Origin of the sequence: Clostridium folliculivorans (assembly GCF_024341905.1) — a bacterium.
GTDB lineage: Bacteria > Bacillota > Clostridia > Clostridiales > Clostridiaceae > Clostridium_AR > Clostridium_AR folliculivorans.
On the sequence record NZ_BQXY01000001.1, the window covers coordinates 1,252,770 to 1,431,126 of the forward strand.

The window sequence follows — 178,357 nt, forward strand, 5'->3', positions numbered from 1 at the left end:
TAAATCTTTGGGTGCTATCATAAATCTTTTTTAAAGACTTCATAGTAATAAGCATCTCTTCCTCAGATAATTCTTCAGACGCTAAATTCACCAAAGCTTGAATTTCTTTATGGATATTTGGCATAATCTCTTTAGCTTTATCTGTTAAATATAATTTATAAGCTCTACTGTTTTTTTCGTGCTGCTCTTTATATACATAGCCTTGTTCTATTAGTTTTGTAATAGTCCTTGCAGACATTGCCTTGTCATTACCTATTTCTTCGCTCAATTTATTTTGACTTATACCTTCATTTTTTTCTAAAACAAATAAATATGAACAAGAGCCATTAGTTAATCCAAACTCTTTTAAAACCTTATCTAAATATATTTGTGTGTTTCTAAAAATCTTACTAATATACATTATGAAATGCATGCTTTCTTTTTTCATGATTATAACCACCTTAATTTTAATTGACTAGTCAACACTTATTTTATTACTTTGATGTTGACTAGTCAACAACTGATTGAAATAAATTTAGTGCGTGGTAAAGAATAGGAAAACAATGAGAATTTGCAGCTAGATAATTTTATTAAGTAGATACTTAAGTTTTTTCTAATTAGGGTACATTATCTAAATATTTTGCAATGTAATATCCGCTAGTTAACTTGCTTCATTAGGAATCTAAACAATAAATGATGGTAAGGTAAATAATATTAGTAAAGCTGTTTTCTTGAGAAAGAGGTTAATTTATAAATACGTATACTAATTACAGTACTTTCATCACTCATAAGAAAATCATCACTAGCATTAAAAATATTATCTGAATTTTTTTAACTTCATAGCTTGAGCTCTTCTTTAATTAGTGGAGTTGCAGAAGCCGTGAGAGTTTCAAAAATATATTTAAGATCGAAGTTGTATATCCCCATATTTGCAACTAATCTATCTATAAATTTTTATATATCCTAGCTGTATAAATTTAAGTGTAAAAATGAGTTTAGAAGGAGTGGGAATGGCTCAAACCCGCATGGTTACTATATATTTATATAATTTTTTAATTTTATAATTAAATGATTTTATGATTATATAAATATTTAAATAAGCCCTAAAAATTTTTTAAAAACGGTTCAAAATAAATTGGGGATCTAATAGATTTTCATTATTTGTACTCCGGAGAAACCGGAGTGCAAATAATTTCCAAGGATTTCTTAATAGATTATTTAATAAACAGCAAGTATAAATTTAATGAATAATAGGAAGTACATTCAATTTAGCATTAGGAAAACCGCAAGAGATAAGACTAAATAGTTGAAAAGCTTTCTTATATAAACAACTTGGGGTGTGAAATGAAAGACAAAAGGAATATGCAAACTCTATATTCTATTTTAAATAAGCTGTAGGGTACTCTTTAATTGTGAAGCTTTATGAGTTTTATGATATAAATATGATAAAAATTAAGTTGATTTCATCCGAGGACTCAAGTGATAATGAGAAAATTATAGAATTAGTTAGAAATAAGATACATTATAATCAAATATCGAGCGACTTAGAGAATAATGAAGAAATAGAGAATGAAAAAATCAAAGATGCTTATATTAAATCACTAGAAAAAAAGAGTGAGAAGGTTAATTTTTATTAATGGAACTTAATATGAGCTTAGCAGAATTGGAAATAGCAGTTGATAAATTGAATTGTGATTATTTTAAAAGGTTTTAGGTAAAAAATCTGAAACAAAAGAAGAAAGGTACTTAAAGAATATAATTTAATAGTTTTTTAGAAATACAATAAACAAATTGTTTATTTTTTAAGAAATTTTGATATAATATAATTAAGAAAAGCTTAGTGCGACAACACTAAGCCAATCCTTAGAACATTTATTTTGTTTTAGGGCTATTGGATGAATTTAAATTAGCATTTAATTCTAGAGAAAAGCACTAATCTTTGGCGGATGGGTGCTTTTTCTCTTTGCTATCAATTTCTATGTGTATACCAAGAAATTTAACCTTGATAACTAACTTAGAAACAAAAAGATTATTCTTTAAAACTAATCTAATTATATAAAGAATAGTAACACTTTTTATAATTAATTCTAGTATATCCAATACCACCCACTAACTATGGTAAAGTAAAATACCAATAGTCCTAGGGAGATAAAATGAACAAAACCTCCGTAGCCATCCTACTACGGAATGTATATATTTAACTTGGCTATTATGCCATATTTATCTAGGAATGATATAGGGGTAGATATTGGAAAACATACTAGAATCAAATAAAATAGCATGATCAATCACTGGTAAATAAAAGCCAGTGATTTTTTTATTATTAAGGACAGGAAATACTATTGCACTATCTGCAAGATAATATAAGACTTTAAATATCTATACTTCGCTTTATAAGTTTAAATATAAAGGTATCTAGGCTATAATAAAGAAATAGACTTTGAAAATGTAAATTTTATCATGAAGCGTTACTTATAGATAAACCAGTTCCAAATAAAGATTTCGATGCTTATACGAATCTTTATTTGGATAAATTCTAATATGAAGTAGTTTATCTATAGATAAGTTTCCAACTTCGTATAAAATGAATTTCCAGTAGGAACTGGTTCCATAGGATTAACTTAAGAGTTTCATGGAGGATTGATTTTGAGAATAACAGAAGCGTTAATAAAACAATGGACAGATGATATAACGTTTAGAAGAGCTAAGCAGTATTATGAAAGAGATTATATTGAACCTTTGGAAATAAATCAGAGTGACATAAAAGGCATTATAAAAGGTAAGCAATTAGATATTTCTGCTAATGTAATTTCTTTTAATGGGTTTAATACCAATGCTGTAAATATAAAATGGGACAGCATATCAAATCAGATACAGGGAAAATGCAATTGTCTGGAATATGAAGAGGCTGAAGACTACGAAGGTGCTCTACTTTGTAAACATATTGCAGCAGTGCTTTTAAAATATAGTAAAGAGTACCAAAGTAATTTAAATGGAGCATCAAAGAAATCTGATATAGATTCTTTAATTGAAGCCTTTAATGAAGTTTCTGAAATAGGTGAAGATTATAAAAGAGAAATGAATTTGGAAATCAAGTTATTTGAAGCTTTTGCTAATGAGAGGCCTTATATTGAACTTAAATTGGGATTGGAAAAAAATTATGTTGTAAAAGGAATGAAGAAGTTCATAAGTTCATTAATAGCTGGTGAAGTTATAGAGTTTGGAAAGGGATTTACCTACGAGCCTAATTTACATAAATTTAATCCAGTAGACGAAAAAATAATTGAAATGTTTATGGAAATAAGAGATATTGAGGGAGAACGTTCTGGCTACTATGATTATTATAACTCCAATAACTACTCAATGTTTTCTGGAAAAAAGCTTATATTAACAGATAGAATTTTATATAAATTTTTTAGATTAGCAAAAGAAAGAGCCGTTGATTTGACGGTGAATGGAACAGAATACAAGAATGTCAAGATAATAGAAGGTACCATGCCTTTAAAATTTAAAATGGGTATGAAAAAAGAAAGCATAGAGTTAGAGCAGGACGGGAATATACCAAAACCTTTAGATAAGGAATATAGAGTATTCTGGTATGAAGGCAGCGTCTATATTCCACCGAAGGAGCAGTGTTCCTTGTATGTGCCTATCTATAAATTAATGGCAAGTAAAAACAATAAAAAAGCAGTTTTCAGTAAGACGGAAGGGGAAAAGATAGCTTCTTATCTACTACCTAAGCTTAAAACTGTGGCTAAGGAAGTTGTTTTTGACAAAAATATTAAAGAGAATTTTTATGAAGCACCTCTTGTTAGTAAAATTTATCTAGATAAAAAAGGTGATATTGTAACCGCCACCTTAAAGTTTAATTATGATGAAATAGATATTAACCCACTAGAAAAAGGTGAGGCTAAAAGCACTGATAAGATATTGATTCGTGACATTAAAAGCGAAGAAAACTGTGAAGGTATACTGAAAAGCTTTGGCTTCCAGGAAGAGCAAAGTGATTACGTTATGAAGGCTGAAAAAAATATTGTAAGCTTTATTACAGATGGAATATATAAGCTTCAAGACCTTGGTGAAGTATATTATTCGGAAAGCTTTAAAAACACTAAGGTTTATGGCAAATCAAGCTTAAAAGGTGGAATAAGGCTTAATGAGGATGATCTATTGGAATTTTCCTTTGAGCTTGAAGGGGTAAGTAGGGAAGAACTTAAAAATATATTCAGTGCCTTGAGAGAAAAGAAAAAGTATTACAAGCTTAAAGAGGGCGGTTTTGTATCCCTTGAAGATAAAGCCATAGAAGCTCTTGGTGAGATGATTAGCTTCTTGGATATAAAAGATAAGGATTTAAGCAAGGAAAAGATACTACTTTCAAAATATAATGCATTGTATCTTGATGAAAAAATCAAAGATAAAGAAATGGATTACGTAAAAAGAAGTAAGAACTTTAGAGAACTTACCAATAATATACGTGACGTAAGAGATATGGAATATAACTTGCCTGAGTCACTAGACAGCATTATGCGTAACTATCAGAAAGTAGGCTTTAAATGGTTTAAGACCTTAGCAGAATATGGTTTTGGAGGTATACTTGCAGACGAAATGGGACTTGGAAAAACCCTTCAAACTATAGCCTTTTTGCTCTCTGAAAAGGGAAATAAGCAGTCTATTGTCATAGCGCCAACTTCCTTGGTATACAATTGGCAAAGTGAGATAGAGAAGTTTGCACCAGAACTTAAGGTACTAGTAGTGACTGGTTCTAAAAAGCAGCGTGAGGAAATGATAAGCGAGATAAATAATTGTGATGTTGTGATTACCTCCTACCCACTGATAAGAAGGGATATAGAAGAGTACAAAGAGATTAGCTTTAATTACTGTATTTTAGATGAAGCACAACAAATAAAAAACCCATTTTCAGTTAATGCTACTTCTGTAAAAGAGCTTAAGGCAAAGGGGTATTTTGCACTTACTGGAACACCAATAGAAAATTCATTAATGGAACTTTGGTCTATTTTTGATTTTATTATGCCTGGCTATTTACTGACCCATGATAAATTTACAAAACGATATGAAACACCTATAGTAAAAAATAGCGATGTAACTGCATTAAAGGAATTAAATAAGCACATAAATCCTTTTATTTTAAGAAGACTTAAAAAGGATGTTATTAAAGAACTGCCTCCTAAAATAGAACATAAACTAGTGGTAGAAATGACAGAGGAGCAGAAAAAGCTTTATGCTGCCTACCTTGATAAAGCTAAAAATGAAATTGATGAAGAAATAAGAGAAAATGGTTTTAATAAGAGTAAGATAAAGATACTTTCTATCTTAACAAGACTTAGACAAATATGCTGCGATCCTTCTGTATTCATAGAAGACTATGAAGGTGATAATGGTAAAATGGAAGCTCTGCAAGGAATTTTAGAAGACAGCATAGGTCAAGGACACAGGATACTTTTATTCTCACAATTTACTTCTGTACTTAAAAATATTAGAACTAGACTCGATAAAAATAATATGAAATATATGTATTTAGATGGAAGCACCAAAAGTAAAGTTAGAATGGATATGGTTAATGAATTTAATGAAGGCGATGCAGAGGTATTTTTAATTTCTTTGAAAGCTGGAGGAGCAGGGCTTAACTTAACTGGAGCAGATATTGTAATACACTTCGATCCATGGTGGAATCCAGCTGTAGAAGAACAAGCTACAGATAGAGCCCATAGAATTGGTCAGCAAAAAACTGTAGAAGTTATAAAGCTTCTGACAAAGGGCACAATTGAAGAAAAAATATATACTCTGCAGGAAAAAAAGAAAGAAATGATTAAAAACGTAATGAACGAGGATATGAATGAAGATAATGTAATAACCCAAATGACACAAGAGGATTTGGAAAGTCTGTTTGCATAAAGAAACAGCAGGTGATAGAAGTAAATTTAAAACCTAAAGTAAAATTGTTGACGCACTGCGTCACATATATTGTGAATCACTGGTAAATTAAAGCCAGTGATTTTTTTATTTTGATAGAATTAAAATTGTTGCCTTATATAGTTGAAGAATTCGGTAGATCATAAAAGAATTGATAAAGGTTGGTATAAATCAGTAAAAAACCGAAAGTTCAGTTATAGAAAAGGATATTTTTAGTTCTTTAGATTAAGGGATAAAGAGAATTTTGCAGTAGAGAGAAAGGAACATCTTAAGCATAGATATTGATATTTTTAACGAATCAAAAAAGATAATAGAAAAATATAAACTGCTATGATACTAAGATGTATAGTTGTTGTAACATATATATTGGTATATGGACATTTACGGATATTAATATGTAATAAAAGTAGTTTATATTTAACATTACTTAATAAGTTGTATAATTATTGAATAAATTAACCAAAAACTCTTTTATTGTATACAAAAAGTAGTATAATCATATGTAATTGTATTAAAATGTAAACTTTAAGTGAAAGAGGGGGTTGCTTTGGAGTTTTATAGTCCAAGTAAAAAGATAAAACTAATGCGAAAAAAATTTAGGGTAAACCAAGCTGATTTAGAATCAGTAAATATGACAAGAGCATTTATTAGCATGATGGAAAGCGGAAAAAGAAATGTTAGTAGAGCAAGTTCGCAAAAATTGGTGTCAAAGTTTAAGGAACTTGCAATGAAAATTTCTGTAACTCTTGATATAGATGATGAATATTTTTCAAGACAGCCAGAAGAAGATGCAAGACAGTACATTGAAGAGACAATGAACATAAACAATAGTAATAAAGAACTTGAAGAGCTTATTACTATAGCTACAGATTTTAATATAGATGATTTGTTAGCTAAAATATACGAAGTATATGGGGAAAAGCTTTTAGCAGAAAAGGATTATCTTAATGCATTTATGAAATTCAGACTAGCTTTAGGAAAGTATCAGGAAATAGGATATTTTAATAAACAAGCTTTACTATATAAAAGATTAGGATTTTGTCAGGAAAGACGCGGCGACTATGAAGAGTCATTATATTATTTTAAACAAGCAATAACTCATTCTTTGGAAGAAAGTAATTTTGAGATTTATTTTAAGTCAAATCTAAATGTTGCTATTGTATATGCAAAATCTAAACAATATATTAAGTGTATAGAAGTACTTGATGAAACAATATTAAATTCTGGGGCTAAAGTAGATAATACAGTATTTATAAATGCAAAGATGACTAGAGCAACTGCTCTAAAGCAATTAGCTGATCCAAGAGCGTTAAAAGAATATCTTGACTTAATGGATGAAATTGGTGATACAAATGATCTAATACTATCAGCTCTATATAATAATATTGCAGAGTTTTATTATAAGATAGGTGACTTTAATAATGGTTTGAAATATATAAATAAAGCTCAAGCGCTAAAGATAAAAGTGAATAAAATGACTTTGCCTACTACTCTCAATACAAAAGCAAAGTTGTTGCTTAAACTAGGTTTATTTGAAGAAAGTACAATGCTTTTCAACTTAGCCATAGACATGGCTGAAGAATATAAAGCATTTGATATGCTTTTTGAGAGTTATAAAGATTTAGCTGAAGTATACGAATCAAAGAAAGAGTTTGAAAAAGTTTCGGATACATTAAACAAATATATAGAAACAATAGACTACTATAATATTGAATATGGTAAAGGATATGCTCTTTGTAAACTAGCTCAAGTATCTGCAATAGAAGAAAATTGTGAAGTTTGTATGGATATGTTAAGCAAAATAGAAAAATATGTGTTATAAAGTATTTGTAATTGTATTCATAATTAATAAAAAATTGTATAATATATAATATAATTACAATGTGTGTTGTAATATATTATTTTAAGAGGTGATGTTCTATGAAAAAAAATACTAAAGTTCTCTTTTTATGTGTAGTCGTGGCTATAACACTTATTATTCCAATTTTAGGTGGTGGACATGCTAATTTAGGTTCTGGGGTAGTTACTACTATGGGGGATGAATATCCATCAGCAGATTAGAAAGTATGAATAAGCTAGACTGATTTAAATGAAATCAGCTAGCTTATTTTTATTTTTGTGTAGATTTAAGGATATCGCCTTCTTAAATAAATTATGAAAGCGTATAAGAAAACAGTATTATAGCTGTTTATGGAAGATTGCAGGTTAGTAAAATTAATTGCATTTATAAATAAAATAGATTTAACATTATTCAATAAATTGTATAATTATTGAATAAATTCACTAATAATTATTTTATTATTAACAAATAATGATATAATTATATGTAATTATATTAAAATGTAAACTGTAATTGAAAGAGATGGTTGCTTTGAAGTTTTATAGTCCAAGTGAAAAGATAAAATTAATGCGAAAAAAATTTAGTATAAACCAAGCTGACTTAGAGTCTGTAAATATGACTAGAGCATTTATTAGCATGATGGAGAGCGGTAAAAGAAATGTTAGCAAGGCAGGTTTACAGAAATTGGTATCAAAGTTTAAGGAACTTGCAATGAAAAATTCTATAACACTTGATATAGATGACGAATATTTTTCAAGACAGCCAAAAGAAGATGCAAGGCTTTATATTGAAAAGGAACTTATAAGGAACAATGAACATATGGAACTTGATAAACTAACAAAGATAGCTATAGATTTTGAAATATATGACCTCTTATCTAAAATATATGAAATGAACGCAGAAAAGTTTTTAGCTGAGAATGAGTTCATTAATGCTTTTATTAACTTTAATTTAGCTTTAGAAAAACTGCAACAAACAAGTGTAAATAGCGGACAAGCTCTCTTATCTAAACAGCTTGGAGTTTGTAAGGAAAGACTAGGTGAATACATAGAGGCTATATATTATTTTAAACAAGCTATAGAATATTCTTTAAAAGAAAGTAATACGATAATTTATTTTAAATCAAGTCGTAATCTTGCCATTGCATATGCAAAATCTGCACAATATAGTAGCTGCATACAAACAGTTGATGAAAACATATTAAACTCAACAATTAAGGCTAGTAAGGAAATTTTAATTGATGCCAGAATTACTAAAGCAACTGCTTTAGCGAATTTAAATGATGATAATGGATTGAAAGAATATCTTTCACTAGTGGATGAAGTTGGGGATACCAATGATTTAGCACTGTCATTTTTATATAATAACATATCAGAATTTTACTACAGAAAAGATGATTATAAAAAAAGTTTAGAATATGCAAATAAAGCTCATGTTTTAAAAAGTAAAGTAAATAGAGTTGCTCTACCTAATACATTAAATGTAAAGGGAAAAGTGTTTCTTAAGTTAGGATTAGTTCAGGAAGGTACTATGATGTTTGATTTAGCTGCAAGTATTGCTGAAGAAAATAAAACCTTTGATATGCTACTTGACAATTATAAAGCTTTAATCTCAATATATGAGTCTAAAGAAGATTTAAAAGAAGTGATGAAGCGATTTGAAAATTTATTGTTATATAAAAAAAGCATCTTATAGGGTATGCATTAAAAATATAATTATTAGAGTTAATATAAAAGTGTGGACACAAAATAATTTAAAATATTAAACTATAATTATTAGGTTAGGAGAGTGTTTACATGGGAAAAACATCAAATAGATATACCGATGATTTTAAAAAAATGATAGTTGAAGTCTATGAGACTGGAAAACCAATAAAAGAGATTTGTGAAGAATATGGCGTTACTTATTCATCTGCTAGCACTTGGATTCAAAAGGTGTATCCAAAAGAAAAAATATCATCAAAGCCTTTGATAAAAGAATCCAAGAAACAAAAAAACTCGTCTAAAGAAGAAAAAGATGAGATTATGCGTTTAAAGAAAGAAAATGAAAGAATAGCATTGGAGAATGAAATATTAAAAAAAGCTATCGCCATATTCTCAAAGGACCAAAATATATAATTAACTTTATTGATAAAAATAGAAATACTTATCCCGTAAGAACCATGTGTAGAATTCTTGGGATACCAAGAAGTACCTACTATGAGTCGCACAAACAAAAAACGTCCCGTAGGACAGAAGAAAATAAAAAATTAGAATCTAAAATCCTTGAGATTTATACTGAAAGTGACAGTTTTTACGGCGCTCCTAAAATACATAAATGCCTTATAGCTGACGGTTATAAAGTAAGTATAAAAAGAGTACAAAGACTAATGAAAAAATTAAACATAAGATCTATTGTAATAAAGAAGTTTAAGCCATTTTCAAGTAATATAAAGATTGAAGGACGTACTAATATCCTTAATCAATATTTTTCTACTACTAGACTAAATGAAAAATGGGTTGGAGATATAACTTATATTCATACTGTTAAAGATGGCTGGTGCTATTTAGCATCAGTTATGGATCTTCATTCTAGAAAAATAATAGGATACTCTTTTTCAAAAACAATGGATGCGGCTGTAGCGATAGCTGCCTTAAACAATGCTTATTATATTCAAAAGCCTATCGGTTCGGTTATATTTCACTCTGATCTTGGAACTCAATATACTAGTTCAGAGTTTATTAATACTGCTCAAAAGTATAAAATTCAGCTCTCAAATAGTAGAAAAGGTTGTCCGTACGATAATGCATGCATTGAGTCTTTTCATTCAATACTTAAAAAAGAACGAGTTAATCGTGTAAAATATTATGATTATGAAAGTGCTAAGCTAGATTTATTTATTTTCATTGAGTCTTGGTATAACAGAAAAAGAATCCATGGCTCTATAGGTTATATAACACCACAAATGAAAGAAAACTTAGCTAGAAAATCTAGCTAAGAAAAATGTGTCCAAAATATTGACATAGGTTCAATTCATTCGAATAAACAAAGTTGAATGTTCCAATGTGAAATATGAATGGTATAATGGCATTGATTTTATTCGTCCCGTAGAATATAATAGACTAGAAAGGGTAGGAAAAATGATGGAATATTTAAGTGCAAGCCAAGCAGCAGAAAAATGGAACATCTCTCAACGGAGAGTGCAAATATTATGTTCAGAAAATCGTATTGAAGGTGCCTTCAAGGTGGGGGAAGTATGGGTTATTCCGTATGATGCACCAAAACCTACGGATTTAAGAAAAAAATCGAATAAAAATGAAGAAAATTGTAAATAGAGAGGAATTTAATAATGAGCAAGAAATTTACTTGTGTGGATTTATTTTCAGGAGCAGGAGGACTATCTCGTGGTTTTTATGATGCAGGATATGACGTTGTATTAGGTGTGGATTTTGATGAGGCAGCATTAAAAACTTTTAAGGAAAACCACGGTAATGCAGAAGCTCTACTTCTAGATTTATTTGATCACAGTAATATTGATAAAATAGTTAATTTTCTTGAAGAAAAAGAAGTGAAATTAGATGTGCTTGTGGGCGGACCACCTTGTCAGGGATTTTCTATAGCTGGACCACGTGATATGAATGATAAAAGAAATTCCTTATATTTAGCAATGGTTAAATTGGCAGATTGTTTAAAACCACAGGCTGTTGTTTTGGAAAATGTTCCTGGAATGTTACAGACTAATGGTGGAATTGGTGCAAAAAGAATAATTCAGGATTTTAAAAATATTGGATATACTATGGTGCCTCAATTATTATACGCACCAGATTATGGAATTCCACAAATTAGAAAAAGGGTATTTTTTGTTGGATTGAAAGATGGAGTTACCGATTTTAAATTTCCAGAAGCATTATTTGATAAAAATCATTATGTTACATGCGAAGATGCAATAGGAGATTTACCAGCACTTCAAACAGCAAATGGTGAAATTATTTATGGAGAAGAAATTCAGGATTACGCAACTCCTGCATTAACAGAATACCAAAAGAAGATGCGTAAGAATTCCAACAAGGTTCATAATCATATTGGAAGCATACCAATTGAAAAAACAAAGAAAATGATTTCATTGGTTCCGGAAGGTAAAAATTATAAGTCATTACCAGAAGAGTATAGCGGTCTATATAAGTATCACGAAGCATTAACAAGATACAATAGTAAGAAACCGTCATTAACGATTAACACCGGACACAGATCGCATTTTCATTATAAATATAATAGAATTCCTACGGTAAGAGAGAGTGCAAGATTACAAAGCTTTCCTGATGATTTTATATTCTATGGAAATAAATCGCAACAATATAAACAAGTTGGGAATGCAGTGCCTCCTATGTTAGGGCAAGTACTTGCTACAAAACTAAAAGAATACTTAAAGGATTGATACAATGAAAAAATTTAAAATGATTGATTTATTTGCAGGATGCGGAGGACTAGAAGATGGTTTTCTACAGAGTGGTAGATATGAAGATGTAGCAGCAGTGGAATGGCTAAAACCACAAGTGGATACTTTGATACACCGACTGGAAACAAGATGGCATATATCAGATGCATCAGAAAGAGTAATGCACTTTGACATTCAGAGGGAAGATGAATTGTTCAATGGATGGGAGGATTCTAAATTTGGTCAGGGAAAAGGACTTGATTATTTTGTAAATAAAGAAGGTGGTATTGATATAATAATTGGTGGACCACCTTGCCAGGCATATTCAGTAGCTGGAAGAGTACGTGATGAAAATGGTATGAAAGATGACTATAGAAATTATCTTTTCGAACATTATCTGAAGGTTGTTGACAGGTATAGACCTAAAGTATTTGTTTTTGAAAATGTACCTGGAATATTGAGTGCAGCTCCAGATGGTACGCCTATAACAGATCTTATAAGAAAAGGTTTTGATGAAATAGGATATGAAATCGCTGAAGATATCAGAATTGCAAAAGTGAATGCAAGCGATTATGGAGTTCCACAAAATCGTGAACGTATGATAATTGTAGGTGTTGACCGAAGAAAATATGAAAATGTACAAGAGAGATTGAAAAAATTCTATTCTGAAATACTTCCAAAATACAAAAGCAAAAAAAAATATACGGTTAGAGAAGCTATAGGAGACTTACCAAAATGTATTCCGTTTTTTGATGAAGAAAGCCATAAGAAACGTAAATCGCATTCAGAACCTACTACAAAAATTACATGGCATCAACCTAGATATCATAATTTACGAGATATGGATACATTCAGGATATTAGCTGAAGATATTGAAACAGGTCGAAGAGAATATGATAGTAAGAAAATTAGTGAATTATATGAAAAAAAAATCGGTTCAAAATCACCCATACATAGATATCATGTTTTAGAACCTGACTTACCGAGTACAACTATAATTGCACATCTATATAAGGATGGAAACAGATTTATTCATTATGACTCAACTCAATGCAGATCAATAACAGTAAGAGAAGCAGCCCGATTACAATCATTTGATGATGATTTTGAGTTTGTAAGTTCAAGAGGAAATGCATACCAGATGATTGGAAACGCTGTACCTCCAAGATTGGCAAAAAATGTGGCTTTAGCAGTTAGTGAACTTATTGACCAATATTTATAAGGTGGGATTTTATGAACAGTAAATCTAATGCATTAGTAAATGAATTAACAGATGCGTTATTTGAGAGAAAGTCTATTTTATTATCTGGAAGTAGTGGTGTTGGAAAAACATATATTGCCAAACAAATAACGAATCTATTGCAAAACAGTAAATATAATTTATTTGATCCCAGCATAGAATCAGAAGTGGAAAGCTGTGTTATTTCTTGCCATAATAGCGTGACATATGAAGATGTTGTTGGAGGGATTGAAGTATCTACAGATAATGGAAAGTTAGCATTTGAATATAAAGATAAAATTTTGTTAGAAACGATAAGAGCAGCGAGTGAGGACTATCGCAACAAAAGAGAAATCAGACATATCGTTATATTTGATGATGTTCAGAGAAATGATATGTCAAATTTATTGGGAGAAACAATTAATGCTATTGGTGCAGAAAGTAATGTGAAAAAACTAATCCTGAATTATAATTCAAACATTGAAGTCACACCAAATTTGTATATCATATGCACTTACAATGGAACGGAAGTAGGAGCAATCACCATAAATAAAGGTTTATTAGCAAAATTCTATACCAGAGAGATATTATCAGATATAAGTTATATTACAGAGGATTGTGATAATGATATTGTGATTTGGTATGATAAAATTCATACTTTGATTTATAATTACCTTGATATGCAGTACAGAGTCAGTACATATGATCAAAACAGATACATGTTAGGACATGGATACTTTGCTAGTGATAATATCTATATAAGTTTGAAACATCAGATTATTCCATTACTGAAACAATATGTTGCGGAAGGGATATTAGATAAAAAAGTAGAAAATGAAATTAAACTTTTGGAAGATGCATGTGATGAATCTATAGAGAAGACTGATATAGTTGAAGAAGAAATTTTAATTACAGATTATGATGTGAAAGACGTAAAACGTGTTCAAGTTGAAAAACGAGGTTCCAGATACATTCCTACATTGCCAATGAATCAGTTGTTAGGAAGACTAATCGAGCAAAAATTACTCCCACAAGAAAAAATCGTAAACAAAATTCTTTTAAATAGACAGTTCTGTTATAAGGATCAGGAATCAGGTGGAATAACTTATCAAGCTGCTTTCGTAGCAAATGAAGATGCATATAATCATATAGGTAGAATGGATGGCAAACGACATAGAAAATTCTATAGAGGTGGAACTGTTGAAATTAGAAAACAAAAATATTATTTATGGGGTGAATATCTGGTTAAGGATTATACCATTGGGCTTGATTATGAAAAGTTTCCAACGATAGCTTTTGGAACTACAATAGGAATGAATACATTGTTTATTGGTGTTTTGAAAAATTATTATGATTCTCTGATTGGTCTTTACGAAGATTATTTATTGTCTAATCCACAAGATATAAATAGGCAAAAAATATGTGAATATTTAAAAAAAGAGTGGAATGATTTTATACTTGCTAATAAAGAAATTTACCCAAATATTAAGAAGAATAACCCAGAAGCAGAAAGTAATGAAGTATTAGAAAAGTCTAATATAAAACTACACGAAATGATAAATGAATTACAAATTTTGTGGAAAAATGTTGGAGATAAGTTGGTTCTTGACGATGGTACAGAGATAAACATTGAAGGGGTTGGAAAGATAATGGGAAAAAAACAGTATAAAGAATATCGTGATGTAATGGAAGAATTAGAAATTAAACAGATGATTTTGCAAGGACCTCCAGGAACATCAAAAACGTATTCGGCTAAAGAATTTTTGAAGTATGTAGCTGATGATTGTACAGATAAAGAACTTGCAGATATGCAGATAGTAGATTATTCATCAGATGACAAGTATTGTGCTAAATTATTAGAAGATAAAGGAATTCCTAAAATTGCATGGGATATAGTGCAATTTCATCCGTCGTATGGTTATGAGGATTTTATTAGAGGAATCAAAGTGTCGACCGAAGAAGGCACAGATAGAATAGTGTATCAGACTGTAAATAAAGTTTTGGGAAATATTGCGAATCTCGCAAAAAAACATGAAAAAACTACAAAGTTCTATTTGATTATAGATGAAATAAACAGAGCAAATTTAGCAACGGTATTTGGAGAGTTGATATATGGTCTCGAGTATAGAACAGAGAAGATTGCTACTCCGTATGAAGTGAATAAAGATAGTAGAATTAGTTTGCCAGATAACTTATATATCATAGGAACAATGAATACTGCAGATAAATCTATCGGTAGCATAGACTATGCGATTAGAAGAAGATTCCTGTTTTTCGAACAATTACCTGACAAGGCCATAATTGCTGATTATAAAAAAGAGAATGGAGCAGCTCAAATTGCTTTAAATGAAAAAGCGAGCAAATTATTTGATCAGGTTAAAAATGTTTTTGACGAAGATTATTTGAATCCTGAATATCGTAAAGAAGATGTTCAGATAGGACATACTTACTTTTTAGTTGATGACATAAATAAATTACAAATGCGTTTTGAATACCAAATAATACCTATTTTAAAAGAATACTATAAAGATGGAATTATATCATTTGATGTTGAGTTAAGTTACACAGGATTTGAAGGCTTTTTAAACTGCATTAAAGGTAAAATTAATTTGTCATCAGAAAAAGAAAAAGTAGACAAGATATTTGAAGAACTGATTTCCTAATAAGGGTGGAATGAAAAATGTATGGATGGCAAGAAGCGCGTGATGGTAAAAGAATGTATCTGGTTAAAGATAATTCTGAAATGGCTGGGTTCGGAGAATACATTCAGGAAAAAGACAGAGAAAGTTTATTTAAAGGAAATGAAGACTCGAAGCGAAACCTGGGTGTACATTTTTTTCAGCGAAAGCTATATTCATCTAATTATGTTGGTATATGTAGAATTAAAGATATTAACAATGATGATTTATATGATGTCGAAGGAAATGAACTTATTCTAAAGGTCGTTCCAAGATTTAATGTAGGCATTGTAGAATTACTAAATTACATACGAGAAGATGATGAGTTTGATCGATATCTAGCGCCTCAAACAACAAGTAATTCCCAGAAGGATAAGGAAATAGAAGCTGTTGATAAAAATGAAATTTTTTATTTCTTTGAAAATGAAAAGCTACTAAAAGTAGAAGATGGTATTTCAAAAGAAAATAGCATTATAACAGTAACTGTATTTTTGTCTTTATTAAAGTCATTATGTAAGAAGCCACTAATGGGTAGGATGATAAAAGATGAGGCTAATCTAACAGGTAAGGTTAAGGGGAAAATTGTTATTGAAAAAAATATCAGAAGTAATACCATGCGTGGACGAAATGATAGATTCTATTGCAGATATTTACAATATACAGATAACATTTTGGAGAATCAGGTTTTAAAAGCAGCGTTGAAAAAATCAAAAAAATATATTCTTGATTGTTTTGGAGTGAAAGGAAGGTCTGACAATAATTATGCAAGTATGATTTCATATTGTTCAAAAATGTTCAGGGGAGTAGATGATATTAAGTGTTCACCTTCAGATTGCAAAGAATTAAGATTTACTGGATGCTATACATATTATAAACCAGTAATTACGTTAGCACAGATGATCTTGAAAGATATTTCTATTGAGTCAAATGGAGAGGTAACTACATCAGGATACATTGTACCGTATGCAATTTCTATGGAAAAGTTGTTTGAAGTATATGTAAGAGCATATTTGAAAAAGAATGGTGTCAAGTCGTATAAAGAGAAAGCAATAGAAGGAATTCAGATTGAAAAATTTGATTCAAAAACAGATGTGCTTGTTGAGGAATCTGATTTGAGTAATCCAGGTAAATATATAAACGGACCAATAAAGCCAGATATTATTTTAACAGATATATCGACTGAAAAGACAGCTGTATTTGATGTTAAATACAAAAACTATAAAAAAGGTGATTCAAGAAATGACAGATTACAATTACTGGCTTATAGCATGATGATGAATGCAGACAATGTGGGATTGATTTTACCAACATTAGATGAGGAGGTTCCGGTGATTTTTGATGCTCGCAAGATTAACTCATCTGAGAAGCGATTAGTTAAATACCATCAGCTTTTACTTAATATGAAAAAAGCAGATAATACAGTTGCTGAGTATATTAAAAATAATTCATTTACGTGATGTTAGCAAGGAATTAGCTTCCAGTCACCTCCTAATTTCTTAAAGGTGATTCTAATTTTGGACAACCTTTTGTTTTATGGAAAATTACTTATATTAAGGATGTGAATGTATTTTCATATAATAGCAAATAAAACACCCTATTGTTATAGCGTATTCATAGTAGCATACATGCAATAATTAATTAGGTATATATTTAGTTGTTCGTATATTAGTAGGAGGTAAAATGTATGAATCCAAATAAGTTTGGTAAGTTCATAGTAGAAAAGCCAAAATAAAAAGAAATAAGTTTGAGAAGAACGGCAGAGTTAGTATAACTTTCACCAGCTTATTGGAGTGATATTCAAAAAGGAAGAAGGAATCCTCTCAATATTAATAAACTTGAAGAAATAGGTTTATCATATGAAGATACAGATAGGATGATAGATATTGCATCGGAAGATAGAGATGAAATACCAATGGACTTGCCTGAATATATAAAAGAAAGTTACCTTGCTAGGGCAGCTCTTAGGAGATCACGTAAGATGGAGGAGATTGAAAGAAAAAGTGAAGTTATTAGCAAGCTCAACAAGTCTTGCTAGTAACTTAGAGGTGTAGATTCTTTCATATTTGTATTAGAAGTATGGATTTGCAAACATTAATATTATTGAAAAGTAATTAGGTTTATAACTAAAAAGATATGTCAATACTCTTAAATGGTGGTGTTGACATGTCTTTTTAGGTTACATGGAAACTACATATATTATGATTTTTAATTGGCTTTATAATTTGTGTGATTCATCAAAAATACATTTGTGATTTATTTTCAAATCTATTATTAGAAAGTAATGTAAGCGTAAAAAATTAAGTACCTAGATAACATGTCCTCCCATTGATAAAATCAAGGAAAAAGATTATCAATGAGAGGACACCTATGTCTAGAAAATGACCTTACTAAAAGTCAATTTTATTATCATAAAAAGAGATTAGAAAAAGCCAATTCTAAATAACTACATTTCATGAAGTTGCATTAAAAACTGAGAAAGTTAATATAGAGCAAGAGCCAAAAGTTTCAAAAGAAATAAAAATTACTATCGGGAATGCTAATATAGTTATTCCTGCTAGTGAAACTGCTTTAATATATTCAATAGTCAACGAATTAGCTGAAAAATGTTAAATATAGATAAAGTAGAAAAAGTCTATCTTGCCTGCGGCTACACGGATTTAAGAAAAAGTGTTGATGGATTGGTTATGATAGTTAAGAATCAATTTAAGCTGGATCCTTTTGATAAAGCATTGTTTGTCTTTTGCAATAAGCAGATGGATAAATTAAAGATTCTTCACTTTGATGAGGGATTTTGGCTATATTATCATCGTTTAGAAGCGAATCGCTTCAAATGGCCTGCAACAGCAGAAGAAGCATTAAAAGTAAATATAGACGAATTACGATGGCTTTTGAAAGGATATGAAGTAAGAACAAAATAAAGTTCAAGCCTATAAAACAAAGCAATTATTATTAAATCACATCGTGACAAACCCTTGGGAAACCTTTATTTTCAAGGGTTTTCGTGGTATAATTAATATATAAAATACATGCTAAAGAGGTAATTATGAATCACGAAATTTTGACAAATGAACTTGATGAAACTACAAAATCATTAATTGAACAAGTTGAAAAGATGGAAAATGAAATTAATGAAAAAGATAAAGAATTAAGCTCAAAAGATGAAGAAATACGAAAACTAAAAAATGAGCTAGAATTCCTAAATGGTGTTATATCAAATAAAAACAGAAAAATATTTGGAGTATCTAGCGAACAACTAGATACAAACCAACTATCTCTTTTTAACGAAGCTGAAAAATTTAGTGATTCAAAAATGAACGAACCTACTTTAGAAGAAGTAACACATAAAAGAGCTAAGAAAAATACCTATACAGGCAAGAAAGATAATTTAACAAACTTAGAAAGAGTTATTATAGAGCATAAACTTGACGGAGATGATCTTAGATGTAAGGAATGTGGAGAACTATTAGTTGAAATAGGTGTGAAATCAAGAAAAGAAATAATTAAATATGTTCCAGCTAAACTTATAGTAGAAGAACACGTAATTTACAGCTACGCTTGTAAAGCATGCGAAAAAGAAACCGGTGAAAGCAACATAGTTGCAGCACTAGCTCCACAAACTATATTTTATAATAGTATGGCTTCTAATGAGTTAATTGCTCATACTCTTATACTTAAATATCAGCATGCTATGCCGTTATATAGACAAGAAAGTTACTTTGATATGATGGGGGCTACTCTTCAAGGCAAACTCTTTGTAACTGGACTATGTCCGCAGCGGAAGCTCTAGAGCCAATATATAGCCATATGAAAAACGAATTACTTAATAGAAATTATATACACGCAGATGAAACAACTCTAAAAGTAATCAATGACAACTGCAAGGATTCTAAATCTAAAAAATACATGTGGATATATATGAGTAATACTGATTCAAAGACTGTAATTTTGTATGATTATCAGAGCACTAGAGCTAGCTCTTGTCCTAAGAATTTCTTGGAGAATTTAGTGGATTCCTTCAAACTGATGGATATAATGGATATAACTCCGTTAGCAACGCTACGCGGATATATTGCTTAGCGCACATAAGAAGATATTTTCATAATATAATAGTTGATTTGGATGAAGATGCCTTAAAAAATTCTAGAGCAATATTAGGATTTAATTATTGCGAGCAAATTTATAAACTTGAAAAAGAACTTAGAGAAGTTTATTCAAGTGATGAAAATTATTATGATATCAAATTTAAGTTGAGATCTGAAAATCTAGATAAAATTCTAGATAACTTTATTGAATATGTTGAAAGAGAAATTAAAGACGCTCTTCCAAGAAGTCCGTTAGGTAAGGCGCTTGATTATGCTAAAAAGCACTTGCAAGGATTAAAAAATGTGTTATTAGATGGTTCTTTGGAAGTTGACAATAATGCTGCTGAAAGAGCAATTAAGCCTTTCGTTATAGGTCGTAAAAACTTCCTTTTTGCAAATACTGCTAAAGGTGCCACTTATAGTGCTAATATTTATAGCATTGTTGAAACTGCCAAAGCTAATAAACTAGTTGTGGAGAGATATTTAGTTTATTTATTTGATAATCTATCAAAGATAAATGTATCCGATAGCGAAAGCTTAGAAGCTCTTATGCCTTGGTCAGAAAAGGTTGCTGAAAATATAAAAATTAAAGATAGGAAATAAATCAATCCCAGTGAAGCTTAATAAATTGCCTTACTGGGATATTTTAATGCTATTTTTGAAATTGTTAAAGGTGCTAAAGTTTTGACAATTACATTATATTTAAGTAATAGCAGGCTTTCTTTTTACGCTTACATTATATTTTTGTGTGATATACATATAATTGAAGTCATATATTAAATTATATTAATATTTTGGAGAAAGTGATGAGCAAATTAGCTATTTATTATAGAGTTAAGCCCGGGGATTGTTATGAAACTCCTAAGTGGGCAGTAGATTGTTTATTAAGGCGAGAAGCATTTGAAGGTGTAATACTTGAACCTTGCTGTGGACAAGGTGCTATAAGCAAAGTATTGAAAGATTACGGATATGGTGTAATATCATCAGATATAAGGGATAGTGAACAAATTGATGGAGAAAAAGGAAAAGATATTTTTAGTATAAATAAAGTTTTTAATAATATTATCACAAACCCACCATATTCTAATATTAATGATGTGATAAAACATTTTTCTAGAATTTATAATAAAAAAATGGCGTTATTATTAAGGCTAAGTTTTTTAGAAAGCATGAGTAGATATGAATTTTTCACGTCTTTTCCGTTAAAAGTAGTATATGTATTTTGTGCTAGAGTAACAATGTATCCAGAGGGGGAAGAAAGACCTAAGAACTCAGGAAGTGTAGCGTATGCATGGTTTGTATGGGATAAGGATTATATAGGTAACCCTATGATTCGGTGGATACCAGAAAAAGAAAAGTAGTTTATATTCTTAATCAATAGAATAAAATCCGAAAATTAGGAAATATTTTAAGTAATATCTAATATTTCGGAGGAATAAAATGGGCTCATACTATAAGAAGATAGATAAATCAGTATTAGAAAGTGGGAAGATAACTATACCCGATGATGAAATAAATTTATTATTAGATGTTTCTAAAATGAATGTAGGTGAATCAATAGATTTGATACTTCAGTTTAATAATAGGAAATATAAAGGGAAGATAGCATATAAAAATAGAAATTCTAAGAAAAATAAAGGTAAGCCGTATTATCAGTTAACATATGAGTTAGGTCTAACAAAAGAATTAAAAAAGGAATTTATTCAAACTTTTTTAGCAATTGAGACAGAAAAAATATCATGTAATGAATCTGAAAAGTATCATATTACAAGTGATAATATAAATAGAGAAGTAGTTAAGTTTCAGGCTAAACATGAAAATTTAATAACAGTATCTCCATTTCTTAAAATTGGTACAGAATATGACAGATTGTTTCAGAAGATTATTGAGATGAATTTATTAGATTTAGATAAAAATGATAAAGAAAAAGATATAATATCCTATTCTTCTACATGGATTCCAATATCTGACCTCAATAAACATAAAGAAGTTAAGAATGTAGTTTATTATTTAGTTGATACTATTAACAAGGAAGTTTACATAGGAAGTGCGCATAATTTGGGAAAAAGGGTTAAGCCTAATAGAGAAGAAATTCCAGGATGGAATATATTCAAGTATGAGGTTATAAATCCAAAGTATACTGGATTACTGGTAAAGATTGAGTATCATTCAATTAGAGCTTTTGCAAGCTTCTTAGATAATGTTGGTGGAGAGAGTTCGTTAGGAATATCGGAATATAAACTTAATAACAAAGTTTGGTCAAAGTGCAAGTAGGGATTTTACTTTGGTAAATATAACGAAGTTATATTTTTTATGTTATTAAACTAATTTAAATTTAATACCAGGAGTTATTATACACTGGCGAAAAGCCAATGTTTTTTATATGCCACACCTTACATACACTAATTGTAAAATTATATATAAATATGTTATAATTTAATAAAATTTCTAAATTTGGAGGGCGTCATGGGGATTCTTGATTCGCTTAAAAAGGGATTATTTGGTGAAACTTCAGAAGATAAACTTATGAAGAGTATAAGTTTGCCAATATTTCTTAAGGATTTTGATATAGAAAGCAATGAAATTAAAGAGCTTAATAGGCTTTTAGATAATACAAGTAACGAAAATAGTAGAAAAAAGCTTGAAAATGAGCTTAATCTTCAAAAGTATGTTCATGATGGCTTAAGCAAGGTTTATTATGAACTTAAGAATTCATCAGTGCCTTTTTATGGATTATATGATTTGAAGCTTAAGGTACAGGATCAAGGAACTAATATAGATTTTTTATGTTTAACAAATAGATTTTTATGTGTAGTTAAAGTTAAGAGTATGCAAGGTAATATTGAGATAGACAAACAAGGAAGTTTTTCTAGGTGGATGAAAAAAGATGACAAGTGGCATAAGGAAGGTATTTATAGTCCTTTAGAGCAGAATAGAAAGTCTGAGACTTTCATAAAAAGTGTTCTTAAAGATGAATTTAATATAGTTAATATGCCTATATATTCAATGGTTGTATTTACTAATCCTAAGGCTACCTTGAATTTTAAAGAATGTAGTGAGGACATATTAGATAAGGTATTTAAGTTTGATTTAATAAATACAAAGCTTAAGGGAATTATTGGAGAGACAACTTATCAAGGAATAGATGAAAAGTTAACTTTAGTTATAGCTGAAAGATTTAAACAGCTTAATATTGCCCAAGAAACTGATTATGCTTCAAAGTTTAATATAACTAAAACAGAAAAGGCAGAAGAAGCTAAAAGCGAAGTAGCAGCTAGTTTAAAAACAGTGCCAGTTGATGAACCTTCAAATAAGGTTGATATAGAATATATCTCAAATGCATTAAAGACTTATAGAACTGCAATTGCTACAAGCAGTAAGATCCCTCCATATTACGTGTTTAACAATGAGGAATTAGATAGAATATTAAAGGCAATGCCTAGAACTAAGGAAGAACTTTTAAAGGTTAAGGGGTTTGGTACAGTTAAGGTGGACAAGTACGGCGAAGATATATTAAAGATAATTAATGATTAGTGAGGAGTATTAATTATGCAGCTTAATGTTGAACAAAAGAAACTTGTGCAAAGTAAGCCAGCAGGACATTCATTAATAAGAGGTGTAGCTGGTTCTGGAAAGACTACAGTGGCAGTTAATAAAATACCTTTTTTGATGGAGCATTATTGTATAGATGATAATGATAAGGTTCTTATGGTTACTTACAATAAGAGCCTTATAAGCTATATAAAATATGTATATGAAAAGGTTCAAAAGGATAGGGAAGAAGAGCAGTTATCTCTTTTCCAGTCAGATAATAAAAAGGTTGATATAAAGAATATCGACTCTTTGATGTATGCTTATTTTAAGGAGTATTGTAAGGCAAATAAGTTAAACTTTGAAGTTGAAGGTAAAAGAAATAACATAGTTAATCATATAATTAAAGCCATGGCAGAAGTGAAAAAAGAGGCTGTTGAGGTTAAGTTTTTAGAACATAATTATCTTCCTTTTATAATGGAGGAGATTGGCTGGATTAAGGCTTGCAAGTATTTACATATAGAAGAATATCAAGAAGCAGATAGACTTGGAAGAATGTCTACTCAAAAGGCAGATGGTCCTCAGAAGCTTCAGAAGAATTCTAAATCAAGAGCTGCAATCTTTAAGGTTATGGAAGCCTACAACAAATCCTTAAGATCGGAAAATAAAGTTGATTTTCATGACATGTCTCTTTTTGCTTTGGAGCAATCTAAGAAATCCTTATACAAAAAATATGCCCATATAATCGTAGATGAGAGTCAGGATCTTACTAGAGTTCAGTTAGAGTTTTTAAACAATATAATAAGCAACAAGGAATATTCTTCAATAACCTTTGTGGCAGATACTGCACAGAGTATATATCCTCAATCCTGGCTTGTAAAGGGAAGAAGCTTTGCATCTGTTGGTTTTGATGTAAAAGGAAGAAGTAACTCTCTTTCAAAGAATTATAGAACCACAACACAGATAGCTGAAGCAGCTTATTCATTACTAGAAAAGGATACTCAGATAATTGAAGATGAAAACTTTGTTAAACCTTCTCTGCTTGATAAACAGGGACATTACCCAGTGTTTAGAGTTTTTGAAGATAAAAAACAGGAAGAAAACTATGTAGTAAAGCTACTTACAGATCTTAAGGATAAATATAATTATGGCGATATTGCCATAGTAGCAAGGACAAATGAGCAAATAAGTGAGTTTAAGAATTTCTTAGAAGATAAGAAAATACCTAATAAACTTATGTCAAAATCTGATGGTTATGAATTTGGAGATGACAAAATAAAGCTATTAACCATGCATTCAATTAAGGGGTTAGAGTTTAAGGTTGTCATTATAATCGGACTTAATTCAAAGTATATGCCACTAAGAAGTGTAACAATAGATGATGAAGAACTTCTTGAATCCAGGGAAAGAAAGCTCATGTATGTTGGTATGACTAGAGCCACAGAAAGGCTATACTTAACATGCGATGGGACACCTTCAAAGTTCATATTAGATATTGACCCGAGATTTTTAAAGTATTCAGATAACACTTTAATGAGAAGTTTTTATCATATAAGACAGGAAAACTACAACTTTAAGGAAAAGGTTAAAGATGTATATTCTTATGAAGAAAAGATAAGACAATGGGTTATAAATGAGCTAAAGGAAAGCTATAAATACCCTCTGAATTTAATAAGTATAGAGCAGCAGGTGAATTTATTTTCCAAGGTAGGTTTTGTTGATGTAGCTGTGACCATATATAAAAACAACGTTAAAACTCCATACATATTTGTTGAAGTAAAAAGAAAAGGTTTTGGACTTGTAAACTGCCTAGAGCAGCTTAAGAGCTATATAAGTGCATCACCAACATGTCAATATGGTATAGCAACTGATGGAGTTGATTTAATTATCATCAATAGAAATCTTGAGATAGTAGAAGACATAGAAGGTTTCCAAACCTCAATGCTTCCATCATCCTTAGAAGAATATTCTTATGTAGATTTAAAGAACAATCAGGTTTCAAAGTTCACAAGAGACTGCAATAGTATCAAAGAAATCATAATAGATAACTCCTATATATTCCCTGAAAACGAGATAAAAAGAATAAATGTTTTCAGCTCCATAGCAGCAGGCAATCCAATACTTATAAACTCCTCTGTAGAAGAAGAATTCTACCTTCCACAAAAGTGGGTAGGAGGTTCTAATAATACCTATATGGTTAAGGTAAAGGGTGACAGCATGATAAATGCTAATATATGTAATGGTGATATAGTGGTTATAAGGCAGCAAAACACTGCAAATAATTATGAGATTGCTGCAGTGGACTTAGACGGAAACACTACTTTGAAAAGATTTGTTAAGATGGGAGATACCATACTCTTAATGCCGGAAAATCCTAGTTATGAGCCTATACAGGTTAGTGAAGGGCAGATGAATATATTGGGAGTGGCTGTGGGAGTGTTGAAGAGAGAGTAAGATAGAAATATACAAAACTTTTGTAACGATTAAATAATCATTAATAATTTAAGTGTAAATAACAAACTTATAAACATCTTTAACATAATGATAGAAAATTTAAAAGTTATAAAGAGAGATAACATACTATCGAGGAGGAGAAAAATTGGCCTATCTGGATTATGAGAAGTATAAAACTTTAGAGAAAGGTTCTAAAATTAAAGAATTAAATCAACTTTGGAAAACAGAGCAGATTTTAAAAGGATGGATAAAAAATATTAGCCCTGAAAGAGGTTTCATTACTATTGACGATATAACTAATTTAGATAATGAGGGAATTAGAAATCCCTTTAATGAAAAAATTATTGAAAGAATTATATGTTTCCCAGGTAAAAACTCTATACTTTATGAAAAAATACACAAATATGATCAAATAGTTTTTAAGTTTGATATTAATAGAAATAATCGTGAAGTTGATGATAAGGATAGTGAAAAGAATAGTCCTATAATTGCAGATGCGAAAACCATTAGGATAATAGATGAATTGGAAGAAATATATAATAAATTGATTGAGGAAGATATTGAATTAACCTTTGCTGAAATAGTTAAAAAAGAATATGCAAATAAAAGCGTTGTTTTTTGTGAAGATATAATAAATTTATTCAAAGATAAAAATGATAGTGTAATTAATGATATATCGAAAAGGCAAAATGAGTTATCGAAGTTAGATAATGAAATCATGCAAAAGCAAAATGAAATATTAAAATTTACTTCATTACTAAGTGAGGAAAAAGTTAAACTAGAAAAACAATTAAATGAAATACGTGAAAATAAACTAATAGAGATTAATAAAGAATTAGAAGATAAGAAAAACTCAATTGTTCAGATAGAAACAATAGCAAAGAAATATGAAAAAATTGGTTTTAATTTATACTGGGACAGTGACAAATATACGAATGAGACAGAAGGCAGAGTAGATATTAAGGAAAAGTTAGAACAAATTGAATATATTCAAAAGTATCTAGGCATAAGGGAAGATAAAAAATTATATTATGATAGGCATATTATTGAAATGCTTTTTTCGGCTTTATGTTCAAATCAGATTATAGTTTTATGTGGAGAACCTGGAACAGGAAAAACTAGTTTGGTTGAAGGCTTTGCTGAGGCAATATCTGCTGAGTACAGGTTGGTATCTGTACAGCCCAATTGGACAGATAATCAGGATTTACTAGGTTTCTATAATCCAGTAGAGAAGACCTATGTGGCAACACCATTTTTAGATGCAATACTTGAAGCGAACAAATACCCAGAACGATTATTCCTTATATGTCTTGATGAAATGAATTTGGCTCATGTAGAATATTACTTTTCTGAATTTTTAAGTAAGCTTCAATCGAAAGTAAGAACTTTAAATTTGTATAGTGATTATATTTATAAACAGATAGGACTAGAACTACATGGCAAGATAAAAAAATACATAAGTGGTGATATAGATATTGAAAAGGCTTTAAGCAGTGATTTGCCTCTTTTACAGCTTAGTTCAAATGAAATTGATGAATACTTTAAATTAAAATGGCAATGGAATATGTTTAGAAGATATACCTCAAATGTGAAAATTCCTAATAATATAAGGTTCATTGGAACTATTAATAAAGATGAAACAACAAAAGGTTTAAGTCCAAAAGTAGTAGACAGAAGTTTTGTTATAGAACTTGGGAAATTTAGCGAGCATACTAAAATTGATATAATTGAAAATGAAGAAGAGTACAAAAAATTATATAATAAAAATTTGTATCTTAGTGCTAATTATTTTGGGATCAATAGATATAAGGTAGATGAGGAATTTTTACAAAGAATAAATAGTATTAAGGAAATTCTTAAAAAGTTAAAGATATACTTAAATAATAGATTTGATGATCAAATTGAACAAATTATTGGAAGCGGTATTATAAATGATTATGATAGGTTATTCGATTATGTAGTTTCGTGTATGGTATTACCTAAAATTAATATAAGTATTGATGATGATCAAGATAAACAAATTGTTTTATTGCAAAAACAATTAAAAGATACTAAAATATCAAAATCAATATTTGCGAAAATGAAAGAATATTGTGATCAAGAGCATATTCTTACCTTTTGGCGGTGATTAGTTTGAGACTTAAGGCTCACATGATTAATGTTAACTATTCAAAGGCAACAAAAAGTGATTTTCTGGTTGAGAATATTACATTTTTGAGCGAAGAGCATTACAAGGAAGGAACTAAGTTAGGTAATGATGACAAGGAATGTTGGTATACATATACACATTACAGGGATAAAAATAACTTGAAAAATATTTATCAGTTAGGATTTGAGCTTATTGACCTCGATGAAAGTGAGGAAATGGCTGAATACAATTTATTCATTACATGTACTGATGATAAGGATATAGCTTACCCATTAAAATATGATAAAACAGCTAAAATTTATTTTGATTCTCCTAAAGGAAAAATTAAAAAAGGAAAAATTCAATTTGATAAAAGCACTGAATATATGCCAGTTGGTGTAGATACATCAGGGATATTTTATGTAGATATTTTTGACAGCACAGGAACCGAAATTTATACTTCACCACCTATATGTGTATTACCTTCTTCTATGATGTATAAAGATTATATATCTATGGTAAATGATTTACTTCAGATAAAAGATGATTTAATAATTAACAAAAAAGCAAAAGTAGCTTTAAAAGGAAATTGGGAGTATAGAAAAGATAGCATAATAAATTGTTTGAATATGATTAGTAATCCATTGAAAAGAATAGATAGGAATCCAGCTGTTAATTTAACACCAGAATGGAAAAAGGTTAATTATAAGTCAATCAAACATATTAAATCAAAAACCTTAATTGAAAGAGCAATATTACCGTCTAAGAATAAATATACTACTCAGACTCATTCTGAAAATGTAGATATATACGAAAATCGGATAATAAAATACGCACTATCTAGACTAAGAGATAAAATTGTATATTATACGAAAGCTTACGAGAATGAAGCAATTCAACGGGAAAAAGAAATTAATCAAATTAAAAAAGTAATTGAGAGTAAATACAATAGAAATATCGAAGATATATTACAAGAATTAAAAGTGAGAACATCACTGCATGAAACCGAAATAAATAGGCGTGAAAATATTTATTTAAACCAAATTAACTCTATTATGCATAACAATGTAAATACGGTAGGAAATATTAATATTTATTTTGATATTTATAAGGAAGCAGTTATTAACAACAACAATATTAATCTTGAAATTGGCAGTAATACCTGTAAATTAATTATTAACAGCATTAAAAATAGCGATAAAATTTATCCTTTAAATCTACATAGGGGAAGTTATAAGTATATGACTTCTAATATGTGGAGGGATGCACAATTTCATGCAAGAGTTGCTACTATTGAATTAGAAACAAGTAGTTTAAATGAGATCATTTATCTTATAGAGAAAATTTGTGAATCTGATTATGAACTTATGCAAAATAAAATTACAATATTAGCTCAGGCACAAAGCGTTTCAAATGACAGTGATGACCCACTTGGAGGAAATATTCTTACGGGATATAAATTTTCTGATGGTGGTATTGTTAAAAAATACAATATTAAAATAACAAAACTATATAGTATTAATGGAGAAAAGGTTCCTAAATATGAAAAAGATGATGTAATAAGTAAATTACTTCAATATGTTAATGACCCCATTTTACATAAGTTAAAAAATGATTATAGTAACTTAAGTGAAAATAAATCATTTATTGAATCTATCATTAAAAAATATGAAATATGTTGTAATAAGAGAAATATTTTTTTAAATCAGAATGATGATTGGAAAAGTGTTCATAATAGTATAGAGTCACTTCTATCATTAGATATTTTTCATAGAGTTAAAGATATACATTCTACATGGAAACCAACACAAATTTTTGTAAATGATTCGGATTATGGGGTTTTATGGAGATACCTAAAAGAGTTAGATTTAAAGATAGATTTTATCAGTGACTTTAATAAAAAAAGTTTTGCTATCAAAGCTACTCATAATCTTTATGAACTTTGGTGCTTCTTTAAAATGGTACAAGTTCTTATGAATGAGCAAAAATGGGAAATAGAAAATTGTAATGAAATCTACAGTATAATAAATCAATATTTATATATGAATGAAGAGAAATTTAGCGATGATTTAAAGGCAGTTCTAAGCCATAAAATAGATGAGGAAAGAAAAATAACACTAACAATTTTGTATAATAAAAAGATATATTATAACGTAGAAGATGGTAAATATAAGCAACCTGACTATATGTTTAGCTTCAATATTAATAACGAGTCTAAAATTGTTTATATTGATGCAAAGTATAAGAATTATAATGAACAAACAAAAGCAGAGTGGATTAATGACGTAAAAGGAGTTGCTATAGATAAATATATTAGAACATTTGAGAATACAGTATATTTGCCTATTGCTTCTTTTATTGTACATCCTGATTTAGAAGAAAAATGGACTTTTTTTGGAGGTTATTTGAATGAGGATCAAAGAAAAGAATTAGGATGGAGAGCTGAAACGCCAAGTCATAGATTTGGAGCTTTTGCTTTTGTTCCTAGTCAAATTATAAACTTCCAGACTTTTATTAAAATGATTTTAGAATATCATCTGAAATTATACGATTATTGTTGGAATTGTGGGGAGATAGTCCATTCAGAAGACAAAATAAATAAAGTAATGAAAAAAACGCAGGGTGGTTTTGATAAGTATCATTATACCTGTAACACATGCGGAGAGTTTTGGGTAAAGACCCACTGTGAAAAGCCAGAACATCATAATATTATTAAACATCTATATAATTATCATTCACAAAAAGAAAAAAGTAAATATCCTTGGTTTGTTGAATGCCCAAAATGCGATAATAGTAGTGATGCTGATGAGCGATTAGATTCTCATTATGGGGTTCATATTCTAAATGAAGATATTATTTTTTAGTGTAGTTAGAATAATTTGATATAAATTCAAGAGGCTAATTCTTATGGAAAACCATAGTTTTTGAAAAAATACGCCACCTTATTTTAGGGGGCGTATTTTTACACATTATCAAAACTAATAGATATAAAAGTTATTCGAGAAGTGAACCTACTTTTAATCTAGAAATGAAAACTTTTTTAAATCAATTGATTTAAATGTGATTAAAGATATATAAAAAAATCAAATTTTAGTACATAACAATTACATACACTATCTGTAAATTTATATATAAATATGTTATAATTCAATAAAATTTCTAAATTTGTAGTATATACTGGAGAATTTTGATTAGGGAAAAGAATATTATTTGTTTAGAGGAGGATGTGAAAAATATAGCTATCCTTTTTCGTGGGCCGCTCGTGGCACTCCCCGCGTGGTGTAGCGAAACCTATAGAATAGCTTTTTTCACAGCCTCCTATGGTTGAAGTGTATATAGAACCTCATATTGAATAAGTTTAGATTATAATTAGACAAGCTATGTTTAGGAGAGTAAAGATGAGATATAATAACTGTTTTGAATTATGGATTGATGAAAGTGGAGATTTTTTAAGTGATATTTCAAATAAAAGATTAAATCCTTCACTTGTAGGAGGAGTTCTTATTGAACAAGGAATAGTAGATGAAACTATAGCAGGAAAGATATTAAATAGAGATTTTGTTCACTTCAATGAGGAAAATGGGCAGTTAAATATTGAAGTATTGAGGAAAGTAGCTGAATACAAGGCAGAATTTGTGGTGTTTGAAAACAAAGAAAGACTTCTTGTGATAGATAGTGACACCACTTATCTTAATATCCTGTCAGAAGGTATCATTCAGCTACTTTTGTTTTTGTCAGCAAAATACGGAGACTTTGAGCTTAATGTATTGGTTGCTACCAGAAAAAATACAACTGCTGGCAAAGGCATATTAAGCGAAGAAGAATACGAAAAAAGACTAAAAGAAAAGGTTGTATTGGGGATAGCGAGAAATGCATTAACTAAGAAAACTAGATGGAAGTATAAGATTAGTTTCGGAGATGCTAGGATAGATAAAAGACTAATGCTATCGGACTGTGTTTGCAATACATATTTAACTAGGACTTCTAGAAAATTTACTGATGAAGATAGAATTATTATAAACGAGTTGTACAAAAAAGAGCTAAACTTTTCAATTTTTGAAAGCTCAGTAGATATTGAAATTAAAAGAGCTATTGCTGAAGGAAGGTTTGGAGATGTCATTTTCGAATTGTATTTCAACAGTGAACTAGCTGAAGGTAAGAAAAAATATTTGGATTTAGCTTTAGACAGATTACAGCAATTTAATGATTTTGCTATTAACAATCAGCTTATGAGCATTACTTCTAAGATAGACACACTAATAAGAATGCATTTAGATTATTCAGTGTTAAAGGTTATACTTACAGAGCTCCAAAGTGAATTGGTTCCGCTATTAAAGCAGAGGAATATGGCAGTTCCAGAGTTTATTTTAGATATAATACTATATTTATATACTATATACACTCATGAGGGAAGTGCTCAAGCAGAGGAACAAGACGAATTTTTTATGATAGAACTTGAAAATTTAACTGATTTATTTATTAAGTTTCAATACTTCATTATGTATAAAACAAGACAAGCAATTCATCAAAAGAACATGTTGGATGTTGAAGCTAGTATTGATAATATGACAAAGGTTATTAAGATAATGGAACAGATGAAGGAATTAATGTCAATTATTGATGGAGCAGAAGATAATATGCTTGGAGATAAAAACATAATGCTTGCAAAAGCTTACGGTACAAGGCTTCAAGCCTGGGCAATGACTATGCATAAGGAAAAAGATGATTTAGAAAAAGCTAGAGTAGATTATGAAAATGCTCTTAAACAGTTTGCAAACGAAAATGATAAGGTAAGACAGCATCTTTATTTAAGCCAAGCAGAATGCGAAGCAGGAAATATAGAAAATGCTCTTAAGCTAATATTAAAAACTGAGAATATGAATTATATGGAAGAGGATAGCGTAGAGAAATTTATAGATAAGATTAATGGACAAAGATTATATGATGTTATTTATAAATACTTAGCATATGTTCGAATCATGTCTTATGCAAAGAGGCTTAAGGAAGATTCTATAGCATCTTATATGTACAAGGCAATGACAAAAAATAATGTAAACTTAGAAACTTTTAAAGCAAGTTTCAGTGGTATTCATCCACTTGAAATGATCTATTGGCATATGGGAGACTATTTCGCATATTCTGAAGAGATAAAAAAGGCAAATAGATATTATGATATGGCAATAGAACTGTGTGAACAAAGTCAAAGGGATATTACAATTAAAGTAATACAACTAGGAGTTCTATCAAGTAAGGTCTTAGCATATTTGCACAAAAAAAGAATTAACGAGGCAAAAGATGTAGTTGACAGGTTGATTAATGAATATTCTACTTTGATTGCAGGAGGAATTCCAAGTACTGTATTAGACTATGTAGGTATACTTAAAAATGTAAGTAAAGAAAATATAAATACAGAAGCCTTAGAAGAGTTTACTGTGAAAGCTAGAGCTATAAATTAAAGTATATTTATAATATGCTTATTGACATTTGAAGGGAGAAGCTAGTTTGGAGCAAAGGTGGACAAAACATATACATATTAATGCAATGATAAGTTTGTTTGAAGCTGAGCAGCAGCCATTTAGGAAGATACATAGGCTGATTGATCTTTTTGAGACAGTTATAAAAACTCATACAGCAATGATAATCGCAAATTATTTTTCAGTAAAGGATATTTCAGAACAAGTAAAAGCATTATTGTCAGAAGGTTTAAAGGTACCATCTCTCGGATTATGGCAGCTTTTTAGTAAGGTTATAATGGATGAGATGGTTATCCAAAGAAAATTATCTAAAGCAGAATTTTATACTATGCTTAATGCTTTGCAGGGGCGAAACGTAGATTTATTTAAGTCAGCTTATGATGAAGCAGGGGATTCTTTTTGCTTGAAGCTTGAAGCTGCATCAGCAAAAAAGCAATTAAGGGAGTTATTTTTAAACCACTATTCTGGGTTTAATAAAATATTCTTTATTGAAGATTTTCATAATTATTTTTATAAGTGGAACAAAAAAGTTGAAAGAGTAATCACCTTGAGAAATGAATATGCCCATGGGGCAACACCTTGTGACGAAAAGTGCATGGAAGATATTGAAATGCTAATGCCTCTGATTGAAGAGATTTTATCGGCAAAATGGCTTCAAGACACTAAGATAATAGCCTTTAAAAATCATAGACTTTTGGAGCTTTTAGTTTTGGAAAGCTCAATTGATGTTTCTCTTAACGAAGAAATTTTAAGGGCAGTAACAAATAATTGTAGTGATTTAGTAAATTACCATCCTTACTTAGTTGATAGTAAAGGAAGGGTACTGGATTTATTTCCTATTTTGAGTTGTAAGGTAACTGACTTAAGTAATCCTAATACTTATTCAATTGTATTTTTTAATGATTTGAAAAGGAAAAAGGAGATATCCTTGCTTAATTATCCTAAATCTCTTCACTTTAGGGATAAGCAAATGTATGAAGAGTTCCTTAGCGTAATTAATATTGAAAAATGGAAGTATCATGTTACAAGTGAATTCAGAGAAAGAATACTTGAACTTACAGAACTTTTTAAAGGAAGAGTGAAAGAGAAGAAAAATATAAGAGAATTTATAGATAGTAGAGATAGAGGCGTTTTAGCTATCTTTGGAAGTCCAGGTATAGGCAAGTCAGCGTTGATTGCTAAAATTATTAGAGAAGAAAATCTAAATAAATCTTCAGAAGAAAAAAGGATTTATCAATTAGAGTATTTTATAAGAAGAGGCACTATCCATGCGAGGCCGGATTTTATGCTGGATTATTTAAATAGAGGAGTTGAAAACTTTTACAAAACAGATATACCTATGGGAAATTCTCTTGAAGAAAAGAGAGTGAATCTTCATTTACGTTTAAGAACGATTTCAGAGCAACTGGTAGATAAAAAACTTGTCATATTTGTTGATGGACTAGATGAAGGAATTGAGGGAGGTATATTAAACCATTTAATTACTGAAAGCTATAAAAACATAATTGTTGTGTACTCCTCAAGGCCTGTAAGGGAAAGTGAGATTTTTTATCGTAACATACCTTATGATTACAAGGATAGGTTTGATATAGATGGACTTAACAAAGAGGATATAAGAGCTATTCTTTATGAGGTTGTAAATAAATATGACCTAAAAGAAGCTCTGATAAATCTTATTTGTCAAAAATCCCAGGGGAATCCTCTATACATTAAACTCTTATGTTCTAAACTGGAAACACTAGGAATCCAAAATTTCGATGAATCCAAGTTAGTTGATTATATTGAGGACTTTTATTATGAGATACTTTGCCGTTTAAAAGAAACAGAAAACTTAGTACTTGAAGGCTTGTATGTGATAGCTTCTGCTTCTGACTATATATCTGAAAAGCAACTAGAATTTATATTAAATATAAGCGAAAAACAGTCAGCCTATATTATCAGTTTGCTTCAAGAGGTGCTATTTGAAAATCCACATATGGAAAACAGTTATCAGCTCTTCCATGAGAGTTTTAGAGAATATCTATTTAAGTCAAATGATATAAGCTTTACTCAAGCAAGGCTAAAGCTTATTGATTATTGCAGAAGATGGAAGGAGTTTTTGATTTATAAAAATTATATTAGTAGTTATACATTAAAGCATTTTTCAAAGCATCTGGTGGAGCTTGAGTTATATGATGAATTATACTCATTAACTGAGAATAGTGAATACATAGAGGCACAATTGAAAGTGACAGGTCAATATGAATCAACCTTTGAACTTTATATGAATGCTTATAGAATTGCTAAGAAAAACAAAGAGTATGAGAGGGCGTTGAAGATTGGTACGTCGATAGGGCAACTTCATATTGGTATTTCAAACAGTATAAAGACTGTTATGTCAGAAATAAAGTTAAAGGATAAGGATATTGCTGGGACAATTGAAAAAATCAATGATTTTACAGGATGGGAGAAATTTGTTCTATATATAAATTTAATACATTCTAAATTATTTGGTGAATTAAGTATTTTTAATAGAAAAGAGCTTCTAGAAAAAATCCTTGAAAGTTTTCACACAGAGTGGCTTGATAGTTTTAAGAATGTTAACTGGTATGAGTATTTATCTATAAGTTATATTATTAGAATGTTGAGAAAAGTTGATTCCTTAGAAATTGATATAAAGCCGCTTATAAATGTTTTTTCATACAATGAAAATATGGAGCTCTCTCTTTTCTCAGACAAAATTGACTTTAAGGATTATAAGGATTATGAGATTTATAAACTAATAATACTGCAGTCAGACAAAATTTATAGAGAAAAAATGATACCTTCCATAGCAAAGGAGCTTATTAAAATTGGGTATCCCCATGAGGTATTGAATCTTATTGATTTTGTCAGCGATGAATATCTAAAATTTGATTTAATGTACCAAGCTGCTTTATATTTAGTAGACAAAAACAGTTTAGAGGAAGCCTGTGAAATTATAAAAAATATAGAAGATCAATATTATTATTCTAAGGCCCAAATTGAAGTCATTAAGAAATTTGTTAAAGAAGGAAATAGTGAAAAAGCCAGAGAAATGGCGGTTAAGCTTCCCGAATATTTTGTACAAGAAGGTCTTGAGGCTATTGATGAAGAAATAAATGGAGTTCAAGGCTTAAGTTTATCAGTGCAAGAAAGGGTTATAGAGTATGCGGAGAATAATGAAATTGACCAAGCGTTAGAGTTGTATAAGAATATAGTAAGCTATGAAATTAAGGTTGAGACAGCTAAAAGCTTATGTAAATACATTCCCCTAGGCAATAGGTCCTATGTGGATGTACTTTTAGCACCAATAAATACGGTTTATGCTCAAGCTGAAGTTAGAGGCATGTTGGCATCTGAAGCAGCTAAACAAGGTGAAGTAGAATATGCATTAGAGATGATAAATCTAATCGAGGTTGAAACTGAAAAAAATGATTTTAAAAAGGTCGTTTCTGGGTTACTGCTTGAAGCGGGATGCTATGACAAATCAATTGAGTTAATTAATTCAGTTTCAAAAATAGTAGAACGACAAGATTACTTGCCATATGCAAGCTATCTAAAAAGTAAGGCAAAGTCTGAAAGCAATAATGAGATAAATGATGCTAGTTGGCTTGAGAAAGAAGCAGAAACTAACTACAGTTTAGAAGATAAGTGTAATGTTGAAGAGCTTGAAAAGCTTATAAAAGAAGGGTCACAGGAGAAGTTATTTTCATTTCTAGAAAGCTTAGAAGAAAGCAGAGAAAGTTCAAAGCTTTTGTTTGATTTTAAAGATCCTATAACTAGAGAAGAGTTTGAAGGCAGCTTAAACAAAGATAATCTTATCTTAAAATTTGAAAATGTATTTGCATTTCAAGCAAATATTTTGAATTTAATAAGATGTGGTGAGATTGAATTTGCTTTAAGTTTATGTAAAGCTTGCTACTATATAGAACTTGAGTCTAAAATAGAAAAGATATTGATAAGAGAAGCCTTAAAAGCTGGTAAAACCAATGAAATAATGCAATATACTAACCTAAAAAGCGACTTTTCAGCACGGGCTAAAGCTAAAGTGGATATTGCAAATTATCTTAGCGAATTAGGTAAAATAGATCAAGCTAATTCAATTATGAATGATGTAATAGGGTTAGCTAAAATAGACCAAAAGTATGATGTAATACTTTATGCAGTAATACCTATTTTAGAACATAGCATAAAAAAAGGTGATAGAGATAAAATACAGAATTTATTGAATGAAGCTAAGCAATGCATATTTAAGAGCAAAAAATCATTTGACATCAAAGAATGTATTAAAAGAATTGTTGAGCTTTTAAAGCAAAATAGTTATGGTTCTTTGGCAGATAATTTTATTTTTAACATTGCTAACAACATTTATGATAAAAAAATGATAACTTTTTTGATGTGCTTGTTTGAGAAAAAAGAGCTGTATACTACTCAATTTGATAGGTTTTTGAATCTTATGGAGCCAAGATTACAGCTGATTGCAGGTAAGGATAATTTCTATTCTGAGGCTGCTGGGTTTCTCTTTGAATATGATGAATATAATAAAGCTAATGAAATAATTGACAAGATTAGAAGTAAGTTTGTCCGCTCTTTAACAAATATTAATATATCAGCAATAATTTTTGATAAAGGAAATAAGGTTAAGGCATTTGAAGTTCTAAACTCAGAAATAATTAATACCTGTTCCTTTGAGCAGTGCGAAGGAAAAACTAAGGTTCTAAAGCGTGTATTTAGAGTTTTGATTAAATTTGACATGAAAAATAGAATTTACGAAATTCTTGATAATATCAATAACGATGAATATAGAAAAGAAGTTATAATCAATGCTTTATTGCCAGAAGGAAAGGGGGGGTTACTGGAAATTATAAATTACGTTTCAAATAAAGCTTGGTCTGATAGTTACAAGAACGAAATTTACATGGAAATAGTAAAGCTAGCTAAGGATACTGAAGAAGATTCACTGCAGATTTTAACTGAGTTATTTACTGAGATATATTCTGATAAGAAACTAGTGTGGCAATGGTTATATTCTAGTGCTTATTGTTTGAAGAACTGTAGTAAGTTGGTTGAAGATGAGGATGTACTTCTACAAGAGATTAATAAGATCATTAATTATAGTTTTTAAAATGAGCATAGAGGTTAGCAGAAAAAATGAGAGGGAGGCAGCAGCCCATGAAATGTCCAAAGTGTAGTACCGAAATGATAAAGGGTAAAAAGTACTGGATTTGTGAAGAATGTGAGGAAAGAGTTCCTATAATTGAAGATTTAGGTTCCGGTGAGTTTAATATCAATGCAATGAATGAATTTCCAACTATTATCGCACATGAATATCATAGGTTGAAGGAGTTAAGTACAGCAGGTGAAGCCTATGGTACTTTTATGCAGATTAAGGATATGTATGAAGTGATCCTTAAGTTTCCAGTTTTGATAATGATGGAAGGCTTGATATATAGCTTGAAAAATGAAGGGGAAAATGAGTGCAGAAACAGCATATTGAGAGCTTTCATTGAAAAGCCTCTTAGTCTTGGAGATTGGGAGGTTACAGCTAGTAGGATTTCAAGGCTTACTGATGAAGAGCTTCCACAAAGGAATTTAATGATTTATGGAGAGACTAGAACTTACCTGAAAAATATTATCAAGCTTTTTAAGGTTAAAATCAATGGAACAGAGAAATATATATCAAGCTGGCGTAATGATGAAATTGCCCATGGTGCTTTGGCTTTTGATGATGTTGATTTCAGAAATGAAATAGGGTATATGTTGAGCAACATACATGAGATTATGAGAAAGTCTGAAAAGTATTATTCACAGATAGAGATAATAAATGATAAAGGTATAGTTTTAAAAGGTCATAATATTGAAAGCATGGACGAGCAAAATGAAATCTACATAAGCTTCAGCATGGATTCTAAGGAAGATAATATAACCCTTATGCCCCTTGTCTACAGTTCAGAAATTTATATATACTTGTTTGATAGTTTTTCTCATTATAGCAATATTGCATATAGATTGAACTATTCTCATGGTAAAAAGGACAAGTGTTACAAATCTGTTGATACTTTTCTGGAGATAAAGAAAATACTGAATGTTGAAGAATTGACAAGTGAAACAATAAAAAGGGAAAATCATCTTGTAACTCAGCTAAAGAAAATTGATGAGATATTAAAGACTAAGAAAATAATAAAACCTACATATTTGAATGATTATCTTATGAAAATACTGGGGTTTGAAAAGGATACGAAGCAATATACCAGTGGTGTTTTTATGATTAGAACCGAAAGAGGTATGGGAAAGACAGTTTTTACAAAAGTACTCGATGATCTCGATAATATATCCTCCCAGGAGGAGAAACCATCTTTTTATAATAAGGTAATTAAGAGGGTTTACCACATAAATAGTACATATGGTTCAGAGCTAAGCACCTTTAAACATATGCTCCAAAATGACCTTTGTTCAACCCTGCAAAAAGCCAACGTATATGTAGGTGAAATAAGAGATGAGTTCACTAGACTGGATATGTGTCAAAGCACTGATTCTATAAAAAAACAGTTTGCAGTGATCCTAAATAAAGCTTTCTATGAACTGAACAGAGCCTATGTGAACGAAACAGGTGTAAAACGAGAAAAATTTTTAATGGTAATAGATGGCCTTGATGAGTTCAATTATAAATACAAGGACAATATAAGGACAATTTTTGATTATATTCCAACTCCAGATATGCTTGCAGAGGGTATATATATTCTGTTAACCTGCAGAACTGATGGAGAGTTAATAAATTCTGAAAGAATACGAAAAGAAATCAATAATATAAAACTAACCTTGCCTGAAATATCAATAATAAGGACATCAGGTGAATATGTATCATTGCTTAAAAAGCATCTTATAAAAAATCTTTCGATTTCTGAAGCAAAAGAGCAGGATGAATTATTGAAGTTATTGGATTATAGGTTCTCTTATTTAGGTGCTTATGAAAAGCTATACTCTTCTAACCTATATAATAAAAACGAACTCAATCCAAAAAACATTATCAAGACCTATATGAACTATTTGCAAAGTGCTAATAAAAGACATTATGAAAGCATAAAAAAGCTTTTACTCATACTTGCAATTGCACCAAGTGGAATCAGAGTGGATGAGCTTTGTTATCTTATGAATGAGCAAGAAATAACTTATAGACTGCTAGGCTCAATAGCTGACATAAGCAATTTTGTGGAAACTAAAAGAGAAAATGGTGCAACTGTAATGTCTATAACGCATGTGGATTGGAAGGAAAATCTGCTTCAAAATTACAAGGAAGAAATAGGAGAGCTGCTTGAGGAATTAAAGGAATCAGTGTATTCATTGTTTAGAGAATTATGGTCTGATCCAATTGCACAGGGGTATAAAAAATATCAAAAGGATTTTGCAAAATACAGAGGAATGTTTTATTTGTTCTCTAATTATCTTGATATGAGTCAATACTTTAGGGAAATCAATAACATAACTATATCAGATGATGAATTAAGAGAAAACAGCGAAGCCTTTTATAGTATTGAACCTCTTATGAAGGTGCCTAGTAATGAATATGAACGAATGCAGATACGTATTAACTATCTTTCTGGAATAATTATAGAAAGCTTAAACATAAATGAGAAGACCTTAGGGGACTATTTGATATTGTCAGATGTATTTATAAAAAGATGCGCGACCTTCGAGGATTTGAATCTCCTGCAGGAAGCTAAAAGGGATTGTGAGTGTGCTATTCAAATCAGAGAAGATCTATACAAAAATGGATTTTTAGAGGAAAGCGATCTCTTAGCAGAAGCTTACACGAAAAGGGGAAATCTGAATTTAAAATTTAATTTATATAACGAAGGGCTTGAAGATCTTCAAAGTGCAATAGAGATAAGGGAAAGTCTGGATAAAGAAGGGACGCTACCAGACAGATATGATTTAGCAATGGCCTATATGGATAAGGGCGTGGGTCTTAATAGATTGTATCACCTAGAAGAAGGATTAGAGGAGTTTGAAAGAGCTATAGAAATCATTGAAAGCCTTGATAGAGAAGGAAAGCTATTCGACAAAAGTGTACTTGCATCATTACATATAAATAAGGGAGCATCATTTGTAGAGTTAAATAGTTTAGAGCAAGCACTAAAAGAGTATGAAAGTGCAATTAAAATATTAGGAGGCTTGACTAATGAGGAAGAAGTATATAATGTAATCAATCTGGCAAAAGCTCATATGAACAGAGGACAATTATTTAGAGTTATGAATCGTTTGGAAGAAGCACTTGAAGATAATAAAATTGCGGTAGAAATAATGGAAAGTTTGCATAAATCAGAAAGACTTCCTAATGTTGGTGATCTTGCAGAGGTGTACGATAATAGAGGAAATGTACTTTTGGATCTAAATAAATCGGAAGAGGCTCTCTGTGATTATGAAATTGAAGTGGAAATTTACAAAGCTTTGGAAAGTGTAGGAAGGCTAACTGATGAAAACAAGCTGGCACATGCATTAAACAGCAGAGGGGTAGCTCTTAAGAATCTTGGCAATTTTGAAGAAGCTTTAAGTGACTTCAATAGCGTTATACAAATCCGAGAAGAACTAGCTGGGAAAGGGAAACTTGATGATAGAAACACTTTAATAACAGCATATAATAACAGAATTGACGTGTTTAAAAGATTAAATAGAATCGATGAGTTAGTAAGTGACTATGAAAAAATCATAACTAATATAAAAGAACTAGAAAAGAATGAACAGCTTACTAATAAGGATCATCTAGCAAAGGTTTATGCTGACAGAGGTATGACATTATGCAATTTTAATATGTTTAAAGAAGCTTTGGCTGATCTTGAAAGAGCTAAAGATCTTTGGGAGAGTTTAAGTGAAGAAGGAGGACAAGATTATAAAAACCAATTGGCAAAGCTATATGTAAATACTGGAGGTATATTCTATAATTTAAATCTCGTAGGAGATGGTTTGGTGAATTTCAAAAGGGCCATAGAGATCATGGAAGAGCTCTACGAAGGTGGCATGTTAAAGGATATAGACAACCTAGCTATAGTTTGTATGAATAGTGGATTGGCACTTAATTCCTTAAATCAACTTGAAGAAGCTTTAAAGTATTATAACAAAGCCTATAATGTGATGGGAGGGATGGATAAGCACATAAAAATTACGAATAAGGACCTCCTAGCTGCCATCTGTATGAATAGAGGAGCGACGCTATGTAAACTAAATCTTCTTACTGAAGCCTTGAATGATTTTAATAAGGTAATTGAAATCACAGGACATTGGGAAAAACAGATAACCATAGAGGAAATAGGACAACTACAGGATGTTTACAGCAACAGAGCGTTGGTATTGACTGAGTTAAAGCTTTTTTCAGAAGCATATAAGGACTTTTCAAAGGTTTTGGAGTATAATAAAATTCTTGTTAATGAAAACTATGAAACTGTGGAAGAGTACCTTCAATTAATTTTATACATTGCAGAAATGCTGAAAAATAATGTAGATGACTTGGAATTGCAAAAGTTATTTAAATTGTATTATGAACCAATTTGTAAGCTTTCAAGCAGTAAAGAGGCAAAACAGTATATCAGAAAGATAGAAAAGATAGTGGACAGCATATTGTAAAATTGTTAATGCAGAAAACAGATTAAGATTAATAAGTTCATTATCCCGATATGAATTGTGGAGGATTTTACAAATGCTAGTATATATCAATGAAGAGCATAATATAAAAATATATTCTTTAGACCATACAAGATGGGAGGATTTTGAACTTTTATTTGGTGAAAGAGGAGCATGTGGTGGATGTTGGTGTATGTCTTGGAGACTTAAGAAATCGGAATTTGAGCGAGGAAAGGGCGAATTTAACAAAAACTCCATGAAGGATATTGTATTTAGGGGTAAGCCTGTAGGAGTGTTGGCATATGTAGATGATAAGCCAATTGGATGGTGCGCTATTGCTCCAAGAGAAGTTTATAAGCGTCTTGAAAGTTCCAGAGTCCTTAAAAGAATAGATGATAAACCAGTTTGGTCTATTTCTTGTCTTTTTATAGCTAAAGCTTTTAGACGAAAAGGAATTTCAACAGAGTTAATTAAAGGGGCAATTGAATACGCTAGATTAAATGAAGTAAATATAGTTGAGGCATATCCAGTGGTTCCCTATGGTAATAATGTGCCAGATGCTTTTCTCTGGACTGGTGTTCCCGTAGCATTTGAAGAAGTTGGCTTCATTGAGGTAGTGAGAAGATCAAAATGGAAGCCTATGCTAAGGTACTATATTTAGAATATGAGAAATATAGTGTATTATAAAAAAAATAAATAACCAATGTATAAACCTATGCTAAAGCAACAATTTGGCATAGGTTTTTGTTTTACAATAGGATGTAAATTTAAAGATTTTTATTTATTGAATATATAGTTTAAAATACAAAAAAATATCGTAATGATTCTGATTTAAATTCAAGTTAAAATTGATAAGAAAACGTTTTTTGTAGAAAATAAGAGGAATTTACTGAATGGAGGAGATAATTATTACATTTAGTGAACAGCTATGGTAATTCATCAAAAATAAGGGGATTATTATGAAATTTATAGTATAATGTAGATACGTGTTTACACTAAGCTAGGAATAGCAAGTTTTATTTAAAGATGTACCACTTCTATCTATCAAAATAAAAGTTCGTAAAATAATCGAAATTTCTATTTTGAGCCTAAGGATTGAAGTGCTTTTGTGTTCAGAGAAATAGATATTTTATTTCTATAAATATAGATTCAATTGTATGTAATTAACTATAGAAGGTAAATTTTTAATAGATTTGAATCTTATTTGGAATTTGTATATCCATAGAAAGAAAGGATGAAACTAATGAAAGACGTAAAATCACTAATACCTTTAATGAATGAAGCAATTATTAATTTAGATCAAAATGAAAAAGAACTTAACAAATCACTAAAAAAATTAGGCATTTCTCCGGTAAGGTTCAATGACTGCATAAGGGTGATTGAGCAGCAGGTGAAAACTGCAAATAATAAATTTACAATTGCTTTTGTAGGAGAATTTAAAGCAGGTAAGTCTACAATTATCAATTCTTTATTGCAATTAAGTGGTGATGAAAGATTAAGTACTGAATATGAACCGGATACTGCCAAATGTATAAGAATAATGTACAAATCTGATGATATTGACTATGATGCCGAGATTCTTTATGAAGAAAATACCTATGAAAATGAAAAAGTAGACTGGTTGACAGCTAAAAAGTATACAAGTCAGGTTTCATTAGATGAGAATGAAAACTTGAAGGCTAGAGCAGAGAAAATATCAGAAGTAAGATATTTTCTGAAGCAGGATATTTTATCTGTTTGTAACATACTGGATTTACCAGGCACTGGAACAGCACATGTGGAAGACCATACTGCTACAACCGACAGAAAAATACTTGAGGCAGATGCAATATTTTGGATTGTGTCTACGTCAGAGGAACCAGGAAAAGAGGCTATTGCCAATTTAGAAAAGTTTAAGAATAAGATAATACCTATTATAAATGTATGGCAGTATGAAAGAAAAGGTATTTCAAGTGAACTTACTTATGATGATATAATAAAGTTTCTTAATGATAGATATGCAAGCTATTTTGTAGATACTGAAACACCTATTCGTTATTATGGAAAAGAAATAGATGAAGCTCAGATTAACGGAGAGGAAATTAAAGAGGAATGGGGAAAGACAGCTTTTGCTGAGTGCCTTAATAGGTTAGTATTTTCTGAAAATGTAAATCTTGATCTTGATAAAATGAATAGAATAACTAAGAATTTAAAAGTATCTTTTGAAAAACTTAGTTCTGCTCTTACAGAAATAGAGGCTCCCTTAGATGAAATTAAAACAGAAATAGATCACATTACAATGGATAACGATCTGCTTAAGTCACAACTTTATGCAGTGTTTAAAAATGCAGAAGGAAAGCTCGCCGATATGGCTTCAAATGCAGCAAATGATATAATCACGCACCTTGTAGGGCTTACTGAAAGCTTTATAGAGGATGAAATGCAGAACGCAAATATGTCTATGCTTATAAAGTCAATCGGTAGGAACAGAAAAGAAAGACTTAAAAGAGAGCTTAAAGAGCGATATGAATATGAGTATTTAAAATTGGATGAAAAGCCTTGCTGGTATGATGAAATACTAAAGGAATATATTGAGAATATTGAGATCCTTTTAAACAGTGAATATGCCAAGTTTCAGATTGAAGCAAATAAAAATTTAACTAATTTGGAAAGAAGTCCTCTAGATAGTAACTTTATTTCAGCTGTTATCAAGCAGACTGTCAATAGTTTTCTTGAAAAGTTAGGCGGGATACTTATAACTGTTATAGGGGCATTGATTGCAGTTCTAATACCAGGTGGAGAGATAATTGATGCAATTTCTGTTGCTTTATTAGGTAATACAAACCTTAATGCGGACACCATGACTAAGAAAAAAGAAAATGTAAAGAACAGAGCGAGACTATCAATATCAATGCAGAAGTATTCAGTTGCTAACACTTTAAAAGGTGAAGCTAGAAAGATTAATAACGATTGTAAAGAAGAATTTGTTAAAAAAGTAAACACCACAACTGGTATGAATGAGTCAAAGAAGGAAATATATGAATCTGCTAAAAGCGCTATAATATCAATAAAGGATGATATAGATACATATATTGAGCAGATATTCAAATTTAACTAGGGTTAAAGTTTTTATATATTAGAAGGCAGGGTGTATGCATGGATGCAATAAGAATTACAAGATTATTTTCAAATAATGAAAAGCTATCAGAAAAGCTTCTATTTGAATTGAATAAATATAAGTTTTTTACTGAAAGTGCTGTTCCAAATATTGCAGTACTTTGTTCAGATGATTCACTGAAAAATGAAATATCAAATATCTATGATAAAGCTCAATCGAACTATATTATAGACAACTTTAGCATAGCGCAGGAAAACGGAGATTTGCTTGAAAAAATAATGAACACAGATGCGGTAATAATTTATACAAATGCTCTGAAAATAGCTCCAAAAGATCTTTATGATATAGTTAGTGCAGTTTCTGTAACTAACAAAAAAGTATTTGTGCTTCTTGGAGGATGGAATGCACTGCCTAGAGAAACTGTCCTCATAAAACGCAGGCTTTCACAGGTTGCAAAAGAATTTCAAAGAAATGATATTGTTATGGTAAAGGGTGCATATGGAGGAGAAACTGTTGAAGGACTTGAGTGCCTTTCAGATGCCTTTAAGGCAGCATTTGATTCTATTAAAAGTAATTTTAAGGAATACAGGTACAAGCAGGAAGAAGCGCTATATTTATTACATAAAAAAGCAGTAAATGCAGAAATAAATGAAATTCATAAGAGCATTATAAATACAAATGAAAAGGTGCTAAGCTACCTTGATTTTATTTATAAGAAGCAGCTAGGCTTAGGACTTGCATTTAAAAATGCTAATATAGGGCTAATAGATGTTGTTGGTGACTTAAAAGATAAGATGGATGGACTGAATTCAGGTGAGTTTGTTGACTATTTGAAGGACAGCTTAGATGAGGAAGGATTAAATGATATAAATAGAATAGTTGAAAAATTTAAAGAAAAAATGGTTGAAAAAGTCACGCAGTTTTTGGAGGCAATTAATGATTCTCCTAAAACTGATGTGAATATTAAGTTTGACGGACTGATTCAGGAATGTATTAACGAAATGCAGTATGTGGTTTCGGAGCTTGGTAGATTAAACTATGTGAATGGCGTTTTACTAAAGGAACTTGCGGATTTTACACAGGAAATATCTTCACTGGCAAATCTTCAAGGGAAGGTAAAAGGTGAATTCAAAGAAAGCATGGAAAAGGTAATTAATAAACTTAAAGGCCAGATCAATTCGATCCAAGTAAATACTAAGAAATTTGTATATTTGGATACTGCAGATAAAACCGTTGATAGATTGGAAACTGTTATAGAAATGATTAAAAATGAAAAGGGCTCAGAGGATGAAGACAAAGAGGAAGCTGATAGGTCAAAGGAAGAATCTGAGAAAACAACGAAAACTTCTGAAGAAAGTAATGAAAGCTCTGAGGAGAGAAAGGAAACTTCAGAGGAAGATAATGAAATTTTTGAAAAAATAAAAGAAGTTGCAGGGATTGGAAGAAAAATCACTGATGCAAAAGCCGCTGCAATTGAAGATATTACAAGAGAACTTATAGAAAGTGCAAAGGTTACGGTACTGGCACAGATGGATGCTATCATGCAGACTACGAAAAACGGTATACAATCCCAAGCCAAATACTACGTAGACCTATACTTTCAAAGCATTATATCAGGAATAAATAAAATTAGTGATGATTTGGTAATACAAAAGAAAATTCTAAAGAGCATCGATTAGTGGAGAGTTCCTATGATAAATGAATTAAAGAACTATATAGACAAGATAGTGATGATTGCAGAAAAGTTAGGGATGGAAGACATAAATAGGCATTTTTATGACGAAGTAGCCAACATTAAGGTTTATTTTCATGGTGGCTATGACTATGGTAAGAAGTCAACTTCTCCTCAGAGATTGATATTTTCAAATAAGGAATTTAAGGGGTTTGTAAGTCAGCATCGAATTCGGTTTGAAGAATTGAACGTAGCGTTACCGTATAATGGTGAACAAGACTTGTTGCTTACGGTGTTTGGAGATGAAGAAATTGAGGGACGTGATAAGAAAAATCTAAATGAAAGAAGGTATAATAATTATCCTACTCTCCCCTTGATAATTTTCACTGAAGATTTTTTTCGTATTCCATATGGAGAAGTTTTAGCCTATGCTTCAATAATTGAGACACTGGAAAGCTGCTGTGAATATAGGGTGGTTGCTTTTAACGAGAGAGATGTAAGAAGCTATGAGAGTATATTTTCTAGATATTTATATTGTGTTTCATTCCTGAAACGTACTATTGATATTGTTAAAATAGCTGATGAGACAAGAGATAATTTGCATAATTTGATTTTTGAAATATATGATGAAAATGATTCACATATTGATCTTGTGCTTAAAGGTGGCTGGATAAAGCAGATTTCTGAAAAATTGAAGGAGATTGAAAGCCTCAATGTAGCTTGTAATTCTTTAAAAGACTTTATTTTTCAGCAACTTTTTAGTATACAGGAGGAAAACAAAAATAACGTTCTGAGACGGTTAAGGTATTTCAAAGCAAATTCTTATGCTTCTACTTTTGCAAAGGATATTTTGTTAAAATATGGCACTGTTATAGAGGAAATAGATCAGTTCACTGATGAGGTTTCTAAAAATCAGCATATAAACTCTGATTATCAGATTGTGAGGAGAATGGAGGCTACAAGACATTATCTTGAAGATGCATGTGAATTTGCAACAATCGGCACCTTCAGTTCAGGAAAAACTACCTTTATAAATACCCTTCTAGCAAGCAACCATAAATTAAGGACCTCTGCAGCACACAACACTGCTGTGCTGCTAAAAATACATAAGGATGATGAAGTTAAGGGTGAGTACAGCAAAATAACTTTTAAAGACAAGATAGAACTTGATTTAATTGAACCAGCTTCAACAAATGAGCTGGCACAGTTATACAGAGGACAAGAAAATGGCAGAGTTATAAGTGTAGACAGAATAAATGCAAGAATAAAAATAAGATACGGTAATAGGACTTCGGTAATTCTCATTGAAAATGAAAAAACAATAATTGTTACCGAAGGACAAATCCTGAAACCTAATGACAAACTAACAGAGGGATTTTCAGATGTACATAACTGCAGGAAAGTAAAATGTGTCAGCCGAGATGAGCTTCTAGTGCTTATAGATGAGCTTAATGCAAAGCGATTGTCATCAATAAGTGTTACCCTTGAAAGTGAAAATAAGTCGGATTTTGAAAAGGGAAGCAGGGCCATTGGCGTAATTAAAGCACTTCTTAAGATTGCAAATAATACGGAATCTACTATAGATATTGAGAGCCTTAAAGAAGTTGGACTTGAAAACTGTCACCATATAAAACTCACTGCAGAATACAATAAGGGTCCTATTGAGATTAAGCTGGACAACAACGGCTGGAGGTATTTCAGTGATAATGTTGAAGAAGACGTGTATATAGAAAGACCTGAATGCTATATATTTGCAAAAGAAATTGATGTTTTTATGAAAAGCTCTTTTCTTCAATATTGCACCATTATAGATACCCCAGGTTTTGGTTCAGTAACTGAAAAGCATGATGCTATCTCTGAACGATATCTTATGGAACATAATGGAATACTTCTTATTATGATAAAGATAAGCAACGCCACGGAGAAACTGTCAATGAGGGTTTTATTGAATAAGGTTGAGGCAATTTATAATAATAACAGCAATCTTAATAAAAAGAATGTTACCTTTATCCTGAATTGTTTTGCCAATTCTACTACAGAGGAGCATTTGATCAGTGCTTGCAGAAATGTAAGTAAAATGATAGTTGATAAAGGCTTTTCAAAAGATAAGATATTTGTATGTAATTTGAAGCGTTCAATTGAAAATAATGAATATTTAGATAGAATGTTTGATGAATTTCCATCTTATAAGATGTTCGCTTCTAGCATAAAAAGAGAAATTGAAGAGAAGGGTATGCTTCAGAAATTTATAGGGGTTAAGGATATTTGGGATGGTTTCTTTGAAAGCAAAATCAATGAGCTTACAAGAGAAAATAGTGAGCTTAAAAATGACAAACGAAACAGAGAGAGGATTGTATCGGATAATGAGTTTGCACTAGGGCAGACTAAAAATATTCAAATGCTTGACTTCTATGAGTTGAAAAAGAAATATATGGATGAAGTAAATCCTCTGTTGCGAATGGTGGATGGATTGAGTTCAAAAAAAGAATGGAAGCAATCAAAGGATGATATTTTTGTTTTTCTAGATACAGTCTCAGGAATTGATGATTATATAGAGCGTGATTATAACAAGGTTTACGATATTGCCAGTAAGGCAGGTATAAGAGATATTGAAATACCTCAGATATCAAATAGAAAGAAATTCATAGTACCATCTGAGACCTTTAAGGATTTATATAATGATATATTATATAGGAGGAGCTGGGGGCTTTTTTGGCACAATAAGCACAGATTCCAAAAGGAACTATATGATTTTTTAACTGATGAAATAGATAAGTCCTTCGAGATAATGGAAAAAGAATATTATAAGATATGCAGTGAACAATTTGCTAAATTTAAAAAGTACTGCATTGCAGTTATAATGAAGCGTATTGAAGTAAACAAGGACGACGGAACAAATAAGTATATTATAGAAAGTAATGAAATTCTCAATAAAGAGTATAGAAAATTCTATAAATCATGGAGTGTGCTGTCTAGTCTGATAAGTAAGATGGATGATATGAGAAATAATTATTAGGAGAATTATTATGGCTGGAAATGAACAGGTAAAAAAGATATTGGATAGCATAAGCAAAAAGTCGAAGGAAGCACAGGACGAGCTAGTTGTGACTATTATTGATGATTTCGAAGATGCAGTAAAATCGATGAATGATCCTCTTAAAAGAGCTAAACTAAGCCTCGACAAGGCTAGAGAAACCTTGGATGCTTCCAAGGGGAATATGGAATTATTTGAAACTAGGTTCAATGAAACTCTCACTAAATTTGAAGAATCATTTGTCCAGATGAAAAATGATATAGTTAATGACACTAATCGCAGCCTTGCAGAGCTCAAGCATGAGTTTGAAGATGGAATGGAGAACACAAGGAAACTTATAGAAAATAACTCCACATTGGAAACTAAAATAGCAGAAATAAGCAGCAAGTTTGATGAGATTAGTGAAGAAAATAAAGTGGCTATAAAGGATTACCTAGGTGAAATCAATTCAAGCTTCTTGAAAGTATCAGAAATACTTGAAACAAATAAGGTTGAGATAAGTAATGAAAATGGAAATTTATTAGATAAACTAAGTTCTGTTGCTGTAAATATTGGGCAGAATAATGATGAAATTATACAGCTTAGAAAAGAAACTGAACAATATAAAGATTTATTGATTGATTTCCAAATGAAATATGAACAGAGTATTTTAGAAGCTTCAGAGTTTAAGAATAAAGATAGAAAGTTAATATATATGATTGTGGCTTTGGGAGTGCTAAGTTTTGGGCTAATCATAGTGGTTTTGATTTTTTTTAGGTGAATTATATGGACAATCTAAATAGAAGATTTTTTAAAGTTGAGATGGATTTGGACAGTGAACAGGATAAAGTTAACTTTTTGTCAAGAAAATAGATAAATCTAACTTAACTAGTGTAATTCCTTTTTAATGCTTACACAACTTCATAGAACTTCTATGAGTATTGCTGTAGTGAAATCAAATAAGTATAAAAGAAGATCTCAAATTTTTGAGGTCTTTTTTTACAAAAATTTTTTTGAGGGAAGTTTTCTTTCCCTGTTGTTGCTTATAATGAAATTAGTAATTGGCTCTTTGATAATAAAAAACGCTTAATAACTTTACTACTGCAATTTATGAAAGCTATATGCCAGATAGCTAAATTCACTTATGATGAAAGAAGAGAAGACTTCAAAATAGATAAATTCTAAAACATCAATACCGACCAGTATGTTGAATATTTAAAGTTTATGACAATAAATGAAAAGTTAGAAACTGATAAATATGATTAAAGAATGGTAATGAATATAAAAGTAACTATTATATAGGATGGATTTGATGTCTACATATAATTGAAACAAAGTTTGGTATAAAAGTATGTGTTTACAATTAAAAGAGGAATTCATCATAATATGTAGAAGTGTATGTTGTTATATATTTTTAAATCGTAAAGATATGTGTTAGACCATGAAAGGGAAGTTTATATGACAGCATATTCTGATAGATACAGTAAAGCAAGATTACTATTTGAAACATACAGGTTGATAAAATCAGGACAGGCAACAACAAGAAAAGAAATTGCCCAAATTATTGGAAAAGATGCAAAAACTATAACCAATTATATCCATGAATTAAATTCTGAGTTTGGTGCTTACATAGAAGTTGGTAAAAATAAAAGCTATGAAATAAAAGAAGAGGGACTGATGGGGCTTTTGAAATCAAATAACCCGCTTACAGCAGACGATGCAACCATTATACTATATGCTTTGGTTAATTCCCAAGATTTCATAGAAACAAAGCTCAATATAGTTAAGAACACTTTGCTTGACATATTGCCAGAAAAAGAAGCAAAAAAACTTAAGGAAATGTTTTATTTTGAAAAAAGTAATGATCTTAAAGACCGTATTACTGAGGGCAATATTATAACACTACGCAAGGCCATTGCTGAAGAGAAGAAGGTAACATTCTTTTATTCAAGTGCTTCCGGAAAACATAAGATGCATAAGGTTATACCATATAGCTTTGCCTGTGATAACGGAAAATTCTATCTTATTTCTATGCCTGAAGATAAAGAAATGTTGGTACATTATCGAGTTGATAGGATGTCAACACTTAATATATTAGATGAAGTTGGAAAGAAATTAGAAAAATTCAATATAAATGACTATATGAGCAAAACCTGGTACATGTACGGTGGTGACGAAACAAAGGTAGTGGTTAAGTTCAGCAAAGCTAGCAAAACTGTTGTAACTGAAAGAAATATGACAGTAGGAAGAATCTTAGAAGAAAACGAAGAGTACTTTATATATGAATTTACATGTAATGGGGTATCTGGCATCAAGCTTTGGTTAATGGGTTTTGGTGCTGATGCTGAGGTATTGGAACCTTATGAACTTAGAGAAGAGATAAGAGAAACAGTAGAAAATATGATGAAAATATATTCTGAATAAGAAAAGACTTGAATTAAATGGAGGAATACTATGAAACTTAAGACCATTGATGATTTATTTAACAAACGAATATACAGAATACCTTCATATCAAAGAGGATATGCTTGGGCAAATGATAGCAAAAACTTTTTGGGACAATTAAGTGATATCTGGGATGATATTCTAAACATAATGGATGGGTGGCATTATACTGGGCTTATAACTTTGATGTCTTCCCCTTTAAGTGATATAGCCTTAGATGATAGATGGCTTTTAGATTATAATTTTGAGCAATATTATATAGTAGATGGACAACAAAGATTAACAACACTTTTAATATTAATACAAGTTTTATTAGAAAGGGCAGAAGAAGAGAATATATCACTTAGTTTGATGAGATCGAATGAAGAGATTAAAGAAAAGTATTTGATAAATAGCAAAAATACTACTCCAACCTTTATATTCGGCTATTCTAATGATAATCCAAGCGATAAATATTTTAAGAGAAATATCTTAAAGGTAAGAGGACTGATAGTAGACGATTCTGAAGAAAGCTATTATACTGAAAACTTACGAAAAGCAAAAGAGTACTTTAATAATGTTGTTGGAAAGTACATTGAGGAAAAGGCAGATAAGTCAACTTCAATACAGAAACTACTAAGTGATATTTTTAATAAAGTCACGAATAGGCTTAGGTTCAATGAATATATTCTTGATGAAGAGCTAAATGAATATGTAGTCTTTGAAACAATGAATAACAGAGGAAAACAACTTTCAGAGCTAGAAAAGCTTAAAAATAGGCTAATGTTCCTTTCAACAAAATTACGAAATTGTAGTGAAAATGAAAAAGAAATTCTAAGACGAGACATTAATACAGTTTGGATTACTATATATAAAGAATTAGGGAAAAATAAGAGCAAACCACTGGATGATGAAGATTTTATTAGAAACCATTGGATCATGTATTTTGGGTATGACAGAAAAGAGTCTAATTCATATTCAAGATATTTGTTTGATGAGATGTTTACTATAAATAATGTATATAATGATAAACTTAAGCTTGAAGATATGCGAAAATATATTTCATCGCTTCAAGAAAGTGCTGTTGTTTGGAGTGTAGTTAATAATCCTCAATATTATAAGACTAATAATTTCTCTGACCTTGAAGTGAAACTTGGTCTTGAGAAGCTTCATAGAGTAGGAATTAAGGCTTCATTTAAACCAGCTATTATGGCAGCTTTAAATTACTGTGATAATGAGTTTATAATAAAGCTATTAAATTTACTTGAAGATTTTGCATTTAAGATATTTGATGTTTCAAATAGGCAGTCAAATACAGGAGATAGCAAAATATACAGACATGCATTTAGAATTCATTCAGATCATAATTCTAAAGAGAACCTTGACGAAGCGAAAGAAAGTATATTAAGAGATATACAAGAACATATAGATTATTATTTTAACATTGATCACTTCAAACTCAAAATTAAAGAGCTTTTTGAAAAACAATCAAATGGATACTATGATTGGAGTGGAATTAGATACTTTTTATATGAATACGATGAATATCTAAGGAATGCTAATAATGTTACAGAAAGATCAATGAAACTTGACTGGAGAGTGTTTTTAGAGGAAAGAAGTAGTATTGAACATATATTTCCTCAAAGCGGTAAAGAGAAATCTCTTGGTAAATGGATGCAGTTCAACCACTTAACTGATGAACAAAAAGCTCGTTGCTGTGGCAGTTTAGGTAATCTATTAGGAATTTCTAACCCTAAAAATTCAGCTTTAAATAATGACAGCTTTGAAGAGAAAAAGGATCAAGGAATAAAAGGTGAAGCCTACATGAACAGGGGGTATAAGTTTGGCTCATATAGTGAGAGAATTGTCGCTGAGTATGATAATTGGACACCAGAGACAATATTTCAGCGCGGAATTGATATGTTAGATTTTCTGTGGAAGAAGCTTGGAATAGATCAAGTTGAACCACTGACAATAGAGGATAAGAAGATACTTCTAGGACTAGAGTTTTTAAATTCAAAGGATATAATTAGTGAGTTTATGTTTGATGAGTCATTATTAGAGGATAGCAATAGTAAAGAAGTTAACAATATTAAAAGTAAAGGTTTGGAAGAGACTGATGACTTAGAAAATAAGCTGAGAGAGATATTAATGACTCAGCTTACTGATGGAATGTATGACAATATGAATGAGCTCGCAGAGTATAGTGAAATACAGCGATTTGCTATGCTTAAGGATATAACGCCAGAAGAACTTTTAAAAGAATGGGGATACAAGAAAAGAACAAATTATAAATATTGTTTTGATAAAGCTGCAGCTAAAAAGCTTATTGAGGAATATAATATAAGCTATGCAGAACTTGGAAGATGGCTTGGATATGATGAAAAATCAAATAGTAGAGCCCTTGTTAGAGCAAAAATAAATGGAAAAAGAAGTGAAAGTGGAGCTTGGACCAATCATGTTTTAACTGCAGAAGAAAATACATTGCTTCACTCAATGATTATAAAACATGAAACAGAATATGAAGGGGATAATTTTTCATTAAAAATTATAAGCAACGGAAATGATATTTGTATTTTGTTCTTATGTGAAGATACAATAAAATGTTTCTTTGAACTTCCTGAGGATTTAAAAGCTGCTCTTAAAGAAAAAGATTACTATAAATTCACGAGTTTTGATATAGATGTTTTAAGAACTGGGAAAGTAGAAACCTATCTTGGTAAGAGACTCTTTAGAGCAGAGAAAAACGTAGGTAGCAGAATGAAGGAACTAGGTATAGATAAGGCTGAAGAATATTTTAGATATTTGGGCTTTGATGGTGCCCTTAATGGAAATCAAGAAACGGATTCTATCATAAGAGAGACTTTAAGCAAATATTTAGATACTGAGAATATAATATACCTACCAGTTAATAGCGAAGATTATCAAAGATTAAATATAAGAGCAAATAGAGAAGGATATACTCTCGATGAATTTGCAGCTTATTATGGATTTATAAGAAGAGGAAGAGACTCTGACAATGCTAAGGAAAAACTGATTGAAAAATACAAATTAGAATTAAATGAGAATATAGTTGAAGGAAATAAAGTATATATACCAACTGCCAGCAGACTATTTTACAAATTGAATGGCTTTTGTAATAATAATAATCTCAAATTTAACGAGTTTATTAAGTCTTTAGGGTTTGAAAGAATATATGTGTAGAATACTTAATATTCCTGCTATAGCTTTAAAACTAGAGATTACAAGAGATTGAGATCTTACTAATGCCACAAAGCTTTGGAATAAGATAATTCTTTCAAAAAATATAACAGACATATATACAGGAGAGAAGTTTACAGTAACTAATTATGAGAGATTAGGAAGCTTAAGCATAGATCACTTTATCCCTTGGAGTTTTGTGATGCACGATCAGCTATGGAATTTAACCCCTACCTTTAAGAATATCAACAGTAAAAAGAGCGATAAGCTTTTACCGTATAACAAGTATATGGAGAAGTTCTGTAATTTTCAATATGAAGCCTTTGATTATGTATGCGATAATAGGATTAATAGTTTTGTTGAGGAATACATAGATGCCTTAAGAGTTGAAGAAATATATAATTTTCACAAACATGCTTCTAAAGAGAGATTTTCAGAGGAAATGTATAATGCCATTATATCAAATAGCTGAAAATCAGGGGTTTGTGGTTATGGATAGCTTTAATCTTAATGATAAAATGGTTAATCTATAACTGTATAGTTATAAATAATAATTAAAAACCAATCTTGTGGTTTAAATGTCGCAAGGTTGGTTTTTAAGTTACAGATGAACCACTTAGTAATAAAAATTGCATTTTTAATTTTCTCACCAGGACTTCTAAGAGTCTTATAAATATGTTTTGAATAGAAGCCGTTCATCTTTAGTACCATTTACTATTTCAAAATAAACTCTACTATTTTACCGATGGTTGTTCCACATATTTTTTTGCTGAATTCTGCAATTCATTTTTATAATTATTTATATCAACAATAGAATCGATATAATGTCTTACTCCATATTTGTTTTCATCTGGGATAACTATAGATTTTTTGTTCCCATTAAAGAATAATCTGCAGATCCACTTTCTAGTATTGTTTTTGTATAAAATCCCACAATATCTCTCAACATCTTTAATGGTTATATCGTTAGAATCCATAACCTCGCTTAATAGGCTTCTAATTAGATTAAAAGCTTCTAACTCCTCTTCAGTAGTGGTTATATTACAAATTTCATCACTATCTACTGTATCAGTTTCGCTATCTTTACTTGTATCATCTGTATATTCTTGTTCGGCATCATTATTATTTAGTATAGACTTTAGTTTTTCGTTCATAAAGTCACTGATAAACTGCTGAAATGATTTTTTTACAATAGGTCTGAATTTTTCAATAACATTTTGAGTCTTCATTCCCTGATAAAAGCTGTTAATTATAAACCTAACAAAGTCGTCAGTAGGATTATTCAATTGTATGTTAAGCTGAGCTTTTATTAGACTACTGTACTTCAATTCTGATGCAGTATTAAATATTGTATCTATATCAAAAGCATCTTTTGAGAATTTCTTTAATTCTTGAATCTGGTTATCACTAATATCTTGTATATTAATTTCTAAAAATGGAGTATCATCCATTTTATTTGATTGCTCTAAGTCAGTGAAAAATTTATACACTAATCCGTTAGTCAAAATTGCGAATCTTGATTCTGTAACTGAAAAATATCTGAATAATTGAGCATCATGTTTTGTGAGAGAATCGTTTACACCTTTACATTCAACTAAAATTATTGGTTTCCCATCCTTCATTATTGCATAATCTACTTTTTCACCTTTTTTTATACCGAAGTCGGCTGTAAATTCTGGAACAAACTCCGTAGGGTTAAAAATATCATAACCTAGCAATGAAAAGAAAGGCATAATTAAGGCAGTTTTAGTAGATTCTTCAGTTAGTAATGTATCCTTTATCATACCAGCTCGTTTAGAAAATTGTTTTATTTGGTCAGAAAAATCCATTTTAAATCCTCCATCTTTTAAAAATATATCAAATTAAATTTATGTATGTACTATTTAGGAATTAGAAGCAAACATAATATATACAAAATCAAATTTTTTCTACATTATAAATTTTATTAAGCATAGTTAATAGTTATAACTAGTATAAAAATTTAAAGTATATGTGGAAGTGCTATAGAGGCTACTTATATAGATGGAGAAACTTGCTGTTGATAAAATCTGTTTTAGAGAGATTAAGATGAAAGGGATAAAATAGAAAGTTTACTGAACTTTAATTTGAAATAATGTAATAATACTTGTACTAGAACAGTAGCAGAGTATAAATTTGCAATGAATATATTAACCCACACTGATTTTTTGATTTTTAGAAAGATAGACAAAATGCCAGTGCTTGTGGTTGAAGTAGATGGATACTATTATCATTCAAATAATCCTAAGCAATTAGAAAGAGACAGGATGAAGGATAAAATCTTAGAAAAGTATAATATTCCTATATTGAGGATAAGAACAAATGAAAGCGGAGAAGAGAAGAGGATTTATGATAAACTTTTAGATGAATTAGGAGTAAGATAATTTTGCCTTCTTAAAAAATTTGCATTTAGCAAATAAATATTAATAAATAATTAAACGATACGTATTCAAGCTAGGGTTATTATCACTAGTATAAAAAGGAGTTAGTAAAAGATAATATACAATATACTTTTTACAAGGGTCTAAGCTTTAAGGTGAAATCTAAAGTTAGGCTCTTATTTTTAGACCTTTAAGAATACGGCGATAGCTTTTTTTATATTTTATTTTCCATTGCACTTCTTTCGTTTTTTAATCTTGTTATCTCATATTTATTATTTTTAGGTGAACACTTTTCCTTTACAGTCACTTTTATCACAGACCATAAGACATTTTTTCTTTGGGTGTAGTCTTAGAATCTAGTTGTTAGTAGATAAATAAGTTGCGGTATGTTCTTCACAAATTTCTTTTATTGTTTTTGTAAGATCATTGATTTTAACTATCATTTTTTGAAAATCGCCGATATAAGCAGTTTATGTCTTTCTAATGCGAACACGCTCTCATCTTAATAAGTATAGTTTGATATCTTTAGTAATTTTTGTTCACAATTATATAATAACTTCAAAATTTATTACTTCTTGTCGAAAAACAATTATTTTTGTAGAAAATATATTTGTCAGCACATATCTATGTATAATAATTATGCAATTAATGTTTTCTATAAAAATGTAGATTACATGGATGATATGTGTATGTAAGTGTTTTTAATAAAGAAAGATGGTGGTGATAACATAGAGTGAAGAAAGAGATATATAGGACAATCGTGTGTTAACAATATGCTCGAAACTAGCTTCTTTTTCTATACATGGTATTTAAATAGATTCTATGATATAAATATACGTTTATAAAGGGGAATAAAAAGTGATTAATGACAACAAAGAGTCGAATACATTAAAGATTATTACTGGCATAATTAAGGAAATCTTAGATATACTATCTTGGATTTGGATAGCATTTTGGGTGCTGTTTATGTTTGTAATTATTGTGGCATCAAATAATAAAGGTGGTCAAATTATAGGGTTATTTGTATTTTCAGCAATAGCCTCATCACCAGCTATTATATATATTTTTAAAAGACGTAAAATCAAGAATAACATCGTTAAAGATAATCTTCTTACAGAGGAAAATATGAGTCATATGGTACAAGCCAATGCAGTAGATAACTCGGAGGATACTTTAGAAATACATAATAAAAATATATTAAAAGATAAAAGATTTATTAATAAAAGGGGAGTTGTTATTGCTATTGTTTCAATAATTATAATAGTAGCAATGGCCAATAGTATCTTTAATAAATTAAATCCGAGGACTAGCAGTATTTTTGGAACATCAAGTGATTCAAATAATATGATTTCTTTGGAAAAGGTAAGAGATGATTTGAAACTTAATGAAAAACTTGAAAAATTGTTTTATAGCAATGAGAAATTACCTACAAATAATCTGATTATAGATATAAAAGTGGGATTGAAAAAATATAAGTTAAAAAATGAAAAATACAATGAATATTTAAATAAGATGATTTCAGAAATTAGCTTTGTTGATTATAAGAGACAGCAAAGAATTGATTATGAGGAAAATAAATATAAAGACTGCGGAAAGTTATATTTAATACAAAAAAATATTACAGCTGAGCAGTACAAAAATTCTGGAATGTATTATAAGACAGGAAGTGGTAGCTCATATGAAGTTACAGATGTTTCCATAACAAGTGAAAGTTATTCTTTTATTAATGAATATTTGAAGAAACAATTTTTAGAAAATCAATCTGCGTTTATTAATCAAGCAGACGAAAGGTACTCCTTTATGAAAGGCGAAGATCCCAAGGGTATATATTATCAGGATAGAATAAATTATTCTCAGGATATTATCGATTCAATAAGAAAACTTAGTGATAAATCTGGTGTACAAATATCTCAAGATACAGACACTAAGCTAAAAAGATTAAGTGATTATCTAGAGGTTTGTAAAAATCAAATTAAAAACGTACAAGAAGCCGCTACCACTAATAAGAAGATATATGATGCTAACTCTGAAAAAGAATATGTAGCAAAAGTAAAAGATTCTCTACTTCAAATTGGTAAAGAAAATATTATAATTAGTCAAGAATTAAGCAATTTCTCAAGCAGTGACAGACTTCCAAAGGCTATGAAAAATCTTCAAAGTGCATGCAAAGAACTTAAGGAATTATCTTCACCAAGTGATAGGTTTGCTGAAATTGATGGATTAATAGATCAGGGATGTTCTGAATATATAGATTCTGCTGCTTCTATAGGTAGAGCTGTCACTCAATTTGACTCAAGTTATATTGATGAAAGTGTGAATCAATCTAAGGAAGCAGGTAATTACTTTAAACAAGCATTATCAAAAATGAATGAATATGGATATAAAATCCAGTAGTAAAGCTAATAAGAGCAATTTTAAGCTGTATAAAGAAAATTAAAGATTAGTTTGAGTATATAACTATAAAAGTATGAGGTTGAAAAACAGACTTTTTAAAGTATATGGACAGGAAATTATTACAATAGAAAATGGATGTTGAATAAAAAAATCGCTAATAAAGCTAATTAGCGATTTTTTTGTTTAACTAAAGAATAATAAATAACTAAGGTAACTTATATATATCACTTAAATCCTTAGACTAAAATAATGCTTTCGATGTGATTACTAAGCTTTATTTTGATAGATTTAAATATGAAGTAGGATATCTATATTTCTCTTAATATGAAATGGTATAATAAGTTTAATAGAAAAATTTAGAAGATAAAGTTACAAAAAACACTACGGACATATGGACCTAATAATTATGCAATTTTCGAGGTGATAAAGTTGAAAGTAAAAGATGTAATGAATAAAGATCTTGAGCGTTTAGGAAATAAGATTCCTTTGAACTTTGATAATATACCTGTGCTTTTTAGCGAAGAGGAGCTTATTAGCTGTAAGGATGTTATAGATGATGAATATTTAAATAATAACTACTATGTCTATGTTCTAAACCAAAAGAAGAAGTTAGTGGGATTTATCACCTGTGATTATATAAGACTTTTCTTGAAGGAAAAGGTTTTATTTATGTTTTTAAGTGCAATAGATCACATACATGATGGTGTGGTTTTGGTAGACAAGCATTCTAAAATTATTTACTTAAACAAAGCGTATTCTGAAATACTTAATATTGATAAAGAAAAAGTACTTAACAAATATGTTAGTGAAATAGAGCCTGGAGCTGCTATACTGAGTACTTTGAGGCAAGGAACCCCAATTCTAAATAAAAAAATCAAAGTTAAAAGTATTGAAAAGCAGATAGTTGCTAGTATAAATCCAATCATTATTGATAATGAGGTGCTTGGTGCAATTTCTATTTTTAAAGATGTTACGGAGATACATGTATTGAATGAAGAACTAGCCAATGTAAGAAAATTGAGCGGGTATTTTTATGAAGGAATAGCAAAGCCTCATAATGAACTTCCAAAGAATTTTTCCTGTATTGTTGGTAGCAATGAAAAATTTTTGAATTGTCTAAAGCTTGCTGCAATAGTGGCACCAACTGACGCAACGGTTCTGGTTCAAGGGGAGAGTGGTGTTGGTAAGGAAGTAGTTGTAAAGGCTATCTACGAAGCAAGTAAAAGAAGCGAAAAACCATATGTAGAGCTAAATTGTTCTGCTATCCCTGAAAGCTTGTTTGAAAGCGAACTCTTTGGTTATACAGACGGTGCGTTTACAGGAGCTCATAAAAGCGGGAAAATAGGTAAATTTGAGGCAGCAAATACAGGAACAATTTTTTTAGATGAAATAGGAGATATGCCTATGCTTATGCAGGCAAAGCTGTTAAGGGTACTTCAATCAGGACAAATCCAAAAAATAGGATCTAATACCATTAATAAAGTTGATGTAAGAGTTATTGCTGCTACAAACAGAGATTTGAAAGCAATGATAAAAGAAGGAACCTTCAGAGAAGATTTATATTTTAGGTTAAACACTTTTAATATTAATATCCCGTCTTTACGTGAAAGAGTAGAGGATATAATTAATCTGGCAGAATATTTCCTTGATATATATTGCAAAAAATACAATAAGACTTTAATGTTATCTGAAAATGTTATAAATGTACTTTCATCATATAAATGGACAGGTAATGTCAGGGAGCTACAGAGTTGTATGGAGTATGCAGTGATAATATGTCAAGATGACATTATTGATGTAGAACATTTACCAGAAGAAATAAAAAATTCTTCAATTATAAATCTAAATAGAGAAGATAAAACAGAATCAAAAAAATTAAAGCATGAAATATTGGATATAGAAAGAGAGAGAATTATAGAAGCTCTTGAAAAGTTTAATGGGAACAAGACACGCGCGATGGAGATGCTTGGGATGAGCAGACGAACCTTTTATAAAAAACTCAAGCTTTATAATATTGATAATGATTAAGATACACTATGGTATTGTATACAAAGTATATGATGTATATAAAGTATACACTAGATGTTTCACTTAACTAATAAAAGTATACATAAAAATATGATTTTATAATGCTTTTGAAGCATTATTTTTTTGGCATGAATATTGCTTGATAAAGGTTAGGGATATATATTCCTAATCTTTATTAAGAAGGTGGACAAATGAAAACAATTAGAATTGGCGGTGCTCAGGGTTTTTGGGGAGATTTAAATGAGGCACCAGTAAATATGGCAAAAAATGATCAAGTTGATTATATAGCTTGTGATTATCTTGCAGAGCTTACTCTGTCTATTATGCAGAGGCAAAAGGAACATAATCCGCAAAGAGGATATGCTAGAGATTTTATAACAGCTTTAAAAGATATGCTTCCTATGATAAAAGAAAAATCCATAAAGGTTTTAACCAATGCAGGTGGAATGAATGTGAAGTGTGCAGTGGAAGCAGTGAAGCAAGCGATTAAAGAATCAGGACTTAATTTAAAGGTAGGTTATGTTCTTGGTGATGATGTTATGAGTATAATTCCCCAGCTTAGAAAACAGGGGATTACAATGAATAACATGGATACAAATGAACCAATCGATGCTATCTTGAATCATATGGTAAATGCAAATGTTTATTACGGAGCTGAACCTATTATAGAATGTCTTCAAGGTGGAGCTGATATTGTTATAGTAGGACGTTCTACAGACTCAAGCCTTTTCTTAGCACCACTTGCATATGAGTTTGGTTGGAAGAAGGATGATTGGGATGGTTTAGCTACAGGAATACTAAGCGGGCATCTTTTAGAATGTGGAGCTCAGGTAAGTGGAGGAAATTATGATTATGACTGGAGAAATGTGCCACATCCAGAAAACTTGGGATATCCTATAGCTGAGGTAAGTGGAACAGGAAGTCTAATAATGACAAAGACAAAAAATATGGGTGGACTGATGACCACTCAATCAGTAAAGGAGCAGCTATTATACGAAATACACGATCCTAAAAAATATTTAACTCCTGATGTAATTGCAGATTTTAGTAATGTCACTGTAAAGCAAATAGGACAAGACAGAGTTTTGGTTGAGGGAGTGAAAGGGCATAAGAGACCAGATACATTAAAACTTTGTGTGGGATATAGCGAAGGGTATAGAAATGTTGGGTACTTACCCTTTAGCTGGCCTGATGCCTTGGATAAAGCTCAGAGAGCTGCAGAAATACTAAAATTGAGATTGAAAAATAAGGGTCTTGATGCAATGGAAATACGAGAAGAGTTCCTTGGACTTAATACACTTCACGGTCCATTGGCAGAGGAGATGAAAGAAGATTTAAATGAGGTAATACTTAGATTTGCTATAAAAACTAAGAATTTAGAAGAGGCAAATAAGTTAACTCCTGAAATTGCGCCTTTTATTTTAAATGGACCACCAGCATCCTGTTTCTTTGGGGGAAGAACAAAACCATCTGAAGTATTTGCATTATGGCCTACACTAATACCTAGAGATGCAGTCAAATTCGAGGTTCATGTTGAGGAGGTAAAGTAGAATGGTAAAGCTTAAGGATATAGCTCATGGAAGATCTGGAGATAAGGGTGACGTATCAAATATATGTATTTATGCAAGAGAACCTAAGTACTATGAAATAATAAAAGCTCAAGTTACACCAGAAGCAGTAAAAAAGCACTTTAAAGGTATGGTTCAGGGAGAAATCGAAAGGTATGAGGTTCCACAGCTTGATGGCTTCAACTTTGTATTACATCATGCATTGGATGGAGGGGCAACTCGTTCTTTAAGGCTTGATGCATTAGGAAAGAGTATGGAGGCCGCACTATTAAGGATGGACATTGAACTTAGTAAGTAATCTATATTGAAGGGAGATTTTATAAATGTCAAAGCAACTTGATGGCATTCGCATTTTAGATTTAACTAGAGTATTATCTGGCCCATATTGCACTATGCTCTTAGCAGATATGGGAGCAGAGGTGATAAAGATTGAAGAGCCATTAAAAGGGGATGACAGCAGGGGCTACCCTCCTTTTGATAGAGGAATAAGTGCGTATTTTGCCAACCTTAACAGAAATAAAAAGAGTATTGCATTGAATCTTAAGGATCCAAAGGCTAAGCAAGTATTGATTGACTTAATAAAAATATCAGATGTTATCGTAGAAAATTTTAAGCCTGGAACTATGGACAAATTAGGTTTTTCTTATGAAGAAGTAAAGGAAATAAATCCTAAAATTATTTATGCTTCCATATCAGGTTTTGGTCAAACAGGAGCATATAGCAAACTGCCTGGGTATGATGTAATTGCACAAGCTATGAGCGGAATCATGAGTGTCACTGGTTGGACAGATTCTGCGCCTACAAGAACTGGAACTGCTATAGAAGATATTTTAGCAGGGCTTAATTGTTGCATAGGAATATTAGCAGCATTGCAAGGGAGAAGTAGAACTGGTCATGGTGAAAGAATTGATATATCCCTTGTAGATTGTTCAGTAAGTGCAATGGAAACTCTGATTGAAATATTTTTGGTTGAAAAGAGAGTACCAGAGAGAATTGGAAATAGATACGAGTTTATTTATCCATACGATTCTTTTCAAGCAAAAGACGGATGGGTAGTTATTGCAGTAGGTAATGATAATATTTGGGCAAAATTCTGCGAGGCTATTGATAAAAAGAATTTGTTAGAAATAGATGAGTTTAAGTTAAATAAGGATAGAGTAAGTGAACATGATAGGTTAAAAGCAATTGTCAGTGACTGGACCAAGGAGCACAATGTAGAGGAAATAATTAAAATACTTTTAGCAAAAGGGGTTCCTTGTGCACCAATTAATGATGTGGCTCAGGTAGTTAATGATAAGAATATTGTTGATACTAGAAAAATGATAGAGGAGATAGAACATCCTATTTCAGGAAAAATGAAAATAGTAGGCTCACCTATAAAATTTACTGAAAGCGATGAGTATTCATATGATAAGGCTCCAATCTTAGGCTTGGATACTGAATCAGTTATGAAGGAACTACTTGGATTGTCCAGTGAAGAGGTAGATTACTTTAAGAACAGAAAATAGAAGAGTATTAGTATATTCAGCATTATTATAAGTATTTATGTAATGCTGAATGTGCTAGATAAAATCAATTTTTAGTTTTGGAGGCATATATGAAATTAATTATTAATGCTGATGATTTTGGATTTACCAAAGGAAATACTGAAGGCATAATTGAAGGACACAAAAAAGGGATAATAACCTCAACTACTGCGTTATGTAATATGCCTTATTTAGAATATGGAGCAAAAATTTCTAAAGAAACTACAGATCTTGGGATAGGTGTTCATTTAAATCTAACTATAGGGAATTCACTTACTGGAGGAAAAACTATTACTAAGGAATGTAGTAAGTCCTTTTTCACTTTACAATGGATTAGAAAATTGTTATATAAAAATATCAGCAATTCATAATATAGAAGATAGAAATAAAGAATGATTTTACATAAAATCAGGTTATTTACCATAAGAAGTAATAAATATATGATAAAATTATCCTATAAGAATATTTATATTTATGTATAAAAGTTTAATAATGAAAAGCACAAGGTGATAATAAATGGATAAATTATATAGTATTACCCAAGAATCGATCCTAGCCAAAGAAATACAAAACAGTCTACCATCAAGTAACTTCGTAGATTCAAGAACCTTTTCGAGATTATTAAATGATGACAAGGTAGTGGCTAGTTATAAGATGTATTGGTTTTTGGCAATTTTGAAGGAAGTTAGCATAGGAAATAGAGATATAAAGTTCAGAACCTTAATAGCAAGAATGATAGTGAGTGCTTGGTATCCAATAATGCAATATAAGCTGAGCTTTGGTGCTTTTGACAATCTGAAAAAGCTAGTGTCTTATATTGCTGATAACTATGAAGTTTCAGCAAACTGCGATGAAGAAAAACTTTTCAATACTATAAATACTGTTCAGGATAAAGAGCTTGAAAAGATGATTAGAGAGCTTACATATCTTGTGCCTTATAGACTGCTTTCACCTTTCTTTGAAGAGGAATTGAAAGGAATGCCAAAGGGTGAAAAGAAAAGACTTATAGTTGAATTATCTCAAGGTAACGAAAATTCTCTATACAAAATTGTTGAAGATAGAATAATCGTAAGTGAAAACTGGTCAAGATATCTGAACGATAATTACAGGATAATAAAAGCGTGGATATACTTTAAGATAGTTGTATTTTTACAGAAAAGAAATCTTAATGTTCCAGCTATAGCTTTAAAACTAGAGCCTCCAAGGTCGAGAAATCTTACTAAATCCACAAAGCTTTGGAATAAGATAATTCTTTCAAAAAATATAACAGACATATATACCGGAGAAAAGTTTACAGTAACTAATTATGAGAGATTAGGAAGCTTAAGCGTAGATCACTTTATTCCCTGGAGCTTTGTGATGCACGATCAACTATGGAATTTAACCCCTACCTTTAAGAACATCAACAGTAAAAAGAGCGACAAGCTATTACCGTATAACAAGTATATGGAGAAGTTCTGTAATATTCAATATGAAGCCTTTGATTATGTATGTGAAAATAAGATTAATAGTTTTGTTGAGGAATACATAGATGCCTTAAGAGTTGAAGAAATATATGATTTTCATAAACATGCTTCAAGAGAAAAGTTTTCTGAGGAAATGAGAAAATGTATAATGCCACTTTATCAAATAGCTGAAAATCAGGGGTTTGTGGTTATGGATAAATTTGATTTTAACCAAGAGTAGGATAAATATAATTATGGTGTTATTATCATATTATCGATTGATAGGGTTTAATGTTACTAGATGGCGCTAAGTGAGCACACATAGATTTGTATTAAATTACAAAACTACAGTGAATAGCATATTGTTACTAAATATGTATGTTGCAATGTTTTGGAAACATATATAAGGCGGTGAACTCTTTTGAAAAAGAAGGTATTAATTCTGCTAGCAATAATAATAGTTTGCTGTGGAATAGTGACTATGTTTTTTAATAAAAAAGAAAAGCACTATGTATCTCCAATAGAGAATCCTGAAAAAATAGCTGTTTATAATAAAGGAACAGTTACAAATATATCTAGTAGTGATGACAAGTACAAAAAACTAGTAGATATAGCTAACGACAGGATTAAATCAATTACTGGTGAAACATTATGTGCTTTTATGAAAGAGGATCTTAAAAAGAAATCCATCTTACTAGAATTTGATTATTCAAATGAAAATAAATTAAGTTATTGGGATCCATATTCTAAAAAAGAAAAGTCAATTACTTATTCTAAACTTTACTTTTGCTTAGATAAAAATGATTCAGTTGGTAAGGTTATGGATTTCGAGGGGAAAGGATATGGACCTTTAGGATTTTTATCTTCACCAGATGAGATGATAGCTGTATTAAATAACTAAATAGTATATTAGTGCAAAAGTTATTTAATAAACCAGGTTAATACATATGTAATACAGTCAAAACTAAAGTAGAAACACAATTAATCAAATATATTAGTATATATAGTAGTTAAAGAACTTCTCTTTAACTACTTTTTTATAGATAAGTAACATCATATTGAATAATGTGGTAGAATATTATCATATTCCAAGTTAAAACAGGAAACACAAAAAGTTGAACATAGAAAGAAATAATTTGAAAGGAGAAAAGTTAACTGTGAGTACTCTTAAGTGTAAGAATTGTTCTAGACAATTTAAATGGATTGATGTTGTTAAATCAATCGGTTTTGGAAATAAGCTTGAATGTGATAATTGCAAGACTAGATATTACATGAATAATAGTTCGCGTATAGTTATCTTTGTATTAATACTTATACCGTTACCATTTCAAGTGTTTTTAACTAGTGTATTTCATTCATATTCAATTCTAATTTATTTAGTATGGTGTATTGCAATATTATGTGTTTCACCGTTTCTCGTAAAAATCCACTCGAATAGCAAAAGCTATAATAATTTAGAGAACTGAACCTCTAAAAATGACTATTTGGTTTATTGGTTATAGCAAATAACATCTATAAATAATAAGAAGTGAAATTCTAAAAGGAAGCTTCACTTCTTAATTATTTGTTAATTGATACTAAAGTTAAGTATTCTTGAAGTCTGATTTAAGTTTGGTTCTAGCAGCTTCAATAAAAGCTATTCTATTAGTTCGATCTGTAATATATTTCTTTATAGAAAATAATTCATTCTCATCTACTTTATCATCAACTTTATTACTCAGAATTTCTTGTAAAGTTATCTTAGCATTTTCTAGACTACTATATTGATTAGCTAGCTTTTGTTCTATTAGTAATAAGATTTGTTGAAAAAAATAATGATCATTTGAATTAATTGCTTTAGGGAAAGTACCAAATCCAAACTCTAGAGAAAGTGGGTCGTCATCAATAAAAACTGCATACTTAACAATATCATTTGTTTTTGAATAGAGCACTTCTTTAACACTAAATGGATCGTAACGTTTTACTGTATTACCTAGAATTAATGAAATCATTGTCTACACCCTATCTATAATTATAATAGTAACGAGCCTAATACAAAGTCTCTAATAACTGAGGCACCACCAGAAGCTTGTTCTGATGTGTTCACTAAAACTTAATTGTTATTCGTATCTTGTTAAGTAAATGTATAACCACGAATACAACTACCATTATAAGAAAAAGCACAGCTTCCCAGGTAATTGAGTGTAGATCTTTTGTTATTGCAAATTTAACTAACATTTCAACTAAAAAAATTACTACCCCGATGATAAGGGTTATAAGGGAAGAACTTCCTACTACGTCTATAGTTCTTTCATCACTACCATTTGCATAATTCTTTAACTTCTTATTAAAATTCATAATAACCTCCTAATCATCTAGATTATCATTCCATTTGTTGTATTTTTTAATTTTTCTCTCTTTTAATAAAGTATCTAAAATAAAGAAAGGAATAAAGTATAGTATAATTTTAAGAAATTGACTTACGAAGAATTCTAGGTTAAAGGTTATATCCTGTTTTTTTGTTAGGTAATCCATTACTACAGAAAACGCTGTAAAGCTAATAGAATATACAAAAGAGTCTTTTGCATAGATTAACAGCCTTTTGTGCTTTGCTTGTTTTGTATTTTCGGCACTTAGCAGTTCACCATTATTTTTTCTTGGTAGCGTTGGTGAGTAGCTTCTGTGAAATCTTTGCACTATAAGAAAAGTGAAGATGACAGAAAGAAAAATTATAAACTCGCCTAGTATACTTGAGATATCTTTGGTTACAAAAAACTTTATTATCATCTCAAAGGCACATATCACGTAAAATAGTCCTAATACCCCTGTAGCTGTTTCTTCTAATCTTCTTTTACTTCTTTCATCAATACTTAGCATCATCATTCCTCCCAAAAAAGATCATTTAAGGTCTTGCCAAGAGATTTGCATATTGCTACAGCAAGTTTTAGTGTAGGATTGTAGTTACCAGACTCAATCATACTAATGGTTTGTCTTGTGGCTCCTACAGCCTTGGCCAATTCTTCCTGAGACATATCACTCTCAACTCTTGCCATTTTCATTTTTACATTTTTCATGTAAACTACAACCTTTCGTTCCATATTATGTATATATAGTACAATATGTTTTGCAATATGTCAAATATATATTACATAATGCCAAGTAAATGGGACAAGAAGTTTGATTGAGGTGAGTTTATGGGAGAACTGAGTGGGAATTGAAGCATGAGATGCCACTTTATAAATTGAAAAGCAATATTTGAACCTTACAATTGAATATTTGTAAACGAAATGCCACTTTTGTATTTGAAATGCAGGTTTTGTAAATGTAATGCAGCTTTTTGTAAATTAAAAGGAGAAAGATTTTTAGGGATATGGTTTTAAGAATGTTGTTTAAATGATTTATGGTAAAATAACTTATTATTAAACATGATAAACTTTCATAGACAGATTTAGATTACAGTACATCTAAAGTAATGGAAGATAAGCAGAATTAAAAGTATAATTAAAGATGTAATGCTTCAATCTGAAAACTATTTTTAAAATGTATTTGGTTTTTGATATGCAGATTTGAAGATATAAATTTTATGATGAAGTGGTACATCCATAAATCATCAGTTTCAAAACTGATTTAGTTGATTAATGATAAGATTGGGAATAAAGCTAAGGAGAAATTTATAATGACTGAAATAGGAAGAATGATTTGGGAAGAAGGCAGAAGGCTAGGCAAACGTGAAATTCTTAATTACCAGTTAATAAAAAAGTTTAAAAAGCTTTCACCTTATTATGAAGAAAAGATAAATAGTTTGTCAGAAACAGTAATAGAAGTGATTGCACTAGAAATATTCGATATAGAAACTGTAGAAGATTTAGAAAAGTATTTCTGAAAATTTATATCCAATTTTTGTAAGAGTACTTCAAGTTGTTTTTGAAAAGCCATTGAGGTAAATGTCATCATATTTGTACTAATAAGGTGATTTAAATTACATAAATAATTAAGTAAATTAAATGGTCAAAGCTTAATTTGACTCATCAAAAAGAAGATAAAGTGAGGATTATACATGGATACAATACTAATTACTGGAGCAGAGGGCTTTTTTGCGTCCAGATTTGTTCAATATTATAGAGATAAATATAACATAATTGCACTAAACCATAAGGATTTAGATATATGTGATCAAGAAAAAACTATAGAAAAGATTATTGATATTAAGCCAAAATATCTTATTCATTCTGCAGCAATATCTGATACAGGCAAATGCGAAAGTAATCCTGAATTATCTTATGATGTAAATGTTAAGGGTACAATTAATATTGCTAAGGGCTGCGCTAAAGCTAAGACAAAGTTAATATATTTAAGTTCGGATCAAATATATAATGGCAATGTTGAAGCAGGTCCATATGAGGAAGACTGTGTAGCAGTGCCAAATACGGTTTATGGTAGGCACAAGCTTGAAGCTGAAAATGCTATATGTGGCATTGTGGATGACCCAGTAATATTAAGACTTACCTGGTTATTTAGTTTACCGGAAAGAAATGTTAAGATAAATTCTAATATAATTTGGAACCTTGTAAAAGCTGTATTAAAGAATGAGCAAATAACCCTTCCTGCCAACGAATATAGAGGAATAACCTATGTTTATGATCTAATAAGCAATTTTGATAAGATACTTAATCTGCCAAAGGGAGTATACAATACTGGAAGCGAAAGTAACCTAAATACCTATGAAGTTGGTAAAATAATTTTAGAAAATATGGGGCTAGGTCATAGGGTAGAGGAACTTTTAATAAAGGATACAGAAAGATATAAGGAAAATAATAGATATCTTAGAATATGTAATAATAAGCTTATAGAGCAGAATATATACTTCACAAATACTGAAGAAGCAGTTAGTAGATGTATTAGTGATTTTTTACTGTATATGAAAGTATAAAATAGTGAATAAAGATAAAATCATGTTCAATATTGAAGCTTCTTCAAAGGTTTTAGTACCTGAAGATGGTGAAGAATATAAATTTTAAGATTTATTAGATAACCTTTATGAATATAATAAATATTTTACGATAGGAGAAGGCAGTATGAATAACAGTGATATTTCAATACAAAAGGCTCGAGAGGAAGAGTACGATAGGCTAAGAGATATATTTCTAAAATCAAGACAAGAAAATTTTAGATGGATGGATTTTGACAACATAAAATTAGAGGACTTTGATCATAGTACTGAAGGCGAGCTTATATTAACTGCAAAGGTGAATAATGATATTGCAGGTTTCGTTTCAATCTGGGAGGAAGATAAATTTATTCATAACTTATTTATTTCATCAGAATTTAAAGGGTGTGGACTTGGAAAGGAATTAATTAAAGAAGCTGTAAAAGCAGTTGGACTGCCACTAACCTTAAAATGCGTAAAAGAAAATACTAATGCTTTGAAATTCTACTTGTCTCAAGGGTGGAAGACAGAAGAAGAAACAGAAGGTGAAGAGCCTTATTATTTAATGAAATATAATGGGTAAAAGGCAATATCTTCATCAAAAAGTAAAAAGATTTTTTGAATACAGAGTATATATGGCAGAAATCCTTTGCTTATAGGGTTTCTGCCTTTTTAATTAAATAATTTTATAATTATTTAATTATGCTCAGAACTTTTCAAGGCTACATTTAATTTTGCTACAGCGTCTTCAATAAATGCAATTCGCTTTAAACCTTCCGACTTGTATTTCTGTATGCCAAATAGTTAATTATCTTCTATTTCACCATTAACTTTATTATCTTAAATATCTTGCAAAGATTAAAAATCTTTACTAAATACTACATATGTGGAGCATCTTTGAAAAATATGTTACAATATGTATATTATAGTCTAAAGTTGTGATTTTAATAGAAATTATAATTTAGACCAAAAATTAGTTAGAAATAATGGAAATTTATTAGAGAATTGAAGGGGGAAAATTTTATGCCTGCAATAGGAATTGACTTAGGAACAACAAATAGTCTTGTAGCTTATTGGACTGAGGATGGGCCTAGAATAATACCAAATATACATGGGTCAAACCTTACGCCATCTGTGGTTGGGGTTGATGATAATAATGAAATAGTTATAGGGGCAGTTGCAAAGGAAAGGCTTATAACTCATCCGCATATGACTGCATCTGTATTTAAACGCTATATGGGAACAAATAAAGAGTACAAGCTTGGTAAATACTCATTTACATCAGTGGAATTATCCTCATTTATATTAAGAGCTTTAAAAGAGGATGCAGAAGTTTTCTTAGGAGAAGAAGTGAAAGAAGCAGTTATAAGTATACCTGCTTATTTTAATGATACCCAAAGAAAGGCAACAAAACAGGCAGCAGAGCTTGCGGGCCTCAAGGTGGAGAGGCTTATTAGTGAACCTACTGCAGCAGCTATAGCATATGGGCTTCATCAAGAAGAGGAGGAAACTCAATTTATAGTTTTTGACTTAGGTGGAGGAACCTTTGATGTATCAATCCTAGAATTATTTGAAGGTGTAATGGAAGTTAGATCTATATCAGGGGATAACTTTTTAGGGGGAGAGGATTTCACAAATCTTTTGGTGTCTTATTTTATAGATAGTGAAAAGATTGAAGTGGAATCCTTAAGTTCTAAGGAAAAATCCGCGCTTTACAAACAGGCGGAGATTTGCAAGAGAGCAATTGGTGAAAGTAATTCGGGAACTATGAGTTTTACTTTGGGTGATAAAACCTATGAAAAAGCTATAAATAAAGATGAATTTGATAAATTAGCAACTCAGCTACTATTTAGATTTAGAAATCCTATTGAACGTGCTTTAAGGGATGCTGAACTTAGTCCAAGTGATATGGATGCGGTAATTCTTATAGGTGGAGCAACTAGGATGCCTATAATAAAATCTGTGGTTAGTAAGATGTTTGGAAAGCTGCCATATACAAATATAAATCCTGATGAAGCGGTTGCTTTGGGTGCTGCAATTCAGGTTGCCTTAATGGAGAGAAATGAAGCTTTAAAAGAAATGGTATTAACTGATGTTTGTCCATACACTCTTGGAGTAGAAACTAGTACTAGGCATAATGATGGAACTATAGAATCAGGATATTTTCTACCAATCATTGATAGAAACACAACTATCCCTGTTAGCCGAGTAAAATCTCTTGTTACCATAACGGATAATCAATCCATAATGAGGATATCTGTTTATCAAGGTGAAGGCCGTAAGACTAACGAAAATCTATGGCTTGGAGAATTTGAGATAAAGCTTCCAAAAGGCCCAGCAGGAAAAGAAGAGGTTGATTTAAGATATACCTATGATATCAATGGACTTCTAGAAGTAGAAGCAAAGGTATTGTCCAGTGGTGAAGTTAAAAGCGTAGTTATTGAGAAAAATAAAGGAAGCATGACAAAGAAAGAAATTGAAGAAAGATTAAAAGCCTTGAAGGACATAAAAATTCACCCTAGAGACAAAATGGAGAATAAACTGCTGCTTGCAAAAGGGGAGAGGTTATATCAAGAATCTTTAGGAGATAAACGTCAATATATAGCAAGCTTGCTTCAATACTTTGATGGAATTTTAGCAAGTCAGGATGATAAAGCTATAAAGAAAGCATCAAAGGAATTAGAAGAAAAATTAAACCAACTGGAAGGGTGGTTTGATTATTAATGAACATATGGCAGGTGCTTGAAATAGAACCTACTGGGGAAGTCAAGGAAATTAAAAGGGCTTATGCAAAGAAATTAAAAAAAACTAATCCAGAAGATGATCCGGAAGGATTTCAGGTCCTTAAAGAAGCCTATGATAGTTGCTTAAGATATGCTAAAAATTATAAGAAGAATATAGAATATAACGATTTATCCGTAAGAAATGAAGAGTTAGACATCGTTCATTCTGAAGAAGAATTCAATGAAAATGACAATGGTGATATCTATAAAGAAAGCGATAATCAAAGATTCATTGATTTAAAAATTACAAATAATGAGGACAGCTTAGACGACTATAACTATAAGACACCTCCTCGTATCAATATAAAAGAAGAGGAAGTTAATCTTGAAGTTAATTTTACTGAGCAAATTGAATTATTCTTTGAAAAGGTACAAGCTTTATATGACGATTTCTTTAAGCGTATTGATTTAAAGTATTGGGAAGAACTTTTAAATGATGAAGTAATGTGGAAATTCGAACTTAAGAATCAAATTGGTACGAGAATGGCAGATTTTTTAATAGAGAATTACTGTCTGCCAAGAGACGTATTTAAGTTAGTTAGTCAAAGTTTTCAAATCAATGAAGAAAAATGGCATACTCATTATGATTATCCAAGGGAGATAGTAAACTACATATTTTTGCAGTTAAGTAATGAGGACAGAATTACGAGATATAACTATTTGGATGAGAATGCAAATGTTGATTTTGGTAAGTATGTGAAATATAGAGAAGATGCTTTTATCGAATTAATGAACAATGAACTAGGCAATGCAAGGAAGTTCATTGTGCTTGCAGAAGAGATATATGATAAAGACCCATATTTAAAATGCATGAATAGTGAATATTATATTAGAATTAATGATGATATCACCGGTGATGATAACTTTAATGTAGCCATAGAATTATCAAAAGATGACATAGCAATATATTTATATCAGGCAAAAACCTTTACTTATGCTAATAAAATCGATAAAGCTACTGCAGTTTATAAATTCTTAGTGAGTCGCAATCCAAAGGATTTAGGCTTAAGGGAACTATTAGGAAAAAGGTATATTGACAATTCAGACTTTGTTAATGCAAGTAAAGTCTTTAGAGAGTCTTTAAAAATAGAACCAGAAGATAGAGTTGCTAGAGATTATCTAACTAGAATACTTCATTTTGTGAAAGATGAAAAAAATTCTAAAATTATAAGATCTGATTTAAAGAAAGAATGCAAAAATATAGTGAAAGACTTAAAGGCAAAAAGCACTAAGGTTAAATCAGGAAAAAAATCTAAATTTGTACTATTTTTACAGCGCAACTTTGGATATTTTGCTTTACTAGCTGGAATTATAAATGCTATATCCGTTATTGGAAAAAATGCATCATCTTCTAGTAGTGGAGATATAGCATTATTACTAATATTAGCAGGTGTTATGTATCTTTGCTTTAAGTATTTCAAAAAGGCAGGATCTAGAGATATACAAGGAAAAAAAAGATTCTTTTATATATTTTTAGATATAGTTGTAGCTATAGTGGCATTAATAGATTTCTTGTTTTTAATAGTTGGCGTGTTAGAATTAGCTGGCTTAATTGGAAAAAGTGAGTCATCTTTTAGTAGCGGAGATATAATAGTATTACTAATATTAGCAGGGGGTATGTATCTTTGCTTTAAGTATTTCAAAAAGGCAAGATCCAGAAATATACAAGGTAAAAAAAGATTCTTTTATATATTTTTAAATATAGTAGTAGCAATAGTGGCGTTAATAGATTTCTTGTTTTTAATAGTTTGTGTGTTTGATTTAATGGGCTTAAATGTAAAAGATGGATCATCTTCTAGTGGAGGCGTTATAATAATATTACTAGTATCAGCAGGTATTATGTATCTTTGCTTTAAGTATTTCAAAAAGGCAAGATCCAGAAATATACAAGGAAAAAAAGATTCTTTTATATATTTTTAAATATAGTTGTAGCAATAGTGGCATTAATGGGTTTGTTGTTTTTTATAGTTGGTGTGTTAGATTTAATGGGTCTAGCTTAAATATATAATACTTGAAGCTTCGGAAAGTAAATGATTAAAAAGCCAATCTGGTGATTTTTTTCTGTAATAAAAATAGTAAAAAACTTAAGCTATAAAAAGTAGATATAAATTAGAAAATAGCTTAATATAGATATACGAACTTTTGTTCGTATATCTTTCTTTCTACTGGAAATAATATCATATATAAAGCAGTGGAAAGGAAGGCATAGAATGGATTATAATAAAATTGAAGATGCAGTCTTCAAAAAGGCTATGGAATTCTTTAAAGATAATGCAGTGGAATTCTTTGGCATTGATACAAAAATAGTTGCTCCTGCAGAAACAGAGATAAAAAACGTAGATATTAAAACTAATTACACAGACTATCTATTTTACACGGAAGATGATAATTATCTTCATTTTGAATTTCAAACTACAGACAAAAAGGAAGATATAAAGCGGTTTTTGTATTACGATGCTTCGTTATTTTATAAGGATAGGCGCAAGATAAGAACAGTAGTTATATATTCAGCAGACATTGAAGATGCTGAAATACATATTGATGCAGGAAGTATTAATTATAACATTGAAGCTTTTTACATGAAAAATTTAAATGGTGATGAAAAGCTTGAAATGCTAAAAAATAAAATTAGAAATAATGAAAAGTTAACGAGTGACGATATATTGACACTGAGTTTTATTCCATTAATGAGTAGTAGGATTAGTAAAAGTGAAAGAACTCTAGAAGGAATAGAACTAGCAAACTCAATTGAAGATAGTGAAGTTAAACTGAAATGCTTAACTTTATTGTATGCATTGTTTGATAAATTTGGAGATCAAATATCTAAAAAGAGATTTAAGGAGGTGTTCAGTGTGACTGAAATAGGAAAGATGATAAGAGATGAAGGAAAGGCTGAAATTCTCATAAAGTTATTAAACAAGAAGTTTAAGAAGCTTCCTCAAGAATATGAGGAAAAGATAAAAAATTTATCTTCAGAAAAAATAGAATTAATAGCCACTGATATATTTGATTTAGAAAGAGTAGAGGATTTAGAAAATTATTTTTAAAAAGCACAAGTGTGATTTTATAAGAGTCTATAATATAGGCTCTTATTTTTACTATTTAGGAATCGGGACCATGTAAAGGAGAAAATATATGATAGAAACTAAAAGAGAATGGAAGACCTTTGAATCCGTAGAGAAAGAGCTTGAAAAATTGAAAGAATGGCATTTAATCTCTCCAAAAGCTACAGAAGTAAAAGCCTTTTATTATAAAGGTGCTTATACAGACAAGCATATTGAGTGTAAGGTTGCTGGATATGTTGATGATAATGAAATAGTGCTTTATGTTGATGGAGAGCTTCATAGTATTCATCCAGATTATTTTTTGGATATGCAGAAAAAAGACTTTTCGCTATATGGTTCAATTGAAGAAACAGGATTAGATGAAGCTAAAAAATTAGATGAAAATAAAAAAGATAAAAAAACAGATGAAAGTAAGAGCATTAATAAAAAAGCGGAGAAAAAAGAGCGATTTATAATAGTTGATATAGAAACTCCTCATAGCTTTTATCCAAAAGACGGAATAAGGGAAGTAGCAGCTACAGTTGTTGAGGATTATGAAATTATAGATAAGTTACATTTAGCTATTATTAACGAAGTAGAAGAATATAAAAAAGGTTATGGTGCAGGTCTTGAGAATATTGAAGAAAATGAAGCTTTAAGAGAAGAATTTAAAAACTTCCTTCTTAAATATAAGTATCCACTAGTAGCTCATAATGCTAGCTTTGATAAAAGCTTTCTTGATTTCTGGAACTGGATAGATAAAGATCAAGTATTTTATTGTAGTATGAATACAATAAAAAAGATGGAAAAGCTGGATAGCTATAAGTTAAGGGATTTATTAGAACATTACAATATAAAAGATAATCAAGAACATACTGCAATGCAAGATGTATTAGATTTATTAGAACTGTTGAAAAAGTTAAAGCCTAAGAAGTGGAGCAAATTAGGTGGGAACACAAGTGTTAGTGAAACTAAACCTAAGAGAAGTTACATGTTTGATAAGGAAGAAAGAGAAGAGAATAAAGCAAGGTTAGAACGAGCTAAGGAAAACATCATAGAAGATATATTACAAAGTAAAAACATAGTATTTACTGGTGAAACCGTGAAAGATAGGGTAGAGCTTTCAGAACTTGCTATTATGTATGGTGGAAATGTAAAAAGCGGTGTAAGCAAAAAGACAAATATTTTAGTTGTAGGTGAAAATCCAGGAAGTAAACTAAGTAAAGCACAGGAGCTTGGAATTGAAGTACTGTCTGAGGAAGAGTTTCTAAATCTAATATACAAGAAGTAATCACGGCTTGTTTTAGGGCTATTGGATGAACTTTTGATTCAAGAAAAAAGCACTAATCTTTGGTGGATTGAGTGCTTTTTTATTTTCACTAAAATAACTTCATATAAGTCTTTGGTTATGCTAAAATCAATATAAACACAAATGCATTAAGGGAGATGATAGCGTGAAATGGGAAGAAATAAGAAAGCAATATCCTAATACTTTTATTAAGTTCGAGATAGTAGACTCTCATATGGAAGAGGATAAGGAAATAGTAGATGAGATAGCTCTTATAAAAACTATTAAGGACGGAAAAGAAGCTATGTTAGAACATTTAAAATGCAAAACAGGACAGTACATATATAATACAGCTAAAGATAGAGTAGAAATACAGATGATTAAATATATTGGCATAAGAGGTAAAATATAAATGGTTAAATTGACTTATAAGAATGGGCTTTTATATACAAACTTGCTTCTTTGTCATGATGGTAAAGAAGTATTGGTAGAAGATATTATAATAGATACTGGTGCATTTCATACTATATTATCTCCAGTTTTTCTTGAAGAATTAGATACAGAAGTAGCATTAGACGATGAAATTGTAAATGCTTATGGCTTAGGTGGAGGCATATGTAGTTCCTTAAGAAAAAGAATAGACAAAATTAGCTTTGGAAATATTTCTATAGATAATGTGAGGGTTGATTTTGGTGAAATAGACCCAAAGGATAGAATAAATGGGCTATTAGGCTTAGATTTACTAAAAGCTTCTAAAGTTATTATTGATGTAGTTGAAGATAAAATAGTTTTGAAAAATGATATATAATCCATGAAAATTTTAAAATACACAGAAACTTAATTTAAGAGTTATATTCGATCTTTACAACAGTCATGAAAATAAATCGTGGCTTATTTTTTGCAGAAAATTATATTTTATATAAAGATTCAGATAGGTGTATAATATTATTTTGAATGATATGGCAAGATATCGATATATTCCAAATTAAAAGAGAATACTAACAAGGTTGATTATAGGTAAAATAGGGAAGAAGGAGACGCATATGTTCAATATTGAAGCTATAGTAGAATATTTATTACCATTCGCTTTAAAGATTGAAAAATTGTTTAATTGGGATACTCCAAAGGATAAGGATGTTAACTTCTTAAAAGAAAATGGAATAATTAGCTCCGAAGAGTGTCAGCAGCTGCAGCAGATAGAAAGTAGTTATGAGAAAAATGTTGCAGTAAAATTAATACTATCTTCTGTTTTAGATAAGCTTGATTCAATTCAAGATAGAAAACTAGTTTATAAATGGATCGTATCTAACTGGGGTGGAATAAACTCAATTAATGTTGAGAAGCTAAACTCTTCCGTAGAGCAGTTTCTAAAGCAAAGAGCAGAGGGAAGTAAATATGCAAAAATAGAAAGCAGAGCAAGTGTAACAAAGGTTTTAAGCTTTATTGATCCTGAAAAATACATTATTTACGATACAAGAGTAGCCTATTCTATTAACTGGATATTACTAAAAACTAATTCCTCAAAGATGTTCTTTCCTATGTCAGAGGGTAGAAACTCAAAGCTTAGAGGAGTAAATATTGAAACTTTAATAAGGCTGTCTAGAGCTAGCGAATATTTAGATAACTTAAATGATAAAAAAGTTATGAGTAAAGTAGATAAGAAAATATTTATAGACGATACATTGGCATACCCAATGCTTTGTGATTTGATAGCTGCTATTAATCATAAGCTCTGGAGTGATGAAAGAACGAAGTATCCTTTCTATACAGAAATGTTGTTGTTTGCGATAGCTGACAATATTATATTTGAAGATGTTTTGAAAACTTGTAGTATGAAATTTTAGAGGAGCTGAATTAATGTTTTCAGCTCCAATTTATATTTTATAAAACTTCATCCATTGATTTTATATAGTGACATATAGTTAGGGTTTTCCATCTAGGGGCATAATTGATTTTCACTTTTCCGCTGAGCATTCTCTCAATTAATGTGCATCCATAACAGGAGTTCTTATGTTTTTTAGGAATGCTCGACCAATAAGATGAAAAAGTGTATTTGGGCAATACCATGGTTTCAAAGGACCTAACTTTTCTGTACAATCCCTTAAATCCAATGTAATTATTTGATAATGCACAGTAGTGAATATATGCAGGACTTGATACAGGAATGTTTTCTAAATTAGAAACCTTTATACCTGCGAAATCACCAAAAGCATCAAATTTATATTTTTGACTATTATATGAAGTTATAAGATTAGTACTTGCATCCTGTATAATCTTATTATCTTGTAGTTTAGTGTTTGGTAATTTATCTGGAAGTGCTGAATGTAATATTACAGTGGTACATCCGAAGGTATTTTTTAATGTATTAATTTCAGGATATATGCGGAGTAACGATGTACTATTATGCTTTTGCTGAAAAATATCAAGTAAAATAATATCTTGAGGCTTCAATACTGTCTTTAATTCATCAATTATTGAGTTATTGTAAGGTGCAAAGATTCTAAATGCAAGCTTCTTATAATTAGCTCTTAATAATTTCACTTGATCTACAATAAGTTTTTTTGTATAAGGAATATTAGGATTATAAGATATTACAGGTACTAATCTTCCAGGGCAAATATTTGATAACAAATTTAAATAGTTACATCTCTTAATTTGATTTTGATAAATTGGATCAAGAAATTCAGTAACGGAAGATTTTGTTCTTTTAGATAGTTTAATATACATAGGAATGTCCACAAAAAAGGGAGTGGATATATCATTAAATAACTGCTTACTAAAGGTTTTAAAATCTAGTTTTGAATTTTCTCTAGGCTTATCTGATACTAACTCTATAAGTGGCATTATTTTAGCTGATGTTTTTTGATATTTCAGTGCCTCTCTCTCTGCTGTTAAATTTCTTAGAATAGGTACATATTTGAAAGTCATAGCATTTCCTTACATAATTATTTTCTTAATGTAATATGCTGCTTAAATTGCAAATATGCTAGTTTCAATATGTTTTTAATTTCATCGTTACCTATTGCACATAAAATGACATTTTTGTTAATCAATACTTTTATTTTTGAATATTCTGATAAATTATTGCATATATTGCCAATCTTATTATAAAATAAAAGAGTAAAGTCAAAAATATGAATTGAAAGGATTGATATTATGGTTCAAGAAATGTTCTGTTATCAATGTGAACAAACTGCCGGTGGTAAAGGATGCACTAAAATTGGTGTATGTGGTAAGACACCTGATATTGCAGCTATGCAAGATTTATTGATTTATCAGTTAAAAGGAATTAGTATATATGCTAATGAACTTTTAAAAAATGGTGAAGTAATAGATAAAAGCGTAGTTTCTTTTGTAGAGGATTCATTATTTATGACCTTGACTAATGTTAATTTTGATCCTGCTGATCATATGGCTAAATTAAAGAAATCTCAAGAAATTAAAGAATCTTTGCGTAAAAAAGTACAAGCTGAAAATGTACACGCTCCTGAAGCATTATATGATTTAAGCGATTCTACTGAAGTTATGTTTGAAGATGCTAAAAAAGCTGGAATTATGTATGATCAAAATTTAGATCCTGACATTCGTTCTGTTAGAGAGACTATAAAATATGGTCTAAAAGGAATTGCTGCTTACGCACATCAAGCAAGATTTGTGAAATACAATAATGATGAAGTGGACAATTTTTATTTTAAAGCTTTAGCTGCTTTAACTGATAACACTTTAACATTAGATGACTTAATTAAAGTATTAATTGAAACTGGAGAAGCCAGTGTTAAAATAATGGAGCTTCTAGATACTGCTAATAACAGTCTTTATAGCGCACCAACACCTACAAAAGTTAATGTGAATAGAAAGAAAGGTCCATTTATAGTAATTTCAGGACATGACTTAAAGGATTTAGAAATGCTGTTAAAGCAAACTGAAGGTAAAGGTATAAATATTTATACCCATGGTGAAATGTTACCTTCTCATGGATATCCTGAATTAAATAAATACCCTCACTTAGTAGGTAACTTCGGAAGTGCATGGCAAAATCAACAAAAAGAATTTGATAATATTCCTGGTTGCATCTTAATGACAACTAACTGTTTAATGAAACCAAGAGATTCTTATAAAGATAGAATTTTCTCTACAAGTGTTGTTGGATGGGATGGAGTTAAACATATAGATAAAGATGAAAACGGAAATAAGGATTTTTCTGAAATAATAAATAAAGCCTTAGAATTAGGCGGCTTCAAAGAAGATGAGGAAGTAAAAGAAATTTTAGTTGGCTTTGGACATAAAGCAACTTTAAGTCATGCTGATACAATAATAAATGCAGTTAAAGATGGTAAAGTTAAGCACTTCTTCTTGATCGGAGGTTGTGATGGAGCTAAACCTGGAAGAAACTACTACACAGAATTTGCTGAAAAAGTTCCAAAGGATTCTATTATTCTTACATTAGCATGTGGAAAATATCGTTTTAATAAACTACAATTTGGCGAAGTTGCTGGACTTCCACGTTTGTTGGATGTTGGACAATGTAACGATGCTTATTCAGCAGTTAGAATTGCTTTAGCTTTAGCTGATGCATTTAAATGTGGTGTTAATGATTTACCTTTATCAATAATACTTTCTTGGTATGAACAAAAAGCTGTTGCCGATCTTTTAGCATTGCTTTCTTTAGGGGTAAAAGGAATGTATATCGGGCCAAGCTTACCTGCATTCTTATCACCAAATGTATTACAATTCTTAATTGACAATTTTGATATAAAGCCAATCAGCACACCTGATGCTGACTTGAAACAAATATTAGGATAAATAATAGTTTTTAAGATACATAGCAGCCAAGAATAGAGATACTCTTTCTATTTTTGGCTGCTTGTTTAAATGAGATTAAATTACAATGCTTAAGTTTATTGTATGCATTATGTGATAAAATTAAATACTAAGTTGGATATCTATATATCTAAAATGAGATTTAAGTAGGTATTTAATGTGACTGAAATATGAAAAATGATAAGAGATGAAGGAAAAGCTGAAGTTTTCATAAAGCAATTAAATAAGAAGTTTAAGAAACTTACTAAATAATATAACGGAAAGATAAAGAAATCTACATTCAGAAACAATGGAACTAATAGCTATTGATATAGTGGATTTGGAAAAGGTATAGATGTTAGAAAAGTACTTTTAATATAAATGGTTGCAGATAAGAATGCAGGAAGAAAATTGAGCAAAATTTGGTAACTATGTAAAAACAAAGATTTAAAGAGGGTAAATTATGAATAATATGAAGTGTAACAATATGGGAGATGTAAGAAATACTATAGCTACAGGTCACCGTCATACTGTTGGTATTAAATCAGATGGAACAGTAATGACTGTAGGTGATAATAAATGTGGTCAATGTGATGTAAGTAGCTGGAGCGATATTGTTTCGGTGGATGCTGGTAATGTTCATATGGCGACTAACACAGGAAACTCTCATACAGTGGGGCTTAAGGCTGACGGTACTGTGTTAGCTGTAGGTTGGAATAAGCATGACCAATGCGATGTTGATGGTTGGCATGATATTATAGCCATTGCAGCTGGTTGGCGCCGTACAGTTGGTCTTAAACAAAACGGCACAGTGGTTGCTGCAGGTCGAAATACTGAAGGTCAATGCGAGATAAGTGAGTGGCGTGGTATTGTTGCGATTACAGCAGGAGACTGGCATACCGTGGGTCTTAAATCAGACGGAACAGTTATGGCTGTAGGTAATAATAGATATGGCCAATGCAATGTTGGTGAATGGAGTGACATAATAGCAGTAGCTGCAGGTTATCTTCATACAGTGGGCCTTAGATCCGATGGTACTGTGGTTGTTACAGGTAAAAATAATGAAGGACAATGTAATGTTAGTGATTGGAACGGTATTGTAGCTATAGCTGCAGGCAGTAGTCATACAATAGGTCTTAAAGCTGACGGAACAGTTGTGGCTGTCGGGTGGAATGAGTATGGTCAATGCAATGCTAGTGACTGGTGTGATATAGTAGCAGTTGCAGCTGGTTGTGCTCATACTGTTGGTCTTAAATCAGATGGTACTTTTGTAGCTGCAGGTGACAATGAATATGGTCAATGCGATGTAAATAGCTGGAACTAAGGAGTTATAGCAATCTAGCCTTTTTCTATATTTTTTAATCTTTGTTTATGCTTTTAAAAGTTGTGTGTTATAAACGAAAAATATTAGGAAATCTCTGTGGTTGTCTAACTTGCCATATTTTATAATGTTCTTGAATAACGACACAAAAACACTGCAAAATCCATTTTGAATAATGCGGTGTTTTAATTAATTATTCGGTTTTTATTTACGTGACGTTAAATAAGAATATTGCTAATAATATAACCACATTCTCAAATCTAAAAATTAAGCATCTCTCTTAATTCATTAGAGATACCTTGTGAAACTTTATGATTTGTGTCAGGAATTGTCCATCCAAAGCCATCACCCTTATATCTTGGAAATACATGCATATGGTAATGTCCGATATCATTAAATTCTCCTCCGTTTTGCATTATGCTATATCCATCTGGAGAATACTTTTCTTTAATAATTTTCACTATTTTTTTAGACAAAGACATCATTGCTAACAATGTTTCATTAGGAATTTCATCTGTATCTAAATAGTGAGTCTTTGGGATAATTAACACATGTCCTTCATTAAAAGGGTAGATATCTAAAAAACACATTATCAATTCATCCTGATATACTAAATTACACGGAATTTCACCTTCAACAATCTTACAAAAAATACAGTCCATAATTACCTCCATTACTTATTCTTATTTCTTCGCAATATTTTACCATTGTATGTTAATTATTATTAATTATACCATTTCATACCAATTAATTCTAAGAAAACTGTAGACCTAAGAGTGTTTTAAAATAATTTTTTCACTGCATTATTCAGTTTTCAAAGAGCATTGTTTATATCGTAAATTTCACAAGTTACGTCGTCTTTTTTTCACATTCTAACTTAATTATTTTAAATTATATAAGTAACTATAAATAACTCTAGGTGAATATAGATGCCAAGATATTGTTGTATTATTTCAACCCTTAAATTCAATATACTCAAATTAGTATAAGTGATATCAAATATAATTACTTAAATGCTGATATCTCACGGGTTTTAACATGTGGGTAAATATTTTTACCCTATTAGCCTATGTATTAAATAAATGTTGGTATTATATAGCTTGTCCTTATACACAAAAGTACCAACATTTATTTAATACATAATACAAGGCTTTTTTATTATTTAGGATTTATAGTTCAATTAGATTTATGGATAAGTATATGTAACAGGTTTAAAATGAGCTGCTGATAGCATTATCCACAGGATGTTCCTAAATCAATTAATTCAATAGTATGCACCGTAATTTTAGTGGACATTGCACAATCTACCTTTATAAGCTTACCAAAAGAACATAAAATTTAATTACAAAGAAACTTCATAGATTATGAAATAAGCCCATATCAGATTTGCTGCTCTGATATGAGCGTATTGTTTAATTTCTTAAAATAATCCATAGTTGTAATCAGCAACAGCACCGTTATAATTTATAACCTCGCCATTATGATTTTTGCCATCAAGGATTATGTCTGTTATTAACTTACCAGCTTCCGACGCTGTCTTCATGTGTGGTCCTGTCGCATTGCCATTTAAATCAGTTGTTGTTCCGCCAGGCATGATACCAAAAATCTCAAGCGATTTTCCAGCTTGTTGGAAATTCAAACCAAGGGTTTGTGTCATGGCATTTAGTGCCGCCTTGCTCGATTTATAGGAAAATGGATTAAAGTGAGGTGTCATGCCGATAGGAATTGTTATATTTACAATGCGCCCGCTGTTTTTTTCAAGAACAGGTATTAACTGACGAATGAGTTCGAAAGGAGCAAATACATTTGTTTCCATGACATTTCTTAATTCATCCAACGTAAATTCATAGCCTGGTTTTCTCATGTCGCCAGGAATAGCTGCATTATTGATTAATATGTCAAGATCAGAATGCTGTGATTTAATTGTGCTTACAGCTTCTACAATAGTTTCTTGATTCTGCAAATCAATATTTATATAGGTTGCTTTAATGCCTTCACTAAGAAGTTCATTAACCGCTTCAAGTCCGCGTTTTTCATCTCGTGATCCTATTAACACAGTCCACCCACTTTTCCCCATTTCATATGCTATTTGTTTACCAATTCCTTTGTTCGCTCCTGTGATAAAAACTTTCTTTGCCATATGTTAGTCTCCTTATCTTTTCTTTGTTCTATTTACATTTCTATTAGTTACTTGGATATGAACTTTTATGTATTATATACTGATGTTATCACTTAGAGTTATGTATAAGTCAAGTGGTTTTATAAAATTATAATGAGATTTTTGAATGACTATTCTTTTATAGAACCTTTATTAAAAGAGCTAGTGATGGAAAACTATTGATTAAGTGGATGAAACTCACTTTGATTTTGCATTCAAATTCCCTTATATCCCCCTTGAAAACAAAGCCCCATAGAACTATAATTTCCCCATATTAAATTTAAAGGGAGGTTTTTATATGGAGCAACAATATCTAGAAAAGCTTAAGCCTATGGAATATGCAAATATGCAGGGCGAACAAGTTAGCCGCTTGAGAGAACTAGAACTAAAATTTAATGAAGAATTTGGAACTGACTTCTATTTCATGGTTATGGAAAAGGAAGAGAAGTTTAAAAGCTAAAAGACACTTAGGTGTCTTTTTTTACTGTACGAGAAAATATAAATTTTAATGCTAGATAAGCCTAGCAATTTCAGATGTAAAAAATGAATTTTTAGGACGTGCAGTAAAAAATAAGATTTATTCGCCTGCCAAAGTTTCCTCATTACATTCGGAAAGGCAGATGCTTTAAAAAAGCTCACTGAAGAAGGTCGCTTCAGCAACTTTTTCATACCCAAAAATGACATTTGTCATATTCGAAAGTAATATAACTCACTATTTTCATTACCTCTATTAACGTATTATAAGATTAGAAAAGACGGTTGGAGGTATTAAAAAGATGATTGTTGAGATCAAAAATCTTGTTAAAAGATACAAGGATTTTATAGCAGTAGATAATTTAAGTTTATCAATAAAAGAAGGAGAAATCTTTGGACTTCTTGGACCAAATGGCGCAGGTAAGACTACAACTATAAACACTATCTTGGGACTAAGCAAAATAGATAGCGGAGAGGTAAAAGTTTTTGGGAAAAGTTTAGATAAGGATGAGATGGAGATTAAGAGGAATATTGGTATAGTTCCTCAGAATATTGCTCTTTTTAATGATCTTAAAGCTTATGAGAATATAGAGTTTTTTGGCAGGCTTTATGGACTTAGAGGTAGTGTATTAAAGTCAAGAGTAGAGGAAGCTTTAGAATTCACAGGACTTTCAGATAGGAAGAAGGATTATCCTAGCAAATACTCTGGGGGCATGCAAAGAAGGTTGAATATAGCTTGTGCTATTGTTCATAGACCAAAGCTTATAATAATGGATGAACCTACTGTAGGGATTGATCCACAATCAAGAAATCATATACTAGATTCAGTGAGAAAGCTTAATGAAAGCGGATCTACAGTGATTTATACTTCACACTACATGGAAGAGATAGAGGAGTTGTGCTCTGATATAACTATCATGGATCATGGAAAGGTCATAGCAAAAGGCACCAAGGACGAGTTAAAGTCACTTATAGATGTAGAAGAAAAGGTGACTGTTACTCTTTCAAATGTCAATTATACAATGATTGAGCAGATTAAAAGAATATCAGGTGTTATAGATTGCGTACTTGAGGATAGGAAGCTTACTGTTATATCACAAAAGGGCAGCAAAAACTTAAGCAGGATAATTGATTCCATTAATAATTCAAGTAGTGAAATAGTAGGTATAGATGTCGATAAGCCAAGCCTTGAAGGGGTATTCTTAACCCTTACTGGAAGAAAGTTAAGAGATTAGGAGGGAAAAATGAATATATTCTATATAGCCTTAAATACTATTAAACGAAATTTAAGGGACAAGAAAGCCTTACTTAGTTCTATTTTGATGCCTATTCTTATGATTATAATACTTGGAACTGCTCTCAATAGTCGTTTTCAGAGTACAGAGTTAGATAAGCTTGATATATGTTATCTTAATCTTGATAGTGGCACTTTAGGAAAAGAGTTTGAAAGATTTCTTGAAGATGATGAGATTAAGGAAATACTTAATGTTAAAGTGGTAACTTCAATAAAAGAAGGAGAAAAATTAGTTAATGACAAAAAAGCAGTTTCTCTCTTACTTGTACCACAGGATTATTCGGAAAAACTAGAAGCTGGAAAAGAATCTGCTATTAAAATTTACAATACAAAATATGCTGATTTTAAAAATACAATTGTTGAAAATATAGTAGATGCCTATAATTCTGCTGGAAATACAATCATGGCAATAGCTAAACTTAATTCAAGTAACAGCCTTAATTATATCAGGTACAAGGCAGTGGATGAAAATATACTTTCTACTGAAGGAAATTCTCCAAGAGGCATAGATTATTACGCAGTAGCCATGCTTGTTTTAGCAATAATGAGTTCTGCAGGCTTTGCTGGTGATGTGATTTCAGAGGATTATTTTTATGATGTGTCGGTGAGAATCAAGTCAACTCCTATAAAGTCTTATGAAAGGCTTTTAGGAAAGATCATAGGCTGTGTGTTTGATATATTTATCAAGGCAGTAATTATCATAGTCTTCAGTAAACTTGTTTATAAAGTAAACTGGGGAAACAACTTTGGAATGATAGCAATTATTGTAATAAGTGCTGCAGTGTTTTCTACTGTATTTGGGATGTTTGTTGCAATGGTTGTGGGTAATGGAAACAAAGCCTCTGGGATATTAAATATCTTAAATAATGTTTTTACTTTTGGTGCAGGTGGATATGCGGTACTTTTGACTAGAGAGTTAGGTGAATCTGTGATGATGCATCTTTCACCAAACTTTTATCCTCAAGCAGCTTTATTCAACGTAATATATTCAAATAACTACAGTGTAAATATTCATTTCTTTAGCACTTTTGGATATATTTCAATGCTTTGGGCCGCTGCAGTACTGTTATTTATAGGTTTTATAACAGTTGAAAGGAGGAGAGTAAGATGACAATCTTCATTACAAATTTAAAAAGGATATTTAAGAGAAGATTAAATAGAGTGATAATATTTGGTGCACCAATAGTTTTTGTAATTATTGCTTTTTATTTAGGTACTAATGGAATCAGTGTAAATGTAGGAATTGTAGATAAGGAAAATACAGAGTTTACTCAGAGTTTTATAAAAGGACTTCAGGGAAAAAGTGATGTAGAGATTATGAATGAAGATATTATGAAAACATCTATTATGAATAAATCTCTAGCCTATGGAATTGTGATAGATAAAGGTTTTACGGAAGATATGTTAAACGGTAAGGATGTGAAGCTTAAAACCTACAGAGCTGACGAGGTAAATATAGCTTCTTCCGTTAAATTATATATAGAAGATTATATTAGTGCAGCCAAGAATATTTCTAATAATACAAAAGGAAATAAAGAACTATTTTACTCTTCAATGAAGGATTATGAGAAAGGTAAGTTTAATACTGAGAAGATTATTATTGGAGATAATGGTGGAGATGGTCAAAAAGAAAAGATTGCTTTAGGACTATTAGGTTATACTATGCTTTTACTTGCAACCTTCTCAACTAATCTTATTCTTGAAGACAAGAAAAATAATACCTATATCCGAATGTTTGCTTCGCCTATGAAAAATCTAAGCTATATGCTGCAAAATATTTTAAGCTTTTTATTTGTATTACTTGTACAAATAAGTGTGACTTTTCAGTTCATGACAAGGGTATATAAGGTTCAGCTTGGAGCATCTGAAATAAATATGTATCTTATTTTTGCACTTTATGCTGCTACCTGCGTTGCATTGTCCCTTGCAATAGGAAGTGTTTCAAGAAATGTTAAACAAGCTGCAACTTTAGGAATGGTTGCTACAACTCTAATAGGTATGCTTGGTGGTCTTTTCTGGCCAAAGGAATACATGCCTGATGTGCTCCTTACAATAGGTAAGTTTACACCAGCATATTGGCTTACAGATGGTATAGATAAACTACTTACTTCTTCCTCAATAACATCTGTAGCTATGGAATTTGGAGTGCTTTTATTATTCACAATAGTATTTTTCATGATTTCTTCATGGGGAAAGGTATACTCGGAAAATGTTTAATGAAAATTTTTTCCAGAACCTGTATAATATGATTATGCAGGTTGTTTTTTGTTTTTATAAAGACGACTTAACTTTGGAAGATTCGGCAATATAAATTTTATTTGTAAATTATAAGTTTGTACAATTAAAAAATGAGCTTATAAAAAGGTGAGGAATATGGAGTACTTAATTAGAATATTAATTTTTGCAGCAGTAATAGGTAAGTTTATAATTCAAGGAAATGCATCGGCACTTGAGGTTTCACTGCTTCTTTCAATAGCTGCTGTTAATATATTTAAGCATAAATACAAGGTAACTTGGCAGATTCTAATAATAGAAGCCATAGTAATAACCTTTGGCTGTTCCTACAGTTCTAATTTTACTTTTCTATATGCCCTCATTGCATATGATGCAGGAAGTAAAGACTTTAGGTACCTTGCTTTGCCTATAGCATTGCTCGCTATTTATTTTTCAGGACTTAATAATAGTATTGAAGTTTTAGTTCTGATTTTTATGGCTTTCATAATTGGAAATCTCACTTTAAAGTTTAGTAATAATATAAGTTCTTTTAAAGAAACTTATGATAATGAAAGAAGATATAGGTATGAGCTTGAAGCTGCAAAGCAGAAACTTTTAAACTCAGCTAAAGAGGCTGCTTATATCGCAGAAATTAGAGAGAGAAATAGAATTGCAAGAGAGATTCATGACACCGTGGGACACAGCCTTGCAGGTATTTTACTTCAGCTTCAAGTAGTACAAAAACTTAAGAATAGGGATGAGGAAAAGTCCGATAGGCTTCTTGAGGACTCAATTGTAAGGTTGTCTGATTCCTTAGAGGTTATGAGAAATACAGTTCATAACATTAGGCCAAGCAATCCACTGGGACTGGAGTATATAGAAAGCATTATTAATAATTTTAATTACTGTACAGTGAACTTTAAGCCCTCAGGAGATTTTAAAAGTCTTCCGGCAAATGTTCTTGAAACTATAAGTTCAGATGTTAAGGAAGCACTAACAAATGCTTATAAGTATTCTAAGGCAACCTCAATAGATATTAAAATAGATGTTATGGATAAGTCAGTAAGAGTATATATAAAAGATAATGGAGAAGGGTGTGCAAGCCTTAAAGAGGGATTTGGTCTAATGGGCATAAGAGAAAGGATCAAAAATCTTGGAGGAACTGTATCCTTCAGCGGGGAAAATGGTTTTATAATACTTTATGTAATTCCACTTGAAAAAGATAAGGGGGAAGAATTGAATGAAGGTAATAATAGTTGATGATGACGGCTTAATTAGAGACAGCTTAAAGCTGATTATAGATCTTGAAACAGACATGGAGGTAGTAGGTACAGCAAAAAATGGTATGGAAGCTTTTGAACTTTGTAAGGCTGAGCAGCCAGATATCGTACTTATGGACATACGTATGCCTGTAATGGATGGAGTCCTTGGCACTAAACTTATAAAAGAGAGCTTTCAAGCTATAAAAGTAGTAATGCTGACTACCTTTAAAGATGATGAATATATAAGAGAGGCAATACTTAATGGAGCAGAAGGATACATTCTAAAAAATCAATCTTCAGATAGCATTATTGATAGCCTTAGAACCGTATTTAAAGGAAATGCAGTGTTCGAAAAAGATATAATCAACTCAATCACAGGCATGCTAAAAGAAGAAAAGAAAAATAAACCTTCAAGCTTTGGTCTGTCTGAAAGAGAGTTTGAGACCTTAGCTTTAATTGCTGAAGGCATGTCAAATAAAGAGATAGCAGAAAAACTTTTCTTAGGCGAGGGAACAGTGAGAAACTATATAACAAATATTTTAGAAAAACTAAGTCTTAGAGATAGGACTCAATTGGCTATATTTTATTTGAAGAATTTTTAGGAGAAATGAGATCTATTTAAAGACAGGTTTGGAAGTGACATATATATAAAAGATAATTATGAGGGGGAAAGGGAATGGAAAAGAGAATTGCAATTGTTACTGGAGCTAGTGGTGGTATAGGAAAAGAATTTACTAAGCTACTAATTCAAGAAGAAGTAGACGAAGTCTGGGCTATAGCTCGAAATCAAGAAAAGCTTGCAGCTTTAAAAGGTGAATTAGGAGATAAAGTAATTACTATCTCAAAGGATTTATCTAAAACAGAAGAGTTGATTTCCATAGGTAAAATGTTAGAAGAACAAAAACCAGTCATAGCATTTTTAATCAATAATGCTGGAATTGCGAAAATGGGAACTTATGATGATTTTACCATAAAAGAAATTGAAGATACCATTAAAATAAATTGCAGTGCACTTGCCATCCTTTGTAACTTGTGTATCCCATATATGAAAAGGGAAAGCAGAATACTAAATATATCTTCTGCATCATCTTTTCAGCCCTTACCATATCTAAATTTATATGCTTCAACTAAAGTATTTGAAAAAGCTTATTCTAGAGCATTGAATATAGAATTGAAAAAGAAAGGTATTACAGTAACTGCGGTGTGTCCGAGCTGGGTTGATACAGATTTATTAAAGAAAGAAATAAACGGTAAAAAAGTTAAGTTTGATGGTATTGTTTCAGCAGAAATGGTTGCAATAAAAGCGATGAAAGATGCAAAGAGAGGAAAGGACATTTCAGTTTGTACTTTGTATGTAAAACACCTGCATTTTCTATCTAAAGTACTTCCTCAAAAGTTGCTTATGGGTATTTGGGTTAAGAGAGTTGATAAGTATATTTAGGCATAGTGAAAATTAGTTAACTAAATTTAAATTTGAAAGATGAGGACTAAATTAATGATTAATTATAAGGAAATAGATTCATCCATGCTTGAATCTATAAAAGATATCTACAAAAAAGAATCTTGGAATGCATATTTGAAAGATGATGAAAAACTAATAAGAGCATTTGATAATTCATTATATATCCTTGGGGCCTTTGATGAGCATAAGCTAATTGCCTTTATTAGATGTGTAGGAGATGGAGAGCATATTTTGGTAGTGCAAGATTTAATTGTTGATCCAGAGTATCAAAAGCAGGGTATTGGGACATACCTATTCAAAACAATAATGGAAAAGTACTCAAAGGTAAGAATGTTTATGGTTGTAACAGATATAGAAGACATAGTAGATAATAAGTTTTATCAATCATTCAAGCTTAAAAAGTTAGAGGCTATGAACATGGTAGGATACATTAGATAATTGATTTAGGAAGGTGTTTAAATGAGAAAAAAAGTGAGCGAGAGTTTTAAAGATAAGTTAAGAAAGCTACATTTGATGTCCATGGCATTTGCATTAGTTGCTATCACAGTTGTGTTGTATACTTTTGCTGTTCGCTCGGCTGAGCAATTAAAATATGTTATTGTGTTTTGTATGGTTATAGCAGTATTTTTCTTTATATGCGATGTAATATACAACTACGTAATAAAGTTTCTTGAAGAAGGGATTTCTAAGGGATTAATAATTAATATAATAAGAGAGATATTAGTTTTATTGATTATTATCCATCTTATATAGTCGAATTTATGTTTTAGAGAGAAGGGTGAACCTTGATAAAGTTAAGAAATACTGCCAAAGCCATAATAGTTGAAGACAATAAAATATTATTTGTAAAATATCTTTCAAAGAGAACTGGAATTGTATATTATGTTTTGCCTGGAGGGGGACAAGTAGCCGGGGAAACATATGCAGAGGCACTAAAAAGAGAATGCCTGGAGGAACTTGGAGCTGAAGTAGAAGTAAAGGACGTTGCACTTGTTAGCGAGTATATTGGGAAAAATCATAAATTTTCTGATTTACATTCTGAAATACATAGAATTGAATGCATGTTCTTTTGTGTATTAAAAACACCACTTGATTTATCAAAAGCTACTAATATTGACCCTGACCAAATAGGATTTCAGTGGTTAAAGTTCCAAGAGCTTAAGGAGAAGACAGTGTATCCTGAGGCATTAAAAAGAGTTTTTGATGAACATGGCAATGTTATATCTCCGTTATATTTAGGGGATGTGTTTTAAGATGCAGAAACTAAACTAGTTTTTTGGGGGAGGGAAAATGGACATAGCAGTTTTATCTGATATTCATGGCAATTACATAGCATTGGAGCGCTGCCTTGAATATGCATTTTCAAGAAATATTGATACGTTTATATTTCTGGGTGATTATATTGGAGAATTAGCTTACCCAGAAAGGACAATGAAGATAATATATGAGATTAATGAACGGTATAAATGTTATTTTATAAAGGGAAACAAGGAAGATTATTGGCTTAAATATCATGCTAATGGTGAAAAAGGCTGGAATGATAAAAATTCTGCCAGCGGTTCATTACTGTATGCATACAAATCTCTTATAGCCAGAGACTTGGAGTTTTTTGCTAAACTAAGGCCAGTAGGGGAAATAAAGTTTGGTGAGATGCCAGAAATCACTATTTGCCATGGCTCTCCTGAAAAGATAAATGAGAAAATGTTACCGGATGATCATAGAACTTTGGAAGTGATTAATAGTGTGAATACATCAATCATTTTATGTGGACATACCCATGTACAAAGGAAGATAGTGCATAATGATAAATGTGTCCTAAATCCTGGGGCTGTAGGGGTACCTCTTTATTGTGAAGGAAAGACACAGTTCTTGATATTGCATGGAAATGATGAAATGTGGTCAGAGGAATTTATAAGTCTAGAGTATGACACTTCGAAAGTAATCAAAGAAATGCAGGAAGCTAAGCTTTACGAATATGCGCCTTTCTGGAGTAGGGTAACTGAAGATATACTTCAAGGAGGAAATATATCTCATAGTAGAGTTTTATCAAGAGCAATGGAGATATGCAGAGAAGAAACTGGTAAATGTGTTTGGCCTGATATACCTGAAAAGTGCTGGGAGAAGGCCGTAAGGGAATTAATACTATGAGTGCTGATAGTGATTATAAAAATAATCAACCATTAAATAATTGGGTTATTACATAAATATGTATAGTATAACACCAGAATAAAACATGAAAAGTTCTTACCTTAACTTTAAGGGTAAGGGCTTTTTTACTTTATATGTTACAAAATACAATTGACAAATATATTTAAAGGTGTTATTGTGTCTATGAAATTAATAGACAGGAGAAAAGAAATGCTGGAGCTTATTCGAAATGCAACTATAGAAGACTATAAAAGAGGCTATCTGTGGGACGGTAAAAAAGCGGAATTCTTTTGCTTGATATGTGAAAAGTACATCAATCAAGAGGATGATAATATAAATGTTCATATTGACAGCCATGGATCACCTATAGAAAGGCTTTTGATGTTGGATAAAAAGTATACTGGGCTTACAGAAATTCAAAAAGAGTTTTTAGATATGGTATCAAATAAATATACTGATAAGGAAATAGCAATGAAGCTTGCTTGTGCCGAATCAACAGTAAGAAATATGAGATTTGCCTTAAGAGAAAGAGCAAGGCAAGCAAGAGCCTTTTTGGCAGTTATGGAATTAGCTGAAGAGGATATGCCTAAAATAGCTCTTCCAAGACTGCGAGTTTTTCCAGTTAGAGAAGAGAAGAGGAAGGCATTACTGCCAAGATTTGCAGATTTGTTTGAGCCAGATAAAAATTATACAGAAGCTGAAGTTAAAAAAATCATTCAAGCTATCTATGAAGATGATGCAACAATACGCAGATACCTAGTAGACTATGGATACCTAACTAGGTCAAATGATGGAAGTAAATATTATAAAAGTAGTAAGGAGAATATTATGAGCGATATAAATAAAAAAGAAGCTAAAGATAATTATAAGCTACAGGAAGTAGAGATGGGAATAATTCAGATATACAATACAGTTAACGGATATTCATTTGTTGATACATGTACAAATCTCTATAAGCCCTTTGAATCAATAAAGTTTCAACTAAACTTAGGGAAAACTAAAAGTAAAGAACTAAAAAAGGATTGGAAAGAATACGGAGAAGATGCCTTTGAATTTAAGGTCGTAGAAAAACTTAAACCAAAGGAAGGTTCTTCAGAAAAAGAGAAGATTGAGGAACTAAAAGAACTTTTAAAGATGTGGATTGAAAGTGAAGGAGAGAATTTAAAGTTATATAAATAAATATAAATATAAATTCAATTATAGAGTTGTTCATCTAAAGAGCGTCGGATGATTAACCAATCAATTTCAACACGGTGCTTTAACAACACTTATATTTTCTATACAGTAAAAAAATAGCCTTAGGTATGGGATATTACTTACCTAAGGCTATTTGCGCACATAGAGATGAATTACTTCAATTCTTAGACTTAAAATAATGTTTAGATGAAGTTACGAAGTTTTACTTTCATAGATTTCAAATAGCCATATAGATTTTTAAAGTTCATCTTAAATAGGAGTAGTTGGTTATATACACCAAATAAGTTATAATATAGAATTAACAATATATAGGCAAATATAATATATAAAAATAATTTATATATGATTATAAGGCAAATGAGGAGATTAGAATTAAAATGAATTTTGAAATTACTGATGAAATTAAAGAGCAAGACAAAAAAATTATATTTCAGAGTTTATTGGAATATAATTTAGCGAGAATTGAAGATAAGAATCCAAAGGATTTAGGAATTTATTTAAATGATGAAGCAGGAAGAAAACTTGCAGGACTAATTGGAGATACACATGGTAATTGGCTGTTTGTGAAATTTTTGTGGGTAAGCGAAGAACTACGAGGGCAGAAGATTGGTAGCAAAATTTTAAAGCAGGCAGAAAGAACAGCAAAACAAAGAGGCTGTAAGTATGCATTTTTAGATACCTTCAGTTTTCAAGCACCTTTGTTCTATATTAAACATGGATATAAGGAAGTGTTCACATTAGAACAATATCCTGTAACAGGAAAACGCTATTATTTTACAAAAACTCTTTAAATAAACTAAGCACATCTATATCATGCTAAGACAATAATTAATATAAAAAAGAAGGTAAAGTGAATGAAATATGAAATTATACATTTACCAAAAGAGAAATGGAAGGGAACTTTAATTCCAATAAAGTATACGACAGATAAATATTATGATGTTATGGTAAATAAAACAGACAAAGGATTTGTTATTGACATAGAAAAGAAAGCTTTTAATGAGCCAGTAACTCATTCACCAGAAGAATGTGATTTTCCGGATAAGTTATATCAAGACCACTGTGAGAATGCTTACGCCTGGGGAGTAGTAATTGACGATGAATTAGTTGCTGCAATTGAAACAGATGAAGAGCTATGGTCTAATCGCTTAAGAATAACAGAACTTTGGGTAGCAGAGAAATATCAAAAGCAAGGAATAGGCCATGCTTTAATAGAGATGGCAAAAGAGCAAGCAAGAAGAGAACGCAGACGAGCTATTATATTAGAAACTCAATCTTGCAATGTTAATGCAGTGGATTTTTATCAACATGAAGGCTTTACTTTGATTGGTATGGATACATGCTGCTACAGGAATAATGATCTACAAAGAAAAGAAGTAAGGCTAGAATTTGGATGGTTTCCAGAAAGAAAGAAAAGATTAAACCGTGAAGAAGTAGAAATTAGAATCGAAACTAAAGATGATTGGTACGATGTAGAGCTCATGACACAGCATGCATTTTGGAACAAACATCATCTTGGATGTGATGAACATTATCTAGTGCATAAATTAAGACAAGATAAAGACTACATTCCAGAGCTTAGCAGAATAGCAGTTAAGGATGGGGAAGTGATAGGGTGTATAATGTATTCAAAGGCAAAAGTTATTGATGGTGAAAATACACATGAAATCATAACCTTTGGACCACTTTGTGTAGCACCTAAATGGCAGGGCTGTGGAGTTGGTGAGCTACTACTTCGGGAAACAACGAAAATAGCTGCTGATAAAGGATACAAAGGAATCGTAATTTTCGGTGAACCAGAATATTATCCTAGGATAGGGTTTAAAACCTGTGACAATTTTAATATTACAACTGCTGATGGTAAAAATTTTGATGCATTTATGGGATTTGAACTAGCAAAAGATAGCATGAAAGATATTAAAGGAAAATTCTACGAATCAGAAGTTTTTGTAGATCTCCCAAAGGAAGAAGTAGAAGGATACAATAAAAAATTCCCTAAGCTGCAAAAACTAAGATTTCCAGGACAATGGGATTAATAGAGGAGAGGAGAGATATAAGAGAATATGGTTGGGCAATTGGTGGATTGGTTATGGCAGGACTATTTGGGTTGCTTGGAATGATATTTTTGATTTTTAAAGAAAAAGCATGTGTTCTTATATCTGGTTATAATTTAAAGAGTAAAAAAGAGAGAGAAGAATATGATGAGGTTAGTCTATGCAAAGATGAACGTAACTTTTTCTTTATATGTGCAATTATTTTTTTAATTGGAGCAGTAATATCAATATTTTTTGGTCCATTATCATTTTGGATTAGCTTTGTGGCTTGGCTTATATACTTTTTCAAAAATGTTCATTTTGATACAGAAAAGGCATTTGCTAAGTACAAGAGAAAAAAATAATTCATTAGTTGTAGAACTAAATTGGATTAAATCTAAAGAAACTAATATACTTTATTATAAATGGTAATAGACTTATGGATTATGGTTTGTCAGATAAAGTTATGAATAAATCTAAAAAGAATTTTTGTAATAAAGCTAAGAGGTGAATAAATGATTAAAATAAAACCCCATCATTTTATGGATATAATAAAATTATATGGATTTGGAATCGAAAAATTTATCCCAGATAGGAAATATAATCACAATTTTTATCTTATAGCAAATGAAATATTAAAAGACAAAAATGTAAAAATAGAAATAACAATAGGAAAAGATGATATTTGCATGCCGTGTAAGTATATTAAAAATGATATATGCCAAGATTTTATAACACATATACAATATATAAAATCGAAGGATGAGTGGAATAAAATTATTGATAAAAGGATTCTAGAATATGCAGAGCTGCAAGTAAATCAGATATTATCTGCATATGAATTATGTAATAAATTATATTTGATAAAAGAAAAAATAAATGATATTTGGAAAGAAGAGTGTGAGGAAAATAATTTTAAAAGATATACAAACTTCTGTTTAGGGGCACAAAAGTATCTAGAATTCTAAATAGAATAAAAACATTTACGTTAAATTCTTTATAAATTTAAGGTCTTCTAAAAAATGGTCAGTAGATTTAAAATAAAATTATCTACTGACCGTTTTGGTCTAAAGAGTTCCTATGTCGAAACTTAATTTATACTTGTTTGAAAATCCCGGCTTCTGGGGATTTTCAGGCATGTATAAATTAATAGTTGAGCTAGGAACTCTATAAAGGATTCCTATATTAAGGAGAATATTATGAATCAAGCATATTTTCAATTATCATCAGATAAACAAAAAAGGTTACTTAATTCTGGATATAAGCTATTTGCATCATATCCCTATAAGAAAGCTTCGATGATTGCAATTGCTAATGAAGCTGATATCTCAAAATCGTTATTGTTTTATTATTTTAAAAATAAAAAAGAATACTATTTATTTTTATTTGATGCTGCGCTTGATTTCGTTGATGAACTTAAGGAAAAAAGTATTAATAAGGAAATTAAGGACTTTTTTCAGCTAATAAATAAAACTATGGAACGTAGAATGGAAATCATTCATGACTATCCGTATTTGTATAAGTTTATTACAATTAAAAAGATTGCTGAGCCGTGGGCAAAAAGTAATAGCAATTGTACACTTCGTTTTATCGACCATGCAGCACATAACTCCAATCAGGATAATCCAGAGATGGTAAATAAATTGATCATTGACTTTATAAACGTAAGTTTCATTACGAAGTGATACATCCATAACAGATGAAATTAGGAAAGGTATTAATTTTCAGTTTTAAGTTAGATTATAAGCATATATATCTGGGACGATTTAAGCGTAAACAGTATTAATTCGTGGAACTTTTACTATAATCCAGCATAATAATGTTAATATACAATAGTAAATTGTTGTAAAAATTGAGATTGATGAGGATGGAAATAGTAAATGAAAAACAAATGTGTGTTCATAATAAGTTTAATTATAATGATAATTTCCATATTATTCATGTGTGTCAATCGGTTTGTGGCTCCACTTCAAGATCTAACTTTAAGAATTTTAGGTTCCGTAATGCTCGTTAATATATTTGTTTTAAGTTATAGTGCAGTAAAATTAAAGAGTAAAAATTAATATGGTGTACTTATTAAAAGCTTAATGTAGAAAAATGCACCATAATTGATTTTTTAGTAAAAGTATAGAAACTCCTCTATAATATAAACCCACGACGATATAGTCTTGTATTGTCGTGGGTTTTATTGCATCTATTCAACAAGCAATCCAGCTAGTATTACCTCTAAACCATATAAAAACTGCTGCCGGAAGTCTAAATTAAATTCATATTGATCTCCAAAAAATGTTCCAAAAAGAATAGCTTCTTCTGGAGAGAAATTCATACCACGAATTTCATCAGCTACAAAAGATAAAATGTAGTTATTTAGAAGATTAGCAGCTGTTAGACAGTTTTTATTAGAAACTCCATATTCACTTAAAGTCTGTAGAATAAATTTTATAGATTGTATTCTACTTGGTGTACTTGGAAAAGACTGTGACAGCACATCTACCGCATCTCTGGTTTTTAATAGAACTCTTCTAATCTCTAAAGAAAGATTTATCAATGTTTCTTTTGGATCCTTCAATCCTTCTGGTAATACTATTTCTTGATTAATATGTTCTGAGAGCAAATCATATAAAGCTTGCTTATCTTTAATATGCCAATATAAGGAGGCAGCTTTAATATTTAATTCCTTTGCCAAAGTACGCATTGTTAAATTGCTTATTCCATCACGATTCAGTATGTTAAGTGATGCATTTATAATAGATTCCTTTGATATAGCCATAAAATCACTCCAAAAAAGATATTGACACTAACACTGTTAGATGATACACTAACGGTGTTAGATGACTAACGATGTTAGTCTTAATTATTATAAATTTTTATTTTTATAAAATCAATGTATTTTAAGGAGAAGTTTATTTATGATGAAAAATTTTAGAAAAAATAAAGATGTTGGCATCTATGGCTTCACTGCAAAATGGTATGACAAAAATACTCGTAAAAGTAGAATTACTGAAATGAAACAATATGCTGACGAAGTTGCATCACATGTTAGTGAAAATGCAAATATATTGGAAGTTGCGCCTGGACCAGGATATTTGTCTATTGAATTAGCTAAGAAAGGCTTTAATTTAACTGGTGTAGAGATAAGTCCTGATTTTGTAGAAATCGAGAAAAATAATGCAAAGCAAGCAAATGTTTCTGTAGATTTTAAAGAAGGGAATGCCTCCAATTTACCTTGTGAAGATAACTTTTTCGATTTTATTGTATGTAGTGCTGCTTTTAAGAATTTCAAAGATCCAGTAGAGGCAATATCTGAAATGCATAGGGTGTTAAAACAAGGTGGAACTTCTCTAATAATAGATATGAATTTCAAAGCAACAACTGAAGATATAGAGAATGAAGTTATAAAAACTGGCATGAAAGGCTTTGACAAGTATTTTGTAAAATTTGCTTTTAAAACTTTCTTGAAACAAAGTGCTTATACGAAAGAAGATTTTGAGGAATTTATAAAAGAAACTCAATTTAAAAACTATGAAATTAAAAGGGATGGAATTAGTTTATATGTTTATCTTCATAAATAAATGATATATTTGGGTTGCTTAGAGTCTTTTCATTAGATAAATGATGAAATGAAAAGATTATTTTCTAATATTACCTAAAGTATTGGCAATGCTATCATAATTAAAACCTCGGCAGAAATACCGAGGTTTTTGCCTATCATATTATTAGATACGTGATAATTCAATCCAAAATAAAAAGTAGGTTTTTAATATATTATTATAATAACACTATCTTTTAGAAGATAACATCTCAATACTAGGCATTACATAAGGTAATATATTATGCGAAAGTTCTTTGGCTGAAACATGTTTCCCTTGGCTATACCAGTAGCTAGTAGCTCCATATATTGAATTACTTATCATTATGGATAGTAAATCTAAATTTTCTTGCTCAATTACACCAAAGCTAGTAGTGTTAGTTAACATAAGAGCAATAAGTTCTTTAAGTTTAAGCTGTGTTTTATTATCCATATAAGAAGAAATTGATTTATAAACCATATTACAGTGATTGCTTATATTCTCATGATAATTGCACATAGCCACTATTAAAGTTTTTAAAGTATCTTCATTTAACTGTACATCAGATTGAAATTTACTAGATATGCCAGAGGAGAAGGCTTCTGAAAGTAACTGATCTAGAAGAATATACTTATCCTCAAAATGAGCATAAAAGGTGGATCTATTTATATTAGCTTTTTCTACTATATCTTTTACGGTTATTGCCTCGAAAACTTTTTCTCTTGTTAAGGAAAGAAAGGCATCCTGTATCAAAATACGAGTTCTAGCAGCTCTTGGATCTATTTTCTTAGTTTCAGGTTTCATTTGTCATACCTCTTAATAAAATGTTTCTCCATCATTTTTAATACTCTGATGGGTTAACCGACAGAACTTAAGTTTTGTTGGTTGAACTAGCTTCTTATCGATATTATCATAATAACATGCAGAGCTTACTTTGACAACACGTGTTGGAGATGTGGCATTGACATTAAAAGCTATAAGTTTAAATGGATATCCGGTTCAATTATCTTAAAATTATGTAAAAGGAGCTAGAATAACATGAAATTATTATTTGATAAAACTAATATAGGAAAGTTAGAATTAAAGAACAGATTTATTAGATCTGCAACTGGTGATGGCTTTATTAAGGATGGTCACCCAACAGAGGAAATGTTTGCAGCATATGAAGAGTTAGCTAGAGGTGGTGTTGGAACCATAATAACAGGCAATGCTAAGATAACTGATTATAAGATTCCGTTCTTTGATATGCTTAGTATAGAGGATGATTCTTTTATACCTGAACTAAAAAAATTCACAGATAAAGTCCATGCTTTTGAAGCCAACATCATACTACAAATTGCATATTTTGGTTCACTAATTGGGTCAGAACAAGGCGATATTTTAGGACCAAGTGCTGTACCGAATCTTATATCAAATATCGTACCTAAGGAAATGTCAAAGGAAGATATTAAATATATACAAAAGACATTTGCATCAGCGGCGCTAAGAAGTAAAGAGGCAGGTTTTGATGGTGTACAGCTTCACGCAGCACATGGTTTTCTTTTGAGTCAGTTTTTAACTCCATATTATAATCATAGAACAGATGAGTATGGTGGAACAATCGAAAATAGAGCTAGAATGCTTATAGAGACATGTAAGGCAGTAAGAGAAATGGTAGGTGAAGACTATCCAATTCTAATAAAGATAAACAGTAGTGATGCTATGGAGCAGGGCATGACTTTTGAAGAATGCAAATATGTTTGTAAAAAGTTGCAAGAGGTTGGAGTAAATGCAGTAGAGATAAGCGGCAGTTCCCATACTTTCAAGCCACAACAAGAAGCATACTTTAAGGATTATGCTGCGGAAATTGCGAAAGAAGTTGATATCCCAGTTATCGTAGTTGGAGGAAACAGGGATTATGCAGCTATGGAAGCCATATTAAATGAAACTTCCATTGAGTATTTCTCATTCTCAAGACCATTTATTGCTGAAAGTGATTTTATTAAACGCTGGGAAAATGGAGATACAAGTAGAGTAAAGTGTGTTTCTTGTAATGGTTGTAACAGACCAGAAAGTATGGGAAGATGTGTATTTAAAAAGTAGAATCGTTTTATAAATATATGAAAAACTTCATTTTAATAAGTTTTAAGTTTAGAAGTTGTTAGAGCACCGTGTTGAAATTAAGTGGATGTACCACTTCGTTATAAAATTCATTATTTTTAAATTACCTCACGAGAAGCCGTCAGAATTTTAAAAATAAATTTTGGTTCGAAGTGATACATCTTTAATTAAGCAAGTTTATTGTAATGTAATTTGTACCACAAGTATGCATGGATAAGAAAATATTATTCAGATTTCTCATCACTTTTTTGCAAATAATCTGTACCCCAAACATGCATTGCGTCAAAAATAGGCCTTAGACTATTACCAAGCTCGGTCACAGAGTATTCAACCCTCGGTGGAATTTCTGAATACACTTTCCTAGAAATCAATCCATTTTGTTCTAAGTCACGCAGCTGTTGGGTTAACATCTTTTCGCTAATACCAGTAATCCCTTTCTTAAGTTCTCCAAATCTATGTGTACCTCTAAGTAATAAATCCCTCATAATAAGTACCTTCCACTTATCACCAATAAGATTAACCGTTGTTTCTATGGGACAAACCATAATTTTACACCTCCAACAAAAAATATTATCCCCTTAGTTTTACAATAGATGTAGTACTTTCATCTTTTATGCAAAGTAAGCATAAAATTCATATTAACAAAAATGAGTGTTTCAAAACTAATAGCTTAGTTATGAAACACCACTTTTGCCAGTTTATAAAGAAAACTGTTTAGGGAACATGTAATTAGGTACTATAATATGATTTATAATTAATAACCAAAGGGAGGTTCATTAACCACTGAATTTATAATATTTTTAGCAGTATATAGTTGCTCATCGGTTCCAGTGATTGCTAGCCAAGAGCCACCTTCTCCTCCAAATATTCCTCCGCCTGCAACTAGTTCTGCTGACGCTCCCGTTAGAATTTCAATAGATTCTAGCTCTGTAATAATTGTTCCACTTACCGGAATCATCTTCATTCCGTTTGTAGTGGAAGGTGAGTTAACCTTTGAAACAACTTGTCCAATATTACCAAAGATTCTTTTTTCTAATCCAACAGGAATGATAAGCTCGCTTCGCTTGCCTATTATAGCTTGCATCATAGGACCACTTGGTCCAAGGCTTGGCGTTCTAACTTGTATTGCTGCTAGCATTCTTTCTGAATCAATGGCATTTGCACCTTTTATTATAATATCTCTTTTACCAAGACTTTCAGCTACATCAAAAATAGTTTTTCCTTTAGACCATTTGCCCTTCTCAATCACCACATCTGTATTAAAATAGGTACCAGTAGTATCTATTTTTTTGCCTGGTCCTGGAGTAATTCCACGGAAAAATGTGTTTCTAGAGAAATCTTCAATTTGCTCAATGTGCAGCAACAATTCCTCAGCAACATAACCGTTGGTGCTTCCCGCAATTATAACAATGGTATTATTCTCCAATGCAGTCTTTATCTGTTCCAGAGAAATAACAGCTTTAGCTATTAGCCTCTTGCCTGCTGGAACTGTAATGTGAAATTGATTTGTTTTTATATTATTTTTTATCATTTTAATCCTTCTTTCTCTCTCTTCTTTATCAAAAATAATTACCTCGATTAATTCAAATCTTCTCATCGGATTGGCATAATTGAACCGTAATCTCATATTAAATGGATTTTGACGCATGGACAAGTAGCCACTTTTTTGTTTGATACTTACCTGTATGTAAGTATCAAACAAAAAAGTGGCTACTTGATGATAACGTATGAAATAGTTATTATATTATTCATAACGTGTAGCTTAAAGCTAAAAAAAACAGTTAGTTCTATTTATATACAAAAAGGACGGTAATTGTTATGGATAAACTTTTATTTGGAATATCGGGATTACCCATTGGAAATGGCTCTGATAAATTTAACTATGCATCTGGAATATCTTACATAAAATCTATAGGTTTAGATGCAATGGAATTACTATTTGTGAGATCTGTTAATGTAACAGATACAAACAAAGATATTATATTAAAAAGTAAATTTGATAATGATATTTATCTTTCTGCACATGGGTCACATTATATAAATCTTAATGCAGATGAATTAGAAAAACAGATACAATCAATGAATAGAATAATAAATGCCACGGAGGCACTTTCTAAAGTTGAAGGTAGAAGTCTTATATTCCATCCTGGTTTTTATTTAAAAGATTCAAAAGAAGATACTTATAAAACTATAAGAGATAATTTACTAAAGCTTCCATATAGAGGCGTAGACTATAGAGTTGAAACTACAGGGAAAGGTACTCAATTTGGAACGTTAGAGGAGCTAGTTTCTCTATGTAAAGAAGTTTCTTCATGCAAATTATGTATTGACTTTTCTCATATACATGCCAGAGAAAATGGCAGCTTAAAAAGATATGATAATTTTGTAAGAATACTTGAATATGTGTTAGATGAATTGGGGCGAGAGGCATTAGATGACATGCATATTCATATGGGCGGTATAAATTACGGAGAAAAAGGGGAGAAAAATCATCTTCCTTTATTAGAAAGTGATTTCAATTATAGAGATTGCTTAAGGGCACTAAAAGATTTTAATGTGAAGGGATGTGTAATTTTAGAGGGGCCATTTGTGGAAAAGGATGCTTTATTGCTTAAAAATACTTATGTGAAGCTTTAAAAAAGAATTTTAATGAAGTATGACATACTTTCTGAACGGGACTTTATCATAGTTATTTTGTTTTTAAGCATAACATATTCAATAATTACTTAATACAAGAGAAATTAAAGTATAATGAAAATTGAATTAGTAAAAGATTATTTAAATTTATTCTATTTATAAAGGAGAGTTTAACAAATGTATAATATTTATGAAGATTTACATCAATTTAGTTCATATGTACCACCTATAGATTTGACATTTCATCAATACCTTTTATTAGCTGACGAACCCGTATTATTTCATACTGGAAGCGTACAGCAGACAGAAAGTTTATTGCCTTTATTGAAGGAGGTTCTTGGTAGCAACATATTAAAATATATCTTTATTTCACACTTTGAATCCGATGAATGTGGAGGTCTGTCACTAATATTAAAGCATTTTCCAGATGCAAAGCCTGTGTGCTCAGAAATTACAGCAAGACAGCTAAGTGGCTTTGGTATAACTAATAATATAATAATTAAAAAACCAGGAGAAAAGCTAATTTCTAATGACTATGAGCTAGAATTTATAAGTTATCCATCTGAAATGCATCTTTGGGAAGGGTTACTTGTGATGGAAAACAAACGTGGAATATTTTTCAGCAGTGATCTAGTGTTCCGTTTCGGAAATGCCAACGGTGCAGTAATAGAAGGTGATTGGCAGAAGGAAATAGAAAATATTACACCTCAGCAAGTGCCTGATCCTCAACAAAAAGAAAAGCTGCAAAACACTTTAAAGAAATTAAGTCCTAAATTTGTGGCTACTGGCCATGGAGCTTGTTTAAAATTATAGGTAAGAACCATAATTCTTTACTGGATTTATATCACAAATAATTCAACATGAAATATTTGATGACACCAACTAATATATTGTTAGTTGGTGTCATTGTTACTTAAATAACAACCTATGTTATTTTGAAGAGTATTATAAGAAACGTAAGTTTTTTTGTATTTTGATAACCTATAATTAAATTCTTCATTTGAAAGTAGAGTCATAACATATTTATTAGAATTATTACTACAAGACGGTTTAATTTATGAATACTTAATCAATACTTAATGAATAGTAAATCTCTCTTCAATCGACCTACTTATTAAAATACATTCCTGTATGTATATCCTCATTTCCAGCTTCAATAGTTTCTTTACAATAAGAACATTTAGCATTAATTAAATCTAAAGATTTTTGGAGTTCCACCATTTCTTCTTCAACAGCCTTTTTTCTTTCAAGTAACATTTCATATATTTCAGTTAATGAACCATCGCCATTTTTTATCAAATTACAAAAAGTTCGTATTTCCTTAATTGGCATTCCTGTCTGCTTAAATTTTTCTATTGACGCTAACATAACTAAATCTGAATCTGAAAAAATACGATATCCAGCTTCGCTTCTTTCGACAAAAGGCAAAAGCCCTTCTTTATCATAATATCTTATTGTAGAAATAGATAAATTCATCTTTTCAGCTACTTCTTTAATTGTATATTTCATAACTTCACCTCATCATTGCTAGTTGCTACAAATCTAATCTTCTTCTAATTATTAGTTTAAATATGGGTTATGTCAAAGTACTGAGTTGAAATTGAGATGTAACTCTTTCTAGAGATGTACCAGTTCGAACTGAAAACTATTTTTAAAACTCTCACGGGTTCTGGTGAGAAGATTTAAAAATAATAAGTTTTATTACGAAGGGGTACATCTATAATACTTAAGTGCCATCGTAATTTAATGAGTATTATTAAATAATGAACAACTATTATAGTTAACTTGATATTTCAAAAAATTATATAGATATGGTATTGACTCTAAAGTTAACTTTAGGGTTATAGTCATAGTAAGCAAAACATTATTTAAAAATAATAAAGCAAAGGAGAGTACTATGTCAAATATATTAAACAAAATAGATTCGCCAAAGGATTTAAAAGAACTTTCAATAGAGGAATTAAGCGTCTTAGCAAGTGAAATCAGAGAAGCATTGCTTAAGAAAGTAAATGTAATTGGGGGACATGTAGGTCCAAACTTAGGAATGGTTGAAGCAACAATAGCCTTGCATTATGTTTTTAACTCACCAATAGATAAGATGGTTTATGACGTTTCGCATCAAAGTTATGTCCATAAGATTTTAACTGGACGTAAGGAAGCTTTTACAAATCCAGAAAAGTATCACACAGTTTCTGGATATACAAATCCTGATGAAAGTGAACATGATTATTTTAAAGTTGGACATACTTCAACCTCTATAAGTCTTGCAACAGGACTTGCAAAAGCAAGAGATTTAAAAGGTGATAAGGAAAATATAATAGCTATTATAGGTGATGGTGCTTTAAGCGGAGGACAAGCTTATGAAGGGCTTAACAATGCCTCAGTATTAAATAGCAATATTATAATATTAGTAAATGATAATGAGATGTCTATAGCAGAAAACCATGGCGGAGTTTATGAAAATTTTGCTCTTTTAAGAGAGACAAAAGGAAAGGCAGAAAAGAATTTTTTTAAGACCATAGGCTTTGATTATTACTACAGTGAAGAAGGTCATAATATAGAACAATTAATAGAAGTCTTTGAAAAAGTTAAAGATATTGATCATCCGGTAGTAGTACATATGCACACAATTAAAGGAAAAGGCTTAGAAGTAGCTGAAAAGAATAAGGAACAATGGCACTCAGCATTTCCAGGTGCACTTAATATAAAGCCTGACCAAAAGATACAAATGCCAGAAAGCTATCCAAGCATCACCAAAGATTTTATAGTTGATAAATATGAGAAAGGTGAAAATGTAATTGCAATTACAGCAGCTACACCAGTATTTACTGGATTTACTCCTGATCTTAGAGTACAGGCTGGAATTCATTACACTGATGTGGGAATAGCAGAAGAACATGCAGTTGCTTTTGCCTCAGGACTAGCAAGAAATGGAGCAAAGCCAATTTTATCAATAGCAAGTTCCTTTGTACAACGTACTTACGACCAATTATCACATGATTTATCCTTAAATAATAATGCTGCAACTATTCTTGTGTATGCTGCTGGAATTTCAGCAATGGATTCAACTCATTTGGGTACCTTTGATATACCATTAATAAGTAATATACCAAATATGGTTTATTTAGCGCCAACCTGTAAAGAAGAATATTTAGCTATGTTAAACTGGGCAGTAGACCAAAATAGCCATCCTGTAGCTATAAGAATACCAGATTGGAATCTTATCTCTACAGGGATAGAAGATACAACTGATTATTCTATATTGAATAAATATAAGGTAATGGAAAAGGGCAGTGAAGTGGCTATTATAGGTCTAGGAGGTTTCTTTAAATTAGGTAAAAAAGTAAAAACTATGTTAAAGGACAAACTGGGTATTGATGCAACTCTTATAAATCCTCACTTCATAACAGGCTTAGATGAAGATTTATTAAAGTCACTAGAAAGCAATCATAAATTAGTTATTACTTTAGAAGATGGTATACTTGATGGTGGCTTTGGAGAGAAAATAGCTCGTTTCTATGGAGCATCAGATGTAAAAGTCTTAAACTTCGGAAGCAAGAAAGAATTTACTGATAGTGTACCGCTAAACGAATTATATGAAAAATATCATCTAACTGATGAGCTTATAGTAGCTGATATAGAGAAATGTCTTAAGTAGAAATGTAGGTGTTTATATATTTTTTTCCTTAGTAAGCATGGTACATAGGATAAATAACAGTATATTGATTTTTTCGTATTAAATAATCAATAATAATTGAAGGAAACTTGTAATCTCCTCACTGCCTTTTAAGTGAGGAGATAAAGTTTATAATGTGATATTTCGTTCTTGAAACACTTTTTTGGCTGTAAAGATAGCATTTAGTACTTTTGGAAATCCAGTATAAGGTATACATTGTAAGAAGGTTTCTACCACTTTAACTGGTTCAATTCCTGTGTTTAAGGCTCCGTTAATATGAACTTCTAATTGTGGTTCGCATCCACCAGCTGTAAGTAGGCTAACGATAGTAATCATTTCTCGCTCCTGTAGTGATAAGACAGGTCTAGAATAAATATCACCAAAAGCAAATTCAATGATGTATTTTCCGAGGTCTGGTGATATATCTTGTAGAGATTGAATCACTGCATCGCCACCTTTTCCATCCACAGCTTTTAAATTTTCCATTCCTTTTATAAATCTTGTATTATCCATAATAAAACCTCCCTATGTAGTTGATATTTGAAGAATATCACTTCAAGTATGGTTTAAGTCAATGAACAAATTATGAATTATAGATAGACATACTACTTCAAATTGAAACTTATCAAAATAATGCTTCGTAAAACCATCGAAAGTATTATCAAATATATTTTATTTGTAACTGGTTTATCTATAGAAAAATCCCAATGAAGTGTAAATTGATGATATAATTACAAATAATGGTTAATGACATTTTGATATGTTATGAAAGAATTTATATAGGCGAGGTGTGAGATGACAATTGGTGAATTCTCTGAGTTAACCGGTATAAGCTGTTCGGCATTAAGATATTATGAGGACAAAGGTTTAATCCAAGTTGAAAGAGATGCCGGAAATAGAAGAATTTATTCTGATAAAGATGTTGAATGGGTGAAGTTTCTACAACGGCTTAAGGATACAGGTATGTCCCTAAAAGATATGAAGAGATATTCTGACTTGAGATATGAGGGTGATTCCACAATTTCAGAAAGACTTGAGATATTACAAAAGCATGAGATTTATGTAGAAGAACAAAGAAAACTTTGGGAAGAGTACTCTGAAAATCTAAAGTCTAAAATTCAATGGTATAAAAAGCAACTTTGATTTTATTGATTGTAAAGGAGATTGAGATGGAAAACATAATTACAGATAGGGTAATTATTAGAAAGTTTGAACAAAATGACTGGCAGGATTTATATGAATACTTGTCAGATAAAGAGGTTGTCAAATTTGAACCCTATGATATTTATTCAGAAAATCAGGCTAAAGAAGAAGCAGTTAGAAGATCGAAAGATGAAGCTTTCTATGCAGTTTGCTTAAGGGAAGATGGGAAGTTAATAGGAAACTTGTATTTAGGTAAAGGAGATTTTGATACATGGGAATTAGGCTATGTATTTAATAGTAATTATCAAGGCCAAGGTTATGCCACAGAGGGGGCGAAGGCATTACTTGACTATGCCTTTACACATTTAGGAGCAAGGCGTGTTATAGCTATGTGTAATCCAAAGAATGAGCATTCTTGGAAGCTACTTGAACGATTGTCTATGAGGCGTGAGGGATTGCTTTTACAGAATATCTATTTTAAAACAAATAGAAATGGTGAGCCTATATGGCTTGATACTTATGAATATGCCATATTAAAGAAAGAATGGTGTAAGTAGTATAGCTAAGTGTAAGTGAGCTGTATAAATACTATTTAATATAGTGTTTATACAGCTTTTTCATTTAAACAGTATTTTTGTTCATGCATCTATAGATATACAATTTTTCTATATATTTGAATATTTGTGGGTGAGTAGTATATAATTAAAGAAATGTATAATTGAAAATTACCACTAAATAATGCTTACTTAAATAATTTGAAGACAAATAGTAATTTGTAGGTTTGATTTGACTTCAGGTTATTTATACTATGGGAACAGGAGGAAGGTGAATGGATGCAAACTATTTTTAGAAAAGATTTTCAAGGAGTTTTCTATCCCTCAAAAACAAATGAAAAGGCTATGATTATTGTAAGCGGTAGCGATGGGGGGATTAAATGGGCTAATAAAATTGCCTCTGTATATTCTGCTCATGGTATTTCATCGCTTGCTGTTGCATATTGGAAAACAAAATACACGTCGAAAACTCTTGCACTAATTCCCATAGAAATTATTCAATCCGCTGTACTTTGGCTTAAGAACAATGGTTATTCAAAGGTTGGCATATATGGTGTTTCAAAAGGTGCAGAGCTTGCTTTAATTTCAGGAAGCTTAATCACCAAAATTGAATTTGTTATTGCAGTTTCACCTTCCTGTTGTGTTTTTGAAGGAATTGCAATGCCACACTATGCTAATGCTTCTAGTTGGACATGGAGTGGTAAACCATTGATGTATGCTTCTTTTCATAATATTTCAGTAAGCATAATAAAGAATATTTTAAAAAAACATGAATTTGGCTTTGTAGAACAATACCTTGATGTCCTTGAAAAAAATAGAAATGAAGAAAACACAATCAAAGTTGAAAATATAAACGGCCCAATACTCTTGTTATCAGCAAAAGAAGATGCCCAATGGCCTTCTGCTGAAATGGGAAAAATGATTTGTGATAGACTAAACAACAAGAAATTTGCATTTTCATTTCACCATGAAATCTTTTATCCTGCCAGCCATATATTATGTCCTGTAAAAACTAAAATGGTGCTTGCATATCGTATGGAAAGACAGTACAAAAAAGAATGTGAAGTGGCAAGGAGGCAAGCATTGAAGATTTCGTTAGATTGGATAGAGAGGTTATAAGTATAAAAAAAAGCCTGTTAAATTCTAATATGAAGTGGTACATCCATATACAGTGTAGGTTAAATGGTAAGAAAAAGAATTATACAGAAGCTCTAAAAATTATCAAAATCCTCTCAAACCCTGATTCTATGAGTAAATAGTTAAATAGTTATAAAGTTAACTTTTTAAAAAGTTATAATTTTAAGAAGTTAAAAAGTTATGTTGTATAGAAATATTAAGAGACGAGGAACAGCAAAATGAAAGAAAGAAATATAATTATGGAAACAAAGAAGCCTAATACAGTAAAAACTTTATATGAGGATTTTTTAAATCTTGGGATAAATAGAGATGATATATTGTTAGTTCATTCCTCTATGTCCAGCATGGGATGGATCTGTGGTGGAGCTCAGGCTGTGATAACTGCCTTGAAGGAAGCGATAGGCAGCGATGGAACAATAGTAATGCCAGCTCAAAGTGGAGATTGGACAGATCCTGCAGGTTGGGAAAAACCACCTGTACCAAAAGAATGGATACAAATAATTTATGATAATATGCCAGCTTTTGATCCACAGGTTACTCCAACAAGAGGGATGGGACGTATAGCGGAATTATTTAGAACTGTACCAAACACAATACGCTCAAACCATCCTCAACGATCCTTTAGTGCAAATGGCAAGGCTGCAGCCTATATTACCAAAGATCATCCCCTTACTCCTCATTTTGGAATAGAATCTCCTCTAGGCAAAATGTATAACCTTAAAACAAAGGTTCTTTTATTAGGAGTTGACTATGATTCTTGCACAAGTTTTCATCTTGCAGAAACTCTTATAGATGAAATGCCAAAAGAGAGACTTGGTGCTGCAATAATGGAAAATGGTGAGAGATGCTGGAAGTGGTTCGAGGATTATGCTTATGATATAGAGGGCTTTGAACTAATCGGTAAGGAATTTGAAGAAAAATGCAGTGTACAAGTAGGTAAGATTGGTAATGCTGATTGCAGACTTTTTGATATGAAGGAAGCAGTTGATTTCGCTAAGGATTGGCTAATTAAGAATAGATTTAATAAGTAAAATATTTAAATTGGGGGAACTAATTTTGAATTTAGAAGAATTACGATTAAATTGTGCAATTAAGCAAAAGAAAGGGTTACACTTTATACTAGCCTCTATTATTATCTGGTGTGCTGTACTAATCATTCATTTAACATCATTGCCTATTATGACAAAGAACTTACTTACATTTTGTTTTACAGCACCACTAATGCCTTTAGCGTTCTGCATATCCAAAATAATCAAAGTTGATTTTCAAGACAAAGAAAATCCGCTTAATAATTTAGGAGTTCTTTTTTCAGTAAATCAAATACTATATTTACTGATTGCAATGTGGGTATATCCAACAATACCTGAAAAAATGTTAATGGTAATAGCAATGATTTTCGGAGCACATTTATTACCGTATGGTTGGCTATATAAATCAAAGTCCTATATGGTGGTTGCTATTTTAGTACCAATTTTGGCACTTATAGTTGGTATAAGCTTTAAACCTTATATTCTTGCAAGTATGATGGTTCTAATAGAAATTATATTTAGTGTTTGTTTGATATTAGAGAATAAAAGAATGTCTCAAATTTAAACCATCAATTTTAATTTACAGGTGGAAATATGAAAGCAAAGAAATATAGTTTGGTATTATTGAGCATATGTTTTCTAATTTAAGGTTTATTAATAAATAGTAATTTGTAAGGAAGTGATCTTTTGATAGAATGGTTATTCATGGATATCGGTTCTACATTTGTTGATGAAGAGCACTGTGATAACTGCAGAATAATGGAAACCTTACATCAGGAAAAGGCTCCTTCTAAAGATGAGTTTTTGCAGAGAATGAAATTTTATGCTAAACAAAATAAAGATGCATATAAGTGTACTTTAAAAGAATTTGGATTAAATAAAATGCAGTGGCATAGTGAGTATGAGAAGTTATATAAAGGTACACATGGAGTGCTAGAGGAGCTTCACCGAAAATATAAATTAGGTATAATAGCTAATCAGATATTAGGGACAGAACAAAGGCTTGCCAATTTTGGCATAAGACATTTTTTTGATGTAATAGTAGCTTCTGCAGAAGAAAATATTTGGAAACCAGACTCAAGACTCTTTAGTATTGCATTAGAAAGAGCTAAGTGTTCTCCTATTAATGCATACATGGTTGGAGATAGATTAGATAATGATATTATACCTGCAATAGCATTAGGAATGAAAACTATATGGGTAAAACAAGGATGGGGAGGAATTGGAAGTATAGATATATTAGAAAAACAACCTGATATTATAATTTCAAATTTTACAGATATAATTAATTATATATAGATAAATTCCAATTTAAGTTTGAATAGTTTTATTTTTTACCAAAGCACTTAACCAAAAAGCTTGGTATCAATATAAATACAGTTATAAGAATACTTGCAAGTATAAAAACATTAAAAAGAAATTGTGGTAAAGACAGTACAGACATATGTAATCCCCCTTTTCACTCTTATATAAATAATAATATTGCTGTTACGCTATAATAATTACACTAGTTTGTAAAGATTTCTTTTTTTTATTATGCAATTCATACGAGACGTTACGTATGAATTACACAGAAGTTATGAAAACAAATAGTAATTTGAATGGGGGAATATTATGATATGTACTATTAATGATAGAGAATAGAAAGAGCAAAAGGCAAAGCTGCAACTTATATTACTCAAGATAATAAGATTGTCTCGACTTAGTCTGTAATCATAGGAAATATGTAGTAGAACTGCGTACAATAAGTATTGTGGCTTAGTATACACTTGTAAGATAAGCAATTTAGATTAAGGAGGAAATGTTTTGAGTAGATCAATCCGTTATGCAAGTCTTAAAGATTCAGATGTTCTAGGTAAGGTTCACTCAGAATCATCACATGCAGCATTCAAGAGTATTATTCCAGAAGATGTTTTAAATGAGGTTTTTTCTATTGAAAGAAGAACAAAACGTTTTGTCAGTGAATTAACAGAGGGATCCCCAAGAACTGCTATCGTCTTTGAGGATAATGAACCAGCTGGACTACTTTCATTTGGGAAATGTAGATATGGTAATAATGATAATTCGTGGGTAGAGATTTGGAGGGTTTACTTAACTCCAACATATTGGGGAAGCGGTGCGGCAAAAGAGTTGATAGAATGGGGCATCGACGAAATCCAAAAAGATAACTTTATGAATATAGAACTTTGGGTACTAAAAGAAAATATACGAGCCAGAAATTTCTATGAGAAAATGGGTTTTAAACATGATAATACCATTCAAATAACTAATGTTGGTAAAGAACTAAGTGAACTACGTTACATAAAAGTATGATTTTATTAAGATCGATTATTTAGGATAATTAGGAGAATAAGAGTGATATGAGAATAGAAACCAATGGAATAGTAATTAGAGCCTTTGAAAGAAAAGATGCTGAAAATCTTTATAGGATTGTTAGACAAAATAATATCTTAAGATTTATGCCTGATTGGTCTGAGGGCAAAGATTCACCACAATCATACTTTAATTATATAGATTGGCATCAAGCTAAAAAAGACTCAACAGATATTTATGAAAATAAAAGATATGTGATAGCACTAAATGATACAGATGAGATGATTGGTATGGTGGGCATGGGACTTGAAGATACATTGAATGAAGTTGAAGTAGCGTACTTTATGTCAGAAGAATATCAAAGAAAAGGTTATACAGTAGAAGCTGTAAATAAATTAGTAGAGTGGTGCTTTAAGGTATCAAATATAAAATATCTTATTTTAACTATTGATTGTGCAAATGTAGCATCCTGTAAACTTGCTGAAAAGTGTGGCTTTGAATTATTTGAAAGAAGAACACCTATAGGACATAAGCAGCCTAACATGGAAAGTGACAGTTATTTTTACTATCGTAAGTATAGATAAGTTTCCAACTTAAGCTTTATTAATAAATAGTAATTTGTCTATGAGAATATTTAAAGTGAGAAATAGTTGAATTATTTAATGCAAAAATTAATGATTAAGATAGAAAAGTAGGGGATTTTATGAGAGCACCGTATCAAGTTTTAGTGTTTCCTTATCATATTGATGATGAAGGTATAGAATATGCCATATTCCATCGTAGTGACTATGATTGTTGGCAGGCTATATCCGGTGGAGGTGAAGATGGAGAAACCATAATCGAATCTGCTAAAAGAGAAGCATGGGAAGAAGCAGGAATTCCTATGGATTCGCTTTATATTAAGTTAGATACAGTTAATTCAATACCTGCTGACGAGTTTGCAGCCAGTATACATTGGGGGAAAAATGTATATGTTATACCAGAAAATTGTTATGGAGTTGAAGTTATAGATAAACAATTTAAGCTTTCACACGAACATACAGAATACACGTGGATGAGCTATTCTGATGCTATTTCATGTTTAAAATATGATGGAAATAAAATAGCACTTGGAGAACTTAATAAAAGGCTAAATAAGAAAATTTAAAAGGTTGTGAGTTGAATATGGACAAGGTTTATTTAGTGTCTCCTGCAATGGAACATAAAGATGCGTACAATGAGATGATGGTAGAATGGGAAGAAGAAAAAGGGCATATATATCCAGGTGTAATTAGAAGAAAAGGGACGGACTATAGCAGCTGGTTAGAAACTTTAGAATTATATAGAAAAAGGGAAACCTGTCCACCTCACCTCTCACCTTCAGATACTTTCTTTTTGGTAAATGAGAATAATAGCTTACTGGGTGCAATTAGCATAAGACATTACTTAAGTGAGCAACTTCTCAAACTGGGTGGACATATAGGTTATGGAATAAGACCTACAGAAAGAAGAAAAGGTTACGCAACCGAAATGTTAAAATTGGCTCTTGAAAAGTGTAGATATATGGGAATAGAGCAAGTTTTAATAACCTGTGATAAAGATAACATAGGTTCATCAAAAACTATAATTGCAAATAATGGTGTACTTGAAAACGAGATAGTTGAGGACAATGGAAATATAGTTCAAAGGTATTGGATATCAATAAAATAATAGTTAGTTAAATAAATGTATGATGGTAAATAACAGAAAAGTATAATTTGTAGACCAAAAGAAATTTGTATGACAGATTTTAATACAATTTATAGGAGGTAATGGCATGGTATTAGAAACTCAAAGGTTAATTTTAAGAGAAATGACACAAGCAGACTTTTCGGCTCTTTGTAAAATTATGCAGGATGATGATGTAATGTATGCTTATGAGGGGGCATTTAGTACTGATGAGATTCAAGGATGGCTTGACAGACAATTTGAACGTTATAAAGAATATGGATTTGGTCTATGGGCGGTTGTTCTGAAAGAAACTGGTACTATGATAGGACAATGTGGGGTGACAATGCAAGATTATAACAGAGATAAGATAATGGAAGTGGGTTATCTTTTTCAAAAAGATTACTGGCACCACGGATATGCAAGTGAGGCCGCAATTGCCTGTAAAGAATACGCCTTTGATAAGCTAAATGCAAAAGAAGTATATTCTATTATTCGAGATACAAATATACCATCACAAAACGTAGCAGTACGTAATGGAATGACTTGTATAGATAAGTTTGTAAAGCATTACCGAGGTGTTGATATGCCACATTTTCTATTTTCTGTAAAGAGGATTGTATGATATAAGCTCTGCAAATTTCAATTTTAAAATCAAGATAGAACACATGAGAATTTAAGAAGAGCAATTGCAATGGGAAAAGTTTTATAGCAGGTTTTACTGATAAAGGAGAATATAGCAATGAAAATTGAGACAAATGATTTAATTATTCGTAATTTTAAGTTAAGTGATGAAAATGATTTATGTGAATATATGTTGCAACGAGTTAATGCTGAATTTGAGCAATATTCAGATTTCACTTGCCAAAAAGCGAAAGAAGAAGTTGAATTCAGAGCACAAAGCGAAGAATTTTATGCAATTGAGTTAAAAAAAGAACATAAGGTTATTGGAAATATTTATTTGGGAAAGAGAAATTTTAATACAAGAGAACTTGGATACGTGTTGAATGAAAACTATCAACATAAGGGCCATGGAAGTGATGCCAGTAAAGCAGCGATAGAGTATATGTTTAATCAAGGAGTCCATCGAATTTATGCAGAATGTGCTCCTCAAAACACACCTTCATGGAAGTTGATGGAGAAGATTGGAATGATACGTGAAGCACATTTTAGAAAAAATGTTTCTTTCCATCAAGATGAGAATGGATGCCCTATATATTGGGACACCTATGTATATGCAATATTAAATCCATATAAGTAAGTTTATTCTGACTGACAAATAGGAATTTACCATAAAAATTAAATGGAGGTTTGATTATGTATTATGAACAAGCTAGGAATTTTATTTATAAGAATGCTAGGCCGCTTGATATAGCAAGGTGGAAGTATCTGTTTGAAAACGGAAGCAAGGAAGATATTCTGATAGCATTAACTGCGTATCAAAATGATGATGGAGGTTTTGGAAATGCACTTGAGCCAGATTGTTGGAATCCTAATTCATCTCCAGTTCAAACGTGGGTTGCCACGAAGATAATTAAAGAGATAAATTTGGAGGATAAAAATCACCCTATTATACAAGGAATATTGAATTACTTGTCCTCGGGAAAGGACTTTGATGGACATACATGGTCAAATACAGTGGCTACTAACAATGATTATCCACATGCACCTTGGTGGAATTTTGAAATTTCTCAGGAAACATCATATAATCCTACAGCATGCTTTATTGGTTTTATATTAAAATTTGCAGATAAAAACAGTAAACTCTTTGAATTGGCTTGTAGTCTTGCTAAAGAAGCATACAGTTATTTCAAAATACATTTTCCTATGGACTCTATGCACACTGTTTCTTGCTTTGTTGAATTGTATGAGTATATAAAAGAAAGCTCAATGAATGAGCTTTTGGATATAGAGGAATTTAATACTTTACTACACCAACAGATCCAACATGTTATAACATACGACACATCAAAGTGGACAGTTGATTACGTATGTAAACCATCCTTATTCATAGGCACTAAAACAAGTGATTTCTATATGCAGAATAAAGAAATATGCGATTATGAATGCGAGTTTATCTTAAATACTCAAGAATCAGATGGTACATGGGGTATCACATGGTCATGGGCAGATTATCCTGAACAATGGAACATCAGCAAAAATTGGTGGAAATCAGACTTGATTATAAGAAATGTTCGATATATTAAAGAAATCCGTGGCTAAACTACAATTTTTAAATAAGAATAGGTAAAACGTGAGAATTTATGGAGGGTAATATGGAACAAATATGGGAAAAGCTTTATAGAGAAGCTATGAATGTTATAAATCCACATGAAGTTTCAAGTACTATGTGGGTTGGAAGCGTTGCTTCAGCTGTATTAACAAAAAAGGGCAATATATATACTGGTATCTGCATTGATACGAATGGTTCATTAGGAATGTGCGCAGAGAGAAATGCTTTATCGACAATGCTCACTCACGGTGAAAACGAAGTGGATAAAGTAGTTTCTGTTTATAAGGACGGAAAAGTTATACCTTCTTGTGGTGCTTGCCGAGAATTTATGATGCACCTTGGAAAGGATGCAGAGAATATTGAAATGCTACTTGATAATGAAGGGAAGACAATCAAACTAATCGATTTACTTCCGGAGTATCCAAGATATAAATAGCTGCGAGGTAAGGATAGACATATAATCTGAAGATAATTATTAATTTAAATTGCTGATTATCTCAGTTTTAGGAAGTGATATTAGTGGATATGTTTATATACAATCGCATAATGATTGTTGGTAATAATGGTAGTGGGAAAAGCTTTTTATCTAAAGAATTGGCTGCTATTACAGGTTTGCCACTGGTTCATCTTGATGTTGAGTATTGGCGTCCTAATTGGGAAAACCCAGCGAGAGAAGAATGGGTAAAGAAAGTAATAGAGATTACATCAAAAGAAAAATGGATAATAGATGGCAATCATACCAGCACAATGGAGTTAAGATTTAAAGCAGCGGACTTAGTTATATTTCTTGATATAAATCGTTTTGTGTGTTTGGCCCGTGTATTATTAAGAAACGGTAAAAAGCGTTCTGACACACCGGAATATCTTGAAGAAAAATTTGATAAGGCTTTTTTACGTTTTTGTAAAGGTTTATGGAGTTTCTCTAAAACTCGTAGACATGTAATAACGGATTTACATAAAAAATATCCCGATAAGCCATTATTTGTTATTCATACAAGACGAGAAAAGAAAAGGTTGTTAAATCAATGGAGAGATGAAAAAGCTAAATATATAAATCAGGTATTATAAGAATAACACGAGGCTGACAAATAGTAATTTGATGAGGAAGTGATTTTTTGATAGAATGGATATTCATGGATATAGGTTCTACATTTGTTGATGAAGAGCAATGTGACAACTATAGAATAATGTACAGCAGGAAAAAGCCCCTTCTAAAGATGAATTCTTGCAGAGAATGAATTTTTATGCCAAGCAAAATAAAGATGCATATAAATGTACTTTAAAAGAATTTGGAATAAATAAAATGCAGTGGCATAGTGAGTATGAGAAGTTATATAAAGGTACCTATGAAATACTAGATGTGTTGCACCGAAAATATAAGTTAGGAATAATAGCCAATCAGGTATTAGGTACAGAACAAAGGCTTTCTAATTTTGGTATAAGGCATTTTTTTGATGTAATAGCAACTTCAGCAGAAGAAAATGTTTCAAAACCAGATTTAAGAATCTTTGACATAGCATTAGTAAAAGCAAATTGTTCTCCTTCTAATGCTTACATGATTGGCGATAGATTAGATAATGATATTATACCTGCAATAAAATTAGGAATGAAAACTATATGGGTAAAACAAGGATGGGGAGGACTGGGAAATATAGATATATTAGAAAAAAAGCCTGATATTATAATTTCAGATTTTATAGATATTATTAATTATATATAAATTCAAACTTACAGGGGGACAATGTGAAAGCAAAGAAATATAGTTTGTTATTATTGATTGTATAAATATAAGAAATAGTTCAGTTTTTCCAAAGAAAAAAACTTCATAAAAGGAGTGTTATATTTGAATTCTATAGAAATTTTAAAGGATAAAATAAAGAAGAAAGCAACCTTAATGCAAATTGGAGGATTTAGACCAGATAATGACTTGTTAGCTTCATGGTTTGGGAGGGTTAATTTTTGTTTACCAGGTGAAGATTGGCCTACTTGTAATGGAATGCCTATGTATGCATTGTGTCAGATAAATTTGACACAGCTTCCATATGTACCAGAATCACTTAATGACTTAGAGTTTTTAGTTGTTTTCATTAGTCCAAATGAGTACCCAAACAATGATACTAACGGTGTTAATTGGTGTCTTAGAGCATATAAGAAAATTGAGGATTTGGTTCCACTTAAACAGATAGTCACAAGTTCAACAATAAAGGAATTCCAAATGAGAGGAATTGTAATTGATGAAGACTATCCTTGTTGGGAGGATTTTTCCGATATTACACTTCAAGACAATCTTTTAGAATTGACTGACGAACTTGAGGAATATTATTGGGATAACTTAGAAAATGTATCAGGTTTTAAGATTGGAGGTTGGCCTACTCTAATTCAGTCTGAAATTTACTGGGCACCATACAACCAACATCCAGCAAAACCAGAGTATATTTTCCAAATTGATTCTACTGGGAAAGGAAATTGGATGTGGGGTGACAATGGAGTTGGGTATTTTGGCAGGGGAACCAAAGAAGGTCATGAGGATGAATGGACTATTGAGTGGCAATGTTATTAATTCCACAAAATTAATAATAGAGAAAGATATTGAGAAAAAGAGGTATACCATATGCAAAACATAGTCTTGTCAATAATTATATTTCTTCTAATAATTATATTGATATTGGCGTTAGTTAAGTATTTAAAAAACAAGTACAATCCTAAACCATTTACTATAAATATTTTAATAGTATCAGTAGTATCGATTTTAGGTGGTTTAATAATATTAGGCTTGTGGAGCTCAGGGCTAAGAGTGACTCCACTTCAGGCTTCAAGAGCTAATAAACTTATAGAGGCCGATGGCAAATTTTTTAAGGAAATAAAGGTAGATGATAAATTCCTTCACATCTATTATAATCCCAAGGAAAAGCTATACAGAACTACTTTAACTAATCATGTTGGATTTCTTTACACAAGTAAATCTTCAACCTATTACTATCCACATGAAGAAGATAAGGTAGTAACCTTAGGTGGTAGTGATATTCAAACGGAAGACGGTCATGAGTCGGTGTTATATATTGCAAATAAAGACCCAGAAGTAACGGAATTCGCAGTGCTAGATTCGGATGGAAATTATGTAAGCAGGCAACCGGCTAAATCAGAAGAGCCTATCATTGTTCAATATAAATATCCCAATGGGGAGAATGTATTAAACTATAAAATTTTAGCTTTGAATAAAGATCTAGATGCTGTTTACTACTATGGTTATCCAACAAATTCTAATAATATAAGCATTAATGATTATAGATGGTATGTAATGAAAAACGAGAAATTAGATAGTAAATTTGCAGCAAAAATTAAATCTGGTAACTTAGTCACTAACTATAAAATTGATACAGTTCTTAAAGATATAGATGCCTTAGGACTTAATACCTTAAATATTCCTGTTGTTATAGCTATAAGCGACCTTTCATCAAGTGATATGTCAATTGATAAAAATAGCGAAGAACAGGCCATAAAACTTATTAAGAAATTACAAGGTAAAAATATAAATATAATACTTGAGCCATATCCATGGATATCTAATGGTAGTAAAACTGAGACAGAGTGGAATCCTAAGGATATAGATGCTTTCTTTAACAATTGGAAAACCAAAGTACTAAAGCCTCTAATTGACGATATTGCAGTGCCTTACCATGTTGAGTGCTTTAATATAGGTTCGAGCTTCACCAAAATTGAAAATTATGAAGATCAGTTCTGTGAAATGATAGATTTTGTAAAGAGCCAGTACAAAGGCTTAGTTACTTATAGAACAAGCTGGTGGATAACGACTAATTGGAATGATCCTTCAACAAAAAAGATCGAAGATAACTTAAAAACAGCCTATAACAAGAAACTTAATAATAAGTTGTTTTCAAAGCTAGACTTCATTTCTATTGCTTCTTACTTTGAACTTACTGAAAATGATAAAAATACTGTGGACAACCTAGTTAGTGCTCTCCAAAGTACTCAAAGATACAATAGAAAACAAAATGTAAAGCAAGAGATTAAAAACTTTAATACCAAGTGGAATAAACCAATATTCTTTGGTGAATTAGGCTTCCCACCAAAAGATAAGGCATCAATTGAGCCATGGAATCCATATCTAACCTACAAATGGAATGATAAAGAACAAGCTAATTGTTTTCAGGCCTACAAAACTGTATTTGAAAACGAGCCATGGAATTTAGGTTTTTCAATTTTTGCAATTGGAAGTAAGGAATCTGATAATAACTACTATCCAAGTGATGATACTATGGAAATCATAAAAGGATGGTATTCGAAATAGGAAAAGACTATGGTCAAAGTGACGAGGATGGCGTTCTGCAAATTATAATTTGAAAGGTTAATACAGGGTGACAAAAATGTATGATAGCAGTGAACTTATTTTAAACTTAGATAAGCTACATACAACTGATTTAGGAGTTGTTAGAATTAAGAGAAATCTTTCCTTAGACGTGGATGATGTTGTTATATGGTGTAGAAATAAAATTCAAAATCCAGATGCTTTGATAATCAGAAGGGGCAAAAACTGGTATGTAGATATAGATGATTGTGAAATAACGGTAAATGCTTATAGTTATACAATTATTACGGCACATAAGATAAAGAAGTAAATTATATTTCAATTCAAAAATAATTAAACTTCAATTTAAGGTTGAGTAATGTAAATGGTAATTTGAAAGGATGGTGTATATGGCAAGAGAAATTTGGGATGCTTATGATAAAGAGGGTAATAAATTAGGATTTGACCAATTTAGAGATGAACCTATTGCCGAAGGTGTTTATCATATTGTTGTTGAAATCTATGCTGTAACAGAAAATAATGAGGTGTTAATAACTCAAAGACATAAAAATAAGCCATGGGCGTTAAAATGGGAAGTAACTAGTGGCTCAATATTGAAAGGTGAAACACCAGAGCAAGGGGCTATCAGAGAACTAAAGGAAGAAACAGGAATAGAAGTAAGAGATTCCGACTTGAATTTTGTATATTCTTATATTTATAAGAATGTTCCTTCAATTTATAAATGTTTTGTAGTATTCATAAATAAAGAAAAAACAAAAATTCAATTACAAGAAGAAGAAACTATTGATTATCGTTATCTACCATATAATGAGTTTAAACAATTCATTAAAACAGATGAATATGTCGATTGGGTAAGAGAACGTTTTTGTGTTCACGAAAAGATATTTGATACCATTATTCATCAACGATGAATTCCAATTTGTGAAGCACTTGAGATATGGAAATAATTAATATCATAGGAAGGAGTACATTATATGGACAGGGATGAAATACTAAAAACCAACAAAACATATTGGGACTCAAATGCAGATTTATGGTTTGGCACTACAGCACTTCCTGAATACGGAGTTAAATTTGTGACAGAAGATGACTTACATTTGTTTGGAGATATTTCGGGTAAAAAGCTATTGGAAATATGTTGTGGCAGTGGTCACTCTTTAAAATATCACGCAGATAGAAATGCAGCTGAATTGTGGGGAGTAGATATATCCCACAAACAATTAGAAAATGCTGATGCTTATTTAAAAGAGCATGGATATACAGCAAAATTTATTTGTTCACCTATGGAAGCGGATATGGACATACCTACAAGTTATTTTGATTTCGTTTATTCCATATACGGAATAGGTTGGACAACAGATCTACAAGGTGTATTCAATAAGATAGCATCATATCTGAAAAAAGATGGCATATTTATATTCAGTTGGCATCATACCTTGAATTACTGCGTGGCTTGGTCAACTAGCCAACGCAAAGACATTATAGAAAATGACACCTTGATTTTTAACAAAAGCTATTTTGATGAATCATACTTTACCATGCCAGTTGATGGAAGTGAAATAATATTATGTAATCGAAAAATATCAACATATATCAACGCTTTAGCAAAAGCAGGATTTGTTGTTGAACAAATGGTTGAGCAATCTGATAAAGAATCGATAGAGGCAGTTGGAGAGGTTAGCGACAAAACCAAAAAAGCCAAGATGCTGCCGATTTCTTTTTGCATTAAGGCGAGAAAATTGTAATATGAATTTCATACATTTATCTTTTTGTTTATGCCTTGCAAAATGGTGCAGATCTTGACTATGGAAATGGCAGGTCAAAACAGTTTGATGAAAGGTGTCCGGATGGTGGAAGGGTATCTATTCATGGTGAATATATAGAAAAATAAACTGAAAGTAAGGGGTTATATCTGAAGACAAATATTAATTTGTACGGAGGAATATTATGGTATGTATTATTAGTGATAGAAAACAGAAAGAGCAAATAGCAAGAGAGATATTATTTAACCTGCCAGATTGGTTTGGAATCCCTGTCAGATTTATGTGATGTCTCTTTAGTAAATAGTAATTTATTAGTGATTTGAGTGGTTTGTTTAACAAATGCGAACTGAAGGTTATTATATAAGGGGTGAGTTAAGATATGGAAAAACATATTGAAAAAATTCAAAAGTATTTACATAATGGAAGTACTGAAGTTATGGATAATCGCATTGAAAAACTTCGAAAGCATATTGATGAAATTCTGATAAATATGAAAGACGCTCAAGAAAGAAGATGTGGTTACCTCCATCTATATGGAGTTTCGCAGGCATGTGCAATGATTGCTCTCAAAAGAAATCAAGATGTTGAGTTGGCAACCATGGTTGGTATGTTACATGATTTACATTCATATAAGGCTATGAATACTAAAAATCATGCTGAACACGGAGCAGTTTTGGCACGTCAAATTCTTGAGGAGTTGTCATTGACAACTGATAAAGAAACAGATTTGATATGCTCAGCTATTCGCAACCACAGTTCAAAGGAGACTACTCATTCTGCATTTGATGAAGTATTAAAAGATGCAGATGTTTTGCAACATTGTTTATATAATCCTCTTTTTCCTGTGATGGAACATGAAGAATATAGGTTTCAGAATTTACTAACTGAATTTGGTATTTTGCGAACATTATAAGCATAATGTGGAGTTCAACAAACTCCAATTTATCAAATAACAGTTGATGAAATCATTGAGAATTTTCAGTTGACAGAAATTTGATGCTATACTTATAGTAGAAAGTTTGAGTAATATAGTGTAGTTATTAAAGTAGTATTTTTAGTAATATAGATTACATTTCTATATATAAAAATAACTATATATGTAGAAATAAGATGAAAAAGTGTAGTTAATATAATTTTTTTATAGTTAGGGGTGGAAGTGATTCGATGTACTGGGATAAATTAAAAATTGTATTCTTATCAGAATTGGTCAGTAGCAATGATGGATCAACAAATTGTCAAATAGCGAATTATATTTTAAGCCATATAGAAGAAGTTAAGCAATGTACCATCAGTGAACTATCAAATAAGTGTCATGTGGCCAATAGTTCCATTAGCAGATTTTGCAAAGAAATGGGATTGAGTGATTTTACGGAGCTTAAAGATTTAATTAACACAACATCCTTTCATTTTGATTTGTACTCGAATCATCAAAGTATCAATACACGTTCGTTGGACTTTGTTACAAGAGTAAAAGAGAGTTTGGATTTGGTTTCCGAATCCCTTAATTATGAGGTCCTTAATCAACTAGCAAAAGATATAGATTATTACGAAAAAATAGGAATCTTTGGTCTATTAAAAGCTGAAACAGCAGCGATGAATTTACAAAGTGACTTATTAGTACTTGGAAAGGCAGCCTTGACCAAGGTATCTTTTAAGCAGCAGCTTGAGTATATAAAAAATGCAAATGATAAAGATTTGATTATTATTTTCAGCTATACCGGTATTTATTTTGAGCATACTTTCCCGCGCAGAATACCAAAGCAGCAAACTAAGCCAAAGGTTTATTTTATTACAAGTGATTATAATTCAATGTCAAATAAATATTTTGATGAAGTGATTCGTTTTAAATCCTTGCAAGATTATGCATCCCATCCATTTCAACTTCAGTTAGTGAGTAGTTTAATTGCTCAAAATTATGCACATTATTTAACAAAAAAAAAGTTTTAAAAGGCAACCAGCAGATTACCGATATCAGCTGGTTGTTTTTTTATTTAAATCAATAAAAATTGAATTTCCTAAATTGGGAAATCTATAGGGTGGAGAAACTGAAGTAAGTATAATCAAGGTATAAACAAAACAAATAAAAGAAAGGAAGATCAAAATGAAAAAAATTGCAGTATTTTTAGCTGAAGGATTTGAAGAAGGAGAATCTCTATTTGTAGTTGATATTTTAAGAAGAGCAGGTTTTCAATGTGATTCTGTAAGCATTGTTGGAGAAATGGTAAAAGGGTCTCATGATATAGTTGTAAAAGCTGATAAAATCATCAGTGATGAAATTAAAGAGTATGACATGATAGTTTTACCTGGTGGAATGCCTGGTGCAGCAAATTTAAGAGATGATGAAAGGGTAATCGAACTGGTTAGATATTTTGACAAAGCTCCGGAAAAATTTGTTGCAGCTATATGTGCGGCACCAATGGTTCTTGAAAGAGCAGGAATTATTAAGGGACGAACTATTACCTCATATGTAGGAGAAAAATATACTACTCTTTTAAAAGAAGCAAATTATGTAGAAGATATTGTTGCAATAGATGATCATTTAATCACCAGCAGAGGACCTGCCACCACATTACCTTTTGCTTATGCATTAGTAGATGCATTAGGGGGAGACAGTAACGTTTTAAAACAAGGTATGCTTTACAACATGGTAAGAGAGCGCGGTTTTTAATGGATAAGATGATGGGGGAAAATGGCTTAATTAAGAGAGTTTTGATGCTGGTTTTTGGAATACTAATTTCCTCCTTTGGTATGGCGCTGCTCATAAAAGCTAGCTTAGGACAAAGTACAGTATCTGGAATCAGTTATAATATCTCATTAATTACAAAAATGAAAACTGGTACAGTTGTGGGGATTATTAACTACATATGCTTTGTTGGACAGATTATTTTATTAAAGAAGGAATTTAAACCTATACAAGCAGTACAGTTAGTTGCTACAACATTTTTCAGCAGTGTCTTAAATATTTATTTATACAACATACCTTTTATTGCGAATATCACTATTGGCAATTATGGATTAAAAGTTGTTGTATTGTTGTCTGGTATAGTGTGCATGGCTTATGGAGTAAGCTTAATGATGGTAGCAAATTTGACCTTTTTACCTTTTGAAGGCTTTTGTAAGGCAATTTCAACAAAATTAAATAAACCCTTTGGAACAGTAAGGGTCTATGTAGATGTAGCTTTTGTAATTATTTCACTTTGTATAATATCTATATATAAAATACCTAATATCTCTGTTCGTGAAGGAACAATTGTTTATACGTTTTTATTTGGAAACTTAACAAATATTTTTATGAAATCAATGAAAAAGAAAGTAGTGGAGGGATAATAATGGTTACTTGTTATATGAAATTTGCAATTGACCCATACAAGCTAAATGAGTTTGAAATTTATGCTAAAAGATGGATGTCCATCATCAAGCGTATGGGAGGAGAACATCATGGATTTTTCATGCCATATGAAGGCGGCAGCAATAATATAGCATATTCATTATTTACTTTTCCAAGTTTAGGTATATATGAAGAATATCGTAACAAACTTCGTACAGATGAGGAAAGTCAGGCAAATCTAGCATATGCAAGGGAAACAAGATGTCTTATCAGTTATGAAAGAAGCTTCATGCGTCCGGTTTTTGAATAGAAAAGGGAAGAATGATATGTTGATTTTACCTGGAGGGTTACCTGGAGCTGCAAATCTAGCCGCAGATGAAAGAGTAATAGATTTAGTAAAATATTTTAATAAACAAAATAAATTTATTGTAGCAATCTGTGCCGCCCCTACAGTTTTAGCAAAAGCAGGCATTATTGATGGCAGGATTATTACAGCTTATTCTGGATACGAGACAAAATTATTGGGCTGCCATTTTGTAGAAAACAATGTTGTGATAGACAATAATATTATTACCAGCAGGGGGCTTGCAACCCCATATCCCTTTGCCTATAAAATTGCTGAAATATTAAGAAAAGATACCACAGAGTTAAGAGAACGGATGCTTATAATTTGGCTAGAGGAAAATAAAGGTACTAATGAGAGGATGAGTGAAAATGAGTCTAATTAATTCCATGCAAAGTGTATTATGCATTCTGTTAATGATATCAGTAGGTTACTTTTTTAGCCGCATAGGGTGGTTTAATGATGGAACAGCAAAGCTCTTTTCTAAAATTGTAGTCAATATAGCAGTACCTGGCTATATGATTTCAAATTTAATGGCCACCTATGATAGGTCAAAACTTATTTGTTTAGCCGGGGGAGTATTAATACCTTACACTCAATGATTATATGCTATGTATTAGGTACATTAATAGCCAAAGCTATTAAACTTCCTTCAAACAGAAGAGGAATATTTGCAGCTACCATATCAATTTCCAATACTCTTTTTGTTGGGTTGCCTGTTAATGTGGCACTTTTTGGAGACAGTAGTATTCCCTTTGTATTCATTTACTTTATAGCTAATATGAGCTTGTTCTGGACTATAGGAGCTTATGGAATAAGCAGAGATGGTGGAAGAAAAGGTAATATTTTTTCAAAAGAAAACCTTAAAAAGATGGTTTCTCCGCCTTTATGTACATTTATTATTGCTGTTATATTGATTTTTCTTGAAGCCAACTTACCAAAATTTCTTATGGATACCTTTAAGTATATGGGGAATATGCTGACGCCGTTATCAATGTTGTATATTGGTATCACTATATACAATATTGATTTTAAGGAAATGAAATGGGACAAGTCAATGTCACTTATAGTGATTGGACGATTTGTAATTTCTCCGCTGCTGGTATTTTTTTTATGCTCTTCTGTAGTAATGCCAGTGTTAATGAAAAAAGTATTTATCATTCAATCTGCAATGCCGGCCATGTCTGTAACCTCAGTACTTGCTGAAGCTGGCGGAGGAGACCATAAATATGCTGCTATAGTTACAACAATGACCACCATTGCCACCCTACTTTTTTTACCTATATATATAATATTGTTGAGTAAAGTTTAATTGGAAATTAAAATGAAATCCTCCTAAGTGGCTACTTTTGAAATCGGGAGGTTTTATTATTTAAGGTTTATGTTTTTATTTTCTAATTTTTTATTTATAATTATAGATGTACCACTTCGTAATAAAACTTATTATTTTTAAATTCTCTCACCAAAACCCGTGAGAGTTTTAAAAATAGGTTTCGATTCGAACTGGTACATCTTTATAAGTAAAAGGAAGAGTTACAAGTTTTCTGAAAATATGAGAGTAGTATCAATAAGTAAATTTGACAATTGATTACGTTAAAAAGAATCTATATATATTTAAGACACAATGTTCTTTTATGATGAATTGGCAACAAAGTAATTAACGGATTATGCACAGTTGCAATAAATCATAGATCACATAGATTATATGTAGTCTATGTATAAAATGAATAAAAATTCAGTGTATAGGAATGTACACTAGATACTTTGAGGAGGTATAATTTTATGGAAAAGTATACAAGAGAAGAACTGGAAGAGGCATTACAAGTTGTAGTTTCAACTATTAGTAACTGTGAAAAGATGCAGCCCAAATTTGCAGAAGGAACCTCACAGCACACACTACTCAAGAATAGAATAAAAGCACTTTATATATCAAAAGCATTGGTAACAGATGAAGATATAACTGACAAATATACAAAAGAAGAATTGCTAAAAGCACAACCCCCAGTAGCTTCAGTTATCAGCAAATGTGAAAAAGCACAGTTAAAGGCTAAAGAGGGTACCGCTCAGCACACTCGCCTTAAAAAGATAATAAAAGCAATGTATATTTCGAAAGAATTATTAGCTGATGAAATTAGTAGAAGAGGATAATTCGCATTGTGTTTCGTTGACGTGCTGGTTATTTTTTGTTAGCATTATATCACCAAAACAGAAGAGTTAATATTAAAATGCGGTGCAAAAATGTAACAATATATCCAAGTAAGGATTCATATAAAAGGTGAATATATGACAAATGTTATGAATGAAGAATTAATTTATGAAATACTTTCAGTTGTTGAAGAAATCCCGGAAGGGAAAGTAGCTACATATGGACAAATTGCCAGACTTATTGGTAGAGACAAAAATGCGCGACTTGTTGGAAAGGTCCTTAGCCATGCAGAACTTTATGGTGGATACCCATGTCATCGTGTAGTAAATCATGCTGGAAGACTAGCACCAGGGTGGCAGGAACAACGATTTCTGCTATTAGAAGAAGGTGTATCCTTTAAAGATGAGAATCATGTTGATATGAAGAAAAATCAATGGGACTGTTAGGACTGTTATTATATTTCTTATTCATTAATTTATCTCCAGATAATCTTTAGCAAGCTATACTTAGCTTGCTTTTTTTTATTTTAATACGATTTACAATGGTGCCTACGCTTAAATGTTTTAAAATATAGTATTATTATTTTTTTCTTGTAACAAAATAATAATACTAATAAATATGTAATCGCTTTCTTAACATTTTGATAGAAATATATTAAGAATAATTAATAACAGTTAACATAATGTACAAGGAAAATAGTGGTAAAATGTGTTATTATGAATTTTGGAAGTATATTCCAAATATAATAGAGTAGGATGTCCACTAATTGGATATTCAGAAACTAGGAAAAGTAGGGGGAGAAAATGTTAAATTCTATCAGGAAAGTTAAGGGATTTATTACTCTAGCACTGTCTACAGTGATGACATTTAGTATGATTGGTCCGATAAATGTCATGGCAGACACCACTAACAAAAGTGAAAAAGCTATAAGTACAAATGCAAATAGTCAGCTTTTAGCAGTAGGTAACGATAAACTAACACTACAAATTCTTGCCACATCAGATAGTCATGGAAGATTTTTACCTTATGATTATGCGATAAATGCAGCGGATACTACAGGTAGTTTAGCTCAAGTTTACACTGCAGTGAAGGAGCTTAGAAGCAAAAATCCTAACAATACTATTCTTATAGACAATGGAGACACAATACAGGACAATTCAGAAAGCTTATTTGTAAATGGTAAATCCAATCCTATGATAGCCGCTATGAATATTATGGGCTATGATACTTTAACCTATGGAAATCATGAATTTAACTATGGCATTCCAGCATTAAAAAATGTTATGAGTCAGTTCAAAGGAAAAACACTTTGTGGTAATGTTTACAATCAAGATGGTTCAAGACTTGCAGCACCTTATACAATAGTTGAAAGAAGTGGAGTTAAGGTCGGAATAATAGGTATGGTAACTCCAAACATAAAGAGATGGGATTCTGTAAATCTTGAAGGCTACAAGGTTACAAATCCAATAGATGAAACAAAAAAAGCAATAGAAGAGCTTAAAAAGCAAAATGTTGATGTAATAGTTGCTGCAGAGCATATGGGAGAGACAGGAGAATATAATGAGCCAGGATCAGGGGCAATAGATGTTCTTTCTCAGTGTCCTGAAATAGATGCTTTTATAGCTGGACATTATCACTCAAGAATAGCAGGAGATTATTATTACAACAACGCAATATATACTTTAAATAGTAATGGTACAGTTACAGCAACATTACAAGATGGAAGCACAAAGAATTCAAATATGGAAGCTTACACTGAAGCTAAACAAAAAGGAACTGTAATAGTAGAACCTAATAAGTGGGATAAGAGTCTTTCACAGATAAATATTAGTGTTACAAAAAATGATAAAGAAAAGTATGTTATTGAAAATAGAGAAACTGATATAACTACTAAAGTATATGACATGGCTACAAAGACTGCAGTAAATTATCAGCCTGATGCAGAATTAACTGAAGCACTTCAATCTTATCATAAGATAGCAATTGATGATGCTAACACACCAATAGGAACTTTAAAAGGTGGAGATTTAGCTCCAAAGGATGAAATCAAGGGTATTAGCGATTCTAAGCTTAAGCCAACAGCTATGATTGATTTAATAAATAAAGTTCAAATGTATTACGGTGAGAAGATTGCAGGACACAAAATAGATGTATCTGCAGCAGCTATGTTTAAAGATACTCAGAATATAGCAGAAGGACAAATAAAGAAATGTGATACAGCAAATATATATCAGTTTGACAATACTTTATATGTATTAAAGATAACTGGTGAACAGCTTAAAAAGTATATGGAATGGTCAGCAAACTACTATAATACCTTTAAGCCAGGGGATTTAACTGTTTCTTTTAATGCTGCAATACCAGGTTATAACTATGATATGTTCTATGGAGTTAAGTATAAAGTAGATATATCAAAGGAGCCAGGCAGCAGAATAGTTAATTTAACTAAAGCTGATGGTGCTGCAATAGGAGACTCAGAAGTATTGTACATGACTGTAAATAACTATAGAGCAACTACTCAGCTTACAAAACCAGGTATTAAACCAGCTGCTGTTTACTCAGCAAGTGATAGCTTGCCTGTAATCATCGGTCAATCAGAAAAGACAAATGGTCTTGGTGACGGAAGAATAAGAGATCTTATTGGAAGTTATATTCAAAATGTTAAAGGCGGAACAATTACTCCAGAATGTGATAATAACTGGAGCTTAACAGGTTACTATTTTAACACTTATGAAAGAGGCTTAGCGGTTAAATATATAAATAGCGGTGCTATAGCTCTTGCACAATACAATGGTAAAGCAATCACTATGGATGATGTAAATAAGGCTATGAATCCAAATGGTGATAAGGTTATAGATGTAGTTTCCTTCAACGACTTCCATGGAAACTTAGCAGAAGATACAAGTGCTAGTGGAAAGAACCTTGGAATGTCTAAGTTTGTAGCTGCTATAAATGAATATAAAGCTGTAAATCCAAACACAGTAGTTGTTTCAGCAGGAGATAACTATCAAGGAAGCGCTATGTCTAACCTTACTTATGGGGCACCAGTTTCTGAAATGTTTAAACAACTTGGAGTTGTAGCTTCAGCAGTAGGTAACCATGAATTTGATTGGGGTATCGATAAGATAGCTCCTTGGGCTAAAGATGGAAACTTTGATTTCCTAGCTTCAAACATTTATGATAAAAAGACTGGTGAGCCAGTAGCATGGGCAAAACCATATAAAATGGTTACAGTTGATGGAGTAAAGATAGGCTTTGTAGGAATAACAACACAAGAAACTGCATTTAAAACTAAGCCTGAAATCGTAGCAGGACTTGAATTTAGAGATCCAGCTACATCAGCAAAAGTATGGGCTGACAAGTTAAAGAGCGGAAGCCTTCCAGAAGGAAAAGCAGATGTTGTTATTGCTCTTACTCATATAGGAGCTGCACAAGATGCAAAGGGAAATATTACTGGAGAAGTTGTAGACACTGGTTTATGCAATGTTGAAAGCTTAGATGCTGTAATAACATCACATACTCATAATCCAGTAAGCGGCTATGTAAATAATAAGCCAGTAGTTCAAGCTTATTATGCAGGAAGATCCTTAGCTGATCTTTCAATAGTTATAGATAAGAATACAGGAAAGCTAAAGAGTATAACACCAAATCTAGACAGTGTATATAAGAGAAAAGCACAGATAACTCCAGATACCACTGCACAAGCTACTTACAATAAGTATTATACAGAGCTTCAACCAAAGCTTGAAAAGGTAGAAGGCTATACAGATACAGAATTAACCCATGATAGATACGCAGAAGGAACTTCTTTACTTGGTCAATGGGTAACTGATGTTATGAGAAAAGCAGTAGGAGTTCAAATAGGTATAACAAACGGTGGAGGCCTAAGAACTTCTATAGCAGCAGGAAAGATAACAATGGGTAATCTATACGAAGTAATGCCATTTGACAACACTCTAGTTAAGATGAACCTAAAAGGATCAGATCTAAAGAGAGTAATTGAAAATGGTATAATGAACACTAGTGTAGGCTGGGTTCAAGTATCAGGAATAAAAGTATACTACGACAAAGACGCAAAAGCAGGAAGCAGAATAACTGCAATGTTCTTAGAAGACGGAACTCCAGTAGACATGAACAAATCCTACTCTGTAGTTACAAATGATTTCATGGCAACAGGCGGAGATCAATACGACTTCACAGGAGCACAAAACGTTTATGACACAGGAATTCCAATAAGAGACAGCCTAGCAAGTGCCCTAGAAGCATTAGGCTCAAAACATTTAGTTGTAACTGATGCAAAGCCACTAGTAGCTGGAATAGCACCTGCAAACAACGGTGGCTCAAATAATGGAAATAACTCTAACGGAAATACAAACACAGGAAGCGGCACAACAGCACCAACATCCGGAACTTCAATATCAAATCTTCCTAAGACAGGATCAACAATAGATTCAAATGTACTTTTAGGAGTTGGCGGAGTTGTAGTAGTACTAGGAGCTGCAATGTTTGTGGTTAGTAAGAGAAAGAAAAGAGAAGATGAAGCAGCTTAAGAATTAAAGAAGAACTGCAGCACATTGATGGGAGATTGATGTGCTGTGTTTTTTTTGTGTGTATAGGTGGATTTTAAAGGTTTAGCGTTATAAATTAATTAAATTTGTAGTGCTTTTTAGAGGATTTAAAAAAGAAGAGTCTTATATCAAAGGCTTTGAAGATTTTTAAGTAAATATTGAAGTGTGCTTTATGTTCCCTCAGACCAAATAAGTTTGAGGGAATTTTGCTTTATGGTATATAAATAATACCCAGAACTAAGGATATTTACATAAAACTTTGGAATTCTACAGATGAGAAATAAAGATTGAATTCTTTATTGCCGTAATTATTTATAAAAGTTTTCAAAAATAGTGGCATCAGGGAGTGTTTGGTAGCTCAGCTGAATGATTCGCTCAATGGAAACACCATTATTATCACAAAACCATTTCTGGTACATTGAAATTAAGCCAGAAATGTAATATTCCATGAGAAAATCAACCTCAGCGGCAGTATACTGATTGGTTCTAAAAAAGTATTTTATCCAAATAGGTTTAAGGTTTTCTACAATCTTGCGTATGAATTCTGTGTCACCGTGTGGGCCTAATAGCACGATGATGTATTTATTTAGACGGGCAAAAGTCCCCAAAATTGCTTGAAGGGCCTGTGACGCATCAAAGTTATTGGCTTGCTCCACAAGGTGTACCACGAATTCGTCCACTTCATCCAAAATTTGATTTTCAAGTTCGTGCAGTATATCATAGACATCCGCATAATATCGGTAAAAAGTACTGCGATCATATCCCGCCAAACTGCAGATATCTTTTACTGTAATTTTATCAATACTATTTTTTTCATATAATAACCAAAAGGCATCTTGAAAATTTCTCTGAGTCATTTCCGTTTGCCCTGTTTTTTTCTTCATGGTGAAGCTCCTATTCTTACTTTTTTACCCATTTTAACACAAGAAGTATAGCAAGACAACATTGTGTTAGATGAATCCAACACATAGCTATCCAGTGTTGCTTGATTGGATGTAGATTATTTTTTATAATAAACCTATCAGGGGGGATATTTGATGGCATTTATTTCATTTGAAAATGTGTATAAAGAATACGGAACAGATGACAGTCTTGTACGGGCTCTAGATGATGCGAATTTTTCTGTGGAGCAGGGAGAATTGGCAGTAATACTTGGTTCATCTGGTGCAGGTAAAACTACAGCACTAAATATTCTGGGGGGCATGGATACTGTAACACGGGGCAGGGTTATATTTGATGGCAAGGATATAGCCAACTGGAATGAAGAACAGCTATGTAATTATCGCCGCACTGATGTTGGGTTTGTGTTCCAGTTTTATAATCTAGTACCTAATCTGACGGCACTTGAAAATGTAGAGTTAGCAGCGCAGATTTGTACAGACAGCTTAGACGCCGCCGAAACTCTTCAAAAAGTTGGTCTTGAAAATCGAATAGGAAATTTCCCGGCTCAGCTTTCAGGTGGAGAACAGCAGAGAGTTTCAATAGCTCGTGCACTGGCAAAAAGGCCAAAACTGTTGCTTTGTGATGAGCCAACAGGTGCGCTGGACTATGTGACTGGTAAGCAGATTTTACAGCTTTTGCAGGATACCTGCCGCAGAGATGGGATAACTGTTATTATAATCACTCACAACAGCGCAATTGCTCCAATGGCAGATAAGGTAATTAGGTTCAAGAGTGGTAAAATTGTTGATATGAAAGTCAATGCTGAACCTATGAATATTGCAGAGATTGAGTGGTGAGGCAGTGAAGAAAAGTGCATTTTATAAGGATATTAGAAGAACTTTAAAAAAGAATTTGTCCAGATTCATTGCAATCACTGTGATGGCGGCACTTGGCATCGGCGTATTTTCCGGATTTCCAGTGGGGTGTCTGGATGCCCTAAAATCTGCTGATAATTTCTTTCATAAACAAAACACTTATGACATTAAAATTGTATCTACCCTTGGATTAACTAGGGATGATGTTTTAGCCATATCCAAAGTGGAGGGTGTGAGTTCAGTATTTGGCAGTCCTAGTATGGATGTGAAGGTTCAGCAAAGCAGTGGAAGCTTACTGTTGGCAAATCTAAGTACCTTGGATACAAAAGGCATGAACAAACCTTATGAAATTGAAGGTGCGCTGCCAACTAAATCAGGGCAAATTGCTGTGAACTCTAAATTTATGGAGGATACCGGCTTGAAGCTCGGAGACAGTATTACCCTTACAGAAGATGATACAGATAAGACTGCGGTAAAGGATTCAGGGGCAGGTGGCAGTGAGAAGGATGACAAAGCTGATTTGGGAATTAATATAGAAAGTGATTCTTCAGCTCCGTCACTAGAAGTGAAAAATTACAAAATTACTGCAATTATTCTAAGCCCTTTGGACATTTCCAACACTAAAAAAGGCATTTCATCTGTGTCCTTCTCCTCAAGCAGCAGTAATTACATGATGTATGCTACGGCAGACTGCATTAAAAGTGATATTTATAGTTCTATTTATGTTACTTTAGATGGTGCTTCAAAGCTAGATGGATATTCTAAGGAATACGAAACACTGGTAGACAATATGACCTCAAAAATCAAATCTACTATTCAGGGAAAACGACAGCAGGCTAGATACGATGAAGTTGTGGGTAATGCTAATGCTAAATTTATCAAAGCTGAAGGGCTGCTTAGGGACAAAATGACAGTGGCAGAGCAAAAGCTATCTGATGCTCAGAAAAAGATTGATGAGGGCTTGATGGAGGTTAATTATGGCCAGGCGGAGCTTAAAGCCAACGAGTCAAAACTTTTACAGGGCGAACAGACACTCTCAGCTGCAGAAAAATCTGCAAATGAAAAGTTCAACTCTTCCCAAAAAGACATTGATAAGGGATGGACAGAATTGAAGGCCGGTGAACAAAAGTTAAGCAGTGAGGAAAAAGCTGCATTGGAACAGTTTTCAATCAATGAACAGAAGCTTGAGGAAAGTAGAAACACACTTAATAAACAAAAGGCTGATGCAGATGCACAGTTAAAGGGAGTCGTTTCTGTACTGCCAAAAGACGCGCAGGAGATCTGGAACAGTGTAGAAGTTAAAAAAGTATGGGCAGATATGGTTGCAGATGGTGTTAAGGCAGCTCCATATTTATTAGCAGCTAAACAGGTGGACACACCAACAAAGGATCAAACCGATGCCTATAATACTGCAATGGCAGGGCTTAAAGCTGATACTCAAGCTTTTGCCTCAGATTTTATTATGGGAGGAGCTTCACTTACAGAGGAGCAAATCTCTGGTTTTTCAAGTCTTGCTGTTGCTCAGGGTACCTTGAATTACAGCCAAACTTTGCTTAATGAAAATTCATCGGTACTGGCAACTCAAAAGGCTGCTGCATTGAAGCAGATTTCTGATGCCCGTCAGAAAATTGAGGATAGTAAAGCACAGCTTACAAGCGGACAGCAGAAACTAAATGACAGCAAGGCTGAGGCTAAGATACAATTTGCTGAAAAGTATGCAGAAATGAATGAGGGCAAGCAAAAGCTTGTGGACGCTAAAAGAAAACTTAATGAGGCTAAGTCTAAACTTGTTGATGGTCAGGACGAGCTTAATAAAAACAAGTTTGACTACCAGAATTCTATTTCAGATGCTAGACAGAAGCTTTCGGATGCCAAGAACAAGGTTGCAGACAAATGGTATGTCTGGGATCGGAGCTTTAACGAAAGTATTGCAGGACTTAAAAATGATATAAGCTTCATTCAGGCAGTCACCAAGGCCTTTCCAGTTATTTTCTTTCTCGTGTCTGTACTAATTAGCCTTACCACCATGACTCGCATGGTGGAGGAGGACCGTGGATTAATCGGTACGTATAAATCTCTAGGTTATTCCAATTTCCAGATTAGCATAAAATATATTCTGTATGCAGTGCTAGCCTGCATAATTGGAGGTATCTTGGGAAGCATCATTGGATTTGTTGCACTTCCTAAAGTAATTGAAGTTGTCACCAGTACTCTGTATGCATTACCAAAGTTTCAGCTGTTCTTTAATCCTTATTATGGTATTGGGGGCTTTGGGATGTTCCTATTGGGTATTGCAGGTGCAACAGCTATCTCCTGTGCTGAGATGCTGCACCATCGTCCTGCTGAGCTGATGCGTCCAAAAGCACCTAAAACAGGAAGTCGTATTTTACTGGAACGCATTCCATTCATTTGGAAACGACTAAATTTCCTGAATAAAGTAACCTGCCGTAACCTGTTCAGATATAAGAAGCGTGCTATCATGACCATTGTAGGTATCTTAGGCTGCACTATGCTTATCGTGCTAGGCTTTGGTGTGAGGGATAGCGTAGTTAGTCTGACAACTGACCAGTTCAATAAGGTAACTGTGTATGATGCTATTGTAATGACAGATAATTTGAATACAGCTAAAATGAACACACTTGCCAATGAGTGGAAGGCATCTGGAAAGGTGAAGGATACACTGCAACTTCAGATTAAATCCTTGACACTGCGAAACAAGAGGGATAGTTTGGATATTACCGTTATGGTGATTCCAGAGGGTTCGGATTTGGGACACTTTGTTAATTTAAATGATTCTAAAACTCATAAAGCAATGACATTGCCGAAAAATGGTATTGTGGTTACTCAAAATGCTGCGAAAAAGCTTGCTTTAACTAGTGGAGACACCGTTTCTATGCAAAATGAGAATAATTTGGAGCGTGATTTTCAGGTATCTTACGTAGCTACAAATTATACAGGTAATTACGTGTATGTCAGTGAAAGTTCTTACCAGGCAGCATTTGGCGACTATAACGGAACCTCTTTCCTGTTGAACCTAACAAACAAGAAAGAGGGGCAGAAGTGGCTGGATGCTTTAAGTGATGATGAGAGAATCCTCAAAGTCAACAGCAGTCAATCAATGATTGATGCCTTTAGTGAAGTAAATAATGTTATTAACATGGTTGTTTATCTCTTAATAGGAATGTCAGCAGTATTGGCTTTGACAGTTTTGTTTACCCTGTCTAATATCAATATAAGCGAGCGTGAGAGGGAGCTTGCAACCATCAAAGTGCTTGGCTTTCAGCGTGAAGAGGTATATTCCTACGTAAACAGGGAGACTTTTATTCTTACACTATTAGGTATAATTTGCGGCCTGCCAGCAGGGTTTGGGATCACCTATGGTATTTTGAGTAATGTAAGCATTGCGAATATCGCTTTTAAGGTTCGTGTTTCCATAATCTCTTATATTATTGCGGCGGTTATTACGCTGATTTTTGCCTTATTGGTAAACAAAGTCACAAATAAGGGATTGCGAAAAATTAACATGGTGGAAGCATTAAAGAGCGTGGAGTAAAAAATAGATTCCATTATAATTTTTAGATGTTTAAAGAGGTTTAAGTAAATATTGAAGTGTGTTTTATGTTCCCTCAGACTGATAGTTTGAGGGAATAGTTATTTCTTATTACCAATTTAATAAATCAATGGACTTAAAGGCCGTTGATTCATTAGAATTATGTAGAAAATAAACACAAGAATAAGTGGAAAAATCTCATTTGAGGTAGTCACGGAGAACTGTACCATAAGTAAATGAGGCGTTTTGGGGTATTTACACATATAGCTCATGTTTAGAGTGTTGTCTCGATTTCACTAAATGGTGGCTAAAAGACTTGATTTCCCAGTATTTATAAGAATATAGTAAAGCGGCAAGATTGGTTATAAAACTGATCTTGCCGCTTTTTTCGTTGCATAGAAACATACCCACTGGTAGGAAGTATGGCTGATTTTGAGTTTAGTAGTTAGCTGAAACATATTAAAAGTAAAACTTGTTCACTTCGGCAACTCCAAGGAATATATACATCACTTTTTAGAATATGGTGTTATCCCATTTGTATAAAGGCTATCTACTAACTTGAACAATTCTTCTGTCGATAAATCCTTTCCTTGGCGTATCCAAAGGCGAAATAATGAAAGTGATGTTGATATGTAAAACTCAATCAAGTAGGGTGTTAAAGAATTATATTCAGGAAAGTTTAAGCCTAATTTATCAAAGGGAATTTCTCTTTTCAACCGTTCTAAAAAACGAACACTTCCATAATCACCTAACAGGGCCTTGAGAGTTAAGATATGCTCGCTACTTTCCAAACAATTAAGTGCATTTTGGATAGGATCCGTAGCTGCTTCTTTATTCGTCAATGACTCTTTCATAGAATTCAATAAATCAGTTTCAACAAAGTCTAACAATTCGTAAATATCAGCAAAGTATTGATAAAATGTGCTGCGGTTATATCCAGCTTTGCTTGTAATATCTTTAATCGAGATTTTTTCAATGGGCTTTTCACTATATAATTCACAAAAAACATCTATAAACGCTTGCCTTGTTTTTTCTGTAATTTCAGGTTGCTTTTTCATTTTATTCTCCTTTTATGAACAAAAATATCATCCAACAAATAATGAAAAATTGATGGTTGATAAAGCTATAATAAAGATTTACAATCCTATTATACAACGCGTTGTCTTATAATCAAGAGAAAATATTATCAATATTAATAGGAGTGTTTTTTATGTCAGTAAGACAAAATAGAATTTTAATTTTTGGTGCAGGTGTTATAGGAAGCATATACGCAATGAAATTCATTGAAGCAGGTATAGATGTTACTATGTTTGCACGTTCTAATAAATTTAAAGCATTGAAAGAAAATGGACTACAATATAGTGAAAAAGGTGTAGTTAAATCTATAAAAGTAAATGTCATTGATAAGATTGAAAATGATGATGTATATGACTTTATTTTCGTTACAGTCCGTTACGATCAATCCGAATCAGCGTTGTTAGCAATAAAAGACAATCAAAGCAAAAATATAGTTACGATGACAAACAGTTCAATTGGGTTTTCGACCTGGTTAGATATTATTGGAGATAGACTTTTGCCAGCCTTCCCTGGTTTTGGCGGGCAGATAAAAGATGGAATATTATATGCTCGAATTCCACCAAAGGCTTTAGTGGCTACTATGTTTGGAGAAAATAATGGTTTAGTGACAGAACGCATAGAAAACCTCGCAAAATTATTTAAAACAGCAAAACTTCCCTACACAATTAATAAGGATATGAAAGCATTTTTAATAACACATTCAATATCGGATATTGCACTTTTGGGCGGTTTATATTTTGAAAATAAGATAAGTGATGAAAAAACAGCAAGAACCAGAAAAACCGCACATAAAATAACAATCACCTTAAAAGCGTATTTAAGGGCAATACAAAAAGCTGGAGTATCTATTAATCCATCTGCATTTAAAATTGTACTTAAACTTCCAAATTTTATTCTGGAAACTTTCTTTATGATGTGGCTACGGACTAAAATGGTAAAGGATATGATGCTACAGGATTATGCGAATAATGCAAACAACGAAGTTGTGAAACTTAATAACGATTTATTGAAGTTTTTAAGTCAAAATGGTATCACACCATAAAAACGAAAATAGATATAAGGTGGTTAAGAATATTCAATATCAATATTACTTCAAAACTAACTATTTAATTACAGGAGGAATATAGATATTTAAAAATACCCAAACGGATAAATTTAATAGATCAACGAGAAAATGCGCAAGAATACACCATCTCAAACTCTTTGTTTTATGATAAACATATCCCCAAATTAATCCCATAGTTAGCAACGGTAATACCATTATATAACTTCTAATAGTTATTGAGAAAACTCCCCACATTAAAGGATGACTCAAACTGAATAAAATAGTAGTGTATATAACTTTAATTGATGGTTTCCATGTAAGGTTGTCTATTAAATAACCTCTCCAAAAAATTTCTTCTGTAAAAGAATTTATGACAGCAAATATAATCCACATAATAATTAACGAGGGAGTTTCAATATATTTTATCCCCCATATAAATGAAAAACTGCAAAGCAAGACAGGTATAAGAGATACTATACTTATTTTAAAATTATAAGCAGGTTTCTTAAGATAGGATTTAAGCATGTTTTTTGTAGGCTTTACAACTACAATTATTGATGCCCAATAAACAATGGCAAGTGGAATGAATGCCCATGCATTTATATACTTTGAAGCAATCATTGCAGTTAAAGAACCTACTAGAATAATTATTAAAGGAATTAGGGCTGTTTTTATATTAGTCTTCATCATAAATTACCTCTATTTAAACAATATTAATGATTTTTTTCTATAATAGTTCTAAATTTAATAGTCAGGTCAATTTTTTAAAGTCTTGTATAATTAATAAAACCATTATACCATATAATGGTAACGTGTGTAGGATATAAAGTTCTTCTTTTATAAATTATAAGGCGGTTATTGTTATATATCTATTTGCAATGATTAGATTTTCCAATGTAAAGGAATATTCTTACTTTAAAGAAGGTGGTATAGAAATGGATTTTAAATTTAAAAGCTTCTTAAGAAAATTTTTAGTAACCTTTGTAATATTAAATTTAGCCATTTGTGTTAGTGTACAGGCTGAGGTTAATAATAATGACTTGAAGAATTTTAAGACTAAACTAGATGACAGTGTACGTAAACTTCTTAAAAAGTATGATATAGCGGGAACTTCAATAGGACTTATAAGTGGTGGTAAACTCACATATGTTCTAAACTATGGATATAGTGATAAAAGCGAAAATAAACTAATAACTAATGATACAGTGTTTCAGGTAGGTTCTATATCTAAAAGTGTTGCAGCCGTATCAGTAATGCACTTAGTTCAACAAGGAAAACTTGATTTGGATGCTCCAGCTGAAAAGTACTTAACTCGCTGGCACATACCTGATTCAAAATACAATAAAAGTGATGTCACTATAAGGAGACTCTTAAGCCACACGGCAGGTATTTCAATTCGTGGCTATCGTGGAATTGATCCAGATAAAAAGCTTCAAAGCTTAGAAGAATCTCTTTCAGATGGAGTTAAAATTGCAGTTAAGCCTGGAAGTCAGTACAGATACTCAGGAGGTGGATATACAATACTTCAGCTTATTATGGAAGAGGTTACAAAGACGCCTTTTTATCAATATGCTAATGAAGAAATCTTAAATCCATTAGGCATGAAAAATAGCTCTTATGATGCGGAGTATTTTCCTAAATCTATGTCAAAGGCCTATAGCTTTTTTGGAGAGAAGATTCCAACATATAAATATACTGAAGCAACTGCGGCAGGATTAAAGACTACAGTTAGTGACTTTTCAAAATTCATGTTAGCATGCATAGATGGTGGAGATGGAATTATAAGCAAAAAAAATCTTGATACCATGTTTACTCCAGTTAAATCAGATTACGGATTTGGATTTGCAAAAGAGATTTTATCTGATGGAACTACAGCTATATCTCATGGTGGCGCAAATAGAGGATGGGAAGCTCAATTCGAGATGATACCTGAAAAAAAGGACGGAATAATTATTTTTACCAACAGCGATAACGGAGTTGATATTATAAATGATGTGCTTAATCAGTGGAAGGGATATGAAACAGGGAAAATTCAGCCAGTGTTAGATACTTATAAAAATATTCAACTTGTTGCCTTTGTTGCACTTATAGCAGTCATAATACTTTCAGTAATTTTAATGGTAGCATTATATGGAAGTGTAAGGCATGGTAAGAGAGGCTTTGCAAAAATTAAAGCTAAGTTTATGATAAGGCTTGGTACTGAAATGGTTATCCTGCTTGCATGGATTTTAATTTTTTATGCCTTTAGAGCAGCACTTTTAGCACCATATGCAGTAAGAATGTTCACGTATGCAGTTTTTATACTTATAGTTATAAATCTGATTTATGGACTGTTTCCAAAAACTAAGCTAATTACGTGATTGAGCTTATATAGTGAGAAATATTAAAAATCAGCTTCACAGTGAGAAACGGAAGGCTGATTTTTTTATAATACGTAATGTACGCCATTGATTATAAGCGTTTGTAAATTAATTTATAGATGGACACTTCATAATTAAAGTTATATTTTCAAATTCTCCTCTCAGAACCCAGAGGAGTTTTAAAAATAGAGTGCTGTTCGAAGTGGTACATCTTTATAATTCATGGCTTCAATTTGGGGAGTATCTGCCTAAAAACATAAGAAGTTAGAAGGCTGCCTCTTATCTCCACGACTTTAGAAGATACTTGATTGGCTATTTCAAGACTTTTTATATTTGAATAGCCTAATTTTCTAGAAGCCATGAAGGCTCCAATGTGAGAATCTCCAGCACCGATTGTGTCAACAACATCAGCTTTGATACCCATGTCGTGCTGTAGGTGTTCACCATCATATAGATAGGATCCATTTTCACCATCAGTTATGATAATCAAATTATTTGTTAAAGAATAAAGTATCTTAACAGCTTGTTCTAAAGTTGCTGTTTTTGTAAAGGTTAGAATTTCATCCATGTTTAGATGAACAATTGGTGAAAGTTTGAAAATTTCATCAATCTTATTTTTATCTATTAACGAGAATCTTGGCCCAGGGGCAAAGAAAACTTGTAGATGTTTGTTTTTATTAAGAAAAGATATTATTTTATTACCGGTGGATTCCTCAATTTCTAGGCCACAGATGTAAACCTGGTCAAAATCATCCATATTAATTCCATCAAGCCACATAGGATCAAAAGTGTATTCTGCACCGTGATATGATAGAAAAGTTCGTTCTCCATGAGCTTCAACATAACAATAACAACACCCGTTATCTTGATCTGCAACTCGTACACATGGTGATAATCCTATTTTTTTCAGCTGTGAAGCCACATAATCTCCATAGATCCCAGTACCGATAGGTGAACAAAACACATAAGGGACATCAAAAAGATTTATTATGTTCTGAACATTAAAAGCACAACCACCTATAGACATAGTTTGACCATTTATGTGACAGTCTTCAGTGGTAGTTGGGAGTCTTTCTATATTGATTATTATGTCGAGGACAGTAGATCCGATAATTAGTGATTTTTTCATTGTTACCTCCTGGCTTCTGTGAAATAGTTTGTTGGATAATTATAGTATAGCATCTTTTGATGCAGTTTGTATTAAAACTAAAACGCCTGGCTCAATTCAATTGACCTTAACCATATCCTTGTGGTTACAATTAACGTAACTTGAAACCTAAAACTAACAGTGATATAATTGAAAAATCAAATATAGATATACCAGTTCCAAATGAAATGTATTACTTAAATTAATTGACAACAATCGTTAAAAACACTAGTAGTATGTCTATAAGAAAGAACATTTTATGAGAGGTAATGACTTTGGATAAGATTTCGTTAGATAAAGAAATAATACTCAATGCAGCAGAAGAAGTTATTCGCCGTTTCGGGCCAGAAAAAGCGAATATTACTGACGTTGCAAAATCATTAAAAGTTAGCCATGCTGCACTTTATAGATATTATAATGGAAAAACTGACCTTTGGAATGCTGTTACAGAGCGCTGGCTTTCAAACTTGCATGTTTATTCAAAGGACATTTTAAAAGAAGATACTCCTGCTGATATTAAACTTTTTCGTTTACTTGAGGACTTTGCGGAAGCGAAGCGTCGCAGTTCCATCAATGATCCAGAAATGTTTGCTAATTATCTTAAACTCGCCCAAAGCTCAATGGATGTAATAGAAAAAAGTATACAAGATGGGATAAATAGTATTAAAGAGGTTATAGTGCAAGGAATTGAAGAGGGGATATTTTTTGAAGAATTTCCTCAGCAAGCAGCGGTAGCTGTATATCTTGCAACCAGCGCTTTTATTCATCCAAACTCATTTGAAGTTGATGATCGAAAACAAAATATAGAATCTGTTGTAAATCTTCTGATAAGAGGGCTTAAAAACCCTAATAAATAATTGAGTAAGAGATGGAAGTAAGCCCAGCCAATATTATCTCACTGCATCAAGTATAATAGACATGGAAGTACCACTTCTTAATAAAATTTATTATTTTTAAAAACTCTCACCAGAAGCCATGAGAGTTTTAAAAATAGATTTCGGTTCGAAGTGTTACATCTATAGCACTAGAATTTTCATTATAGTTTACAAAACTTCAAATATGATGAGCTAAATTTCAATATGAAGTAGTTTATCTATATTAAGGCAAAGCTAAACAAAGCATATGAAGAAGCGTTCTTTTTTTGCGTAATTAATTATAAAATTTATGACTGGTTATAAATTTTATATATTGTAACTTGTAATACGATATGATATTATTAAAACAATAAGTTACAAATAATAATATATGTAACTCGTAATATTAATTCGGAAATTTTAAGGAGGATTTTTTATGCGTGTTTTTGTAACAGGAGCAACAGGTTATATCGGTTCTGAGGTTGTTAGGGAACTCATTGACGCTGGACATGAAGTTATTGGGTTAACACGCTCAGATAAGGGAGCATTAAAATTAAAGGAAGCTGGAGCTGAAGTGCACCTAGGTTCACTTGATGATCTAGATAGCCTTCGTAGTGGCGCTGCTATTGCAGATGGTGTTATTCATCTGGCATTTAAGCATGATTTTTCGGATTTTGCAGGTTCACTTGCAACAGATTTACAAGCAATTAAGGCTATAGGAGAAGTGCTTGAGGGCACTGGAAAGCCATTTTTGACTACAGCTCACGCAAATGGTACCGCATCAGATAACGCCACTTTGGAGCTTGCAAAGCGTGGAGTTCGGGCGTCTGTAGTGTCGCTTTCAACCTCTGTACATGGGGATGGCGATAAGGGATTTGTTCCACGATTAATCAATATAGCACGTGAAAAAGGTTTCTCCGCATACATCGGCGATGGGGCAAATCGCTGGCCAGCTGTACATCGTCTAGATGCGGCAAGACTTTTCCGCTTGGCATTGGAAGCTGCTCCTGCAGGATCAAGGTTGGACGGTGTTGGAGATGAGGGCATACCGTTCAGTGATATCGCAAATGCAATTGGTCGTCATCTGAACTTACCGGTGGTTAGTATTACACCTGAAGAGGCAACGGCTCACTTAGGTTTTTTAGGTGCTATTGCAGCTCTTGATCTATCAAGATCCAGTGTACAGACTCAAGAGCTCTTAGGTTGGAAACCAGAGCATCCTACCCTTATGGAGGATCTTGAACAGGGACACTACTTTGAAAAATGATTAAGGACAATATTAACTATATAAAATAGTTATACGATGATATTGCTTGTAATAAATAAGGGGGAACGGAAGTTGAAAAGTGTCGTTTATTATTTTACAGGAACAGGAAATAACTTGCAGGTAGGTAAAAAAATAGCTGAGGCATTGCCGGATTGTAAGCTGGTATCGATGGGTAAAGGGAGCCATGACAGCAATGAAGTGTACGATTATATCGGTTTTGTGTATCCCACATACGCCTTCAATTTGCCACGAAGAGTAACACAATTTATAAACGAAATGTCCCTTGAAAAAAGTAAAAACGCATATTTTTTTGCTGTGACTGGATGCGGTAATATGAGTGGTGTTGCGTTAACTGTCCCTGCCAAAATTTTAGCAAAAAAGGGTGTGACACTTAATTTTGCAGAGGAAATTATTATGGTTGGGAATTATGTTGCAATGTATAAAATGAACGAAAAAAACCCGGAGAAATATGAAATTGCTACTGATAATATACCTGCATTGGTACAAAAGATAGTAGCTAAAACACAGCAGCCAGTAGGTAAGGTGAACGAGCCTCTTAATATATCAACTGCTATTGGTCAAAAATTAATATACGCCAGAAAAGACAAAGGTTTTAATGTTTCTGATGCTTGCATAGGTTGTAGAACTTGTGAGGCAGTTTGTCCTGTTTCAAATATAGTAATGAAAAACAAAAAACCAAGTTTTCAGCACAATTGCGAACAATGTATGGCCTGTGTGCAATGGTGCCCAAAGCATGCTATTAACTATAAGAATAAAACACAAAGTAGAGGACGCTATACTAATCCTAGTATTAGTTTGAAAGAATTAATAGAAGGCAATAAGTAGAAAAATTAAAAGTTTTTCACAGAATTGGTCACGAGGATTGAACATAGTTGAGAACTTAATATATTAAGCACGTACAACTGATATACGTATAAAAAGCAGGCTATATTATGGAGATAAACTCCAAAATATAGTCTGCTTTTGTTTTTCTATTTTTCAAACAATTAATAGGACTAAATTAAAAACTAATAACCGTTTCTGGTACGGTTAACTTAATAGATAAATGTTAAATTTTTATATATTATTTTTCAACTTCTTTATGATTTATATAATCTTCCCACCAAATAGTTAATTCATAAAGTAATGGCAACAGACCTTTTCCTTTTTCAGTTAAAGCGTATTCTACTCTTAGGGGCATTTCATTATATTGATTTCTAGTAATTAATTCATCATTCTCAAGTTCACGTAATGAATTTGTGAGCATTGTATTTGTTATCCCTGATATGTCTCTTTTTAATTCATTAAACCTCATCACTTCCTTTCTTAGTAAGTGACCTAATATATTCAGTTTCCACTTACCTCCAATTACTTCTAATGCATTTTTTATAGGGCAGTTTTCGTTAAAATCTGATTGTTTTATTAAATTCCAGTATTGTTCTAATTCTTGTTTGCTCGCCATATATATCCTTCCCAGGTACGAAAAATAGTACCTAATCACAAAATTCTGCGTAATTGTTAATATAAATTTTCTTAAGTATAATAATTATACCTAGTATATTTATTAGAGTAAACATTATATTTATTTAAAAAACTATATATTTAAGAGGAGAGATATAAAATGTCAAAAGTAGTTATTTTTAATGCTAGTCCAAGAAAGAATGGATATAATTCGAAGTTATTAGAACAAGTAGCAAAAGGTGCTGAATCTAAAGGTGCTGAGATTATAGAATTTAATTTAAATGATAAGGGGATTCGTCCATGTCAGAGTTGCTTCTACTGCCGTACCCATGATGGTTGTGCTGTTAATGATTACCTTCAACCAATGTATAAGGCTATTAATGAAGCAGATGCTATTGTATTTGGTTCTCCAATCTTCTACTATCAAATTACAGGACAAGCGAAAGTTTGGTTAGACCGTACATTTCCAATGCTTGGAGATATGATTGAAGATAAATTTGAACCAAGACATCCTGGCAAAAAGTTAATAACAATATTTACTCAAGCTAATTCAAATCCTGAAATAAGTGCAGAGGGCATTAAATATATTACTGATATTTTCAACAAATATGGTTGGAAGCTAGAGGAAAATATTCACGTTTGTGGAATTTCTCTTGTTCCTGATTTAAAAGTGTTAGAGGAGTTATCTTTAAGAGCATTTAGGGCTGGGGAAAATCTAGTTGGATAGAATCCTAGAAAAATATTAAAAACTATTTTGAGATTATGTAATTGATATTGATTTGTATAAAATGTCATTGATATATAATTTAGTATCGATAAAATAGATTAAAGCCATATGTTGGATACTTTACTGACATATGGCTTATTTTTATACTTAGCTTGGCTGTACCAATTAATGCCGCAGATTGCAGGAAGTTTCTATGAACGCATTTCAGTTTTCATCCCATTCATAATAAAGCTAAGTGTTTTTTCAATAATGTATTCTTTATCATCTTTATTATAATAACAATGTTGAGCACAACTATATATTGAAGAGGTAATTAATTTAACTAATATATTTGTGTCATTGCAATCTAGCTCATCTCTGTCTGCCATACTTTTCAATATTTTTTCAATAAGATTTTCTATTTTATCTTTTAATAGATTATCTACACTAGATGCAATTGAAGTAGCATCAATCTTACAGATTTGATAAAAGTAGATATTGTACTCATAAAGGAATAAAATAAGCTCCTTTATAATATCTTCATTCAAATCTATAGCGCTTGAAAGTTTTATTGGTAACATTTCTTCAAAGCACTCCACAATGAGTTCTTCTAGTAAAATATACTTATCAATATAATGAGCATAAAAAGTCGCTCTATTTATAGTTGCCTCTGTTGTAATATCTTTAATTGTAATGTATTTAAAGTCTTTTTCCTCAAGTAACTTAGCAAATGAGGCTTTAATCAAATTTTTGGTTCTCAATGCTCTCGGATCTTTTTCATTCATAATTTATCATGAAACTCCTTTTATAAAACAACAGATTTAATAAGATGTTGCCTATACAACATGGCTGAAAATCTATTGGTTGTAGTTGTATGAATAATTCAATAGTATATTAACATACAGTTGTATCTTATACAACACATGTTTGTTAGGGGGTAATATAATGAAAATATTAATGATAGGTAGAGGGGTAATTTCAACACAATATGGCTGGGCTTTAGAACAAGCAGGGAATGATATAACATTTTATGTTCGTCCAGGAAGAATTAAGCAGTATGGCGATGTAGTTAATATGAAAATATTAGATGGTAGGAAGAATAGGAAAGGTGATCTAGTAAAAAAAGCATGGAAGATTAAAATGATAGAAAAAATTTCATCTAATCATGATTTTGATTTAATTATGATTAGCGTAAATCATAATCAATTAAGTAACATAATAAATTTGGTAGAATCACTTGTTAATAATTCAACTGTTTTAATATTTAATAATATTATTGATGAACCTTTAAATTCAATTGGATCAATTCCAAAAGAACAAGTTGTTTGGGGATTTCCTGGAGCAGGTGGATCTTTTATAAATCAAAACACATTAGATGGTGGTTTTATGAAAAATATCTTCATGGGCTCCATTGATAACACTACTAATAAGAATAGATATGATAAAGTAGCTAACTTGTTTAAGAATGCAGGCTTTGGTATATCTGAAAATAAAGATATGCGTAACTGGCTATGGTTTCACTTTATCACAAACGTAAGCTTAATGGCTGCGGCCTCAAAGGTAGGTTCCCTTAATGCTTTGTTCGATTCTACAAGCGCACTTAAGGAGTTTGCTTTAATATTAAGAGAACTAATTCCGCTTATGGATGCTAAAGGTTCAAAGCTTAGTTCAATAATAAAACTTGGAATAAAATTACCTGCAGGACTTATAGCTTTTGTAATGAAGTTAGCATTAGCTGAAGGGCAGCTACCTAGAGAAATAATGAGAAGCGCTAGTGGAAGTGAAAGCCTAAAAGCCGAGAACAATGCAATATTTGTACGAGATGCCCTTGCTGAAGCACGTAGACTAGGGATATCCATTCCTAGGCTTGAAGCTTTAGATTCATATGTTTATAAACAATTTAAGTAATTTAAAAAAACAAATAACTAAATAGTTCTTTATAGAAATTTAATTAAAAGGGAAGCACTATTCTTTGTGGGATGGGTGCTTTTTCTATTTGTCATCAAGATATTTCCGTTAGGCATTTACTATGAATTTCAAAAGATTGCTTCACAATATATGCACGTGTTAAGAAATTATATTTACCAGCAGTTTGAATTTAATAATTAGGTTATGTTTAAAAAACTGTTGATTACAGACGAAATATATTAAGCAATTTATATGATTGCCTGTAGAATTTCTAACTTTGTTAAATTCCAACATGTCTGCTACAACAGATTGATTGCTACCATTGACAAATCTCAATGTTGTAACAGTATATATTTTTAAAAACATCATAATGTTAAAGTTAAACTAATGTGAACATCTTGCATTGGATTGCCTATAATAATTTAAAGACATAATATGTAAATATGCAAGGAGGCTAAAAGTGAGGATTTTTCAAGGAACAAGGGAGTTTAAAGATAAAGATGACCTATTAAAGAACATTGCAAAAGAAGAAATAGGAGGAGAAATATATATAGAAAGTGGTACTACTGTTGTTATTATGCATCCTGGAGAGATACTTAATAGGCAAGAGTATTCCGAGGAACAATGGTTCCAATATGCTATCAATATGGGACGAGACTTTCCTTCTGATCAATGGTATTCTCAAATGAAGAATAAAGCAAAAGTGGAATCAAAAGACAACAAATTAAATGATGATTCGGCGAAAACAATGAATTGCAGTATCTATGAAAAAGAAGCGTTTTTCGAAATTTACCCAAAAGCAAACGAAGATGATTACTATAAAGTTTCTAACCCAGATTCAGATGTACTAGCTTATATGGAAAACCTAGAGAAGAAGTTCAACATTAAAATTAATGAAATGAATTTTGTATGCATCGACGAGGAATACTTTGAATGGCTCAAAGCAAATAATCTTGAAGAAAATAAGAAAAATAGGCTCAACTATATAACATTAATGGAAGATGATAATATTGAAAGGCTATGGAACAAAAATCATAGGAATCAATATATACTCATGATATTTTTACCTGTGATTTTATATAATGAAGATTCGTTCAAATCTCCAGAAGATACAATAGAACTAGATAAACAGTGCGTAGAATTCTTAACAGATAGACTTAGCAGTAATCTTAATATACCTAAAGATAGCCTACTTATTTTAGATAGAATGATTAGGCCTGATGTGGCTATAGTAAACGAAGATAACTTCTATGAATTGTATTATAGCTGGTTTCTTAACAATCTAAAAGTTGAGAAATCTTTTCTTGAGGCGAAAAGTAATGACAAACTTAACAGATTTAACGTATTCATGAGAGTAATCCCAATTGGTATTTTAGGAAAAAAAACTTTTAAATATACAAAAGAACAGGCTATTATAAAAAGTAAAACCGATATCTATAAAGAGTTTAGCAAAAGTCTAAATGAGAGCATTTCTAGTAAATTGCAAGAGAAGAACAACTATAAAGTAATATCTACTTTTGGAGCCTTAATCCCATCCGAAGCAATCGAGGATAGGTATAATGAATTTGTCGATACCTTAAAATAGGCTATTAGATTATGTATTAAATAAATGTTGATATATTATAGATTGTCCTTTTGTGTAGCAGTAACAACATTTATTTAATACAAAATGGGAGTGTTTTTATAGTAATACCTAGCATACACCTTCCGCATAATTTCATACAAACTTCTACTAAGTAGAAATACCATGCAATAATCAAGATTAATTTACATCATATGTTATAATTGAAGAAATCAGTAATTGATTGTTATAAGGAAGATTGGAATTTGTGGAATAGATAATATGTCATTAAATAAATACAAAAATGAAGTTGAAAAAATTTTGCTTAGACTGGGATCATTAGTTCAACGTTAAGTATTATAAACTGGTGATTTGCAGGAGGTGTATAAAGTGAAAATAGGAGTAATAACCGATATACATAGTAATATTGATGCAATAAATGCGGTATTAGATGAATTTACTTCACTCGGTATAGAAAAAATTATATGTAGTGGAGATATTATTGGAATTGGACCCAAACCAGAAGAAACTGTAAAAAGGATAATGCTACTTGAAGATGATATAGAATGCGTAAGAGGAAATCATGAAAATTATCTTATTAATGGAATACCTATGATAGTTCCTAATGATGAAAAAATGGGTTATGGGGAAATGGAACATCATAAATGGGAGCACGGAAAACTCAGTGAAGAATCTATTGAGTTTATAAAGGCACTGCCGTATACAAAAGTATTAAAAATATGCGGAAAGACAATCTATATAGCACATTATGCTATAAACGAAGATAATAAATATGTAAATTATACTCCCAATCCATCATTGGATGATTTAGAAATGATGTTTCAAGATGTGGAAGCAGACATTATAGTATATGGTCATAACCATGCTCCATTAATTAATCACGAATTAAATAAGTGGTATATAAATACTGGTTCTTTGGGATGTCCATCAAATAACATAAACATTGCAAGAGCAGGTATTATTATTGTTAATGAAGAGAGCATTAAATATGAAGAATTGAAGGTGAGTTATGAAGTGAAAAAGGTTATAGAAGATATTAAAAATATAGGATATCCTGATTTTAAAAATATTTTGAAGTATTTTTATGGCATATCATAATTGCAGATCTTAACTTATACATCAGTAAAGTATAACAGAAAAAGGAGAATAACTATGCTTCAATCAATTGTGCATATTGCTTTGGTTGTAAGAGATTATGATGAAGCAATCGAATTCTACACACAAAAACTTAAATTTGAATTAGTAGAAGATACATATCAACCTAAGCAAAATAAAAGATGGGTAGTAGTATCTCCACCAGGTTCAAATGGAACAACAATATTACTTGCAAGAGCATCTAAGTTAGAGCAAGAAGATTTTATAGGAAATCAAGCTGGAGGAAGAGTTTTTCTTTTCTTAGGAACTGATGATTTTTGGCGTGATTATAATGAAATGATTAAGGCAGGGATAGAATTTGTTAGAGAGCCTAAAGAACAAGATTATGGAACTGTGGCAGTATTTAAAGATTTGTATGGTAACTTATGGGATTTAGTTCGGTTTAGTAAAGGACATCCTATGTCTAAAAGAGTGAAGTAAATTAAGAATTTGAAATCGTATGGGGGAACAGAAAATGTTTATAATCAATTTAACTTACATTAAACCACTTGAGGAAGTTGAAAAGTATTTGACAGAGCATATTGGATTCTTAAATAAATACTATTCTAGCAACAATTTTATTTGTTCTGGGCGAAAAAATCCTAGAATTGGCGGAATTATTTTATGTAATGCGAAAGACATGAAAGTAGTTGAAGACATTATTAATGAAGATCCTTTTAAGAAAAATGCAATCGCAGATTATGATATAGTAGAATTTCAACCAACAAAGTATGCTGAAGACTTCAAGGTATTTGTTGAATAAATTCCAATCTGTAAGGAAGAGAAATCTTGTAAAATTCATAATTAAGGATATGAACTTTATATTTTATACATAAAAAAATTACTACAGGGAAACTTTCTCTGTAGTAATTTTTTAAAAAATATCAAATATTAAAGATTTGTTTTTTACAATTACTTACTTATATAATGAGCCTTATTCATATTTATTTGACCAGGTTTTAATAAGGGCATATGCATCAGCATTCAGGACTTTCTTAGCATTTTCTCCTGTGCATTTTTTCAAGGCATGGTTGTTAAGGTGTTTTTTGAAGTCCTGCATGTGTTCTATTGCATTGTCTTTTCTTCCCTTATCAAGCTGATGCTGTGCTTGATCAAGACTGTTGGTAAGTTGAGGTATTATTGGTCCGATGAGTTCACCGGTTTTAATATAACCATCTATGAGACTTCTCATGGAAGCAATACTTGTTGTAACTGTAAATGAGAAGTTATCCTTAAGGACATTGCCTGCATTATCCTTAGCTGTTATGACAGCAGTATAGCTACCAGTTTTCCCTGCGAAGTCTAGTGTTAATTTGGATTGTGTATTAGGATCAATGGTATAGTTCTTATCTCCTATGACAAGCTCTGCTGAAGCAATACCTGAGAGATCATCCCAAATACTGAAGGTCAGAGGAAGATTATCGTCAAACACTGTAGCTTTATTTATTACCTTTCCATTTAAGGTAAAGCTGTATGCTGGAGGAGTTTTATCAACCATAACGCTGACGAAACTGTTTTTAGTTACTCCACGGAGGGTTACAGATACAGTAATGTTTGTTTTTCCTTCTCCTATTCCTGTAATAACTCCATTTTTATCAGCTGCGGCTATATTTTCATTATCACTGTGGTATATTATTGTACCGTGGCTTAAGTCCGCCTTACTGACATCAGTTAAAAATCCCTTTACGGACAGTTGTGCTGTGTCTCCAGGTTTTAAAACAGATTTATCAGCACTGAGCGTGATTTTATCAAGTGGTGGTACATATTTTACAGTGACTTTTGCAGTTACAATTAATTCAATTGGAGTAGCTGGCTGCTCTACATCTTCTGGTAGAGTGAAGGTTCCTGTTGCAGTTAACTGTCCTGCCTTGCTGCTGTCAAAGTTTGCAATGGTCCAGTTTAGAGGTACTTCATAAACTTTTCCCCAGTTGTCAGTAATGGTAGTGGTTTTAGCAAAGGCTGCAAGTGCTTCTTCTATACTGGTACCACTTTCTATTTCTATATCAGTAGCCGGCTGGATTTTTTTAAGTAAATTTTTTATCGGTGATAGAGTGGCTCCTTGAATAGAAGTATTTCCGCCATCCATATCATTTGTATATCTTACTGTTACGGTCTGAGCTTTAAAACCGCTGCCTGGTATGAAATCTACTGTCCAGCAAGTATAGCCATTGCCATTTGGAGAACTGAAATATTCAACAACTGGCTTTGATTTGCCGTCTTCAGAAATAACTTCAAATTTTCCGTCATTCTTCCAAGTGGTTGTATAAACCTTTAATCTGCTTGGTTTGTCAACTTTTACTTTGATTTCGGAACCTTTATTTGCTCCCCACACATATACTGCCTGAGTGGCATTATCGGCATTCTGTACAGGGGCTCCATCATTCCAAGACATATTTATCTGTGAATCTCCTAGACGATTCTTGCTGGCAGAGCTCACAAGGTCCCCGATAAGCTGAGCTCCGCTCTTATAATTATAGGAATTTGCATCATCTAAGCCATAATGAGCCCAAGAGGATGTTCCTTCCTGTGATAAATTCACTTTTCCAGTAAAGGCTTCTCCATACCCTGTAATATAATCCTTCTGATTAGGGTCTATAGCTGAAAGAGTTACTCCTTGTATAGAGGTGTTTCCTCCGTTTACGTAGGTACTATCAGTAGTATACCTAATATATAATCTCTGCTTTCCTATCTTGCTACTATCTGGCTTTAAATCCAATGACCACATAATATATTCATTGCCAGCAGGGGAGTCATAATATGCAACTGCAGGCTTTGCTAATCCATCCTTATCAACATATTCAACAGGTTGTTTAAGGCCGTTTTCATCCTCTTTCAGTATCTCGAGTTTACCTTTTGCTTTCCAAGTTGTAGTATAAACCTTCAATCTCTGTGTTTCTTGAGAGGTGAGATCTACTGAAAACTCTGAAGAATTACCAGGATAGCGGATAAAGGATGAGTTTATTACTCCGTCAGCCTTCTGCACCGGAGCTCCATCACTCCATGACATGGTGATTCTCGAATCTAATACCTGTTCAAGCCCTGAGTTTCCAATGACCTTTAGCTCACTGATTTGTTCATTTCCGTTTTTATGGTTGAAACCAGTTGCGTTTCCAAGGCCGTATTGTGCCCATGCAATTTTTCCTTCTTCAGTTAAGTTAACAGCTTCTTTGAATATTTTTCCTTTAAAATCTTTAACGTCAATCTTTGGATTTACAAGGGTAAGCTTATCTATAGCGGCTTTCAATACATTTACTGCTGCATCTACCTCTATCTGTGATGGATCAGAAGTATCCTTTACTGATATTGCGGCTTTATGGGCATTCATAAATGCATTCCAGGAATCTTTTGTATAATCTGCTTCTGAAGATGACTGAAATATTTTTTCTGCTTGACTAAGTTCTGATACTAAGCTTGATCTATCAACATTATTGGCTTCAACTGAATAGGTTACTTCTATTACTCTTTTACCTGATACTGAAGCCTTTGGCACTACTACTTCAACTATATCGCCATCCCGTGAGCCGCCATTGTTTACAAAAGGCATTGCGCTTTCAGCTTTGTTTTTAATTGAAAATTCAGCGTTTACACCATCCACTGTAACGGATTTTGGAACAGGATTTTTCCATTCTGCAGTTTTATGCAGTCTAACTACCCAGGAACGTTCGCTTATGGCACCATCGAAGGTTCCTTTTGCTGGGTCTATATTTACAGTGATTTTCTTGCTTGTATCGTCAACATTTGCGTTCATTTCAGTAGTTCTGAAGGCGCCATTCTTATAGTTATTGCTCTGAGTGTCGTCTTCATATAGATGTGATTTTGCTTCATTAACAACACTTGGATATAGGTCTAAAGTAACAGAATCCCATGGCTTTTCTCCGGTATATGACATCTCTGGAGCAAGAGGTACCATGGTTCCAGCCTTTATATATATTGGCATTTTATCAATAGATACGTTAGTAGTGATAGTCTTAGGACCGGTTATTACGTTTCCACTCCAGGCATCAATCCAGTTTCCTTCAGGAATCCATAAGGTTCTGGAAGCGTCTGTACTTGGTGCTGCAGATTTCCACTTCAGACTGATCAGTGCATCTCTAGCACCTTCATTATATTCAAGCTTTATCGAATGAGTTGTACCTTTAGCTAATGTAATATTTGCGTCTAGTGTTGAGGAATCATGAGGTCCCCACGCATCTATTACAAGCTTGTCATCTATATACATACGGATTCCATCGTCAATAGTGGTAGCCAATATTGCATCCTGGTCTCCTACAGTAATACTTCCTGTCCATCTTGCACTAAAGTTATCTGCTGGCACACCACTAGCAGGGCTGTTGGTTCCCCAGTTAAAATTCACTGAACTGTCAGTTCGAGTCAAAACAGGGCTGCCTGACAAATTGTTATTTGAATAATATTCACCTTTTAGTCCTGTAGAGCCATCGCTAGTTTTTAACCAATCTGATGGTACAACTTTATAACCGCTGGTTTCTTCTAGTACTGGTGCTACAAGTATTCCATCTCCCAAAAGGTATTGAGTATTGCTGCTTGCTTCTTTATAATTTGGGTAATAAAAATCGCAGCGCCTCAGCATAGGTGTTCCGGTGTCATAGCTTTCTCTTGACAATGAGTAGAATAGAGGTAGTAAGCGATATCTCATCTTAACAAAATCTCGTGTTATGTTTTCCGCAGTTTCACCAAAGGTCCAAGGCATTCTTGTGTAATTTAAAGTACAGTGAGGTCTTGTTATAGGAGATAACGCACCATACTGAAGCCACCTAATATAACCTTCAGTGGTTGGATTGGAGGTATGTCCTCCCAAATCAGCACTGGTGTATGGATAGGTTGCATACATACCGTTGTAAACAGCATTATCAACCTCTCTCTGAAGAGATGAAAAGTCTGGTTGGATATCGCCTGTCCACTGAATTGGGTAACGATGAGATGCAATTGATGGAGCGCTGTTGCGGTATCCATTGTCTATTCCATCTACATTGGCCATAATCATAGGACGTTTGTTTTTATCAGCATCCGCAGTAATCCAATTATACATGTACATGCCCCAGGTTTCTTTTATAAGACCAGCTGGTGGAGTTAATGCAACACTCCAGTTCCTGTCATACCACCAGGTGTCTAGTCCTTTATCTAAAAGTCCACGAAGTCCGTTATTACGGAATGAAACCTCCTTAGAGTCCAATGCACCAGCAACTGGCTCAGGATGATCATTGAACATAACTTTCACATTTTTATCATGTGCAGAACTTAAAAATTGGGTCATATCAGGAAAACAATCTTTGGCTATATCATATCCAGTTGAACCGTTTACACGCCAATCAGTGTCAACAACCAGATTATCAAGTGGAATGTCATGAGCCCTGTAGTCATCTATTTGCTTTAGCGCAGAAGTATCAGTATATTTGTACCAACGGCTGTCCCAGTATCCTAATGCGCTAAGTGGAACCATATCTGTATGTCCTGTAAGGTCTAAAAAATCCTTTCGAAGTTTTTGTCCATCTCCATTTGGCAAAAATACATACATATCAGGAGCGTTGTTGTCTAGATCCCAGCCATTGTTAGCTGTTTCTGTGGGAGCTGGATTATAGCCCCATTCTGCAGGTACCATTCTAGGGTTGTCCGCAATTGCCCATGCCAAAGTCTTTTCACTTGTAGCAGGTAGCCAAACTTTTTCGCTTGGCAGTGAAGTGTAGGTCCAAATCTTAGTTCCATCTGGCTTTGTGATGTCGATACCACTTAGAGAAGTTGCTCCCTGTGGTACTTTTACAGTAAATTGAGAGGTGTTTATATAATCGTAACCGTTAGCTGTTGCCCGTGTACACTCAGTTCCAGACCAAGAACGGTTCACAACAAAATAGGTCTTACGGTCTTCAAACCCCTTTGATCCCTTTACCTCCAGCCTTACAAGGGTAGAAGATAGAACCTGTACTCTGACATTTCCAATGATGATGCCTGTTTTCGCTTCTTCAGAAGATACTTTAGTCCCGACATTCAAATTCGGCTGTTCTGATGCGAATGCTTTGGATACGTATACATTACTCAGGACGAAGAAAAGCATAATTAGAAATGCAATGTATCGTTTTAGTTTTGCTTTCAGTTTCATTTTACTTATTTCCTCCTTTTAAAGGTATAGATTTATCTAGGATATTGTTACTATATATTTCCATTATAACGATATATTTTACTACCTTCAAGTGGGATTTAAAGATGAAACACTTCAATCCAAAATCTATTTTCAAAACTCCTCTAGTTTCTGAGAGGAGAATTTGAAAATATAAATTTAATTATGAAGTGGTTCATCTATATGTGTTCTTAAAAGACTTTATTATGACTCATAGAAGAGAGAAAGGGATGAGCTTTATGTCCCATAATTTCAATAACCGTTAAAGAGTACTTCGGCGGGGAAATTCAGAAATTACGTAATAGTTTTTAAGTTGATACATAGCATGCGAGAATTCCAGAGTGTAATAAATGAATTGGAATATAAATTTTTTTGCTAATAATACAGAAGAAACATAGATAAATTTAGAATATGGTGCTATAAAAGGCATCATAAGCAGATGTGATTTTAGTTTTAACTCTTGGAATAATTTGAATATAGTTGGTTTTATAAGCAATGTTGTACTTACAAAATATGTTATAATTAATAGGATAAGTAATAATTTATAATACTGTGAATAGCAATTTTCGAGGTGAATTTATATGGATTTTAGATTGGCTGATATTAACGACTTACCAAAACTCAAAGCTGTGTATAGAAACATAATTGATAATATGAACAGAAATAACATACAAATTTGGGATGAAATCTATCCCTGCGAGTTTTTTAGAGATGATATTGAAAATAATCGCCTTTATATATTGGTGGAGGACAATGATGATATAGTTGCAGCATTTGCGCTATGTGAATCAAATGCTGGAGAAAGTTATGTGAAATGGGGAAATACCCATGAAAAGGCATTATATATTGATCTTTTTGGAGTCAACGTTGATTATTCAAGAAGAGGAATTGGCAGTATAATGCTTAATCATGCTATTACACTCACTAAGCAGAAGAAAGCTAAATATTTAAGGCTTTTTGTTGTGGATATAAATAAACCAGCTATTAATGTATATCTGAAAAACGGATTTAAGCGGGTATATGGAATCTATGAAGAAAAAATTGATGATAACATTATATTACGTGAATATGGATTTGAAATAGAAGTATAAAGGTAACACAAATTCTAATTTGCAATGGAGGAAGATATGGATAAAAGTGTAATTCACATATATGGAGCATCAGGTTCAGGAACCTCTACATTAGGTAAATTTATATCAGAGCAGCTTGGATATACTTTTATGGATACAGATGATTACTTTTGGCTGCCAACAGATCCGAAGTACATAGAAAAAAGAGATAAGGCTGAATGGCTTCAAATGATGAAAAAAGACATTTTACATTCAGATAAGGTTGCTATTTCTGGTTCGCTTGTGGATTGGGGAGATGAGTTAATTCCATATTTCACTTTGGCAGTTCGTGTGGTAACAGATAAAAATGTTCGTATTGAACGTCTAAAGAAAAGAGAAAAGAAAAATTTTGGTTCACGTATTGAGCTAGGTGGAGACATGTACAAAAATCATATGGAATTTATTGAATGGGCGGCTGCCTATGATACTGGAGACACTAATATGAGAAGTAAGGCAGAGCATGATCAGTGGGAACAGCTGCTAAAGTGTAAACAAATTACTGTAAATGGTGAAGAGGATTTGAAATGTAATTTAGAACTTATAAAAAATGCACTTATGGCAGAGTAAATCTCAGCAGTATAAATAACAATTAAAAAACTACTACTCCCTTAATAATAGTAGATTTTGTATAAAGAATGATATAGAAATGTCTATTACCTTTATTCCAGCATTTAGAAATATTAAAATTATATCAGACATAAAACTTATTTAAAGCAGATTTAAAGATGAAACACTCCAATCCGAAATCTATTTTCAAAACTCCTCTGGGCTCTGAGAGTAGAATTTGAAAATATAAATTTGATTATGAAGTGGTTCATCTTATGGCATTTTATGCATTAAAATACTATATATTAGATCTGGAATTAAATAAGCTGTGATAATTAAAGGTGGTGGATATTTGATGGAAAATATAATTAAAAGACCATATAGAAGACTTTCTGACTTTATGAAGGTGTATCAATTTATGATTGAAAACTACTCTGTTGACTGGGAAAATGGTGCTCCTGCAACATTTTTTGAATATGCACAAATGTTATTTTGGACTGACAATTCGCAAAGTCATAGAAATGCTATTTGGGAAGATAATGGTTAGATAGTTGGATTTTGTTTTTATGAATCTCAGATTGGTAAGGCATTTTTCAATTTGAAAGAAGGATATGAAAAGCTTATACCGGAAATGATAGAGCATGCAGAGCAACGTTTAAGTAAAGATGATGGAAGTTTAGAGCTTAATCTCTTTATGAGTCAAAAAAATGTGATAGAAGTTGCTAAAAATATGGGATATGAAAAAACAAATGAATGGCGATATGGTATTTATGATTTTTCTAAAGGACCTTTGAAATATCAATTGCCAGAAGGTTTTTCCTTCGAGGAACCTGGAAGACATGATATGAAGAAAAAGATAGAGGCATTTTGGAGAGGTTTTGACCATGATACAGAACCAGAAGGTGGAGTAGAACGCGGATATAATTTGATGTCGGCTCCACATGCAACCCCTGAATTAGATGTTGTTATTAACAACTCCAAAGGCGAGTATGTTTGTTGTGCAGGGATGTGGATGGTTCCTGAAAATAATCTGGCATATTTAGAGCCATTAGCTACAGTTCCAGAATACAGAAAAATGGGACTTGCTTCTGCTGCATTATCAGAGTTATATAAAAGAACTGTTGCTTTAGGAGCAACACATATGACAGGCGGAGGAAATGGATTTTATTTTGCAATTGGCTATGAGCCCTTGGTGAAATGGTCAGTATGGAGGAAAGGGTAGGAGGGTTTTACTTATGAGATTTGAAGATATAGTAGACAATGATTTTAATGGCTGTATTTCTATAGTTAAAAACGGAAACGACATATTTCAAAAAAGCTATGGTTATGCTGATTTACCAAATAAAATTCCAAATAGTATTAATACAAAATTTGCTACAGCTTCGGCAGGTAAGGCTTTTGTTGCAGTTGGGATTTTGCAATTAATAGAAGCTGGAAAACTAAGTTTTGACGATAATATAGGAAATTTACTTGATTTTGATTTAAAGGGCATTGATGAGAAAATTACAGTGAAACAGCTGCTGTGTCATACCTCTGGAATCCCAGATTATTTTGATGAAAGTATAATGAGTGAATATGATGAGTTGTGGAAGGATTTCCCTAATTATAAAATTAGGAAGTCATCTGATCTAATACCACTTTTCATTAACAAACCTATGATGTATCCACCAGGAGAAAAATTTCAATATAATAATACTAGTTTCGTTGTACTGGGGCTTATAATTGAGAAATTGACAGGTCAGTTATTTGATGAATATTTAAAAGAGAATGTTTTTGAACCTTCTGGTATGTATGATACAGGTTACTATGAATTAGATAGATTACCTGGAAATTGTGCTAATTCATATATATATGATGAGAAACGTGAAGAATATTATACTAATATTTATAGCGTAGATGTGAAAGGAACTGGTGCAGGTGGAGCATTTACTACTGTTTTAGATATAAATAAGTTTTGGCTAAATCTATTAAGCGGGAAGCTTATTTCTAAAGAGATGCTTGAGCAGATGTTAAGTGTACAAAGCAGCAGTAATTCACAATACTATGGGTATGGCCTTTGGCTTAATAAGGTAGGAGATCATACTTATACACCATATTTTCAAGGCTGCGACCCTGGAGTAAGTTTTATATCCAGTTATGATACTGCTACTGATATCTGCATTACTGCAGTAAGTAATTTTGGCTGTAACGTGTGGAAACTAAGAAGGAATATGACTGATTTTATTAAATCGGAGGAAAGTTATGAAAAAGATAGATAAAATCAATGGAATAGCTCTTTGTGTGATAGGTCTAATTGTAGTAATTGGAGCCATAGCTCTAATGATCAGCCAGTCAAATAAAACCAAAGAAGATGTTAAAGTTAAGATAACTGGCAGTAAGATTGCAATAGAAGGGCAGTTCGGTACAACCATTGATGCTAAAGATATCTCCGAGATAAAGCTCCTTGACACCTTACCTACTATTGGAACAAGAGTTAATGGTGCAGAAAGTGGAGAATACAAAAGAGGAGATTTTAAGGTAGATGATCTTGGTACTTGTAAGCTATTTATAAATTTAAAGAATGGCCCATTTATCTATATTGAAGCTAATGATAAATATATAATCAATTTTAATGATAAGACAAAAACTTTAGATGTATATGATAAGTTAAAGGAAGCTATTAAGTAATAAGATAAAAAGCACTTTAATATAAAGTAGATATGAAAGAGGAGAGGGCTAATAGTAGATGATTTAGTGTTAAGGAACCTTTTAAATATAGATAAGATAGTAATTGAATAAATACAGAAGGGTATATATACATGGATAAAATGGTAAAGTTAATAATCTTAAGAGGTAATTCAGGAAGTGGCAAAACAACGACAGCCAAGGCTCTGCAAAAGAAATCTGGACATGGTACAATGCTAATTTCACAAGATGTGGTTAGAAGAGAGATGCTATTTGTGAAGGATGGACCAGATGCAGTAGCAAGTGAGCTGTTAAGCGAATTAGCCCTATATGGAAAGAAACATTGTAATATTGTGATTTTAGAAGGAATTTTAAACTCAAAGTGGTATGAAGGACTTTTCAAAAATTTACTTAATGAATTTAATGATCAAATCTTTGCTTATTACTTTGACATACCTTTTGAAGAAACTCTAAATCGTCATAAACAAAAACCTAATGCTCATGAGTTTGGAGAAAAAGATATGAGAAGCTGGTGGAAGGAAAGAGATTTAATAGGGTTTATTCCTGAGGTATGTATAAATAAAGAATTAGACCTAAATGAAGTTGTGGAAATGATTTATCAGGATACTATAAGATAAGAATTTAGACAAATAAGGTTTCAGAATTTTTCCGTAAGTTTTGAAACCCTATTATCATATGTTTTTAAAACTACCTTTTATGGAGTTACCCTCTGCTATCTAAAAATGAGGTGTATACTTGGCTAAATAAAGTAGGTGACTTATATATTTACATGCGTCCCTTATACAAAACAGGTATTGCAGCTGCTATAAGGATCATGCCCATAAAAGCAGGTGCGGCATGACCTAGTGATACATAGATTTGACCTCCAATGATAGGGCCAATCATTCTTGCTAAAGCTTGAATAGATTGGCTACCTCCTTGAATCCTTCCTTGTTCACTAGAATCCACAGACTTTGAGAGCATCCCATTGAAGGAAGGCCCGAAGATCGAATCACCAAAACCATATATAAACATTCCAACGATTAAAAGAGGATAGAAGGAGAACAAGGCTGATGCAGCAATAAGACCGTAGCCTATAATCTCAGAAGTCATTCCGAGAATCGCTATCTGCTTATCACTAAGTTTCTTCAAAAGCCTTGGCATTATGAGGCCTTGGGAAACAATGTCTTGGAAGCCCATAATTGAAAACATAAGTCCGATTACTGCAGGCTTCCAACTGAAAGTATCCATGGTAAATTGTGAAAATACTGCTTGTAAAGATCCATTGGGTATCCAAAGTAAGAATGCTGAAACAAGTAGTCTTTTTAAAGTTTTCATGGAAAGTATACTTGCGAGCTGTGTAAATGGATTAAGTCTTACAAGGGTAATCTCTTTAAGTCTATTATTCTTATCTAGGCTTTCAGGCATAAAAAAGAATCCATAAACAACATTTAGTAAAGTAATTAGTGCTCCGAAAAACATTGGTACAGAATAACCAAACTTAGCAAGTAATCCGCCTAGAGTTGGCCCGATGATTGTGCCCATACCTACAACCGCACTCATCCATCCAAAGTATTTAGTTCTCTGTGATGGAGGAATGATGTCTGCAAAATATGCGAAGATAGTACTTATGCTGCCGCCAGTTATACCTTCAATTATACGTCCTAAAAATAGTACCCATAGTGCTCCGCCTATACCAAAAACTAAGTATCCTATTGATGAACCTAGTAGGCATATCAAGAGTAGTGGACGACGTCCATACTTGTCACTCAAAGCTCCAAGTGCTGGTGCTGCAAAAAACACGCAGACTGCATAAACAGATGTCAGCATAGTAACGACTATTGCTTGCTCTCCAGGACTGCTTGTATAAGGCTCAACTAAAAATGGCACAACAGGTGCTATGATGCTAAAGCCTATACCGCAAAGAAATACAGATATAAGACCGAATATTAAAGCATGTTTGTCTACTGTTTGTTCTGGGCTATGTTCATTGTATGATATAAATTTAGACATTTAAAATCTCTCCTTTAAAGTTACTGTTTTGATTCCTTGGAAACAAATTTATCATATCAAGATTTTGTTTCCTTGTCAACAAAAAAGAAAAAATAAAAAAATCACTAAAGATACCTTCCTTAGTGAATTTTTTGTGTATTTGCCTATGGTTTCCTTTTCAATATTCAAATTTATTCCGACTTAGTATCTACACCCTGTTTTTTTATTTCTTCATCCAAGTGCCTATTATACTTTTTCACGAATTTAAGCATACTATCAAATTGTTCCTCAGTTACTTGCTCAAAAACAGCCTTATCACGTTCTTGAAACTCTTTGTGCAGTTCATCATGGACTTTATAAAGTGCTTTTCCTTGTTCAGTAAGCCTAAAATAGACTTCTTTCTTATTATCTGGTTTCTGATAGCTTTCAATAAGCCCCTTTTGTATGAGCTTTTTAGTTAATTTGCTTATAGCTCCCCTAGTCATATAAAAGGCTTCACCGAGTTTTGTCACGTTGGAATCTACATTTCTTCCAATGTATTCTATACAGTGTACTTCAGAAGACTTATAATCCTTAAGAATGTCTTCCATCTTAAGCTTATTAAGCCAAGCCATTTTGTTAAATACTTCCCTGAACCCAGTCATGACCTGTTCTTGTTTGTCCATTATGTGTCCTCCCGCCCGTTGTTACATTAACAATATTATAGTGAATTTTTGTTTCTATTTCAACAATATTGAAAAAATTATTTAAAGCAGAAGTGAGTCAGTTCCTTGGTATAGTTTAATTGATAGGATAAAAAACTGTATGAAGAAAGCTAGATAAATATTTAGGATAATGAATGGTGAACCTTATATTGTTATGGAAGTTTATGAAATACATTTTAATGAAGCTGATGTTATGATAAGCTATGGTAATGTGGGTAATGTAACTTTATAATACAATTAAAGGTCTTTATAATCTTGTAAAGTGATTAAAATGTGGATTATAAGACATAATTAATACAAAAGTTAAAATCATATAAAGGGGATGATGAAATGAATCCGATAATTGAAGTTAAGAATTTCACTAAGAAATATGGTGATTTTACAGCTGTAGATGATATTTCTTTTACAGTTGAGGAAGGAAGTATTTTTGCTTTTTTAGGGCCGAATGGCGCTGGAAAGAGTACTACGATAAATACTCTATGTACAATATTTGATAAGACATCAGGTACACTTATAATAGATGGAAAAGATGTTGCTACACAAAAAAGTCAAGTTAGATCAACAATTGGAGTGGTATTTCAGGATTCAACGTTAGATTCAAAAATGACAATTGATGAAAACCTTAAAATGCATTGTGTCTTTTATAATGTCCCTAAAAAAGAAGTTGAAGAACGTATCCAGTTTGTTTTAAAGTTAGTTGATTTATTGGACGAAAGAAAGAAATTAGTAGGTGCTTTGTCAGGTGGAATGAAACGTCGAGTAGAAATTGCTCGTGGGTTAATTCACTATCCAAAGGTTTTATTTCTTGATGAGCCCACAACAGGACTTGATCCACAAACACGATCTCATATTTGGGAGTATATTGTGAAACTTCAAAAAGAGAGAAATATAACTATTTTTCTTACGACTCATTATATGGAAGAAGCAGAAATATGCAATAAGATTGCAATTATAGATGGTGGAAAGATAGTGGCCCATGATACACCATATGCTTTAAAAAAAATGTACACTAAAGATAAGGCATATATCACTACAAAAAATGAACCTGAACTTGAAAAGTTGCTCACAGAATTTGAAATAAATTATGAGAAAAAGGATGGCTACTATAAGGTTGGTGCTGAAAACACTAATACTTTATTAGAAGTTTTAAGTTTGCAAAAAGATGTAATTACTGACATTGAAATAAAAAAAGGTACCTTTAATGACGTTTTCTTAGAAATAACCGGAAGAAAAATTAGGGAGGAAGCATAATATGAATACCGTATTTGCATTGTGGAAAAGAGGATTGAAAGCTTTTATAAGAAATAAAACAGGTTTAATTTTTTCACTTGTGTTCCCTTTTTTCTTTGTTTATGTATTTGGTGCTATTTTTAAAATTAACTCAATAGAAAATCCTATTGCATATATGCTATCAGGAGTTATTATAACAACAGTGTTTGAAGGTTCACTTAATCTAGCATCATCTACCGTTGATGATATGGTAAGCGGCTTTATGAAAGAAGTTTTAGTTTCTCCTGCTAAAAGGATAACTGTTGCGCTGGGCCAATTATTATCAGCAGCAACCGTCTCCACTATACAAGGGATTATGATATTAATTCTTGGATTATTTATAGGTATCAAGTTTACTTCATGGGTAACGCCGCTTTGGGTGCTTTTAGCTATGATCAGTGTTGGACTTGTTTTTTCAGGTGTTGGGTTATATTTAGCAACCATTGTACGTAATGGTCAAACATTTCAAATAGTTAAAACCGCTGTAACCATGCCATTAACATTTATATCTGGAGCGTATATTCCCTTATCAATGTTACCTGATACCCTCAGATATGTTGCTTATATTAATCCAATGACCTATGCAACTGCTTTTTTCCGTATGGTTGTTTTGGAAAAAACAAATTTATCCTCTGAAGAGCTTGTGAAACAGGGATTGGCCATTGAAATTCACGGATTTATTGTTACTCCTATTATTTCTTTTACTATAATTATGGGCATAGGCGTTTTATTCCTTATATTATCAACTTATTCATTTGTTAAAACAGATTTTTCACGACTTAACAGAAGTTCAAGTGATGCTAGCGCATTATGGGGATAATAAAAATCAGTTGATGACCACAATATTTACAACTGCCTAAGATCTTCATATATTCTATAATGTTCTGTGTTGAAACTGATCAGTTAATAACATGAAAAGTCTGAGCTATAATTGTTACAGTGAACCTTACACCCAGTAGAAGACGATTTGTCTACTACTGGGTTTGTTATATAGTTAATAATCGAAAAAATTCCAGTCCTTGTAATCAATCTGGTAGTGCTTTCTGGTTAATGCCATTGATTTCTTATTTTGAAAGGATTTTAATTATAAAGATTGCATAAGAGCACTAGAAGATTTTAGGGTAAAAGAGTTTGTAATTTCAGAGGGACCAATGGTGGAAAATGATGCTTTATTGCTTAAAAATACTTATGAAAAACTTATAAGGATATCAAGTTGAAACGCATAGAAGTTCATCTGTAACATAAATTCAACTTGATTAAGAAAAGTAAGAATATGCTATAATTAATAAGATAAGTAATTATTTATTGTAAGGTAGATAGTAGTTTGTAGTTGAGGAAAATATGTATAAAAGTGTAATTCACATATATGGAGAATCAAGTTCAGGAACTTTACATTAGGTAGATTTATATCATAGCGGCTTGGATATACTTTTATGGATACAGATGATTACTTTTGGCTGCCAACAAATCAGAAGTACATAGAAAAAAGATAAAAGAAACATTTTGGTCCACGTATTGAGATAGGTGGAGACATGTACAAAAATAATGTGGACTTTATTGAATAGGCGGCTGCTTATGATACATGAGGCACTGATATTGGAAGTAAGGCAGAGCATAATCAGTGGAAGTGGTTGTTAAAATGCACACAAATTACTGTAAATGGTGAATACGATTTGAAATATAATTTAGAACTTAAAAATATAAGTTTAATTACGAAGTAGTAGCTGGAGGAGTACTTGTGGTAAGTGAATTTGAAAGATTATTAGGTGGTAATTCAACAAGTGTGTATAAGCAGAATGAAACAGTTTTGAGGGAACAGAAGACTTGGAGTTCAACAATACATAGAGTATTGATGCATCTAGAAAAAGTCGGATATACTAATAGTCCACGATTTATAGGAATCGATGATAGTGGAATGGAGGTATTATCCTTTGTCCCTGGAGAATGCAAGGATAACTATCCTTTTACTAATGATAAAAACAAGCAGTTATCAATTATAAAAAAGGTAGCTGAAATGATGCGTAAATACCATGATGCAATGCTATCATTTAAGGAAAAAGAAAAAGATAAGTGGATGTTTTCTTATAATGGGGATTTGGAAAAAGAAGTTATATGTCACAATGATATTGCACCGTATAATATAACATTTGTTAATGATATGCCATATGGAATGATTGATTTTGATACATGTTGTCCAGCCCCTAGAATATGGGATATTGTATATGCACTTTACAGGTTTGTTCCATTTAGTGAGAAAATTTACGATGCTGAAAAACAGAAATATAGGAGCTATGATGTTGATATAGACAAGGAGTTTAGAAAAAATAGTATTGGTGTGTTTTTTGACACATATGGAATGAAATGTCCTAAGGATTTATTTGAGCAAATGATCGCTAGACTACAGGTGCTTGCTGATTTAATTTATAGTGAAGCTAAAAGTGGAAATAGTGCTTTTCAGAAAATGTTGGAAGAGGGACATAGGGATTTGTATTTAGCAGAAATCGGTTTTATTAAAGAACATGCCAAAGAATGGTTGTAATAAAGATGAACTGCTTAAAGCAGTAAGATTCAAATAAAATATATTTATAAAATTAATTAACAAAAGTAGTTAAACGATCAATAGTATGGTTTTTTAATAAGGGAAATAGGATATTTGTATAAATAAGAAGTGATGAAGTGTAACTTGAATGGGGGAGAACTATGGAAAATAAACTTATATTGGTGGAAGGTATACCAGGATCAGGTAAGACCACTACAGCAAGAAAAATAAAAGAAAAATTGATAGCAGAGGGTAAAAAGGTAGTGCTTTATGAAGAAGGAATGTCTCATCCAGCAGATATGTCATGGAACGCATATCTAAGTGAAGAAGAATATAATAACTTCTTATCAAAGTGTTTGAAAATGTGGGAAACTTCAGAAAAGACTATTAGCAAAGAGGAACTGAAGCATAGAATTGAAATACAAATTCGAAGGGAACACAACCATGTTATCTTAGCTTATACAAAAATAGACTTTCCAGAGGGGAATTATTGGGGACTCGTAGGTGAAGTTGCAGCAAAAGAAATATGTGATGGCAGACGTAGTTTAAAAGAGTTTACAGAAATACATTTAAGGCGATGGGAGAGCTTTGGTGAGAAAGCACTATTAGATGACAATATTTATATATTTGAATGCGCCTTTCTTCAAAATCATATATTTGAGTTGTTAGGTGTATATGAAAAAAGCGATGAAGCGATTTTAACCTATCTTACTAATTTATTAAATAAGGTAAAATGCCTAAATCCATGTATTGTATATATTGAGCCTGTTGATGTTGAAAAAGTAATAATGAAAGCAGCAGATGAAAGAAAAGCACCAAATGAATCAAGAAAAGACTGGATTGATGAAATTGCTAATTGGGTTAGCAATACGAATTATGGTACAAACCATAGACTAGCAGGAAGAGAAGGTGTATTTTCTTTTTGCAAAGAAAGATTAAGAATAGACAAGGCGATGATTAGAAATTTAGACATTCCAGTAACTTTAATTAATAGAGATTAGGATTATATAGTATTTTTAGGAGAATGTTTATGGAATTTAATTCATTAATACCAGAATTATCAGTAACTAATATTGAAAGTACAAAGCAATTTTATATATCTATGTTAGGTTTTAAATTGGAATATGAAAGAGCTAATGAAAAATTTATATTTTTATCTTATGGCAAAAGTCAGTTTATGTTTGAAGAAATTCATCCAGGTGGGTGGAATATAGATGTTTTAGAATATCCACTAGGCAGAGGAATAAATTTTTCTATAGCCTGTACGGATATTGAACTGTTATACGAAGTTGTTAAGAATAGCAAAATTAAAATTTATAGAGACTTAAAAGAAACAATATATTTATGTGATGAGAAACAAAAAAGTCAGAAGGAATTCCTTATACAAGATCCAGATGGATATTTGTTGAGATTTACAGATTAACAACAAACAAAGATATAATGGATTTTAATGATAAAACGAAAGCTTTAAATACATATAATAAGTTAAAAAATTATTAAGTAATAAACTAGTCTAAATAAGTAATAGTTATGAAAGATGCTATAGCTAATATTAGATGAGATTGTGTAAAAGTACGTAAATCAGTAAGTTAATAAATTAAGAAGAATATTTATAGGTGGACAAGGCGGTTAAGCTAATAATTTTAAGAGGAAATTCAGGAAGTGGTAAAACTACAACTGGTAAAGCAATACAAAAAAAATTGGACATGGCGCGATGCTGATTTCACAAGATATGGTTTAGAAGGGATTTTTAACTCAAAGTGGTATGAAGGGATATTTCAAAGTTCACTTCATGAATTTAATAATCAAATCTTTGAATACTACTTTGATATACCTTTTGAAGAAACTTTAAATCGACATAAACAAAAGTCTAATGCTCATGATTTTGGAGAAAAAGAAATGATAGACTGGTGGAATGAAAGAGATTTACTAAGTATTATTGCTGAGGTATTTATAAATAAAGAATTAGGATTAAATGAAGTTGTAGAGATGATTTATCAAGATGTTATAAAATAAAAAATATAGATAAGCAGTAATTTTACTTAATAGTACATTAAATAGAACAAGTTTATATGTGTATAAGATATTATTTAGAAAACAGTGCCAAGTGTATCAATTGGTGAAATGTGTCGAATTATGAAGATATACTTAAAAATAGATATGTATCTTAATGTCACGGGATTTTATCCAATTAATAGCTTTAAGCTATATGTTATTATAACTTATGTCGCTGCAACACAGAGCGATAAAGACACGAAAATTTAAAGTTTGTTTTTAGAAAATAAGTTTTAAAAAAGAGTGTTGACAAAGAAATCTTACGGTGGTAAGATGAGTAAGCTGTCACAAAGACGGCGATAAAAACTTGGTCTTTGAAAATTAAACAGAGAAGATAACATAAAGTCTAAAATTAGACTTAAACTAAACCAGCAATTCTTTTGAAAAAAGACTTACTAAGTAAGTAAGCTATGATTAAACTTTAAATTGAGAGTTTGATCCTGGCTCAGGACGA

The 178,357-nt window shown here is 31.6% G+C and carries 157 protein-coding genes and 1 pseudogene (1 of these 158 running past the window's edge); 134 read left to right on the top strand and 24 right to left on the bottom strand.

Annotation, left to right across the window (positions count from 1 at the left end):
* Nucleotides 1–427: the 5' portion of a MarR family winged helix-turn-helix transcriptional regulator gene (locus tag OCU55_RS05675; RefSeq protein ID WP_261851333.1), read on the bottom strand. Its footprint begins 8 nt before the window's first position; the window shows 427 of its 435 coding nt (coding positions 1–427); its start codon is at nt 425–427; its stop codon lies beyond the left edge, outside the window.
* A 994-nt stretch (nt 428–1,421) separates the two neighbouring features.
* Between OCU55_RS05675 and OCU55_RS05680 the strand changes: the two genes are divergently transcribed.
* From OCU55_RS05680 to OCU55_RS05830, 31 genes and pseudogenes are all read left to right on the top strand, one after another.
* Nucleotides 1,422–1,616, top strand: coding sequence for a hypothetical protein (locus OCU55_RS05680; RefSeq protein WP_261851334.1), 195 nt, complete (start codon nt 1,422–1,424; stop codon nt 1,614–1,616).
* 1,006 nt (nt 1,617–2,622) lie between these two features.
* Nucleotides 2,623–5,892, top strand: coding sequence for an SNF2 helicase associated domain-containing protein (locus OCU55_RS05685; protein ID WP_427847036.1), 3,270 nt, complete (start codon nt 2,623–2,625; stop codon nt 5,890–5,892).
* Nucleotides 5,893–6,457: 565 nt separating this feature from the next.
* Nucleotides 6,458–7,732 (top strand): helix-turn-helix transcriptional regulator, encoded by a 1,275-nt coding sequence (locus tag OCU55_RS05690; RefSeq protein ID WP_261851336.1) that lies wholly within the window; start codon nt 6,458–6,460, stop codon nt 7,730–7,732.
* 98 nt (nt 7,733–7,830) lie between these two features.
* Nucleotides 7,831–7,971 carry a hypothetical protein gene (locus OCU55_RS05695; protein WP_261851337.1) on the top strand — a complete coding sequence of 47 codons (141 nt, stop codon included), beginning with the start codon at nt 7,831–7,833 and terminating at the stop codon, nt 7,969–7,971.
* A 310-nt stretch (nt 7,972–8,281) separates the two neighbouring features.
* Nucleotides 8,282–9,445 carry a helix-turn-helix domain-containing protein gene (locus tag OCU55_RS05700; RefSeq protein WP_261851338.1) on the top strand — a complete coding sequence of 388 codons (1,164 nt, stop codon included), beginning with the start codon at nt 8,282–8,284 and terminating at the stop codon, nt 9,443–9,445.
* 101 nt (nt 9,446–9,546) lie between these two features.
* Nucleotides 9,547–10,727 (top strand): IS3 family transposase gene (locus OCU55_RS05705; RefSeq protein ID WP_261851339.1). Its coding sequence is split into 2 segments (ribosomal slippage): nt 9,547–9,823 and nt 9,823–10,727, totalling 1,182 coding nucleotides; the frame shifts between segments, so codons are not numbered across the junction.
* A gap of 67 nt (nt 10,728–10,794) precedes the next feature.
* Nucleotides 10,795–11,064: a MerR family transcriptional regulator gene (locus OCU55_RS05710; RefSeq protein WP_261851340.1), complete on the top strand. Its 270-nt coding sequence runs from the start codon at nt 10,795–10,797 to the stop codon at nt 11,062–11,064.
* Nucleotides 11,065–11,078: 14 nt separating this feature from the next.
* Nucleotides 11,079–12,164, top strand: coding sequence for a DNA cytosine methyltransferase (locus OCU55_RS05715; RefSeq protein WP_261851341.1), 1,086 nt, complete (start codon nt 11,079–11,081; stop codon nt 12,162–12,164).
* Nucleotides 12,165–12,168: 4 nt separating this feature from the next.
* Nucleotides 12,169–13,386 (top strand): DNA cytosine methyltransferase, encoded by a 1,218-nt coding sequence (locus OCU55_RS05720; RefSeq protein ID WP_261851342.1) that lies wholly within the window; start codon nt 12,169–12,171, stop codon nt 13,384–13,386.
* 11 nt (nt 13,387–13,397) lie between these two features.
* The gene (locus OCU55_RS05725) at nt 13,398–16,046 is read left to right on the top strand and encodes an AAA family ATPase (protein WP_261851343.1); all 2,649 of its coding nucleotides are present in this window, start codon (nt 13,398–13,400) and stop codon (nt 16,044–16,046) included.
* A gap of 17 nt (nt 16,047–16,063) precedes the next feature.
* Entirely contained in the window at nt 16,064–17,518 is a 1,455-nt protein-coding gene (locus tag OCU55_RS05730) for a 5-methylcytosine restriction system specificity protein McrC (RefSeq protein WP_261851344.1), read from the top strand.
* Between the two features lie 1,146 nt (nt 17,519–18,664).
* Nucleotides 18,665–18,979, top strand: a complete 315-nt coding sequence (gene tnpB / locus OCU55_RS05735; protein WP_261851345.1) for an IS66 family insertion sequence element accessory protein TnpB — start codon at nt 18,665–18,667, stop codon at nt 18,977–18,979.
* 194 nt (nt 18,980–19,173) lie between these two features.
* Nucleotides 19,174–20,500 (top strand): annotated as a pseudogene (gene tnpC, locus OCU55_RS05740) (IS66 family transposase); the annotation flags it as partial.
* Nucleotides 20,501–20,581: 81 nt separating this feature from the next.
* Entirely contained in the window at nt 20,582–20,746 is a 165-nt protein-coding gene (locus OCU55_RS05745; protein WP_261851511.1) for a transposase domain-containing protein, read from the top strand.
* Between the two features lie 203 nt (nt 20,747–20,949).
* On the top strand, nt 20,950–21,504 hold the full coding sequence (locus OCU55_RS05750) for a TRM11 family methyltransferase (protein WP_261851346.1): 555 nt from the start codon (nt 20,950–20,952) through the stop codon (nt 21,502–21,504).
* Nucleotides 21,505–21,583: 79 nt separating this feature from the next.
* Complete coding sequence (locus tag OCU55_RS05755; RefSeq protein WP_261851347.1) at nt 21,584–22,417, top strand: hypothetical protein; 834 nt, start codon at nt 21,584–21,586, stop codon at nt 22,415–22,417.
* Nucleotides 22,418–22,609: 192 nt separating this feature from the next.
* The gene (locus tag OCU55_RS05760) at nt 22,610–23,677 is read left to right on the top strand and encodes an HRDC domain-containing protein (RefSeq protein ID WP_261851348.1); all 1,068 of its coding nucleotides are present in this window, start codon (nt 22,610–22,612) and stop codon (nt 23,675–23,677) included.
* Between the two features lie 15 nt (nt 23,678–23,692).
* Nucleotides 23,693–26,128 (top strand): transcriptional repressor LexA, encoded by a 2,436-nt coding sequence (gene lexA, locus OCU55_RS05765; RefSeq protein ID WP_261851349.1) that lies wholly within the window; start codon nt 23,693–23,695, stop codon nt 26,126–26,128.
* Between the two features lie 145 nt (nt 26,129–26,273).
* Nucleotides 26,274–28,256, top strand: coding sequence for an McrB family protein (locus OCU55_RS05770; protein ID WP_261851350.1), 1,983 nt, complete (start codon nt 26,274–26,276; stop codon nt 28,254–28,256).
* Between the two features lie 5 nt (nt 28,257–28,261).
* Complete coding sequence (locus OCU55_RS05775) at nt 28,262–31,120, top strand: nuclease domain-containing protein (RefSeq protein WP_261851351.1); 2,859 nt, start codon at nt 28,262–28,264, stop codon at nt 31,118–31,120.
* Between the two features lie 534 nt (nt 31,121–31,654).
* Complete coding sequence (locus tag OCU55_RS05780) at nt 31,655–33,712, top strand: hypothetical protein (protein WP_261851352.1); 2,058 nt, start codon at nt 31,655–31,657, stop codon at nt 33,710–33,712.
* Between the two features lie 46 nt (nt 33,713–33,758).
* Nucleotides 33,759–38,855, top strand: coding sequence for an NACHT domain-containing protein (locus OCU55_RS05785; protein WP_261851353.1), 5,097 nt, complete (start codon nt 33,759–33,761; stop codon nt 38,853–38,855).
* 47 nt (nt 38,856–38,902) lie between these two features.
* On the top strand, nt 38,903–43,348 hold the full coding sequence (locus tag OCU55_RS05790) for a tetratricopeptide repeat protein (protein ID WP_261851354.1): 4,446 nt from the start codon (nt 38,903–38,905) through the stop codon (nt 43,346–43,348).
* A gap of 73 nt (nt 43,349–43,421) precedes the next feature.
* The gene (locus OCU55_RS05795) at nt 43,422–44,006 is read left to right on the top strand and encodes a GNAT family N-acetyltransferase (protein WP_261851355.1); all 585 of its coding nucleotides are present in this window, start codon (nt 43,422–43,424) and stop codon (nt 44,004–44,006) included.
* A gap of 582 nt (nt 44,007–44,588) precedes the next feature.
* Nucleotides 44,589–46,442 (top strand): dynamin family protein, encoded by a 1,854-nt coding sequence (locus OCU55_RS05800; protein ID WP_261851356.1) that lies wholly within the window; start codon nt 44,589–44,591, stop codon nt 46,440–46,442.
* A gap of 38 nt (nt 46,443–46,480) precedes the next feature.
* Nucleotides 46,481–48,121 (top strand): hypothetical protein, encoded by a 1,641-nt coding sequence (locus OCU55_RS05805; protein WP_261851357.1) that lies wholly within the window; start codon nt 46,481–46,483, stop codon nt 48,119–48,121.
* A 12-nt stretch (nt 48,122–48,133) separates the two neighbouring features.
* Nucleotides 48,134–51,130, top strand: coding sequence for a dynamin family protein (locus OCU55_RS05810; RefSeq protein WP_261851358.1), 2,997 nt, complete (start codon nt 48,134–48,136; stop codon nt 51,128–51,130).
* Between the two features lie 10 nt (nt 51,131–51,140).
* Entirely contained in the window at nt 51,141–51,908 is a 768-nt protein-coding gene (locus tag OCU55_RS05815; RefSeq protein WP_261851359.1) for a hypothetical protein, read from the top strand.
* A gap of 677 nt (nt 51,909–52,585) precedes the next feature.
* Nucleotides 52,586–53,551, top strand: a complete 966-nt coding sequence (locus tag OCU55_RS05820; RefSeq protein ID WP_261851360.1) for a helix-turn-helix transcriptional regulator — start codon at nt 52,586–52,588, stop codon at nt 53,549–53,551.
* Between the two features lie 30 nt (nt 53,552–53,581).
* Nucleotides 53,582–56,755 (top strand): DUF262 domain-containing protein, encoded by a 3,174-nt coding sequence (locus OCU55_RS05825; RefSeq protein ID WP_261851361.1) that lies wholly within the window; start codon nt 53,582–53,584, stop codon nt 56,753–56,755.
* A gap of 169 nt (nt 56,756–56,924) precedes the next feature.
* Entirely contained in the window at nt 56,925–57,224 is a 300-nt protein-coding gene (locus OCU55_RS05830) for an HNH endonuclease domain-containing protein (protein WP_261851512.1), read from the top strand.
* Between the two features lie 262 nt (nt 57,225–57,486).
* Here the strand turns inward: OCU55_RS05830 and OCU55_RS05835 are convergent, their stop codons facing one another.
* Nucleotides 57,487–58,581, bottom strand: a complete 1,095-nt coding sequence (locus OCU55_RS05835; protein ID WP_261851362.1) for a type I restriction endonuclease — start codon at nt 58,579–58,581, stop codon at nt 57,487–57,489.
* A gap of 330 nt (nt 58,582–58,911) precedes the next feature.
* On the opposite strand from OCU55_RS05835, the gene OCU55_RS05840 reads away from it, so the two are divergent.
* The 10 genes from OCU55_RS05840 (at nt 58,912) to OCU55_RS24035 (ending at nt 69,578) form a co-directional block, all read left to right on the top strand.
* Nucleotides 58,912–59,154 carry a DUF2726 domain-containing protein gene (locus OCU55_RS05840; protein ID WP_261851363.1) on the top strand — a complete coding sequence of 81 codons (243 nt, stop codon included), beginning with the start codon at nt 58,912–58,914 and terminating at the stop codon, nt 59,152–59,154.
* A gap of 855 nt (nt 59,155–60,009) precedes the next feature.
* On the top strand, nt 60,010–61,545 hold the full coding sequence (locus tag OCU55_RS05845; protein WP_261851364.1) for a hypothetical protein: 1,536 nt from the start codon (nt 60,010–60,012) through the stop codon (nt 61,543–61,545).
* Nucleotides 61,546–61,974: 429 nt separating this feature from the next.
* Nucleotides 61,975–63,573, top strand: a complete 1,599-nt coding sequence (locus tag OCU55_RS05850; protein ID WP_261851365.1) for a sigma-54 interaction domain-containing protein — start codon at nt 61,975–61,977, stop codon at nt 63,571–63,573.
* 191 nt (nt 63,574–63,764) lie between these two features.
* Complete coding sequence (locus OCU55_RS05855) at nt 63,765–65,123, top strand: acyclic terpene utilization AtuA family protein (RefSeq protein ID WP_261851366.1); 1,359 nt, start codon at nt 63,765–63,767, stop codon at nt 65,121–65,123.
* Nucleotide 65,124: 1 nt separating this feature from the next.
* Entirely contained in the window at nt 65,125–65,439 is a 315-nt protein-coding gene (locus tag OCU55_RS05860) for an AtuA-related protein (RefSeq protein WP_261851367.1), read from the top strand.
* Between the two features lie 25 nt (nt 65,440–65,464).
* Complete coding sequence (locus OCU55_RS05865) at nt 65,465–66,649, top strand: CaiB/BaiF CoA transferase family protein (protein WP_261851368.1); 1,185 nt, start codon at nt 65,465–65,467, stop codon at nt 66,647–66,649.
* An 89-nt stretch (nt 66,650–66,738) separates the two neighbouring features.
* On the top strand, nt 66,739–67,038 hold the full coding sequence (locus tag OCU55_RS05870) for a ChbG/HpnK family deacetylase (RefSeq protein ID WP_261851369.1): 300 nt from the start codon (nt 66,739–66,741) through the stop codon (nt 67,036–67,038).
* A gap of 145 nt (nt 67,039–67,183) precedes the next feature.
* Nucleotides 67,184–68,353, top strand: coding sequence for an HNH endonuclease domain-containing protein (locus tag OCU55_RS05875; protein WP_261851370.1), 1,170 nt, complete (start codon nt 67,184–67,186; stop codon nt 68,351–68,353).
* Nucleotides 68,354–68,533: 180 nt separating this feature from the next.
* Nucleotides 68,534–69,013, top strand: coding sequence for a hypothetical protein (locus tag OCU55_RS05880; RefSeq protein WP_261851371.1), 480 nt, complete (start codon nt 68,534–68,536; stop codon nt 69,011–69,013).
* Between the two features lie 256 nt (nt 69,014–69,269).
* The gene (locus OCU55_RS24035; protein ID WP_427847026.1) at nt 69,270–69,578 is read left to right on the top strand and encodes a TIGR04104 family putative zinc finger protein; all 309 of its coding nucleotides are present in this window, start codon (nt 69,270–69,272) and stop codon (nt 69,576–69,578) included.
* Nucleotides 69,579–69,695: 117 nt separating this feature from the next.
* Here OCU55_RS24035 and OCU55_RS05885 read toward each other — a convergent pair whose 3' ends face one another.
* From OCU55_RS05885 to OCU55_RS05900, 4 genes are all read right to left on the bottom strand, one after another.
* Complete coding sequence (locus OCU55_RS05885) at nt 69,696–70,103, bottom strand: hypothetical protein (RefSeq protein WP_261851372.1); 408 nt, start codon at nt 70,101–70,103, stop codon at nt 69,696–69,698.
* Between the two features lie 94 nt (nt 70,104–70,197).
* Nucleotides 70,198–70,449 (bottom strand): hypothetical protein, encoded by a 252-nt coding sequence (locus OCU55_RS05890; RefSeq protein ID WP_261851373.1) that lies wholly within the window; start codon nt 70,447–70,449, stop codon nt 70,198–70,200.
* A gap of 9 nt (nt 70,450–70,458) precedes the next feature.
* Complete coding sequence (locus tag OCU55_RS05895) at nt 70,459–70,968, bottom strand: DUF6773 family protein (RefSeq protein WP_261851374.1); 510 nt, start codon at nt 70,966–70,968, stop codon at nt 70,459–70,461.
* A 2-nt stretch (nt 70,969–70,970) separates the two neighbouring features.
* A complete protein-coding gene (locus OCU55_RS05900; RefSeq protein WP_261851375.1) occupies nt 70,971–71,165 on the bottom strand; it encodes a helix-turn-helix transcriptional regulator in 195 nt (64 codons plus the stop codon).
* A 602-nt stretch (nt 71,166–71,767) separates the two neighbouring features.
* On the opposite strand from OCU55_RS05900, the gene OCU55_RS05905 reads away from it, so the two are divergent.
* The 10 genes from OCU55_RS05905 (at nt 71,768) to OCU55_RS05950 (ending at nt 81,977) form a co-directional block, all read left to right on the top strand.
* Nucleotides 71,768–71,974 (top strand): DUF4351 domain-containing protein, encoded by a 207-nt coding sequence (locus OCU55_RS05905; protein ID WP_261851376.1) that lies wholly within the window; start codon nt 71,768–71,770, stop codon nt 71,972–71,974.
* 174 nt (nt 71,975–72,148) lie between these two features.
* On the top strand, nt 72,149–73,021 hold the full coding sequence (locus tag OCU55_RS05910; RefSeq protein ID WP_261851377.1) for an SDR family oxidoreductase: 873 nt from the start codon (nt 72,149–72,151) through the stop codon (nt 73,019–73,021).
* A gap of 145 nt (nt 73,022–73,166) precedes the next feature.
* Nucleotides 73,167–73,601: a GNAT family N-acetyltransferase gene (locus OCU55_RS05915; protein WP_261851378.1), complete on the top strand. Its 435-nt coding sequence runs from the start codon at nt 73,167–73,169 to the stop codon at nt 73,599–73,601.
* Between the two features lie 440 nt (nt 73,602–74,041).
* The gene (locus tag OCU55_RS05920) at nt 74,042–75,742 is read left to right on the top strand and encodes a molecular chaperone HscC (RefSeq protein WP_261851379.1); all 1,701 of its coding nucleotides are present in this window, start codon (nt 74,042–74,044) and stop codon (nt 75,740–75,742) included.
* Nucleotides 75,742–77,721: a hypothetical protein gene (locus OCU55_RS05925; RefSeq protein WP_261851380.1), complete on the top strand. Its 1,980-nt coding sequence runs from the start codon at nt 75,742–75,744 to the stop codon at nt 77,719–77,721. Before OCU55_RS05920 ends, OCU55_RS05925 begins: the two co-directional genes overlap by 1 nt.
* Before the next feature lie 290 nt (nt 77,722–78,011).
* Nucleotides 78,012–78,848, top strand: coding sequence for a DUF4351 domain-containing protein (locus tag OCU55_RS05930; protein WP_261851381.1), 837 nt, complete (start codon nt 78,012–78,014; stop codon nt 78,846–78,848).
* Nucleotides 78,849–78,936: 88 nt separating this feature from the next.
* Entirely contained in the window at nt 78,937–80,136 is a 1,200-nt protein-coding gene (locus OCU55_RS05935) for a BRCT domain-containing protein (RefSeq protein WP_261851382.1), read from the top strand.
* Between the two features lie 163 nt (nt 80,137–80,299).
* A complete protein-coding gene (locus tag OCU55_RS05940) occupies nt 80,300–80,545 on the top strand; it encodes a hypothetical protein (protein ID WP_261851383.1) in 246 nt (81 codons plus the stop codon).
* Nucleotides 80,546–80,941 carry a retropepsin-like aspartic protease gene (locus OCU55_RS05945; protein ID WP_261851384.1) on the top strand — a complete coding sequence of 132 codons (396 nt, stop codon included), beginning with the start codon at nt 80,546–80,548 and terminating at the stop codon, nt 80,939–80,941.
* Nucleotides 80,942–81,176: 235 nt separating this feature from the next.
* Entirely contained in the window at nt 81,177–81,977 is an 801-nt protein-coding gene (locus tag OCU55_RS05950; protein ID WP_261851385.1) for a hypothetical protein, read from the top strand.
* Nucleotides 81,978–82,014: 37 nt separating this feature from the next.
* On the opposite strand, the gene OCU55_RS05955 is transcribed toward OCU55_RS05950, so the two are convergent.
* The gene (locus tag OCU55_RS05955; protein ID WP_261851386.1) at nt 82,015–83,061 is read right to left on the bottom strand and encodes a beta family protein; all 1,047 of its coding nucleotides are present in this window, start codon (nt 83,059–83,061) and stop codon (nt 82,015–82,017) included.
* Nucleotides 83,062–83,289: 228 nt separating this feature from the next.
* Here OCU55_RS05955 and hcp point away from each other — a divergent pair, with 228 nt between their 5' ends.
* Nucleotides 83,290–84,936, top strand: coding sequence for a hydroxylamine reductase (gene hcp / locus OCU55_RS05960; protein WP_261851387.1), 1,647 nt, complete (start codon nt 83,290–83,292; stop codon nt 84,934–84,936).
* Nucleotides 84,937–85,396: 460 nt separating this feature from the next.
* Complete coding sequence (locus OCU55_RS05965) at nt 85,397–86,257, top strand: RCC1 domain-containing protein (RefSeq protein WP_261851388.1); 861 nt, start codon at nt 85,397–85,399, stop codon at nt 86,255–86,257.
* A gap of 257 nt (nt 86,258–86,514) precedes the next feature.
* Here OCU55_RS05965 and OCU55_RS05970 read toward each other — a convergent pair whose 3' ends face one another.
* Nucleotides 86,515–86,916: an HIT family protein gene (locus OCU55_RS05970; RefSeq protein ID WP_261851389.1), complete on the bottom strand. Its 402-nt coding sequence runs from the start codon at nt 86,914–86,916 to the stop codon at nt 86,515–86,517.
* Between the two features lie 758 nt (nt 86,917–87,674).
* On the bottom strand, nt 87,675–88,394 hold the full coding sequence (locus OCU55_RS05975) for an SDR family NAD(P)-dependent oxidoreductase (RefSeq protein WP_261851390.1): 720 nt from the start codon (nt 88,392–88,394) through the stop codon (nt 87,675–87,677).
* Nucleotides 88,395–88,710: 316 nt separating this feature from the next.
* Between OCU55_RS05975 and OCU55_RS05980 the strand changes: the two genes are divergently transcribed.
* The 17 genes from OCU55_RS05980 (at nt 88,711) to OCU55_RS06060 (ending at nt 102,181) form a co-directional block, all read left to right on the top strand.
* Complete coding sequence (locus tag OCU55_RS05980) at nt 88,711–88,872, top strand: polynucleotide phosphorylase (protein WP_261851391.1); 162 nt, start codon at nt 88,711–88,713, stop codon at nt 88,870–88,872.
* Between the two features lie 316 nt (nt 88,873–89,188).
* Nucleotides 89,189–90,121 carry an ABC transporter ATP-binding protein gene (locus tag OCU55_RS05985; RefSeq protein ID WP_261851392.1) on the top strand — a complete coding sequence of 311 codons (933 nt, stop codon included), beginning with the start codon at nt 89,189–89,191 and terminating at the stop codon, nt 90,119–90,121.
* Nucleotides 90,122–90,130: 9 nt separating this feature from the next.
* Nucleotides 90,131–91,291, top strand: a complete 1,161-nt coding sequence (locus OCU55_RS05990) for an ABC transporter permease (RefSeq protein ID WP_261851393.1) — start codon at nt 90,131–90,133, stop codon at nt 91,289–91,291.
* A complete protein-coding gene (locus OCU55_RS05995) occupies nt 91,288–92,397 on the top strand; it encodes an ABC transporter permease (protein WP_261851394.1) in 1,110 nt (369 codons plus the stop codon). The genes OCU55_RS05990 and OCU55_RS05995 overlap by 4 nt, the downstream gene beginning before the upstream one ends.
* Nucleotides 92,398–92,553: 156 nt before the next feature.
* The gene (locus OCU55_RS06000) at nt 92,554–93,654 is read left to right on the top strand and encodes a sensor histidine kinase (protein WP_261851395.1); all 1,101 of its coding nucleotides are present in this window, start codon (nt 92,554–92,556) and stop codon (nt 93,652–93,654) included.
* Entirely contained in the window at nt 93,635–94,258 is a 624-nt protein-coding gene (locus tag OCU55_RS06005) for a response regulator transcription factor (RefSeq protein WP_261851396.1), read from the top strand. Before OCU55_RS06000 ends, OCU55_RS06005 begins: the two co-directional genes overlap by 20 nt.
* 74 nt (nt 94,259–94,332) lie before the next feature.
* Nucleotides 94,333–95,097 carry an SDR family NAD(P)-dependent oxidoreductase gene (locus OCU55_RS06010; RefSeq protein ID WP_261851397.1) on the top strand — a complete coding sequence of 255 codons (765 nt, stop codon included), beginning with the start codon at nt 94,333–94,335 and terminating at the stop codon, nt 95,095–95,097.
* A 54-nt stretch (nt 95,098–95,151) separates the two neighbouring features.
* Nucleotides 95,152–95,556 carry a GNAT family N-acetyltransferase gene (locus OCU55_RS06015; RefSeq protein ID WP_261851398.1) on the top strand — a complete coding sequence of 135 codons (405 nt, stop codon included), beginning with the start codon at nt 95,152–95,154 and terminating at the stop codon, nt 95,554–95,556.
* Between the two features lie 21 nt (nt 95,557–95,577).
* Nucleotides 95,578–95,871 carry a hypothetical protein gene (locus OCU55_RS06020; RefSeq protein ID WP_261851399.1) on the top strand — a complete coding sequence of 98 codons (294 nt, stop codon included), beginning with the start codon at nt 95,578–95,580 and terminating at the stop codon, nt 95,869–95,871.
* 32 nt (nt 95,872–95,903) lie between these two features.
* Nucleotides 95,904–96,371 (top strand): NUDIX domain-containing protein, encoded by a 468-nt coding sequence (locus tag OCU55_RS06025; protein ID WP_261851400.1) that lies wholly within the window; start codon nt 95,904–95,906, stop codon nt 96,369–96,371.
* Between the two features lie 37 nt (nt 96,372–96,408).
* Nucleotides 96,409–97,266, top strand: a complete 858-nt coding sequence (locus OCU55_RS06030) for a metallophosphoesterase family protein (protein WP_261851401.1) — start codon at nt 96,409–96,411, stop codon at nt 97,264–97,266.
* A gap of 183 nt (nt 97,267–97,449) precedes the next feature.
* Complete coding sequence (locus OCU55_RS06035) at nt 97,450–98,445, top strand: DUF2087 domain-containing protein (protein WP_261851402.1); 996 nt, start codon at nt 97,450–97,452, stop codon at nt 98,443–98,445.
* Nucleotides 98,446–98,840: 395 nt separating this feature from the next.
* Nucleotides 98,841–99,254, top strand: a complete 414-nt coding sequence (locus tag OCU55_RS06040) for a GNAT family N-acetyltransferase (protein ID WP_261851403.1) — start codon at nt 98,841–98,843, stop codon at nt 99,252–99,254.
* 63 nt (nt 99,255–99,317) lie between these two features.
* The gene (locus tag OCU55_RS06045) at nt 99,318–100,499 is read left to right on the top strand and encodes a GNAT family N-acetyltransferase (protein WP_261851404.1); all 1,182 of its coding nucleotides are present in this window, start codon (nt 99,318–99,320) and stop codon (nt 100,497–100,499) included.
* Nucleotides 100,490–100,861 carry a DUF3784 domain-containing protein gene (locus tag OCU55_RS06050; protein ID WP_261851405.1) on the top strand — a complete coding sequence of 124 codons (372 nt, stop codon included), beginning with the start codon at nt 100,490–100,492 and terminating at the stop codon, nt 100,859–100,861. Before OCU55_RS06045 ends, OCU55_RS06050 begins: the two co-directional genes overlap by 10 nt.
* Nucleotides 100,862–101,011: 150 nt before the next feature.
* Nucleotides 101,012–101,464: a DUF1284 domain-containing protein gene (locus OCU55_RS06055; RefSeq protein ID WP_261851406.1), complete on the top strand. Its 453-nt coding sequence runs from the start codon at nt 101,012–101,014 to the stop codon at nt 101,462–101,464.
* Between the two features lie 231 nt (nt 101,465–101,695).
* On the top strand, nt 101,696–102,181 hold the full coding sequence (locus OCU55_RS06060) for a TetR family transcriptional regulator (RefSeq protein WP_261851407.1): 486 nt from the start codon (nt 101,696–101,698) through the stop codon (nt 102,179–102,181).
* Nucleotides 102,182–102,690: 509 nt separating this feature from the next.
* Here the strand turns inward: OCU55_RS06060 and OCU55_RS06065 are convergent.
* Nucleotides 102,691–103,266 carry a TetR family transcriptional regulator gene (locus OCU55_RS06065; RefSeq protein ID WP_261851408.1) on the bottom strand — a complete coding sequence of 192 codons (576 nt, stop codon included), beginning with the start codon at nt 103,264–103,266 and terminating at the stop codon, nt 102,691–102,693.
* A gap of 139 nt (nt 103,267–103,405) precedes the next feature.
* On the opposite strand from OCU55_RS06065, the gene OCU55_RS06070 reads away from it, so the two are divergent.
* Nucleotides 103,406–104,068, top strand: a complete 663-nt coding sequence (locus OCU55_RS06070; RefSeq protein ID WP_261851409.1) for a class I SAM-dependent methyltransferase — start codon at nt 103,406–103,408, stop codon at nt 104,066–104,068.
* A gap of 207 nt (nt 104,069–104,275) precedes the next feature.
* On the opposite strand, the gene OCU55_RS06075 is transcribed toward OCU55_RS06070, so the two are convergent.
* Nucleotides 104,276–104,869, bottom strand: a complete 594-nt coding sequence (locus OCU55_RS06075) for a TetR/AcrR family transcriptional regulator (RefSeq protein ID WP_261851410.1) — start codon at nt 104,867–104,869, stop codon at nt 104,276–104,278.
* 234 nt (nt 104,870–105,103) lie between these two features.
* On the opposite strand from OCU55_RS06075, the gene OCU55_RS06080 reads away from it, so the two are divergent.
* Nucleotides 105,104–106,147 (top strand): NADH:flavin oxidoreductase, encoded by a 1,044-nt coding sequence (locus tag OCU55_RS06080; RefSeq protein ID WP_261851411.1) that lies wholly within the window; start codon nt 105,104–105,106, stop codon nt 106,145–106,147.
* A 242-nt stretch (nt 106,148–106,389) separates the two neighbouring features.
* Here OCU55_RS06080 and OCU55_RS06085 read toward each other — a convergent pair whose 3' ends face one another.
* On the bottom strand, nt 106,390–106,710 hold the full coding sequence (locus tag OCU55_RS06085) for a winged helix-turn-helix transcriptional regulator (protein WP_261851412.1): 321 nt from the start codon (nt 106,708–106,710) through the stop codon (nt 106,390–106,392).
* A 209-nt stretch (nt 106,711–106,919) separates the two neighbouring features.
* Entirely contained in the window at nt 106,920–107,696 is a 777-nt protein-coding gene (locus tag OCU55_RS06090; protein WP_261851413.1) for a hypothetical protein, read from the bottom strand.
* Between the two features lie 287 nt (nt 107,697–107,983).
* Between OCU55_RS06090 and OCU55_RS06095 the strand changes: the two genes are divergently transcribed.
* Nucleotides 107,984–108,802, top strand: coding sequence for a TIM barrel protein (locus OCU55_RS06095; RefSeq protein WP_261851414.1), 819 nt, complete (start codon nt 107,984–107,986; stop codon nt 108,800–108,802).
* A 177-nt stretch (nt 108,803–108,979) separates the two neighbouring features.
* Nucleotides 108,980–109,615: an oxygen-binding di-iron domain-containing protein gene (locus OCU55_RS06100; protein ID WP_261851415.1), complete on the top strand. Its 636-nt coding sequence runs from the start codon at nt 108,980–108,982 to the stop codon at nt 109,613–109,615.
* A 294-nt stretch (nt 109,616–109,909) separates the two neighbouring features.
* Here the strand turns inward: OCU55_RS06100 and OCU55_RS06105 are convergent, their stop codons facing one another.
* On the bottom strand, nt 109,910–110,311 hold the full coding sequence (locus tag OCU55_RS06105; RefSeq protein WP_261851416.1) for a MerR family transcriptional regulator: 402 nt from the start codon (nt 110,309–110,311) through the stop codon (nt 109,910–109,912).
* A 388-nt stretch (nt 110,312–110,699) separates the two neighbouring features.
* Here OCU55_RS06105 and OCU55_RS06110 point away from each other — a divergent pair, with 388 nt between their 5' ends.
* The gene (locus tag OCU55_RS06110; protein WP_261851417.1) at nt 110,700–112,460 is read left to right on the top strand and encodes a 1-deoxy-D-xylulose-5-phosphate synthase; all 1,761 of its coding nucleotides are present in this window, start codon (nt 110,700–110,702) and stop codon (nt 112,458–112,460) included.
* 147 nt (nt 112,461–112,607) lie between these two features.
* Here OCU55_RS06110 and OCU55_RS06115 read toward each other — a convergent pair whose 3' ends face one another.
* Nucleotides 112,608–112,991, bottom strand: coding sequence for a carboxymuconolactone decarboxylase family protein (locus tag OCU55_RS06115; protein WP_261851418.1), 384 nt, complete (start codon nt 112,989–112,991; stop codon nt 112,608–112,610).
* A 282-nt stretch (nt 112,992–113,273) separates the two neighbouring features.
* Here OCU55_RS06115 and OCU55_RS06120 point away from each other — a divergent pair, with 282 nt between their 5' ends.
* The 33 genes from OCU55_RS06120 (at nt 113,274) to OCU55_RS06280 (ending at nt 139,029) form a co-directional block, all read left to right on the top strand.
* Nucleotides 113,274–113,621, top strand: coding sequence for a MerR family transcriptional regulator (locus OCU55_RS06120; protein ID WP_261851419.1), 348 nt, complete (start codon nt 113,274–113,276; stop codon nt 113,619–113,621).
* A 26-nt stretch (nt 113,622–113,647) separates the two neighbouring features.
* Nucleotides 113,648–114,178, top strand: a complete 531-nt coding sequence (locus OCU55_RS06125; protein WP_261851420.1) for a GNAT family N-acetyltransferase — start codon at nt 113,648–113,650, stop codon at nt 114,176–114,178.
* 276 nt (nt 114,179–114,454) lie between these two features.
* The gene (locus OCU55_RS06130) at nt 114,455–115,294 is read left to right on the top strand and encodes an acyl-CoA thioester hydrolase/BAAT C-terminal domain-containing protein (RefSeq protein WP_261851421.1); all 840 of its coding nucleotides are present in this window, start codon (nt 114,455–114,457) and stop codon (nt 115,292–115,294) included.
* 236 nt (nt 115,295–115,530) lie between these two features.
* Nucleotides 115,531–116,343, top strand: a complete 813-nt coding sequence (locus tag OCU55_RS06135) for an AAC(3) family N-acetyltransferase (RefSeq protein ID WP_261851422.1) — start codon at nt 115,531–115,533, stop codon at nt 116,341–116,343.
* A gap of 25 nt (nt 116,344–116,368) precedes the next feature.
* Nucleotides 116,369–116,905, top strand: coding sequence for a DUF7010 family protein (locus tag OCU55_RS06140; RefSeq protein ID WP_261851423.1), 537 nt, complete (start codon nt 116,369–116,371; stop codon nt 116,903–116,905).
* A gap of 122 nt (nt 116,906–117,027) precedes the next feature.
* Complete coding sequence (locus OCU55_RS06145) at nt 117,028–117,639, top strand: HAD family hydrolase (RefSeq protein WP_261851424.1); 612 nt, start codon at nt 117,028–117,030, stop codon at nt 117,637–117,639.
* A gap of 507 nt (nt 117,640–118,146) precedes the next feature.
* Nucleotides 118,147–118,653 carry a GNAT family N-acetyltransferase gene (locus OCU55_RS06150; RefSeq protein WP_261851425.1) on the top strand — a complete coding sequence of 169 codons (507 nt, stop codon included), beginning with the start codon at nt 118,147–118,149 and terminating at the stop codon, nt 118,651–118,653.
* Nucleotides 118,654–118,700: 47 nt separating this feature from the next.
* Entirely contained in the window at nt 118,701–119,237 is a 537-nt protein-coding gene (locus OCU55_RS06155; RefSeq protein ID WP_261851426.1) for a GNAT family N-acetyltransferase, read from the top strand.
* A 119-nt stretch (nt 119,238–119,356) separates the two neighbouring features.
* Complete coding sequence (locus tag OCU55_RS06160; RefSeq protein WP_261851427.1) at nt 119,357–119,800, top strand: NUDIX hydrolase; 444 nt, start codon at nt 119,357–119,359, stop codon at nt 119,798–119,800.
* Nucleotides 119,801–119,817: 17 nt separating this feature from the next.
* Nucleotides 119,818–120,342 carry a GNAT family N-acetyltransferase gene (locus OCU55_RS06165; RefSeq protein ID WP_261851428.1) on the top strand — a complete coding sequence of 175 codons (525 nt, stop codon included), beginning with the start codon at nt 119,818–119,820 and terminating at the stop codon, nt 120,340–120,342.
* Nucleotides 120,343–120,448: 106 nt separating this feature from the next.
* Entirely contained in the window at nt 120,449–120,964 is a 516-nt protein-coding gene (locus OCU55_RS06170; protein WP_261851429.1) for a GNAT family N-acetyltransferase, read from the top strand.
* A gap of 117 nt (nt 120,965–121,081) precedes the next feature.
* Nucleotides 121,082–121,600: a GNAT family N-acetyltransferase gene (locus tag OCU55_RS06175; RefSeq protein WP_261851430.1), complete on the top strand. Its 519-nt coding sequence runs from the start codon at nt 121,082–121,084 to the stop codon at nt 121,598–121,600.
* A gap of 56 nt (nt 121,601–121,656) precedes the next feature.
* Nucleotides 121,657–122,562, top strand: a complete 906-nt coding sequence (locus OCU55_RS06180) for a hypothetical protein (RefSeq protein WP_261851431.1) — start codon at nt 121,657–121,659, stop codon at nt 122,560–122,562.
* 53 nt (nt 122,563–122,615) lie between these two features.
* On the top strand, nt 122,616–123,008 hold the full coding sequence (locus OCU55_RS06185; RefSeq protein ID WP_261851432.1) for a cytidine deaminase family protein: 393 nt from the start codon (nt 122,616–122,618) through the stop codon (nt 123,006–123,008).
* An 83-nt stretch (nt 123,009–123,091) separates the two neighbouring features.
* A complete protein-coding gene (locus tag OCU55_RS06190) occupies nt 123,092–123,640 on the top strand; it encodes a P-loop NTPase family protein (protein WP_261851433.1) in 549 nt (182 codons plus the stop codon).
* Between the two features lie 47 nt (nt 123,641–123,687).
* Nucleotides 123,688–123,810, top strand: coding sequence for a hypothetical protein (locus OCU55_RS06195; protein WP_261851434.1), 123 nt, complete (start codon nt 123,688–123,690; stop codon nt 123,808–123,810).
* A complete protein-coding gene (locus OCU55_RS06200) occupies nt 123,807–124,292 on the top strand; it encodes an HAD family hydrolase (protein WP_261851435.1) in 486 nt (161 codons plus the stop codon). Before OCU55_RS06195 ends, OCU55_RS06200 begins: the two co-directional genes overlap by 4 nt.
* Nucleotides 124,293–124,415: 123 nt before the next feature.
* Nucleotides 124,416–125,132, top strand: a complete 717-nt coding sequence (locus OCU55_RS06205) for a YwqG family protein (protein ID WP_261851436.1) — start codon at nt 124,416–124,418, stop codon at nt 125,130–125,132.
* 642 nt (nt 125,133–125,774) lie between these two features.
* Nucleotides 125,775–126,881 carry a glycoside hydrolase family 113 gene (locus OCU55_RS06210; protein ID WP_427847037.1) on the top strand — a complete coding sequence of 369 codons (1,107 nt, stop codon included), beginning with the start codon at nt 125,775–125,777 and terminating at the stop codon, nt 126,879–126,881.
* A 76-nt stretch (nt 126,882–126,957) separates the two neighbouring features.
* Nucleotides 126,958–127,209 (top strand): DUF3781 domain-containing protein, encoded by a 252-nt coding sequence (locus OCU55_RS06215; RefSeq protein ID WP_261851437.1) that lies wholly within the window; start codon nt 126,958–126,960, stop codon nt 127,207–127,209.
* A gap of 79 nt (nt 127,210–127,288) precedes the next feature.
* The gene (locus OCU55_RS06220) at nt 127,289–127,810 is read left to right on the top strand and encodes an NUDIX hydrolase (protein WP_261851438.1); all 522 of its coding nucleotides are present in this window, start codon (nt 127,289–127,291) and stop codon (nt 127,808–127,810) included.
* Between the two features lie 63 nt (nt 127,811–127,873).
* Nucleotides 127,874–128,644, top strand: coding sequence for a class I SAM-dependent methyltransferase (locus OCU55_RS06225; protein WP_261851439.1), 771 nt, complete (start codon nt 127,874–127,876; stop codon nt 128,642–128,644).
* A 397-nt stretch (nt 128,645–129,041) separates the two neighbouring features.
* A complete protein-coding gene (locus tag OCU55_RS06230; protein ID WP_261851440.1) occupies nt 129,042–129,575 on the top strand; it encodes an HD domain-containing protein in 534 nt (177 codons plus the stop codon).
* A 251-nt stretch (nt 129,576–129,826) separates the two neighbouring features.
* Complete coding sequence (locus OCU55_RS06235; protein ID WP_261851441.1) at nt 129,827–130,609, top strand: MurR/RpiR family transcriptional regulator; 783 nt, start codon at nt 129,827–129,829, stop codon at nt 130,607–130,609.
* A 154-nt stretch (nt 130,610–130,763) separates the two neighbouring features.
* Nucleotides 130,764–131,330: a DJ-1 family glyoxalase III gene (locus OCU55_RS06240; RefSeq protein ID WP_261851442.1), complete on the top strand. Its 567-nt coding sequence runs from the start codon at nt 130,764–130,766 to the stop codon at nt 131,328–131,330.
* On the top strand, nt 131,330–131,989 hold the full coding sequence (locus OCU55_RS06245) for a YczE/YyaS/YitT family protein (RefSeq protein ID WP_261851443.1): 660 nt from the start codon (nt 131,330–131,332) through the stop codon (nt 131,987–131,989). The genes OCU55_RS06240 and OCU55_RS06245 overlap by 1 nt, the downstream gene beginning before the upstream one ends.
* Nucleotides 131,990–131,991: 2 nt before the next feature.
* Complete coding sequence (locus OCU55_RS06250) at nt 131,992–132,300, top strand: NIPSNAP family protein (protein WP_261851444.1); 309 nt, start codon at nt 131,992–131,994, stop codon at nt 132,298–132,300.
* On the top strand, nt 132,293–132,718 hold the full coding sequence (locus tag OCU55_RS06255) for a DJ-1/PfpI family protein (RefSeq protein WP_261851445.1): 426 nt from the start codon (nt 132,293–132,295) through the stop codon (nt 132,716–132,718). The genes OCU55_RS06250 and OCU55_RS06255 overlap by 8 nt, the downstream gene beginning before the upstream one ends.
* On the top strand, nt 132,705–132,935 hold the full coding sequence (locus OCU55_RS06260) for an AEC family transporter (RefSeq protein ID WP_261851446.1): 231 nt from the start codon (nt 132,705–132,707) through the stop codon (nt 132,933–132,935). Before OCU55_RS06255 ends, OCU55_RS06260 begins: the two co-directional genes overlap by 14 nt.
* Nucleotides 132,932–133,645, top strand: a complete 714-nt coding sequence (locus OCU55_RS06265; RefSeq protein WP_261851447.1) for an AEC family transporter — start codon at nt 132,932–132,934, stop codon at nt 133,643–133,645. The genes OCU55_RS06260 and OCU55_RS06265 overlap by 4 nt, the downstream gene beginning before the upstream one ends.
* Nucleotides 133,646–134,115: 470 nt before the next feature.
* Nucleotides 134,116–134,481, top strand: a complete 366-nt coding sequence (locus OCU55_RS06270) for a hypothetical protein (RefSeq protein WP_261851448.1) — start codon at nt 134,116–134,118, stop codon at nt 134,479–134,481.
* A 135-nt stretch (nt 134,482–134,616) separates the two neighbouring features.
* The gene (locus OCU55_RS06275) at nt 134,617–134,925 is read left to right on the top strand and encodes an MGMT family protein (RefSeq protein ID WP_261851449.1); all 309 of its coding nucleotides are present in this window, start codon (nt 134,617–134,619) and stop codon (nt 134,923–134,925) included.
* 357 nt (nt 134,926–135,282) lie between these two features.
* Nucleotides 135,283–139,029 carry a 5'-nucleotidase C-terminal domain-containing protein gene (locus tag OCU55_RS06280; protein WP_261851450.1) on the top strand — a complete coding sequence of 1,249 codons (3,747 nt, stop codon included), beginning with the start codon at nt 135,283–135,285 and terminating at the stop codon, nt 139,027–139,029.
* Nucleotides 139,030–139,355: 326 nt separating this feature from the next.
* Here the strand turns inward: OCU55_RS06280 and OCU55_RS06285 are convergent, their stop codons facing one another.
* The gene (locus OCU55_RS06285) at nt 139,356–139,931 is read right to left on the bottom strand and encodes a TetR/AcrR family transcriptional regulator (protein ID WP_261851451.1); all 576 of its coding nucleotides are present in this window, start codon (nt 139,929–139,931) and stop codon (nt 139,356–139,358) included.
* Nucleotides 139,932–140,081: 150 nt separating this feature from the next.
* Between OCU55_RS06285 and OCU55_RS06290 the strand changes: the two genes are divergently transcribed.
* Both OCU55_RS06290 and OCU55_RS06295 read left to right on the top strand, forming a co-directional pair.
* The gene (locus OCU55_RS06290) at nt 140,082–140,786 is read left to right on the top strand and encodes an ABC transporter ATP-binding protein (protein ID WP_427847027.1); all 705 of its coding nucleotides are present in this window, start codon (nt 140,082–140,084) and stop codon (nt 140,784–140,786) included.
* A gap of 4 nt (nt 140,787–140,790) precedes the next feature.
* Nucleotides 140,791–144,357, top strand: a complete 3,567-nt coding sequence (locus OCU55_RS06295) for an FtsX-like permease family protein (RefSeq protein ID WP_261851453.1) — start codon at nt 140,791–140,793, stop codon at nt 144,355–144,357.
* Nucleotides 144,358–144,860: 503 nt separating this feature from the next.
* On the opposite strand, the gene OCU55_RS06300 is transcribed toward OCU55_RS06295, so the two are convergent.
* Nucleotides 144,861–145,412, bottom strand: a complete 552-nt coding sequence (locus OCU55_RS06300) for a TetR/AcrR family transcriptional regulator (RefSeq protein WP_261851454.1) — start codon at nt 145,410–145,412, stop codon at nt 144,861–144,863.
* Nucleotides 145,413–145,564: 152 nt separating this feature from the next.
* Here OCU55_RS06300 and OCU55_RS06305 point away from each other — a divergent pair, with 152 nt between their 5' ends.
* Nucleotides 145,565–146,473: a ketopantoate reductase family protein gene (locus tag OCU55_RS06305; protein ID WP_261851455.1), complete on the top strand. Its 909-nt coding sequence runs from the start codon at nt 145,565–145,567 to the stop codon at nt 146,471–146,473.
* A gap of 60 nt (nt 146,474–146,533) precedes the next feature.
* Here OCU55_RS06305 and OCU55_RS06310 read toward each other — a convergent pair whose 3' ends face one another.
* Complete coding sequence (locus OCU55_RS06310; RefSeq protein WP_261851456.1) at nt 146,534–147,166, bottom strand: CPBP family intramembrane glutamic endopeptidase; 633 nt, start codon at nt 147,164–147,166, stop codon at nt 146,534–146,536.
* Nucleotides 147,167–147,411: 245 nt separating this feature from the next.
* On the opposite strand from OCU55_RS06310, the gene OCU55_RS06315 reads away from it, so the two are divergent.
* The gene (locus OCU55_RS06315; RefSeq protein ID WP_261851457.1) at nt 147,412–148,836 is read left to right on the top strand and encodes a serine hydrolase domain-containing protein; all 1,425 of its coding nucleotides are present in this window, start codon (nt 147,412–147,414) and stop codon (nt 148,834–148,836) included.
* 220 nt (nt 148,837–149,056) lie between these two features.
* Here OCU55_RS06315 and OCU55_RS06320 read toward each other — a convergent pair whose 3' ends face one another.
* On the bottom strand, nt 149,057–149,965 hold the full coding sequence (locus OCU55_RS06320; protein WP_261851458.1) for a carbohydrate kinase family protein: 909 nt from the start codon (nt 149,963–149,965) through the stop codon (nt 149,057–149,059).
* Nucleotides 149,966–150,252: 287 nt separating this feature from the next.
* Here OCU55_RS06320 and OCU55_RS06325 point away from each other — a divergent pair, with 287 nt between their 5' ends.
* The 3 genes from OCU55_RS06325 to OCU55_RS06335 all read left to right on the top strand — a co-directional run bounded on the left by OCU55_RS06325 (nt 150,253) and on the right by OCU55_RS06335 (nt 152,950).
* Nucleotides 150,253–150,840 carry a TetR/AcrR family transcriptional regulator gene (locus tag OCU55_RS06325; protein ID WP_261851459.1) on the top strand — a complete coding sequence of 196 codons (588 nt, stop codon included), beginning with the start codon at nt 150,253–150,255 and terminating at the stop codon, nt 150,838–150,840.
* A gap of 433 nt (nt 150,841–151,273) precedes the next feature.
* Nucleotides 151,274–152,104: an SDR family oxidoreductase gene (locus OCU55_RS06330; RefSeq protein WP_261851460.1), complete on the top strand. Its 831-nt coding sequence runs from the start codon at nt 151,274–151,276 to the stop codon at nt 152,102–152,104.
* Between the two features lie 72 nt (nt 152,105–152,176).
* A complete protein-coding gene (locus OCU55_RS06335; protein WP_261851461.1) occupies nt 152,177–152,950 on the top strand; it encodes an EFR1 family ferrodoxin in 774 nt (257 codons plus the stop codon).
* A gap of 238 nt (nt 152,951–153,188) precedes the next feature.
* Here OCU55_RS06335 and OCU55_RS06340 read toward each other — a convergent pair whose 3' ends face one another.
* Complete coding sequence (locus OCU55_RS06340; RefSeq protein WP_261851462.1) at nt 153,189–153,566, bottom strand: winged helix-turn-helix transcriptional regulator; 378 nt, start codon at nt 153,564–153,566, stop codon at nt 153,189–153,191.
* A 159-nt stretch (nt 153,567–153,725) separates the two neighbouring features.
* Between OCU55_RS06340 and OCU55_RS06345 the strand changes: the two genes are divergently transcribed.
* Nucleotides 153,726–154,292, top strand: a complete 567-nt coding sequence (locus tag OCU55_RS06345) for a flavodoxin family protein (protein ID WP_261851463.1) — start codon at nt 153,726–153,728, stop codon at nt 154,290–154,292.
* Between the two features lie 191 nt (nt 154,293–154,483).
* Here OCU55_RS06345 and OCU55_RS06350 read toward each other — a convergent pair whose 3' ends face one another.
* Nucleotides 154,484–155,056, bottom strand: coding sequence for a TetR/AcrR family transcriptional regulator (locus tag OCU55_RS06350; RefSeq protein ID WP_261851464.1), 573 nt, complete (start codon nt 155,054–155,056; stop codon nt 154,484–154,486).
* Between the two features lie 160 nt (nt 155,057–155,216).
* On the opposite strand from OCU55_RS06350, the gene OCU55_RS06355 reads away from it, so the two are divergent.
* The 5 genes from OCU55_RS06355 to OCU55_RS06375 all read left to right on the top strand — a co-directional run bounded on the left by OCU55_RS06355 (nt 155,217) and on the right by OCU55_RS06375 (nt 159,658).
* Nucleotides 155,217–156,179 (top strand): ketopantoate reductase family protein, encoded by a 963-nt coding sequence (locus tag OCU55_RS06355; protein WP_261851465.1) that lies wholly within the window; start codon nt 155,217–155,219, stop codon nt 156,177–156,179.
* A 460-nt stretch (nt 156,180–156,639) separates the two neighbouring features.
* Entirely contained in the window at nt 156,640–157,764 is a 1,125-nt protein-coding gene (locus OCU55_RS06360) for a hypothetical protein (protein ID WP_261851466.1), read from the top strand.
* A gap of 366 nt (nt 157,765–158,130) precedes the next feature.
* Entirely contained in the window at nt 158,131–158,859 is a 729-nt protein-coding gene (locus OCU55_RS06365; RefSeq protein ID WP_261851467.1) for a metallophosphoesterase family protein, read from the top strand.
* Nucleotides 158,860–158,913: 54 nt separating this feature from the next.
* The gene (locus OCU55_RS06370; protein WP_261851468.1) at nt 158,914–159,336 is read left to right on the top strand and encodes a VOC family protein; all 423 of its coding nucleotides are present in this window, start codon (nt 158,914–158,916) and stop codon (nt 159,334–159,336) included.
* Between the two features lie 34 nt (nt 159,337–159,370).
* Entirely contained in the window at nt 159,371–159,658 is a 288-nt protein-coding gene (locus OCU55_RS06375; protein ID WP_261851469.1) for a YciI family protein, read from the top strand.
* A gap of 171 nt (nt 159,659–159,829) precedes the next feature.
* Here OCU55_RS06375 and OCU55_RS06380 read toward each other — a convergent pair whose 3' ends face one another.
* Nucleotides 159,830–165,007, bottom strand: coding sequence for a TIM-barrel domain-containing protein (locus OCU55_RS06380; protein ID WP_261851470.1), 5,178 nt, complete (start codon nt 165,005–165,007; stop codon nt 159,830–159,832).
* Nucleotides 165,008–165,606: 599 nt separating this feature from the next.
* Here OCU55_RS06380 and OCU55_RS06385 point away from each other — a divergent pair.
* The 7 genes from OCU55_RS06385 to OCU55_RS06415 all read left to right on the top strand — a co-directional run bounded on the left by OCU55_RS06385 (nt 165,607) and on the right by OCU55_RS06415 (nt 169,982).
* Nucleotides 165,607–166,116, top strand: coding sequence for a GNAT family N-acetyltransferase (locus OCU55_RS06385; RefSeq protein ID WP_261851471.1), 510 nt, complete (start codon nt 165,607–165,609; stop codon nt 166,114–166,116).
* A gap of 36 nt (nt 166,117–166,152) precedes the next feature.
* Entirely contained in the window at nt 166,153–166,701 is a 549-nt protein-coding gene (locus OCU55_RS06390) for an AAA family ATPase (protein WP_261851472.1), read from the top strand.
* Between the two features lie 334 nt (nt 166,702–167,035).
* Nucleotides 167,036–167,227, top strand: coding sequence for a hypothetical protein (locus tag OCU55_RS06395; protein ID WP_261851473.1), 192 nt, complete (start codon nt 167,036–167,038; stop codon nt 167,225–167,227).
* Nucleotides 167,228–167,278: 51 nt separating this feature from the next.
* The gene (locus OCU55_RS06400; RefSeq protein ID WP_261851474.1) at nt 167,279–167,902 is read left to right on the top strand and encodes a GNAT family N-acetyltransferase; all 624 of its coding nucleotides are present in this window, start codon (nt 167,279–167,281) and stop codon (nt 167,900–167,902) included.
* A 13-nt stretch (nt 167,903–167,915) separates the two neighbouring features.
* A complete protein-coding gene (locus tag OCU55_RS06405) occupies nt 167,916–168,938 on the top strand; it encodes a serine hydrolase domain-containing protein (RefSeq protein ID WP_261851475.1) in 1,023 nt (340 codons plus the stop codon).
* Nucleotides 168,922–169,347 carry a hypothetical protein gene (locus OCU55_RS06410; RefSeq protein ID WP_261851476.1) on the top strand — a complete coding sequence of 142 codons (426 nt, stop codon included), beginning with the start codon at nt 168,922–168,924 and terminating at the stop codon, nt 169,345–169,347. The genes OCU55_RS06405 and OCU55_RS06410 overlap by 17 nt, the downstream gene beginning before the upstream one ends.
* 131 nt (nt 169,348–169,478) lie before the next feature.
* Complete coding sequence (locus OCU55_RS06415; protein ID WP_261851477.1) at nt 169,479–169,982, top strand: kinase; 504 nt, start codon at nt 169,479–169,481, stop codon at nt 169,980–169,982.
* A 148-nt stretch (nt 169,983–170,130) separates the two neighbouring features.
* On the opposite strand, the gene OCU55_RS06420 is transcribed toward OCU55_RS06415, so the two are convergent.
* On the bottom strand, nt 170,131–171,357 hold the full coding sequence (locus OCU55_RS06420; protein WP_261851478.1) for an MFS transporter: 1,227 nt from the start codon (nt 171,355–171,357) through the stop codon (nt 170,131–170,133).
* A gap of 170 nt (nt 171,358–171,527) precedes the next feature.
* Nucleotides 171,528–172,001: a MarR family transcriptional regulator gene (locus OCU55_RS06425; RefSeq protein WP_261851479.1), complete on the bottom strand. Its 474-nt coding sequence runs from the start codon at nt 171,999–172,001 to the stop codon at nt 171,528–171,530.
* A gap of 369 nt (nt 172,002–172,370) precedes the next feature.
* Here OCU55_RS06425 and OCU55_RS06430 point away from each other — a divergent pair, with 369 nt between their 5' ends.
* The 6 genes from OCU55_RS06430 to OCU55_RS06460 all read left to right on the top strand — a co-directional run bounded on the left by OCU55_RS06430 (nt 172,371) and on the right by OCU55_RS06460 (nt 177,864).
* A complete protein-coding gene (locus OCU55_RS06430) occupies nt 172,371–173,291 on the top strand; it encodes an ABC transporter ATP-binding protein (protein WP_261851480.1) in 921 nt (306 codons plus the stop codon).
* 1 nt (nt 173,292) lies between these two features.
* The gene (locus tag OCU55_RS06435) at nt 173,293–174,129 is read left to right on the top strand and encodes an ABC transporter permease (RefSeq protein WP_261851481.1); all 837 of its coding nucleotides are present in this window, start codon (nt 173,293–173,295) and stop codon (nt 174,127–174,129) included.
* 918 nt (nt 174,130–175,047) lie between these two features.
* Nucleotides 175,048–175,848, top strand: coding sequence for a phosphotransferase (locus OCU55_RS06445; protein WP_261851482.1), 801 nt, complete (start codon nt 175,048–175,050; stop codon nt 175,846–175,848).
* Nucleotides 175,849–176,009: 161 nt separating this feature from the next.
* Nucleotides 176,010–176,849 (top strand): P-loop NTPase family protein, encoded by an 840-nt coding sequence (locus OCU55_RS06450; protein WP_261851483.1) that lies wholly within the window; start codon nt 176,010–176,012, stop codon nt 176,847–176,849.
* 29 nt (nt 176,850–176,878) lie between these two features.
* Nucleotides 176,879–177,271 (top strand): bleomycin resistance protein, encoded by a 393-nt coding sequence (locus OCU55_RS06455; protein WP_261851484.1) that lies wholly within the window; start codon nt 176,879–176,881, stop codon nt 177,269–177,271.
* Between the two features lie 239 nt (nt 177,272–177,510).
* Nucleotides 177,511–177,864, top strand: a complete 354-nt coding sequence (locus tag OCU55_RS06460) for a P-loop NTPase family protein (RefSeq protein ID WP_261851485.1) — start codon at nt 177,511–177,513, stop codon at nt 177,862–177,864.
* Nucleotides 177,865–178,357 lie beyond the last annotated feature (493 nt).

Excerpts from the sequence above, each read along its gene's own strand:
- OCU55_RS05680 (WP_261851334.1), top strand. The coding sequence starts at position 1,422 with ATGATAAAAATTAAGTTGATTTCATCCGAGGACTCAAGTGATAATGAG.
- OCU55_RS05695 (WP_261851337.1), top strand. The coding sequence starts at position 7,831 with ATGAAAAAAAATACTAAAGTTCTCTTTTTATGTGTAGTCGTGGCTATA.
- OCU55_RS05715 (WP_261851341.1), top strand. The coding sequence starts at position 11,079 with ATGAGCAAGAAATTTACTTGTGTGGATTTATTTTCAGGAGCAGGAGGA.
- OCU55_RS05720 (WP_261851342.1), top strand. The coding sequence starts at position 12,169 with ATGAAAAAATTTAAAATGATTGATTTATTTGCAGGATGCGGAGGACTA.
- OCU55_RS05725 (WP_261851343.1), top strand. The coding sequence starts at position 13,398 with ATGAACAGTAAATCTAATGCATTAGTAAATGAATTAACAGATGCGTTA.
- OCU55_RS05730 (WP_261851344.1), top strand. The coding sequence starts at position 16,064 with ATGTATGGATGGCAAGAAGCGCGTGATGGTAAAAGAATGTATCTGGTT.
- tnpB (WP_261851345.1), top strand. The coding sequence starts at position 18,665 with ATGTTAAATATAGATAAAGTAGAAAAAGTCTATCTTGCCTGCGGCTAC.
- OCU55_RS05750 (WP_261851346.1), top strand. The coding sequence starts at position 20,950 with ATGAGCAAATTAGCTATTTATTATAGAGTTAAGCCCGGGGATTGTTAT.
- OCU55_RS05755 (WP_261851347.1), top strand. The coding sequence starts at position 21,584 with ATGGGCTCATACTATAAGAAGATAGATAAATCAGTATTAGAAAGTGGG.
- OCU55_RS05760 (WP_261851348.1), top strand. The coding sequence starts at position 22,610 with ATGGGGATTCTTGATTCGCTTAAAAAGGGATTATTTGGTGAAACTTCA.
- lexA (WP_261851349.1), top strand. The coding sequence starts at position 23,693 with ATGCAGCTTAATGTTGAACAAAAGAAACTTGTGCAAAGTAAGCCAGCA.
- OCU55_RS05780 (WP_261851352.1), top strand. The coding sequence starts at position 31,655 with ATGAGATATAATAACTGTTTTGAATTATGGATTGATGAAAGTGGAGAT.
- OCU55_RS05790 (WP_261851354.1), top strand. The coding sequence starts at position 38,903 with ATGAAATGTCCAAAGTGTAGTACCGAAATGATAAAGGGTAAAAAGTAC.
- OCU55_RS05795 (WP_261851355.1), top strand. The coding sequence starts at position 43,422 with ATGCTAGTATATATCAATGAAGAGCATAATATAAAAATATATTCTTTA.
- OCU55_RS05800 (WP_261851356.1), top strand. The coding sequence starts at position 44,589 with ATGAAAGACGTAAAATCACTAATACCTTTAATGAATGAAGCAATTATT.
- OCU55_RS05805 (WP_261851357.1), top strand. The coding sequence starts at position 46,481 with ATGGATGCAATAAGAATTACAAGATTATTTTCAAATAATGAAAAGCTA.
- OCU55_RS05810 (WP_261851358.1), top strand. The coding sequence starts at position 48,134 with ATGATAAATGAATTAAAGAACTATATAGACAAGATAGTGATGATTGCA.
- OCU55_RS05815 (WP_261851359.1), top strand. The coding sequence starts at position 51,141 with ATGGCTGGAAATGAACAGGTAAAAAAGATATTGGATAGCATAAGCAAA.
- OCU55_RS05820 (WP_261851360.1), top strand. The coding sequence starts at position 52,586 with ATGACAGCATATTCTGATAGATACAGTAAAGCAAGATTACTATTTGAA.
- OCU55_RS05825 (WP_261851361.1), top strand. The coding sequence starts at position 53,582 with ATGAAACTTAAGACCATTGATGATTTATTTAACAAACGAATATACAGA.
- OCU55_RS05835 (WP_261851362.1), bottom strand. The coding sequence starts at position 58,581 with ATGGATTTTTCTGACCAAATAAAACAATTTTCTAAACGAGCTGGTATG.
- OCU55_RS05840 (WP_261851363.1), top strand. The coding sequence starts at position 58,912 with ATGAATATATTAACCCACACTGATTTTTTGATTTTTAGAAAGATAGAC.
- OCU55_RS05855 (WP_261851366.1), top strand. The coding sequence starts at position 63,765 with ATGAAAACAATTAGAATTGGCGGTGCTCAGGGTTTTTGGGGAGATTTA.
- OCU55_RS05860 (WP_261851367.1), top strand. The coding sequence starts at position 65,125 with ATGGTAAAGCTTAAGGATATAGCTCATGGAAGATCTGGAGATAAGGGT.
- OCU55_RS05865 (WP_261851368.1), top strand. The coding sequence starts at position 65,465 with ATGTCAAAGCAACTTGATGGCATTCGCATTTTAGATTTAACTAGAGTA.
- OCU55_RS05870 (WP_261851369.1), top strand. The coding sequence starts at position 66,739 with ATGAAATTAATTATTAATGCTGATGATTTTGGATTTACCAAAGGAAAT.
- OCU55_RS05875 (WP_261851370.1), top strand. The coding sequence starts at position 67,184 with ATGGATAAATTATATAGTATTACCCAAGAATCGATCCTAGCCAAAGAA.
- OCU55_RS05885 (WP_261851372.1), bottom strand. The coding sequence starts at position 70,103 with ATGATTTCATTAATTCTAGGTAATACAGTAAAACGTTACGATCCATTT.
- OCU55_RS05890 (WP_261851373.1), bottom strand. The coding sequence starts at position 70,449 with ATGAATTTTAATAAGAAGTTAAAGAATTATGCAAATGGTAGTGATGAA.
- OCU55_RS05895 (WP_261851374.1), bottom strand. The coding sequence starts at position 70,968 with ATGCTAAGTATTGATGAAAGAAGTAAAAGAAGATTAGAAGAAACAGCT.
- OCU55_RS05900 (WP_261851375.1), bottom strand. The coding sequence starts at position 71,165 with ATGAAAAATGTAAAAATGAAAATGGCAAGAGTTGAGAGTGATATGTCT.
- OCU55_RS05905 (WP_261851376.1), top strand. The coding sequence starts at position 71,768 with ATGACTGAAATAGGAAGAATGATTTGGGAAGAAGGCAGAAGGCTAGGC.
- OCU55_RS05910 (WP_261851377.1), top strand. The coding sequence starts at position 72,149 with ATGGATACAATACTAATTACTGGAGCAGAGGGCTTTTTTGCGTCCAGA.
- OCU55_RS05915 (WP_261851378.1), top strand. The coding sequence starts at position 73,167 with ATGAATAACAGTGATATTTCAATACAAAAGGCTCGAGAGGAAGAGTAC.
- OCU55_RS05920 (WP_261851379.1), top strand. The coding sequence starts at position 74,042 with ATGCCTGCAATAGGAATTGACTTAGGAACAACAAATAGTCTTGTAGCT.
- OCU55_RS05925 (WP_261851380.1), top strand. The coding sequence starts at position 75,742 with ATGAACATATGGCAGGTGCTTGAAATAGAACCTACTGGGGAAGTCAAG.
- OCU55_RS05930 (WP_261851381.1), top strand. The coding sequence starts at position 78,012 with ATGGATTATAATAAAATTGAAGATGCAGTCTTCAAAAAGGCTATGGAA.
- OCU55_RS05935 (WP_261851382.1), top strand. The coding sequence starts at position 78,937 with ATGATAGAAACTAAAAGAGAATGGAAGACCTTTGAATCCGTAGAGAAA.
- OCU55_RS05945 (WP_261851384.1), top strand. The coding sequence starts at position 80,546 with ATGGTTAAATTGACTTATAAGAATGGGCTTTTATATACAAACTTGCTT.
- OCU55_RS05950 (WP_261851385.1), top strand. The coding sequence starts at position 81,177 with ATGTTCAATATTGAAGCTATAGTAGAATATTTATTACCATTCGCTTTA.
- OCU55_RS05955 (WP_261851386.1), bottom strand. The coding sequence starts at position 83,061 with ATGACTTTCAAATATGTACCTATTCTAAGAAATTTAACAGCAGAGAGA.
- hcp (WP_261851387.1), top strand. The coding sequence starts at position 83,290 with ATGGTTCAAGAAATGTTCTGTTATCAATGTGAACAAACTGCCGGTGGT.
- OCU55_RS05965 (WP_261851388.1), top strand. The coding sequence starts at position 85,397 with ATGAATAATATGAAGTGTAACAATATGGGAGATGTAAGAAATACTATA.
- OCU55_RS05970 (WP_261851389.1), bottom strand. The coding sequence starts at position 86,916 with ATGGACTGTATTTTTTGTAAGATTGTTGAAGGTGAAATTCCGTGTAAT.
- OCU55_RS05975 (WP_261851390.1), bottom strand. The coding sequence starts at position 88,394 with ATGGCAAAGAAAGTTTTTATCACAGGAGCGAACAAAGGAATTGGTAAA.
- OCU55_RS05980 (WP_261851391.1), top strand. The coding sequence starts at position 88,711 with ATGGAGCAACAATATCTAGAAAAGCTTAAGCCTATGGAATATGCAAAT.
- OCU55_RS05985 (WP_261851392.1), top strand. The coding sequence starts at position 89,189 with ATGATTGTTGAGATCAAAAATCTTGTTAAAAGATACAAGGATTTTATA.
- OCU55_RS05990 (WP_261851393.1), top strand. The coding sequence starts at position 90,131 with ATGAATATATTCTATATAGCCTTAAATACTATTAAACGAAATTTAAGG.
- OCU55_RS05995 (WP_261851394.1), top strand. The coding sequence starts at position 91,288 with ATGACAATCTTCATTACAAATTTAAAAAGGATATTTAAGAGAAGATTA.
- OCU55_RS06000 (WP_261851395.1), top strand. The coding sequence starts at position 92,554 with ATGGAGTACTTAATTAGAATATTAATTTTTGCAGCAGTAATAGGTAAG.
- OCU55_RS06005 (WP_261851396.1), top strand. The coding sequence starts at position 93,635 with ATGAAGGTAATAATAGTTGATGATGACGGCTTAATTAGAGACAGCTTA.
- OCU55_RS06010 (WP_261851397.1), top strand. The coding sequence starts at position 94,333 with ATGGAAAAGAGAATTGCAATTGTTACTGGAGCTAGTGGTGGTATAGGA.
- OCU55_RS06015 (WP_261851398.1), top strand. The coding sequence starts at position 95,152 with ATGATTAATTATAAGGAAATAGATTCATCCATGCTTGAATCTATAAAA.
- OCU55_RS06020 (WP_261851399.1), top strand. The coding sequence starts at position 95,578 with ATGAGAAAAAAAGTGAGCGAGAGTTTTAAAGATAAGTTAAGAAAGCTA.
- OCU55_RS06030 (WP_261851401.1), top strand. The coding sequence starts at position 96,409 with ATGGACATAGCAGTTTTATCTGATATTCATGGCAATTACATAGCATTG.
- OCU55_RS06035 (WP_261851402.1), top strand. The coding sequence starts at position 97,450 with ATGAAATTAATAGACAGGAGAAAAGAAATGCTGGAGCTTATTCGAAAT.
- OCU55_RS06040 (WP_261851403.1), top strand. The coding sequence starts at position 98,841 with ATGAATTTTGAAATTACTGATGAAATTAAAGAGCAAGACAAAAAAATT.
- OCU55_RS06045 (WP_261851404.1), top strand. The coding sequence starts at position 99,318 with ATGAAATATGAAATTATACATTTACCAAAAGAGAAATGGAAGGGAACT.
- OCU55_RS06050 (WP_261851405.1), top strand. The coding sequence starts at position 100,490 with ATGGGATTAATAGAGGAGAGGAGAGATATAAGAGAATATGGTTGGGCA.
- OCU55_RS06055 (WP_261851406.1), top strand. The coding sequence starts at position 101,012 with ATGATTAAAATAAAACCCCATCATTTTATGGATATAATAAAATTATAT.
- OCU55_RS06060 (WP_261851407.1), top strand. The coding sequence starts at position 101,696 with ATGAATCAAGCATATTTTCAATTATCATCAGATAAACAAAAAAGGTTA.
- OCU55_RS06065 (WP_261851408.1), bottom strand. The coding sequence starts at position 103,266 with ATGGCTATATCAAAGGAATCTATTATAAATGCATCACTTAACATACTG.
- OCU55_RS06070 (WP_261851409.1), top strand. The coding sequence starts at position 103,406 with ATGATGAAAAATTTTAGAAAAAATAAAGATGTTGGCATCTATGGCTTC.
- OCU55_RS06075 (WP_261851410.1), bottom strand. The coding sequence starts at position 104,869 with ATGAAACCTGAAACTAAGAAAATAGATCCAAGAGCTGCTAGAACTCGT.
- OCU55_RS06080 (WP_261851411.1), top strand. The coding sequence starts at position 105,104 with ATGAAATTATTATTTGATAAAACTAATATAGGAAAGTTAGAATTAAAG.
- OCU55_RS06085 (WP_261851412.1), bottom strand. The coding sequence starts at position 106,710 with ATGGTTTGTCCCATAGAAACAACGGTTAATCTTATTGGTGATAAGTGG.
- OCU55_RS06090 (WP_261851413.1), bottom strand. The coding sequence starts at position 107,696 with ATGATAAAAAATAATATAAAAACAAATCAATTTCACATTACAGTTCCA.
- OCU55_RS06095 (WP_261851414.1), top strand. The coding sequence starts at position 107,984 with ATGGATAAACTTTTATTTGGAATATCGGGATTACCCATTGGAAATGGC.
- OCU55_RS06100 (WP_261851415.1), top strand. The coding sequence starts at position 108,980 with ATGTATAATATTTATGAAGATTTACATCAATTTAGTTCATATGTACCA.
- OCU55_RS06105 (WP_261851416.1), bottom strand. The coding sequence starts at position 110,311 with ATGAAATATACAATTAAAGAAGTAGCTGAAAAGATGAATTTATCTATT.
- OCU55_RS06110 (WP_261851417.1), top strand. The coding sequence starts at position 110,700 with ATGTCAAATATATTAAACAAAATAGATTCGCCAAAGGATTTAAAAGAA.
- OCU55_RS06115 (WP_261851418.1), bottom strand. The coding sequence starts at position 112,991 with ATGGATAATACAAGATTTATAAAAGGAATGGAAAATTTAAAAGCTGTG.
- OCU55_RS06120 (WP_261851419.1), top strand. The coding sequence starts at position 113,274 with ATGACAATTGGTGAATTCTCTGAGTTAACCGGTATAAGCTGTTCGGCA.
- OCU55_RS06125 (WP_261851420.1), top strand. The coding sequence starts at position 113,648 with ATGGAAAACATAATTACAGATAGGGTAATTATTAGAAAGTTTGAACAA.
- OCU55_RS06130 (WP_261851421.1), top strand. The coding sequence starts at position 114,455 with ATGCAAACTATTTTTAGAAAAGATTTTCAAGGAGTTTTCTATCCCTCA.
- OCU55_RS06135 (WP_261851422.1), top strand. The coding sequence starts at position 115,531 with ATGAAAGAAAGAAATATAATTATGGAAACAAAGAAGCCTAATACAGTA.
- OCU55_RS06155 (WP_261851426.1), top strand. The coding sequence starts at position 118,701 with ATGAGAATAGAAACCAATGGAATAGTAATTAGAGCCTTTGAAAGAAAA.
- OCU55_RS06160 (WP_261851427.1), top strand. The coding sequence starts at position 119,357 with ATGAGAGCACCGTATCAAGTTTTAGTGTTTCCTTATCATATTGATGAT.
- OCU55_RS06165 (WP_261851428.1), top strand. The coding sequence starts at position 119,818 with ATGGACAAGGTTTATTTAGTGTCTCCTGCAATGGAACATAAAGATGCG.
- OCU55_RS06170 (WP_261851429.1), top strand. The coding sequence starts at position 120,449 with ATGGTATTAGAAACTCAAAGGTTAATTTTAAGAGAAATGACACAAGCA.
- OCU55_RS06175 (WP_261851430.1), top strand. The coding sequence starts at position 121,082 with ATGAAAATTGAGACAAATGATTTAATTATTCGTAATTTTAAGTTAAGT.
- OCU55_RS06180 (WP_261851431.1), top strand. The coding sequence starts at position 121,657 with ATGTATTATGAACAAGCTAGGAATTTTATTTATAAGAATGCTAGGCCG.
- OCU55_RS06185 (WP_261851432.1), top strand. The coding sequence starts at position 122,616 with ATGGAACAAATATGGGAAAAGCTTTATAGAGAAGCTATGAATGTTATA.
- OCU55_RS06200 (WP_261851435.1), top strand. The coding sequence starts at position 123,807 with ATGAATTTTTATGCCAAGCAAAATAAAGATGCATATAAATGTACTTTA.
- OCU55_RS06215 (WP_261851437.1), top strand. The coding sequence starts at position 126,958 with ATGTATGATAGCAGTGAACTTATTTTAAACTTAGATAAGCTACATACA.
- OCU55_RS06220 (WP_261851438.1), top strand. The coding sequence starts at position 127,289 with ATGGCAAGAGAAATTTGGGATGCTTATGATAAAGAGGGTAATAAATTA.
- OCU55_RS06225 (WP_261851439.1), top strand. The coding sequence starts at position 127,874 with ATGGACAGGGATGAAATACTAAAAACCAACAAAACATATTGGGACTCA.
- OCU55_RS06230 (WP_261851440.1), top strand. The coding sequence starts at position 129,042 with ATGGAAAAACATATTGAAAAAATTCAAAAGTATTTACATAATGGAAGT.
- OCU55_RS06235 (WP_261851441.1), top strand. The coding sequence starts at position 129,827 with ATGTACTGGGATAAATTAAAAATTGTATTCTTATCAGAATTGGTCAGT.
- OCU55_RS06240 (WP_261851442.1), top strand. The coding sequence starts at position 130,764 with ATGAAAAAAATTGCAGTATTTTTAGCTGAAGGATTTGAAGAAGGAGAA.
- OCU55_RS06245 (WP_261851443.1), top strand. The coding sequence starts at position 131,330 with ATGGATAAGATGATGGGGGAAAATGGCTTAATTAAGAGAGTTTTGATG.
- OCU55_RS06250 (WP_261851444.1), top strand. The coding sequence starts at position 131,992 with ATGGTTACTTGTTATATGAAATTTGCAATTGACCCATACAAGCTAAAT.
- OCU55_RS06260 (WP_261851446.1), top strand. The coding sequence starts at position 132,705 with ATGAGTCTAATTAATTCCATGCAAAGTGTATTATGCATTCTGTTAATG.
- OCU55_RS06265 (WP_261851447.1), top strand. The coding sequence starts at position 132,932 with ATGATTATATGCTATGTATTAGGTACATTAATAGCCAAAGCTATTAAA.
- OCU55_RS06270 (WP_261851448.1), top strand. The coding sequence starts at position 134,116 with ATGGAAAAGTATACAAGAGAAGAACTGGAAGAGGCATTACAAGTTGTA.
- OCU55_RS06275 (WP_261851449.1), top strand. The coding sequence starts at position 134,617 with ATGACAAATGTTATGAATGAAGAATTAATTTATGAAATACTTTCAGTT.
- OCU55_RS06280 (WP_261851450.1), top strand. The coding sequence starts at position 135,283 with ATGTTAAATTCTATCAGGAAAGTTAAGGGATTTATTACTCTAGCACTG.
- OCU55_RS06285 (WP_261851451.1), bottom strand. The coding sequence starts at position 139,931 with ATGAAGAAAAAAACAGGGCAAACGGAAATGACTCAGAGAAATTTTCAA.
- OCU55_RS06300 (WP_261851454.1), bottom strand. The coding sequence starts at position 145,412 with ATGAAAAAGCAACCTGAAATTACAGAAAAAACAAGGCAAGCGTTTATA.
- OCU55_RS06305 (WP_261851455.1), top strand. The coding sequence starts at position 145,565 with ATGTCAGTAAGACAAAATAGAATTTTAATTTTTGGTGCAGGTGTTATA.
- OCU55_RS06310 (WP_261851456.1), bottom strand. The coding sequence starts at position 147,166 with ATGATGAAGACTAATATAAAAACAGCCCTAATTCCTTTAATAATTATT.
- OCU55_RS06315 (WP_261851457.1), top strand. The coding sequence starts at position 147,412 with ATGGATTTTAAATTTAAAAGCTTCTTAAGAAAATTTTTAGTAACCTTT.
- OCU55_RS06320 (WP_261851458.1), bottom strand. The coding sequence starts at position 149,965 with ATGAAAAAATCACTAATTATCGGATCTACTGTCCTCGACATAATAATC.
- OCU55_RS06325 (WP_261851459.1), top strand. The coding sequence starts at position 150,253 with ATGACTTTGGATAAGATTTCGTTAGATAAAGAAATAATACTCAATGCA.
- OCU55_RS06330 (WP_261851460.1), top strand. The coding sequence starts at position 151,274 with ATGCGTGTTTTTGTAACAGGAGCAACAGGTTATATCGGTTCTGAGGTT.
- OCU55_RS06340 (WP_261851462.1), bottom strand. The coding sequence starts at position 153,566 with ATGGCGAGCAAACAAGAATTAGAACAATACTGGAATTTAATAAAACAA.
- OCU55_RS06345 (WP_261851463.1), top strand. The coding sequence starts at position 153,726 with ATGTCAAAAGTAGTTATTTTTAATGCTAGTCCAAGAAAGAATGGATAT.
- OCU55_RS06350 (WP_261851464.1), bottom strand. The coding sequence starts at position 155,056 with ATGAATGAAAAAGATCCGAGAGCATTGAGAACCAAAAATTTGATTAAA.
- OCU55_RS06355 (WP_261851465.1), top strand. The coding sequence starts at position 155,217 with ATGAAAATATTAATGATAGGTAGAGGGGTAATTTCAACACAATATGGC.
- OCU55_RS06370 (WP_261851468.1), top strand. The coding sequence starts at position 158,914 with ATGCTTCAATCAATTGTGCATATTGCTTTGGTTGTAAGAGATTATGAT.
- OCU55_RS06375 (WP_261851469.1), top strand. The coding sequence starts at position 159,371 with ATGTTTATAATCAATTTAACTTACATTAAACCACTTGAGGAAGTTGAA.
- OCU55_RS06380 (WP_261851470.1), bottom strand. The coding sequence starts at position 165,007 with ATGAAACTGAAAGCAAAACTAAAACGATACATTGCATTTCTAATTATG.
- OCU55_RS06385 (WP_261851471.1), top strand. The coding sequence starts at position 165,607 with ATGGATTTTAGATTGGCTGATATTAACGACTTACCAAAACTCAAAGCT.
- OCU55_RS06390 (WP_261851472.1), top strand. The coding sequence starts at position 166,153 with ATGGATAAAAGTGTAATTCACATATATGGAGCATCAGGTTCAGGAACC.
- OCU55_RS06395 (WP_261851473.1), top strand. The coding sequence starts at position 167,036 with ATGGAAAATATAATTAAAAGACCATATAGAAGACTTTCTGACTTTATG.
- OCU55_RS06405 (WP_261851475.1), top strand. The coding sequence starts at position 167,916 with ATGAGATTTGAAGATATAGTAGACAATGATTTTAATGGCTGTATTTCT.
- OCU55_RS06410 (WP_261851476.1), top strand. The coding sequence starts at position 168,922 with ATGAAAAAGATAGATAAAATCAATGGAATAGCTCTTTGTGTGATAGGT.
- OCU55_RS06415 (WP_261851477.1), top strand. The coding sequence starts at position 169,479 with ATGGATAAAATGGTAAAGTTAATAATCTTAAGAGGTAATTCAGGAAGT.
- OCU55_RS06420 (WP_261851478.1), bottom strand. The coding sequence starts at position 171,357 with ATGTCTAAATTTATATCATACAATGAACATAGCCCAGAACAAACAGTA.
- OCU55_RS06425 (WP_261851479.1), bottom strand. The coding sequence starts at position 172,001 with ATGGACAAACAAGAACAGGTCATGACTGGGTTCAGGGAAGTATTTAAC.
- OCU55_RS06430 (WP_261851480.1), top strand. The coding sequence starts at position 172,371 with ATGAATCCGATAATTGAAGTTAAGAATTTCACTAAGAAATATGGTGAT.
- OCU55_RS06435 (WP_261851481.1), top strand. The coding sequence starts at position 173,293 with ATGAATACCGTATTTGCATTGTGGAAAAGAGGATTGAAAGCTTTTATA.
- OCU55_RS06450 (WP_261851483.1), top strand. The coding sequence starts at position 176,010 with ATGGAAAATAAACTTATATTGGTGGAAGGTATACCAGGATCAGGTAAG.
- OCU55_RS06455 (WP_261851484.1), top strand. The coding sequence starts at position 176,879 with ATGGAATTTAATTCATTAATACCAGAATTATCAGTAACTAATATTGAA.